This window comes from Bacillus methanolicus (assembly GCF_028888695.1).
GTDB lineage: Bacteria > Bacillota > Bacilli > Bacillales > Cytobacillaceae > Bacillus_Z > Bacillus_Z methanolicus_B.
The window spans coordinates 115343-346028 of record NZ_PNFF01000002.1; the positions used below are offsets into that span (position 1 = coordinate 115343).

General features: G+C 38.6%; 189 protein-coding genes, 13 pseudogenes and 1 riboswitch (2 of these 203 cut by a window edge). Of the genes and pseudogenes, 43 read left to right on the plus strand and 159 right to left on the minus strand.

From position 1 onward, the window contains the following. From C0966_RS12320 to C0966_RS12530, 44 genes and pseudogenes are all read right to left on the minus strand, one after another. Positions 1–401, minus strand: the start of a protein-coding gene (locus C0966_RS12320) for a S41 family peptidase (RefSeq protein ID WP_274855951.1). Its footprint begins 1051 nt before the window's first position; only the first 401 of its 1452 coding nucleotides appear in the window; it begins with the start codon at positions 399–401; the stop codon falls past the left edge of the window. Between the two features lie 644 nt (positions 402–1045). Continuing rightward, positions 1046–1372, minus strand: a complete 327-nt coding sequence (locus C0966_RS12325; RefSeq protein ID WP_274856828.1) for a winged helix-turn-helix transcriptional regulator — start codon at positions 1370–1372, stop codon at positions 1046–1048. A 27-nt stretch (positions 1373–1399) separates the two neighbouring features. Beyond that, positions 1400–1717, minus strand: a pseudogene (locus C0966_RS12330) (winged helix-turn-helix transcriptional regulator); the annotation flags it as partial. 296 nt (positions 1718–2013) lie between these two features. After that, positions 2014–3318, minus strand: a complete 1305-nt coding sequence (locus tag C0966_RS12335) for a murein hydrolase activator EnvC family protein (RefSeq protein ID WP_274855952.1) — start codon at positions 3316–3318, stop codon at positions 2014–2016. A 132-nt stretch (positions 3319–3450) separates the two neighbouring features. Then, on the minus strand, positions 3451–4344 hold the full coding sequence (gene ftsX / locus C0966_RS12340; RefSeq protein ID WP_274855953.1) for a permease-like cell division protein FtsX: 894 nt from the start codon (positions 4342–4344) through the stop codon (positions 3451–3453). Beyond that, positions 4334–5020 carry a cell division ATP-binding protein FtsE gene (gene ftsE, locus C0966_RS12345; RefSeq protein WP_274855954.1) on the minus strand — a complete coding sequence of 229 codons (687 nt, stop codon included), beginning with the start codon at positions 5018–5020 and terminating at the stop codon, positions 4334–4336. Before ftsE ends, ftsX begins: the two co-directional genes overlap by 11 nt. 549 nt (positions 5021–5569) lie before the next feature. Further along, positions 5570–5917 carry a cytochrome c551 gene (gene cccB / locus C0966_RS12350; protein ID WP_274855955.1) on the minus strand — a complete coding sequence of 116 codons (348 nt, stop codon included), beginning with the start codon at positions 5915–5917 and terminating at the stop codon, positions 5570–5572. A gap of 53 nt (positions 5918–5970) precedes the next feature. Continuing rightward, positions 5971–6834: a YitT family protein gene (locus tag C0966_RS12355; RefSeq protein WP_274855956.1), complete on the minus strand. Its 864-nt coding sequence runs from the start codon at positions 6832–6834 to the stop codon at positions 5971–5973. Positions 6835–7453: 619 nt separating this feature from the next. Then, a protein-coding gene (gene prfB / locus C0966_RS12360) for a peptide chain release factor 2 (RefSeq protein ID WP_274855957.1) occupies positions 7454–8555 on the minus strand; the annotation gives its coding sequence in 2 pieces (ribosomal slippage) (positions 7454–8482 and positions 8484–8555; 1101 coding nt in all). 233 nt (positions 8556–8788) lie between these two features. Beyond that, entirely contained in the window at positions 8789–11302 is a 2514-nt protein-coding gene (gene secA, locus C0966_RS12365) for a preprotein translocase subunit SecA (RefSeq protein ID WP_274855958.1), read from the minus strand. A gap of 283 nt (positions 11303–11585) precedes the next feature. Then, positions 11586–13565: an SEC-C metal-binding domain-containing protein gene (locus C0966_RS12370; protein ID WP_274855960.1), complete on the minus strand. Its 1980-nt coding sequence runs from the start codon at positions 13563–13565 to the stop codon at positions 11586–11588. A 204-nt stretch (positions 13566–13769) separates the two neighbouring features. Next, positions 13770–14303, minus strand: coding sequence for a chromate transporter (locus C0966_RS12375; RefSeq protein ID WP_274855963.1), 534 nt, complete (start codon positions 14301–14303; stop codon positions 13770–13772). Beyond that, on the minus strand, positions 14300–14875 hold the full coding sequence (locus tag C0966_RS12380; RefSeq protein ID WP_274855964.1) for a chromate transporter: 576 nt from the start codon (positions 14873–14875) through the stop codon (positions 14300–14302). Before C0966_RS12380 ends, C0966_RS12375 begins: the two co-directional genes overlap by 4 nt. 335 nt (positions 14876–15210) lie before the next feature. After that, positions 15211–15765 (minus strand): ribosome hibernation-promoting factor, HPF/YfiA family, encoded by a 555-nt coding sequence (hpf, locus tag C0966_RS12385; protein ID WP_274855968.1) that lies wholly within the window; start codon positions 15763–15765, stop codon positions 15211–15213. Positions 15766–16023: 258 nt separating this feature from the next. Beyond that, on the minus strand, positions 16024–16365 hold the full coding sequence (locus C0966_RS12390; RefSeq protein WP_274855970.1) for a flagellar protein FliT: 342 nt from the start codon (positions 16363–16365) through the stop codon (positions 16024–16026). Next, the gene (gene fliS, locus C0966_RS12395) at positions 16365–16766 is read right to left on the minus strand and encodes a flagellar export chaperone FliS (RefSeq protein ID WP_274855971.1); all 402 of its coding nucleotides are present in this window, start codon (positions 16764–16766) and stop codon (positions 16365–16367) included. The genes C0966_RS12390 and fliS (C0966_RS12395) overlap by 1 nt, the downstream gene beginning before the upstream one ends. A gap of 72 nt (positions 16767–16838) precedes the next feature. Continuing rightward, positions 16839–18431: a flagellar hook-associated protein 2 gene (locus C0966_RS12400; protein WP_274855972.1), complete on the minus strand. Its 1593-nt coding sequence runs from the start codon at positions 18429–18431 to the stop codon at positions 16839–16841. Between the two features lie 14 nt (positions 18432–18445). Continuing rightward, the gene (flaG, locus tag C0966_RS12405; protein ID WP_274855973.1) at positions 18446–18808 is read right to left on the minus strand and encodes a flagellar protein FlaG; all 363 of its coding nucleotides are present in this window, start codon (positions 18806–18808) and stop codon (positions 18446–18448) included. Between the two features lie 328 nt (positions 18809–19136). Next, entirely contained in the window at positions 19137–19352 is a 216-nt protein-coding gene (locus tag C0966_RS12410; RefSeq protein WP_274855975.1) for a hypothetical protein, read from the minus strand. Between the two features lie 364 nt (positions 19353–19716). Next, the gene (locus C0966_RS12415; RefSeq protein WP_274855976.1) at positions 19717–19995 is read right to left on the minus strand and encodes a hypothetical protein; all 279 of its coding nucleotides are present in this window, start codon (positions 19993–19995) and stop codon (positions 19717–19719) included. A 64-nt stretch (positions 19996–20059) separates the two neighbouring features. Beyond that, a pseudogene (locus tag C0966_RS12420) lies at positions 20060–20173 on the minus strand (flagellin); the annotation flags it as partial. A 358-nt stretch (positions 20174–20531) separates the two neighbouring features. Beyond that, positions 20532–20675 (minus strand): annotated as a pseudogene (locus tag C0966_RS18665) (flagellin); the annotation flags it as partial. Between the two features lie 573 nt (positions 20676–21248). Continuing rightward, positions 21249–21398: pseudogene (locus C0966_RS18670) on the minus strand (flagellin); the annotation flags it as partial. Positions 21399–21673: 275 nt separating this feature from the next. Beyond that, positions 21674–21880: pseudogene (locus tag C0966_RS12430) on the minus strand (flagellin); the annotation flags it as partial. A gap of 201 nt (positions 21881–22081) precedes the next feature. After that, positions 22082–22309: a carbon storage regulator CsrA gene (gene csrA, locus C0966_RS12435; protein WP_274855978.1), complete on the minus strand. Its 228-nt coding sequence runs from the start codon at positions 22307–22309 to the stop codon at positions 22082–22084. A gap of 4 nt (positions 22310–22313) precedes the next feature. Then, positions 22314–22754 (minus strand): flagellar assembly protein FliW, encoded by a 441-nt coding sequence (fliW, locus tag C0966_RS12440; RefSeq protein WP_274855980.1) that lies wholly within the window; start codon positions 22752–22754, stop codon positions 22314–22316. A 38-nt stretch (positions 22755–22792) separates the two neighbouring features. Beyond that, positions 22793–23356, minus strand: coding sequence for a DUF6470 family protein (locus C0966_RS12445; RefSeq protein ID WP_274855983.1), 564 nt, complete (start codon positions 23354–23356; stop codon positions 22793–22795). A gap of 108 nt (positions 23357–23464) precedes the next feature. Then, positions 23465–24349: a flagellar hook-associated protein FlgL gene (flgL, locus tag C0966_RS12450; RefSeq protein WP_274855984.1), complete on the minus strand. Its 885-nt coding sequence runs from the start codon at positions 24347–24349 to the stop codon at positions 23465–23467. A gap of 15 nt (positions 24350–24364) precedes the next feature. Then, on the minus strand, positions 24365–26032 hold the full coding sequence (flgK, locus tag C0966_RS12455) for a flagellar hook-associated protein FlgK (RefSeq protein ID WP_274855985.1): 1668 nt from the start codon (positions 26030–26032) through the stop codon (positions 24365–24367). A gap of 29 nt (positions 26033–26061) precedes the next feature. Continuing rightward, on the minus strand, positions 26062–26538 hold the full coding sequence (locus C0966_RS12460) for a flagellar protein FlgN (RefSeq protein ID WP_274855986.1): 477 nt from the start codon (positions 26536–26538) through the stop codon (positions 26062–26064). 106 nt (positions 26539–26644) lie between these two features. Further along, on the minus strand, positions 26645–27082 hold the full coding sequence (locus C0966_RS12465; protein ID WP_274855988.1) for a YaaR family protein: 438 nt from the start codon (positions 27080–27082) through the stop codon (positions 26645–26647). A gap of 85 nt (positions 27083–27167) precedes the next feature. Continuing rightward, positions 27168–28973: a flagellin gene (locus tag C0966_RS12470; protein WP_274855990.1), complete on the minus strand. Its 1806-nt coding sequence runs from the start codon at positions 28971–28973 to the stop codon at positions 27168–27170. A gap of 4 nt (positions 28974–28977) precedes the next feature. Beyond that, the gene (gene fliS, locus C0966_RS12475) at positions 28978–29430 is read right to left on the minus strand and encodes a flagellar export chaperone FliS (protein ID WP_274855992.1); all 453 of its coding nucleotides are present in this window, start codon (positions 29428–29430) and stop codon (positions 28978–28980) included. 85 nt (positions 29431–29515) lie between these two features. Next, on the minus strand, positions 29516–29812 hold the full coding sequence (locus tag C0966_RS12480; RefSeq protein ID WP_274855995.1) for an EscU/YscU/HrcU family type III secretion system export apparatus switch protein: 297 nt from the start codon (positions 29810–29812) through the stop codon (positions 29516–29518). Continuing rightward, positions 29809–32289 (minus strand): hypothetical protein, encoded by a 2481-nt coding sequence (locus C0966_RS12485; RefSeq protein ID WP_274855996.1) that lies wholly within the window; start codon positions 32287–32289, stop codon positions 29809–29811. The genes C0966_RS12480 and C0966_RS12485 overlap by 4 nt, the downstream gene beginning before the upstream one ends. Positions 32290–32414: 125 nt before the next feature. Beyond that, entirely contained in the window at positions 32415–32681 is a 267-nt protein-coding gene (flgM, locus tag C0966_RS12490; protein WP_274855998.1) for a flagellar biosynthesis anti-sigma factor FlgM, read from the minus strand. A gap of 127 nt (positions 32682–32808) precedes the next feature. After that, positions 32809–32955 carry a hypothetical protein gene (locus tag C0966_RS12495; protein WP_274856000.1) on the minus strand — a complete coding sequence of 49 codons (147 nt, stop codon included), beginning with the start codon at positions 32953–32955 and terminating at the stop codon, positions 32809–32811. 385 nt (positions 32956–33340) lie between these two features. Further along, positions 33341–33775: a TIGR03826 family flagellar region protein gene (locus tag C0966_RS12500; protein ID WP_274856002.1), complete on the minus strand. Its 435-nt coding sequence runs from the start codon at positions 33773–33775 to the stop codon at positions 33341–33343. 81 nt (positions 33776–33856) lie between these two features. Further along, the gene (locus C0966_RS12505) at positions 33857–34576 is read right to left on the minus strand and encodes a ComF family protein (RefSeq protein ID WP_274856004.1); all 720 of its coding nucleotides are present in this window, start codon (positions 34574–34576) and stop codon (positions 33857–33859) included. Further along, positions 34573–36069 carry a DEAD/DEAH box helicase gene (locus C0966_RS12510; protein ID WP_274856008.1) on the minus strand — a complete coding sequence of 499 codons (1497 nt, stop codon included), beginning with the start codon at positions 36067–36069 and terminating at the stop codon, positions 34573–34575. The genes C0966_RS12505 and C0966_RS12510 overlap by 4 nt, the downstream gene beginning before the upstream one ends. Positions 36070–36092: 23 nt before the next feature. Beyond that, positions 36093–36590, minus strand: a complete 498-nt coding sequence (locus C0966_RS12515; RefSeq protein ID WP_274856010.1) for a hypothetical protein — start codon at positions 36588–36590, stop codon at positions 36093–36095. 339 nt (positions 36591–36929) lie between these two features. Beyond that, positions 36930–37769 (minus strand): DegV family protein, encoded by an 840-nt coding sequence (locus tag C0966_RS12520; protein ID WP_274856011.1) that lies wholly within the window; start codon positions 37767–37769, stop codon positions 36930–36932. A 670-nt stretch (positions 37770–38439) separates the two neighbouring features. Continuing rightward, on the minus strand, positions 38440–39123 hold the full coding sequence (locus C0966_RS12525; protein ID WP_274856013.1) for a response regulator: 684 nt from the start codon (positions 39121–39123) through the stop codon (positions 38440–38442). Between the two features lie 38 nt (positions 39124–39161). Next, positions 39162–40301 carry a sensor histidine kinase gene (locus C0966_RS12530; protein ID WP_274856015.1) on the minus strand — a complete coding sequence of 380 codons (1140 nt, stop codon included), beginning with the start codon at positions 40299–40301 and terminating at the stop codon, positions 39162–39164. A gap of 390 nt (positions 40302–40691) precedes the next feature. Between C0966_RS12530 and C0966_RS12535 the strand changes: the two genes are divergently transcribed. From C0966_RS12535 to C0966_RS12555, 5 genes are all read left to right on the plus strand, one after another. After that, positions 40692–41324 carry a YigZ family protein gene (locus tag C0966_RS12535; protein ID WP_274856017.1) on the plus strand — a complete coding sequence of 211 codons (633 nt, stop codon included), beginning with the start codon at positions 40692–40694 and terminating at the stop codon, positions 41322–41324. Between the two features lie 105 nt (positions 41325–41429). Beyond that, on the plus strand, positions 41430–42458 hold the full coding sequence (locus C0966_RS12540) for an LCP family protein (RefSeq protein WP_274856020.1): 1029 nt from the start codon (positions 41430–41432) through the stop codon (positions 42456–42458). Positions 42459–42606: 148 nt separating this feature from the next. Continuing rightward, positions 42607–44595, plus strand: a complete 1989-nt coding sequence (locus C0966_RS12545; protein ID WP_274856023.1) for an N-acetylmuramoyl-L-alanine amidase — start codon at positions 42607–42609, stop codon at positions 44593–44595. A gap of 131 nt (positions 44596–44726) precedes the next feature. Further along, the gene (locus C0966_RS12550) at positions 44727–45419 is read left to right on the plus strand and encodes an SH3 domain-containing protein (RefSeq protein ID WP_274856026.1); all 693 of its coding nucleotides are present in this window, start codon (positions 44727–44729) and stop codon (positions 45417–45419) included. Position 45420: 1 nt separating this feature from the next. After that, complete coding sequence (locus tag C0966_RS12555) at positions 45421–46740, plus strand: SpoIID/LytB domain-containing protein (protein WP_274856029.1); 1320 nt, start codon at positions 45421–45423, stop codon at positions 46738–46740. 473 nt (positions 46741–47213) lie between these two features. On the opposite strand, the gene C0966_RS12560 is transcribed toward C0966_RS12555, so the two are convergent. From C0966_RS12560 to C0966_RS12620, 13 genes are all read right to left on the minus strand, one after another. After that, a complete protein-coding gene (locus tag C0966_RS12560; RefSeq protein WP_274856031.1) occupies positions 47214–48440 on the minus strand; it encodes a glycosyltransferase family 4 protein in 1227 nt (408 codons plus the stop codon). Between the two features lie 13 nt (positions 48441–48453). Further along, positions 48454–49317 (minus strand): UTP--glucose-1-phosphate uridylyltransferase GalU, encoded by an 864-nt coding sequence (gene galU / locus C0966_RS12565; RefSeq protein WP_274856033.1) that lies wholly within the window; start codon positions 49315–49317, stop codon positions 48454–48456. Continuing rightward, positions 49314–50396, minus strand: coding sequence for a glycosyltransferase (locus tag C0966_RS12570; RefSeq protein WP_274856034.1), 1083 nt, complete (start codon positions 50394–50396; stop codon positions 49314–49316). The genes galU (C0966_RS12565) and C0966_RS12570 overlap by 4 nt, the downstream gene beginning before the upstream one ends. Next, on the minus strand, positions 50393–51505 hold the full coding sequence (locus tag C0966_RS12575) for a glycosyltransferase (protein ID WP_274856036.1): 1113 nt from the start codon (positions 51503–51505) through the stop codon (positions 50393–50395). Before C0966_RS12575 ends, C0966_RS12570 begins: the two co-directional genes overlap by 4 nt. A gap of 31 nt (positions 51506–51536) precedes the next feature. Continuing rightward, on the minus strand, positions 51537–52901 hold the full coding sequence (locus tag C0966_RS12580; RefSeq protein ID WP_274856038.1) for an O-antigen polymerase: 1365 nt from the start codon (positions 52899–52901) through the stop codon (positions 51537–51539). 14 nt (positions 52902–52915) lie between these two features. After that, complete coding sequence (gene wecB / locus C0966_RS12585) at positions 52916–53974, minus strand: non-hydrolyzing UDP-N-acetylglucosamine 2-epimerase (RefSeq protein ID WP_274856040.1); 1059 nt, start codon at positions 53972–53974, stop codon at positions 52916–52918. A 24-nt stretch (positions 53975–53998) separates the two neighbouring features. Further along, a complete protein-coding gene (locus C0966_RS12590; protein WP_274856042.1) occupies positions 53999–55429 on the minus strand; it encodes a lipopolysaccharide biosynthesis protein in 1431 nt (476 codons plus the stop codon). A 1-nt stretch (position 55430) separates the two neighbouring features. After that, positions 55431–56162 carry an acyltransferase gene (locus tag C0966_RS12595; protein ID WP_274856044.1) on the minus strand — a complete coding sequence of 244 codons (732 nt, stop codon included), beginning with the start codon at positions 56160–56162 and terminating at the stop codon, positions 55431–55433. 27 nt (positions 56163–56189) lie between these two features. Beyond that, on the minus strand, positions 56190–57503 hold the full coding sequence (locus C0966_RS12600) for a nucleotide sugar dehydrogenase (RefSeq protein ID WP_274856046.1): 1314 nt from the start codon (positions 57501–57503) through the stop codon (positions 56190–56192). Between the two features lie 13 nt (positions 57504–57516). Beyond that, on the minus strand, positions 57517–58530 hold the full coding sequence (locus tag C0966_RS12605; RefSeq protein ID WP_274856048.1) for a Gfo/Idh/MocA family protein: 1014 nt from the start codon (positions 58528–58530) through the stop codon (positions 57517–57519). Continuing rightward, a complete protein-coding gene (locus C0966_RS12610; RefSeq protein ID WP_274856050.1) occupies positions 58523–59272 on the minus strand; it encodes a hypothetical protein in 750 nt (249 codons plus the stop codon). The genes C0966_RS12605 and C0966_RS12610 overlap by 8 nt, the downstream gene beginning before the upstream one ends. 69 nt (positions 59273–59341) lie before the next feature. Further along, positions 59342–60454: a DegT/DnrJ/EryC1/StrS family aminotransferase gene (locus C0966_RS12615; RefSeq protein ID WP_274856052.1), complete on the minus strand. Its 1113-nt coding sequence runs from the start codon at positions 60452–60454 to the stop codon at positions 59342–59344. 276 nt (positions 60455–60730) lie between these two features. Next, positions 60731–61810 carry a glycosyltransferase family 4 protein gene (locus C0966_RS12620; protein ID WP_274856054.1) on the minus strand — a complete coding sequence of 360 codons (1080 nt, stop codon included), beginning with the start codon at positions 61808–61810 and terminating at the stop codon, positions 60731–60733. A gap of 345 nt (positions 61811–62155) precedes the next feature. Here C0966_RS12620 and secA2 point away from each other — a divergent pair, with 345 nt between their 5' ends. Both secA2 and C0966_RS12630 read left to right on the plus strand, forming a co-directional pair. Next, on the plus strand, positions 62156–64528 hold the full coding sequence (gene secA2, locus C0966_RS12625; RefSeq protein ID WP_274856056.1) for an accessory Sec system translocase SecA2: 2373 nt from the start codon (positions 62156–62158) through the stop codon (positions 64526–64528). Positions 64529–64544: 16 nt separating this feature from the next. Next, on the plus strand, positions 64545–65426 hold the full coding sequence (locus C0966_RS12630) for an accessory Sec system S-layer assembly protein (protein WP_274856058.1): 882 nt from the start codon (positions 64545–64547) through the stop codon (positions 65424–65426). A 143-nt stretch (positions 65427–65569) separates the two neighbouring features. On the opposite strand, the gene C0966_RS12635 is transcribed toward C0966_RS12630, so the two are convergent. The 6 genes and pseudogenes from C0966_RS12635 to C0966_RS12655 all read right to left on the minus strand — a co-directional run bounded on the left by C0966_RS12635 (position 65570) and on the right by C0966_RS12655 (position 72146). Next, positions 65570–66271: a C40 family peptidase gene (locus C0966_RS12635; RefSeq protein ID WP_274856059.1), complete on the minus strand. Its 702-nt coding sequence runs from the start codon at positions 66269–66271 to the stop codon at positions 65570–65572. Between the two features lie 268 nt (positions 66272–66539). Beyond that, positions 66540–66947: a hypothetical protein gene (locus C0966_RS12640; RefSeq protein ID WP_274856060.1), complete on the minus strand. Its 408-nt coding sequence runs from the start codon at positions 66945–66947 to the stop codon at positions 66540–66542. 291 nt (positions 66948–67238) lie between these two features. After that, the gene (locus C0966_RS12645; protein ID WP_274856062.1) at positions 67239–69707 is read right to left on the minus strand and encodes a phosphodiester glycosidase family protein; all 2469 of its coding nucleotides are present in this window, start codon (positions 69705–69707) and stop codon (positions 67239–67241) included. Between the two features lie 249 nt (positions 69708–69956). Then, on the minus strand, positions 69957–70553 hold the full coding sequence (locus C0966_RS12650) for an anthrax toxin lethal factor-related metalloendopeptidase (protein ID WP_342456747.1): 597 nt from the start codon (positions 70551–70553) through the stop codon (positions 69957–69959). Further along, positions 70548–70781: pseudogene (locus C0966_RS18585) on the minus strand (anthrax toxin lethal factor-related metalloendopeptidase); the annotation flags it as partial. The gene C0966_RS12650 and the pseudogene C0966_RS18585, both read right to left, overlap by 6 nt. A 120-nt stretch (positions 70782–70901) precedes the next feature. Further along, on the minus strand, positions 70902–72146 hold the full coding sequence (locus C0966_RS12655; protein WP_274856065.1) for a CAP-associated domain-containing protein: 1245 nt from the start codon (positions 72144–72146) through the stop codon (positions 70902–70904). A 161-nt stretch (positions 72147–72307) separates the two neighbouring features. Between C0966_RS12655 and C0966_RS12660 the strand changes: the two genes are divergently transcribed. The 3 genes from C0966_RS12660 to C0966_RS12670 all read left to right on the plus strand — a co-directional run bounded on the left by C0966_RS12660 (position 72308) and on the right by C0966_RS12670 (position 77623). Then, positions 72308–73759, plus strand: a complete 1452-nt coding sequence (locus tag C0966_RS12660; protein WP_274856066.1) for an MBOAT family O-acyltransferase — start codon at positions 72308–72310, stop codon at positions 73757–73759. Between the two features lie 8 nt (positions 73760–73767). After that, entirely contained in the window at positions 73768–75357 is a 1590-nt protein-coding gene (locus C0966_RS12665; RefSeq protein ID WP_274856067.1) for a hypothetical protein, read from the plus strand. Between the two features lie 154 nt (positions 75358–75511). Beyond that, the gene (locus tag C0966_RS12670) at positions 75512–77623 is read left to right on the plus strand and encodes a WD40 repeat domain-containing protein (protein WP_274856068.1); all 2112 of its coding nucleotides are present in this window, start codon (positions 75512–75514) and stop codon (positions 77621–77623) included. 26 nt (positions 77624–77649) lie between these two features. Here the strand turns inward: C0966_RS12670 and C0966_RS12675 are convergent, their stop codons facing one another. From C0966_RS12675 to C0966_RS12690, 4 genes are all read right to left on the minus strand, one after another. Next, complete coding sequence (locus tag C0966_RS12675; protein WP_274856070.1) at positions 77650–81138, minus strand: S8 family peptidase; 3489 nt, start codon at positions 81136–81138, stop codon at positions 77650–77652. A 131-nt stretch (positions 81139–81269) separates the two neighbouring features. Beyond that, the gene (locus tag C0966_RS12680; protein WP_274856071.1) at positions 81270–82481 is read right to left on the minus strand and encodes an efflux RND transporter periplasmic adaptor subunit; all 1212 of its coding nucleotides are present in this window, start codon (positions 82479–82481) and stop codon (positions 81270–81272) included. Between the two features lie 14 nt (positions 82482–82495). Beyond that, on the minus strand, positions 82496–83158 hold the full coding sequence (locus tag C0966_RS12685) for a hypothetical protein (protein WP_274856073.1): 663 nt from the start codon (positions 83156–83158) through the stop codon (positions 82496–82498). 205 nt (positions 83159–83363) lie between these two features. Then, positions 83364–84677, minus strand: a complete 1314-nt coding sequence (locus C0966_RS12690) for a UDP-glucose dehydrogenase family protein (protein ID WP_274856074.1) — start codon at positions 84675–84677, stop codon at positions 83364–83366. 348 nt (positions 84678–85025) lie between these two features. On the opposite strand from C0966_RS12690, the gene C0966_RS12695 reads away from it, so the two are divergent. Together C0966_RS12695 and C0966_RS12700 are read left to right on the plus strand one after the other, a co-directional pair. Beyond that, a complete protein-coding gene (locus C0966_RS12695; RefSeq protein ID WP_274856076.1) occupies positions 85026–85625 on the plus strand; it encodes a DUF5317 domain-containing protein in 600 nt (199 codons plus the stop codon). 166 nt (positions 85626–85791) lie between these two features. Then, complete coding sequence (locus C0966_RS12700) at positions 85792–87621, plus strand: diguanylate cyclase (RefSeq protein ID WP_274856078.1); 1830 nt, start codon at positions 85792–85794, stop codon at positions 87619–87621. 602 nt (positions 87622–88223) lie between these two features. Here C0966_RS12700 and C0966_RS12705 read toward each other — a convergent pair. The 4 genes from C0966_RS12705 to C0966_RS12720 all read right to left on the minus strand — a co-directional run bounded on the left by C0966_RS12705 (position 88224) and on the right by C0966_RS12720 (position 92849). Then, positions 88224–88895, minus strand: a complete 672-nt coding sequence (locus tag C0966_RS12705) for a carboxymuconolactone decarboxylase family protein (protein ID WP_274856079.1) — start codon at positions 88893–88895, stop codon at positions 88224–88226. Positions 88896–89093: 198 nt separating this feature from the next. Next, positions 89094–89582: a sigma-70 family RNA polymerase sigma factor gene (locus C0966_RS12710; protein ID WP_274856080.1), complete on the minus strand. Its 489-nt coding sequence runs from the start codon at positions 89580–89582 to the stop codon at positions 89094–89096. 360 nt (positions 89583–89942) lie between these two features. Beyond that, complete coding sequence (locus C0966_RS12715) at positions 89943–91658, minus strand: methyl-accepting chemotaxis protein (RefSeq protein WP_274856082.1); 1716 nt, start codon at positions 91656–91658, stop codon at positions 89943–89945. A 714-nt stretch (positions 91659–92372) separates the two neighbouring features. Further along, positions 92373–92849, minus strand: a complete 477-nt coding sequence (locus C0966_RS12720; RefSeq protein ID WP_274856083.1) for a competence protein ComK — start codon at positions 92847–92849, stop codon at positions 92373–92375. Between the two features lie 309 nt (positions 92850–93158). Between C0966_RS12720 and C0966_RS12725 the strand changes: the two genes are divergently transcribed. From C0966_RS12725 to C0966_RS12740, 4 genes are read left to right on the plus strand one after another with little or no spacing between them, the layout of a single operon-like run. Further along, on the plus strand, positions 93159–93992 hold the full coding sequence (locus C0966_RS12725) for a hypothetical protein (RefSeq protein ID WP_274856084.1): 834 nt from the start codon (positions 93159–93161) through the stop codon (positions 93990–93992). 28 nt (positions 93993–94020) lie between these two features. After that, positions 94021–94506 carry a zinc ribbon domain-containing protein gene (locus C0966_RS12730; RefSeq protein ID WP_274856086.1) on the plus strand — a complete coding sequence of 162 codons (486 nt, stop codon included), beginning with the start codon at positions 94021–94023 and terminating at the stop codon, positions 94504–94506. A 24-nt stretch (positions 94507–94530) separates the two neighbouring features. Next, positions 94531–96105: a zinc ribbon domain-containing protein gene (locus C0966_RS12735; RefSeq protein WP_274856087.1), complete on the plus strand. Its 1575-nt coding sequence runs from the start codon at positions 94531–94533 to the stop codon at positions 96103–96105. A gap of 15 nt (positions 96106–96120) precedes the next feature. Further along, entirely contained in the window at positions 96121–97539 is a 1419-nt protein-coding gene (locus tag C0966_RS12740; RefSeq protein ID WP_274856089.1) for a zinc ribbon domain-containing protein, read from the plus strand. Positions 97540–98009: 470 nt separating this feature from the next. On the opposite strand, the gene C0966_RS12745 is transcribed toward C0966_RS12740, so the two are convergent. Continuing rightward, complete coding sequence (locus C0966_RS12745; protein ID WP_274856092.1) at positions 98010–98201, minus strand: hypothetical protein; 192 nt, start codon at positions 98199–98201, stop codon at positions 98010–98012. Positions 98202–99702: 1501 nt separating this feature from the next. Here C0966_RS12745 and C0966_RS12750 point away from each other — a divergent pair. Next, positions 99703–101625 (plus strand): bifunctional metallophosphatase/5'-nucleotidase, encoded by a 1923-nt coding sequence (locus C0966_RS12750; RefSeq protein WP_274856094.1) that lies wholly within the window; start codon positions 99703–99705, stop codon positions 101623–101625. 386 nt (positions 101626–102011) lie between these two features. On the opposite strand, the gene C0966_RS12755 is transcribed toward C0966_RS12750, so the two are convergent. Beyond that, entirely contained in the window at positions 102012–103625 is a 1614-nt protein-coding gene (locus tag C0966_RS12755) for an Ig-like domain-containing protein (protein WP_274856096.1), read from the minus strand. A 551-nt stretch (positions 103626–104176) separates the two neighbouring features. Between C0966_RS12755 and C0966_RS12760 the strand changes: the two genes are divergently transcribed. After that, a complete protein-coding gene (locus tag C0966_RS12760) occupies positions 104177–104668 on the plus strand; it encodes a hypothetical protein (protein ID WP_274856097.1) in 492 nt (163 codons plus the stop codon). Between the two features lie 461 nt (positions 104669–105129). On the opposite strand, the gene C0966_RS12765 is transcribed toward C0966_RS12760, so the two are convergent. Beyond that, complete coding sequence (locus C0966_RS12765; RefSeq protein WP_274856098.1) at positions 105130–107415, minus strand: hypothetical protein; 2286 nt, start codon at positions 107413–107415, stop codon at positions 105130–105132. Between the two features lie 230 nt (positions 107416–107645). On the opposite strand from C0966_RS12765, the gene C0966_RS12770 reads away from it, so the two are divergent. Then, positions 107646–108398 carry a hypothetical protein gene (locus C0966_RS12770; protein ID WP_274856099.1) on the plus strand — a complete coding sequence of 251 codons (753 nt, stop codon included), beginning with the start codon at positions 107646–107648 and terminating at the stop codon, positions 108396–108398. A gap of 906 nt (positions 108399–109304) precedes the next feature. Here the strand turns inward: C0966_RS12770 and galE (C0966_RS12775) are convergent. The 21 genes and pseudogenes from galE (C0966_RS12775) to C0966_RS12870 form a co-directional block, all read right to left on the minus strand. Further along, positions 109305–110275 (minus strand): annotated as a pseudogene (gene galE, locus C0966_RS12775) (UDP-glucose 4-epimerase GalE). Between the two features lie 45 nt (positions 110276–110320). Beyond that, a pseudogene (locus C0966_RS12780) lies at positions 110321–111996 on the minus strand (phospho-sugar mutase). A gap of 128 nt (positions 111997–112124) precedes the next feature. Next, positions 112125–113498, minus strand: coding sequence for a sugar phosphate nucleotidyltransferase (locus C0966_RS12785; protein WP_274856100.1), 1374 nt, complete (start codon positions 113496–113498; stop codon positions 112125–112127). A 21-nt stretch (positions 113499–113519) separates the two neighbouring features. Then, the gene (locus C0966_RS12790) at positions 113520–114641 is read right to left on the minus strand and encodes a glycosyltransferase family 4 protein (protein WP_274856101.1); all 1122 of its coding nucleotides are present in this window, start codon (positions 114639–114641) and stop codon (positions 113520–113522) included. Positions 114642–115067: 426 nt separating this feature from the next. Beyond that, positions 115068–116348, minus strand: a complete 1281-nt coding sequence (locus C0966_RS12795) for an IS110 family transposase (RefSeq protein ID WP_274854009.1) — start codon at positions 116346–116348, stop codon at positions 115068–115070. 88 nt (positions 116349–116436) lie between these two features. Then, positions 116437–117534 carry a glycosyltransferase family 4 protein gene (locus C0966_RS12800; RefSeq protein ID WP_274856103.1) on the minus strand — a complete coding sequence of 366 codons (1098 nt, stop codon included), beginning with the start codon at positions 117532–117534 and terminating at the stop codon, positions 116437–116439. 431 nt (positions 117535–117965) lie between these two features. Next, positions 117966–118748: pseudogene (locus tag C0966_RS12805) on the minus strand (transposase); the annotation flags it as partial. Positions 118749–118859: 111 nt separating this feature from the next. Beyond that, complete coding sequence (locus C0966_RS12810; RefSeq protein ID WP_274856104.1) at positions 118860–120146, minus strand: O-antigen polymerase; 1287 nt, start codon at positions 120144–120146, stop codon at positions 118860–118862. Between the two features lie 95 nt (positions 120147–120241). Continuing rightward, positions 120242–121366: a hypothetical protein gene (locus C0966_RS12815; protein ID WP_274856105.1), complete on the minus strand. Its 1125-nt coding sequence runs from the start codon at positions 121364–121366 to the stop codon at positions 120242–120244. Between the two features lie 734 nt (positions 121367–122100). Then, the gene (locus tag C0966_RS12820; RefSeq protein ID WP_274856106.1) at positions 122101–122367 is read right to left on the minus strand and encodes a hypothetical protein; all 267 of its coding nucleotides are present in this window, start codon (positions 122365–122367) and stop codon (positions 122101–122103) included. A gap of 229 nt (positions 122368–122596) precedes the next feature. Beyond that, the gene (locus tag C0966_RS12825) at positions 122597–122995 is read right to left on the minus strand and encodes a UDP-N-acetylglucosamine 2-epimerase (protein ID WP_274856107.1); all 399 of its coding nucleotides are present in this window, start codon (positions 122993–122995) and stop codon (positions 122597–122599) included. Positions 122996–123023: 28 nt separating this feature from the next. Further along, positions 123024–123209: a UDP-N-acetylglucosamine 2-epimerase gene (locus tag C0966_RS18675; RefSeq protein WP_425535947.1), complete on the minus strand. Its 186-nt coding sequence runs from the start codon at positions 123207–123209 to the stop codon at positions 123024–123026. Further along, on the minus strand, positions 123182–123526 hold the full coding sequence (locus C0966_RS18680) for a DegT/DnrJ/EryC1/StrS family aminotransferase (protein WP_274856110.1): 345 nt from the start codon (positions 123524–123526) through the stop codon (positions 123182–123184). Before C0966_RS18680 ends, C0966_RS18675 begins: the two co-directional genes overlap by 28 nt. Beyond that, positions 123516–123656, minus strand: coding sequence for a DegT/DnrJ/EryC1/StrS family aminotransferase (locus tag C0966_RS18685; protein ID WP_425535956.1), 141 nt, complete (start codon positions 123654–123656; stop codon positions 123516–123518). The genes C0966_RS18680 and C0966_RS18685 overlap by 11 nt, the downstream gene beginning before the upstream one ends. A 196-nt stretch (positions 123657–123852) precedes the next feature. Further along, entirely contained in the window at positions 123853–125145 is a 1293-nt protein-coding gene (locus C0966_RS12840; protein ID WP_274856112.1) for an oligosaccharide flippase family protein, read from the minus strand. A 14-nt stretch (positions 125146–125159) separates the two neighbouring features. Further along, entirely contained in the window at positions 125160–125462 is a 303-nt protein-coding gene (locus C0966_RS12845; protein WP_274856114.1) for a UDP binding domain-containing protein, read from the minus strand. A 73-nt stretch (positions 125463–125535) separates the two neighbouring features. Next, the gene (locus C0966_RS12850; protein WP_274856831.1) at positions 125536–126189 is read right to left on the minus strand and encodes a sugar transferase; all 654 of its coding nucleotides are present in this window, start codon (positions 126187–126189) and stop codon (positions 125536–125538) included. Between the two features lie 63 nt (positions 126190–126252). Further along, complete coding sequence (galU, locus tag C0966_RS12855) at positions 126253–127140, minus strand: UTP--glucose-1-phosphate uridylyltransferase GalU (RefSeq protein ID WP_274856115.1); 888 nt, start codon at positions 127138–127140, stop codon at positions 126253–126255. Positions 127141–127502: 362 nt separating this feature from the next. Beyond that, positions 127503–128273, minus strand: a complete 771-nt coding sequence (locus C0966_RS12860; RefSeq protein ID WP_274856117.1) for a tyrosine-protein phosphatase — start codon at positions 128271–128273, stop codon at positions 127503–127505. A 91-nt stretch (positions 128274–128364) separates the two neighbouring features. Beyond that, positions 128365–129066 carry a CpsD/CapB family tyrosine-protein kinase gene (locus tag C0966_RS12865; RefSeq protein WP_274856119.1) on the minus strand — a complete coding sequence of 234 codons (702 nt, stop codon included), beginning with the start codon at positions 129064–129066 and terminating at the stop codon, positions 128365–128367. Then, the gene (locus tag C0966_RS12870) at positions 129056–129796 is read right to left on the minus strand and encodes a YveK family protein (RefSeq protein ID WP_274856120.1); all 741 of its coding nucleotides are present in this window, start codon (positions 129794–129796) and stop codon (positions 129056–129058) included. The genes C0966_RS12865 and C0966_RS12870 overlap by 11 nt, the downstream gene beginning before the upstream one ends. 234 nt (positions 129797–130030) lie before the next feature. Between C0966_RS12870 and C0966_RS12875 the strand changes: the two genes are divergently transcribed. Then, positions 130031–130840, plus strand: coding sequence for an SGNH/GDSL hydrolase family protein (locus C0966_RS12875; protein WP_274856121.1), 810 nt, complete (start codon positions 130031–130033; stop codon positions 130838–130840). 44 nt (positions 130841–130884) lie between these two features. Here C0966_RS12875 and C0966_RS12880 read toward each other — a convergent pair whose 3' ends face one another. The 6 genes from C0966_RS12880 to C0966_RS12905 all read right to left on the minus strand — a co-directional run bounded on the left by C0966_RS12880 (position 130885) and on the right by C0966_RS12905 (position 137082). Beyond that, positions 130885–131820: a LytR family transcriptional regulator gene (locus tag C0966_RS12880; RefSeq protein ID WP_274856122.1), complete on the minus strand. Its 936-nt coding sequence runs from the start codon at positions 131818–131820 to the stop codon at positions 130885–130887. A 377-nt stretch (positions 131821–132197) separates the two neighbouring features. Next, a complete protein-coding gene (galE, locus tag C0966_RS12885; protein WP_274856123.1) occupies positions 132198–133169 on the minus strand; it encodes a UDP-glucose 4-epimerase GalE in 972 nt (323 codons plus the stop codon). A gap of 252 nt (positions 133170–133421) precedes the next feature. After that, positions 133422–134984, minus strand: coding sequence for an AAA family ATPase (locus C0966_RS12890; RefSeq protein ID WP_274856124.1), 1563 nt, complete (start codon positions 134982–134984; stop codon positions 133422–133424). Further along, positions 134981–135532 (minus strand): hypothetical protein, encoded by a 552-nt coding sequence (locus tag C0966_RS12895; RefSeq protein ID WP_274856126.1) that lies wholly within the window; start codon positions 135530–135532, stop codon positions 134981–134983. The genes C0966_RS12890 and C0966_RS12895 overlap by 4 nt, the downstream gene beginning before the upstream one ends. Further along, positions 135529–135723: a hypothetical protein gene (locus C0966_RS12900; protein WP_274856129.1), complete on the minus strand. Its 195-nt coding sequence runs from the start codon at positions 135721–135723 to the stop codon at positions 135529–135531. The genes C0966_RS12895 and C0966_RS12900 overlap by 4 nt, the downstream gene beginning before the upstream one ends. A gap of 15 nt (positions 135724–135738) precedes the next feature. Beyond that, positions 135739–137082, minus strand: a complete 1344-nt coding sequence (locus C0966_RS12905; protein WP_274856130.1) for a hypothetical protein — start codon at positions 137080–137082, stop codon at positions 135739–135741. 271 nt (positions 137083–137353) lie between these two features. Between C0966_RS12905 and C0966_RS12910 the strand changes: the two genes are divergently transcribed. Further along, complete coding sequence (locus tag C0966_RS12910; RefSeq protein WP_274856131.1) at positions 137354–138547, plus strand: ISL3 family transposase; 1194 nt, start codon at positions 137354–137356, stop codon at positions 138545–138547. Between the two features lie 166 nt (positions 138548–138713). Here the strand turns inward: C0966_RS12910 and C0966_RS12915 are convergent, their stop codons facing one another. After that, positions 138714–138932: a hypothetical protein gene (locus C0966_RS12915; protein ID WP_274856133.1), complete on the minus strand. Its 219-nt coding sequence runs from the start codon at positions 138930–138932 to the stop codon at positions 138714–138716. Between the two features lie 7 nt (positions 138933–138939). Continuing rightward, complete coding sequence (locus tag C0966_RS12920; protein WP_274856134.1) at positions 138940–139422, minus strand: hypothetical protein; 483 nt, start codon at positions 139420–139422, stop codon at positions 138940–138942. Positions 139423–139747: 325 nt separating this feature from the next. On the opposite strand from C0966_RS12920, the gene C0966_RS12925 reads away from it, so the two are divergent. Both C0966_RS12925 and C0966_RS12930 read left to right on the plus strand, forming a co-directional pair. Next, on the plus strand, positions 139748–140551 hold the full coding sequence (locus C0966_RS12925) for a hypothetical protein (protein ID WP_274856136.1): 804 nt from the start codon (positions 139748–139750) through the stop codon (positions 140549–140551). Positions 140552–140655: 104 nt separating this feature from the next. Further along, positions 140656–141591 (plus strand): DUF3298 and DUF4163 domain-containing protein, encoded by a 936-nt coding sequence (locus C0966_RS12930; protein WP_274856137.1) that lies wholly within the window; start codon positions 140656–140658, stop codon positions 141589–141591. Positions 141592–141659: 68 nt separating this feature from the next. On the opposite strand, the pseudogene C0966_RS12935 reads toward C0966_RS12930, so the two are convergent. From C0966_RS12935 to C0966_RS12980, 10 genes and pseudogenes are all read right to left on the minus strand, one after another. After that, positions 141660–141923, minus strand: a pseudogene (locus tag C0966_RS12935) (alpha-amylase); the annotation flags it as partial. A gap of 1151 nt (positions 141924–143074) precedes the next feature. Next, positions 143075–143275 (minus strand): hypothetical protein, encoded by a 201-nt coding sequence (locus C0966_RS12940; RefSeq protein ID WP_274856138.1) that lies wholly within the window; start codon positions 143273–143275, stop codon positions 143075–143077. A 13-nt stretch (positions 143276–143288) separates the two neighbouring features. Next, the gene (locus C0966_RS12945; RefSeq protein WP_274856140.1) at positions 143289–143861 is read right to left on the minus strand and encodes a hypothetical protein; all 573 of its coding nucleotides are present in this window, start codon (positions 143859–143861) and stop codon (positions 143289–143291) included. Between the two features lie 325 nt (positions 143862–144186). After that, a complete protein-coding gene (locus C0966_RS12950) occupies positions 144187–145158 on the minus strand; it encodes a CapA family protein (protein ID WP_274856832.1) in 972 nt (323 codons plus the stop codon). A gap of 510 nt (positions 145159–145668) precedes the next feature. After that, positions 145669–146709 (minus strand): serine hydrolase, encoded by a 1041-nt coding sequence (locus tag C0966_RS12955; protein WP_274856142.1) that lies wholly within the window; start codon positions 146707–146709, stop codon positions 145669–145671. Positions 146710–147252: 543 nt separating this feature from the next. Beyond that, positions 147253–147828 (minus strand): DNA-binding protein, encoded by a 576-nt coding sequence (locus C0966_RS12960; RefSeq protein ID WP_274856144.1) that lies wholly within the window; start codon positions 147826–147828, stop codon positions 147253–147255. 576 nt (positions 147829–148404) lie between these two features. Beyond that, positions 148405–148491, minus strand: a riboswitch (cyclic di-GMP riboswitch). Positions 148492–149530: 1039 nt separating this feature from the next. Next, the gene (locus tag C0966_RS12965) at positions 149531–150535 is read right to left on the minus strand and encodes a type II TA system antitoxin MqsA family protein (RefSeq protein WP_274856146.1); all 1005 of its coding nucleotides are present in this window, start codon (positions 150533–150535) and stop codon (positions 149531–149533) included. Positions 150536–150718: 183 nt separating this feature from the next. After that, positions 150719–151069 (minus strand): hypothetical protein, encoded by a 351-nt coding sequence (locus tag C0966_RS12970; protein WP_274856147.1) that lies wholly within the window; start codon positions 151067–151069, stop codon positions 150719–150721. Between the two features lie 246 nt (positions 151070–151315). Continuing rightward, entirely contained in the window at positions 151316–154891 is a 3576-nt protein-coding gene (locus tag C0966_RS12975; RefSeq protein ID WP_274856148.1) for a chitobiase/beta-hexosaminidase C-terminal domain-containing protein, read from the minus strand. Positions 154892–154964: 73 nt separating this feature from the next. Beyond that, the gene (locus tag C0966_RS12980; protein ID WP_274856149.1) at positions 154965–158717 is read right to left on the minus strand and encodes a 5'-nucleotidase C-terminal domain-containing protein; all 3753 of its coding nucleotides are present in this window, start codon (positions 158715–158717) and stop codon (positions 154965–154967) included. Positions 158718–159130: 413 nt separating this feature from the next. Here C0966_RS12980 and C0966_RS12985 point away from each other — a divergent pair, with 413 nt between their 5' ends. Beyond that, on the plus strand, positions 159131–161134 hold the full coding sequence (locus C0966_RS12985; RefSeq protein WP_274856150.1) for a hypothetical protein: 2004 nt from the start codon (positions 159131–159133) through the stop codon (positions 161132–161134). A 373-nt stretch (positions 161135–161507) separates the two neighbouring features. Here the strand turns inward: C0966_RS12985 and C0966_RS12990 are convergent, their stop codons facing one another. Further along, on the minus strand, positions 161508–162347 hold the full coding sequence (locus C0966_RS12990; protein WP_274856833.1) for a reverse transcriptase domain-containing protein: 840 nt from the start codon (positions 162345–162347) through the stop codon (positions 161508–161510). A 64-nt stretch (positions 162348–162411) separates the two neighbouring features. On the opposite strand from C0966_RS12990, the pseudogene istA (C0966_RS12995) reads away from it, so the two are divergent. The 3 genes and pseudogenes from istA (C0966_RS12995) to C0966_RS13005 all read left to right on the plus strand — a co-directional run bounded on the left by istA (C0966_RS12995) (position 162412) and on the right by C0966_RS13005 (position 165883). Further along, a pseudogene (gene istA / locus C0966_RS12995) lies at positions 162412–163694 on the plus strand (IS21 family transposase). Next, on the plus strand, positions 163694–164452 hold the full coding sequence (gene istB, locus C0966_RS13000) for an IS21-like element helper ATPase IstB (RefSeq protein WP_274856151.1): 759 nt from the start codon (positions 163694–163696) through the stop codon (positions 164450–164452). Before istA (C0966_RS12995) ends, istB (C0966_RS13000) begins: the two are co-directional and overlap by 1 nt. Before the next feature lie 462 nt (positions 164453–164914). After that, positions 164915–165883: a hypothetical protein gene (locus tag C0966_RS13005; protein WP_015865136.1), complete on the plus strand. Its 969-nt coding sequence runs from the start codon at positions 164915–164917 to the stop codon at positions 165881–165883. Positions 165884–166434: 551 nt separating this feature from the next. Here C0966_RS13005 and C0966_RS13010 read toward each other — a convergent pair. Continuing rightward, positions 166435–167277, minus strand: a pseudogene (locus C0966_RS13010) (IS256 family transposase); the annotation flags it as partial. Between the two features lie 117 nt (positions 167278–167394). On the opposite strand from C0966_RS13010, the gene C0966_RS13015 reads away from it, so the two are divergent. After that, positions 167395–168594 carry a DUF2726 domain-containing protein gene (locus tag C0966_RS13015; RefSeq protein ID WP_013399921.1) on the plus strand — a complete coding sequence of 400 codons (1200 nt, stop codon included), beginning with the start codon at positions 167395–167397 and terminating at the stop codon, positions 168592–168594. A 251-nt stretch (positions 168595–168845) separates the two neighbouring features. On the opposite strand, the gene C0966_RS13020 is transcribed toward C0966_RS13015, so the two are convergent. The 7 genes from C0966_RS13020 to C0966_RS18690 all read right to left on the minus strand — a co-directional run bounded on the left by C0966_RS13020 (position 168846) and on the right by C0966_RS18690 (position 173106). Continuing rightward, entirely contained in the window at positions 168846–169217 is a 372-nt protein-coding gene (locus C0966_RS13020) for a type II toxin-antitoxin system RelE family toxin (RefSeq protein WP_013399920.1), read from the minus strand. 1 nt (position 169218) lies between these two features. Then, a complete protein-coding gene (locus tag C0966_RS13025; protein WP_015865138.1) occupies positions 169219–169608 on the minus strand; it encodes a hypothetical protein in 390 nt (129 codons plus the stop codon). A gap of 168 nt (positions 169609–169776) precedes the next feature. Further along, positions 169777–170682, minus strand: a complete 906-nt coding sequence (locus tag C0966_RS13030) for a tyrosine-type recombinase/integrase (RefSeq protein ID WP_274856156.1) — start codon at positions 170680–170682, stop codon at positions 169777–169779. Between the two features lie 156 nt (positions 170683–170838). Continuing rightward, positions 170839–171585 (minus strand): hypothetical protein, encoded by a 747-nt coding sequence (locus C0966_RS13035; protein ID WP_274856158.1) that lies wholly within the window; start codon positions 171583–171585, stop codon positions 170839–170841. 76 nt (positions 171586–171661) lie between these two features. Beyond that, on the minus strand, positions 171662–172522 hold the full coding sequence (locus tag C0966_RS13040) for a tyrosine-type recombinase/integrase (RefSeq protein ID WP_274856159.1): 861 nt from the start codon (positions 172520–172522) through the stop codon (positions 171662–171664). Positions 172523–172535: 13 nt separating this feature from the next. Continuing rightward, a complete protein-coding gene (locus C0966_RS13045) occupies positions 172536–172856 on the minus strand; it encodes a hypothetical protein (protein WP_274856160.1) in 321 nt (106 codons plus the stop codon). Positions 172857–172872: 16 nt separating this feature from the next. Continuing rightward, positions 172873–173106: a helix-turn-helix domain-containing protein gene (locus C0966_RS18690; RefSeq protein WP_425535948.1), complete on the minus strand. Its 234-nt coding sequence runs from the start codon at positions 173104–173106 to the stop codon at positions 172873–172875. Positions 173107–173151: 45 nt separating this feature from the next. On the opposite strand from C0966_RS18690, the gene C0966_RS13050 reads away from it, so the two are divergent. Further along, positions 173152–173541, plus strand: a complete 390-nt coding sequence (locus tag C0966_RS13050) for a helix-turn-helix domain-containing protein (protein WP_274856161.1) — start codon at positions 173152–173154, stop codon at positions 173539–173541. A 13-nt stretch (positions 173542–173554) separates the two neighbouring features. Here C0966_RS13050 and C0966_RS13055 read toward each other — a convergent pair whose 3' ends face one another. The 3 genes from C0966_RS13055 to C0966_RS13065 form a co-directional block, all read right to left on the minus strand. Continuing rightward, complete coding sequence (locus tag C0966_RS13055) at positions 173555–174019, minus strand: ATP-binding protein (protein WP_274856162.1); 465 nt, start codon at positions 174017–174019, stop codon at positions 173555–173557. A 285-nt stretch (positions 174020–174304) separates the two neighbouring features. Then, complete coding sequence (locus C0966_RS13060; protein WP_274856164.1) at positions 174305–175345, minus strand: hypothetical protein; 1041 nt, start codon at positions 175343–175345, stop codon at positions 174305–174307. Between the two features lie 313 nt (positions 175346–175658). Next, positions 175659–176144, minus strand: a complete 486-nt coding sequence (locus C0966_RS13065) for a hypothetical protein (protein ID WP_274856166.1) — start codon at positions 176142–176144, stop codon at positions 175659–175661. Positions 176145–176650: 506 nt separating this feature from the next. On the opposite strand from C0966_RS13065, the gene C0966_RS13070 reads away from it, so the two are divergent. Then, positions 176651–177889 (plus strand): replication-relaxation family protein, encoded by a 1239-nt coding sequence (locus tag C0966_RS13070; protein ID WP_274856167.1) that lies wholly within the window; start codon positions 176651–176653, stop codon positions 177887–177889. On the opposite strand, the gene C0966_RS13075 is transcribed toward C0966_RS13070, so the two are convergent. Next, on the minus strand, positions 177884–178027 hold the full coding sequence (locus C0966_RS13075) for a hypothetical protein (RefSeq protein ID WP_274856169.1): 144 nt from the start codon (positions 178025–178027) through the stop codon (positions 177884–177886). The genes C0966_RS13070 and C0966_RS13075 overlap by 6 nt on opposite strands. A gap of 181 nt (positions 178028–178208) precedes the next feature. Between C0966_RS13075 and dnaB the strand changes: the two genes are divergently transcribed. Beyond that, the gene (gene dnaB / locus C0966_RS13080; RefSeq protein ID WP_274856170.1) at positions 178209–179516 is read left to right on the plus strand and encodes a replicative DNA helicase; all 1308 of its coding nucleotides are present in this window, start codon (positions 178209–178211) and stop codon (positions 179514–179516) included. A gap of 236 nt (positions 179517–179752) precedes the next feature. Here the strand turns inward: dnaB and C0966_RS13085 are convergent, their stop codons facing one another. Next, positions 179753–179989, minus strand: coding sequence for a hypothetical protein (locus tag C0966_RS13085; RefSeq protein ID WP_274856171.1), 237 nt, complete (start codon positions 179987–179989; stop codon positions 179753–179755). A 251-nt stretch (positions 179990–180240) separates the two neighbouring features. Here C0966_RS13085 and istA (C0966_RS13090) point away from each other — a divergent pair, with 251 nt between their 5' ends. Further along, complete coding sequence (gene istA / locus C0966_RS13090; protein WP_274856173.1) at positions 180241–181524, plus strand: IS21 family transposase; 1284 nt, start codon at positions 180241–180243, stop codon at positions 181522–181524. Next, positions 181524–182265 (plus strand): annotated as a pseudogene (gene istB / locus C0966_RS13095) (IS21-like element helper ATPase IstB). Before istA (C0966_RS13090) ends, istB (C0966_RS13095) begins: the two are co-directional and overlap by 1 nt. On the opposite strand, the gene C0966_RS13100 reads toward istB (C0966_RS13095), so the two are convergent. The 4 genes from C0966_RS13100 to C0966_RS13115 form a co-directional block, all read right to left on the minus strand. Then, positions 182213–182773 (minus strand): reverse transcriptase domain-containing protein, encoded by a 561-nt coding sequence (locus C0966_RS13100; protein ID WP_274856175.1) that lies wholly within the window; start codon positions 182771–182773, stop codon positions 182213–182215. The pseudogene istB (C0966_RS13095) and the gene C0966_RS13100 overlap by 53 nt on opposite strands. 578 nt (positions 182774–183351) lie before the next feature. Next, complete coding sequence (locus C0966_RS13105; RefSeq protein WP_274856176.1) at positions 183352–186285, minus strand: hypothetical protein; 2934 nt, start codon at positions 186283–186285, stop codon at positions 183352–183354. Between the two features lie 682 nt (positions 186286–186967). After that, positions 186968–189169 (minus strand): cell surface protein, encoded by a 2202-nt coding sequence (locus C0966_RS13110; RefSeq protein WP_274856178.1) that lies wholly within the window; start codon positions 189167–189169, stop codon positions 186968–186970. Between the two features lie 170 nt (positions 189170–189339). Continuing rightward, on the minus strand, positions 189340–190725 hold the full coding sequence (locus C0966_RS13115; RefSeq protein ID WP_274856179.1) for a S41 family peptidase: 1386 nt from the start codon (positions 190723–190725) through the stop codon (positions 189340–189342). Positions 190726–190957: 232 nt separating this feature from the next. Here C0966_RS13115 and C0966_RS13120 point away from each other — a divergent pair, with 232 nt between their 5' ends. Then, the gene (locus C0966_RS13120) at positions 190958–191791 is read left to right on the plus strand and encodes a hypothetical protein (RefSeq protein WP_274856180.1); all 834 of its coding nucleotides are present in this window, start codon (positions 190958–190960) and stop codon (positions 191789–191791) included. A gap of 440 nt (positions 191792–192231) precedes the next feature. On the opposite strand, the gene C0966_RS13125 is transcribed toward C0966_RS13120, so the two are convergent. Beyond that, positions 192232–194229 (minus strand): penicillin-binding transpeptidase domain-containing protein, encoded by a 1998-nt coding sequence (locus C0966_RS13125; protein WP_274856181.1) that lies wholly within the window; start codon positions 194227–194229, stop codon positions 192232–192234. 462 nt (positions 194230–194691) lie between these two features. Here C0966_RS13125 and C0966_RS13130 point away from each other — a divergent pair, with 462 nt between their 5' ends. The 4 genes from C0966_RS13130 to C0966_RS13145 all read left to right on the plus strand — a co-directional run bounded on the left by C0966_RS13130 (position 194692) and on the right by C0966_RS13145 (position 200195). Beyond that, positions 194692–195138 (plus strand): C40 family peptidase, encoded by a 447-nt coding sequence (locus C0966_RS13130; protein ID WP_274856183.1) that lies wholly within the window; start codon positions 194692–194694, stop codon positions 195136–195138. Between the two features lie 341 nt (positions 195139–195479). Next, a complete protein-coding gene (locus C0966_RS13135; protein WP_274856184.1) occupies positions 195480–197102 on the plus strand; it encodes an SWIM zinc finger family protein in 1623 nt (540 codons plus the stop codon). Continuing rightward, positions 197095–199905: a DEAD/DEAH box helicase gene (locus C0966_RS13140; protein WP_274856185.1), complete on the plus strand. Its 2811-nt coding sequence runs from the start codon at positions 197095–197097 to the stop codon at positions 199903–199905. The genes C0966_RS13135 and C0966_RS13140 overlap by 8 nt, the downstream gene beginning before the upstream one ends. Before the next feature lie 131 nt (positions 199906–200036). Further along, positions 200037–200195, plus strand: a complete 159-nt coding sequence (locus C0966_RS13145) for a hypothetical protein (RefSeq protein ID WP_274856187.1) — start codon at positions 200037–200039, stop codon at positions 200193–200195. A 183-nt stretch (positions 200196–200378) separates the two neighbouring features. On the opposite strand, the gene C0966_RS13150 is transcribed toward C0966_RS13145, so the two are convergent. Next, a complete protein-coding gene (locus tag C0966_RS13150) occupies positions 200379–200807 on the minus strand; it encodes a hypothetical protein (protein ID WP_274856188.1) in 429 nt (142 codons plus the stop codon). A 652-nt stretch (positions 200808–201459) separates the two neighbouring features. Here C0966_RS13150 and C0966_RS13155 point away from each other — a divergent pair. Then, positions 201460–202464 carry a nuclease-related domain-containing protein gene (locus C0966_RS13155; protein ID WP_274856834.1) on the plus strand — a complete coding sequence of 335 codons (1005 nt, stop codon included), beginning with the start codon at positions 201460–201462 and terminating at the stop codon, positions 202462–202464. A 507-nt stretch (positions 202465–202971) separates the two neighbouring features. On the opposite strand, the gene C0966_RS13160 is transcribed toward C0966_RS13155, so the two are convergent. Next, positions 202972–204417, minus strand: a complete 1446-nt coding sequence (locus tag C0966_RS13160) for an NADP-dependent glyceraldehyde-3-phosphate dehydrogenase (protein WP_274856189.1) — start codon at positions 204415–204417, stop codon at positions 202972–202974. A gap of 562 nt (positions 204418–204979) precedes the next feature. Between C0966_RS13160 and C0966_RS13165 the strand changes: the two genes are divergently transcribed. After that, positions 204980–205510, plus strand: coding sequence for a type 1 glutamine amidotransferase domain-containing protein (locus tag C0966_RS13165; RefSeq protein ID WP_274856190.1), 531 nt, complete (start codon positions 204980–204982; stop codon positions 205508–205510). 47 nt (positions 205511–205557) lie between these two features. Here the strand turns inward: C0966_RS13165 and C0966_RS13170 are convergent, their stop codons facing one another. The 3 genes from C0966_RS13170 to C0966_RS13180 form a co-directional block, all read right to left on the minus strand. Continuing rightward, positions 205558–206244, minus strand: coding sequence for a TerC family protein (locus tag C0966_RS13170; protein WP_274856191.1), 687 nt, complete (start codon positions 206242–206244; stop codon positions 205558–205560). Between the two features lie 227 nt (positions 206245–206471). Continuing rightward, a complete protein-coding gene (locus C0966_RS13175) occupies positions 206472–206720 on the minus strand; it encodes a hypothetical protein (protein ID WP_274856192.1) in 249 nt (82 codons plus the stop codon). Next, positions 206713–207084: a single-stranded DNA-binding protein gene (locus tag C0966_RS13180; RefSeq protein ID WP_274856193.1), complete on the minus strand. Its 372-nt coding sequence runs from the start codon at positions 207082–207084 to the stop codon at positions 206713–206715. Before C0966_RS13180 ends, C0966_RS13175 begins: the two co-directional genes overlap by 8 nt. 302 nt (positions 207085–207386) lie before the next feature. Between C0966_RS13180 and C0966_RS13185 the strand changes: the two genes are divergently transcribed. Next, positions 207387–207809, plus strand: a complete 423-nt coding sequence (locus C0966_RS13185) for a YwpF-like family protein (protein WP_274856194.1) — start codon at positions 207387–207389, stop codon at positions 207807–207809. Positions 207810–208129: 320 nt separating this feature from the next. Continuing rightward, entirely contained in the window at positions 208130–208567 is a 438-nt protein-coding gene (locus C0966_RS13190) for a hypothetical protein (RefSeq protein WP_274856195.1), read from the plus strand. A gap of 109 nt (positions 208568–208676) precedes the next feature. Here the strand turns inward: C0966_RS13190 and C0966_RS13195 are convergent, their stop codons facing one another. The 8 genes from C0966_RS13195 to C0966_RS13230 form a co-directional block, all read right to left on the minus strand. Further along, a complete protein-coding gene (locus tag C0966_RS13195; protein WP_274856196.1) occupies positions 208677–208985 on the minus strand; it encodes a hypothetical protein in 309 nt (102 codons plus the stop codon). A 237-nt stretch (positions 208986–209222) separates the two neighbouring features. Beyond that, entirely contained in the window at positions 209223–209657 is a 435-nt protein-coding gene (fabZ, locus tag C0966_RS13200) for a 3-hydroxyacyl-ACP dehydratase FabZ (RefSeq protein WP_274856197.1), read from the minus strand. Between the two features lie 130 nt (positions 209658–209787). Then, positions 209788–210069, minus strand: coding sequence for a DNA-directed RNA polymerase subunit beta (locus tag C0966_RS13205; RefSeq protein ID WP_274856198.1), 282 nt, complete (start codon positions 210067–210069; stop codon positions 209788–209790). A 15-nt stretch (positions 210070–210084) separates the two neighbouring features. Further along, on the minus strand, positions 210085–210927 hold the full coding sequence (locus C0966_RS13210; protein ID WP_274856199.1) for a flagellar hook-basal body protein: 843 nt from the start codon (positions 210925–210927) through the stop codon (positions 210085–210087). A gap of 475 nt (positions 210928–211402) precedes the next feature. Next, complete coding sequence (locus tag C0966_RS13215) at positions 211403–212242, minus strand: flagellar hook-basal body protein (protein WP_274856200.1); 840 nt, start codon at positions 212240–212242, stop codon at positions 211403–211405. Between the two features lie 193 nt (positions 212243–212435). After that, complete coding sequence (locus tag C0966_RS13220; protein WP_274856201.1) at positions 212436–213437, minus strand: rod shape-determining protein; 1002 nt, start codon at positions 213435–213437, stop codon at positions 212436–212438. A 539-nt stretch (positions 213438–213976) separates the two neighbouring features. Beyond that, complete coding sequence (spoIIID, locus tag C0966_RS13225; protein WP_003346764.1) at positions 213977–214249, minus strand: sporulation transcriptional regulator SpoIIID; 273 nt, start codon at positions 214247–214249, stop codon at positions 213977–213979. A gap of 594 nt (positions 214250–214843) precedes the next feature. Then, positions 214844–215854, minus strand: coding sequence for a peptidoglycan DD-metalloendopeptidase family protein (locus C0966_RS13230; RefSeq protein WP_274856202.1), 1011 nt, complete (start codon positions 215852–215854; stop codon positions 214844–214846). A 139-nt stretch (positions 215855–215993) separates the two neighbouring features. Here C0966_RS13230 and C0966_RS13235 point away from each other — a divergent pair, with 139 nt between their 5' ends. Beyond that, complete coding sequence (locus tag C0966_RS13235) at positions 215994–216422, plus strand: VanZ family protein (RefSeq protein ID WP_274856203.1); 429 nt, start codon at positions 215994–215996, stop codon at positions 216420–216422. A 169-nt stretch (positions 216423–216591) separates the two neighbouring features. On the opposite strand, the gene spoIID is transcribed toward C0966_RS13235, so the two are convergent. From spoIID to C0966_RS13305, 14 genes are all read right to left on the minus strand, one after another. Next, positions 216592–217617, minus strand: coding sequence for a stage II sporulation protein D (gene spoIID / locus C0966_RS13240; RefSeq protein WP_274856204.1), 1026 nt, complete (start codon positions 217615–217617; stop codon positions 216592–216594). Positions 217618–217926: 309 nt separating this feature from the next. Beyond that, positions 217927–219237 (minus strand): UDP-N-acetylglucosamine 1-carboxyvinyltransferase, encoded by a 1311-nt coding sequence (gene murA, locus C0966_RS13245; RefSeq protein WP_274856205.1) that lies wholly within the window; start codon positions 219235–219237, stop codon positions 217927–217929. 32 nt (positions 219238–219269) lie between these two features. Then, positions 219270–220004, minus strand: coding sequence for a YwmB family TATA-box binding protein (locus C0966_RS13250; protein ID WP_274856206.1), 735 nt, complete (start codon positions 220002–220004; stop codon positions 219270–219272). A 223-nt stretch (positions 220005–220227) separates the two neighbouring features. Further along, positions 220228–220464, minus strand: coding sequence for a DUF1146 family protein (locus C0966_RS13255; RefSeq protein WP_274856208.1), 237 nt, complete (start codon positions 220462–220464; stop codon positions 220228–220230). Positions 220465–220878: 414 nt separating this feature from the next. Continuing rightward, a complete protein-coding gene (gene nuoN, locus C0966_RS13260; protein WP_274856209.1) occupies positions 220879–222387 on the minus strand; it encodes an NADH-quinone oxidoreductase subunit NuoN in 1509 nt (502 codons plus the stop codon). Positions 222388–222393: 6 nt separating this feature from the next. After that, positions 222394–223908: a complex I subunit 4 family protein gene (locus C0966_RS13265; protein ID WP_274856210.1), complete on the minus strand. Its 1515-nt coding sequence runs from the start codon at positions 223906–223908 to the stop codon at positions 222394–222396. Beyond that, complete coding sequence (nuoL, locus tag C0966_RS13270) at positions 223908–225758, minus strand: NADH-quinone oxidoreductase subunit L (protein WP_274856211.1); 1851 nt, start codon at positions 225756–225758, stop codon at positions 223908–223910. Before nuoL ends, C0966_RS13265 begins: the two co-directional genes overlap by 1 nt. Positions 225759–226031: 273 nt before the next feature. Continuing rightward, positions 226032–226346 carry an NADH-quinone oxidoreductase subunit NuoK gene (gene nuoK / locus C0966_RS13275; protein WP_274856212.1) on the minus strand — a complete coding sequence of 105 codons (315 nt, stop codon included), beginning with the start codon at positions 226344–226346 and terminating at the stop codon, positions 226032–226034. After that, the gene (locus C0966_RS13280) at positions 226343–226864 is read right to left on the minus strand and encodes an NADH-quinone oxidoreductase subunit J (RefSeq protein ID WP_274856213.1); all 522 of its coding nucleotides are present in this window, start codon (positions 226862–226864) and stop codon (positions 226343–226345) included. Before C0966_RS13280 ends, nuoK begins: the two co-directional genes overlap by 4 nt. Further along, positions 226861–227280 (minus strand): NADH-quinone oxidoreductase subunit NuoI, encoded by a 420-nt coding sequence (gene nuoI / locus C0966_RS13285; RefSeq protein ID WP_274856214.1) that lies wholly within the window; start codon positions 227278–227280, stop codon positions 226861–226863. The genes C0966_RS13280 and nuoI overlap by 4 nt, the downstream gene beginning before the upstream one ends. 110 nt (positions 227281–227390) lie before the next feature. After that, complete coding sequence (gene nuoH, locus C0966_RS13290; RefSeq protein WP_274856835.1) at positions 227391–228389, minus strand: NADH-quinone oxidoreductase subunit NuoH; 999 nt, start codon at positions 228387–228389, stop codon at positions 227391–227393. Between the two features lie 65 nt (positions 228390–228454). Continuing rightward, entirely contained in the window at positions 228455–229555 is a 1101-nt protein-coding gene (locus C0966_RS13295) for an NADH-quinone oxidoreductase subunit D (protein ID WP_274856215.1), read from the minus strand. 3 nt (positions 229556–229558) lie between these two features. Further along, positions 229559–230548 (minus strand): NADH-quinone oxidoreductase subunit C, encoded by a 990-nt coding sequence (locus C0966_RS13300; protein WP_274856216.1) that lies wholly within the window; start codon positions 230546–230548, stop codon positions 229559–229561. A 3-nt stretch (positions 230549–230551) separates the two neighbouring features. After that, positions 230552–230686 carry the 3' end of a NuoB/complex I 20 kDa subunit family protein gene (locus C0966_RS13305; RefSeq protein ID WP_274856217.1) on the minus strand. Its footprint extends 378 nt past the window's final position, so the window shows 135 of its 513 coding nt (coding positions 379–513); the start codon falls outside the window, past its right edge — the gene reads right to left on this strand; it ends in the stop codon at positions 230552–230554.

Below are 230686 nucleotides of genomic sequence, written 5' to 3' on the forward strand. Positions count from 1 at the left end.
GGAGCGACGATCACAATTTTTCCGTCAATCATGCTGACCTCGGCCCCGATTCCCTCAAACGAGGATTCCAACGTCTCATTAAATTGTCGGGCAGTTTCTTTATCCATATAAACAGAATAAGGGTCTTTTAACGTTAAAAGCATCCCTTGAATAGCCCCTTCAACAAGCTGCTCTTCGTCCACTTTTTCAACATACTTGTTCAATATGAGACTGTAAGCTTGCTCAACTTTTCTTAAGTCGGTTTTACTTAAATTGCCTTCATTAGTGGATAACTGCTCTTCGCTTTGTTCCTGATTTGCCTTTTCCTTCTTTACTTCGGCCCATTTCATTCCTGCGTATGTGCCGCCGGCTCCTGTAATTAACGACCCAGCCATTAATAATGCAATCCATTTGCGATTCAACACCATCCCCCTCTTCAACTGCTGCCCGGATTCTTTTTCGATCAAGCTGCTTTTCGTCCAAAAAATATGACTGTCAAAAACAATATATGTTCAAATGGACGAGTTATGAAAAATATTACTTTTGAAAAAATTTGATTCGGAGCATTACTGGAATGTGAGAAAACCAGTCAGCTGACCGGTTCTATTCTTGTTCATATATTGAAATTGGAATGAAGGCTCATGGTTGTGCTTGGCGGCTCATATTTGGATTGAAGGCTCACGGATGTGATCGACGGCTTATATATTTGATTGAAGGCTCATGAATTTGATCGACGGCTCATATTTTTGAATGAAGGCTCATTTATCTGAATGAAGACTCATATTTTTGAATGAAGGCTCATATATCTGAATGAAGGCTTATATTCTTGAATGACGGCTCATATAATGAAATGACGGCTCATTTATCAAATTAAGGGCCCATAACCGTCCGTTGATTATGGCTCAGAGCAAGTCAACGCCGCATCAAAAAGGTAAAAAAGGCTGCTTTTGCGAAATAATCGCCGCTCCCATTGCAAAAGATCAATTTTTATTATTAAAAAAGGAAGAAGCAAAGCTCCTTCCTTCAATTAATCTATTAATCTGGCAGTTGAACCTATCAAATCGACTTAACGGGCAGCCGCATTCTGTTCAATTTGTTTTATATATTTTTTGCCCCAATCTTCGAGCATTTTTAGAACTGACATTAGACTTTTTCCTTGTTCTGTCAAGGAATATTCAACCTTTGGAGGAACAACAGGATATACTTCTCGATGAACAAGCCCGTCTTCTTCTAGTTCTCTTAGTTGATTGGTTAACATTTTTTGCGTAATGTTAGGGATTAATTTTTTTAGTTCCATGAACCGTTTTGTTCCTTTTAACCCTAGATGGCATAAAATAACTAATTTCCATTTTCCCTCGATCACAGACAATGTTTGTACTTTCTCGTAATACATGCCCTTATTACTTTGATTGGTTTCTTTTAGATAACTTTTACCCCATTCTTCCAGCATTTCAATGATCGGCATTAAGCTTTTTCCCAGTTCAGTAAGAGAATACTCCACTTTTGGAGGAACAACAGGATATACCTCTCGATGAACTAATCCATCTTTCTCCAATTCCCTTAGCTGATTGGTTAACATTCGCTGAGTAATGTCAGGGATTAAATTTTTAAGTTCAGTAAACCGTTTTGTCCCTTTTAACCCTAAATGACATAATATGATCAGTTTCCATTTTCCCTCTAAGACAGACAGTGTTAATTCTTTTTCGCGATAAATATCATTAATTTTTTCCCTGTTCATCAGATTCATCTCCAGATGTATTAGTATACTTTTTGATATTATAACACAAAAAAGTACCTACACGCATTTTTTGAAGTATTAGAACTTTTTTCAATTTAACCAAAATAATTAATAATGTGCTAAAAGAACGAAAGGCTGACCCAAAACAAAGAGCCGGGCACCCTTAGTTACTAAATATTGAAATCAATTTAGTAACTGCATAAGGGAACCTGGCACTTATTGGTCAGCCTCTATATTATTCACGTTATTATTTGGTTTTACTGCCTGTTAATTCCGGGATAAACGGTAAATCAGATTTACATAGAAATGTAATTTAATGGATCTACCGCATTGGATTTGGATGGATTCCATGGACCTTTATGAATTTCAAAGTGCAAATGTTGGCCGAAGGAATATCCGGTATTTCCCATTACGCCAATTTGCTGGCCTTTTGAAACAACTGCGCCTGTACCAACTAGTCTGCTCTGCAAGTGAGCATAGACAGTTGTGTAAATCTGGCCATTAATTGAGTGGGAAATAAAGATACAGTTTCCATAGCTGGAAGAATAGTAGGAACGGATAACAACACCGTCAGCTGCTGCTACGACTGGAACATTGGCACTATTCGCAATGTCAATACCTGCATGGAGTTCTCCATCGCGTGGACCAAATCCAGATGAGAAGCGGCCATTTGCAGGTTTCATGAACATTCCGCTTGATACCGGCGGAGTTGAAAGATTTGAACCGCCGCCACCGCCATTGCTGACGGTGCCGCCGCTGCCGCCGGAGCTTCTTTTTTGAGCTTGTGCTTGTCTTTGTCTTTCAAGTTCGGCAAGACGCTGCTTTTCTAGCTGGATCGCTTTTTGCATAGCTGCTTCTTGAGCTGCAAGTACTTCTTTTTCTTCTTCAAGTGCAAGCTTTTCTGTATGCTTGTGCTCTTCTTGTTTTTTCAATGTAGACATTAATCGATCTTTTTCCGCTTTTTGAGAATTCAACTGATTTTTCATGTTTTCAAGCTCAGCAAGCATTTTTTCAAGCTCTGCTAAATCCTTTTCTACCTTTGCCTGTTTCTCCTCTAAAAGCGCTTTATCTTTCATATGCTCGCGAAGAATTTCCTGGTCAGCTTCCACGAACGTTGCTACTGCCCCTACCCGGTCAATAAAGTCTGAGAAGCTTTGGGCACCCATTAATACATCTATGTAGCTTACCATTCCGCCGGTTTCCTGGAATGAACGAGCTCTCTCTTTGAGCATAGCATCGCGTTTTTTAATCCGTTCTTGCAAAACGGCGATTTCGCCTCTCAACTTTTCAATTTCTGCTTTTGTTTCAGCGATTTGTACATTTTTCTCGTTAATTTTTTCATTTGTATCGCCTATCGCAAGATCCAGCCTCTTAATCTCTGCAATGACTTTTTCCTGTTCATTTTGTAATCTGTTAATCTCTTGATCTGCTTTATTAATCCCCGATTCTACACCTGAACGCTTCCTTTGAAGTTCATTCTTTTTATTCTGTAATTCTTGCAATTTGGAAGATGCGATTGCTGAATTTGCAGCAACCCCAGTAAACAAACTCCCAACTCCTACCGTTGCCGCAACGGTTAGGGTTAATAATGACCTTTTCAAGTTCCGATTTCTCCTTTCCACTTTCAACTATGTACGGGTAAATCGTCTAATTTTTGTAAAAACCGATTTATGTATGTATTTCTCTTTTCTTATAAGGCTTAGCAAGGCCTGCATCAGGCCTTCTAAGCGCGACTAAACTTTTAAAAACTTTCTCATTGACATCATGCTTCCCCAGATTCCGATTAAAGCTCCCATTAAAATGAGCAGGGCGGCAACCTGGTAAACAAAAGGATTAAACTCCAGTATTTTTATAAAATGATTTGCCAGCTTTGGCTTCAAATAATCGTAAGCATAATAATAAGCGGATGAAACTAAAGCAATCGGCAAGATCGAACCGAGCAATCCGATCCATAATCCTTCAAGGAAAAACGGCCAGCGAATAAAAGCGTTGGTCGCTCCTACTAATTTCATAATCTCGATTTCTCTTCTTCTCGCAACGATCGTAATTTTTATCGTATTGGAGATCAAAAACATGGCTGTGAATAACAAACCGATAATTAAAACAAGTCCAACATTCCGGCTTGTTTCGATAAATTTGAATAATTTTTCAACGGAACCTTGCCCGTATTTTACCTTTGCCGCGTACTCCAATTTTTCAATTTTCTTTGCAGCTTTTATCGTGTCTGTCGGATTTTTCGTCTTTACGATAAATACATCGTTTAACGGGTTATCCTGCTCGAACGGTTTAAAGACTTTTCCTTCTTCTCCCAAACTGTTAATCAAGTTATCGAGTTCTTCTTCTTTTGAGGAGAATTCAATACTCTTTACTTCCGGGATCTGTTCTATTTTTTTCCTTAGAACTTGCTGGTCTTGTTGTTTTGCAACAGGATCGATGTGAACGCGGATTTCCACGTCCTCTTCTATGGTTGACGCCACTTTATTGAGATTCATCATAATGACGAAAAATACGCCAACAATTATTAGTGTTACAGTTACGGCGCTTACGGACGCAAATGTCATCCAACCGTTTCTTCCAAGGCTTTTAAAACTTTCTCTGACATGACGGCGAAATGTTCTAGCTTTCATACCCATAATCTCCTTTTTGCTCGTCGCGAACAATTCTGCCGTTTTCAATTGCAATGACTCGATGCTTGATCGTGTTAACGATTTCCTTGTTATGTGTAGCCATGACCACGGTCGTTCCTCTCGCGTTGATTGCTTCAAAGATGCTCATAATTTCCCATGAAGTTTCCGGGTCAAGATTTCCTGTAGGCTCGTCCGCTATGACAACTTTCGGTGAGTTCACAATGGAACGTGCAATCGAAACCCTCTGCTGCTCCCCGCCCGAAAGCTCTGTCGGAAGCATCCGAGCTTTATGCTTTAAGCCTACAAGATCGAGAGTTTCCATAACTTTTTTCTTTATCAAATTTGGCTGCTCTTCAATGACTTCCAGGGCAAAAGCAACATTCTCGTATACTGTCAACGTAGGGAGCAGCTTAAAATCTTGGAACACTACCCCGATATTGCGGCGGAGATGCGGAACTTTTTTGTCTTTTAATCTGCTAATATCCACACCGTTAATTAAAATGACCCCTTTCGAAGGTCTCTCTTCACGATAGATCATTTTGATAAACGTAGACTTCCCGGCACCGCTCGGTCCAACAATATATACAAATTCTCCCTGATCGATTTTTACATCGATGCCACTAACAGCTGTAACACCGTTTGGATATTTTTTATGTACATCCTGCATTTGAATCATTCATATCACCTAAATCAAGAACTTGTCGATTGATTTCATAAGCCATTTAGACTATTATTTCGACATTTTTTGCAAATTTTCCAATGACATTGTTTTTCAATAATCGTCAAATCTTTTATTGCCCTTTTTGCACAAACCCATTATAACATCATAATTTGTCAAATTAACGATAAAAAATATTACAGTTTCATTTCAAATTAGTCGAATTTTACTAGAATATGGTCTTGTTGGCTTTCTTCAGGTTAGGGAGCTTTGAAATTTTTTGTCAAAATTTTGTTTTGGGAAGTTTTTTAACAGGAATGTAAAAGAAAGATGACAATTGTAAAGATGTTTTAAGCTGGTTACTGTTGGAGAATAGCAAGGGATTCAGTAGGAGAGAAATTTTTTCGCTCGAAACGGAAATGAACGTTTGTGGTAAGGGGCATTTTCTTTTTAAAAAAGGCTGTCCCAAAAGTGCCCGGCACCCGTCTGAATTGTAAAAACATTGATCATGTTTTTTCTATATTCAAAGGGTGTCCGGTTTGGGTCAGCCTTTCATTTCCGGACTAATTATTTTTTGCCGGCAAGCCATTCAGCTACAGAAGAAGCTTCATCTCCTTGAAGCAAACCTTTTGGCATGGCGCCTTTCCCTTCAGCGATTACTTTTTCAATATCTTCTTTTGAAAGTTTGGAACCAATTTTGTCAAGCGCAGGACCTACTCCGCCTTCAAGATTTTGTCCGTGGCAGCTTGAACATTTTTGGTTAAATATTTTTTGGGCATCGCCTGCATCCGCAGTTGTTGTTTCACCGCCGCCGCCATTGTTTGTTGATGTGTCTTTCTCCGCATTATCTCCGCCGCCGCAGGCAGCCAAAACGAGAGAAGTACCCATTAATAAGGCAAGTAGCTTCTTTTTCAATTGTATTCCCCCCATTGTTAATAATTGCAAAGCACACCTATATTATACCAGTATTAGACCCGTTTAAAACCCTCACCAAGTACCTCGGAAGCATCCATAACAACGATAAATGCTGTCGGATCAATGTTTTTGACTAGTTGTTTCAATTTTGTGAACTCCGTTTGGTCCACTACACACATTAATACCGGGCGCTCATGGTCGGTGTACCCTCCATATGCTGATAGTTTTGTCACTCCACGGTCAATTTTATTCAATATTCCATTGCGAATTTCTTCCTGTTTGCTTGTAATAATCATTGCCATTTTCGAGCGGCCGAATCCCACTTGAACGAGATCAATCGTTTTGCTCGTAACATAAAGTGCAATCAGTGCATACAGACCGCGTTCTATATCAAATACAACAGCAGCCGTCAAAACGATCAGGCCATCAATAATTGCTACACACGTACCTAATGACAAGCCTGTAAATTTATTAATGATTTGCGCCGCCAGATCGGTTCCGCCCGTAGAGGCTTTTCCGCGAAAAACAATTCCAAGGCCAAGGCCTACACCAATCCCCCCGAATATAGATCCAAGGAGTGGTTCATTTGTCCAAGCATCCCAGTCGTTTGTCAAAAATACAACAAACGGCAAAAATACGGTTCCAACAAGTGTCTTCGTACCGAATTGCCTTCCTAAAAGGATCAGCCCGGCAATAAACAGCGGAATGTTGAAAGCCCACTGGACGTAAGCCGGCTCCCAGCCAAAAAGTGCGTCCAGTATGGTGCTGATACCGCTGACGCCGCCTGATGCAACTCGGTTAGGAAGCAGAAACACATTAAATGCAATCGCAATGATTGCAGACCCAACGAGGACATTTGTGAATTCCCATATTTTTTCCATCTTTGGATTATATGTAAAATCTCTCTTTTTCCTCATATGTTATTACTCCTCTACAATGCTTGAAAAATGCAGCTGCATAATTTTTCCGAAAGTGAGTATAGCATGGTATTTAAATAGTGTAAACGCCAACAAACTACCGTATTAAAGTGATAAAATTTTGTTTTTGTTTAGGTTTTGAAAAAAGTCATATTTTTATGAAATTTTCAAGGGAATTTTGGAATTGGCTTATAAATCATCGGAATTGGATCGTGAACTATCGAATAACCGGATCATGGACTATCGAAGCTTGATCATAAAACCAAAAATCGGAAATTAGATAATAAATCATCGGAATTGGATCATAAATTATTGAAATTGGGTCATAATTCATCGAAAGTAGATCATAAATCATGAAAACTAGATCGTAAACTATCAAAATTTGGATCATAAATCATCGAAACTGGATCATAAATTATCGAAATTGGATCATAAATTATCGAAATTGGATCATAAATTATCGAAATTGGATCATAAAATTAGAAACTGGATCATAAATTATCGGAATTGGATCATAAATCATCAAAAAAGGCTCTATAAAAAGAATTAGACTGACTCATAAAACCAATCCACAATAAAAAAACCTTGCTGCCCAAACACAGCAAGGTAATACAAAATATTATTGCAATCTTGAACGCAAGTAAGCATTAATAAACGGATCAATTTCACCGTCCATAACCGCTTGGACGTTGCCAATTTCCGTATTGGTGCGATGATCTTTAACAAGAGAATAAGGGTGGAACACGTAAGATCGGATTTGGCTTCCCCAGCCGATTTCTTTTTGTTCCCCGCGAATTTCCGCAAGTTCTTTTTCCTGCTCTTCAATTTTCTTCTGATAAAGCTTTGCTTTTAACATGTTCATCGCGCGTTCGCGGTTTTTGATTTGCGAACGCTCAGTCTGGCATGTTACGACCACACCCGTCGGGATGTGTGTAATCCGGACGGCAGAATCAGTCGTGTTAACGTGCTGTCCGCCGGCACCGCTGGAACGGTACGTATCGATCTTCAAATCTTCCTGCCGGATTTCAATTTCAATTTCATCGTTAAATTCCGGCATAACCTCACAGGAAACAAAGGAAGTGTGGCGGCGGCCCGATGCATCAAAAGGAGAAATCCTCACCAGGCGATGTACCCCTTTTTCTGCTTTTAAATATCCGTAAGCATTATGGCCTTTAATCGCCAGCGTAACACTTTTAATTCCGGCTTCATCGCCAGGCAGATAATCGAGCGTTTCCACCTTGAAGCCTTTTTTCTCCGCCCACCGTGTATACATGCGAAGCAGCATTGATCCCCAATCTTGAGACTCGGTACCGCCTGCACCCGGGTGGAGTTCCAAAATCGCATTGTTTTTATCGTATGGTTCATTGAGCAGAAGCTGAAGTTCAAACTGGTTGACGCGTTTTGTAAAGTCCTTGAGTTCACTCTCTAAATCTTCCTGCAATTCGGCGTCATTTTCCTCTTTCACGAGTTCATATGTTAACTCCAGGTTCTCTAACGTTTCATTCAAGTCATTAAATTCATTGACAAGGTCTTTTAAGCTATTCGCTTCATTAATGATTGTCTGGGCTTTTTGCTGATCATCCCAAAAGTCCGGCTGTAGCATGATTTCATCAAGCTCGGCGATTCGAGCTTCTTTATTTTCGAGGTCAAAGAGACCCCCTAAAGTCCGCTAATTTCTTAGCTGTTTTTTCAAGTTCATTTCGAATATCTGCTAATTCCATATCATCACCTCTAAAGTTTATTATCATTTTATCGTTATTTCTCCGAAAAAGACACCATCGGAAGGAAAAAATAGTCGGCTGTGCCGGCCGGCTCTCTTAAAATATTTTGGCGAATTAACGCGTCACTGTAGTGAGGGTCTGGCCCTCGTTGCTTTAACGCGTCACTGTGCTGAGGGCCTGGCCCTCGTTGCTTTAACGCGTTACCTTGGTGAGAAGCAGGACCCCGTCGATTTCTATGCGTTTGCTCCGTGGCAGTTTTTGTATTTTTTTCCGCTGCCGCAGAAGCATGGGTCGTTGCGGCCTATGTTAATTTTTTTGACAATCGGCTTTTTCTTCGGCTTTTCTCCGCCCTCTTTCGGATTCACCGCATGGCCTTTTGCCACTTCCTGACGCTCGAGGTTATTGCGGATTTCAGCCTTCATAATATATTTTGCAACATCTTCTTCAATCGAAGCAATCATATTTTCAAACATCGCATACCCTTCGCTTTGGTATTCACGAAGCGGGTCGATCTGACCGTAGGCACGCAAATGGATACCTTGGCGAAGCTGATCCATCGCGTCAATGTGATCCATCCATTTAGAGTCTACGGCACGAAGCACGATCACTTTTTCAAATTCACGCATTTGCTCAGGACCGAGCATCTCTTCTTTTTCATCGTAACGCTCTTTCACCTTCGCAAAAATGATTTCCGAAATTTCTTCCGGCTCTTTGCCGCGAATGTCGTTGATTGTCAAATCGCCTTCTTGAAGAAGGTTTCCATTGACAAAATCAATGATGCCCTGCAAGTTCCATTGTTCCTCATCCTCATGGCTTGGCGCATAAGCTTCGACATTTCGCTCAATAACAGATTGAATCATGCTTTCAACGATTTCGCGAAGATTTTCCGATTCAAGCACTTCATCACGCTGCTTATAAATAATTTCACGCTGTTGGCGAAGAACATCGTCATATTGGAGCAGCTGTTTACGGGCATCAAAGTTGTTGCCTTCCACACGTTTTTGCGCAGATTCAACCGCTTTTGATACCATTTTGCTTTGAATCGGCTGAGAATCATCCATGCCAAGGCGCTCCATCATCGCTTTCATATTGTCGGAACCGAAACGGCGCATTAATTCATCTTCCATAGAAAGATAAAATTGGGTAACACCCGGATCCCCTTGGCGTCCGGAACGTCCGCGCAGCTGATTATCGATCCGGCGGCTTTCATGGCGCTCTGTGCCAATAACAGCAAGTCCGCCAAGCTCTCTTACTCCTTCGCCAAGCTTAATGTCCGTACCGCGTCCGGCCATGTTCGTAGCAATCGTTACAGCGCCGCGCTGTCCGGCCTGAGCAATAATCTCTGCCTCGCGTTCATGGTTTTTCGCATTTAAGACATTATGAGGGATGCCTTTTTTCTGTAAAAGCTTTGAAATTAATTCAGATGTTTCAATAGCAACGGTACCGACAAGAACAGGCTGTCCTTTTTTATGTCGTTCGGCAATGTCTTCGACTACTGCACGGAATTTCCCTTCCATCGTAGCGTAAATCAAATCCGGACGGTCTTCACGAATAACCGGCTTATTTGTCGGGATCACAACAACATTCATGTTGTAAATATTGCGAAATTCCTCTTCTTCCGTTTTCGCTGTACCGGTCATACCGGCCAGTTTTTCATACATACGGAAATAGTTCTGGAACGTAATCGTTGCCAGTGTCATACTTTCATTTTGAATTTCAAGGCCTTCTTTTGCCTCAATTGCCTGGTGAAGTCCATCGCTGTAGCGGCGGCCTTTCATTAAGCGGCCGGTAAATTGGTCGACGATGACAATTTCACCGTCCTGCACGACGTAGTCTACATCACGGTGCATGCTGACATTGGCTTTTAGAGCCTGGTTAATATGATGGTTCAATGTCACATGAGAAATATCAAACAAGTTGTCGATGCCAAAAGCACGTTCTGCTTTTGTAATCCCTTCTTCTGTCAGCTGAACGCCTTTTGTTTTTTCATCATACGTATAATCGACGTCTTTTTTCAATGTCCGGACAAAAGCATTTGCCTGAATATAAAGCTGGGCTGACTTTTGCGCGGTTCCGGAAATAATGAGCGGTGTGCGGGCCTCGTCAATCAGAATTGAATCGACCTCGTCAATGACCGCAAAGTGAAGCGGACGCTGCACTTTGTCATGCTTGTAAAGCACCATGTTATCTCGCAAGTAGTCAAACCCGAACTCATTATTCGTTCCATACGTAATGTCGGCTTCATATGCCGCCTTTTTTTCCTCTTTCGACATTCCGTTTAAATTTAATCCAACAGTGAGTCCGAGGAATTCATAAAGTTTTCCCATTTCAGTGGCGTCACGGCTTGCGAGGTATTCGTTTACGGTAACAACGTGAACACCTCTGCCGGTAAGGGCATTTAAGTACACCGGCATTGTTGCCGTTAACGTTTTCCCTTCCCCGGTCTTCATTTCAGCGATATTTCCGTCATGTAGGGCGATGCCCCCCATTAATTGGACAGGATATGGGTATAAACCGAGCACGCGTTTTGCTGCTTCGCGCACAACGGCAAATGCCTCGACAAGCAAATCATCTAAAGACTCGCCTTTTTGATAGCGGGCTTTAAATTCTTCCGTTTTTTCGCGAAGCTGGTCATCTGTTAATTTTTCCGTGTCGGAAGCAAGTGCATCAATTTGCTCAGCCAGCTTTGTAAGGCGTTTTAACTCGCGTTTATTTTGATCAAACACCTTATTTAAAATCCCAAGCATAAAAACGCTCCTTTTTATATCAGGTAACAGGCATCTATATCAATTGAATAATGCCGTAAACCCTCTAGTTCAATATAGATGCCCACCAAAGTATCAATACGAGCATCCATGAAAAAAGATTCGCTTTTTTTAGCGTAATCATCGGTTTTTTCCTTATTAATATTACCACTTCCGCTATACAGTGACAACTTATGTAAATATGGAAAGAAGGGGCCGGCTCAAATGTAAAGGGCCAGACCCCTCCAATACGGGAGTCAGACCCTTATGAATCAGCCTCTTTGTTTCACCCTTTTACTCTTTCTCGAGATTGGGTCAGCCATTCAGAAATTCCCGGGATTTTCCGCCAAATATGCAAGTGTTCTTGTACATAAATGATCGCTTCCTCCACTGAACCCAAGCCATATGAAGGCAGTGAATAATCAGGCAATTTCTTTTTCCCTGTAATATAGTCAATCACAAACTTATTTGATTTCTGCGCCCTTTTTAACAGCTTCCCGGCTAATGGAGTAAATCCATTTTCCAGCAATTCAAGCAAGAGATTATTATATAAACCATGAGCAGTTCCTTCCTCATATTGATCAAGAAGCTTTTTCGCTTTCCCGAGCTCGTTGTTATCTGCGTAGGCGATGAATAAAGAGTAACGGACTCCTTGGTTATCATTTGGGTTCAATTCTAAAAGCTCTTCAAAATGATGAATCGCTTCTTGCAGTTGGCCCAATTCATAACTCGCCTGGGCATAATTCATCTTAGCCCGCATATATGGACGCGTTTCAAGCAATCCCCAGAAATGCCCTTTGTTTTCTTTAAAAAATGATTCGCCAAGTTCTTGTTTTCCTAACTCCATACCTTGTTTATACAAGGCAATGGCTTCAACAAAGGAACCGGCTTCCTCCGCCAAAATATTATAGCCGTCAGGATGAGAAGGATTCAGCTTCAATGCTTCCCGAGCGAGTTGGTAACGCCGCGGCCCTTCTATTTCAAACGCATCGAATAAGAGATTCTGGGCTTTTTCCCGATCTGATACATTTCCTTTTTTGCTTTTTTTCGGCTCGAACCTCTTGTTCCGCAAATACTCGTTAATTTCATCAATGCTGTCAAAATCTTTATCAGCAAGATCCTGAAATGCTTCATGCATCACCCGCTCCGTCAACATCGGAGCAGATGGATGTTTATTTATGGTAAATTGCGGAAAAGATTCCGCGTTCGATCCGGCGATACTAACAGACAGCAACTTGTCTATTTCGTCTTCCAAGATATCATACATTTCGTTATACCGAGCAGAAATGCTATTGGCTGATACTCCGTATTCTTTAGCCAGCTCTTTCTGCGTAAGGCTGTATCTTGTCGGTAAAATCATTGACAATAAATATTGCAAAGCTGCAACATATATAGACGGGTTTTGAATCCGCTTGTTCGTTCTCCGGCAAAATTCAGCCCATAAAATGATGCCCGCATCGATAAATGTCCGAAGTTCTCCGATACTTTCCATATCTTCTTCGAACATATAGGCAACTTTCCGGTTGGAATCATGCTTCCAATCGATAGCATCAATCTCAATCTTATTCGCCGCTTCAGGAGCATGGTTCATAAGCTCAAGAAAATAATCCATCAAAAATTCTTTCTCATCCTCATAACCGGAAACAGCAAATTCCGTTTTCACAAACTTTTCATAGACTGCCACGGATTCTTTCGGCAGATTAAAGCAGCTTGGGAAGGAGTAATAATTTTGTCCGTATGGCAGCAAAATCGCAAAGACGTATTCTCCTTTTTCATATCCCTGCATGTTTTCAAAAAGGTTTATTGTAAAACTTTCTTTTCGCAACGTATCTTTGACAACAAGATGATTCTCATCAACGGCTGCGATTTTCCCTGCAACAAGCTCCGGATCCGCCCATGACCGGAGAATTTCTTGCAGCCTTGGACGTTTTATTTTCGGCAGCTGTTGGGAAATAAAATGTTTCATGATCGTCTCGCCGTCATCCAGCAGCTCAAAACAAGTAAACCAAAACGTGTGAATAAACTCATAAAATTCTTCTTCGCTTTCATCTGAAAGAATGAGCATTTCACGCAGAAACTCGAAATCCTCTAATATTTCGCTCTCAAAGTGAAATAAAGCAAAATCTATGATTTGCCTTTGAAGATTTAGGAGTTCATTTTCGAGAATTTGATTAATCGAAACTGTCTCTTTCGCACCGTGGCACTTTTTATATTTTTTCCCGCTCCCGCATGGACACGGATCATTCCGTCCTACTTTTCCGTTCACCGGTATCCTCCCCGCTTTTATAAGAATTATGGTGCCATTCTATCACTCTCATGACCTTTTCTTTTATCTTACCAAACATTCATAGTTTAGACAGCTTTTTAATAAAATAAAACATAAATAAGGGCTGACACAAAACTGAGAGCCGGGCACCCCTTAAAACATGATCAATGTTTCTACAATGTAACTGAGACGGAACCCAGTGGGTCAGCCTCCTAAAAAAACACCTCCATATACGAGCGCCCCCGCAATGACGTAAGCAGGATGGACCTTCCATTTTTCCATTAAGAAAAAACTGACCACACCGATAAATAAGGTTTGCCAAATGCCGACGCTTTCATAAGAAGAAAATAAGAAATCATACGTCATGATCCCGAGGAGTACCGCAATCACCGGGCGAACGAAGATTGTCATTCTTTTTACCTTCGGTGATTCCTTAAATTTCATCAGCAATCCGAGCGATGCAAGCATGAGAATGAGGGATGGTGCTACGGTTGCAAACACGCCAACAGCGGCTCCAAGAACACCGGCCTGCTCATACCCGATATAGCCGGCCATTTTCGTCGCAATCGGACCAGGAAGCGAATTTCCGAGCGCCATCACCTCGCTGAACTCATGAACGGACAGCCAGCCATAACGGTCAACCACTTCATTTTCAATAAGCGGAATGGAAGCAGGTCCGCCGCCATACCCGAGAATTCCCGGCACGAAAAAAGCCCAGAATATTTTCAAATAAATCATGTTGAACTTTTCTCCTTTTTGCCTTGATCACCTGAACGTGAATCTTTCTTTAAAAGCGCACCCAATAATAGCACAAAAATAATAATGGCCGGATGAATGTTGACAAATTCCATTAAGATCAAGCTTGCAACGACAAAAAGGAGTGTCCATCCCCAGCCAAGAGTTGATTCCCTCGACTTTTTCACATAATCCCACGTTAAAGCCGCAAGCATGACAGCTACCACAGGCATCACGGCGGCTGCCATCCCTTTTACCCATGATTCGTCTTTATAAGCATTCAAGACGTTTAATAGAAAAATCATCAGAATAATCGTCGGAAACGTTGAAGCAACTAACGCATTCAGCATGCCGACAACTCCGCCGACCCGATAACCGATATAGCCTGCCAGCTTCGTCGCGATTGGTCCCGGCAGGGCATTCCCGATCGCCACTATCTCTCCGAATTCATCTGAATCCATCCATTTGTATTTATCAACGACTTCTTTATATACGAGCGGGATCGACGAAGGACCGCCGCCGTATCCAAGCATGCCGACTCTGAAAAACGCTATGAAAATGTCCACTTGTTTCATATGATATGTATCACCTTTTTTTACCCTTTCCGAAAAAATTAGTGAAAGCGGTGATGCTACTTATCATTATACAGGATATTATTTCTATTGCCGAACGATTTTGAAGCAAAAAGAAGCTGCATCATTTGCTAAGCAGCTTCTTTTCCTCACGATGATAAGGAGAGTAAAAGAAAGGAAATCGAACATTCATCCATTGCTTCAAATTCTGGCGCTGAAATTTTTATATAAAACAAGGGAGCTGATTTGTTTCATTGATAAGGCCCCTATTTGCCGATTTCGAAATTTTAAATAAACAAGGGAGCTGATCCTCAATCAACATCAGCTCCCCGAAAACCTTACTGTGCTTCAATTAAGCCGTATCGGCCGTCTTTTCGCTTATAAACAATGTTTGTCCGGTTTGTTTCCGCATTTGTGAACACGAAAAAGTTATGGCCCAACAAGTTCATTTGCAAGATCGCTTCTTCGCTGTCCATCGGCTTTAAGTCAAAGCTTTTCTGGCGGACAATTTCAAGCTCGTTTTCTTCTTCCGCTGCCGAAACTTCCGGCTCTTCCACTAAAGTTGTAAATAAAGAATTCACATTTCCTTTTTCACGGAATTTACGGTTCACTTTTGTTTTGTGTTTGCGGATTTGGCGTTCCAATTTATCTGCAATCAAATCAATCGCTGCATACATATCTTCATGTACTTCTTCAGCCCGAAGTACGAGATTAGTCATTGGAATGGTAACTTCCACTTTCGCAGATTTATCACTATAAGTTTTTAAATTTACATGTACGTTGGCTTTGGGAGTTTCCGTAAAATAGCGTAACAATTTGGAAATTTTCTTTTCTACATACTCCCGTAGTGCAGGAGTTACTTCAATGTTTTCACCACGAATTTTGAAATTCATAAGTGAATCCCCCTTTTCTATACAGTTGCGGCTCCAGGCTGAAAAACCAAAAAGGCTTACCCAATTAACCGCTCAGTCTTATGATTAAGACGTTTGTAAGTACATTTCTATATTACCCATTCAAATACCTGCTGAAACATATGAAATTTATTGACGAATAATTGACAAAATAGGTAATCAATCTTCTTACTATAACTTATGAGATAATATAAAACTCCTCTTTGATGTCAGAGGAGGAAAATTTAAGATTGTAGTCACCTATTTTCGTTTATCGTAAAACATACCGTCAATCAATAAAGAATTGTATGGATTCTCATACTTGTTCGTTGATTCTTTCTTGCGGCTTAGTTCCTTTATATCTTTTTGGATCAGTATTTTTTCCTTATATAAAAGATCATTTAATTTCTTATTTAATGTGATTGCGGCGGCACCGATTTCTTTTTCTTCATTAGAAAAAGGAGGAATCATTTCTGACATTAATTGCTGTCGCTTTTCAAGCAGCTCTGTTGTTTTCGCGATTTTTTCATCACGGTCTGCACTGCTTTCCAGTAACTTTATCAGCTGTACCGTAAGGTCGTGAAATTGCTGAACAGCACTCACTATGCTTGACCGCCTTGTGCATATTGCTTTTGGCGATTCACTTGAATCACTTGTTTCCACGTATCGCGGAACTCGGTTACAAGCCCTTCCACTTCATCAAGGATGACATTATCATTTTTTACATTCGCCTCGATTAAGCGGCGATATATGTAGTCATAAAGGGCCATCATATTTTTAGAGATCTCAAAGTCCATGTTTAAGGTGACCATTAGCTCTTGGATGATCTTTTGTGCTTTTAATAAATTTGTATTTTTAACCTCTATATTTTTTTCTTCAATCGCTTTTTTTGCTAAATGAATGAATTTTAAGCAGCCGTTGTAAAGCATTAAAGTCAACTCACCCGGCGATGCGGTGTTGACTGCGTTCTGCTGATAAGATTGGTATGGGTTGTTTAAAGCCATCTTGTGCACTTCCTTTCTGTTTAGCTTTAGCATGAAGCCGGCTTATTTATGAGGCTTGTCAGGAGGTGAAACTTATGAATTACCGCCAAATCTCTGCATTAGAAAAGCCATTTGTTCATTTGAACGCTGGATTGCTTTTTCCATGGCGGTGAACTGGCGCCAATAGCGATCCTCGATTTGAGCAAGCCTTTCCTCAAAACGGCTGATTTGCGAATCGACATTGATCAGCAGCTTTCCGATACTAAACTGATTATTCGTTTTTAAAGTATTCCCAGCTTTTTCAACAATGTTATTCATTGAATTTTTCAACGTATCGCGCAAACGGCGCGCCAATCCTTTTGACTGGTAATCCGCCCCATCATTTGCAAATAATTGATATACAGCATTTGGGTCTTTTTCGATTGCTTCCTTTAACTTTGCTTCATCAATGATCAGCTTTCCTCCATCAAGATAGTTGCTTGATGTCTTAATGCCAATCTCAGACAGTTGGTCATAATTATTATTGATGCTGTCCGTATCAGTACCAACCCGTGTGTATAAATCCATACGCATGGAGCTTAATGCGCGTGACAGGATGGAATCATTTCGAAGCAATCCGCTGCGGGCTTTTTCCTCCCACTTTTCAATTTGTTTTTCAGTCATTGCTTCTTTTTGTTCATCTGTCAAAGGGGGATAATCCCGGTATCGTTCTTCCTTTAGCTTGTTGTTTATTTTCTCAATGACTTCATTATATTTATCAACAAACGTTTTAATGCTGTTAAAAATTGCATCCACATCAGTAGATGTAGAAACCGTAACCGGTGTGTTTGTTGTGCCTTTAATCGTGTATTGGATACCGTTAATCGTAAAAGTATTGGATGTTTGCTTCATTTGATAGCCGTTTATTTTTATGGTTGCATCGGCACCGGGTTTACTTGGGTCCTTTCCTAACAAAAATCCATCATTTGATCCACTTGAATCTGTATCGACATTTTCTGTTGCCGGAACAGTAAATCCGAGATCCTTCAAGAATGTATTAGTAGCTGCGTTAGCCGCAACAATTTCCCCGCCGGCACCAGTTTTATTGGACGTAAAGATTACCCGATTTGCATAATTGCCGCCTCCGATATCAATACTCGCTCTCATTGCGGATACTCCGAGGCCTGAGCTGTTGATTCTAGAAATAACAGTGTCTATGGAATCTCCGGCATAAATTTTAAATGTAACATCCCGATACGCAGAAGTGCCCGGATCTTTCACTTTAAATTTTAGTTCCGTTTCCGCTTTAGCTTTTATCGTTCCATTTACAGTTTCAAATGTTGTTGATGCACCATTTACATCTCCAGTAGCTTTCCAGGCAGCAGCTTCAGCAAGATTCATCACTTCAATTGTGTTAGAAACGTTCGAGGCGGAACTAATGGAAACGGCGGATACTGCATTTTCGTTTGAAGAGGAAACTTTTTTTATGATAAAAGATTTTTGCAAATATACATTATTAAAAATCGTTTGATCAAGGCTTTGAAGCAGCGTATTCATTTCCCGATAATCATCGCGCTGCCATTCCAAATACTGTTTCTTTTGCGTCAGCTTATCGAGAGGCATCCGTTCAGCTTTCATTAAGTCACTGACAAGCTTGTCAATATCCATCCCGCTCGCAAGTCCGCCGATCCGCATATTACTACTCATAGACATTCACTCCGTTAAATTTTTTTGTCAACGACAAGTCCAAGAAATTCGGTCATCGCTGCGTAAATATCGAGCAGCTTTTTTGACGGAATTTCTTTAATCACTTCGTGAGTGCGGTCATCGACAACCGTTACATAGTATTCGTTTAATTTTTCGTGGAGTTCGAATTTTATTGAAGTTTGGGAAGGCTGCAAAAATTCATTCAATCCTTTGACAATCTTTTCAACTTCATCTTTATTTTGATCTAGATTCTTATTCAAACTCTGTTCGTCCTGAACAGTATTAACCAACTTAGTTTGAAGCTGCGTATCCGATTTTTCAAAGGATGAGGTTCTAGCTGAATAGGAAACGCCTTGCGAAGATATCCGTTCGATCATTGCTGATCCTCCTATTCTTCTTACATCTATTTAATATATCGGTTGGAAATATTGAGTCTTAATAGAAATGTAGAATAAACATTTTTGGAAAGTTTCATATATCCACATTAAAACTTTTTTACCCAGCTACAGTTCTTTGATTTTATGCATAATTTACTCATCCAAAAATTTGAAAACTCTTATATTTTAAAGTATCTAAATCTTCAACCCCAACACTCCTCTCAAAATAAAAAAACTTCTCTTCGAAGTGAGAAGCCTAAATTTGATTAACAATATGTACATGTATGTACATCATTACTATATATGCTTTTTTTGTTGTAAAGACAAATTACCTATCAACAGGTTTTTGCCCTGTTCCATTACATACTCCACACTTCTTTTTGGAGCCTAAATATTTCCTAGTTACATATCCAAATGCTTCATAATATGAAAACTGACCACCATCAAACAACTTATCAATCTCTTCATCTACTCTTTGGTACTCAGAAAAATTTGGGTCAAGAATGTATCCATTAAAGCAATTAGGACATTTTTTAGAATTCAAAATATTTACTCCCTTTTGATATATTTTATTCATAGCATATTAGTCACAAGTAATTATGATATTAATAAAAGAGAGACCCCAGTAAAACTAGAGTCCCTTTCCAGTATTCTAAAATTAACGAAGAAGTTGAAGAACTCCTTGTGGTTGTTGGTTGGCTTGCTTTGCCGCTGTACCTTTCGGTGACAGAATAGACTATATCTTCATCCTTAAGATTTCCTTAAGGAGCCGGGCACTTCGAACAGCTTGCGCTGCCCTACGAGATTCATAGTCATAGCAATTGCCTTAGACCGTATTCTCTAGTCGTTGAACCTTCTCCACCCTTTCGGGACAGGAGCTTGGCTGCTGATTATCCATTGTATCATCATCAATTTTCAAGACTTTGTAAATGTAGCAAAGCTTTCTCAAGTGACTCTGAAAATTTCATCCCTCCCAAAAACAAGCTTCCACCTCTATGTTCCAAAATTGCTGTTTCAATTTCAATACGCAAGTCCACTGAAAGTTCGTTAATTTCTTCATCTGTTTTATCTTTTACATCGTCATAAGTAAGGATTTTACTATAGTATACCTCTTCATTTTCTACTCCTGCTTCTAGTTTTAATCTACCATCTTGAATAAATTTATAGCTAATATAACCACTTGACATTATGTTTCCTCCTTAGAATATCAGAAACCTCAGAAATAGTCCTGAGGTTTCTTGTATTACAAAATTATCGAAGCAGTTGAAGTACGCCTTGTGGCGCCTGATTTGCTTGAGCAAGCATAGCTTGTGCTGCTTGAGATAGAATTGAATTCTTAGTTTGTTCCATCATTTCTTTCGCCATCGTGCGAACATTTGCTTTCACAAATGACTAGACTACATCTTCACCCTCAGCTTCACCTGTTAGGGGTCGGGCACTTCGGATTCACAATGTTGGAACTCCATTGTTTCACCTACGGATTTCATCATCATAGCTTTTGCCTTAGATGGTCTATCCTAGTCGTTGAACCTTCTCCACTCTTTCGAGACAGGAGCTTGGCTGCTGATTGCCCAATCTTTCTTCTTTTCAACCCTTCACGTTTACCGTTTCCAGCTCCGTTGTGGGGAAGAAAGCTCTAAGGGGTTTCCAGCAATTCACCCGATAATAATCACTAGCCGTTACCAGCCAGGACGACTGTGCTTGTCACTGCTTATGCAGCTAAAGCATAATCTACGTCACGGATACGAGATTCAGCTGCTGTTAAGTTTTCAGCAGATGTTCCTAAGTTGTTGATTGTGTGCTCTAACCGGTTTTGGAATGCACCTAGTTTAGAACGTTCTGCTGATACAGTTTTTATTGCATGGTCAATAGTAGATATTGCAGCAGTTGCACGGTCTGATGTAGAAATGTCTACATTGTTAATGTGTAATGCCTTTGTGTCCATAGCATTAACATCAACACTTAAGGTTTGGTTTGAATTTGAACCAATTTGGAAAGTCAATGCTTTACTTTGAGCGGCAGTAGTATTTTCTTCCTTACGAGTAACTAGAGTGAATGAATCTCCTACTTTAACACTAGTAGAGTCAATTTCTACATCAATACCTGCGCCTACAGTAATTGAATCAGTAGTGCTTCCACCGCTTGTTAAACTTCCAGTAGATGTACTGCCATCTGACTCTTTTGTAATTGTATATGAATAAGTGTCTGTAGTTGCATCATATTTATCAATCTTTACAACGAATGTGTCGTCTGCTGATACTACACCAGTAGTTGTCGGATCACCATCAGCAACGTTTGCTGTTGAAATAGTTACAGAGAAAGCACCAGTTTTACTAGTGATAGTTGCCTCTTCATCTTTCCAAGCTTTAGAAGCAAGATCTCCATTTAAAAGCTTCTTTGTATTAAACTCTGTATTATTAGCGATTCGGTCTATCTCATCTTTTAATTGTTGAACTTCTTTTTGAAGCTCTGAACGGTCATCAGCAGTGTTAGTATCGCTAGTAGATTGTACGGCTAATTCACGCATACGTTGAAGAATAGCATGAGTTTCGTTTAGAGCACCTTCAGCTGTTTGAATTAATGAAATCAATAATGTTATCGCAGTGGCTTTTTATCCTCTGCTTCTTTATGTTTCCATAAAGTTCAGGTCATATCTTCACCCTTTTTCAGGGTGCTCCGCGCTCGTGGGTGGGTTATTGGTACGGCTCCTCACCACCTGACCGTCACACCTTCCTAACTACTAGTTGCCGATTCATTAGGCTTGGCTCGGTATTGCCCACCAACCACTTATCGCTGGTTTGGGGTTCTACCGAATTCACGGAGTTTTCAACTAAACATTACTGTTTAGTGCGGCATTTCTCATTTACCGTCTTGTGCGTTACGAGAGGCTTGCTCTAAACCACGAATTTGTCCACGCATTTTCTCAGAAATTGCTAGACCTGCCGCATCGTCGCCTGCACGGTTAATGCGAAGACCTGAAGATAATTTTTCCATTGATTTGCTTTGTGCGTTTGATGCACCTGTTAACTGACGATACGTGTTAAGTGCTGCAATGTTGTGATTAATTCTCATTTTCTTTTCCTCCTTGAATTTTTCGTTCACATCCATGTGAACTATTATTGTTTGAGTATCATAGGTCGGCCGCCCCATGTTCCTCATTACACTTTTAATATCGACTCATATTGTTAATATTTAATAGTTTCATTGAAAAATTTTTAAAACCAAGGGAGTTTCAGCCAAAAACAAAAAGAGCTCCATTTCGGAGCTCCCGTGTCAATCGTTATTCGCCTTTGAAAGAATTGAGAACAAGTCTGAAATTCCCTTTGAGGCACTTTCGTTTTCTTTTTGGATTTCCAAATAAATTTCTTTCCGGTGAATTTCAATGTTTTTTGGGGCGGTGATGCCGATTTTGATTTGATCGCCTTTAATGGAAAGAACGGTGATTTCGATGTCATCACCGATCTGAATCGCTTCACCAGTTTTTCTTGTTAGGACCAGCATTGTTTCACCCCTTCACTGCTTTTGCAGGCAGGATCAAGTGTTTTGTTGTATATTGGCCATCGTTTAAGATAATTTGTTTGGCCTGCATGTTTTTAATATTCATAATAAGGGGTGCTTGCAGATTGGCTGTTGTTTTTTCAAAAGGATCTTGAACGGTTAGTATAGAGTAGACGAGTACATCTGTTTCTTTCTCAATCTTTAATTGTTCAATCGTTGTGTCATCGATTTCAAAGCTGTAATCTTTAAAAAACACAAATGGATTGACAATAACAAATCCTAAGTATGGAGATTGGACGGATTGCAAAATGGCATAAATGTCGTTTTCCGGCAGGGGTAAAACCACAAATTTTTTCTCATCAGGGAATCCCGGTATCCCCTTTTCGAATGTCCATATGTCCTGCTCGGAAATTTCCACTTCACCGTGATATTTTGTTTCAATTTTCATAGGTCACGATCCTTTTCTTAAATTCCTTGTATTTGACTTTACACCGTTAAATTGATGAAATCAATGTTTAATTGGGCATGCTGTTTCAGTCTTGTCACCACTTCGCCTTCTTTATAATCGATGATCGGCTTTTGCGGTCTTGTAAGATTGATCACTTTTTTCGGTTCCGCTTGAATGAAAAGCTGGCCCGGCTGGAAGTTTATTTTGACGCTAAATGGCGGAGGCACGAAACCGATATTGTAGTCATAATTAAGGAGTTTGCTGTTTCGGTCTGCTTGATCGGCGATGGCGCTGCCTCCATTTTCGATTCTCATTAATTCATCGCCTTCAGAGGAAATACGTGCAATACCATTCAGTAAATCTTGGTATCCTTTTTGGGCATTTTCTTCAATCCGGCGGAAAATGTGTTTCATGTCCATAGACTCCCATGCCATTGTTTGATCGATCGTCAATTGTCCAGGTGTTCTTTGTATAATCATTTCGGCCTGCGGCTGCTGAAGATCAAGCTGTGCAGGCGGCTGTTCAATAAACTGCTGGGGTGGTGTTCTCGATATTTCAATTTGAGCAAAGCTTGACTGCATCCTAATTTGCGGTAATTGCATGTGTATCACCTCTCTATTAAGTGAAGCTTCCCCCACTTATATTATTTTTCTTCCAATAGAGGACGGGCTAATCCGGGATAAAAAAAGCTATCTTACTAGATAGCTTTTTTACCTTAAAAAGTCCATTAATGTCGGCTGTATAATACGCGCTCCTACAGAAAGGGCAGCACGATGTACGCTTTCTTGTGCCAACAGTTCCGTTACGACCTTTTCAAAATCAATATCTTCATTATCAGAAAGAACCTTTTGTGAAATAATCTCCTGCTGATCGATCCGCGCCTCCATAAGCTCGACACGATTTGCACGGGCTCCTAAGTCGGAACGTGCATTTAATACATTGGTTAAGTTAGTATCAATTTTATCGAGAAAAAGATTTAATGTTTTTCCGTCCGTATTAGGATTCTCTAACGCTATTGTTAATCCTTCTATATCTTTAAATAGATCTTCATTAAACACTTCTTGAGGATTGACATTAACAGAAATATAAACCCCTTTTGCCAATTCAATTTGCACTGGATTGCTGTTGGCAGAAACTTTTATTGGAATTGTATCTGCATCAACAGGCTTGTTTAGTGTATCAGTGCCATTAAATATGTACTTGTCTCCGACTTTTGTATTGGCAATTTCCACCAAGTGCTCTTTTAATTGGGCAATTTCTTTGCTGATGGATTCTCTTTGCGATTCATCATACGTATCGTTGCTAGCTTGAACGACCAGCTCACGAATTCGCTGCAAAGCCTGTCCTGCTTTATCAAGTGCGGCATCCGAGTTTTCGATCCAGTTATACGCCTCGGAAAAATTTCGTTTATATTGCTGCACTTCTTGCAAATTCCGCCGATAATTGATACCCTTCATTGCTACAACAGGATCATCGGATGGACGGGTAATTTTTTTCTGGCTTGAAATTTGATCTTGATATTTTGCTAATCTTTCATAACTTGAGCTTAAATTTCGAAGCATATTATTAGAAAGCATTGATTGGGTAACGCGCATGTTTATTCACCTGTCCTATCTTCCAACTACACCCATGCCGTTAATAATTTTATCAAGCATTTCATCAATCACTGTGATTTGCCGTGCTGCGGCATTGTAGGCGTGCTGAAATTTTATTAAGTTCGTCATTTCCTCATCAAGAGAAACAGAACTGACTGATTTACGTTTTTCATCAACAGATTGGCTTAAGACTAAACTATTATTCGAAAGGCGGTTCGCCTGCAGTGAATCTACACCAAGCCGGCCAATCATTCCTTCGTAGAAAGAGTTGATCGTACCGTTGCTGATCGCACTTAATTTAGTTAAATCTATGTTTGAAAGCCCTTCTAATTTTTGATTTGCATTAGTAAGAATCATGCTCGCTATATTGGCTAAGTTGATCGCATTCTTTCCATCTCCGGCATCAACGCTGACAATATTCCCGTTTGCATCCATTGTGGCCTTCGTTGATGCGGCGATGTCGCTTGGCTTTAAATCTCCGAGCAAAATATCTTTTGCTGCTCCTTTATATTTTTCTTTATCCGTAAAATCAACTGTTGATCCGTTAGCAAGTTTAAAAAACTCTTTTGAACCTTGTTCTCCGTTTAAATTAAATCCTTTTGAATGAATATCATTAAAAATATTCGCAAATGTGTAAGCGAGTCTATCAAGATTATCAAGCATATCCGGGTAAACCCCTTTAATGCTCTTTGTTCCGTCTGGATTTGTCGTCTCATATCCGTAAGATTCAATTAATCCGCGCAATTTCCCCGGAGAAAAAACAACTTTGCTATTTGAATCAACAATACTGATCGAAGTACTTGCTGTTTTCCCTTCAGAATCAAAAACAGTTATTTCTTTAATTGCATTTGGAACATCATATGAAAGTCCATTATTCCCGGTAAATCCAAGCTGCATATAATCAGATCCGGTTACTAAACTAATTTCACCGTCTGCACCGACTAACTTTATATTGTATTGCCCTTCAGCTATGTCCTGCGGCTTTCCGCCGGAAGGGGTTTTAACGACCTTAATATTAAGATGTTTTGATAATTCATCAACTAATTGGTCGCGCTGATCATATAAATCGTTTGGCAAATATCCATGCGGCTCCACTTTGCCGATTTGATTGTTCAAATCACCAATTTGTTTTAGCAATGAATTGATTTCTTTAAGATTAACGCCAATTTCATTACCAAAGTCGTTTTTGATCGAGTCTAAAGAAGCGTGCAAATAATGAAATGTATCGACGACTGCTTGACCGCGCTGAAGAACCACTTGCCGTGTTCCTTCATTTTCCGGGTATGTAGACAAATCCTGCAAGGATTGCCAAAATTCACCCATGACTGCAGATAAACCATTTTCTGATGGTTCATTCATAATGTCTTCCATTTTGCTTAACGCTTCAGCACGGGACTCCCAATATCCAAGCTTATTATGTTCATTTCGATATTGAATGTCTAAAAAAGATTCCCGCATGCGTTGAATGGTTCCGGCTTTTACTCCCGTACCTATTTGACCCGGAATTTGCGGGCGATTCAAGGATGCAGGCGGATATGGCTCTGTTTGCGTAAAGTTGACACGCTGGCGTGAATATCCCGGTGTATTGGCATTGGCAATATTATGGCCTGTCACATATAATGCACTTTGTTGTGTATACATCCCGCGCTTTGCTGTTTCCAATCCATGAAAAGTCGAAATCATCGTCTTGCCTCCATTTCTGAACTTACTATTTACGCTTTTGAATCAAACAAGGACAAATTAGGCAAAGGTGGTTCTTCGTCATTGTCCTTTGAATAATTTTCCAAGTCATTTGGTAAAAAAAGATCTAAATTGAAATAAACATATTGTAAAGACTGCTCCAATAATTCTTGATTTAGTCCATTGACTGATTTTAGTTGGTCCAATTGATTGGTCAGTTTTTTTTGCAGAGAGGCTAATTTATCCTTGTCAGATTCCGGAAACAGCGGTAAACAGTCAGTCAATGTCGTTTCTTCTCGGTCCGGCAGAAGTTTTGAGAGAATTTTTTCCCGTTCTTTATCGATCATCGTGATTGCGTTTATATGTGTTTGTTCATTTTTCATTAGCAAATTTAAGGCTTCAATGTCGCCTTTCTTGATCACTTCTGTTTTTTCTAAAGCAATCTGATATAAGCTTTTGTGAAGCTTTAGCAATTTTTCCAAAATTTCTATTAACGGTTGGGCTGACAATTCATTTCCCACCTTCCTATGAAAAAAATAAATCAGTATTTTTTATACTGATTCATTTATTTTTCCTATGTTTACTATCGGCTGACGACAAAGAATGTTAATAGACTTATGTATAAATATTAATTAATAATCCTTGAATTTCGCCTACAAGATTAAGAATTTCCAGCCCTTTCTTTTCTTTTTCCAAAACGGCGTTTGTTAGGTCGATCAGCTTTTTGTCCACTTCCTTCACAATTTTATAGACCTTTGTGCGGCCGCGCCTGTTAAATCCCCGCTGCTCTTCTAGCTTTAAACCGTTGTTGACGGCATCCTCCATAAACTGTTTCACAAGTTTCTTGTATTTTTTCAAATCTTCAATCGTTCTTGATTCTGAAAGTTTTTTCCCTTGATCTTCGATTTCCTTCATCATTTTTGTCATTTTTTCATATAAAATATTCTCACGCTTTTTTGACATTACTTCAGTAAAGGAGACCGATTCTGTCGCTGCTTCTTCTTTCTTTTGAACACGGCTTATTCCAGTCTTTGAGACTCTTTGCACTTCCATTGTAAGTACACCACCTATTTTTCCTTACTGCTATTATAAAAGAGAAAAGAGGAGAAGCCTATATGACTCACTCCTCTAATTAAGACTATTTCAGCAATTGTAAAATTCCTTGCGGCAGCTGGTTGGATTGAGCAAGCATAGCTTGTCCAGCTTGGTTTAAAATATTGTTTCTTGTAAAGTTTGTCATCTCTTCTGCCATATCGAGGTCCCTGATACGTGATTCAGCAGATGTTAAATTTTCATTCGCTGTTTGTAAGTTGTTCGTTGTATGTTCTAAACGGTTTTGGATCGCACCAAGTTTGCTTCGTTCAGTCGAAACGAGCTTAATTGCATTATCAAAAATATCAATTGCTGCTCTTGCCGCTTCTACCGACATCACATCAACACCGGCTTGTGCATTAAATCCCGGAGCTGTCGGCGTGCCATTAGCATTGCGCCCGATGCCAAGAGATGCTGCATCCATCACGCTTATAGACACAGCCAATGATTCAGAACTGTTCGCTCCAATTTGAAACTCTAATGAAAGATCTTTTCCTTTATTGGCTTCGAAGTCACCGTCGTGTAATTCAATTTCCAAACCAACTGGAGGGGTATCCTCTGTAAAAGTTGTACCCAAAATCAATGTAGTTCCAACAACATCAAATGTATTGGCGAGATTTTTAACTGGTTCATTTGTTGTGTCTAATTGAGCTTTAGTTAAAATGCCTTTAATCTCATCAAGTACTTTAAAAATATCTTTTCCTTTAATATTAATTTGTGCAGAAGTTCCAGATGTATAAGCAGGTGCTGGTGCTGTTGTATCGATAAAATCAATTGTCAGTCCATCAATTACTAATTTATCTCCGGCTTTCGGCATTTCCGAGAATGTGATTGTAAAAGAATTTGCATTCAAGGCGTTTTCTTTCGCAACGAAAGTTGTTACTGATGTTGTTGAATCAGCCGGGTCTACGAATTGAACTCCATCCGTAGCAAGGAAATCTGTATTTACTGCAATATTTTTTGCATCCTTTGGAGACATGTTGTTTTTTGTCGTTAACGTCAATGTGCCATTTTGGATTGTACCGTTGCCAGGGTCCGCATCATCTACTGCATCTACTTTGACCACATTAAATAATGTTCCATCATTATCTTCGATTGCAGATTTTAATTTAGACATTAACGTATTGATATTATCTTTAATATCCGTATCATTTGAAATAGTTTTCCACTCAGCAGTAGTTAAATTTACTGCAATATTATTTCCGGTAACGCCCGATGAACTTCCATCTGTAATATCTATTTCATAAGTTTTTCCATTAATCGTAAATGTCTTACCTTCTAAATCACTAGTTGTTAATGCACCAAAATCTTTTGAAAAATCGATAACAACTGAAGCGGGATCAGTTGGTATTGCTGTAACTAAACCTTTCCATACGCCATTTCCTGTGTAGTTAACCTGGCTTGAGTTAATATCCGCAAAAGCACGTCCTTTTTCAGAGCCGCTAAATAGTTTCTTTTGGTTAAATTGGGTTGTGTCAGCGATTCGATCGATTTCTTGTGTTAGTTGATTGATTTCATCTTGGATCGCTTGACGGTCCTGTTCCTCTAAAGTTCCGTTAGCTGCCTGGACGGATAATTCTCTCATTCTTTGCAAAATACTATGTACTTCACCTAAAGCACCTTCACCTGTTTGGATAAGTGAGATGGCGTCTAATGTATTTCTTTCTGCCATGTTTAAACCTCGGATTTGCGAGCGCATTTTTTCTGAAATTGCAAGTCCGGCCGCATCGTCAGCTGCTCTGTTAATTCGCAAGCCTGATGAGAGTTTTTCTAAACTTTTTGATGTTTGAAACATTGTTTGCGATAAATTGCGGTAGGCGTTCAATGCTTGAATGTTGTGATTAATTCTCATCGTTTTATTTCCCCTCTTCCACCGTGTTTGTTTCTCTTTCCATCACCATAACATGCTGCTCATATGCACTTGTTCGTTTGCGAATTAGCGTTTGTTTATGGCTTGGTTTATTTTTCATCGCTTCATTCCAAGCACTGGCAATTCTCTCAGAAATCGATAATACTTCTTGAATGATCGAAATATCTTTTTTCATGTTTCCTTCTATGACTCGATCGGCCATATAGTTATAGAGGGCATCCAACTGGTCGGCAATAATGCCGGCTTCATAGTTTAATCCCACACCTAAACGGTGCAAAATATCATTTACTTTTTGCAATTTCTTATTCGCATCAATATATCTGTTATTCTTTATATCCTCTATTGAACCGTTCAAATTGTCGATCAAGACCTCATAAAGAAGAGATGTCAGCTCTTGTGAACTCTTTTGATAGATAAATTCTTCTGTTAGAAATTCCATCATTTTTGCCCCCTGATTGTTTCAACCTGACCTTTATAAATTTAAAGAATCTTCAATTTTAATTATCGACCGCATACGCCAAATTTTAATAACTGTTTTCCATTTCTTCGACAAGAAGCAAAATTTCCGCAATAACTGAATATAATTGCGGAGGGATACTCTCGCCTAAATCTATGTCTAATAGATTTTGCAAAAGGTTTGCATCCTCTTGCATATAAATGTTATGTTCTTTTGCCATTTCAATGATCTTCATGGCTAAATGGCCTCTTCCTTGCGCGACAACAGTTGGAATACTACCTTCATTCTCGTCAAAACGGATTACCGCAGCAGAAGGTCCGTTTATTTGTTTACGATTTTTTTGATTAAAATATTGGGATCTCATACTGTAAAATCGTATCCTCTCTCGGTAAACTTAGGCAAAGTCAAGGGTTTTACTTGTTTTTTCGGCTCTTCTTTTCCGCTTTCATTTGAAAGTTTTGTAAATTGAATGGTTCCAATGTTATAGCCGATTTCCTTCAAGCGTTCCTTTGCTTTTAGTGCAAGCGGCTCGATCTTTTCTTTAAAATCCGGTTTGTCATTTTTGATTGTTATAGAAAGCGTTCGGTCCACAGAGGACAGCATAATCCCTACTTCCCCTAGCTTCTTAGTTTCCAATAAGAAATATAATCTGCAATTTTCCCAATCGACTTTCTGCTGGTCGTTCTTAGAATTTACAAATATTTTTACTTGTTCAGTTTTATCTTGTAATAGGAAAGGCAGTGTGAACATCATACTCTGGAGAGTTGATGTATCTGTTTTGCTCAACAGTTGCTGCCCAGTTAACTGGGTCACTAATTGCTCTGCCTTTTGTAAAAGAGGGTGTTCAGCATCCGACTGAATGAGTTTAAGCAATATGCCTTTTATAGAAGAATCCGATCCTTCTTGGCTTTGTCCCTTTAAAACTAATGAATGCGCCTGTTCTGCTTCATAGGTCAAACCCAGATTTTTCAAATGTTCATAAACTTGTCTGGCAGATGGAACATCCTTCACAGCCTGCATGGATGAATGTATCGTATAAACGAGCTGCTTTGGCAAAGATGGTTGTTCAAGTTGAAAGAGATGTTTAGATACGAAATGTTTTACACGTATGTCTGATGGCTTAAACATTAATTTGTCTACCGTATTTTTTACATCATGAACGATTTTCGAAGCCTGGGCGTAATCTCCCCTTTGCAGCAACTTTTTTGCTTCTGCCAATAGTGAGCTAGCTCTTAAAAGTTTTTTCTCTGTTTCCATGTCGGTATAAAGCATAGCATCGCTTTTTAAAATGGCCTTGTCTAGCTGTTTAATCGTTGCTTCCAATAATGGCTTTGCTTGAACGATGGCACGAGTTTTAAGTTGGTCAATTAGAGTTTGAAAGGTTTGCAGATTTTTCGTAATATCCCTTTTAACTTCTTTGAAATCAATTGCCATTTGCGAAAGCTTTTTCGTAATGGACGTAACAATGAAATCTTTTGACTGGATTGGCAGTGAAGAAATGAACTCTTCATTTAGCTTGTATATGTCTGCTAGCGCATGCCCTTGTTGTTGAACGGCTTGGTCAATGTTTTCAGTTTGAATTTGACTTATAGTTGCCATTAGTTCCTGTCTAGAAGCTAATTCACGGCCTGTTTCGGCATATTGAACCGCCTTTGTCAAAGATGCTTTAAGCTTGTATGACTGGTCATGTGGCAGCGACGAGATCAGTTCATTCTTGATCATTGCAAAAATTTTTTGTATGTCCGGTTCCTTTTTTAATGCATTGATAACAAGTTGGAGATTAGATAATTTCGTTGGTTCGTTTTGCACATCTAAAGACTGAAGTTTTTCTAACAAGCTCGTTTTTGCGAAATTTTCCAATTTAAGCGCGTATTCTATACTTGGCTGAAAATTGCTGGACTCCATCACTTCTTTAGACAGCTGATTTCTAAGAAAATTTACGATATCACGAATGCTTTCCCCATGTTGAATCAAATTCTTGACTTTCGATAAAAGATTAAGATCTTTCAATATTTCCGTCGATTGTACAGCTTCCAAAATTTTATGTGAACCAGCGCGATATAATTGTTCCGCTTGGGTGAATAGTTTTTTAATATTTTCTGGAACGGAAGAATCTATTTTTTTTAAAAGTGATATAGCTTCTGCCAATTTTGATTCCTGTAAAGCACGGCGGATTTGGTTTATACTTTCTTGAAGGTCGGTTGATTGGCTGGCCATAAATACTTTTTCGTTCATAAATGAGTTGGAGGCGGAGCTTTGTTTTTTTTCAGGGGCTATTTCGCTGATTAAATCATTTAATTTTTCACTAAAATCAGTCCCATGAAGAGCTTTGTGTACGGCTTTGATTTGCACAGGCGAAAATTCGAGCCTTTTATTTGCCATAGATGCTATCGTTTCCAATTTCTGTTCAATCGACCCAAATCCTTTTTCTATAAAAGAAGCTAGCTGCATGAATGTATTTTTCGTAACAGGGATTCCTTTATCAATCAGAATATCGACGGCCCTTTTCACATCTGCCCTCAGCTGCTGTCTAAGATTTATTCCTTCTGCCAAATGTAAAGGTCCTGTCTTTATTTGCTGTAAAGCCGGGTTAGTTTCGGAAATTACTTTAGCAACAGGGATTGGCTCGTCTGTATCAGTTATTTCAATAACAACTTTTCCATTTAGGGGAAGATGCCCCTGAATTTTTACTCTTACATCTTCGCCTTTTATTTGCAGGATTGCTTCATCATTAGGCAACCGTTCTTTCACAACTGCATGAAATATTTCCCATTCTTTAATTAAAAGAGGCTTGTCATTTTGGACATATGATGCGAACTTCGGTTCGTTTGTTACTTGCATTCCTTCCTCACACTCCGCCGATAGGAAATCCATTTTAGAACACTATCAGGCCGCCTCGCTTTTGTAACACAGCTGACCCTTCATCTTTTTTCTGATATCTTGGCATTTAGCCCTTTGTTCAGTATCTATTTCTTAAAATAAAATTGATAAATTCCCTTTGCGATTTCTTTTGGGTTTGGTTTATAAGTGCCGTTTTCAACTTGCATTTTCAGTTCATTTACTTTTACTTGCCGTTCGTTTTCAAGTTGCAAAACTAGCTGAAGCTCTTTGGCTTCAGTAGATATTTCAACTTTATCCGCTTTCTTGCCGGCTGATCTTTCCACTTGGTTGAGCTTATCCATTTGCCGTTTATAAGGATTGACTCCAGACGGTCCAAAGTTATTGATTTTCATCGTTTTCCCTCACTTTCGTTCCGAACAATATCTTTAACTCTATTATCGGATAAAAGCGGCTGAATTTTTATATGAAAATAAAATTTACATCTTTTATCCTAAAATTCGTAAAGGGATCATACTAAGATTATTGAAGGCTTATAAACGTGATCGAAGGCTCATATATTTTTTTAAAGCCCCAGTAAACAGGATCCTTTCTTCCTTCTTCAGCAATAGCCACAGCAATCTTTTCTTTTGAGACGTCTAAACCAACATATTTTATGGTATCCTTCATAATAACTAGCTCCTTCCGTAATGTAGCTCTGATTTGGTTTGTTTTTCCTGTCAATTAGTGTAACCAAATTAATCTACGCTGTTACGAGTATGGGGCTAGTTTCGTTCATGATAACTCATAAAAGTAATCAACGGCTCATATGTTGAAATAAAGGATCATAAGCCGAAATGAAAGCTCATAAAAAGAAATAACGGCTCATAAGATCGCATAATGGCTCATAAATCCAAACGAAAGCTCATAACTCCGAACAAAGGATCATATATCAAAATAGAGGCTCATATATGAAATCGAAGGCGCATAACCCGAAAATATAGATTCAAACCCTTTCCAGCGTATAACATTTTTCCTTGTTAACTACAAAAAAGCCGTATGCGCCTGCATACAGCTAGAATTCACGGTTGTGATATTTTTTATCTATGACGAAATACGCTCTTTGCTTTTCTCTTTTTTCGATTTCGCGTTTTCGCTCCTCCTCGGCTTCATGCTGCTGAAGCTCTTTGCGGAGTTCTTCTGTACATGTTTCACAAAGCTTGCCTTCTCTGATTATTTTCCCGCACTTGTCGCACGGATATCCCAGATTTGGGAATTGGGTTAATATTAAACGGCCGGTTCGGATAAATTTAAAAATTAACTCCTCTTCGACTCCGGTTGCCTCAACCACCTGCTGAATTGTGGCTGCCCGGTTTTCCCGTTTCCGGATAAACTGATAGACGATTTCAAACGCTTTTTCTTCTTCTTTCCAGCATTTTTGGCATATATCGCGAAATTGAGTTTTAACAAAAATTTCACCGCATTTAGGGCAATTTGCCAGTTCCCCCATCCGGTTTCTCCCCCTGTCGAAAAATGTCTCTCTTTATTATAGCTTGCCGAAATAAGGAAAGAAATGAAAATTTTGAGACATTTATCCGCGCGCCAGAGTAAGCGAAGTGACTGACGCCGCTCCTGCTTCTTTCAAAACTTTTGCAGCATGTCTGATCGTTGAACCGGTCGTATAGATGTCATCGACTAGCACGATCTTTTTGTTTAAAACAGAACAGCCTGAATCCAATTGAAACACCTGAGGAAGATGAATCCTTTCGTTCCTCGATTTTTTCGATTGTTTTTCTGCATGAACACGGGTCAAAACATTTGCCGGAGTAAAACTTGATTCTCTAATTAGTGCTTCCGCCTGATTAAAACCCCGTTCATACAGCCGTTCTTCGCTTAAAGGGATCGGAACAAGGAGATCATGGTCAATTTCTTGAAGTTTGGCATGCAACGGTGCGGCGAATACTTTTGAAAGAGCATAATCACCGCGAAACTTATAACGGGCAATCACTTCTTTTATAAAATCATTGTAATTATAAAGGGAAATATTTTTTTCAAGAAAGCCGCGCCACTCCGAGTCTTCTTCCCAGCGAACACAGTCATAGCAAAGATCGTTTTGCCGGTATTGTGCTTCGAGGAGTTCAAAAGGCCGGCTGCACATTTGGCATGTCTCCCCTTCGATAACAGAAAATTGTCCAAGACATGTTTCACATGTAACAATTCTCGTCTCCCTTTCAAATAACGCCTGCCAGCCTGTAACAGGCACAATTTCCTCATGGCAGATGAAACATAGGTAATTTTGAAAAATCTTCATCCATCTACCAACCCCTTTTTTCTAGCCTCTATGTTCATCTGAATGATCTGATTTTTCGCTTTCACCATCGCTTCTGTTTTTCCGTAATGAAAAAACGTTATGGTGCCGTTTGGGAAATCAGCGCTCCTTCCTACCCTTCCGGCAATTTGAACAAGGGCGCTTTCTGTAAAAATTCGATCCTCCGCCCCTAGTACGGCTACATCGATATTCGGGAACGTCACCCCTCTTTCGAGAATGGTCGTAGTTAATAAAAGAGGAATTTCTTTGTTTCGCATCGCCTGAACTTTTTCCTTTCGCTCAGGGTCTTCAGCATGGACCGATTGAATATCGGGGTGAAGTTTTTGAAGAAGAGGAAGGATTTTTTCCATGAATTCGATTTGCGGAACAAACAAAAGCGATTGTTTTTTGCTTTGGAGACGTTTTTCAATCCATCGGAGTACATGATCAGGAAGACGATTCTTTTTCAAATGCTTTTGCCAGCTGCCGCACCAGACAAATTCCGGGACAGGAAGCGGATGGCGGTGGTAGCGAGCCGGAATCGTCACAAAGTTTCTTTTGCCGAGGCGGCACTCTCTCTGCCATTTTTCGTTCGGGGTAGCGGTTAGATAAATCATAGAGGAATGTGGCTTTCTTGCCTGCTTGACTGCATATTGCAAAGTTTTATCAACTGAGAAAGGAAAGGCGTCGACTTCATCGAGGATGACCGTATCAAAGGCCTTATAAAAGCGAAGAAGCTGATGGGTGGTTGAAATGGTCAACGGGGCGTTGAGATGGCGGTCTTCGCTACCTCCGAAAAGGGTAGCAACGGGGATTTCGGGAAAAACAGCTTTTAAACGCGGAGTGAGTTCGAGGACGACATCGGTTCTCGGAGTTGCGATGCAAACCCGTTTTCCGGCTGAAAGTGCTTCGTTTATACCGGCAAACAGGACTTCAGTTTTTCCGGCGCCGCAGACGGCCCAAACAAGAAGGTCTTGGTTATTTTTCACTGCTGTAACTACTTTTTGCGAGGCTGTTTGCTGGCCTTCAGAGAGTGTTCCGGACCAAACTAACGGCGAATCGTAATGTCTCGTCTTGATATCGGGGCCAGTCCAGCAGATAAGCGGAGTACACGCACTGATCCTGCCCATCATGATACAGCTGCGGCAGTAGGTGCATTCCTCATGGCAGCGCGCACAAGGAAAAGTGGCAAACATGCGTGGATCATTGTTGCCGCACCGATGGCAAATTGTGAGTTTTCCGTTTGTTTCGAGTCCTTTACGGTACATGACATACCCATTTTCATAGTGTTCTTGAATTTCAGCAATTGTGAAAGGAAGGTCGTCTGTTAAAAGTTGTTTTCCGGTTACTATCTTTTGAAGCTCTACGTTAGGAGAGAATGATGGATTGTAAGGTTGCGCCTGGAGATTTTCGCAGCTGGATATCGGCTCAGTGTGGACAGGTGTTTCGAGAAAGTGAGAAGGAATGAGCTTGTTTTCGATAAAAGCAAATCGCAAAAGACCACCTCCTGTACGTGTCATTAATTTTCATTTGGGCTGGGCGTTTTTGTCCGTTTTCCCAGCAATTCAATCGCACCGCGATGCCGGTCAATAACAACTTCTAAATGCTTAAATTGACTGCGGGCTTCAATCCTTGTGTTATCAATTTCTCTCATCATGCTTCCATAATAGAAGGCAATTTCTTTCCGCATTTCAGCTTGTTCAGCTTTTATTTCACCAATTTCTTTCCGTATTTCTGCCTGTTCAGTCTTGATCGCGCCGATTTCTTTACGCATTTCTGCCTGTTCAGTCTTGATCGCGCCGATTTCTTTACGCATTTCTGCTTGTTCAGCTTTTATCTCACAAATCTCTTTGCGCATTTCTTCCTGTTCAGTCTTGATCGCGCCGATTTCTTTACGCATTTCTGCCTGTTCGGCTTTGATTTCACCAATTTCTTTCCGCATTTCATTTTGTTCAAGGGCAATTTCATCGAACCGTTTATTCATTTGCTCCATGAATTGTTTTAATAATGCTTCCATCGTTCTCACCTCACTTTTACCATAGTATAGCATACGATGCGCCTCGAGAAATGCGTCAAAGACTGTAAAATTTCGACAAAAAAAACACCGCCCTAACCTTGTCAGAACGGTGTATATGATGATTTTTCACCCAACCAAACAGTGGCAAGCCGGACATCAAGTTTGAGCATACTTCTATAATTTCATACAAGCCAGCTACTTACAGCTGGGTAAGTTTGTGCATGCGATAATTTTTTTGCCCGAACAAGGAGTGGCAAACTGGGCAACAATTTTGAGCTTGCGATTATTTTTTCACCCAGCCAGGCAGTGGCAATCTTGGCAAAAAGTTTGTGCATACAATTATTTTTTCACCCAGCCAAGCCCCATTGCACCTTCGCCGAGATGCGTTCCGATTACCGGACCGAAATAGCTGATCAAAAACTCTACGTTTGGAAATTGTGCTTCCAGCTCGGCTTTCCACTCTTTCGCTTCTTCTTCGCGGTTGGCATGGATGATGACTGCTTTATAAGCCGCTCCGCTTTTTACATCTTCTGCAAGAAGTTCGACGATCCGTTTCATTGCTCGTTTGCGCGTGCGAATTTTTTCAAACGGAACAATCACCTTATCAACGAAATGCAAAAGCGGTTTTACTTGAAGAAGGCTGCCGATTAATGCCTGGGCGCTTGACAGCCTTCCGCCCCGCTGCAAGTGGGACAAATCGTCTACCATAAAATAAGCGCGGCTGGATTGCTTCATTTCATTCAGTCTCGCTAAAATATCTTGAGGATCTTTCCCGTGCTGCGCCATTTCAGCTGCCTCCAAGGCATAAAAACCTTGAACCATACAGCTGATTTCCGAATCGAATGGGTAAACCTTGATATTGTCAACCATGTTTCCCGCTGTAACAGCTCCCTGGTATGTTCCGCTTATGCCGCTCGATAAGTGAATGCTGATCACTGCATCGTATTCTTTTGCCAGATTTTCAAACAGTTCCACAAACTGTCCAACTGACGGCTGGGAAGTCGTTGGAAGCTCTCTGCGCTTCACTTCTTCATAAAACTGTTCTGCGCTAATCTCAATTTCTTCCTGGTAGGATTCATTCCCGAAAATCACGCTTAAAGGAATCATATGTATGTTGTATTTCTCACGCAAATCCTTCGGGATGTACGCCGTACTATCAGTGACAACTGCTGTTCTCATAATAATAGTACCTTCCTTATTATTTTTTCTATTATTTTCATTGATTTAATTTTAAATGAAATTCTCTTAATTTGCATATAAAAAAGAGATAACGCATCAGTTTTGGAAGTACGTAACAGGTCCAACGGTTTATGAGCAAGTTACTACACTTTATAATCCACTTTCTACAATTTAATATATGAGCCAGTTCAATCGATTTATGATCTACTTTCGACGAGATGTGATCCATTTTTTACAATTTACGATCCGGTTTCCACATTTTATGATCCACTTTTTAAAATTTATGAGCCAGTTCCTACATTTTATGAGCAACTTTCTTCTGCATTTTATGATCCACTTTCGACGTTTTATGATCCACTTTTTAAATTTATGAGCCAGTTTCCACACTTTATGATCCACTTTCTACAATTTATGATCCAGTTCCCACAATTTACAAGCCACTCTCCATATTTAACGCGCCAACTTCGCTGATTTTCACCCTCAAGCAAATAATTCAACAAAATTCGACACAAACACCGCTAACACGAAAAAAGACCGGCTTTCACAATTCGAAAGCCGGCCTTCATGTTTTTTTCATTTAAATAAATAATTCAACAAAATTCGAGGAACCCTGTGTCATCGTGATGTGACAACAATATAAACTGCGCGTTCTTGTACTTCTGTCACCGCACTACCGTACTTCAACCCAGCCGTTTTTAATCGCTACAACAACGGCCTGGGTCCGGTCATTTACATTCATTTTTTGCAGGATGTTGCTGACGTGGTTTTTCACGGTTTTTTCACTGATGAATAACGCTTCCCCGATGCCGCGGTTGCTTTTTCCGTCTGCCAAAAGCTGAAGCACTTCACACTCGCGGCGCGTCAATAAATGAAGCGGGCGGCGAACTTCACCGTTAGACAGGTATGATTCTCCGTTTCCGGTTTCTGTTGCCAGCCTGCGGTACTCTTTCACTAAATTGTGAGTAACTTTCGGATGAATATAAGATCCGCCGTCAGCTACAACCTTTACTGCTTCAACAAGAGCATCGGCATCCATTTCCTTCAGCAGGTAGCCGCTCGCACCTGTTTTCAAAGCATGCGTCACATAGTTTTCATCATCGTGAATCGATAAAATAATGACGCGTGATTCCGGAAATCTCTCAATTAATTGGCGTGTTGCCTCGATCCCATTTGTATGTGGCATATTAATATCCATGATGACAACATCCGGTTTATATTGTTCAACGAGTTGAATGGCTTCTTTTCCATCATCGCCCTCAGCCACAACTTCAAATGTTTTTTCAAAATCTAATATTCGTTTTACCCCTTCTCTAAAAAGCTGGTGGTCATCAATGATCACAATTTTAGTAGTCAATCCATACGCCTCCCTTGTTCTTTCGGTTATCTCTCTTGTTATTTCATTGGTACTTGTATGATGATAACCGTACCGGCACCTATTTTAGAATGAATCGAGATTTCGCCTTCAAGCAGCTCTACCCTCTCTTTCATACCGAGGATGCCAAACGATTCAGGCTTTTTCACATTTGTATCAAAACCTTTTCCATTATCCTTGATCACAACGTTAATTTGTGCCTTGCAAATCTCCAATTTCACTTCGATTTCACTTGCATCAGCGTGCTTCAAGGCATTTTGGACAGATTCCTGCACAAGACGGAAAAGTGCAACCTCGTATTTTGCCGGTAATCTTTTATCTTCACCTAAGTTAGCAAAATGAATCTTTGTTTTATTATGATATTCTTCGATTGTTTGTAAATATTTTCTGAGGGTAGGAACAAGACCAAGGTCGTCAAGTGCCATTGGGCGCAAATCGTAAATGATTCGCCGCACCTCGTACAAGGCAGATCGAACCATCCGCTTTAAATTGCGGATTTCATCAATCGCTTCTTGTGCACTTCTCTCCTTATAAATGCGTTCGATTAAATCAGAACGCATCATCACATTGGCAAGCATTTGCGCCGGTCCGTCATGAATTTCTCTGGACAGCCTTTTTCTTTCTTCCTCTTGGGCCTCGATAATTTTCAAGCCAAAATCCTGCTTTTGTTTCGCATTTTCGAGCACTTCTCCCACTTGCTTTAAATCACTCATTAAATAATTTAAAACAATGGTTATTTGCGAAATCAGATGATCTGCCCGTTCAATCGTCTCCGTAAGCCCGACGAGCCTTCGTTCAATTTCATCCCTGCGCTGCCTCAGCTGTTTTTCCAACTGCCGATTCATCGAAAGGTCCATTTGAAGATTGTGCGCCTTTTCATAAGCATCTCGAACCTCTGCTTCTGTGTAATCTTTAAAGTGCATGCTCACTTCGGAAAGGCGCTTTCTTGCAAGACGGGATTGAATTTCCAGCTTGTCCCCCTCGGCAATTGTTTGAAGAACCGTTTGTTTTACTTCTTTTAGCTCATCAGACAGAGTTTCATAGTCTTTGCGGCATTGCTCGCCGATTCGAAAAATCTCATCTTTGCTGCTCACAACGGTGTCAATCATTTTTTCAAGAATTTGATCGAGCGTTTTTGTATCAAATTTTATCGTTTTCATAAAATATTCCTCCAAGGGCAAAAAAACCCTTTCGGCTTGTACATATTTTAGCGTGAAAAAATGCAACTTACTATCTTTGCAGTGAGAAAACTTTTACAAAACAGCTTAATTTCAGCCAAAAGGCACGGTTTTGTATATTTTCCATAAGCCTTATTTCCTATATAATTATGTTGAATCATGACATTTATTACAGTTCATTATTCCCGGATAAAATACTATTCTAAAATAATATCTTTTTCCTCTCAGATTATTTTATATTATACCATGACAAAAATCGTGCTATATTAAAGTTTCTTTACAATGCAATAAAAAGTAAATGAAAAGAATTTTGTCGATTATAATAAATAAAGGTTGAATTTTTGAAAACTGTCAGAAAGGAGCGATTTAAGGGTGCTGCCCTATTACTATACAGTCAAAGGATACGGCGAACATGAAATAGTTATTGAAAAATCCCGTTTTATCGCACACGTTTCCCGTGCCGAAACAGAAGAAGAAGCACAGGAATTCATTCAATCCATTAAGAAAAAGCATTGGAATGCAACCCACAATTGTTCAGCCTATCTGATCGGCGAGAACGACCAGATTCAAAAAGCAAATGACGACGGAGAACCGAGCGGTACTGCCGGTGTTCCCATTCTCGAAGTATTAAAAAAGAAAAAATTAAAAGATACGGTTGTTGTCATAACGAGATACTTCGGCGGAATAAAATTAGGTGCAGGCGGGCTGATCAGAGCTTACGGCAAAGCAACCTCTGAAGGCATTGAAGCGACGGGTGTTGTTGCCAGAAAACTCATGCGGGTCATGCATACAAAAATCGATTATACTTGGCTCGGAAAAATTGAAAACGAACTCCGCTCCTCTGTCTATACAATCAAAGATATCCATTATGCCGATAAAGTCGAAATTGAAACATTTGTCGAAGAAGGCCAAAAAAATGCTTTTTCCGATTGGATGATCGAATTGACAAACGGCCAGGCAGAGATCCGTCAAGGTGCAATGCTTTATTTGGAAGAACCGATTTAAACCTTGCTAATAATTTAATATTTACGAAAGCTTTAATTTTCGATAAAATTAAGTGTCGTCTTATAGCTAAAAAGAACTAAACCAAATCATAAAGTAGGGATAAAAATGTCTGTTACTAGATCTGTAAGGAGGAAAAAGAAAAAACGGCGCTTCTTGCGCTTGTTTGTATTGCTTTTAGTCTTTAGTTTTATTGGAGGCGGATCTTTTTTTGCATACGATATTTTATACAATGCGAAGAAAGCATCAAATAATATTTTCCAAGAATTAGATCGAAATAAGATTCCAAATCATAGAGATGAAGAAATTAAGATAACGAAGGATCCTTTTACGATTTTGCTAGTAGGAATTGAAGACCAGGAAGGCGGCGAAAGATCGGATGTCCTTATGCTGGCTACAGTCAATCCGAAAACAGAAGAAGTTTACCTTCTTAGTATTCCGAGAGACACAAGAACATATCTCCCTGAAGTTGGATATGAAACAAAAATCAACCATTCATACAGCAATGGCGGAATTGAAGCAACGATTAATGCCGTCACCGAACTGCTTGATGTTCCGATTGACTATTATATTACTACTAACTTTCAGGGATTTGAAGACATTGTAGATACACTTGGCGGAGTAACTGTAGATGTTCCTTTTACTTTTAAAGCTCAGCTGACAGACAGCTTAAAATGGAAAACATTCTATAAAGGTGAAATGAACTTAAACGGGAATGAAGCTTTAGCTTATGTCCGAATGAGAAAAAAAGATCCAAAAGGAGATCTTGGCAGAAACGAACGGCAGCAGCAGGTAATTAAAGCAATTGTTGATAAAGGAACTTCCTTCTCTTCTATTCCAAAAATTGATGACGTTATGGAAGATTTAGGTGACAACGTAAAGACCAACATCCCTCCTTCAAAGTTTGCAAGTTTTATACAGTTGTATTCAAAAATAAAAAATACAAGTATCAAACATTTAGCCCTTGAAGGATATGATGAATATATCGACGGTGTATATTATTATATTCCTTCTGAAGAGTCAATCATTGAAGTCAGTTCCATATTGAACAATTCTCTTGATTTTTCTACGTATACGGCTGAAGACCACTCTTCACAGGATGATCAAGTGACAAGTGAAAATCAAAATAATTGGTAAAATGAATCTATTAGGGCCGGCCCATATTAAAGGGTCCCGGCCCTTTTTCTATGATTTTTTTCATAGTAGAACTTTCTTCCGATTGGAAGATTTGACATTTTTCGATACAATAGGTAAAGAACGAAAATAATGTCGACGGAGGGATAATGTGAAAAAATTTTTTGCTTCTTCGGTTCTGGCGACTGCTGTATTGTTTCCTGTCCTCGTGAACGCAGAAGAGCTGAATTTTCCGGCTAATATGACGGTAGACCAAAAAGTAGAAATTCGAAAAGGGGCGACTGAGAGTTATCCAGTAGTTTCATCGATTTCAACAGGCCAGAATGTGATCGTAATTGACAAATTCACTAATTCATTTGGTGAAACATGGTATCAGGTAGATTTAGGGAATGTGAAAGGCTGGGGGCCGGCAGATCACTTCATAACAGCAAGTAGCAGCGGAATTCAAATAGGCAAAGAAGCAATCATCAATAGCGATAACGCAAACGTAAGAAAAGGAGCGACTGCTTCCTATGAAGTAACTGCGAAACTATCAAAAGGCCAGATCGTTAAAGTGATTGATAGTTTTAAAAACAGCAGCAATGAACTGTGGTACCAAATCGAGACCGGTTCGATCAAAGGCTGGGTGCACAGCGAGTTACTGTCTCCTAAACCTGAAGCAAACCCTGCACCTCCTGCTGCAACAACTGTAAAAACTGTCCAGGTCGATAAAACCGCTGTTAGAAGAGGAGCATCTGATACATATAGAGCAGTAAAATATCTCGTGAAAGGCCAAAAAGTTACGATTATTGATACATTTAAAAATTCTAAAGGAGAAACGTGGTACCGAGTGGATTTAGGAGCAGTCCAAGGCTGGGTGATAGATACTGCTTTTAAACCATTAAGCCTTCCTCCTGCGCCTAACACTTCTGTTGCAACAAAATATGTCGGAACGAAAAACGCTGCACTCTATGCAGGAGCTTCTTTCCAATATAAAGTGAAAGAGAGACTTGCCTATAACAGCAAGGTAACCGTCTTAAGTGAATTTGTTAATTCATTAAATCAAACATGGGTTCAAATTAAAACCTCGACCGGTAAAACAGGTTGGACGCCTAAATATGAATTAATCTCTTCAAAAAATGACTTGCAATATGTATATGCTATGAATAATACAGTAATCCGAAGAGGTGCCGGGACGAACTATTCTGTATCCGCTTATTTAAAAGTGAACGATCAGCTTATCGTATTACAAGAATTAAATGGCTGGTTAAATGTTGAAACTCTCAGCGGAAAGAGAGGATGGATAGACAAATCACTCACCTCAAATGTTTCTATGAAAAGATTGATTTCGCCTACGGTTCAAACTATTGACGGCGATCAGCATTTAGTATGGAAAAAAACAAGTAATTTTCATTTAACATATTCAATACTTTCATCTAACCGCTTAAAACTTTCCGGCGGATTTACGGCAGTTGAAGTACCATCAGCTAAGATAGAAGGAATCAGCTCAATCGATTCGTCCGGGGTCATTACCTTTGAACCGGGATATACGTTTACAATTAGAAATTATCCGGACAAAGTTACGATTAAAATTATTGAGAATGGTTTAGTCGGCAAAAAGATTATCGTTGATGCCGGCCATGGCGGAAAAGATACAGGGGCAATTGGTCCGACCGGTTTAAGAGAAAAAGATGTGAATCTCGCTACAGCGTTGCTTTTAAAAGCTGAGTTGGAGAAAAAAGGAGCTATCGTCACCTTGACCCGGTCAACGGATATTTTTCTCGAACTCCAAGAAAGAACAGCGATTGCGAATAAATCCAATTATGATGCGTTTATCAGTATTCATGCCGACTCTTTTTCTTCTACCTCAAAAGGAACAACTACTTACTATAATACAACGGTAAACTTTAACGGACCAAAAAGCAGGAAAATGGCAGATGCGATCCAGAAAAATATGATTTCCTCAATGGGCACTTACAATCGCGGTGTTAAAGAACAAGAATTCTATGTTAACAGAATGAACCAGCTTCCAAGTATTTTAGTTGAACTTGCTTTCATATCCAATCCTAATGAAGAAAAATTGCTTCGTTCGACTGATTTCAGGAAAAAAGCAGCAATCGGGATCACGAAAGGGCTCGAAGAATATTTTACTAATTTCTAAATTCTTGCATTCTATTTCCTATTCTATCTAAATATGGTAATCTACTAATGAAAAAATGATTTGGGATTATGCACTTCTTTCTTGCCCAAATCATTTTTTTCTAAACAACAATCAGGAGGTTTTTTTAAAAAATGAGCCGTACTAAAAAAATTGTCGTTGCCGGTGCATTAGCATTAGGGATTGGAGCTGGCGCGTATATGTTCACACCTAAAGGGATGAACGCTGCCAGCAATGTAGTTTTAGCGAGTGTTGACTGGGTAACATCTCAAATTAATCCTATGAAAACAAAAATAGCCGATTTGGAATCAAAAGTTGCTTCTCAACAGCAAGAAATAAATAATTTGAAAGCGCAAATATCTAAAATAGGGAATCCGGCTATACCGCCAACGAATGGACAATTGCCATTAACCGTTTATACGATTAAGAGTTCCGTAACCATTCATTCAGGGGCAACAAGAAATTATAAAGTGATCACAACAAAGCCGGCGGGTTCAGCACTAAAGGTAGTTGATTCTTTTAATGCCTCTACCGGGCTATGGTATCGTGTGGAAATTTCTTCTACAGTAAAAGGATGGGTTTTTTCAGGTGATGTTTCAACATCGAAACCATCAGCCACTGTACCAACCCAGGTTATTACAACGGGTGATGTTCAGCTGCGCAGAGGTGCAACTACCAGCTATCCAGCCATTCAACTCATTAAAAAGGGAACAACTTTAAGATATATTAGTACTTTTGTTAATGCCAAGGGTGAAACATGGTATAATGTTGAAACCTCATCAGGTGTTAAAGGCTGGATTTTCGGCGGCCTTGGCGAGGTGAGGTAAATTGAAAAAGATCGTTTATTTATTTAGTATTTTACTAATCATTAGTACTTTTCCATCATTCGCAAAAGCAGCGGAGCCTGTTCTCTATCCGAATGAAGTGAATGTGTCTGTTCACTTGTCAAATAACTTTACGATGACTTTAAATGGTACATATCAGTTGTATAACAAAGATTCCGGCGCGAAAACGATCATCCCTCAAGGTACGGTTTTAACAATAAAGAAAGATAGTACAGGAATTACTGTCAGCTACACCGGATTCAGCCAAAAATCAGCAAAAGGATTTGATTTGCAAGAATTAGCCGGCAGCAGCCTGTCAATTGCAAAAGTAAGCAACGGTTTATCATATCGCGGAAGTTTTTATCTTAAGCCTAATGGGAGCAAGACGGAATTAATTAATATCCTTGATATGGAAGACTACTTAAAAGGTGTTGTTCCAAGTGAAATGCCTCCCTCCTGGCCAAAAGAAGCACTTAAAGCGCAAGCCATTGCTGCCCGAAGCTATGCAGCCAATACTATGATGCTTACAAGCACTGCGGCCAGTCAGGTTTACCGGGGATATACAGCAGAGGATCCACGCACAAATGCAGCCATTAAAGAAACGGAAGGATTATTGGTTAAATATAACGGAAAACCGATTCAGGCATTCTTCCATTCAACAAGCGGCGGAAGAACAGCGAATGTTAGCGACGTTTGGAATTCAGACCAGAAAAACTTTCCATACCTTGTATCAGTGGAGGATCCTTATGAATCATCTCCATACAGCAATTGGAGTGTCACTTATTCCGCTGCAGACATACTTAAATCATTTGGTTTTACAAATAGTTCTACTGTCCTTAATGAGATTACACTTTCAAAAACCGGCGCGAACGGAGAAGTCAGAGGAGTTACAGTTAATACCTCATCCGGTGATAAAACGATAACCGGAAATGAGCTTGTAATCAGAAAACTGTTCCCGATCCAAAGCGCAAGCCATTACAATTCTTTATATTCAAACTGGTTTGACATAAAAGTATCTAAAGCGCAAAGTGATTTATCTGTCCAAACTGCAAACGGAACGGTTCCTTTAACTCAGTTAAAGGGGCAGACTGTCCAGACATCAAATGGCCAAGTTACTTTAACGGATTCCAATGTTTCAATCCAGACCGCTTCAGGTACGGTAACGAATGAAGGAACAGGAATTATTTCTGTCACCTTGAACGGAAAAGGATGGGGGCACCGGGTCGGAATGAGCCAGTATGGAGCGAAAGGATTTGCTGAAAAAGGCTGGAAAGCAGAACAAATTCTCGCCCATTATTTTAAAGGGACAACGGTATCGAAATAAGGAAGACCGGACGATCGCCTTCGCGCCCGGTCCTTTTTTGTTCCTACTATTGGAATGAAGGCTTATAGATATGATGGACGGCTCATAGATCGGTATGAAAGCTCATATTTTGAAACGAAAGCTCATTTTTCGAAACAAGGGCTCATTTCCAAAACGAAAGCTCATTTTTCGGAATGAAGGCTCATATATCAAAATGAAAGCTCATATATCGAAATAAAAGCTCATTTTTCGGAACGAAGGCTCATTTTCCAATCGAAGGCTCATACTTCCGAACGAAAGCTCATTTTCCGAATCGAAAGCTCATTTTTCAAAACGAAGGCTCATATTCCGAAACAAAGGCTCATATTCCGAAACAAAGGCTCATATTCCGAAACAAGGGCTCATATTCCGAAACAAGGGCTTATATATGAAAACAAGTACTTACAATCGAAATGAAATGCTTAAAAAAAGCATCGGGCTTACATCCGATGCTTTTATTTTTCCGCGTCTTGAATATTGGCCAGCAAATCATCCACAATACTTTTCCAGGAATATTGCTCAATGGCAAGCTTTCTTCCATTTTGGCACATCTGTTCATAATCACTTTTCGAAACGTTCATAAGCTCGCTTACTGCTGAAGCAATCCCTTCTGGATTCTCCGGAGGGGCAATTTTACCGCACTGATATTCTTCCAATATAGCGGCACTTTCTCCATCGCCGCAATATAAAACAGGCGTTCCGGTAGAGATGGCAGGAAATATTTTTGAAGGCCTTGCACCTTTAAATAATTCAATATTTCGCAATGAAACAATGCTATAATCAGCAATCGAAAACATTCTCGGCATTTCGGAAACGGGAACAGAACCGTAGAAGGTAACATTATCAAGCTTAAGGTCTTCCTTCAGCTTTAATAGCTTCTCCCTCTCCTGGCCGTCGCCGACAAACAAGAAATGAGCATCAGGCTCTCGTTCTTTTAATAGAGCAGCCGCTTTTAATACAGAATCCAACCCCTGTGCATATCCGAGGGTGCCTGCATACATAAAGACTTTCTTATTCTCAATGCCAATTTCTTTTAATAACTCCTCATCTTTCGGCATCGGATGAAAAGTATCTGTATTTACTCCATTCGGCAAAAGAAATACGTCTTTCTCGTTCTTCCCTTTCCGAATCATGTATTCTTTAATTCCTTCAGTCGCCGTCGCTATTTTCCACGATTTTTTATAGAGGAAATTTTCAAGCCATTCCGCCATTCGAATAAACATTTTATTTTTCAGAATCCCTAACTCCACAGCGGATTCAGGCCAAATATCAGCAACATTGAATACAAACTTTGCCCTTTTTATTTTCGCCCCTAAGTAGCCTGTAATCCCAAGGAATAAAGGAGGAGAATTACAAATAATTACGTCTGTGGGCTTTGATTTAAAAATAGAATAAAACGCACTAAACGTAAATGAAAAATAGGAAGCTAACCGTTTCCAAAAGCTGCCTTTCGGCGACGGATAGATCCATGACCGATGAACCGGTATTCCGTCCCAGTCTTCAAATAAATAAAACATTCCTCTATATTCTTCAGGAATAACTCCTTTTGGATGATGAGGAAAAGCTGTAAGTACTTCCACCTGATGGCCTCTTTTAATGAGTTCCTTGCTTACTTCATAAACCCTTATTTGCGGGGCGCCTGTTTCAGGGGGAAAATGCTGACACAAGTAGATAACTCTCATTTTCCCATCTCCATTATTTTTCAATAATTTTTTTAATATACGCTTCCAGTTTATCCTTTAACTCCGGCCGCTTTAAGGCAAAATCGATTGAAGCTTGAAGGAATCCAAACTTATCTCCTACATCATACCGGTTCCCTTTAATAATGTAAGAATAAATAGACTCTTTTTCAAGCAAGCTGTCGATCGCGTCTGTCAACTGAATCTCGCCTTTTTTGTCGGGCTTTACTTTTTCAAGCATTTCAAAAATAGCCGGAGTTAAAATATATCGCCCTACGATTGCCTGTGTAGACGGAGCTTCTTCCACTGCCGGCTTTTCAACGAGGCTGTTTACTTTGTACAGTTCGCCTTGTTGGTCTGAATAATCGACAATTCCATACTTATTTACTTCTGCAAGAGGAACATCGTTGCATCCAAGAATGCTTGATTGAACGTTATTGAATTGGTCAATCATTTGGCGCAAAGCCGGAACTTTACTGTCAACGATGTCATCGCCGAGCAGAACGGCAAACGGCTCATTTCCGATAAATTTCTTTGCACATAAAACAGCATGTCCGAGGCCAAGCGGTTCTTTTTGGCGAACATAGTGGATATCTACCATATTTGAGATATTTTCGACGATCTCAAGCATGTCATTTTTTCCTGTTTTTTTAAGAAGCATTTCCAACTCAACCGATTTATCAAAATGATCCTCGATTGCACGTTTGTTTCTTCCGGTAACAATAATGATATCCTCTATTCCGGATTGAACCGCCTCTTCGATAATATATTGAATCGTAGGCTTATCAACAATTGGCAGCATTTCTTTCGGCTGGGCTTTTGTTGCAGGCAAAAACCGGGTTCCAAGCCCTGCTGCAGGTATAACTGCTTTTTTAATCATGACTTCATCCCCCTTTGCAATGTTTCCTCATACAAGTTTAACATTCCATTTGCGTTATCAATCCAGTTATAGTGTTCCTTCACATGTTCAATTCCTGCAGAACCCATGTCCTTTCTTTTTTCGGGTTCCTCAATTAATAGGTTAAAAGCTCTGGCAAGTTCCAAAGGGTTTTCTTTCGGAACAACAAACCCTGTTTTTCCATCGAGAACAACCTCAGGAAGCCCTCCAACATTTGATACAACAACAGGAACTCCACAGGCCATGCTTTCTACCGCTGCTACGCCAAAACTCTCGCTGTCCTCCGTTGAAGGAACTGCAAAAATATCCATTTGGTTAATATACTCAGGAACACGGTCATTAGGCACACGGCCGGTAAAGGTGGTCACATGACTGATTCCAAGATCCTTTGATAACTGTTCATACTCTGAACGCTGCGGGCCATCACCGACAATCAGCAAATTTGTGTCAGGATTTGTTTCAAAAACTTTTGCAAAAGCTTTTATTAAATCAGCAATTCCATATTTGTCTGAGAGCGCTTTAACCGTTCCTATTGTGATTCTCTCTTCAGATTTAAGTCCTTCAATCGGGCGGAATTTATTTAAATCTACCCCGAATGGCGTAACAAATATCTTTTTATTTGTATATTTGTTCGTCTCCTTAGCCATGATATGGCTTGTCGAACAGATGACATCAGCCTTTCCAAGAGTATATTCAACAATTTTCCGATTCAGGCTTCCTTGCTGGGGAAATTGAAAAATATCTCTTCCCCATACAGACACATAGTATGGATGATAATTAGCTAAGGCACCGATCAATCCATAGCTTGAGACGTAATGAGCATGAAAGATATCAGGCTTGAATTGTTTGAGCACTTTCTTTAATGAAAAAACACTCGAAAAATAAGAGAATTTCCCGGGTAATAGCTTAGGTAGTACATATGTGTCGACTTCTTGTGCATTTTCTTCCGAATAATGGTCAGAAAATGTCACTACTTTTACGTCAATTCCTTTTTTTTTGTAAAACAAAGCCCATTTATGTGTGTGTATTGACTTGCTTGGAGCTAGTAGTAAGACTTTCATATTTCCTCCTTTAACAAGACACTTGCAACTTTCGCGACTCTGGCTGCCCACGAGTGTTTTTCAATGAACAATTCCTTAATATTCTCTCGATAAATTTCGGCATTTTTTATCATCGTTAAAATGGCTTCTGCCATTGAATTCGGCTCATCCTTACAAATCACTCCGAAACCATCTCTATTGATGATTTCCTCTTGGGCAGCACAATTCGTGGCGACAACAGGCAATTCATTTGACAGGTATTCCACCAGCTTTACCGGAACCGAAAAATCATTGTAAGTACTTTTGATCCGGGGAATAAAAGCAAAGTCCATCTCTTGATATAGCTTATTTAAAGCTTCTCCGCTAATGTGCTTTACAGTTACCTTCAAATGTTTGAGCCTTTCCTTTTTGTTGTCTGGAAGTTTTTCATATTCATCTTGCCGGCACACGACCGTTAAATCACATACCTGTCTTTCTTTGTTGACGATCTCCAGGGCATCAAGAAGTAAAAAGAGACCGTAATCCTCATTGTTTATACCGCCTACATAAATTCCCTTTCCCGTTTGTCCGGAAGATTGGTTCCGAACAATTTCTCGTTTTCTTCCTCCGGGAGGCAAAGCAACCTTTTTTCGATTAATCTCTACAAAATTGCCCATCGCTTCACTTGGAAGAAAAATAACATGGCAATATTTTTCATAAAATTTTTCTTCCAATCGGTAAATCGTCTTCATAATATGCTTTTTAACACCTTTTAAAGGGTAAAGTTCATCAAATTTCCAATATACGTCGCGATAGAAAACACCAACCGGTATATTCCTTTGTTTTAAAAATTTCATGACCTTTAAGTCAACAAAAGGCTTTTTCGGGATATGGTTTGCATCTGTTAACCATAATGGGATTGTTTGATTTTCCATATAACAAAACAATAGATCATCAAGCTTCCCTTGTTTCTTCCATCTCTCGAATTGCTGATCTCTATCTTCCGAAGAACCGGACAGCAATAAAATCTCAATACCTTGTTGATTTCCCCACTCTAAAAAAGCATTGTAGATTTCTTTCGGGCGAAGCTTTGAGCCGCTATTTGCATTTTCAGCTATTTGGAAAGGGTAATAAAGCAAAACTGATCTCATATGATATCTCCTCGTCTATTTCCCCTCTTGATCATTTTTTCAGCCAAAGATTGGCCAGATCAATGCGGATTCGTATAAATAGTAAAATACCGGCAAATAAACAAGTTACAAAAATCCAAATCGGATTAAATAAGAAATCTGTAAAGCCTCCAACTAACGTTCTCGGTATGTTTACCGTAAAATATATAAATAAACTTAAAAATACAGGATTTTTTGGAAGCCTGATAAACGTTATATAAAGAACTTGAACAAGGACTGCTACATAAAGCGTTCCGGCTAATATCCCAATATAGCCAAAGTTTGCGTAGGCTTCGGCAATAAACAATGTATTTAAAACCCCGGCTGTACCTTCCTTAATTTTTTCCGGAAAGACAGTTGCCATTACGAGCCTTGCAGAACGAACATGATCCATACCAAACATTTCAACAATTGTTGCAGGCATGCTTGTTCCATTTAAAAACGGAAGCGATTTCCCAAAAATATCGAGGTGAAGAAAAGTCGGTGCAATTTGCGCAAAAATTAAGCGTCCGATCGGTCCTTTATTATAAGACAAATATGATTCTAAATCGGTTACACCTTGAATAACAATATACATGCTTACTAGTACGATGGCGCCTGCCGTTCCCCAAAGAAACAGCCTTTTCCAAGAAAAATTCATTCTGCCAACATAAAGGCGCAGCAACAGAAACATAATTAAATAGAAGAAAACAGGTGATTTTGCCAGGTCATAAATATTAATAAGGATAGAACCGGCAAAAAGACTGAGGAATAGCAGCTTCCACTTTATTTGATTCGTTTTTACTGAATAAACATATGCAATAAACGACAAAAGCGGAGTTAATGCGATCGCAAAAATATTTCTGACGATATAAATGCCCCTAAAATTCCGCTGAGCTTCAACCCGTAGTTCACCGGGTGATAAGTTGCCGTTCCCTATCAGTATTTCTAAAATAGGGATTTTAGGAGTCTTTAAAAAAGTATAAGCAATAGCTGCAAGAGATATAAATGCAAGGCCTGCAAAAATTAAGAAAAACTCATTTTTTTCCTTAAAAGGAAGTTCGATCCTCTTCTCCAAGTAACTTTTATACTCTTTCTCTGCATCAAAACCGGCCAATTTCGAAACGATGAACATGACCATCGGAAAAACGACCATAACGAAACTAATCACATAAAAGCCAATCCAACGGTATTCTTCATGCTTCAAACGATTGATCATATAATAATCGTCAATACCCATTGCAATGAACAAAGTGCCAATGAAACTGGAGATCAAAAAAGAGTAGTAAAAGATCATTGAAATCATATTCGGTTTTAAAAGGGACAGGCTTCCCGCGGCCTTTTGAAAAAAGAACACGGAAGCCCCTAATACGAGTATCCAAATAATGAGATAGAGCATGATTTGCCCGCCTTTTATCTTTTTTCGATCAGTTCAGCAATTTTGTATGCTGCTTTCCCATCACCAAATACTTCTTTATAAGATGGATTGACATTTTTCCGGACAGCAGAAAGGATTTTATTGACATCTGTGCCGACAAGAATATTGGCATCTTCTTCAAGCGTTTCAACCCATTCGGTTTGTTCACGAACCGTTACGCAAGGCACTTCCATAAAGTAAGCTTCCTTTTGTACGCCGCCCGAATCAGTAATAATTTTTTTCGCATTTGCTTCCAAAGTAAGCATATCAAGATAACCGACTGGATCAATTACTTTTAGATTTGGAATATCATCTAAACGAATTCCATAACTTGAAAGCTTGTTTTTCGTTCTAGGATGAATAGGCCACACCTTAACTTCTTCAATTTGAGAAAATGCCTCTAATATATTCTTCATGTTTTGTACATCATCTGTATTTTCTGCCCGGTGAATGGTGATGAGATGATATTCTTTTTTAGTTAAGCCGTGTGTTTCTAGAATATTCGATTTATCAGCTGCTAATTCACGGTTATATAAAACCGCATCATACATCACATCGCCGATATTAAAAACATTTCGTGTAATATTTTCGTTCCTTAAATTTTCAACTGCCGTATCTGTCGGACAGAACAAATATTCAGACACATGGTCTGTCATAATCCGGTTGATTTCCTCCGGCATTTTCTTATTAAAGCTTCGAAGTCCTGCTTCAATATGAATAACCGGAACGTGCAGCTTTGCTGCCGCGAGGGCGCCGGCCAGCGTAGAATTCGTATCACCGTACACCATCAAGTAATCAGGCTTTTCTTCCAAAATAATTTCTTCAATTCTCGCAAGCATTTCACCAGTCTGTTTGCCGTGATTTCCGGACCCTACACCTAAGTAATAATCCGGTTTAGGAATATTTAATTCTTCAAAAAAAATGTCGGACATATTGCTGTCATAATGCTGGCCTGTATGGATAATAAGCTCTGTATATGATTCTCTCAAAACTCTGGAAACAGGTGCCGCTTTAATAAATTGAGGCCTTGCACCTAAAACCGTCAATATTTTCATAAAAGCCACCTCGCCGTTTAAAATTTATTTCATTGTCTCTTTACTAGCTTTTCTTCGAAAGTCTTTATCAATTCGGCTAATTGCAACAATCGCCAATACGTAGAACCAAGCAAGCAAAACATAAAGAAAGCTTAACTCCTGCTCCTGTACATAATTAATAAAAATGACAGCAGCAATCATATTTACAAATAAAAACGCCATTTTAGCAAATGACACCGGCACATAATATTCTTTTTGGCTCTTTCTAAAGATAAAAACAACTGCAATCATATAGGAAATTAAATAAGCTGCAACTGCTCCCCATATTGAAAATGTCGGAATGAGCACGATATTCAAAATCGTATTAATGACAGCAACGATTCCGAATGTAACAGAAATAACAGTTGTTTTCTTAGTAAAAAATAAGCCGGATGAAATGATTAAATAGTAGAAATTTAAAAATGTGGCTGCAGAGATTAAAGCAACATATTGATATGCTTCATAATACTTTTTGTCCAAAATCCCAATGACGTAAGGCATAATGGTCGCAATTCCCATAATTCCAAAGATGCCGATCAACAACAATCCAAGGTAAATCTTAGCGAAAAGATCAGGACTATTTTCTTTATCCTTTATCGACATAGAGTACGGTCTCCAAGCCATTTGGACACCGCTTGTCAGCAGCGTAATAACGGTAGCAAGTCTCGTTGCAGCCCCATAAATACCAACTTCCTTAAGAGATTGAAACGCCTGTAAGAAAAGAACGCTCGCATTCGCAATGACCCAGAACGCCAAGGAAGCAGGAACGAGAGGTGCTGCGTACTTGATAATTTCTTTTAAAGAAGTGAAATTAATTTTAGGCACCAAATATTCCCGGCTAATTGATAAAAGCAAAAGGAAAATGATTGAACTGCTGGCGATTCTGCCTAATAAAATACCTTCCGGTGATTGGACAAAATACTTTAAGAATACATAGGACAGGATCGCTACAAGCAGCATCTTCCCAACCGTATAAAAAACGACCTTTTTCGTTTTAAAATCAAAACGCAGAACCATTAAAACAACAACGATCACCGTATCAAGAATTAACACGCCAATACTTATGTACAATAAGCGCACATATCCGGGATCTTTAAAAAGAAGCTGTGATATCCACGGACCTGCAATAATGAAAATTAGAGCAAGAATTGCGACAATGAACAGCCTAAAGAACATAACGTCTCGGACATATTCCAGACGTTTTTCTTTATCTTTTGTTTCAAAATAATAAAAGGATAATGCGGAGTCCGTCCCGAATATGATCAAAAACGTAAGCATTGCGGACAATTTATCAATAATGTCCAAAACCCCTAACTGTTCCGGGGGTAAAAAATTTGTATAAATTGGCAGCATGATAAAGGCGATTAATTTTGTACCGACATTCATAAATGCGTAAAGGAGCGAATCCGCTCCTAAACGCTTTATCTGTGCAAACACCTTATAACAGCTCCCGCTCGTCTACCATACGGACAAATTTTGCAGGAACACCTTTAACAAGAGTTTTTGGCTCGGTATCTTTTGTTACAAGCGCGCCTGCCGCAACAAACGTTTCCTCTTCGATCGTAATGCCCGGAAGAATAATGGAAGCTCCACCGACACGGGCACCTCTCTTTACGGTAGCACCTTTGATTTTATCGAATCTTTCTTCCGTTCTGCCCATATAATTATCATTTGTTGTCGTAACGCACGGAGCAATAAACACATGGTCTTCTAAAGTTGTATAAGCTGTAATATAGGAGTTTGATTGAATTTTCGTCCTGTCTCCAATTTTTACGTAATTTTCTACAGTAACGCCTCGTCCGACAATCACGTAATTGCCAATCTCAACATTCTCTCTGACACTTGCAAGATCGGCAATTAATGTGTTAGAGCCGATATTTGCCCCTCTATACACGACGCAATTTGCTCCGATTGTTACATCCTCGCCGATTATTAAAGGTGGAATTGAATCAGAGAGCTTAACCGTACTAGTTTTTGCCGGTTTTGGCGGTTTTCCGAGCACTGCACCATCTGCTACAGTCGTGTTATCACCAATAACGGTTCCTTCATGAACAGTGACACGGTTGCCGATCACGACGTTTTTTCCAATTTGAACGTCTTTTTCGATTACTGAAAAATGCCCGACCTTTACGGAAGAATCGAGTTTCACGGAAGGATCGATATAATTCATAAATAATAATCTCCCTTATAAACGAAATTATAGTTTCACGTATTTATTTGGCTTTTCTACATCTTTTAAGGCATTTCTTGTATCAAAAATCACTTTGCTTTCTTTCGCAATCATTTCATAGTCAAAAACAGAATGATCGGTTGTAACAAGAACAAGGTCTGCCTCATTTAAAAGCTCTTTTGTTAATGGTACAGTTTCTATTACCGTGTTGCATGATCTAAAAGAAGGAACATGCGGATCCACAACTTTATAGTCTGCTCCATGATGATTTAATAACTCGATTATTTTTAAAACAGGAGATTCACGAACATCATCAATATCTTTTTTGTACGCTACGCCTAAAACAACCACTTTTGCCCCGCGAAGAGCTTTGCCGTCTTCATTCAACACTTGCATCGAGCGGGTTATCACGTATTCAGGCATGGCATTATTAATCTCTCCGGCCAGCTCGATTAATCTTGTATGGTAGTTGTATTCACGCGCTTTCCATGTTAAGTAGAACGGATCAATCGGAATACAATGTCCGCCTAAACCAGGTCCCGGATAGAACGCCATGAATCCATACGGTTTTGTTTTGGCTGCTTCAATCACTTCCCAAACATCAATCCCCATTTTATCGCATAAAATGGCCATTTCATTCGCTAATGCAATATTGATATGACGGAAAGTGTTTTCGAAGATTTTTTCCATTTCAGCGACTGCAGGACTGGAGACTTCGAAAACATCGCCTTCCAATACATTTCGATAAAGTGCCGCGGCTACTTTTGTGCAATTTTCAGTAATTCCGCCAACTACTTTAGGAGTATTCTTTGTTTTAAAATGTTTGTTTCCCGGGTCGACGCGTTCCGGAGAGTAAGCGATAAAGACTGTCTCCCCTGCTTTAAGCCCCTTTGCTTCCAGAGCAGGCTTAACAATTTCTTCTGTTGTTCCGGGGTATGTTGTGGACTCAAGGACCACCAGCATACCTTCATGTGCATATTTAGCAATCTCTTTCGCAGAACTTTCCACATAGGAAGTGTCCGGCTGTTGATAAGTATCTAAAGGTGTTGGAACACAGATCGCCACAGCATCCAATTCTTGAATACGGGCATAATCTGATGTTGCTTCAAGCATGCCTTGCTTAACCATTTCTGCAAGATCTTCATCCACAACATCACCGATATAGTTAATTCCCATATTTACTTTTTCGACGCGTGCCGGCTGAATATCAAAACCGATCACCTTATACCCTGCTTTTGCTTTTTCTACAGCTAATGGCAATCCTACATAACCTAATCCGACAACACCGATTACAGCTTCTTTATTTTCTATTTTTTTAATAAGATTTTTGTAAGCACTCATATTTCCTTCTCCTTTACTGAACAACAACTTTTTTGCCTGTTTCGGCAGATTCCAGGATAGCGAGAATTAATTTTACCGGAGCCAATCCGTCTTCGCCTGTCACAATCGGCTGCCGATTTTCTTTAACGGCTGCTACCATATCTTCTATGATACACTGATGTCCGGGCTTGCCAAACGGATCTGCTTTAATTTCAGCTTTAGTTTTCTCTGCTTCCTCTTCAGTAACACCCTCAATATCCCATGTTTCAATGAAATTAGCGTTTCTGCCGCTTATTTTCACGGAAGCTGTTTCTCCAAAGATTGCAATCGATTCCTCAAGATTTTTCGGATAAATCGTAGTAGCCGCTTCAATTACGCCAAGCGCCCCGTTCTTAAATTGAACAACCGCAGCTGCAACATCTTCCGTTTCAATTTTACGCAAGCGGGTCGCTGCCATGGCTTGGACAGATTCAACGGGACCCATTAACCAGATCATTAGGTCAAGATTGTGAATGGCTTGGTTCATCAGCACCCCGCCGTCATACTCTTTTGTGCCTCTCCAGTCTGCTTGATCATAATATGCTTGATTTCGGTTCCAGCGCACTGTAGCATTTGCATGGCTTAATTTTCCAAACGCACCTTTTTCCATTTGTTCTTTCAATTTTTGAATCGCAGGGCGGAAACGATTCGGATGAACAACAGCAAGTTTAACGCCATGCTCTTTTGTCACCTTTATCATTTCTTCCGCATCTTCAAGCTTTAAAGACATTGGTTTTTCCACAATGACATGCCGTTTTTGTTCAGCCACCATTTTTGTAAGCCTTGCATGCAATCCGGAAGGAACACAAATGTTGACAACATGAATGTCCGGATTTTCCTCAAGCATTAAAGCAAGATCTGTATATTTTTTAACCCCCGGCAGATCGATTTCAAGACGTTCAGGGTTTGTATCACAAATTGCATACAGGTTTGCACCTTCTGCATTTTCTATTGCTTCTATATGTTTTTTTGCGATATGACCCATTCCTACGATAGCAAAATTAATCATGGTCATAGTGCCTCCTAGCATCTCCTAAATATTTTAGCAGCATTAACAGTGCAACAGTCACAACAAGGCCTAATATGACCCCTACTGCAATTCCTTCAGGAATATAAGTCTTGCTTTTGTATACTTCTTCAGACAAAATTTTTGGTTTTTCAAAAAAAGCGAGATCACTTCTCATTCTGTGGGCTGTTTTTTCTTCCTCAGCTAATTGTCTTTCTGTTTCGATTATAAGATCAGTCAAATCATGATACTCGGCAGGAGAAAGATTGTTGCTTTCCAGCTCTTGATAATAATCATCAAGGGCCTTTTCCTTTTTTACCACCGACTCTTCAAGCCTCTCCAAATATACTGTTGATGCATCTAGCCGTTTCTGATAATTTTCCAGAAGATCTTCATTATAATTTTTGATTACATTTTTCAATTCTGCTTCAACTTGTGATTTAGAATCACCTTTCATTGTAAACTTTACATGGCCTTTTTCAGAAACGAAAACATCAAGTTCGTTCTTAATACCTTCTTCCATTGCATTTGCCATGATATTTTTAGGATTCGTCAAATATCGGGCATCGATCGATCCTGTAAAAACGATTGCTTGTCCGGTATATTTATAGTCATTTTTAACAAAATAGACAGCACCGGCGACCAATACCGCTGTAATGAGTGGAACAATAACGAAAAACCACTTTTTCTTCCAAAAATACAATAAGTATTCGTAAAGGACATACCTTTTTTTCTCTTCCGTCAAATTCCAACACCCCGCTTATTAAACAGTAAAGAAAACGTCCCCGTAAAAATGGCGACGTTTCTTAAGTTACTATTTTCCATAAAATTCGGCAATTTTCGCCACAACATATTCTTGTTGTTCTGTCTTTAACTCAGGGAACATCGGCAAAGAAATTACTTCCTTCGCTGCTTTTTCAGCATTCGGAAGGTCGCCTTCTTTATAGCCGAGTTCTTTAAAGACCGGCTGCACATGAAGCGGCAGCGGATAATAAATCATCGTTGAAACACCTTGTTCGTTCAGATATTTCTGAAGCTCATCACGGTTTTCTGCACGAATTGTGTACTGATGGAAAACATGATAATTACCTTCTTTTTCCACCGGTGTTGCAACTAAATCACCGAGTTTCTCATTTAACAACTTAGTATAAGTTGCAGCCTTTTCACGGCGAAGCTCGCTCCATCTGTCTAAATGAGGGAATTTCACATTTAGAATGGCGGCTTGAAGCTCATCTAAACGGCTGTTATAGCCTAAAACATGGTGATAGTACTTCGGTTTACTTCCATGCACACGGATGACGCGGGATTTTTCTGCTACTTCATCGTCATTCGTTACAATCATTCCTCCGTCTCCATAAGCACCGAGGTTTTTAGTTGGGAAAAAGCTGTAAGTGGCAGCTGTTCCTAATTCACCGACAGACTTGCCGTTATGTTTTGCACCGATTGCCTGTGCCGCATCTTCGACTACAGCCAGATTGTGTTTCTTGGCAATTTCTGCTATTCTTTCCATATCAGCCATTTGTCCATATAAATGGACCGGAATAATAGCCTTTGTTCTTTCTGTAATTGCTTCCTCAATTTTTTCCGGATCAATATTATATGTCACCGGATCTATATCTACATATACCGGCGTCGCTCCTGCACGGGCAATCGCTCCACCAGTTGCAAAAAACGTGAACGGAGTCGTAATGACTTCATCTCCTGGGCCTACTCCGAGCGCTTGAAGAGCTATATGTATAGCATCGCTGCCATTTCCACAGCCGATCCCATGGGCTGCATTGCTATATTTCGCAATATCTTGCTCCAATTTTTTTACATGATCACCAAGAATAAACCTGGAAGAACTCATTACTTGATCTAAAACTTCGAGTACCTCTGATTTCAATTCCTGATATTGTTCACTAAGGTCTAGCATAGGTACTTTCATGCAAGAATACCTCCAAAAAATAAAATGAAATCTTTAATGTAAAAACCATGTATAGTTTAACACAGTTCATCATATTACAATGTAGAAATTATGACAAAAAAAGTATAAGTTTTTGCTTAAACCGACATTTTTTGGATAAATTTATGTAAAAAATCATTCCTGATGATGATTTTTGCATAAAAAAAACAGATAAGGAAACAATGACCTGTAGTAAAAATATTCTTAAAAAAACCGTTTGTATCTAAAAGCCACAAACGGTTTTTGATTTATTAAATTTTAATAGCGCTGCCTGTCAAAAGAACGTCTCCCGATAAGCTTCTTAAACAAATTTAAAATCGGCTTATATTTAACATGAACGATGCCAATTACTTCGGCAATTAATTCTGTAATAACCAAAAGGCCAAAAATAATGAATACCGTTCCCCAAAGGGTGGATTCAGAAACTAATATCGCACTGATGCTGAACAAAATCCCAAAAGCATAAATCGCTAAGACCGTATTCCTGTGAGAAAGGCCCAACGCCAATAAACGATGGTGCAAGTGCGATTTGTCAGGAGCCGAAATCGGTTTTTTATTTACAATCCGGCGAATAATCGCATACGTCGTATCAAAAACCGGAACACCTAAAATAATGATAGGCACTAAAAAGCTGAAAAGCGTAACACTTTTGTACAGACCCAATAACGATAGGATGGATATAGAATACCCTAAAAACAGTGCTCCTGTATCACCCATGAAGATTTTTGCAGGATGGAAATTATAGAAAAGAAACCCAATGATACTTCCAAGCAAGATCACTGATAAGGTAAAAATAAGCATTTTCCCCGCCAATGCCGCCATGATTGCAATCGTCGCAATTCCAATTGCTGAAATTCCGGCAGAAAGACCATCTAAACCGTCAATCAGGTTGATCGCATTTGTAATCCCTACGATCCAAAGGACGGTAATCGGATAACTCCAAAAACCTAATTCGAAATTTCCGATATATGGTATTGTCAATAAGTCGATCGTTAAGCCGCTTGCAACGATCAATGCTGCCACCAGAAGCTGGCCGGCAAATTTGACTTTGGCTGAAAGTTCGTACTTATCATCCAGCATACCGATCAATACGATAAGGATGGCACCGACACTAATAGCAGTTACTTTTTCATTATATACTCCTCCTGCAAAGTAACCGGCTATTACACCAATAAAGATGGCCAACCCGCCCATTCGGGGCATTAGCTTGCTGTGCACCTTTCTTGCATTAGGCTTATCAACAGCTCCAATTTTTATTGCTAACTTTATGACAAATGGCGTTACTATCAGGACTGTAATTAATGACACAAAAAAAGCTATAACAGCTTGTGTATACATTCATCATCACCTTATAAAGAGGTTAGCTTTATTCTTTGCCAATCATACATATCGTAACACATATCTTTAAGAACGCAATGATTTTTTTGATGGAAGGTATAATAAAATCTGTTTCCTCTCATACTAAATAAGTTAAATTCTCTAACTTTTTCCCCATCACTCCTAAGTTAAAACTTCTTTCTTTTACCTAATATATAAAGACGAGATCAATCACAAAAAGTTACAAATTTCTTCTTTATTTTTTTTAGAAAAAACTCCCACTTCAACATATAAATACCCAGTATGATATAATTCGACTAGGAGATTTTTATATTTAATACAGCAGTATTACGGGAGCGAAACGTTATGTTAACAAAAGTGAAAATGCTATTCAGCGACAGCGCGCGTGAAATAAAACGCCTGTCAAAATTGGTCGAAAAAGTAAATTCTTTAGAACCAAAGTACGAAAAAATGTCAGACGAAGAGTTGCGCAATATGACAACTCTTTTTAAAGAAGAATTAAGTAACGGAAAAACAATTGATGATATTAAGATAGAGGCTTTTGCTGCTGTAAGAGAAGCTTCAAAACGTGTGCTCGGATTACGGCACTATGATGTTCAGCTGATCGGAGGATTTGTTCTTCATGAAGGAAGCATTGCAGAAATGCAAACCGGTGAAGGAAAAACGCTGGTCGCAACACTTCCAAGTTATTTGCATGCTTTAGAAGGAAAAGGCGTCCATATTATCACTGCAAATGAATACTTGGCCAAACGGGACTATGAGATGATGGGAAAAATTCATCATTTCCTCGGATTAAATGTAGGATTAAATATTTCCCAGCTGTCACCGGAAGAGAAAAAGCAGGCCTACGCCGCAGATATTACATACGGTACAGGGAATGAGTTCGGTTTTGATTACCTGCGTGACAATATGGTTTACGATATTCGAGACAAAGTTCAGCGGGGGCATCATTATGCAATCGTTGATGAAATTGACAGCATTCTGATCGATGAAGCAAGAACTCCATTAATCATCGCCAATAAATCAAGCCTTGGCGCTGAGTTGTTCTATATTACAGCAGAGATTATGAAGTCTTTCAAAGCGGATACAGATTATGAACTATATCCGGAAACGAAACAAATCTACTTAAAAGACGAAGGCGCCTATAAAATAGAAAAAGCGTTCGGAATTGATAATCTATATGATGCCGAACACCAAGATCTTCTTCATAATGTTATGCAGTCTTTGCGCGCATTTGCAGTGATGAAAAAAGATGTAGATTATATTGTGAAAGATGGAAAAATTCTTCTCATTGACAAATTTACAGGCCGTATCATGGAAGGACGTACGTTCAGCGACGGGCTTCATCAAGCAATCGAAGCAAAAGAAGGTTTAGAGATCACAGAGGAAAATGATACACTGGCAACCATTACGATTCAAAATTATTTTAGAATGTACAAAACGCTGTCAGGAATGACCGGAAGTGCAACTCCTTCCAAACAGGAATTTTTAGACACATATAACTTACAAGTCGTATCAATTCCTCCGAACCGTCCAGTACAAAGGATCGATTATGATGATCTCGTCTTTGCGGATTATCAATCCAAAGTTAATAGAATAATAGAAGAGGTTAAAAGACTTCATGCAGAAGGCCGTCCGATATTAATTGGAACGACATCAATTGAACAATCCGAAAAATTATCAAAATACCTTTCAAAAAGCGGTATTAAACACTTTGTTTTAAATGCAAAAACAGAAGAAGATGAAGCAAAAATTATCTCTCTTGCAGGACAAAAAGGCCAGGTTATGCTGGCAACTAACATGGCCGGAAGGGGAACAGATATTTTATTAGGTGAAGGAGTCAGAGAGCTCGGCGGGCTGCATATTATCGGCACAGAAAGGCATGAAAGCTTCCGCATTGACATGCAGCTTAGAGGGCGGGCCGGAAGACAAGGAGACCCGGGATCAAGCCAATTTATTATTTCGTTGGAAGATGATCTGTTTACCAATTATGATCCGGAGGAACTTGACCGATTCAAGAAAAAGATGAAAACAGATGAAAATGGTCTTATTCTCTCTCCGGATCCTAATAAATTCGTCAGAAAAGTTCAGGAAACAGTCGAGAATGCCCACTACTCTGCGAGAACTCATTTATTAAAACTCGATAATGTCATTGACAGACAAAGTAAAGTGATTTATTCGATGCGCGACCGGCTGCTGAAAGCAGCTTCAGAGGAAACTTTTCCTGAAGTGACCGGTTATATTAAAAACTATATCACCCGGATTGTAGCGAAATATTGCAACGATAATATCCCTTCAATCGAATGGAACTTAAATGGGTTAAAGGAAGAATTAAGCTTTATTTTCATTCACTTCTCGTTAACTGTGAAAGATTTTGAAGATAAAGATCAAAGCGAAATTACAGAACTTGTTCTAATGGAATACGAACAATTAGAACAGCAAATTCTTTCCCTCCAAAAAGATGAAGAACTTGGCAATCAATTGAAACGGTTTATGCTGCAAGTCATTGATTCCCGCTGGATCGAACATCTTGATATCATGAATCAAATGAAGGACGGAATCCATTTAAGAGGCTACGGGCAAGAAGATCCTTATCGGTTGTTCGAAATGGATGCTCTTGCGGAATTTAACAATTTGCTTTTTTCTATAGAATCCGGAATTAGCCTGCGCTTTATCGAATATATCAAAAATCAATATGAGTTTGAGCCGAAACAATAACAGGGGGAGAAATTAAATGGCTTTTTTTAAAAGAAAAAGAAAAGAAGAGATTTTTGAGAATGAAAAAATTGACAGCAATCTCCATCAAGAGGATGAAACCGAAGACGGACTCGTTAAAACGACATTATCATTTCACCCCGACTGGGAACTAACAAATCAGGAAAAGTATGTATACCGATATAAACATGAACAATTGCCGCTTCTAAAGCCAAATCAAATTTCGATTACAGGTATCCGCTTGATTGAATATAATGATGGCTTTGTCGTGGTCGCTTTTTTAAGAAATACATTGCCGAAAGCTGTACGGTTTGAAGCTGTTAATCTTTTACTTTTAGATGAAAACGGCCAGGCTATTGCGAAAAAACAGTTTGAGCTTGACGGACTGGGCGAACTTCCTTCTATGGCTTGCAGACCTTGGCGGTTTTTGTTCTCGAATGAAGATAAGCTGACAGACACCATTCCTGCTGAAGGCTGGCAAATTGCCTTTGAATTAACACAGCCAAAACCGGAGCATCAGCTTGACCTTGCAGAAAGCTGGGAACAACAGCTTTCTCCTCTTCAGAAGGAGCAACTGGAAAAATTGGTCACATCCCTTCCGGAACTCAAACAAGGGGAAATTAATTTTATGGGGCTTGAAGCCAAATTGACGAACGAACAAAACCTTGCTGTTACCGTTCTTATTCGCAACGGCACCGATAAAAATATACAGCTTGAACAAATTCCCCTCATTGTTGAAGATGCAGCAGGAGATGTTGTTTCCAAGGGCGGATTTACTTTGAATGATTTTGAAGTAAAAGCACATACAAGCAAGCCATGGACCTTCATCTTCCCAAAAGAATTGATTCTGAAAGACAATCCGGATCTATCAAGATGGAAAGTATATCCGCCGGCCAACTAATAGAAAAGCGTTCCTGCACTATGCAAGAACGCTTTTCTTTTTATTAGATATGGATGACGGCGTGTTTCTCCACCATTAATACATTAAAAAACCTCTTGCTATAATGATTTATAACAAGAGGTCTCTTAAAATTTATTTCTATTTTATTCTGAAACAGGAATATACTCAATATGAGCAGGCATATTAGTAATATATAAATTTGAACCAAGGTTATATTGTCCGCCAAATAGATTATCAAATTGATAAACTCGATATTTTTCTCCGGGATTTAAAACTCTCACTAAGATAAGCTCGTTGTCATCACCACGCTGCCAAAGATTTATTTTCTTTTTAACATACACTGTTCCAATTTGTCCGCTTTTCACAGGAGTTGCTGCAAATGCGCTTTTAACTTGCTCATTATTAAGATATCTTTTAGCACCTATGTATCTAGTTTTATAGTAACTCTTATCCAAGCTGGAAATAGTGACTCCTTTATTGGAAGCATGGATAAATTCATTATCTCCTATGTATAATCCCACATGTGACGGACCCGGCTTATATGTAGTAAAAAATACTATATCTCCCGGAACTAAACCGTTTCGATCAACACTTTCTCCCCGTTTATATTGATCGGCGCTTGTTCTTGGCAGCTGTACATCGTATTCTTTAAAAACATATACGAGGAACCCCGAACAATCAAATCCTTTAGGTGTCGTTCCGCCCCATTTATAAGGAACTCCAATAAATTTTTTTGCATAATCGACAATGTTTTCTTTCTCTGCGGCATTTGCGGTAGTTTTAACCATAAACAGAAACGGTATCGAAAGCATGATGGCTGATATGATCCGTACGATTTTTTTCATGGTTATGTATCCTCCTGCGAAAGCTTATGTATATTTTTGTCAAAATAATATGTAATTTGTAAGTCTAGTAAAATTTTATAACAAACTTAGACAAATAACTATTTCAGTAATCTTACATTTGTCGAATAATATTACATTTTGATTACAATTGTAAATTTCCGTAATAGAAAAAAGGACTGATCCAAGAGGCAAGAAATTTCTTACCATTTGGATCAATCCTTTTATTTTTTCAAAAATTTTAATTAGATTCAGAAAAAAGTCCGCTTTATTAGCTAAACTCAGGCCAATTGACTTGAAATTCGTCGCCTTCAATTTTTTCTAATGTTCTATATTTAAACGGAACTAGGTCTTCTTCGTTTTTATTCATAAATTCCTTAGCTATTTCAAAGGGAATTAAATCGAACTGGCTATCATTTTCTGAAATAAAATAAGCGCCGATGATTTGCCCTTTTTTCTTCATATCAAGATGCAAGAAAGCCGGAAAGTAAGTTGCATCCTTTGCTTCTAAAACTGCTTTAGCTGTAACGGTACCGTCTTCTTCTTGCTCAACAGCATCATTACTGATCTTTTCAAGAACTTTTACAGCCCAGCCTTGCTTTTTGTAGCCCCCGATAATTTTAGGAGGGTTTTTCTTTAATTGTTCTATTATATCTCTTAAATTATTAGATTGCACCATCGGTAACCAATACTCCCTCCAATGTTCTGAAAAGTTTTTACACATATTGCAGAACGACGAGATTAGACAAAATAAACATACTTTATCATAATAAACATAAATGTCCCATATGTAAACTATTCCACCGAATAGAGTAGCATAAATTCATGATTTGCGCGAAAAATTGTCATAATAATTGACAATTATATCGTAGTATAAATAAAGACAGCCAACAATGTAAAATAAATGGAAATGCGTTGTCCGCACGAGAAAAAGACAGGGATGCTTCATTTCGAAACATCCCTGGAAATATCAATAAACTGCTTGTATGTGGTCAATGTAGATTTGACCTTTGTTTTTGTTTGAGTCGTCGACTTCCATATAGCGAATAGGCACTTCTAATTTATATGGAGCCTTTAATCCTGCAGGAATTGGTGCTTCTACATACTTCCATCCTGTCCAATCCAAATTTTTTGTGAAATCTAATTGAACTTCTTTATTATCAGCATCCTTTAACTGAGCCCGAAGCCAATGGCCCTTGGCATCTCCATATACCCACATGCCGATTTTCTTAGGAGTTCCTATTATTTCAATAGGTGTTTGTTTATGTGCATATACTCCGGAAGTACCTGTTTGGCCAATAAAGTCATAAACGACCTTTAATGATTGTTTTCCATGCTTCACAAAGTTTTTCTCAGGCATAACCTGCACATTGGAGTAACGGGCTCCGGTTGCCTTCCAACTGCTTAAATCCCCTTCGAAATCTTCAATAACGAAACTTCCCGGATTTCCGACGATTACGTTTAATTGGGCTTTAACAGATCCATATGAAACGGTAATCGTACCGGAACCATCTTTTGTTCCCGCTTTAAAAATACCTTTCTCTACGGTTCCCAATTGATTTGATACTTGGTATGAAAACACGGCCGGATCTGTCACTATTTTTTGCCCTTTATAGTAGCCTTCAGCCGGTATGCTTAATGACCCGCCTTTTTCCACGATAATCGTACTTTGTCTTAATTTGATCGAATCGATCGTATTGATCAAGTTAACAGCGACATTTGCTTTGATTGACCCAACAGATGCTGTAATAATTCCTTTTCCAGCCTTATTGGCAGCTGTGAATGAACCGTCTGCGTTAAATTTCCCAATGTTTGATGTCCATGTTATAGGATCTTTAATACTAACAACATTGTTCGCTTTATCCATTCCTTTGACAGAAATGTTTAAATTCTTATATGTTGCACCTGCAAATAAAGTGATTTCTTTTGGATTCAATATTAATGTGTGCAGCGGACCTGCTTTCCAGTGTCCAACGACCAGAAGTGCATTGGAGACGGGTCTTTCCTTTCCGTCTGAAGGTTTATTGACGACACTCGTTTCCGAATCGCCGGGCTTCCTTACGACCATCGTTGATGAACCTCCGCCATCAAAAGTCATCGCTTCCACCGCACCAAAATCTTTCATGACTTTCGCCAATTCAGAGAGGGTCACACCGACACTATGACTTTGCCGGCCATCAACAACGACAACAAATACCGATCCATCCTGCTTAATTCCAATGGCAGTCCGAGGATGGGCACCGGCTATATTAAAATTTTGAGCCTGTCCGTTTTTAACAAGATGATATCTCCCGCCGATGGCTTGCTCGACTTGATTCCACTCAGGTTTATTATAGGTAAGGGTAATATCGATCCGGTCTCCCGGCTTTAATGTTTTCAAATAGTCGCTTCCGGCAGCATGTCCGGATAATATCCATTCACCTTTTTTCAAGGTGTTGCTGCCCTTGCCTGCAATAACCTCTTTCACAACTGCAGTAACCGTATTATTGCCGTTAAGCTTTCCGGTAATATTAGAAAGAACGACCTCTGTTCCTAAGTCATTTGTCATTGTATTGCCCGCAAAATATGGAGTATACAATACAATATGGCCTGCAAAACGGCGCTTGTTAACAGAGTTAATCAGCTGCTTTCTTTCACCGTTTACAGTCATTTCCAACGCAATGTCGGGATTGCCGATCATCGCTTTCCCTGTTGGGCTGACCCCAAAAATAGTTCTCTCATTAATAGGAGTTGTATTCGTTGTTAAAATTTCCCCATTACGTACCGTTAAATCAGTAGGTGCTCCGTTTTTATCAAAGTAATCGCCATTCACTCCCGCAATGACATAATGTCCATCAGCCTGATTTCGATTAGCCATGCTTTTGACGGTCTCAAAGCCGATTATTTGGTCTTTCGCAAGCGATGTTTCGAAAGTGATTTGCGATGATTTCTGATCTACATCAAGTTTGTAAATTTCTTGCTTTCCCCGATTGCTGTCAACGGATAATTGAGATTGTACAACTCCGGGAGCGATTACTTTCGATTCCTCTTTCTTCACCGAACCAATCGATAATTTTGTTTTGTACAGTTCCGGATTTACCTGCTTTAGTTTATGGATCGATGGAGTTTTATATTGAACATATCCTTTAACGTTCGTTACAAAATAAGGTCCCCCAACTCCATACTGCCCACCGTACTTGGAATCATATTGATAAACCCGGTATTGTTCGCCCGGTTTAAGGACCCGAACAAAAACAAGTTTATGATTTTGATCTCTTTTCCAAAGATTGATAGGTTTTAAGATGTCTAATTTCCCAATTTGTCCTTTCACAAGCTGCATTCCTTCCCAGTACACGACAGGAGCAGAAGCCGCTTTTGCCTTTTTAAAATGATCCCCTGAAAAAGGGCTGATTAAAACAGATAAGACGAACAATAAACTAATAAAGATTTTTCTCTTCATTATTCCTCTCCTTCGTTTTACTACTTTCTCAAACACTATAAAACTATTATACGACAAATTATTTAAGTTTTTTCCTCTATTTCTACAAAATTGGAATAATAGTTCCATTTTACCACATAAAGAAGCCTTGCGATTTTTCGCAAGGCTTCATCGGGGGGGTATCCCGGTTTGATAGGAAGATCCGCTTACCAACCAAATTGTGGAATCTTCAGTGAATTAGACGATGAAAAATCAAAAAAGTTTCGAAATTTATTGTAAGTTTTCAAAAAATGCATAGGTTAAAGGCGCTTTCTTGTTTAACTCGCTTTTTGTCGAATCATTTAAGTAGTACATGGCAAAAGCTTCGGCAAAATATTCTTCTGGATAGTTTATAAAATATTGTTTTTCTCCAAAAAGGCTTACCGATTCGCTTTTCCATATTTTTTTGAAGCTTTCCGTTGCTGATATTCTCATATAAACGATGGAGTCTAAAGAATGAGCTGTTTCATGCAATTCAAGATTCACCGAACCATGGCCTTTTCCACGATCACTGTACCCGATGCGAATGGCAACTGTTTCTGCTCCTCCGATTCCGGGAACTTCCTCCCATGTTTTATTTGTTTTCTCCCATCCACGCGGTATTTGCCCCTTCAGATATGAAAATTCCGGCAAACTAGTAATCGGACCATCGATCAATTTGATTTTTATCCCGTTTGTTTTCATTTTTTCCAACATGCTGACAGGCAGTTTTGAAAGCCTTGATTTAATCAATTTCACATCCGGGTCATTTTGATGGATGTTTGGAACGACCACAATTTGTTCCAATAAACCGTCTTTTTCCGGAAATGGCTTAAACTGCTGCTGCAATTTTTGTTTAGAAGGTGTTTCATATAAAACATGGTCTTTTATGTTTGTAATATAATAAGAGCCGCCAACACGATATTGTTTTTTTGCTGCATCATAACCGTAAACACGGTATTTTTCACCGGGATTTAAGACTTTAACAAAAATGAATGTTTCTCCTTTGCGTTTCCAAAGATTGATCGGCTTTATGACGGTTACCCTTCCAATTTGGCCTTGGACCAGTTCTGCTCCATCCCATAAAATTTTTGCTGAAACAGTGCGGGTGAATAGAGGCAGAGCGATTAAGACCACAATAAGCATTAAGGTATATTTCTTCATTGTCAAAGTGCTTCTGCCTGCCTCCTTTAAAGATTAATAGGGTTTAAAGTAGTTTTGAGTATAGTAAGGAACTTTTGTCCCGGTTTGAAACTGGACGCCCATACCAACATGTGTGTAATTAGAATTCAAAATATTTTTCCTGTGGCCTAATGAATTCATTAATGCTTCGTGAGCAAAAATACTGCTTGGATAACCCATGGCAATGTTTTCGCCAGCCGCCCAATATCGAATTCCTTCTGCTTCCATCCGCTCAAATGGGTCCTGCCCTTTTAAGTTCACGTGGTCAAAAAAGTTATTGGCTGCCATATCCAAACTATGTTTTCTTGCCGATCTTCTTGCTCGTTCATCCCAGCTTAAAGGAGCCAATCCATGTTTTACACGCTCAGCATTTGTCAGATCAAACATTTGCAGTTCGAATGCTTGCTGCAAGGAAGCAGACGGGTTGCCGTAATGGCCCTGTTTTTTATTCTCAAGGTTTGATGTTATGACTTGTACAGCCGCTACATTTCCTTTCATGTGAACATCATAAAAAACAGTGATATACAAACCGTTTTTGCGGAAAGTTTGCTGTTCTTGTGTATTGTCGACCAAATAGTTTATATTTCCTTTTAAAATGCCTGTTATCGGACTGCCCAAAGCTGCTCTAACTTCTTGTTTGGAGGAACCAATATGAATTCCGTTTGTTTGATAGTTTAAATAATTTGAATATACAAATTCCACGCGGTTATTTACATAGCCAATGATATAAAATTGATCATATTGATTGTGATACGTATACCAGTTGATCCCGTACTCACCTAAGGAAATTCTTTTTTCTTTTCCCAGTTTATTTTCAACAGAAGCCTTCGTTTCTCCTATTTGAACGCTTTGTTTTGACTTTTCAATCGCTTGTTTCTTGCAAGCTGATTGAGCAAGCTTCGTTTTTGACGGAGTTTCATATTTGATTCTGCTGTCCCTGTCTACATAATACCCATTGCCGACGCTAAGTTTCCCCGGTTTAAACGCATAAATTCTGTAATTTTCTCCTGCTTTCAGCGTTCGGGAAATCTTTCGGCTCTCCCCTTCCAGTTTATAAAGCGGGGTATTCTTTAAAACTTGCAATCTGCCAATCTGGCCTACTTTTAATTCTGCGCCGTCCCACCAAATGATTGTCGTTGATCCAATGCCTTTGCAAACATTTGAAGCATATCCTGAAGAATTTGGAAATAGAAGCCATAAAAAAGATGTTAATAAAAAAGCGACAAGCAAGACAGCCTGAAAACCTGACTTTCTTATCATACCGTGCTCCTCCATTCATTCCGAACTCCTTTTCTCTATTTTATAAAAATATCAACTGGTAGTATAGTAAAAAATAGGGGTCTGGCCTCTACTTTAGCAGGGCCGGGCCCCATGTTATAATGGGTGGGTTGGAACTAACTTTTTGAACAGGTGGAGTTTGCATGATTTTTAATTCATATGAATTTATTTTTGCTTTTTTGCCGATTACTTGGCTCGTTTACTTTTTATTAAATAAACTAGAGCTTTTTAAGTTCTCAACAATTTGGCTTGTTGTAAGTTCTCTTTTTTTCTACAGCTGGTGGAATGTTGCTTATCTGCCGCTTATATTGATCTTAATGATTTTTAATTTTTACTTGGGCTCCATTTTAAGAAAATCGAATTCCGGCCGCGCCCGGTATTTGTTATTTTTCGGAGTGGCTGTTAACCTTGCTGTACTTTGTTATTTTAAATATTATGACTTTTTCATTTCGAATATGAATCTTGTATTTCATACAAACTTTCCATTATTGCACCTGACTCTGCCTTTGGCGATAAGCTTTTTTACCTTTCAAAAAATAGCTTATTTAGTGGACGCTTACCGAAAAGAAACGGAAGAATACGATTTTTGGAAGTATGCCCTGTTTGTCGCTTTCTTCCCGCAGTTAATTGCCGGGCCAATAGTTCATCATAAAGAGGTCATACCTCAATTCGCAAAAGCTTTTAAGATATTAAATTTTGAAAATATCTCAAAAGGGATCTTTATTTTTACAATTGGTTTATTCAAAAAAGTAGTCATTGCCGATACCTTTGCTGCTTGGGCAACGGCCGGCTTTGACACAGCCGGAGAGCTTACTTTCTTTGAGGCCTGGATTGCGTCTCTTTCTTATACGTTTCAATTATATTTTGATTTTAGCGGTTATACGGATATGGCAATCGGCGCCGCACTGTTATTTAACATACGGCTTCCTATTAACTTTAACTCTCCATACAAAGCCGTTAACATTCTCGATTTTTGGAAAAGGTGGCATATGACCCTTACCAGATTTCTTACTAAATACTTGTATATCCCGCTTGGTGGAAATCGAAAAGGGACGGTCCGTACGTACGTGAATGTTCTGATCGTGTTCTTTTTAAGCGGTTTATGGCACGGTGCCGGCTGGACATTTATCTTTTGGGGAACATTGCATGGAATCGCTTCATTGGCAAATCGATTCTGGCAGCAATTAGGATTAAGAATGAATAAGTATCTTTCCTGGTTTTTAACTTTTCAATTTGTGAATGTGGCGTGGGTATTTTTCAGGGCAAAAACATGGGAGGATGCCATAAAAGTTTTGAAAGGAATGGCCGGTCTGAATGGTTTTACTTTGCCGGAAAAATATGCTGAGAGGCTCGGTTTTATCCATATTACTCCCGTTAAAGAATTGGTTCTGTCTACTATTACAGGGACCTCTATTATTTATATGGTTGTCTATATCATCATTGCTTTTGTTATCGTTCTTGCCTGCCGGAATTCTGTAAAACTAATGGATGATTTAAAACCTAATTGGCAAATGGCATTCTTTGCAAGTGCACTTTTCATATTATCGATTTTTAATATGACAAAGGTTAGTGAGTTTTTATACTTTAATTTTTAGGTGGTACTATGAACTCTTATCGCAAGTGGCCAATAAAATTTTTTGTCTCCTTCTGCCTTTTACTGCTACTATTCGGTTTTCCTATTATTGCTTTTAACTATGTTGTTGACCCATTGTGGATTTTTCAACATGAAAATAAGTGGAATGATGTCCAGCAAGGATTCAATGAGCGGCAGCAAAAAGTGAATAAATTTACGTTTTCAGACAAAAAATACGATGCTCTGCTCCTGGGCAGCAGCCGTTCGACTTATATTAACCAACATGATTTTGAAGGCCTAGATGTTTTTAATTTTGCCGTTAGTTCGATGTATGTCGAAGAATATAAAGGTTATATTGATTATGCTAAAAAAGTGAACGGGAAATCTTTTGATTATATTTTTCTAGGTTTAGACTTTTTTGCCGCAAATAAAAACAGAAAGTTAAGCAGCGAGAAGCCCGAATTCTATATTGATCAAACAAATAGTTATATGTATAGGGCCAGGTCTGCTGCTTCATTTGATACGTTAAAAAAAGCCTGGCCGATTTTTCTTTCATCGAAGGAAAATAAACCGGTATTTATCGACCATCGATATTATGACCGGCAAAATGTTGCATTTCCCTTTCCCGTAACTGATGACCTTAGGCAAAAAAGGATTGAAACAAATATCTATGAGTTTTTCAAAAACGATGAACGATTTGAATATGATCCAAATATTAAAAAAATGCTGGAAGAGATCGTACGGACCAACCCCGGCACAAAATTTATCGTGTTTACGACACCTGTGACGATGCCGCGATTTGTGGTCGAATTGCAAAATGAGGAATATTGGAAAGGATATGAACAGTGGCTTTCTGATTTAACCGATGTTTTTGGCACTATCCATCATTTTATGGATATTAACGAAGTCACTGTAAATTATAAAAATTTTACGGATTCACATCATTTTGTACCGGAGATCGGATCGAAAATTGTGGATCACATATGGAACAAGAGAAAGTATGCTGAATCGCAAGACCCGTTCGCATTTGGCAAGTTAGTAACAGCGGATAACAAAGATGAAATATTTGCTCGCATTAAAAATGACATAACCGTTTACTCCGATGCTGCTTATAATTATTTAGAACCTGTATCAGGTGAAAAACCTTTTTATGCAAAAGAAGGATCAAGAGCTGCATCGTTTGCTTCATCGGATTGGAAAGAACAAGTTGCTCCACTTCGTTTGCTCGGGGCAAAGGGAGATTTTGAGGTTGCTTCAAATGGTGATCATGTTGTGAAAATATCTCCTGCCAGTACAAATCCGGGCAGCATCATTCAATTTGGATACCATTTATCAGAATTGACCGGACACAATATTGGAAAAGATAAAGTAACCTTTATTGTGTCACTGAAAGGAAACGCTGCAAGAAATGGAGATGTACAGTTATTTATACAGGATCGGGTTAATGGCAAGTGGGAAAGAGCCTCCTTTAATACGATTTTAGACAAAAAGCAAGCCCGTTCTTTTAAAATTTCTAAGAAAATCCGTGATGGAGCAGACTCCGTCTTAATCGGAATCCGCTGGCAAAACCAAAAATCATCAGACCAATGGATCGAAATCGAAAATGTGAAAATTTTTTGAAGGGGCTGACTCATAAGCAACTGACTCCCTCCAACAATAACAATATATTGGAGGGGGCTGACCCTTTGCTTTAGAGTCAGACCTCTTCTTTTTACCCTTTCTTTTATGCTAAAATATGGTTAGTTTAGAAAATAATATAACAAGGGGTCGGAATATGTTTAAGAAGGCAACGAGAAAAAAATTTTTCAGGTCAGCTGGGCCAGTTATTTTAAGCTCTTTCTTACTAGTTTCTCCTTTACCGGTGTTGGCAGAAGAAACTGCTGCAACAGAGGATGATTCAATTGAGTTGGATGATAGTCAAATACCTGCAGATCAGCCGGTTAAGCCTGCCAAAAAGCTCAATGTAGATACAAATGCAACGTTTACAAAAATAGGTCCGCAGGTTTTTAATGGAACCGCTCTGGCAGCTGCATTTGGAAAATCGCCTGATAACCAGCCTTATATGTACGTATTGCAGCACGGCACACCATCAGCATTAAGTATTATTAATCTTACTTCCGGTAAGACGGAAAAAATTTTTACTCTGGAAAACTCAACAAGTGCATGGGGTATTGATGTCGATGAAAATCAAAGAGTCTGGATCGGCGGAACTTCTTCCGGACATCTTTATGAGTATGATCCACAATCCCAAACACTGAAAGATTATGGAAACCTATTAGAGCATAGCCGCGATACAGCCATTTTAGATCTTGATGCAGCCGGCGGAAAAATTTACGGCTCCACCGCTTATGAAGGAACTGTTTTTTCATACATACCTGAAACCGGTGAACGTAATGATTTTGGACAAATAAGCAGAGGGAAGCAATTTGCGAAAAGCGTCATCTATGATGAAGAATTAAAAAGTATTTTCATTGGGATCGGCTCTAAGGCTGAAATTATCCGATATAACATCCCGACAAAAATCCGGTATCGATTTTTGCCATGGGAATACCGAAATGAAAAACATATTTCCGATATTCAAATTGTTGATCAATATCTTTTTGCCCGTCTCGAACCAAGCAAAAAGACATTAGTTTTTGACAAAAAATCATTGAAACTTTTAGACGAAATCGAAACTACTTCTCAAACGATTTCTGCAAAATCTCCGGATGGAGGCCGAGTTTTTTACACAAATAATGGAGAACTTTACGCTTACGAATACAAATCTAAAGAAATTGTAAAAATCAATGCTCCATTAAAAAGTATGGATGTGATCAACCTTGATTTTGTGGAATTAAACAAAAAGGAATATCCCGGCTATACACTTGTTGGATTGCTAAGCAACAATGGCGACTATTTCCTCTATAACTTGAAAACCGGAAAATTTTCTTTAGAAAAAATCAATCTTGCCCAGCTTCCTGTCACTCTATATACAATGACAGAAAACCCTGAAAAGGATAAGATTATCATAAATGGATATATGTCAGGAGGATTGGCGGTTTACGACATTGAGACCGGCAAAACTACTGAGGTTAAAGGGATAAGTCAAATTGAATCAATGGTATTCTTTAATAACAAACTATTCCTTGGTACTTATCCAAAAGCAAAACTACTGGAAATAGATTTGTCGCGTACATGGAATAGCAGCAGCTTTAAGGAATTACAACGATACAGTGAGCTTGGCCAAGAACGAACTACTGCATTATGGGGAGTATCCGAAAACAACAAATTGTTTGCAGGGACATATCCGGAAGCAAGCACCGGCGGCGGGCTGCTTTCAGTCTATGATCTTAAAACGAAAAAAGCGATTAACTACGAAAATTATATTCCCGACCAGAGTATCATTTCGTTAACTGATTCAAACGGTTTTGTATACGGTGGAACGACTGTTTTTGCCAATCATAAAAAATCCGCAGAAAATGCGACTTTTTTCCGGTTCCCAATCAATAACCCTGAACAAAAAGAAAAAATTAAACTGCCTTTCAAAGCTACTATGGTTAACGCCTTAATTACTCGGAAAAGCGACAAAGCCATTTGGGGAATGGCCGATGGAAAGCTGTTTAAATATGAGATTGAAAGTGGAAATTTTGATTTTATCGAAATTGTACCCGCGATCTCCGGACGTTTTAAAAACGCGAAACTTCTTTTTGGAAATGACGGAAATATTTACGGAACTGTAGAAGGAATTCTTTTTAAAGCCAATCCGGACACACTGGATGTTACAATCCTGAAAAAAGAAGGCGCTCATGACCTGGCAATCGATAAATACGGAAACCTTTACTTCCGCCACGAAGCAGACATGTGGAAATACCATTACAAAGAAGAAGAGGATGTCTCAAAATCTTAGCTTTTGAGACATCCTCTTCGTTTTGTTTACTGGAATTGAATGGTTAAGTTGTATGGCTTTAAGGTTGTGTTTCCGAATGTATCCCGGACTTTGATGTGGTAAGTGCCTTTCTTCAAATGAACGTACAGGACTTCACCGTCGCCTTCAGGGTAGAAGTCTGATGTTGCAATATGTTTGCCGTTTTTATAGAGAGAAACGATTCCGTCCACTTCAACGCCTGCAGCCAATTCAATCTTACCCTTCATATCCTTGTCAAGTTTCAGTACATACCAGTCTTCATCGCCATATGGAACACCTGCATTAAGATAACCGGAAGCCTTCCATTGCTTGCTGTTAACTTTTTTGAGTTTTAGCGGCTTAGATGGAATATTATTCTTCACGACTGAACCCTTATCTTCGTCATTTTGATTTACCGGCCCCACGGTAAACTTATAAGGCAGTAAACTTAACGGAATTAATCCATCTACATAACCATTAACAATCAAAATGTAATTCTTATTCTTCTCTGCTTTAAATGACCCGAAGGTCGTTCCGTTTGAAATGCCTCTGTCAATGTATTGGATTCGATCATATTCTTTTTCATCCAATTTGCGGTTCTTATTAACATCTTCAAAAACAACGGCTATACCGATGAAAGGACTGATCAACTCTTTTGGATATTTGGATTTCCATTTTTGATCAACTGCTTTTTGCTCGATCGTCACCCCGTAAACGTGGCTGCTCTTTGATTCAAAATAGAAAACATCCTGGTCGTTCGGCATGGAAAAATTTCCTTCAAACGCTGATCCGGGCAGATTTTTAATGTTTTCCAGACTGTCGTTATCCTCATACTTATCTTGAGGGTTTTTCAAAATTAGTTTTGAATTAAATTTGTATGGATCAAACGAAATATTTCCATTTAATTGTTCAACGTTTACTTTAATGTAATACGTTTCATTTTTCTTTAAACCAGTTATTAATTTTTCGGTTAATTTGACGTCAATCCAGCCCCAGTTTACGTTTGAACCAATTGGGTTTAAAAATTTAACGGTTTTGCCGTTCCGGTCTTTTTCTTCTTGAATTTTATAAATTTCCATCATTGGAATAGTTGCTTCATTTTTTGATAAAACAAACTCATAAATTCCCGTTTCTTGCGGAGTGACAGCAAACCAGTCTTCATCTTCAAACATTTGAAGGTAGCCGCTTGCTTCATTACCTATTTCGTAGGGCTTAGAGCCATTTTTAATCATTTCAACATAATCAATCTCTTCCTCAGTCTTACTAGATTCCACAATAGCCTCTCTCTGTTTATCCAGCTGTTTTTCAGCATCCGATTTTTCCTTGTTCATGATCGGGAACATATCTTCATCCGGCGGAAGTAATTTTCCTTCCACTTTTAATTCATATGGAACCAAGGATGATTCAGACACTTGCTCTTCTTCAAGCATATCGAAATTCATAAAAAAGTCATACATTCCAAAGTAGTTTTCCGCTTTGTTTGAGATTTTGACAATATACTCCATTTCCGGCACTGCCATAAAAGTTAAGGTTTCCCCTTCACTCTTGCCTGCTTTATTTGAGTAAAATGCCGGTTCCATCGGATGCTTGCCATAAAGCATTTCTTCTAAAATCGCTTTTTTCTTTTCTTCCGTCAACTCCGGATCATTAGGCGGGTAAAATTGATCAGCCATATAGACGCTAATGCTTGTATCTACACCCGGCAGAGCCGATAAGTCTACTTTCATTACTTGGTTTTCTTTTACGGAAAACTTGTAAAAATCATCGTCGACATCTTTTCCCACTAAAGTAAATCCCTCATTTGACTTATAAGGAAGTTCAATCTTTAACGGATCTGCAACATTTGTTTCATCTTTCGGTTGTTCCGATACTTTTTTTACAGAAAGTTTGTATTTTGAAAGAGCTCTTCCGGAATCGTCAAAGCTTCCATTCGCATCCTTGACTCCGAAAGCGATGGTACCTGTGAATGGAGCTTCAAAAAGTTTCCCTTCCGTTTTTCCTTCTCTTACCTTGTTAATATCCAGTAAAGTTTTTCCATCCGGAGAGTATAGATGCACCATTAGTTTATAGTCATATTGAGGCGATCCTTCTAAAATAAACTGAACTAACTCACCTTTCCGGACTTCTGCTTTATACCATTTTTCCTCAAAAGGCTTCGTAATTGAACCTTTTAGATCGATTTTCTCTGTTAACGAAACAGTTTCTGCTTTATCTAAAATTTCTTTTTCTGTCCATGTTCCTTTTGTCATGGCAGGAAGTTTTTTAATGTCGAATTGAAGAGCGGCGACAGGGTTTACCATTCCGTTTCCGAATTTAATATCAAAACCCTTATCTCCAAGATCTTCTGCAGTATGTTCTAAAATATATTCTACCTGCACCGATGTCAGCTTAGGATATTTTGACAGCAAGAGAGAAGCAGCACCGGCAACCATCGGAGAAGCCATAGAGGTTCCGCTCATTTTTCGATAGCTTGATTTTCTTTCATATTCATAGATTGTGCTGTAAACTTCATCACCGGGTGCAACGATATCAACAGAAGTTCCGTAAGTCGAAAAATCTGAGAGCTGCTTTTCTTTATTGATGGATCCTACACTAATCACGCCTTCATACGCAGCAGGATAATTTAAAGTGTGATCACCTGTGTTGCCGGCAGCCGCAATAACGACAACATTTTTTTCAGCGGCTTTTTTTAATGCTTCTTCAATTAAAGGAGAACGCATTGGCCCTCCAAGGCTCATATTTATGACTTTTGCCCCTTTTTCAACTGCATAGAGTATCCCTTGGGCGATGGCGTAGTCGGTTGCACCCCACGCACGGTCAAACACATCAATTGGGAGTATTTTTGCATGAGGATTTACACCATATCCGCCTATCCCGTTGTTTTTATTGGCTGCAATAATCCCGGCCACATGTGTACCGTGAAAATCCGGTGTACCTTGATTCATTGGATTGACTGCATTGTATCCCGGTAAGAGCCGTCCTTTTAAGTCTGGATGATTACCGTCAATTCCCTGGTCGATCACTGCAACTGTAACGGGATTTTTCCCTGCCAGCTGTTGGGCTTTTTCTAAATGGAGCAAGTCTATTTGGTACTGTTCGCTTATTTTGGGATCTTTTATCGAAAGCGGTTTATAATAAGCACTCGGATTTACTGATAAAACCTGGCTAAAATCTTTATATTTTTTAATGATTTTATGTAGGTTCTTTTTATCCTTTACTTTCACCACTGCATAGTTTAAATCTGAAAATTGTTTAACTAACGTACCGCCGGCGATTTGGTGCTCCGTTTGCGTAAGCGGTTTCTTGAATTTGATAATTAACGTATCATCACTTAACGCAGATTTCTCGGTTTGCTCCAATTTTTTTTGCAATAGCGGCTGATTGACTTGAATTGCTGCCACCCCCGGCTGCTTGCTGATCTTTGATTCAGCAGATACCGCTAATGGCGCTAAGACACTGCTTGCAGCCAACCCCAGCCCAGCTGCCACTAACGCTGCCTGCTTGACCCATTTTTTCATTTAGCTCCCCCTCTTTTTGAATTTTCTTACTACTATATTTATAGAAACATATAAAAGAGTTAATAGCAAGTTTTTCCATTCGACAAAAAAAGAGGGGGCCAGACCCCTACTTTAGGTCTGGCCCCGCCTTTTTACCTGGAAAGAAACCCTTTAAGGACCGGTTTCCATATTTCTTCTTTTTTCAATCTTTTTAGTTCTTTTTTGGTTATTTCGTCTGCTTTTAATGGAGTGATAAAGGATGGACCTTCACCTTTTTGAATCGCTTTTGGATTCGTGACCACTAATTCTCCTTTTTTCAATCCTTCTTTTATTTCCGTTTTGCCGTTTGCTTTCATCCCTGCGGAAACTTTACGTTTCTCAATTTTTCCGCTTTCATTCATAATCCATAAAAACGATTCGTCTTTTTCTTTCACTAAAACATGCGAAGGAACAGTAACAGCTCCATTCACTTCTTTCGTTACAACCGTTAAATCAACATGTGAACCGATCAGCGTTTTTTCGGCATCTTCTGTATCAAACTGAACTGTAAAAGGATAACGGCTCGCTTTTTCCACCGCCGGTTCACCTTCAGGAATTTCCCGGACTTCATGAAGGATTCCCTCGACTCTTTTCTTGAAAGACTCGGAAGACACGTAAACCTTCATCCCGGAAGACACCTTTTTTATTTCCTTTTCACTGAAAGTCCCTTTCACAGAAGGTTCAGACGAAACTACCGTCACTACAGGGTTTTTCAAATCTTCCCTCACTCTTTTGACAATTCCATCCACATCACTGAGCACGGTCATTTTCCCTGACTGTTCATTTAAAGAATTCAGCTGCTCCTCATATTTATTTACTTCTTGCTCCAGTAAATTCTTTTCCAGCTCTTTTTCATATATATCTCTTTCAATACCGGCTAGAATTGATTTTTCAAAGGATTTATCTTCTTCATCAAATGTTAAAGAATCCCGATAATTCTCCAGTTGACCGATATGATCTTCTAAACTTTGAATCTGGTTTTCAACTTTTTCCTTTTCCATTTCTATTTTTTCAGCTTCCGCCTCAATATCCAATGTTCTATATTCAAAAAGCGGGGTCCCTGATGCCACCAATTCTCCCTCTTTTACGAGAAATTTACAAAACACCCCTGTTTGGCTGTCAAAATAGAAATGGTGTTCTTCAAGAGGAGCAACTACACCGGAAGTATGAAATGTTTGTGCAAGATCTTCTTTTTTGGCAGTATTCCACTTTTCAATAAAAGCGGACCGATCGATTTTGCTGTCCTTTTTTAAAATTAAAAACAAGTTCCCCGCTATAAAAACTATCAAGAATGCGATTAAAACTCCCCGCTGCCATTTTCCCAATGAAGTCACCACCTTTAAATAAGTTTCTCAAGCCCAAGAATAGATAACGCTGCTTCTAACGCCCAGCCGATCACGTTAATAAGGACGACAATTGCAAAAAGAAGTTTTGGATTCTTATCAGTAATGGCTTTCAACACTTTAAATTGAATAACGATCCCCAATACAGAAAAAATTGAAATAGCACCGGAGAAGTGTGCCAGCCAGCCATGATCCGTTATGTATTGGGTTATTACTCCAAGAGACAGAGGAGAAGATTCCGCACCGATTCCAAGTGTAATTTGAATAGGAGCAAGTATTACTTTTTCAGCTATTAGAAAAAATAGTACAAATGCCTGCATAACAAGCAATTTACGAAATTCCGGTTCAAATAAAGCCCAAAAAATTAAAGCCGGAAGAAAAAGAACGGCTGCCGCATAAAAAATCCCCCAAATAAATTGCCCAATAATGACAAATAATTTATAAGTTTCAAATTCACTCCTGCTTAATTCTGTTATATATTTTGATAGAATCTCAGAGCCAATTCCGTAATAGCCGCCAATAAAAAAAACAAGGCCGCTTGCGAGAATCAATAGCAGAAGCCTAATCCATAATCCCCTAATCACTTCTGCTTTTTCCAATTGATATAAATAGGTATTTGGTTCGAGGATTCCTCTAAAAAGCCTCATGCGATAAATCATTATCCGCTCCTCCAAACTATATTCAATAGCTTTATTATATATCGAATATTGAAATTAATGCCAGAAAAATGGCGAAAAAAAGGGGTCTTACCCAACACAAAGGGTCAGACCCCATAACACAATATATAGGACATAACGCAGGATAAATGTGCTATATATTGATAAACGAACATGGAGCCAGACCCTTATGAGGTCCCCCCCTTTTTTAGTTCTTTATGCCTGGACGGCCGATGGAGTAATATTCAATAGAGTGTTTTTTTACTTCTTCTAAATCGTAGCAATTTCGTCCATCGAAGACGATCGGTTCTTTCATTAGCTTTGAATATGTATCAAGCGGCAGTTTTTTTATTTGATCCCATTCGGTAACTATAAAAGCAACGTCGGCTTGTTCCAAGGCTGATTCAATCGTTTCAACGTATGTAATTTTATCACCAATGAATTTCTTCGCATTTTCAATCGCAATTGGGTCATAAGCAACAACCATTGCTCCTTCTTTAACAAGCTGTTCAGCCATGACAATGGAAGCTGCCTCGCGCATATCATCGGTATTCGGCTTAAATGCCAACCCGAGCATCGCCGCTTTCTTTCCTCTCAAACTAGGAAAGCGTTTAAGAGCAAGTTCTACTAACCTCGCTTGCTGTTTATTATTTACATTAATAACCGCTTCCAACAAATCAAACTTATGCTCAACATCTCCGGCAATTTGCACGAGTGCCTTCGTGTCTTTCGGAAAGCAAGAACCTCCATAGCCGATGCCGGCTCTTAAGAATTGTGAACCAATACGTGAATCTAAGCCCATACCGTAAGCGATATCTTCAATATTTGCACCCAGTTTTTCACTAATATTCGCAATTTCGTTAATAAAACTAATCTTTGTCGCCAAAAAAGCGTTGGAAGCATATTTAATCATTTCCGCACTTCGAATATCCGTTTTGAAAATTGGAATTCCAAACGGCTTGTTCAGTTCTTCAACAATTTGAGCAGCTCGCTCGTTTTCGGCTCCGATGACAATGCGGTCGCCGTGGAACGTATCATAAATTGCCGTGCCTTCTCGCAAAAATTCCGGATTCGAAACAACATCAAACTGCACATCATGCTGCAAGTGCTCCTGAATCCAACGTTTCACTTTATCATTCGTTCCAACCGGAACAGTGCTCTTCGTCACAACAACCACGCCATCAAGCATAATGTTTTCCGCTATGTCTTTGGCGGCTTGTTCAACAAACTGTAAATTAGCAGAACCATCTGCTTGTTGCGGTGTACCAACCGCAATGTAGATCACCTCCGCATCCGCAAACGCTTCTTGATGACTCGTCGTAAATGCCAGCCTGCCATTTTCAATATTTTTCTTCATTAAATCATCTAAACCCGGCTCATAAATCGGTGAAATTCCTTGCTTCATTGTTTCTACTTTCCGCTCTTCAATATCAACGCACGTAACACGATGACCGATATCAGCTAAACAAACCCCTGTTACTAAACCGACGTAGCCTGTGCCCACTACCGCAATGGTTTTCAATAGGTTCACGATCCTTTCTTAATTAAGAAACGCTTCATTACAAAAGAATCCATCTATCATTATTTTATTAAAACAATGCCATCATTCCCAGTCATAAAATTCAGACTGGATATTTTTCGATTAATCAATCCTCCTGATATCTTCCGCCGAAGCATGGCCAATTCGAAATACTGCCGCTTTATTTCCTATTATTCATATATTTTATGTAAATTTATTGATAAATTTGTTGAAAAATGATTGAAATTGCGATAGTGTTTATTTATCATAATCGTAGAAATATTTGCCTGTTTAGCCAATTTATACTTCTGTTTTTATAAAAAAATTTTTAAAATCAGGCGGTAATTAAAAATGGTATTTGATGGTATCATATTATCGTTTATTGTCGGCTTTTTACGAAAAGGAAATTTAAAGGCTATGTCACAGCTAAAAATAAAGTGGGGATGGGTATTCCCGCTTTTACTGGCAATTCAATTTCTGATCTTTGCTTTTCAAAATGATGTTGAATTGCTCGGACAAGCAAGCAACTATATTTATATCGTTGTCTATATTCTCGGAATGATCTTTTTATTTATAAATCGTCATCACAAAGGCTTTATGATTATTTTGATCGGAGTGTTTCTTAATTTTCTGGTGATGGCTGTAAATGGAGGAAGGATGCCTGTATCTTTAGAGGCTGCAGCTGTTTTGGATCCGGGGTATTTAGAAGCACTTAAAGAAGAATTATACGCGAAACATGCAATTTTAACTGAATCTACTAAGCTTGGATTTCTGGGCGATATTATTCCTTTAACAGATCCTTATCCGCGGACCCAGATTATTAGTATCGGCGATGTGATTATGAATATCGGAATATTCTTTTTCATCCAGCATTTAATGCTCGATCATATTAAGGAAAAAAAGACTGCCGACACCACCTCCACCTTTTTAAAAGGAGGTGAACCAAGATGAAACGAGTTAAGCTAACTGGCATTTTATATAATGCGATCATTATTGGCTCCTTAATTGTTGCGTTAACATCTGGATTTAGACTAGTCTAATAAATTAAAAAGGGGGGAAGTTGTTTTTTCAATAACTTCTCCCTTCTAAATAGTTTCTAAATGTGAGTGAATGTAAAATGCAGGCATTAAAAAGATCATCCAATATTTATTTAATGATTGTTTCTTTTCTAGGGAGTTCCATGTTTTTTATTCTGCATAAATTTCAATTCAACGTATCACCTCAAACGGTGGTCTCTTTTGCTCTAATCGGTTCTGTTGTGCTCCTTAGCCATTATTTAATCCTCATTCCACCTGAAGGTAACTCCCTTTCAATGGATTCTGCCATTTACTTGGCAAGTATCTTTTTATTTGGGTTGGACCTTACATTGGATGTGTTATTTTTTTATGCGATCATTTTTGCCGTATCCCAACGGAAGATTACCTGGTGGAAACATCTCTTTAATTTTTCCATTTACAGCTTAATGATCATATTGTCTTACTATGTTTTTATACTATGCGGCGGAGAAGTCGGATATATTAACACAAAGAATTTATTTCCATATATACTGTCACTAAGCATGTATTTCATCTTAAATACGTCTCTCATTAGTATTTATTTCTTGCTATCCGAAACTGAGAACTCAATCAAAGTCTTAAAGAGATTTATTAAAGATAGAACCTTTTTAATCAGCTATTTTAACATATTTTTACTTTCACTTGTTCTAGGGATATTAATGAATGAAGTCGGATTATTCGGCCTCTTCCTATTTGATGGTATTGCGATGTTGTTATCGATCGCGTTCATCAAACACTTTGAACAGTATCAAGCCATATCAACTAAAGCCAATAAGGATTATCTTACCGGATTACATAATCATGGATACTTCAAAGAGATATTGGAAAAAGAAGTTTCGGCTGCAAGGGAAACCGGACAGCCTTTAAGTATCGCATTACTTGATCTGGATGATTTTAAGAAATACAACGACTTATACGGCCATATTCAAGGGGATCATTTAATTAAGGAGTTTGGCGCTCTTTTAGGAACTGAGGTACAAGCAAAGAATTATATCGCTGCCCGCTACGGAGGCGAAGAGTTTACTATTTTGATGCCGAATACGAATAGTAAAGAGGCTTTAACCTTTTTGGACAGGTTGCGAAAAAAGGCAAATGATACATATGTGGAAGGAGTGGAAGCACTACCTTACGGCTGTTTGTCGTTTTCTGCAGGGATCGTTGAATATCAACAAGGGACCTATAACACATCGGAACTGATTAATAAAGCGGATCAAGCGATGTACTTTTCAAAAGCTCAAGGAAAAAATGTGGTACATATATTTAATGAGCAGTCTGATTATTCGGTTGAAGAGTGTTTGTCGATTGAAAAAGAGCTGGAGGAAGCAGAACAACAATTAAAAATATTCCTTTCAAAAGATATTTATACTTATCGTCATAGTAAACGAGTGTTCCAATATGCAGTTGATTTTTCAAGAAAACTCAAATTAAGTGATCACGAAAGGAAAATCTTTACTTTAGGAGCATTGGTCCACGATATCGGAAAGCTGGAAATTCCTCGGGATATTTTAAATAAAAAAGGTAAGCTCGATCCGCATGAATGGGAAATAACGAAAAAGCATGTCATTTGGGGTAAAGAAATCATTTCAGCAAACAAACAATTTGAGGAGCTGATCCCTTTGGTTGAGCTCCATCATGAACGTTACGACGGGAAAGGATACCCATATGGATTAAAAGGTGATAACATTCCAAAATTAGCCCGGCTTTTGTGCATCATCGACTCATTCGACGCGATGACAACGGAAAGGCCTTACCAAAAAACAAAAACCTTCGAAGAGGCCATCCAGGAATTAAGAGCATGCTCAGGAAAACAATTTGATCCACAATTCGTTGAACCATTTATTGAATTAATCGAGCAGCACTATCTCGTCAAAGAAGAAAAAGTTTTAACATAGTTCGATAAACCAAACAAAAGAGCGTATTCCGCTCTTTTGTTGTGGCTTCCCCCTCAAAAAAGAAAAGCGCAAGTTCCTCCGAAACAAACTCTCAGTTGCTTTCTTTCGCGCTTTACCTCGTTCCCTATTTGCATTTTTACGGACAGTATTATTGGTGATTTTTACAAAATCAGTTAGATTTTTCACGAAATCTAATACAACAGTACAGTAATGCTTTTTTTCAAATATGAAGTGGCAGCTGGTCTTTTTCTTCAGAAAATTCAATTGAGCGAAATTAAGGGCTCATAAGTTAAATCAAAGACTCATATTTTAGATTAAAGACTCATATTAAATTAAAGGCAAATATATTAAATTTAAGGCTCATATATCAAATTGAAGGCTCATAAGCGAAAATAAGGACTCATAAGTTAAATCAAAGACTCATATATTAAAATAAAAGCTCATACCCTTCCCTCGAATATGATTCAGAGCTTGCAGATCCTTCATCTACAAGCTCTTTTTTCGATAATACCGCATCTAAAAGAGAATTAACGGTGCAACCACCTTGTTCCGCTAACTTCTATTAAACTTCATTTCATTTATCATCAAGCAAAGTCTTTCACCTATTCTTGATCATAAGCATTAAGAGCATTGACAGCATGGGCAAGGGCAGAACCTGCCTTTAATGCGGTTGCAACAAAAATGCTTTCCGCCAACTCTTCTTTCGTTGCACCTTGTTTCTTTGCTCCTGTCGTATGAACATCAATGCAATACGGGCATCCTGTTGTATGAGCTACTGCTACCGCAATAAGTTCTTTTTCTTTTGCACTTAATACTCCATCTTTCATTGAATTTTTATCAAAATCAATAAAGGAAGCGAATGCATCCCCCGATAACTTGGAAAACTCTCTAATTCTAGCAAAATATTCTTTTTTGTATAGCTCCTGGTCTTCATGTCCATCATATGAATTTAACGCATTCACGCCATGAGCAAGTGCGGATCCTGCTTTCAAGGCAGTTGCTACCATTATGCTCTCTGCCATTTGTTCTTTCGTAACACCGAGTTTTTTCGCCTTCCCAACATGAACATCGATACAATATGGGCAACCGGTCGTATGTGCAACGGCAATGGCAATCAATTCTTTCAACGGTTGGCTGAGTTTTCCCTCAGCTAGAGCTTTTTGGTCAAATTCTACAAAGGCGCGGAAAGCCTCCGGTGCTAAATCTTTTAATTCCGGCAATCTGGAAAAGTAAGATTTTTGATACAAACTTTCTTTATTAATCGTTTCAGGCATCGTCATTCCTCCCAATTTATTGTGAAAAATATCGTTATATCGACATTATACAGAAAATACTGAAAAACAACCAATTATTTGCAACCATAGTGCCCACGATTGACAACCAACATGTTTTAACCGAAAAACAAATCCGATTTGCTGAAGGTCATATACTCTTCTTTTACAGAAGAGTTCATGTGCGAAGGAAGACCGGTCTTACCGGCAGCTTTTCATACTTCCTCTCAATTTCTCTTTCGCACCTTTCCGCCAGCTTTTGACGGCTGAGACAGACACATTTTCTATCTCCGCGATTTCTTTTATCGTCAATCCGTCCAAGAAAGTATACAATACCCATTTTGTTTGGTTTGGGGTCAATGACTCGCAATACGATAATAATAGATTGACTTCAAAGGGGTCTTCGGTAAATGGGTCTACAATAAACTCCCAAAACTCTTCCTTCGGATAGATGTTTCGTTCTTCATGCTTGTTTGCCCTCGTCAATTCCGTTAAAAACTTTCCTTTTATATACGCAAAAGCATAATTCGTGAAGCTTCCTTTCGCAGGATTAAATCGCTGCCACGCTTCCCATAAGGAGATCAATCCAAGCTGATAAAATTCCTCTTTGTTTTTGTAGATGTTTAAAGTGAAAATGAGTTTGTGAATCATTGGTTCATATTGCCTCGCTAACTGCTCAAAGCTTTCCATTATGAGATCCTTTCAGGAAAGCGCGCTTTCTCTTATATTCCCGGGTAGCTATACCATAACGTCGCCAGTAATTTTTCTCGAACAGAGAAAGATTGGTTTTTGAGCTGAAAAAAGGTGTCATTTGGCCTTTTTTGCAAGGCAAAATGTTAATTTTCGCAATAAAAACGACTCAATTCCCGAAACATCGTACATTTGTTAAAAATTATAATAATTCTTTTTTTTGGAAATGAAAAAGGATCAGACCCGAAGTCAGACCCTTTTTTTGAAACTATGCCATGTGGCAGGTAATTTTCTTAAGCCAAAAGAAGCGCAAAATTGACTCATACATTAATTAAATGTTGGCAGAAAAATCATCTTATGTCACTCAATCTTGAATTGACTGACAAGGGACTCCAGTTCCTCTGCCATTTGGGCAAGGGATTTTGCCGAAGCATGAATTTCCTCCATTGAGGCATGCTGTTCTTCTGTTGACGTTGCAATTTCTTCAAAACAAGCTGCATTTTTTTGGACAAGTAATGCAATTTCAGAGGCGGAAGAAGATACTTCTTCCACACTTGCTGAAATTTGCTGAACGGTTGCCGTTATTTCTTGTATTTGCGGAGTAATATCTCGGGTTTTGTCTAAAATCTGCATAAACTTATTCGATGTTTCAATCGAGACTTTTACACCTTTCTCCGCATTATTCATAATTTCACTCATAATCTGAACAGATTCTTCTGTATCTTCTTGAATACGATTGATTAAATCTGCAATCATTTTCGTTGAAGTTTGCGATTGTTCAGCTAATTTTCTTACTTCGTCAGCTACTACCGCAAACCCTTTTCCGTGTTCTCCCGCTCTGGCCGCTTCGATAGCTGCATTAAGTGCTAAAAGATTGGTTTGGTCAGCAATCCCGTTTATGACATCAAGTATTTTCCCGATTTCTTGGGAACGTTGTGAAAGGGATTGAATAACTTCATTGGATTTACGAATAGATTCATGGATCGAACGCATTTGAGCTAAATTGTTTTCTACAAATTGGCCTCCTTCTTCAGCTTCTTTTTCGCTTTCTTTCGCTAATTCTGAAACAGTAGTTGATTTTTCTGCTATTCGTAAAACTCCTTCAAGAGCTTCCTTCAGCGCATCTGCATTTTGCTCAAGTTTGTTTCTTGAATTTTCGGATGCACTTGCAACTTCTTGAATGGCAGACGCTACATTTTCTGACGCTGCTGTTGTTTGGTCTGCACTTGCAGTCAGCTCTTCGGATGCCGTTGCCACTTGATGTGAGCTTTGATTTACAGTAAGAAGAATTCCTTGCAAACTATGGATCATATTATTAAAAGAAGCTGTCAGTGCACCAATTTCATCTTTTGATTGATATGACCCTTTTACGGTGAGGTCTCCTTTCTCCGCTTTAGAGAGCAAGTTCTTCAGTTCTTCCGTTGGTTTTACAATCATCCTTGTGATCAGAATCCCAACTGTAATTAAAAGAATAAGCGATGCTGCAATGACAATATTAAAAATGATGGTTGCATTTCTAAAATCTTGCTTATTTTGAGAATTTGTTTGTCCGGCAATCTTTGCATTCAGTTTCCCTAATTCGGCAAGAGTATTATTTGCAAGGGTGCGTTGTGGTGCTACTTTTCCTATATAAAGCTTGTAAGCTTCGTCATTTCGATTTAGTGAAGCCAATTGAATGACTTCTTCTCTCGATTTCCGAAGCTGTTTCATGTTTTGCTTATAGTGGTCGAACTTTTTCATTGCTTCAGCATTCATATGTGTATTCTCGTACTTCTTAATCAATGAATCGATTTCTTCTACCTCAGTTTCAATCATTCTTTTCAGTTGCACTTTCCTTGCAGAATCCGTGGTAATCATAAGTTCTAATGTATAAGAATCGAGAGCGCGGTTATTAATTCTGATTTGACTCAACCATTGAATCGGCATCAAGTTTTCTTTATACGTATATTCTGATTTCTGAGCCATTTCTCTTACATAATTTAATCCAACTGCTCCGACTGCTCCTAATGAAACGGCGGCAATGATCAGCAAAATCAACAATTTTTGATAGATTCTTAGATTTCGCAATTTCTTCATATAAAATATTACTCCCTTCATTTTTCTAAATAATTATCTACAATGCGTTATCTAGCTGCATCAAATCCAATTGGAATTTCTTGCATAAAAAATGTGAAAAAATTGTCATATTATGTTGAATTATACCATATTCAAGCGACATCAGGGACCACTTGGAACAATCACATGCCTTGCGAAAGATGTTGGGGTTGTTTACACATATTGTTAAAAAACAACAAAGAAAGCACCATTAGAAAAGATGATGTTTGCTGGTTTGGTACGGAGATTTAACATGAAAGCATTCGATCTGGAGGAAATCAATAACAAATATTGCTTTTGGCTAAAAAAAATCGCGGAAGCCAAACAACCATCTCGTTGAATGCTTCCGCGTTTTTTTATAAAGTATCACTAGATAAAAGAACATCGAGTGAAAAGCTAAAAACTGCATTGAAAAATAGAATATTTATTAATCAAACGTTTGATTAATAAAAAGGAAAAAATACGCGCATTACAAAGATGAGACTGATTTTTATGCAGGCAAGCAAGTTTCAACCAGTTAGCGAAGTTGCGAAATAATCATAAAAAAACTCGAAATGAAGCTCAATATCTTCTTAATCCTGCACAAAAACTATCATTCTAGTTATGTATAACAATTAGCAGGCAATCAACAGAGACAAAAATAACAACAGCCCATGAATCTATCAAAAATTAGAATTGACCCGTTTAAAGATAACATTAAGTAAGGACTTTCTCAGGTGAGGAAAAACGAAACTTTGTATATGCTGTACGGTGAAGTTGTTTTTGAAGAGCATAATAAGAAATATCAAGATGCAGCCGGGATTGATTGGAAAATACAATAATGGAACCTTGACGATGTTTTCCCGGCAAAATTCGTTTTACATGGTTGTGAAAAATCCATTGACAATCAAAAGATCTTGGCGATTCCGTCGGGAACGCATACATATCCAGCTGCGGGTTGACCGGTACGGGAATTTTATTATGAGTTCCGGTCAAGTAAACAACAGCCCGCTTTCTTCCCTCATAGGTTGATCCGCCTTCGAGACAAGCATCCTTTATTAGTTGAATAGGAGTTCTTACAGAATATAGTACATCATCTGTCTCAAGGATTTTACTGGCATACTTTTCATCCTTTATAGGCAAAACAGCCATCGTATTCGGATTTAATTCATAGTGGAACGTTTTTTTCTCCATTATTTATTTTCCTCCTTTGCTTCTAAAATATGACATATATACTATATTATTTCCAGAATAACCAAAATGTATATATTTGTCAATTATATTTTTAATTTTCGTAATTTTTAAATAAAAGAAGATCTTTAATTTCGACAGATGTCCGGTACTATTTTCACAACAATTAAATGGGGATCGAAAGTATGAAAACACTCCCATAAATTTATAAATACAGGCAAATAGTTATGGACTAAATTTCCTTATATGTTTTATTATAGTTGCATATCCAGTTCTTTTGAATTATTAATTTTTACAGAAAGAGGGTCATAGGTGAAAAAAGTTGTCATTTCATTCCTTTGCTTAATTTTAGCAGGCGCAGGTGCTTTTTTTAGTTACGAGTATTTTTTCAATAAAAATAAAGCAACACTTGCTTCTAAGCAACAAACACCTAAAGAAGAAACTTTAAACGAGGACGAAGGAGCTAAATCGGCTAGTCCGCTGACCGAAGAAGAAGCTACCGCCACTTTTAGAAAGCTCTACGACAAGCTAATGAACAGAATTGATGAGCTGGGGCAAGAAAACGAATGGTCTTCATCAAGTAATCCTGCTGACCTGGAAACTTTACAAGAAGGGATTGAGCCATACACCTCAAAGAAATTCAGAGAAGTAATTCTTCCAACGATCATCGAAGACCTTTATTGCGAATGCGATTCCTTTGCGATGCCCAACCCTGATTTAGATATCCGATTGAAGCTGGTTGAAAGCAAACCGGATTATTTTAAAGTCAGGACCGTTGATCTCGCAGACGAACTGTCAGAAGGCGAACAAATCTTCTATACTGTCATAAAGGAAAATGAGAAATGGAAAATACACTCTTATAACCAAATTCAAGCTTACGATAAGCCGTTAAATATCACAAAAGAAGAAGCTGAGAAATACATAAAAAATATTTATCCTTCAGCGAAGTATTTGAAAGAAGTCCAGTTTGAACACACAGAATATTCAGATGAATTTAGTTATGATAATAGTAAATGGTTTTTATTTTATATACAAGAAATTGACGATGTATATGCAGTATCTGTTAACGACGGAAGTATTCTTTCCGACGTTCCCAAAGAATTTATTCCCAACTTTATCGAGTTAGAAGAAGATTCATATTATTAAAAAATAAATCAAACAGGAGTTGAAAATCGTGAGTGATATTCAGACAAAACTTGGCGAAGGATTGAATATGCTCCAGGGCAGCCTTCAGCAAGGAAAGCAAAAACTTCAAATTGCGCAGGAAATCAGCCAATTAAAAAAATCGTTGCAAGAAACCATTGATCAGCGCGCTAACTTAATAATAAAAATTGGCGAACAAGTTTATAAAATGCTGCGTATGTCATCATTGCACGATGATACATTGACTGAAATGGCGCAGCCGTTACTAGATTTAGATAAACAAATCTATCAAATCCGGCAATCATTAGAAGAGCTGAACAAGACGACAGCAAACGGAAATGCTTGTTCGAATTGCAGATCCCCTGTCAGTGAAAATGACAGATTTTGCGGCAGCTGCGGATCTAAAATAGCAGCAATGAATACGGCAGATAATGAAGAACGAATTCAATGTGGAACATGCAGCGCGACTGTCCCTGCCACAGCCCAATTTTGCGGATGCTGCGGCGTAAAGATATAGAAAAACGAGGAGGATAATCAGGATATGTACTGCAGCACTTGCGGAGCAGAAAATTCCGCTTCAAATAATTACTGCATTAATGATGGTACGAAATTAAAACCTTATCAAGGAAAATATTCTTTAGATAAATCTGCTTCTCAATTTTGTTCAAACTGCGGGAATGCCGCAGCTCCAAGTGATAATTATTGCGGTTCATGCGGCACGACTCTTTACAGCTATAAGAAAACGGGCTCAAAAGATGCAATCAGCCCCGTAAAAGCGAATGTTCAAATCACCCGTGCTATTCCGAAGTTTAATATGGAATTTTTTAAGCCGGCCCTTTTCTCTTCAGCAGCTGCTCTATTACTCGTATTTATTATGAGTTTTGTCGTATTTAGTACAAACAAAAATACTTCATTGTCTTTTCTTGAAAAAGAATTAAACATCGATGTAAATGAAGTCATTAAAGATGCCGAGATTATGACTGACTCAATTCCTGAACCGGATTCATTATTCGGATTAACAGACATGGTAATGGCTTCCCATTTCATATCCCCGGTATTTAAGGTAGATATGAATATTGACGAGCCTATATCTGGGGAAATAAAATTATCTTTTGGTGCCATGATCTTATTATTAATTCCTTTGTTATCTCTATTCTCATCAGGAATGATTTATCAAAAAATATCGAGGGAGACTTCCCCTGCGAGCCTTTTTTATGGAGCCATAACTGTTGGTATCATATATGGATTGCTATTAGTGATTATTTCTCTGTTCAGCGGATTCGATTATGATGTAGATTCTGAATTACTATCTATAAAAATACATACTTCTTACTCAATTTTTTCAGCATTTATAAAAGGATTCGGTTTTGCATTTCTTTTTAGTTATATCGGGATGCTGTTCGCCATTAACTTTAAAAAAGCTACAGGCCATTTAAGTCAAGTACATGAATATGGAGAAGCTATTCACCAAGGAATATCTACCTTTTTCCGAAGCATGCTGGCTTTTTCTGTCATTTCAATCATTATTTTTAAAATGATGACGGATAAATTTTTAAACCAGTTAGCATGGTTAATTGGAGATGCCACCGTTCAACAAATAATCGATAAATCTTCTCAATTTGTGCTTGCAATCGGGACACAAATAGGATTGTTTACTTGGAATCTATCAAGCTTCGGTACACTGAAGCTTGTTGGACGATCAGATGACGAGGATTCCATATTCACCTATTCGATGTTCAAAGGAATTGAAACGAAGGGTGATTTTACGGATTTGGATTTATACAAATTCCATGAAATAATAGATAGTTCAAATTTCGGATTGTACACGAAACTCGGAACTCTTTTATTAATTATTCTTTTTATATGGTCAGGCTATAGAATTTCAAAAAAAGCATCAAATTCATTGGTGTCTATCGTTATTTACAGCTTTGTATACTCTCTCCTTTTCAGTTTATTAACTGCTATCACAAAATTCCACATTTCAGGAACCGCTAGTAATGAGTCTTCATTCGAAATGATGCTTGGATTCAGTGGAATAGCAGGGTTTATTAAGAGTTACTTAATGTCCTTTATTTTTGCATATGCAGGTACTTTTATTGCGAAATGGAAAAGTTAACGAAGGAGCGTATGTATGAAATATTGTAAAAATTGCGGCGAGAAATTATCTGCAAACCAGACATTTTGTACGAATTGCGGTACCCAGTTCGACAGCCGCGAGATTGCGGCCAATCGTACAATGCAAAAAAGAGAACGGCAGCAGCTTTCTGCAAAAATGAAAGCAACAATTGTTTCAGTTATCGTGATACTAGCTGTTCTTGCCGGAAGCCATCTTTATTTTTCAGCCCAATCAAAGCCAATAAAAACGGTGGAAAAATTTGAACAAGCTGTAAGGAATAAAGATGCGAAAGCCCTTGCCGATATCATGAATAATGGACAGAATAAGCTCACTGTCTCTGATAAGGAAGCTGCCTCATATATCAATTACCTTACGAAAGAAAATGATTTTAAAGAGATCAGCAAAGAACTTAAGAGGCAGGCATACAGTATAGAAGGATATAAAAAACTCGAGCCGATACAGGATATTTACGGAAATAAACTGATTAAATTAAAAAAGCTTTCAAAAAAACAGTGGTTATTCTATGATCAATATGGAATCGAATTTTTTCCAATTCAATTAAATGTTTCATCAAATCTGGAAAACACAGAAATCTGGCTTAATGGGAAAAAGGTTAAGAAATTAAAAGAAAGCGAACTCTCCGAAAAAATCGGCTATATCTTTCCGGGAGAACAAAAGATAAAAAGTGTTTTCAACGGGGAATACGCCAAATTGACCGCTGAAGACACCTTGGATTTCGCCGATTCCGAAGAAAATGTATTGGACGTTTATATGGAGCTGGACGGCGCAAGCATTGTTGTTTACTCTAACGACGAAAATGCTGTGTTGTTCGTAAATGGAAAAAGCACCGGAAAGAAAATCGCAGATATTGACAGCTTCGGTCCTGTTCCAACTGACGGAACAATTAAGCTTCATGCCGAAAGAACTATCAATGGGAAAACAGAAAAAACCGAGGAATTTGAAGTAACCGATGACTCAAGTATCGACTTCATTTTCGAAGAACCGGAAACAGAAGCTGCTTCTGCCGAAGCCGATATACAAGGATACATGGATGCCATTGGAGAAGAACAAATAGAGTCATTTATGTACGATCACTTTGTTACTCAAGTAAATGCCTTTAATAACCGGGATTTTGATGTAGCGAAAGAAACGCTTGATCCGAATGGCAAATCATATATTGAGAATAGAAAATATATCAAATACTTAGAAGAAAAAGGCATTACCGAAGAGTTTCATGATATGGAATTAATCGATTATGAACCGGTGGATGGCGGCTTTAACGTGACTACCGAGGAGAGCTATACGATTTATTATGGGGATGGAACGTCGAAGTATAAAGAATTCCGATCAAAATTTTACTTAACAGTTTTAGAAGAAGGTTTAAAAGTGCACACACTAATTGAGACGAAAGAATTGTACAGCGATGATCTTTAGAGACCATAGTGAAGCTGACCTTCCAAAGAGAACTCTTGAAATCAAATTGAATTGATTAATATTTGCAAGTTTAGCAGGAAATCATGACCGGGCTAGGCCCGGTCATTTTTTGTTAAAATATCGTATCGGAATGGAGGATCATAATAGTGATCGACGGGTTATTTTCTGAATGAAGGCTCATTTTTCAGATGAAGGCTCATATATCAAAATAAGGGCTCATTTTTTTGAATGAAAGCTCATATCCGCGAACGACGGCTCATTTTTCTGAATGAAGGCTCATATTCGCAAACGACGGCTCATAAATTAGAACGAGGGCTCATAAATGCGAACGACAGCTCATTTTTCAAATTTACTCCCCCTTTTTTAGTTTTATGTCAAACTCTGTATTACTAAATGTTCCCAAACATAATCATTCCAATGACAGATAATCTTCAACTAAAACCTTAGTTTGTTAAAATTAATATATTATTTTATTTCCTGAATTTTTCAGGGTTTTCAATTCTTGTTGAAATTATTTCTCCACAATTCAAGCAGAAGGTATAGATTTTATTTGAACCCATTGATAATTTCTTATCTAATGGTTTTATGGGCATAAAATCGCTTCCTTCTGTAAATTCATTACCATTACATTTTGGACAATTTTTATCATTAGACAATTTCATCACATCCTCCACATTCCTTAAGGCGCTCCATTTAACTGTCGTTGCTAACTTTGATCCATTACTTATTTAATTGTCTTCAAATAAGAATTAATTTCCTTTTCCGTTAATCCTCTTTTCTCTGTACTATACTTGACAAGTTCGGTAATATCCGTCTGAGGAGCTATGAGCACTTTTCCTACATAAACCGATGAAGTTTTCTTATCCCAAGTTACCGGTTTTGAATAATTGGTTAGTGCGTTTGACAATGCTTCTACCGGCACGTACAGATTGTTTTCATATTTAATAGGCTCAACGACATTCCCTTTGGCATCAGTTGGTTTAACTAAATTTCCGTCGACATATAGTTTTGTACCACCCGTTACTACTTTAATGCTTTTTAAAGTTCCAGATGGTGTGGATATGCCTTTCTCTAATAATCAAAATTTAGAAAATATCTCCAAAAAGCCGAATGTTTTTTCATTAGCCTCACCTCCCTCGCTGTCAAGTACCAAAAAGAATAGATATAAAAGCCGTTGTTATAATCTTCCCCTATGCAAAACTTGAATAGTTACTGAAACTCCCATAATTTGTGATAATATGAATTTTTGATCCTGCTATATTAAGAACTACCTTCTTCCGTTGAAATATGTAAGTTATTTTGTTTGACAAACTAACTATTTTCTTCTTTACTAATACGCTTGAAAAAAGCTGCTGATTCTTTGTGAATACTTTCATGGAGGCTAAAATAATTCGATAGGCTTCTTTCAAGGTTAATTTACTGTTTGCACGAAGAACATCTTCCTCGGCAAGCAGAAATATTTTTTTCACATAATAAAGCTGTTCTTCTGCTAAATAATCGATATCTGCTTGCAGACTAAAACATCCAACATATATTTAGTAAACTCTTTTATTGCTAACATAGAATTAGGGAGAAAATGGACGCTTTTTTGTCCCAACTAGGATGCGGATTGACTTTGGAGTAATTTAAGCAAGAGAGTGCATTCTTTTGCTGCTTTTTTGCTATTTTTATAGGTATCTTTCCATTAAATGACTTCCCTTTCCCTTTAAGACCTGATAAACAAAGAAATAAGATATATGCTTTAAGTTTTGTTATCGGGGCTTTAATATTTTTTATTTTCTTTCGTTCGCTTTCTTTCACTATACCAAGATAAACCAGTTTATCTAAATCACTAACCGAAGCAGCGCTTGTTAATTGTCAGTAAAAAGCTAAAAAAAAAGCAACATGACCCACCGATCTTCAAGTTCTTAGCAATTACGTCAGATTGAAAAACCAACATAAGCAAAAAGTTTAAGCGTGACAAAAAAGCGATCGAAATGCTTCATAATGTAGGAATATCAATCTGTATATATAGTAATATTTTACCATACGAGAATAATTGTGTAAATTAATTTTGTGTATGCTCCCGTTTATGCTTGAAAATATATTTTACGAAATTAAAACTTTTCTTTAACAATTGTTTGATAGTATGATAGAGAAAAAATAAATTTTGGGAGGTTTTACATGATTAGGAAAAAAATCAAAAAACACATTGGTTTATTTTTTGCTGCAATGTTGACAGCAGCAAGTTTCGCAGCACCAGTAGCCGGGTTTGCCCAATCTCCTGAACAAAAGGCTGTATACTGGAACGGCTCCGTGTTAAAAACAGGGCAAATTGGCAAAATTAATGTTTTAAAATCTACGAAGTTATGGAAATGGGATAAAAACAAAAAGGCGCAAGTCGTTCGTACGCTAAAAGCGGGTGAACAATACCGTGTTTATGGCTATGATGCGAAAGACGGCGGCTTATACTTCTTAGGATCCGGTCTCTTTGTTAAAAAACAACCTGGTTTCGTAAAATACGAGACTCCTTCAAAAGAAAAGCTTGCCCTTGTCAATGGTCATAAACGTGAGCAAGAAACGCCTAAAGTCGAGCCAAAACCATTTGCTTTTACTATCATGCATACAAACGATACACACGCTCACTTAGATAACGCAGCCCGCCGCATTACAGCGATTGAAAATATTCGTAAAAAAACAAAACATTCCATTTTGCTTGATGCGGGAGATGTCTTTTCTGGAACGTTATTTTTCAACAAATACTTAGGCCAGGCAGATTTACAGTTTATGAATCAGGCGCGCTACGACGCGATGGTGCCCGGCAACCACGAATTTGACAAAGGGCCTAAGCCATTTGCCGATTTCGTGAAAAACGCAAAATTCCCAATCGTTAGCTCCAATATCGTTTACAATAAAGAGCCTGAGTTGAAAAACTTGTTTAAGGGCGGCGTAGGCAAAAATGCTAAAGGCGGCGGCATTTACGAAGCAATTATTTTAAATGTCGGCGGCGAAAAGGTCGGCATCTTCGGTTTAACAACAGAGGAGACAGCGATTCTTGCTAACCCTGGTAAAAACATTGTATTTGAAAACGCCAAAACAAAAGCACAACAAGCAGTTAACTTGCTGAAAAAAGAAGATGTGAACAAAATTATTGCTTTAAGCCACTTAGGTTATAAATACGATGTAGAATTAGGGGAACAAGTAAAAGGCATTGATGTGATCGTCGGCGGTCATAGCCATACAAAACTTGAAGAACCGGCAGCGCTTCACGTCAAAGAAGAGCCGACTATTATTGTCCAAGCCAATGAATATAGTAAATTCTTAGGTCGCGTTGATGTCTACTTTGACGAAAAAGGAGTTCTTGAAGACTGGCGCGGACAATTAATTGACCTTGACGCGGTGGATGGAAACAAAAATTATGTCATCCCTTCCAATCAAAAAGCGCAAGCCTTATATGAGGAATTGAAAAAACCTTTAGATGAAATGAAAGCAGAAATTGTCGGCAAAACAAAAGTCTTTCTGGATGGGGAACGTCAAAATGTCCACACAAAAGAAACCAACTTAGGAAACTTTGTTGCTGACGGCATGCTTGCAAAAGCGCAAGAAAGCACAACAGCAACGATCGCGATTCAAAATGGGGGCGGAATTCGCTCTTCGATTAATGAAGGAAATATTTCAATGGGTGATGTATTAACGGTAATGCCGTTTGCGAATACGCTTGTAACGCTTGAATTAACAGGAGCAGAAATTATTGAAGCGCTCGAAAATGGTGTCAGCAAAGTTGAAGAGCAAGCTGGCCGCTTCCCTCAAGTTGCCGGTATGAAATTTACGTACGATCCGAAAAAACCTGCGGGCAGCCGCATTGTTGACGTTCAAGTAAAAACGGATAAAGGATTTGCTCCAATCGATAAAACAGCAAAATATATCGTTGCAACAAACGCTTATATGGCTGACGGCGGCGACGGCTATACGGTCTTTAAGAAAGCGAAAGAAGAAGGACGCATGACAGAGCTATTCATTCCTGACTATCAAGTATTTATCGACTACTTACAAAAATTTGATGCAGTCGAACCGAAGGTAGAAGGTCGTATTAATATTGTTCAATAATAAAAAGGGGGCTGCCACAAAAGTAGAAATTTTACTTTTGGGAATAAGCCCCTTTTCTTCTATCTTTATATTTTCACCCACCGTCACAGTTGCAGCCTATTTGTTTTCTGCTGAAACGGCTTTTTCAGGACACAGGCTGTTCTAAAACATTTTACTTTATTAACAAGTCTTTCGGCGGTGTCTCATATTAATGTATCCTGGGATATTTAATCAAACGTTTGATTAATAAATCGAATTTCAAAAACCCCATCTTTTACACTTTCTGCAAAATTTATGTTGATATCCTATTGAAACCAAGTTCCCTTATCTTTACTGAATGAGGACCAGTTCCTTCAGTTTTTCAATTAAAGAAACCGAATCAGATCCCCAATTGAATTAAGAATTATTTACTTTTTCACCTTTACAACTTTTCCAGCACTCTTATTTCCGGATCCGTCAACAGCAATCACTTTAATAGATGTTCCTGTTTTTTTAGGAGTTATTTTAATCGTATATTTTCCATACTTATCCGCTTTGGCGCTTCCGATTTTTTGGCTCCCCACATATGCAATGACCGTGGAGTTTGCTTCCGCTTTTCCGGTGATCGTTTTAGATTTGCTGGTAATAGTGTTAACGCTTGGTGCAGCAGGTGGAATTCTATCTGCTACCACCACTGCTCTCTCTTTGCTTGTATAACCAGATTTGTCTTTCACTGTTACATACAGCTTCGTACCGGCTTTTTGCACCGGAATACTAACGTTAAAGGCTCCTTTGCTGTCGCTTTTGCCGGTATATACTTTCGAGTTGATTTTCACGGAAACCGTTCCATTTGGCACCGTTTTTCCTGTCACCGACTTGCTCTTATTGCTTACTAAATTTACAGTTGGCGGTGCAGGCAACAAATCAGGGGATTGGACGCTGAGTGTGTATTTTCCCGTAGAAGTGCTTTTATTAACTTTAATATAATATGTCCCTGCTTTAAGATCCTTCCACTCTGACCATTTTGCCGGATTTGCCGGATTGCCTTCAGAAACATATTTACTGAATACTTCATTTCCCTCTGAATCTTCCAATCCTATATACACTCCAGCTATAAAAGAGTCCAGCTTAACTGTTACCCTGCCTGATTTCGGCAAGACGACCTTGTAATAATCATTGCTGTCATTCCAGCTGATAAATCCGGTTACTGTTTGGCTATTGACCGCAAGTGGCTGTGCTTGCACTGTCCCGTTATTAGGTTCGATTTCATTGTTTTTGGCCGCCTCGTAGTTTACTTTTAAATCGTATTTTCCAGTAGAAGAGCTTTTATTAACTTTAATATAATATGTTCCTGCTTCAAGATCCTTCCAGTCTGACCATTTTGCCGGATTTGCCGGATTGCCTTCAGAAACATATTTACTGAATACTTCATTTCCCTCTGAATCTTCCAATCCTATATACACTCCAGCTATAAAAGAGTCCAGCTTAACTGTTACCCTGCCTGATTTCGGCAAGACGACCTTGTAATAATCATTGCTGTCATTCCAGCTGATAAATCCGGTTACTGTTTGGCTATTTAACGCAAGCGGCTGTGCTTGCACTGTCCCGTTATTAGGTCCGATTTCATTGTTATTGGCCGCCTCGTAGTTTACTCTTAAATCGTATTTTCCAGTAGAAGAGCTTTTATTAACTTTAATATAATATGTTCCTGCTTCAAGATCCTTCCAGTCTGACCATTTTGCCGGATTTACCGGATTGCCTTCAGAAACATATTTCCTGAATACTTCATTTCCATCTGAATCTTCCAGTCCTATATACACCCCAGCTATATAAGAGTCGAGTTTAACTGTAACTCTCCCGGCTTGCTTTAAATTTATCATGTAAATTTGTTCATCATCGGTGTCAGTAATGTATCCAGAAACTGTTGTACCTAACGGCAATTCTATCGGCGAACTGGCGGATGCCGTATTCGTTTTCACAAATGAGATCGTAATAAGAGCAATCCCTAAGAAAAAAGAAAATATCTTTTTACCGCTTCTCATAAAATTTCCCCCTAATAGAACATTATAAGTTTGGTTGATTATGTACGATACTGCAATCAAAAGCTGAATTCCCTTTTGACCTATCACCTTTTTCCTAATGGTTCAATTATTATTATTTTACAATACTTGTAATTCAAAGAAAATCATTGTTTGTTTTATAAATTTCGACATATTTTACGTCTACTTAATAACTGCCATTTGACGCCAAAAAAATACGGCTTGCAGGATATACCGGCCTACAAGACGTTAGAAAAAAGATCAATAAATTTGCATGAATTATTCAACGCAACTAAAAACAAATGTTATCGTAAAATTGAAAATTTTATTCAAATTTATCCAGACAGTAATTTGCCGGGAAAATTACCATTTGTACAGCTTTGAAATCAACAATGTTCTCATCTAGGTTCCTGACTTTAACTAAAATCTCGGATTATTCCTTCCGAATATAAAGCAAACGGCAGATGCCAGGAAAGGAATAGGTGAAAATGGAAATAGATATTAAATCTTTAAAATGATAAAATAATAGAAACGTTTGTTAGGAGGTAAACTAATTGGAAAAGCTGATTTTACAAACTCTTCAGCAAATTAATGAAAAACTTGATGATCAGTCTAAGAAGTTAGACGAGCATAGTGAAGTTTTGAAAGAACATAGTGTAATTTTGAAAGAGCACAGCGCTATTTTGAAAGAACATAGCGCAATTTTGAAAGAGCATAGTGCAATTTTGAAAGAACATGGAGAAACTTTGAAAGAACACGGTACAATTTTGAAAGAACATGGAGAAACTTTGAAAGAGCACGGTGCAATTTTGAAACAACATGGAGAAACTTTGAAAGAACACGGAAGTATTTTAAGGGATTTAAGGTCTGGACAAGTGGCTCTAAAGGCTGAAGCCAATGAATTAGTGCTTCAAAATACTAAAGATTTTGGCGAGATAAGAAATCAGATCAAAGATATCGAATTTAGTGTTGAAATCTTAAAAGAAGAAAGCTGGAAAAACAAAGTGGATATCCGCAGAATTCAAAAAACGATGGGGCTTGAATAGCTTAACACCATGAACATAATTAGAAAAATATCAAAAGGCAAAGTTCAATATTATCCAGATATCATTGCACTCAACCCCTTTACTTTTCCTTTATATATCAATCTCTCCTTTTATCTCCAAGTAAAATTTCAGTTTTTTATTTATCTTTTTCCCCGGTTATTCTTCAACTCTTTCGCTAGCTTTTGTGATAAAAAATATTCCATCCATAAGTGCACACATCTGGTTGCCCGATAACAAGACATATTGCCCTTCAAGGTTTTTACCTCAACACAAAAACGATCGGCATCCGGGTCTTTTCCCATTAAATTGTCGGTTTTTTACGATAAAATCCCCATAAGAAACGTAACGATTCCAAAGACATTTTTCTGTTTTCGCAAAGTTCTTTAATATATGAAAAAAGAGACAGCATGAGCTGCCCCTTTTAAAAACCAGTTTTCTACCTACATCTTTATCAAACTAAATTAGCTACTTTTCTTAAATTCTACTGTAAAGTCGTTTACTTGGAAGGATCTTCCTACTAAATCTCCTAATTTTACATCATCGAGAGCCTTTCCTAATTGATTATTAATCAATTGATTAAGTAAATTAGCAACTTCAGGAGACGCAGACTCAGCAAAAGAGATTAGGATTTGGGAGAAATCAACTTTTGTTTTTTGCTCTATATCCCCTATAGTAGTATCTGATTTGTTCTTATTAATAACTACTTCTATTGTATTATTACCCTTTTTTGTAATCGTTCCAAATTCATTAGTAAAAGTTGTTATTGCTTCTGCACTAGCTCCCAGATTTATTGTAATGGTAATTTCAGAACTTTGACCACCACCTGATCCTACTAAAACACCAGTAATTTTAATAGGATCTGTTAAGAATACAGCACGCAAATTTCCTAAACTGATTCCCGGGGTGCCAGTATCTAAATCGCCGAAAAGATCTTTTGTAGTTATCTTTGTCCCCGGCAGTTCGATTGGAGAACTAATCCAGTTAGAAGATCCTCTAGCTGTTAAAGAAGTCACTTTTACTTTTACGTTAGTACTTGGATTTGTCCCGATTTGAATTTCTGTTAAGACGTCATTGTTACTTTTCCCAGCCAGGTTAAATGTGTTGTTCTCAGCTGGAACGCTAACACCGCCAATTATGGCATTGACACTTGTCAAAGAAGGGATAACTACACTTGGTCCTCCTCCCCCTCCTCCTGGAACTGAAGGAGGTGTAGTTGGCGCCGGTGGTGTCACCACTTCTGGCTTATTTCCTTCAACTTTAATTCCCTCATCTGCCTTTTTAACTGTGCCTTTGTTGTCTACTTCTACTTTACCGGTAACAGATGGGGCTTTTTTGATTTCCTCTACAACTGCTCCTTTTGCGACAGCCACACTTGCTGCTGCATTCAATTTTATTTCTTTAACTTTAGCACCTTCAGATACTGCTATTTTTGCATTTTCTCCTGTTACATTTACGGATGTAGCTGAAAGATCTCCTTTTAATACGACACCTTGAGAATTAGCAGAACCTTTTGCTGCGATTGTAATTTTTTCAAATGATCCGACCGCTTTCGATTCTAGTGCTACACTTCCTTTCGTTCCTGCTTTTTCAGAAACAACAAGGCTTTTTACTTTTACGCCTTCTTGCGCTACAAGGTTAGAACCATTCGCATCATTGACTACCACACTATCGGCTTCTACACCTTTCAAATAAAGGCTGTGATCAGCAACATCCTCCACAATAATGCTTCCTAAAGTTCCGTTTACTTTGTTCACTTTGACATTTTCAAGATAAACAGTACCTGCTCCATCAAGTGAACCTTTTACTACAAGATTTCCGTTAATAGAGACATTTCTCAATTTCACATGTTGATTTTTTCCGGCAACGATATAAACCGTTTTGTCTAATGTCTCGCTACCCGATGCAGGACCGAATGTAGAAGGTGAAGCCGAATTGGTAGATTTAGCAATATATAAAACTCCAACTTTATTAAATTCTTTTTGAGTATTTTCCAGTTTTGACAAGGCGTTTTTAATAATGGCACTTGTTTCTTTTTGGCCTTTTTTAGCTGCTTCACTTACTAGAAAATCAACATTACTAAGATGCGTTGCAGCCAAATCCGTATTTTTTGCTTTCAATGCTTTTTCTGCACGGTCGATCTCAATTTTAATAGAAACAGGATATAATAATTGCTTCATTAGATTCTCAGCTGAATGTTTGTAGTAATGACGGAATTCGTTCCGTGTTGTGGTACCATACACCCGATCCAGCATAAAAGCATTTTTCTTAATTTCTCTTGAAAGCTCATGATACAGCTTTTCTGTTTGGTCATCGACGATATTCTTATCAAATCTGCTCTTTAATTCAGTATATTTCTTCTGGATTTTCAAACCGGAAGATACAGCATCAATATAGGCAGCCGCTCTGTTAACATAAGTTGTTACATTGGCATCAAGACGAGCTTGTAACACTTCTTTCTCTTTTCCCTTCAAGGCGGCAACAGATTTCTTAGCTTCGGCAAGAGCCTTCTTTGTGTCGTTGAACAACTTCATATTTGGATATCCAACGAGATTGTTCGGATACTTTGTTTTTCGATATTCAATCGAAACTTCCCATTTCAGTGCACCAGCAAGCTTTTCAGCTTTTACAACTGCTTTTTCTGCTTCTGAAACAGAGGCAGCATCTGCTGTGTTCGTGACCGCAAATACAGACGTTGCAACCGTCGCAGCTAAAACTGTTTTTCCTACTATGTATTTCTTTTTTTTCATAGATATACACGCCTCTCTTATATTTAATTTCCATTTCCTATGTCAGTTTTATGCCGTTTATACGAATTTGGAATAATAATCCATAAGAAAATAATAATTTAGATATTTCCTTAATTCAATAAAAATAGTTAAATTTACACAATTTTATCCAACTTTTTATGAAAATTGAATGAAAATTATGGTAATATTTTAGTACTTACTAAGGAATTGAAAGGGGAAACCTTAAGAAAATGAGAAGAGTTTGGAAAATTGCTATATCGATTGTCCTGATTATTGTACTTGGAGGTGCTGGAACAGCCTATTATTTTTTCAAAGTAAAAAAATACAATGTTGCTGATAAAAAAGTAGAGGAGATTACTACTTCTGAATACGATATCATCCTGCCAGGAGAAAATGGCAGTTCTGAAATTGAAGAAAAAATTGAAGAAGCTCAAAATAAAACAAATAATAATAAGTCTGAAATTGAAAAAAATATAAAAGCACAAAGCAAAACAAATAATAATGACAAAAGTCACACATCAACTATTGCACCAATTAATGATTCATCTCAGAGTTCTACTAATCACCAAAAAAATAATTCTAAGGAATTAAGTATAGAAGGAAATAAGACAGGAAATCAGCAAAAAGAGGTTACTGTGGCTAGTATTAAACAAAAATATCGTCCATCATTTGAGTACTTACAAATACAGGCAAATAATAAAATCGATTCCCTTGTAGCTCAAGCTTATACAGAATACCAAGAAAAAAAGAAAAATGGAGAATCTATATCTTTTCCCTATTTCTATCAGAAATACAGTTCTGCAAGTAGAGTATTAGAAAAGAATACAGATGCTGCGTTTAATACGATCCTTAATGCTTTACAGAATGAATTAAAAAAGAACGGATTTAGCGCTTCTCATGCGAATAGTTTTAAAGAAGAATACGAAAGTACCAAAAAAGCACGAGAAGCGGACCTAATAAACAAAGCGAAGGAAGCATTTTAAATCAAAAAGAATCCCCTCTAGATTTTAAGTATCTAAAGGGGATTCTTTTTCAATATAGGGAATTAAAATTTATAGCTTTTGATTAAGGTAGAATCCCTTTTGAAAAACTTGATTATTAAACTAAGAAGCTAATCAGGCATGAAAGAATTTTAAAAAAACAATTATGGAGGATCAATTTTCATGCTTTTAGTAAATTACTGCCTTACAAAAAGTGTAGTCTTTTTCTTATTTTCATTCACTTGAAGTTAATTGTATCTTCTTTTCACTTTTTACATAAACACCAAGACAATTTGAACTTTTTACTTTAATCCCATGTATTCTCATTCCGCAGTATTTAATCAAACGTTTGATTAATAAATTGAATTTCAAAAACCCAATCTTTTACACTTTCTACAAAAACTTATTTTTAGATGATATCGAAACACAGATTTTCAAAACTATCTTCCTCAAACTATTATTCACAAACCCTTTAAAGTACCAATAATTATTAATGTAATTAGGGAAATGTAACCGCCAAGTAGAAATGAACACTTTCTTACCTAAAAATGCTGAATAAGATTGAACACTTTTTTCCAGTAGAGACGTGCACTTTATTTGGAGAGGCGGGCATGATAGCCTTTGTCGGCTGAGCCAGATTCATTGATATATCAGGCTTCCTGGCTAATAATCTTGCCCGCAGAGGCTCCAAGTAAAGTGACAAAATGCCAGCACTAACTTCCAGTAAAGTGTTCACTACTAATTAGCAAAATGTGTTCAAAGTTATCAGGCGGTTACAGGAAAGAGCAGTAATGTAGATTTCTCATTAAATATCAAAGCTAAGTCCAATAAGGTAACTATATAAAATAAACGGCTAACTTAGAATAAACATCCTCCCACTGAAAAAGATTCAGCAGGAGGCTTTCCTGTTTATTTCGCGTTTCGGCTATGCCATTTCCAAGCGCTTGCAATTATTTCTTCAAGTGAATAATTCGCTTTCCAGCCAAGTTCTTCGTAAATTTTTTGCGATGAAGCGACAAGACGAGCAGGGTCACCCGGGCGGCGGTCGGTGTATTCGATCACGGCTTTACGGCCTGTAACTCTTTCGCACGTTTCAATCACTTCTTTAACGGAATAGCCTAAGCCGTTACCAAGATTGTAGACCGCGGTTTTCTTTTTACCGTCAAGCAGTGCTTCTATCGCAAGAATATGCGCTCGTGCAAGGTCGGTGACATGGATGTAGTCACGAATGCATGTGCCGTCCGGAGTATCGTAATTGGTCCCGAAGACAGAGATTTTCTCACGTTCTCCTAATAAATGTTGCAACACGATAGGGATTAAATGTGTCTCTGGGTTATGGTCTTCACCAATTTCCCCTGACTCATGCGCTCCAGCCGCGTTGAAATAACGAAGAACAACATAGTTAAGATCATAGCCACTGCAAAATCCTCTAAAATTTGTTCGATCATTAATTTTGAACGTCCATATGGATTAATTGGGTTTGTTGGACAATCTTCCGTAATCAATTCAACATTTGGAATCCCATACGTCGCCGCTGTTGATGAGAAAATAAAGTTTTTCACATTATATTTCAACATTGTTTCCAGTAATGTTATCGTCGCCGCCACATTGTTTTGATAATATTTCATCGGATCAACAACCGATTCACCAACTAAACTGTTTGCCGCAAAATGCATCACTGCTTTAATCGGGTATTTTTCAAAAATCGCTTCTAAATCGGCACGATTACCTAAGTCCCCTTGAAAAAAAACGGCACGTTCATCAACTAAATGACGATAACCGGTGGAAAGTTTATCGAGAACTATAACTTCTTCTTTTTCTACTAATTCCTTTACTAAATGGCTACCGATGTAGCCAGCACCGCCAATGACTAAAATCATACAAATCCTCCTAACCAGGGCCTTTAAGAAAACAAAACAAATGAATTAATTATATTGATAAACAATGTCATTTACTAATTCCATAACCGTATTTTCTAACTGTGCAAGTAATGTTTCGCTCTCTTCCAATGATGTTCCTTTCACGCCAAAGTAAAACTTCGCTTTCGGCTCTGTTCCAGATGGTCGTAAGCAGAACCACGAACTATTTGCGAGATGGTACTTTAGACGTTCGAACGAGGCAAATCAATCGTTGACTCTTCTCCGGTCGCAACCATCGTGCGTTTGCTTGTTAAATAGTCTTCAATCGCGACAACGGCAACGCCAGCGATTTCTTTAGGCGGTTCTTTGCGGAATGTCGCTAAAATGTTCGCTATTTGCTCTGCACCCTCTTTTCCTTTTAGCGTGACCGAACACAATGATTCTTTAAAATAACCATATTTCGCAAAAATCTCTAATAAACCTTCATACAATGTTTTTCCTTTTGACTTATAATATGCCGCGACCTCTGCCGCAAAAATAGCGGATTGGACCGCGTCTTTGTCTCGGACAAAGTCACCGATTAAATAGCCATAGCTTTCTTCATAACCAAATTGGAACGTGTATGCTTTCGTTAGTTCAAATTCGTTAATTTTCTCACCAATAAATTTAAAGCCTGTTAACGTATCAATCGTCGGCAATCCATAATGCTTTGAAATCGCGCGACCAATTTCTGACGTAACTATTGTTTTAACAACGACACCGTTTTCCGGCAATATGCCTTTCGCCTGCTTTTGTGATAATAAATATTCCAGCATCAACGCGCCCATTTGGTTGCCTGTTAAGACAACATATTGTCCTTCAAGGTTCTTCACCGCGACACCAAGACGGTCAGCATCCGGATCTGTCGCCATTAAAATGTCTGCTTCCATTTCTTCTCCATTTTTGATCGCCAATTCAAAAGCCGCATGTTCTTCCGGGTTTGGCGAAGCAACAGTGGAAAAGTACGGGTCAGGTAGCTCTTGTTACTTAACAACGGTGACGTTTTCAAAGCCAAATGCTTTTAAACCAGCGCGTACTAACTTATTGGCAGTGCCATGCAATGGAGAAAAGACAATTCTTAAATCCTTCGCCACTTTCGCAACCATCTCTGGAGCTAATTGAATTGTTTTTAATAGCTGAACATACGCTTCATCGATTCCTTCTCCGATATAAGTAAGCAAACCGTTTGCAAGAAGTTCTTGCTCGTTTGCCACTTCCACCGTCAATTCATTTTCGACTGCATTGACGTATTGAATAATCGTATCTGCCGCAGCTGGCGGGATTTGTCCACCTTCTTCTCCATACACTTTAAACCCGTTATACTCCGGCGGATTATGACTTGCAGTAATCACGACACCGGCAAACGCGCCTAAATGACGAACCGCAAACGACAGCTCTGGAGTTGGACGAAGCTCTTTAAATAAGTAAGCTTTGATCCCATGCTTTCCAACCGTCTTTGCCACTTCTAACGCAAACTCAGACGATTTATGACGGGAATCATAGGCAATCACGACACCGCGCTCTTTCGCTTTTTCGCCTTGCTCGACAATGTAACGCGCTAACCCTTCAGACGCTTTACGAATTGTATAAATGTTCATCCGATTCGTACCAGGACCAATCTCCCCGCGCATACCGCCTGTGCCAAAGTCTAAATTTTTATAAAAACTATCCTCAAGCACCTTTTCATTATTTTTCATATCGATTAATTGTTGTTTTAACTCTGCATCTAACGCTGGATATGAAAGCCATTTTTTATAGGTAGTTTGCTAGTTCATTTTTATCCTCCTCTAAAAAAATAAGACCGCTAAAGCATTGCTTTAGCGGCATGACATTACTTACTTATATGATAGCAATTCTCTTCTACTTCTTCCCATGTCATATAAATACGAATAATATCTTCCTCGATAAGCTCCGTTCCTGTTTGCACTTCAATAAATTCTAAATCCGTAGTTGCTTTAATCCCATGTTCTGCCCCAACAGGAATTTCAAGCACATCACCCGGCTTCACGCAGCGAATCTCGCCATTAAGAGCAAATTCTCCTTCTCCTTTAATTATGGTCCACACTTCACTGCGTTTATAGTGCATCTGATAACTTAAATTTTTCCCTGCTGTAACGCCGATTCGTTTTGTTAATACCTCTCTTCCATCTTCAAACTTTGTATAATCTAATACTCGATACCAACCCCAGCGACGTTCTTCATACATCGGACGTTGATCAAAGTCGTTCACGAGTTCTTTAATTCTTGGGCTTGCTGCTTTATCGGAAACTAAAATTCCGTCCGGACTCACGGCAACAATGGCATTCGATACTCCTAATACGGTAACAGGAATATCCAACTCATTAATTAAATGAGTATTTTCTGAAGCGGCAATAACACCTTTACCAATTTGGTTTGTTGCCATTTCCTCTGTTAACGTATTCCATGTTCCAAGGTCTTTCCAATAACCATCGTAAGGCAATACAACAATATGTTCTGTCTTTTCTACGACCTCATAGTCAAAGCTAATTTTCGGTAACTTATCATACTGCTTTAATAACTCATCATATTGAATTGGAAGTCCTTTTTCTTGCAGTAAGGAGATTATATTATCAAGCTTAAACGCAAACACGCCGCAATTCCAAAGAGCCCCTTGTTCAATTAATTCCGCTGCTTTTTCTTCGGTCGGCTTCTCTGTAAAATGACTTACCCTTAAATAATCGCTATCACTAGATTTGGAAGCTGGAACAATATAACCGTACTTCGCAGATGGGTACGTTGGCTCTACCCCGATTAACGCCAAATCGGCTCCACTCGCTAGTACAGTTTCCTCTAAATCTTTCACTCGATTAAAAAAGCGATCCTCTGCATAAGGATCAACAGGCAACACAGCAATGACTTCGTTTAAACTAATCCCTTGAATGCTATATAGATATACCGATGCTAAAGCAATCGCCGGAAAAGTATCACGGCGCTTCGGTTCAATAATAATCGGTACATCATGTCCTAATTGACTTTGAATCATATCGACTTGGGATTTGCTAGTAGCGATGACAGCAGAATTAGCTAGGCCGACATTTCCCAACTGCCCCCAGACTCGCTGAACCATTGATTGTAACTCGCCATTTTGATTTTCTAACACTTTTAAAAACTGCTTTGAACGAGCATCATTAGATAACGGCCAAAGGCGTTTGCCGGAGCCACCGGATAACAATACAAGTTTCATTGGAGACCTCCTAATTTTTATTTACATATTTTTGAGTTTATTATTCACATAGTCTTGAAACTCTTTCCTAAATCTTTCTGGTGAAAAACGCAACGCATTTTCACGACAATCTTGGTATTTAATATCACCTGAGATATTCTCAAATGACTTAATAGAATGAACTAGCGATTTTACTGTTTGTTCTTCAAAAAATAAACCTGTTGGATTCTCAGATTGTCCGTATCCTCGAACAGTTTCTAATGCCTCCCCTTTCCCAAAGGCAATAACTGGGGTACCACAAGATTGTGCCTCAACAGGTATAATCCCGAAGTCCTCCTCAGCAGCAAATACAAATGCTTTTGCCCGCTGCATATAATCTTTTAAAACTTCAAAAGGCTGATATCCAAGTAACTCTACATTAGAAGCAGCCTTTGCCTTAATTTTATTGAAATCTGGCCCATCACCAATAACAACTAACTTTTTATCCGGCATTTGTGAGAAAGCTTCAACGATTAAGTCAATTTTTTTATATGGAACCATTCGAGATGCTGTAAGATAAAAGTCTTCTTTTTTATCGTGGAAAATAAAAGCGGACACATCTACCGGTGGATAGATGACATCCGCTTCCCTTCGATATACTTTCCAAATTCTCCTAGCGATAAATTTTGAATTCGCTACAAAATAGTCGACACCATTTGCCGTACGATAATCCCAATTTCTTATGTAATGAAGGATTGTCTTCGCGATCCAGCCTTTTATTCCTCGGTCTAATCCCGCTTCTTTTAAATATTGATGCTGCAAATCCCATGCATAGCGGATTGGCGAATGAACATAAGAAATATGCAGTTGGTCAGGGCCTGTAATCACTCCCTTCGCAACTGCATGCGAACTTGAAATGACAATATCATACTTCGATACATCCAATTGCTCAATAGCTAACGGCATAAAAGGAAGATAGCTGCGATATTTTTTCCGAGCAAACGGCAACTTTTGAATAAAAGAGGTAGTAACCTGTTTATTTAAAATAAAATCTCTCTGATCTTCATCTATAAAGTCTACGAGGCTAAACAAATCAGCATCAGGATAAATCTTGAGTAATTGTTCCAATACTTTCTCCGCGCCTGCATAGGTGACTAGCCAGTCGTGAATGATTGCAACTTTCACTTTGCTAGCACCTCCCTCTATATACTTTAAAATTCTCCCGAATACTCACGTTTTCTCTAAATTTCATTAACACCTAATAGTTGATCCACCGAAAATCATGGTTATAAATTGAATTTATTTAAATTTCTTACAGATGGGGGGCCATCCTACCAACCAAACTGGTATTGTTTGGTAATAACAGTTATGACCGTGCGCAAAATCTCCACTCATCTCACGGTCGCTAACCCTCCCATGTATCACCGGATTGGGATCCATACATTCCTTCGTCCTGCGTATCCATGAGGTGGAGGTCGGATAAGCTCCTCAGCTGGGTCATAAGCCCGTATGGTAAAAATAAACTCCGACTCGGCACTATTGGTGTTTGTCTTTAGAAATACTTGAAGTATTCGATAGTAATTTGATTAACAAATTGGTTAATAAATCGGTTTAAGCAACTTGTAATGTAATTTGAGGCAAGCCTTGCAATAATTTTGAACCATCAAATTCACACTGTTTTTGACCAATGACAAATAAGACACGTAATAGCTTACAACACAAAGCGATGAGAGACTGTTGCTTTTTTAAAGGCCTTTCAGATCGTTTTGTATAGTATTGATGTAAAGCTTTAAAAGTTGGATTATGGGCAACGAGTGGCCGAATCGCTAGGTACAGAGCTTTACGCAGCCTGCTTCGTCCCCGTTTCGTTATTCTGGTTTGTCCTTTAAATTTTCCAGAACTATGCTCACGTAATGAAAGGCCTGCCAGATTAACTAATTGCTGAGGGTGACTGTACTTTGTGAGATCACCCACTTCAGCGAAGAATAGAGCGACTGTTGTAACACCTAACCCAGAAATATTCATCATTTGCTTAGCACCTGGGATCGTTTCTACAAGAGCTTCTAGCTCCTGATCCAACTCTTCCAACTGCGTTTGATAAAGCTCATATTGGTCAATCAGATATTCCATTTCACGTTTGGCAAACTGAATCCCGATTTGAATTCCAATGCTCTTTTTGGCCGTTTCCACTAGTTTCGTTGCTCGCTTCATTCCAACTCCTCGTTGTACAAATGGCTTCCACTTTGAGAGAATCTCTTCAGGTGTCATTTCTTTAATTTGAGAAGGAAATGGAAACAGTTTTAGCGTGCAAAGAGCTGCTTTTCCTTCCCAATCCCCGAAAACATCGAAAAACTCCGGAAAATAACGTTGAATCAAATTTTGAATACGTCCTTCTGTGATGGCAAGCTGTTGAGTGAGCTGATCTCTTATTTTGACGCCTTCTCTTAGTTCCGCGTAAATGCCGTCTAAGAGATTTGGTACGGAGTATCGGCCGTCTTTAATCAGCTGTGCAATCACTCTGGCGTCTTTTGTATCGTTTTTTGTTGGAGAGTTGTCATCAAGCTCTTTGCTTTTCTTTACATGCATCGGATTGACTAGCACAAAGTCATAGCCCTTTGCGGTAAGGAAATAAGCGAGATTTAACCAGTAGGGCCCGGTTGGTTCAACCCCAAAAATCACATGGTTCTTATCATTTTCTTTTTGGTGTCGATTCACCCAATCTAAAAGCATTTGGAAACCATGTATGCGATTTTCAAAGATCAAGCGTTTTCCAAATTCAATTCCTCGATCGTCTTGTGCCCGTGCCACGTGTTTGTCTTTGGCAATATCAATGCCGATTATTAATGTTGATGGTGTGATTTGCGAGATTTTTCGATTTTGAGTATAATTCATTATTGAGTCCTCCTTGGTAACTTATTAATTCGGGGTCAATGCATTGACACCCTGTACTATACCAAGAGGGCTCTTTTTGTTTCAAACCTCAAATTTCTTCATTACAGGAATGCTCCTCAATCACTTTGAGCGTTTCCTTCGCACATTTCTTCCACGAAAACATATTAGCTCTTTCTAGCCCTTTTCTCCGTAATTTCTCTTTTAATTTATCATCCGATAATAGTAATTTGATTTTTTCAGCAATATCCTCTGGACTATACGGATCAACATATAATGCTGCATCCCCACAAACTTCAGGCAAAGAAGCAACATTTGAAACAATTACAGGGCAACCACAGGCCATGGCTTCTAAAGGTGGGAGACCAAAGCCTTCGTATAAAGATGGATAAATAAATCCTATTGCTTCTTCATAAAGAGCTTTTAATTCTTCATCAGTAACATAACCTATATACTTCACACTGTTAGGCAACGAATCATTGAAAGAACTAAAGATTTTAGGATTTGTTCCTCCTGCAATAACAATATCTGTTCCAATATTACCTAGAGACTCAATAGCCTTAACTATCCCTTGAAAGTTTTTATTCGGATTTAGACTACTTACTGCTAAAATATATTTTTTAGGACTTATATTATGCTTTCGAAAAACATCTAAATCTGCGTCTGTTCGTTGAATATGTTCCCATCCTTCTGAAATAACTCTTATTTTATTCTGTTTTACCTTACAATAATGAACTAACTCTTTTTTCGAGAATTCAGAAACAGTGACAATCCTACAAGCAATAAGTGATAATATTTTGAATAAAAACTTATACCAATAAATAAATGTTTTTGTGAATCCTTCAGGTTTGGAGTAAACAGCAGCATCGTGAATAGTAACAATTTGTTTGTGTTTTAGTAAAGGACCTGTATTGCACAAATTAACTAGTAATCCTCCTCTAGAATAAAAAGGGAGCTCAAATTGCTCCCATAAATGTCCTTTCATTCTACCAACAGGAATAACTTTAATATTCTTCAAATTTATATCGTTAATTATATTTTGTGGAGCCATAATAACTAATTCAAATCTTAAACAGATATCATTTACTTCAATTAATTTATCCAATGCTTTAACAAATTCTAATGCAAATCTTTGAACACCGGTAATACGTTGAGTAAGAAACCGACCGTTTATAACAATTATTTCCATAATTTTATCCTCATCTCTTATTGTTTAAAAACAAATTTTATTTAAGCTATTTTTGAACACGTCTTCAAAAAAAGTGAAAAAATCTACCTTTTTCGAAATCTTAGACAATGAACGGTACCGTCAAGAATTTTGTGTAATGTAAGATAGATGGTCAAGTCCAAATTATTGTGTAAATTCCCCTCTGATAGAAAACATGGACCTGATGACTTGACGTATGGCAGGTAAACCCGGCAAGCCTCCCTGCCGGTCGCCTTCCCGGACAAACGATCATATTGTCAAGAAACAAGCGTGTCAAGGAGCTTTCTCGGTAGATCCTCGCTTCGCCCTGGTATTCCACGTTCTCCTTGACACGGCGAAGAGGTTATCTATCCTCTTCATCGACGGAGCATCCTGATCCGTCGATCGGGTTTCTTGCTCTTTCGTTTTCCCTATTGGAAATATTTGGGCATATCCGTGTATTTGGTCTCGACATCCATTTTTCATCGATTTCAATCAGCACGGCGTCCACGAGACGATACACCGATTCCCAGTTCGGAAAGATGCGGATCACCCGTTCTCTGCGGCGGATTTCTTCGTTCAGCCGTTCCATCCCATTGGTCGCGTGCAGACGACAATGGTAACGATCCGGATCGTCCAATACGGCATTGCGTCTTCAAATCCTTCTTCTCAAATCCTTCTTCGAGGATGTGCATGGCTTTTGGCGATTTTTCCTTCCAGTACTTGTTCCAACAGCAGCCGGGCCATCAGCACAAACGGATACATGTGCTCATGAAGAAACCGTTGATTCTAGTCTCGGATAATTGGATCAAGTTCCTTGCACAACAAGAAGACCGTGGATTTGGAAAACGATGTCCCACATAACTCCTCGGTGATTTGGGTCACTTTTCGAGTCGAATCCCCATTTACCGCTATTTCCATGAGTGCGAGTACAAGCTCTTGTTCACTTCGTTGGTATCGTTGAAACAGTTCCGTAGAGAACTCCCTATCACTTGTCCACGGAACACGCAAGGTCAACCGTCCCACCCGGGGTGTCAGCTGGCGTGGATATGATCCGTTTGATAGACTTTTCGTTCTTTCGTCCGCTCATAACGGCGTGCCTCCAGCTGTTCTTCCACTTGCACCTCAAAGATTTGATTGAGGACTTGTTTCAGCAGCTTGGCCAATCCCTGATCTCTCGTCAATAATCCGTACAAAAGTTCGCCATTTAGGGTAATATGGTATTAAGCCATGTTTGCGTTCCTCCATATGTTTGGTGGTTTTGATCCACTGTTTATTCTACCAAAGGGGAAGCAACATGGCCCTTTTTCCATTTCCTTTTTACACAATTATACAGACTCAACTCTATGATTAATGCGCTTTGTCAATATTACGTTATGATGATGAACCTTAACTTTCCTAATTAAAAGTGCTCGTATTAGAACAATTAAGATAAAGGGTAATAAAAAAATGGTTTGGCCAAAGTAATTAATTCTAGAAATGCTATATAACGCAGGTGATATTGTAACGAATATTAGAATATCTGTACTAATAATTGCCGATGAAGAACAAGCTTTTATATAATAATACTGACAAAAAAAACCAACCAAAAATCCTACCGCTATTCCTGCCCATCCGAAATCAAACCAAATTAATCCCAAAAAATTTACCGTTCCATGCCCTCTTGGTAAATGATTGAAGGAAAAAATATCCATAAAATTATTTATTCCAATTAATGATAAAACTCCTTTTAGTACAGGTGAAGAAGAAACTAATTGTAAAGAAGAATCATTTGCTAGAGCTATCATTGTGTTATTGACATCATTTGATATATATGCTATTGATATATACTCAATGATAGCTAGTAGAGTATCAGTGGAAAAAAGAGCAACTCCATTTCTCTGCGAGAAAATTATTCCATATCTAAAAAATTCCGCAAATATTACAATTAAAATCAATGTTAATAAAACAATTATTATACTACTTATTTTTATTTTCTTAGGTTTAAATAATGCGTGGCAACAACTTATCACTACTACATAATATATAAAAAACATTCGCCCAGCTAAGAATAAAGCGTGGAACAATGTAACTGCCCCTATAAATAAAATTACAAATATTGAAAAATATCTAATTTTATTTGAAGGTTCCTTGCTGAATAATAATAATGAAGAAATAGCAAGTGGAATAATAAAAATATTGTTTAATGAAGATAACCCTATTATCCTATTATTAATAACCTCTTTTGCATAAACTGATATACCCTCATTCAAAAGAGATTGAATATTTATACTTGAAATCAAATTTAAGGCACTCTTTAAATAAAAAAATTCACCAATTAAGAAAATAAAGAAACAAATTATATTTATAATTATATAAAAATTGGTATTAACTCTTGTTTTTATTTGAAATAAATTTTCTTTTTTTAATAGTATTTTTGCAAAGAAAAATCCAGTCACCATTGAAATCATTAATATTAAGAATCTAAAAATCGATAAAAAATTGTGCTCTTTTGGTTTTACTCCCTCTAAGTAAGAGTTATCAGGCATAAATATATACCAAATGAGGAACTGCATAACAAAAATCGTCGGTATCATGAAAAACGGATTAAAAATATCTATTGTTTTTATTTTCATTTATTATTACTCCTTTAAGAAAACAAAAGACTAATCTGTATCTTTATAGTTAAAATACACCTCTAACTAACAATCTAAAAATACATATTTTCCTTTTATTCTATTCCAATAGCATTACACATATCATGAACTAATTCTTCCCAAGTATTTACTACATTATTTTTTGGTTTGATATTTGTGTTTTTATATAATAGTGCTTTTTGAATAGCTTCAATCATTGTTCTTTTATCACCTGTAAAATAAAAAAAACCGTTTTCTCTTCTTGATTTGAGGAATTCAGGTGCAACATAAGGAATATTACAATATGAATACTGTAGTATCTTCAATGAATCTGTTAATGACTCTGCTCCCTTAAAATATGATCTATTTGCTAATCCTATATCGGCAAATTTGATATATTTCACTGTGTCTGTAAATGCCATTTCACCATAATATATTATATTCTCTCTCCGGATCTTTTTTTCAAGCGGACCAATAATGTGAAAATAAATTTGTGGAAATTCTTTTGATGCTATATCTAAAAACTCATAGTCAAAATGAGAATTTCCAACAAAAACAGCATTTATAGTCTTTGGTTTAAAAGGAGAAACTATTTTCTCATCATCAAAATATCTAGTATCGATACCGTGATATTGCAACTTTACTATTTCCTTTATTTTAAATTTATTATATATATATTCACATGGGACACTTACTAAATCAAATTTCGTATAATTTTCGTTTTCGAATGTTATTATATATGGGTGAACATTTAATAATTTCAAATCATCTGAAACTCTATAAATAAACTTCGCTTTAGAATTTAGATTCTTGAAGGTTTTAAATAAAAGTAAAGCAGGAGTGCTTTCAAAAATAAATAAATCTGTTTGTTTAACAATCTCTTTTAATTCATAATTAATTTTATTACCATAATATGAAAAAAGCTTACTAGTGCATTTATTCAAATAATTATTTCTTAAATTAGCTGGATGCCACATTGTAAAATACACATAGCTATAAAGATTTTCCTTGATTTGTACTAATTTATTTTTCTCTTTCTCAATATTAAATGCAAAACGATAATCACCTTTTAATTTAGACAAATAGCTTATTGAAGCTGTTAAAAAAACTACTTTCCACCCTTTTTTATAAAATTCATTAGCAATCCAGTGAAAACCTGCTTTTCTTTTAGATTCATAATAATGACCTGTTACTAACGTAACTGTTTTTTTGTCTTTCATAAGCTTTCACCTTTTATTATTTTTTAAGGATTCTCCCCTACTTTTCATAAATCACTTGTTCTCTGTTACATGTTCACAAATAGTAGCTTCGCTTTAAGAAGTATTGATAATTTTGCACATGTTAGCTACTTTCCAATGACACAACATTACCTGCATCACACAACTCTCTGTTCGTTGTGTCTATAATCTAGATCATTGGTGTTTTTTAACCGTTTCATCTTGCTTTCGCTCCTTTTTCTACCTATCCCTAGGAGCAGTATAACTGGCGTGGGAATCATTATTATGGGCGATAATGTTTCTTTTGGAATATATTATGACATTCATGGCATTACAGGATTAACATATAATTGTTTCTTTTAGAATTTTTCTTGTTTTTTAATACTTTATTAATTTCTTAGTAGTTGATTTTCTGGAACATCTCTCAATTTATTAGCTAGTACTCCCACAACTAGTTCCTCTTTCTCCACATCTTTCGTGACTACACTCCTGTCTGTCACAGTGCCATCCTCCTTGATTACCTTTCCAGTAAAGAATAGTCACGTTAGCACCTATACGTCCTCCTGTTTTCACAGTCACTCCCTTAAATTTTCCAAAACGCTCCTTACTACGCGCCATAGTTATTATTTGTCGTAACAACACAAGAAGCAATATATGCGTAATCACCCAACTCTGAATAATCCATAATATAACAGTTTGTTTCTAAATTACAGTATTTACCTACCTTACGATCATTTTCAATGGCCACGCCTCGACCAACAATGGTTCTTTTCTCCAATAATTACCCTTTCATGAATCGCGGCTAAATCAGCAATAAACACTTCATCACCAATTTCGGTATTTGCATAAATAATGGCCGAAGTCCCAATTGTTACTCCCGAACCAATGACAGTTGGCGGAAGTTGTTTCGTTTCCGGTAAAATCGTGCTTTTGCACATGTTGGTTGTTTGCCAATTACAACATTGTCTTGAATAATGACATATCGCCTTTTTTTGTCCCTTCATAAATAACCACATTATTTCCATTGATTACATTTTTACCAAAAGAAACGTTTTCCTCATCACGACATTTTGGCCTTTGATCACAATTAGACATGTTGTCACTCCTTAAACTATAGCCGCCTATAAACAAACTACTATAGGCTTGTTTTTGGAAAGAAAATTCACGATGATGTTCACAATTTTTTTCGGATGCCTTTCCATCCCCATACAAAGGAATGGAAAAATCAGTCGGCTAAAATTGTTGAATTACCTCAGCCCAATCTTCTTCAAGCAGGTTGACTAAACGATTGCACCCAACTTCTACTGTTTCTACCCATTCCATTTCAGTTCTCAAAGTGAGGCAAGGAACTTTTGCAAAATAAGCCTCCTTCTGTACCCCTCCGAAATCTGTTACAATCGTTTTTGCATGTTTTTCTAATAAAAGCATCTCTAAATACGAAACAGGCTCAACAATTTTTATATGATCCGCTTTTTGTACAATTTCGGTTAAACCATATTCCTCTAACTTATGTTTTGTACGTGGATGGAGCGGAAGAAACACTATGTCCCCCAATTCAGCGAACGAGTTGAAAATCGCAAGAAGATGCTCTCTTGAATCCGTATTTTCAGCCCGATGAATCGTCGCAAGCAAATATTTTTTCGGCTCTAAACCAAACTTTTCAAGAGAATACTCCTTGCTCAGCTAAAGCGGAATTATATAAAAAGGCGTCATACATCACATCCCCAACATTAAAGTCATTTTCAGTGATGCTTTCTTTTCTTAAGTTTTCCACTGCCATATCCGTTGGAGCAAATAACAAATTCGATATATGGTCGGTTAGCACTCGATTAATTTCTTCTGGCATTTTTTATATGTAGCAGCCGTCCCCATCTCTCCGACCGGTTTCCATTTATACTTCGCTCCAATGGCCTGAGTAGCATCCTCAATAATCGCTAAATGATATTTTTGATCAATCTCCACAATCGGTTCCATTATCCGCCATTTGGACGTATAAATGAACAGGAACGGTTTCCTTTGTTCTCGGAGTAATAGCTGCTTCAGTTTTCGACGGATCGATATAAAAGTTACCGGATCAATATTCACAACAACCGACTTCGCCCCAGTACGAGCGATAGAATCAGCCGTAGGAAGAAAGTAAAAGAGGTAGTAATCACTCGCCAACGCCTACCGCTTGGAGAGCAATATGGATCGCGTCACTACCGTTCCCTACGACAATACTATGTTTGACATTGCTGTATTTTGCAATATCCGATTTTAATTGCTTTACGTTATCTCCTAAATAAAACGAGATGAGGACATGACTTCATCAAGCTTTTTGAAAATTTCTTCTTTCATGGATTGGTATTGTTCTGATAGATCGAGCAGGCGAATTTTCATTTTGTCCTGACTCCCTACCAAATTTATTAGTGATTTACAATACCGAAGTTAACCATCACAGTACAATGATGCCCCGAACGTTAGGACACTTCCTCGATAGTCGGTATATTCTATAAAAAACGTCCATTTTTTGTTTCTAATCTTAATATAAGAATAAAGTAAAGTATGTAATAAAAAAATTCATACAAACTATAAAAAAGCAAAAACTGTATAATATCTACATTCAAACATAAAAAGAGAACCAACACTGTACAAATAAAACGAAATGCCTGTAAATAAAAGAGTCTTCTAACTTCTCCTACAGCTAAAAAGGCAACACTTAACGGTGAGACAACAAATTTGATGACATACGAAAATCCAAGTATCCTTGCAAACTCTCCAGCAATAAACCATTTTTCTCCAAAAACAAATGCAAATAGCTGCGGTCCACAAAATAACAAGAGTATTAAAGTAAAAATAGAAACTAACGATAAATATTTTGCTGTCTTTAAAATAATTGGCCGTAATGGCTTATTTTGATTATATGCTTCTGAAATTTTTTGAAAAAATACCTGTGATACTGAAGTCGATATTACTGATAATGGTGTGCTTATTGTTCGGATCGTTAAGTTATAATAACCCAAGTTTGTACTTGAATAGATTTTACTTACAAATAACGCCGGCAATTGTAGTGACATTGTGTCTAAAAAAGCACTCAATGTATTAAATTTAGGATATTCTTTATAAATTATGGCTTGTTCCCTTATTTTCGATAAGGAGACATTTTTCCTAAATTCGTCAATAATACCTTCAGTCCTTGTAAAATTATAAAAAAGATAAACTACAGAAGCAGTAGCTCCCAATAAATGACCAAAGATTAAACCAAATTCATTCTTATAAATAAGACCTATTGCTATATTAGGAAGTATATTCCCAAATGTCTGTATTATCCTGCTTTTCGATAAGACATTGAATAGCTTTTCTCTATTAAACCAGTAATTGAAAATTTGTATCATGCCCAATAAAAAAGCAGCTAAAGGCATAGAATAAAGCCAATTTGCTATTCTTTCGTTTCCTATTAAGCTAATGATGTTTTTATGAAACAATAGTACAATAATGAACATCAAAATACTAATACTAAACGAAACAAGCAAAGAAAGGCTAAGCACATTTAGAGCATCTTCTCTTTTTTTTGGAGTCACAATAGCAAACTCATATCTTAATGTAACCGCTACAGATATAATACTTATCATAGAAATATATAGAGCATAACTCCCAAAATCACTCGGACTGTAAATCCTCGTTAATATAGGAGAAACTAAAATGGGTAGCAATTGGGCAATAGTTGTGCCTGTCATCAACGTCAATACGTTTCTCAGAAATTCTTGCTTTGTCAACCTTTTAACTTTATATAAAATCTCCACAATTGCCACCCCAATTATAATAGATTACGGTTTTTAATAGTTGTTGTTCTCTTTCTTGACTGTATTTCTTGATCAAAAATCATTTTCGCCCTCTCCACTACCATTTCAAAATCAAAAGCACTGTGATTGGTTGTAATCAACACCAAATCCGCTTCTTCAATCTTTATCTCATGTAATTCTTTTGTTTTGACTAACTTCCCATTCCACCTAAACTCTTTCACGTGTGGATCAACAACCGTCCAGTTTGCCCCTTCCTTCGTTAGGATGGGCAATACCGATAACTCGCGGTAATCATTGATATCTTTTTTTATAGACAACGCCTAACACAAGAATGTTCGAACCTTTTAATACTTTCCCGTGTTTATATAAAATTTGTTAATCTTTTTAAAATCAATATGCTCCTTTTCTTAGAAGAACCATAAACACTGTTTTTACTAAAATAACCATATCTAAAAATAATGATTGATTATATACATAAAACAATTCGACATTTACCCTTTCAGGATAACCAACCTCACTTCTCCCGCTCACTTGCCAATAGCCTGTAACTCCTGGCTTTACTGATAAAAACTTTGAAACTTTCCTCCCATATTCTTTTAGTTCTTCCTCAACCACTGGCCTGGGTCCGACTAAACTCATTTCTCCTTTTAATACATTGATAAGCTGAGGAATTTCATCTAGGCTTGTCCTGCGCAAGAAGCGACCTAAGTTTGTGATTCGGGGATCTTCATGCGGTTCTAGTTTGTAATTATTTCTTAAATATTTTTGATAAAGCTCTTTATCTGCTTTTAGTTTTTCTTCCGCATTCACAATCATAGAACGGAATTTGTAGATATAAAACTTCTCTCCGTGTTTTCCAACACGAACTTGTTTGAAGAAAATTGGTCCTTTCGAGTCACCGAATAAATAGAAGATGCTGATAATCAAAAAAAGCGGACTTGTTAAAATAAGTCCAATGATTGCTCCGACAATGTCCATTGCTCTTTTCGTAATAGCGTATAGTTTAGATATATCTTCTAAACTTTGAAAGGAAGTGTATTCTATTCTTTGATTAGAAACGACCGCTTCTTGCGCGGTATTCGATTTCTCCAAATTCCCACATCTCCTTTACTTCTTTTCTACTCTTTGTTCATTCAATATCCGCTCCATAAATTTGATTAAATCCGCTCTCAATTCCTCATTCTGCAACGCAAACTCAATCGTTGTCTGTATAAACCCTAACTTCTCCCCAACGTCAAAACGTTTTCCTTCAAACTCGTAGGCAAAAACACGTTGAATTTCGTTAAGCTTTTGAATCGCATCGGTGAGTTGAATTTCCCCGTCGGCCCCTGTTTCTTGGTTTTCTAAAAACATAAAGATTTCCGGTGTAAGTATGTATCGACCCATAATCGCTAAGTTAGAAGGCGCGGTACCTGGTGCTGGTTTTTCGACGAATTGACGCACTTGGTAGCGTCGTCGGCCTTGTTGTTCGAACGGATCTATTATGCCATATCTATGCGTTTGGTTGTCAGGAACAACTTGTACACCGATAACAGAACTAAGTGTTTGTTCGTATTGGTCAATCATCTGGCGTAAGCATGGTATCTCCGCTTGTACGATATCATCTCCAAGTAGCACTGCAAACGGCTCGTCTCCGATGAAATTGCGAGCGCACCATACGGCATGTCCAAGCCCTTTTGGCTCTTTTTGACGAATATAATGGATATCCACCTTTGAAGGCTCTTTCACTTTTTCTAATAGGTCAAACTTCCCTTTTTCCATTAAGTTTTGTTCTAACTCAAATGCATGATCAAAATGGTCTTCTATTGCGCGTTTTCCTTTTCCAGTAACAATAATAATATCTTCAATACCGGATTCGATCGCTTCTTCGACTATGTATTGAATCGTCGGTTTATCAACGATTGGCAGCATTTCTTTCGGCATTGCTTTTGTAGCCGGTAAAAATCTTGTTCCGAGACCCGCTGCTGGGATAATCGCCTTTCTTACCTTCTTCATCCAAACATCCCTCATTTAAAAAAATCTTTTAAAAATATATAAAACTAAGTTTCTATTATCCGATATACATTATAGACACCTAGTTTTAGCATCCCTCATCAAAAAATTTTTTTTAAAAATATATAAAACTAGGTGTCTATTATCCGAATAAATAATAGACACCTAGTTTTATATAATAATTAAATTTGAAGTGGGCATCTAACCCGCCCTCACGCCATACCATCGACGACTTGCGTCTAAGGTGAACGGACTATCATCGTCCTCACCCACAGCATGGCCGAGTGCCTCCATGGATATCGGACAGGAAGCCTCGCCGGTCAGGTATTATCCTGACAACAATTGGTATATGATAGGAAATACCCTTATTTAAAAAAACCTAAAAACTTTTTCGATTTCACTCTTGCAGGAATTTCTTTGTAGACAGCTTTCCCTTGCACTAGAAGTTCGGCATTTTCTGTAAATAAGTACACCATATCTACTCCATATTTTTTTTCGATTTCATCCAATGCTTCGTTTATCTTAAATATTCGATTCGTGACATTATGAGCATCTGAAGCAATAAAGTGGGTTAAATTAGCTTCTATTAATTGCATTGAAAATTTTTTAATATTTTTCCCGAAGTGGCCGACTATACTTGAAGCGGTTACCTGAGTTAAGGCTCCTTTTTTCACGAGGTTGTATAATAGGTCCGGTTGTTCGATGATCTCTTGATTTCGTTCCGGATGAACGATAATAGGTGTTAAACCATTCATTTGAATATCGAACAACAATTGTTCTGTATATCGGGGAACATGATTAGAAGGAAGCTCTACAAATAGATGCTTCCCTCTATTACATAAAGTCAAGATTAGATCCTGGTTATAATCTTCCAAAATCTCTCCATATATTCTTGGTTCTTGTCCGGGTAACACATGAAGCGGAATAGATTCTTTTTTTAAGATAAGATTTAGTTCTTCCACTTTTTCTAAAATTCCTAGTTTCGTATTTTCGTAAAATCCGTTGTTATGGTGAGGTGTTGCGATGATTGTACGAATCCCTTCTTTAAAAGCAGTTTTAGCCATTTGAATACTGTCTTCTAAATTTCTTGCCCCATCATCAATTCCAGGCAATATATGACAATGGATATCAATCATGACAATCACCCCACATATTTCCCATTTATTTCCCTTTTAATAGTACCATATTCATAGTGTTTGTAAATAGGGAAATTTTGTCGAATGCAATTTATTTCCCGCCGTAATAGTAGTAATAGTGGTTACCTTTTACTTTTTTATTATTTAGTACGACACCAAGGATTCTGGCATTTGCAGCCTGCAGCATTTCTTTCGCCTTTATTGCTTGTTCAATCTCCGTCTTTCCACTTGAAACGACAAGGATTGTCCCGTCACAACGATTTGCCAGAATTTGCGCGTCTGTTACTGCTAAAACAGGTGGTGTATCAAACAGAACTATATCAAATTCCTCATAAACTCTTTCTAATAACTCAACCATCGCTTTTGATGCTAATAATTCTGCCGGGTTTGGAGGGATTGGGCCGCTCGGTAAAACATATAGTTTTTGTTCATCAGATTCAACAACAGCTTCCATCAAATCCATTTGTCTTGTTAATACATTTGTCAGGCCAAAGGTATTCGTTAAATTAAAGGTATAGTGGACAGTTGGTTTCCGCATATCCGCATCGATTAGGAGAACGGTTTTTCCCTGTTGGGCAAAGACGACAGCTAAATTTGCAATTGTAGTAGATTTTCCCTCTGCAGGTCCGGAAGACGTAACGATTAATGAACGGATTTCCTTATCAATAGAAGAAAACTGGATGTTCGTTCGGATGGTTCTGTATTGTTCCGATATAGGTGACTTAGGATTTAGTTTAGTAATTAACTTACGTCTATGTTCTAAAAGAGCTTTTTTCTTATTTTTAAAAGCCAACTGTCTCACCTCTTACTTTTGCCTTCCGTTCCGATCTTGTACTTGAATCATCTTGCTCATCAATTGTCGCAATGACACCGAGCACTGGAAGTTCCAAAAATTTTTCAATATCCTGCTCTGTTTTAATTGTGTTATCCAAGTATTCTAGTAAAAATGCTAATCCTATACCTGTCATCAAACCGACAACAAGTGCAATTGCAATATTTAATATAGGCTTAGGTTTAACAGGAGCCTGGTTATCTTTAACAGTAGCTTTCGCAAGAATGCTTACGTTATCTACATTCATAATCTTAACGATTTCTCTTTTAAAGATTTCAGCCGTTTTGTTTGCAATTTCAGCAGCCTGATGGGGATCAGGATCTTGTACGGAAATATTAACGACCTGTGAATCCTTTTCACTTTGGACATTTATCTTTTCATTTAGTTCTTCGGCAGTCATGTCCAAATGAAGCTCTTTAACTACTAATTCCAATATAGCCGGACTTTTTATGATCACATTATAAGTATTAATTAACTGCAAGTTTGTTTGTACTTCATTGAAATTGTATAAAGCCTGTTCGTTTTTTGCTTGGTTAACTAGCAGTTGTGTAGAGGCTTGATAAATCGGAGTTAAGAAAAAATAACTGACAACTCCACTAACCATGACTGCCGTTAAAGTGACAATTAAGATTAAACTTAGTCTCTTCCTAAGTGTCATAAATAATTCTCTTAAACTTATTGTCTCTTCCATTGTGTCCTCCCAAACATTTAGATGAAAAAACTATGAATTATTATATCATAATATGTTGTCAATTATTGTTTTTCTTGTCATAATTTTAATGAAATTGTCTTTTTGTGTATTCTATTTTTATTTAACCTTATTTTCCTGTTAATTAGTAGTATTTTTTAATGATTGGAAAAATTTGTCTGACCCATTTAAATTTTCCGTCTACTTAGCATAGTATAATTTTTGGGGGTTCAATTCATGAGAGTTTTTCTTACTACAATACTAGCCATTGCTTGTGCAATCGTATTGATTCTCGGAAACTTGCATTGGGATAAAAAAACGGCCATATCTTCTAAGAATGGCAACAATATAGAAACAACTAAAATTGATTCGAAAAGCCTCAATGATTCCTCTTCTTCAGTGGAAGGTAAAGAAGCTTTAAATGAAGATTTAATCAAACTTGCAAAAAACTGGCCAAAAGAAGGTTTAGAGGTATATAAAAAAGCTTTGAAAGAAGGCAGGCCTTATAAAATTTTAATTGTTGGTTCAGCTTCATTAGCGGCAGATTCCGGAGGGTGGCCAAATCTGGTAAAGAAGAAATTGATGGATGCATACAGCGGAACAATCTCAGTTACTTTTAAAGAGTATAATCTTAACTCCCTGGAGTTCGTACAACAAGATAAAACACAAGAACTTATTGATGAAAAAGCCGATATGATTCTCTTTGAACCATTTATATTAAATGATAATGGAATAGTACGAATAGAAGATACATTGGATAACATTATGAATATCATGAAAGAAGTTAAAACCAACAATCCAGATACAACTTTTGTTTTGCAGCCCCCACACCCGTTATTTAACGCAAAATATTATCCGCTACAAGTTGAAGAATTAAAAAAATTTACAAAGCAAAACAATATTCCTTATTTGGATCACTGGGCGGCTTGGCCGGATCCGGCAACTGAAGAAATCAAGAAATACTTGTTAGAAGATCAAAGTGGTCCAAATCAAGAAGGGCATAAGATTTGGGGAAAGGTTGTTGAAGATTATTTGATCAATCAATAAATACAAATAAAGAGAGAAGCTGTTTGGACAATTCACCAAACAGCTTAATTCAACTCTAAGTGTTTTTTTAATTCATTTTGGACTCTTTGTTTTTCTTCATCGCTGACAATTAAATAATAAACGCCATTTATTTTTGTTCCATTGCCGCTAATCGTCATTTGTTCAATTTGATTGCCTGCAGTTTTATAATTCTTTTGAATTTTAACCATTTCATCAAAGGTTAAGTTCGTTTTTACATTGCTGCCCAGCGCTTTAAAAATTTCATCATAGTTTGTTAAGGTCGACAAACTTGCACCTTCTTTGATAACTTCTTGAATGATTTGGCGCTGCCTTAATTGGCGGCCATAGTCTCCCCTTGGATCATCATATCTCATCCGCGAATACTTTAAAGCCTTTTCACCGTTTAAGGTAAGTTCTCCTTTCGGAAAATGGACTCCTTCATACGTAAAGTCCAGGTCATTATTAACGGTTACTCCGCCGACAGCATCTACGATATCTTTAAAGCCTTCCATATTAATCTGCATATAGTAATCGATTGGAATGTCCAGAAAGTCTTCAACTGTCGATATTGACATTTCGACCCCGCCGAACGCATATGCATGATTAATTTTATCTTCTGTTCCTTTTCCGGCAATCTCCGTTCGGGTATCTCGCGGGATACTTAACATTTTTACTGAGTTTTGATTAGGATTCACTGTTAAAACAATTATTGTATCTGACCGCCCCCGGTCTCTTTCCCGTTCATCGACGCCTAACATGAGAACCGAGAATGGTTGCTTTTTCGCTAATGTAACATGTTCCTGGCGTTTTTCAGATTTTTTCCGGTCAATTGGCTGGTGCATCGCTTCAACTGCATCTGTTAGCGACTTATAGACCGAGTATCCATAGGCTCCTGCTCCCAATATCAAAATTAAAAGAACAACCCCTGTGATACGAAGCCATGTTCTCTTTCTCTTTTTCTTTTTCTTTTCCGCCCTCATTAGTGGTAACCTCCAAAGCTTTGCAAAAAAATAAAACTAACAATCTTAAGAATAACAGATATTGCTCAATCTGAATACACATATTTTTACAATATTCTACGAAATTCGCACTATTCATTTAACAAAATGTATGGATTATCGTTAAGTAAACTAAGACATAAAAATAATAGTATAGGATGAAGGGGGCTTTCCGGGCTCTTTTCAATTCGTTATTAAGGATTTTTATTTCAATCCTCTAGCATTATTTCTTGTTTAGCTACTCTCCTTCCTAAATATTTAATCAAACGTTTGATTAATAAAATGAAATATCTTTTCTCGCATATCTTTAAAAAAATTCAGCCTCCCGCTGAAACTTGTTCAGCAAGAGGCTTTCAGATTTACTTGACGTTTCGACTATGCCATTTCCATGCGCTTGCAATTATCTCTTCAAGTGAATATTCCGCTTTCCAGCCAAGTTCTTCGTAAATTTTTTTCGATGAAGCGACAAGGCGAGCCGGGTCGCCCGGGCGGCGGTCGGTGTATTCGATAACGGCTTTACGGCCTGTAACTCTTTCGCACGTTTCAATCACTTCTTTAACAGAATAGCCTAAACCGTTTCCGAGGTTGTAGACCGCGGTTTTCTTTTTGCCGTCAAGCAGCGCTTCTAACGTGAGAATATGTGCACGAGCAAGGTCGGTGACATGGATGTAGTCACGAATGCATGTCCCGTCCGGAGTATCATAATCTGTACCAAAGACAGAGATTTTCTCGCGCCGGCCTGACAAGTGCTGTAAAACAATCGGAATTAAATGCGTTTCCGGGTTATGGTCTTCGCCAATTTCCGCCGACTCATGCGCTCCGGCTGCGTTGAAATAACGAAGTACGACATAGTTAAGACCATATGCCGCCGCAAAATCTGCTAAAATTTGTTCAACCATTAATTTTGAACGGCCGTATGGATTAATTGGATTTGTTGGGCAATCTTCTGTTATCATTTCAACATTCGGAATCCCATACGTCGCTGCTGTTGATGAGAAGATGAAATTTTTCACGTTAAATTTCAGCATTGTCTCCAGTAGCGTTAACGTGGCCGCAACATTATTTCGATAATATTTGAGCGGATTAATCACCGATTCGCCGACTAAGCTGTTTGCCGCAAAATGCATGACTGCTTTAATCGGGTATTTTTCAAAAATCGAATCAAGATCCGCTCGATTACCTAAGTCTCCTTGAATAAACACCGCACACTCATCGACTAAATATCGATGGCCAGTCGATAAGTTATCAAGCACGATGACTTGCTCTTTTTCAACTAACTCTTTCACTAAATGACTGCCGATGTAACCGGCGCCGCCAACTACTAAAATCATAGAAAATCCTCCTAACAAAGGCCTTTTGAAAACCGCCCCGTTCTCCTTCCCATTCTACGAAATTTATAATATAAATATCCACTACATATATGTATTCCCTTATCGGATTATCCCTTCCAAACTTGAGTAAATCAAAAGCAGGGGTCTGGCCCCTACTTTAATTGGGGCCAGACAAAGAAACAGGAGAAGATGAACCGGCGGCATTGATCGTCTGGCCCCTGCTTTAATTGGGGCCAGACCCCTCTAAAAAACCTATACAAGAACTGTTCGCGGTCCTTTCTTTCTTGGATATTGATCATTGTCAACCGGGGTATCATCAAATGGCTTCCCGGCAGGAACCGCCCGTTCACGTCCCCATGCCCGAATTTGTTCAATTTGCTCAGGACTTGTTTGCGAAAGAGGAACAACATTTTCAAAAAATTTAATAAACGTTTGGTCTGTAATGGAATCATCACCTTTTACCACTGCTTGTTTGACAACATCCCTTACAGCAGCTTCTATATCTGCTCCGGCGAATCCATCAGACAGGCGAACCAGCTTCTCGAGAAGACTTGGGCTCACATCTCGTTTCAAGCCTTTGTTGATATAAATACGGATGATTTCTTCGCGTTCTTTCGGTGTCGGTAAATCGACAAAGAACAACTCATCAAAACGCCCTCTTCGCAGAAGCTCCGGCGGAAGCTTTGACACATCATTCGCTGTTGCAACAACAAATACACGTGCAGGGCTTTCTTGGAGCCAATATAAAAATTGGCCGACCATTCGCGTGGACGTACCGCCGTCGCCGCCGCCAACGGCACCCGCTAATCCTTTTTCGATTTCATCAATCCAAAGCACGCATGGCGCAACATGATCAGCAGTGGCTAAAGCTTCCTTTAATCTCGCTTCACTTTGTCCTAAATATTGGCCGTGAATCGTAGAAAGATCAAGCCGGTACAACGGCAGATTCCATTGGGCAGCAATCGCTTTTGCGGATAAGGATTTTCCACATCCGGGAACACCAACTAATAAAATACCTCTTGGAGGGCGAATCCCGCGTTCGCGCAAGTCTGCAGTTAACAGTTTTTCATTGGCTTCCAGCCAGCGCTTCAAACCTTCTAAACCGCCCACTTGATAATCGTCGCGAACTTGAACTCTCTCAATACCTGAAATATCAGCAAAAATACGATCCTTCGCGTGCATAAGCTCTTTTAAGTCTTCATTTTTAATTGATCCATTTGCTAAAAGTGTAGCAATGACGTTTTCTGCTTCAATTTGGCTGATACCGGCTAAGATGGCAGCAGCCTGTTTTTCTTCCTCTTCACCCCACTCAATCGGGATTTCTCCTCGATATGGTGAAATTTGATCCCGAATGATCATTAACATTTCGTCTTCATTCGGCGGAGCCAACGTAATCGACATTCCGAGGCGCTGCAAAGGACCCCAAACAGGTTTATTGGTTATAACAATAATGCTTCCGCCTGTTTCTGTTGCCATCATTGCGAGATCTTGAAATTGTCTCGCCGTCGGTGTATCGTCCTCAATATCTTGGACCTCTGTGAAAATAAACGTTAAATTTTGTTGTTGACTAATCTTTTGGCTTGCAAAATCAATTCCCCCCATAATGGAGCGGTCGTCATTGACAAGGCGGTTGGAAATAATATCTCTCGTTCCTTGAGAAATCGTATGAAAAAACACCGGAATTGAAAGCTTATGTGCGATCTGTCCTGCAACATCCAAAGCTCTTGAACGTTCGGAAGTTCGAATCGAAATAAAAGGAATTCTTGCTTTTAAATATCTCTCTAACGTACTTAAACAGCTTTTTAAATCATTCATGGCAATATAACCCTTCTTCTAGTAGATTTTGGTCCCTTTATAGTGGTGTTTTCATCCGTTTGGATTGTGCTGATCGAAGAACCAAATACATTCTCGACTTGATCGAATTGTGTGATCGGATTATTTCTTATAAGCATTCGCAACCGCCCTGTTCGATCTATTTTTGAACTGTCCTCCAGTGATTCCTGCGTGCTTTTCGCATATTCATGCAAAATATTATGCATCGACTCTCTTACTTGTTCAGGAAAAGCAGGCAAATGCGCAACACGTTTTAAAACTGCCAACCGCCTGCGCGCCGATAAAATCGCTTTAACAAGAGCCGTTTCATCACCATTCCAATGGTTTAGTTCCTTCTGAAGCTGATCGGCTATTTGACGAAGACGGAAATCGATTGTTTCATAAAGGCGCTGCGTAAGCCGCTCCGCAACACCTATCGTCCATTCGATACTCCCTTGTTCCATGAATCGTATGGTCTCCTCATCCTTCGTTCCCTCTTTTAATTGTTCAAAGCAATCAACCCACTCGGCATAGGTAGTCGGTATGCTCATAGCAATTTCGTACTCCTTCTTTTTACAAGCGCAGCCGGCGGCTTTAAATCCCACTCGGGAAATTGTGTCGCAAGCGCGCTGTTTGTTGTTTCTTTTTCAACTTCTTCAAGGACTTTTAGAAAGGCACTTTCTCTATTCTCTTTTGATTTGTTTCGATTTAATAGACCCGCTTGGTTTTCCGGATGACTCATCGTTTTTACTCCCCCTTAGTTCACAACGGATCGTGCTGTATCATAACTTGAGAATGTATATTGCTCAGGTGTAATGGATTCTAATAGATTTGTAACGAGAGCTGCATTCTTATCCTCTTGTGCATACTCTTTTCTCCAATCAACCAACTCCGCTAAGGATGCACGTAAAATTTGCTTGCACTGCTCTGATAAGTTTGCAAATTCTTGAATGATTTGATCTTTTCTTTTTTGAAGATTCTTTTTCCCCAAATAGAAGTAGACAAAGCAAAAGATTGCAAATACAAATAGAAATGGCGCACTAAAGCCCATGAGCGTAAATAAAATACCGCCTGCTAAAGAAGCCCAATGCTTCAATGTCAGCTTCACTTGGTTTATGGCCTGTTCTTTCCGTTCTTCAAAATGACTTTCAAGTGATTGAATTAATTCTTGTTCATTGGATCCATCTTGTGTGACTCCCGTCCATTGATCAATTTCAAGTTCTACATCAACAGGAACGCCCGCACGGTTTTCAGCTGTTATATCATCATGAGCGCTTTTAATCCATTCTTTTGATAACGCAATGGAAAACTTTTGTGTTGCCAGTGAAGCGTTTGAGACCTCCGGATGCATAGCAAAATTTGTTAAAAGCTGCGTAAAGGAAACCCGTTCCTCCAGTGTTTTCTCATCGTCAAACAGCTTTTGTGCTCGATCACGATCTCCATTTTCTTGAATAATTAATGATAATAGTCTCTCATCTCTGCGAAGAGGAAGCTCTTCATCATCAAATTTCGAAACGAGCGTGTCAAGTAAAGCATCTACTGCATAGGCAATGCTTTTTTCCGGCGTAATCTCTTTTGAAAAAATATCGTTAAAATAGTCGTAAATAATTTTATGAAGCTTCGCTCCTTCAAGACTCTCCTCTAATTTCGGCCATGTCGGGCTGTATTCTTTCAGATACGGATACGATTGATCGTTTAATTTTTGCAATTTCGACTCGAGCGCAACCTTCCATTGATGATGCTGCTCTTCCACAAAGCCAACCTTTTGAGATAACTCCTCTATCCAAGACTCGATTTTCTTTCCGCATTTCATCCGGGCATCAGGACCGAAGATTCCATTTGTAAAGCCATCTATTAAAATAACAATCTCTCTTTCTAAACTATGTGGATCTTGCAAGCCGAAATAGCGTTCAAGCCATTCTCTGCTTGCTTTGTATCTTGCGCCGCGGCGAGTCACCAGCGCAAAGAATAAGGACGTTTTTTCATCATCACGGCGAAGAGCCTCAAGCATTGCTTTTTCAGCCAATTCTTTATTATCGTTCAGCCAAGCGGAAAGCGCGATTAAACACGGAGCCAACCAGTAGCGGGGAGCAGCCAGCATATGCTCTTCCGTTGTGTTCTCAATCGTTTCTTTTTTTACAAGGCTTACGTCAACTGCTTGAAGAATTCCCGTTACGCGACGTCGTATTTCCGCGTAATGAACAAATTTCGTTTCAAGTTCTTGGCGAACCTTTACAATTCTCGTTTCAGCCAGCTGGACATTTTTTTCGATTCATCACCACATTTTGTGATTTAACTAATAAAAATGAAAACACTCACAGATTCCTGGCAATAATGTTAGCGCCTACTTAACATAACAGGAGGTTCTGTAAGTGTTTTCTGTATCACTAGATTTGCCAGAGTTTGAAGTTGTTAAACAAGTATTTCTTGAAGATTGCAATCTGTTACATGTTGAGAAAAATACGATGGAAGAACGTTGTACTTTTTGCGGCTTTTTTACCAGTAATGTCCACGACTGGCGGACAAGAAAAGTTCGTGATCTATCTATATTAGGCAAACCCCTTTTCTTATTTGTCAGAGTGAACAGATACCGTTGTCACAACTGTAATGAGGTATTTTCCCAAACATTTGAATCGATTAGCCCTAAAAAACATCAGACCAATCGATACAGAGAATATCTGTATCAAATGTGCAATGGATCCACTATTCAAGAAGTAAGTCGAAAGGAAAAAGTTCCTTATACGACAGTAGAAAGAATTTTTTATTCCATCGCTAAAGAAAAAGAAATGGAGCATTTAGAACATCTTGATAGTGCTTTAGAAAACAATGAACTAGTCCTTAGCCTTGATGAAGTCGCTGTTCGAAAGGGTCACCGATATGAAACCGTTCTAATGGATGCCCAATCTGGCAGTGTTCTTGGTATGGAACATCAACGTAGTTATGATTCTACTCTAACCTTACTCTCCAAGGAGATCCTGGCTAATAAGTGTGTTCAAACCGTTGTCATGGATATGTGGGATCCCTTTCATAAAGCTGTTAAATCCGTATTTCCAGAGACCTGTATCGTCATTGATAAGTATCATGTAGTGCAAAAAGTTACCCAAGCACTTGATCAAGTAAGGAAGAATATTCCTGGCCTGAAAAAAGAACGGTTTAAGCTCTTGAAAGGTTCTGAAAAGCTAACGGCTAATGAAAAACAACAATTAGACGAAATGCTCGAAGAGCACCTAGAGTTGTCATATGCCTATTTTCTAAAAGAGCTATTTAGAGAAGTTTACCAAGCACCGGACTTTGATACAGCTGATTCACTCTTGGAAGAATGGATCCAACTTGCATGGAGCAGCCCATTTCCGTCATTCCATCAAGTAGCCAAGACCTTAGAAAATTGGAAAGCACAAATTTTGCAATACTTTCTTACACCCTTTACAAATGGCCGGATTGAAGGCACAAACAATAAAATCAAGAATATCAAAAGACGTGCATTTGGTTTTAGGAATTTAGACAGATTTAGACTCCGTGTATTTTTAGAATGTACAGGTAAAACTTATAAAAATCAGGCTGCCTGACCTTGTCCTTCATCAGCTTTCCACAGTGTAGTTGGTAGAAAGGAAGCCGTCAAGGAAAGCACTTGACAGCTTCCTTTCTACCAACTAAGTGGTCACTAAGCTGACGAAGGGGTTACTATAGATTGAGTACCAATCTTGCTAACTTATTTCAGGAATTGTGTGGACATCACAGAATATGGTGAAGAGACTTTTTTTCTAATTGGTCTTTTCGAACAAATTCATGAAATTCCCTGATGAGAGCATCTAAATTTGCTCTTGTATCAATCACTTCACTATGTACTGCATTCACTTGATCGGATACGTATGCTACTCCATTTTCTAATGAACGAAGACTTGCTTCAATTCTGCTTAAATCAGCCTGATGTATAATACGTTCTGATGACATCTTTTCTTCACCCCTGAATTACTGCAACATCACCGTTTTTTGTAACAGCCCTTAGTGTGTCAGTATATACTTCGATAAACGCATAACCAGGATGCAGCGCTATACTTCTCGCGCGATCCATTTGCGGCGGAAGAGCCTCGCCTCTTTTATAATGCTGGACAATATCCAACTTCACATCTAACGTATGAACCTCATATGGATTTCCTAAATAACATTTCGCAATGATCCCGATCGGGTATTGGTAAGGTGTTAATTCAGGAAATTCGCTTTGTATCGCTTGTTTCAACTCTTCAATTTGAGCATGGCTGCAAGTTACCCCGCCTGCATCCAGCTTTGTTACAGCATTTACATAGGCTTCCGAACGTTTTTGCCGTAAACGCTTTTCTAATGCCAAACCTGTTAACTCCACCGTTGTACGGGAAACTTGTGAAGGAGTTACGCTCAAGTTTACCTTTTGATTCACGTTCGTATTAATAATCGGCCGCCGCATTTTTTTCCTCCTCTCATCGCAATTATGGCAATAAAGCATTTAGAGTTTCTTTTGGGCAAACATTTACTTGAAATGTCTACTTCACCTCCCAATAAATTACTATATGGTAATATTTAATCATGTATGGTAGATATGGAAATTTTACTATAATAAGCCAGCGTTTGGAATTAATTTTACAAAAAAATTTACATTTTTCTACAATTAAATAGCTCCTATTATCTTGAAAAATAACATATTGTCGAAAAATTTTTATAGGTATTATAGTCTTATATATGGTAAAATTTTCAGGCGATTATTTTTCACATAAAAAGGGAGGATGATCAAAATGAAGAAAGCAGCTAGATTAATAGCACTCATACTGGCATTGGTAGTTGTATTTGCCCCCATGAATACTACGGTGGATGCTTCAAGTATTGACCGAGTTAAATGGGGAAAGATGTATTTAAAAAAAGGAATGATTGGCAAGCTGATCATTTTACAGGATACAAACATCTATTCTAAAGGGAAAAATGGAAATTTAACCGTTGCAGCAAAAGCAAAAAAAGGCCAGGAAATAGGTGTATATACTTTTAAAAATAATTTATACGGCGTAGGCGGGAACAGATACATAAAGAAATCTTCTGCAGTCAAGTATCAAACTCCATCAAAGCAAATGTTATCAAAACTGAGAGTTGTTACGAAAGGATTAAAGTTAAACCCTAAAAAGACTTATGTGTATTACAATTATGATGACCAAGCTAAAGATACTTGGCGCTATACAGGAACAGATTCTGATAGATGGGACCTTTGGACAGTTTCGAGAGAAAACGGAGAAAAAGATTATGTTGCTTATTATGAAGATAAATCGCGTATGGCTTTTGGAGTTCAGGAATCAGAAATAATATTAGAAATCCCTTTACCTTTAACCCTTAACAAAAAATGGGAATTTTTCGTATACGAAGGTGATCCTGTAGAAAAGTTTACAGTTACATCTTTATCAAAAACTATAAAAACACCTGCAGGAACATTTACAAATGTTATTGAGATTAAAAGTTCTTTTGGTTATGTCTATTATTATGCTGAAGGTATTGGACTTATTCGTGTTATAGATAAAGGGAAAATAATATATGAGTTATACAAATTGTATTAAAAAGTGGTTTTCTGTTGGGATATTAAAATCATTGTTTAATCCATTAGATTGCTAGAATACCAATATGGTGAAATTTTTTTCGTATAAAATTAGGAGGTATTTCAGTGAAAAAATGGATTTTAGGTGCAGCCGTCTGTTTTGCGTTGATGTTCAGCAGTTTCTTTCCTCATGAAACATCCGCAAAAGTAATATGGGACGGCATGGAATTAAAGAAAGGGCAAATCGGCAAAGTAACCATTTTAAAACAAACAGAGCTTTATCAACTGAATGGTACGAAAAAGAAAGTTTTACGAAAATTAAAACCGGGTGAAGTATACCGTATTTATCAATTTCTTCCGGGAAAACTCGGTCTTGGCGGCGGAAAATTTATTGACCGTGACAACCGGATCAAATATCAAACCCCATCAAAAGAAAAAATACAAGCATTGGGGGTAAAAATCACGAAGCATAGATATCAAAATACAATTGATTATCCTCAAGTGTCAGGCTTAATTAGCAAATCTGCTCAAAATAAAATCAATGAAACTATTAAAAAACATGTCCGCGCATCTTACAATGGACTTGTTGAATTAGAAAAGCAGGAGAAAGAACTCCGCGAAGAATATTATGATCCAGAAAACGATTATGAATTTTGGTATAACTTTGAATACAATATGTCATATGAAATCAAATACAATGAAAACAATCTGTTAAGCATTTTAATTTACGATTACATGTATACAGGCGGTGTTCATGGGATGACAGACGTAACATCCTACAACTTTAATGTGTTAACAGGACAGCAATTAAAACTAGGCAACGTCGCAAAATCTCAGACAGCTTTGAATAAGATTAAAAAATACGCGATTACCGATTTAACTAACCGCGCAAACCGCGGGGAAATGGTATTCAAAGAGTTCTTACATGATATGAAGATCAACAACGATCGCCCATTCTATTTCACATCGAATGGTATTGTCATCAAGTTTTTCGAATATGAAGTGGCTCCTTATGCAGCGGGAATGCCTGAAGTCAAAATTCCATATTCTGTATTTAAATAAGCATTAATGAGGGGTCTGGCCCTCACCGCTTTAAAGCGTTAATGTGGTGAGGGCCAGACCCCTTATCACTATTTTAGTTTGTTCAGCAGTTGTTTGGATGGTGTTTCGTATTTTATGTGGGTCGGCATTTTTGTGACGTAGTAGCCTCCACCCAAGCCGTATTGCCCGCCGTAAAGTTTGTCATACGTATAGACGCGGTATTGCTCGCCCGGCTTTAAGATTCTTACAAACTGCAGCTTATTATATCTGTCTCTCTTCCACAAATTAATAGGCTTCTGAACGGTGATTCTTCCGATTTGCCCTCTCTTTAATTCCGAATTTCCCCACATTACAATGATTTTAGGCTTAATTGAAGTTAATTCTATAAAATCAGGATCATGTACCACATTAGGTCGATAAAACTTGATCAAACCGACATTTTTTGCATAGTAACGATACGTACCATCACTATCTTTTACTTCCACGACATTTTTAAATGTCCCTGCTCTTGTTTTTATCGTTTTTGTTACGGAAGTAATTTTGGAAGTAATTTTCTTCCCCTCATAATTCGTATACGACCAAGTTGTTCCTATCTTTACTGGATATACTAGATGCTTGAAAGAGAATTTTTCATAATCAGGGTTTCCGATTATAAGACCTGTTTTATCCTCTTTGTAATACTTTTTGTAATATTGATAATGGTCATACTCGTAGACAACATTCCATATGTGCTTCCCGTCTTTGACATGGCTAAATTCCTGGATACTGGATCCTTCCGAATGAGAATACTGTAATACTTTTGTTGTGTCAGGCATGTAACTGTCATATCCACTCGCAAAAGCTTTCTCTGTGAACGGCATTATTGTGAAAAAACTGACAACGGCTGACAACAAGACGAATTGAAAAAGCTTAGATTTTTTCATCTATCTTCCCTCCTTCATATTTTGATATTCTTGGGATTGGATGATACTCCTGCTTTTCATTTAAAAACAGGAATAAAGGATGGGTCCTTTTGGGAAAGTTATCAGACTTACTTCTCTATTAAAATATGGAGGGAAAGCTTATAAATGGGAGTGAAGGCTTATATATCAGAATGAAGGATCATAAGATGAAGTGGCGGCTCATATATCTAAACGAAGGCTTATATTTTGAAATGAAGGCTCATATATTCAAACGAGGGCTCATTTTTCGAAATGAAGGCTCATTTATTCTAACGACGGCTCATATTTTGAAATGAAAGCTCATTTATTCAAACGAGGGCTCATATATCAAAATAAAGGCTCATTTATTCTAACGACGGCTCATTTTTCGAAATGAAAGCTCATATATTCAAACAAGGGCTCATATAAGAAAAGGAACAAGAGCTGTTTTAACTCTGATTCCTTCCGATTAGATTTAATACTGTCTACTTTTGGGACCTCAATGCACAGACGTACATCCTAATTTTTCTGTTCTATTGCAAATTGTTTTGATAATTTCAAAAAATCATCTGCAACCTTGGTATTCAAGATTGATTATCTCTTTCATAATTTCGGATGGTGATAGGCACGGAATATGAATGTTTACTTCTTTTCATTTGCTCAATTAGTTTTTTTGTTACAAAATCTTGTCTTTTTAACATCCTTTCTGGAGCAACGTACACACCATCTTCTACTGCTTTTTCCAGCTTAACGATTCGTTCTCTACTTAGTTTTTTGATTCTCATGGTTGATCCCTCCTCAATAATAGGTTGAAACCAACTGCTTCGATGCTTCTGTATCCAAAACCATTTGTCGTATTCTTGGGTTCAGGATCTTTGCATTCAATGTTTTTTGGTAATGCTCCACAAGCTTTGACTTTGAGACAAATGTTACGTAGCCATCAAACCCTAGCTCAAAGCTTCTTTTACAAGCGATAGCGAATAGGTGTGGACCTACTCCTAAAAACTCTTTACTTTTTATGTTCCATGGTGCACTTTCAACCAGGTGAATATTTACCCATCCCTGTTTAACCTCGTATGCAATCAATCCTTGTATTCGGTCATCACCTTTAATGGTCAACTTTTTCAGTTCACACGAAGGATGCTTGAGATACATCACCCAATCAAAGTTATTCCAGCCGAATTCCGGACCAATCTGTTTCAAATCTTCTTTTGTTGCTTCATTAACTTCTGTTGGATATATTTCTCCTGATTCACGATGTTCTAAACATGGTGTGATTCTATCAATGATAACATCCATCTCTTTGGTGAGTTGTAGATCGATGCCTTCAGCATGTATTCTATTCTTTATTTCATCAAGTACTATATCCAACTTTTTACTCCTCCGACAAGTCGTGATCTATATTTTAATTATAGCACATTCAAGTCGGCAGATTGATTTTTAATATTATACGCAAACACTTACTTTACGATACATCAAAAAAGAACGAAGCTTTGTGTTTTTCCCCATTTAGTACAAACCTTCGAAAAAAAGAAAGCAGCAGCTCACCTAAGGAGCCGCTTTGCTCTTGCTTCTTTCTTATTATCGCTTATTCGTTTGGATACAATATACTCACTTTATCCATTCAGCTGATCATTTATCGCACTATATCTCAGTTAATATTAAAATATTGCAACTTTATACCTGTCTGTATTTTTTAATCGTTTTTTTCGTATACGCTCCATGTCGGTTTTTTTATTTTTGCAGACAAATCGAGTATTTTCGTTTTCACCCTTTTTGCTTCTCTTCCTGCTAGCGGAGTTGGCTGATAGTTATTTCTTGTTGTGACAGATGAAATGCGGCATGGAATAATATGAATCTCTTTTCGAGGCGTTAGTTGGCCATTTTGAACATAAAAAGTTTGCTGAAAGATGAAAGTATCTTTATCAGCCGGATTTTTATTGCCTCCAAACATAAAATTCCCTAAACTATAGACAATAAATTTGCCTTTATATTCTTCTATCCCTTGGACAACGTGCGGATGGTGTCCAACAACTAAATCCGCTCCGCTATCGATCGCAAAACGCCCTAATGATTTTTGGGTTTTATTAGGAATATAACTTCTTTCATCGCCCCAATGGAAATGAACAAGAACAATTTTTGCTCCTTTTTTCCGCAGTGAGCGAATATCATTGAGAATTTGCTTGCGAACCTGACTATTATCAACCCATCCTTTGTAGCCAACTGCACCGATTTTGACCCCTTTTACTGTTGTCAACAGCTGATGTTTGTCATCAAAATAACCGATGCCTTCCCTTTTTAAGTTTGCAATCGTGTCTTCATATCCTTTTTGCAAATAGTCATACGTATGGTTATTCGCCAAATTGACGGCCTCAATCCCCGACAATGTTAAAATTTTTGCGTACGATGGATGACCGCGAAACCGAAATGTTTTCTCCGCCTTTCGCGTTGAGGTTGTTAAGGTTGTTTCTAAGTTAACAGTCGTAAAATCGTCGTTTTTAAAAATCGGTTCTATATTTTTTGAAAAAAAGCGAATACCGTTTCTTTTTGCTTCATCATCAAAAGAATTTACATATCCGTAATTTTCATCACGTCCAAGCGTTACATCTCCTGCGGCGCTTAATGTAATACTTGTCGTCTGCTGTTCACGCTTTAATTGCTCAATCATCGTTTTGGGAACCGTTTCATATTTGATCGCACTGGATTGCGGCACATAAATCCCGTTGCCTAGGCCGTATAATCTGCCAACCCCTTGCCGGTATCTATCAAAATAGACTCTGAATTCTTGTCCTTTTTTCACTTTACGCACTATGTGTAACTTATTATCTTTAATCTGGTAGAGGTTCGTATCTTGTAAAATAGTAATTTTTCCGATCATTCCTGACTTTAGTTCGATTTTCCCCCAAATTACCTTCGCTTCTGTTTCGTTCACCGCTGAGAATAGGAAAATAAAGCTTAGTGTGAGCGCAATTGTGCAAAGCTTTATCTTACTAAACATCTAATCTCTCCTCTTTAAAAAATTGTATTCTACAAACCATAGATGTGTTGCTTATAAATACTTTCATATCCGCGTGAACTACCACCAGGCCATCTCCCACTTTCACTGGTACTATTCACGTTTAGAAGTGGGAGACTTCTTTCGTAAAAATATTAAAAAATCCTCTTATTACCAACCGACTTATTTCACGTTTAATTGATAACGCGATACATGATTTTGATGAATAATTTTTGTAAGTTCCGCTATTATTTTTTCTTCCTTATTATATGGAATTCCCGTGGTCATGATAGCCAATACGTAAGGTTGAACATCATAAACAATACCGACATCATTGTAAATAAGCTCCATCGGAATATAACCTACTTTATGGGCTACTTCCAATTTAGGGACTCCTGCAGGAATCGTTTTTTGGTAATCCGTATGCTTTAGATAATATACAAGTTCCCTGCCTAACTCAGGAGATTGTTTTTCAAATTGATAAGCAGCTTTTGCATATTTAACTAAATCTTCGGCAGTGGTCATATTTTTCCCATTTGGATATGTCACTTTCCCGCCTAAACCTCTCATATAATGCACGAAATTATTTGCTCCTACCTTTTCTTTCAACATAATAAATGCGATATTATCACTATGGACCATTGACTTCTTTACTAAGTCGCGAATTGTGTATTTTGTGCCTACTTTTGCTTTTTGGATCACTCCGCTGCCGCCATAATAATGGTGCCGTTTATACGTTAGTTTTTCCTCTAAATTAATTTTATTTTCAGCAGCAAGTTTATAAACATATAAAGCCAACGGCAACTTTATGGTGCTGGCTACACGATAAACTTTTGTTCCTCCATAAGCAAATTTATCCCCTGTTATTAAATTTTCATAATAATAAGAAATATTATAACCTGTGTTTTTAATATATTGTTCAGGCGAAATGCTAGTCTTCCGTTGTTCACGTTTTAATTGCTCCATCATTGTTTGGGGAACCGTTTCATATTTGACAGCACTGGATTGTGGCACATAAATCCCCGTACCGAGGCCGTATAATCTGCCAACCCCTTGCCGGTATCTATCAAAATAGACTCTAAATTCTTGTCCTTTCTTCACCTTACGTACTTTGTATAACTTATCATCTTTAATCTGGTAGAGGTTCGTATCTTGTAAAATGGTAATTTTTCCAATCACTCCTGGCTTTAGTTCGATTTTCCCCCATAATACTTTCGCCTCCACTTTATTTGCAGCCCTTGTTTTTCATATATTTGTAAATATATTTTTTATAGATAAGCTGCAAAATTAAAAAGATAGTACTGCCACTCAAACGAGGGCTCATTTTTTGAAATGAAAGCTCATATATCCAAACGACGGCTCATTTTTTGAAATGAAAGCTCATATTTTCAAATGAAGGCTCATTTATTCTAAAGAGGGCTCATATCTCGAAATGAAGGCTCATTTATTCAAACGAAGACTCATAACTTAGCAGAAAGAATTTGCTTCGTTTTTGCATTATAGTAGTTTGTCCACTCATCAAATAATTTTAAAAATTCATCCACGCTATTGTGAAATACAAAAAGCATTAAGACCAGAATTGACTGCTTGTTGAGTTACATAGTGCAGCGGGAACCATTGAACCGGAGGCTAGCAAAAAATTAGAAAAATCCAGCATTTTTCTCATAAAGAAAATGGCAAACGCCAAAGAGCGCATGCCATTTTAGCTTTTTCTATTCTTAAATGATAATAAGATAAAGTATGCAAATAATTACGATTGTTATCTATTCAGTCTTCTTTAATCCCATTAATACGCTTTAATCGATAATATTTTTTCTCTACTGAAAGCGTTGATCTATTTAGGATACTAGCAATTTCTTGAATAGATTTTCCGCTTGCAGCTAATTCTATTAATTGTTTTTCTTCCCGGGTTGTCCAGCTTCTGTAATTTCGCACATTCTTTTTTCGTTTTCGCTCTTCCTTTACCCAGTCCGGCTCCGGAGGCAATGAGTTAGAGGCCAATTTTGAAAAATCGATTCTTTCCTTATTCTCATAGGCCCACTTCCAAAACTCTTCAATATCAATAAATGTAAATTTCTTTTTATATCTTGTCACTCTTTGACTAAAAGGCAATCCGTGCCGTTTTATCCAGCCGACAACCGTATTTCGGTCAATTTGCAATGTTTTCGCCAATTCTCCTGCTGTAATCATCCCTGTACTGACTTTTGTGTTGGATGTTCCTCTTTTTCTTATTAAGGTAATTTCTAGAGACTTAGGCTGTCTTCCCAGTTTTTTTGCGATCGATTTTAAAGATTGTCTACCCAAATTGTCTTCTATGTAACACAGTTCTTTTTTTGAAAGCATAGTAGTTTTGTAAATCTCCTTTCTAGATTTTAAATTTCCTGACAAGCTCTAGCAACTTCATTGCCGTTTCTGATAAGGAACTGTTTAAAGCAAACTTATACGAGATGATGGGAAATCGATGTTGGAGAATTTCATTTATTACTTTTGGTTGCAGAAAGAATAAAAAAGAAAGGATTTTCTTGGTGCATAATAGATATAAATCACACAACTTGATATTCATAATTTTGATCTAGAAGCTTTTGATATGCTAAGGAAAGGTTTTGCAAACATTGGATTCTTAATTTTTCATCACAAATAAAATCATAGAGTAATTCATGCTTCAACTTAAGTATTTAGTCATTATAGAATCTTCCACAAACTGCTCTTTTTTGCATAATCCAGCATTTCTCTTTCAAAAAACTCTACCGAACCAAATAGAACAGTCATCGGGATCTCATCCTTTCCGTTTCTGAGTCTTTTAATACTTTTTTCTACTTTCCTATTCTAGGTGTATATGAAAAAAGTCCGCCAAAAAGATTGGCGGACAAAATGGTTAAAGGAAGAAACCTTTAACTTATTGAAAAAGAATCCGATCTTTTTGGCAACCCGACTATCATAGCACCAAAGTGCCTTAGACTCGTGGCTTTGCGTCCCTATCTTTCGATAAGTTTGCCCTTATCATTGGTTACTTTTATACTAAAACTATATGATTATCATTTCAACATTATTCTACCTTTTTTAACATATATTTGTAACCGCCAAGTAGAAATGAACACTTTCTTACCTAAAAATGCTGAATAAGATTGAACACTTTTTTCCAGTAGAGACGTGCACTTTATTTGGAGAGGCGGGCATGATAGCCTTTGTCGGCTGAGCCAGATTCATTGATATATCAGGCTTCCTGGCTAATAATCTTGCCCGCAGAGGCTCCAAGTAAAGTGACAAAATGCCAGCACTAACTTCCAGTAAAGTGTTCACTACTAATTAGCAAAATGTGTTCAAAGTTATCAGGCGGTTACAATATTTTACTTTTTTACATATTTGGACCTATAAGTGAACAAAAAATTTGTGTTTTTTTGTTTAAATTTGTATTTAATCAAACGTTTGATTAATAAAAAACCGACATTTTTTCTCTTTTCTTCGATCCCTGAAAAAAATTCTTGAAAAAGGAATTAATGAAAATTTTGAATAAGGGATTGAGAATCCTCCCCTAGCTAACATCCATGTCCATTTGTCTTTTTACTTTGTATACAACAAGTGAAAAAGTAGATGGGGCAACAAAAGCAAAACATCGCCCGTTCCTCCAATTCAAAATAATCTCTCGGTGAACGAGAGAAAATACCTGCTGAACGGGAGTAACTCTTTCCGAACGAGAATAAATACCCGCTAAACGGGAGTAAACTTCTTCCGAACAAGAAGAAAATATCTTTTCATTTATAGTCTTTTTTCGGTAATCAATAGCAGTTAGCATTTATTAACCACGGGAACTCACAAGCTGAAGAAAAGCTAAAGCATCCTATTAGCCTAAAAGGGAAACGAACTTGTCCTCCGGAAAAAGTGGGGGTGTTTACGAATATGAATTAATAATCAAATGAAGTTGACAAAATTATGAAAAATGCTTCTTCTTACAAATAAATCTCTGAAAGATGATTAAAAAGAAAAGCTGACCTATAAAAGTCGGTCTTCATTAACCTTTTAAGTCAGCCTCACATCCTCTTTTTTATTAATCTAATTGTAAAGTCTCTGCGTATTGATATGGAATAATATTTTTAAGCTCGGTTTGTTTCCAGCCCTCTTCTTCGTGGGAAAACTTGCTAATCGAAACAGATCCAAAATTTTTAAAATAATCTCTGACAAAGTGTAGTACCTTTATTTCCTGATCATCAAAAAAATCTTCTTGAAAATTTTTTAGAGCTTTTATTGTAATGTAAGTATAATCATCTTTATACTCTTCTTGAATTTCAATATAGCCTGCTTTTTCCAGAGTACTCAATATTAATTCATAATCTTTAGGAACTGGTCCATGTGGATATTTTAAATACGGCAGTCCACTTAAGGACAAGAGATCTCTTTTATAGTTTAGAAAATCTGAATAAAAAAGCAATTTCATTAGCTTTGTTTTTTGTATTCCTCCTTGTGAAAAGAAAAGGATCATTTGAATTAATTTTTCTAAAGAAAACTGAGAATATCCAGATTCAATTGTATTGTCATGTATATGATAGTTTAGTCTTAGGATATCAAATAAACCTTTTTCGATATAATTGGTATCTATCCTCTTTAATTGATTTTCAATTTTTATTTGTTCTTTTTCAGTAAACTTATGCTTATTTAACTTATAAAATTCTTCAATTTCTTCCGGTCGATCCTTTAACAATTTTAAAATAGCCATATGAGAGGAATCCGGAATGAATTTTCCTGATTCATACCGTACAACAGTAGCTTTACTCCAATTTAAGATCTTTGCAAATATCTCCATAGAAAAACCATATTGATTTCTTACATCTTTAATATCTTCAAATGATAACCCTTTCCTTTTCATATACAAATCAGTTAATTGCTGCATTATTTGGTTGTCAAGTAACTCATCAGTGAGCTCCTCTTTACAAGATGGACAAACAGCAACTGTTTCAATAATTTCAAAAGTCTCACCTTTAAATTCATAAGTGGCATTTCTTTCAACAATATTTGCTTCTACATCACCTCTACAATGGTCACACCATTTCATCATTATTTTTTCCTCCATATCTTCACCTTTTATTTACTTAGACATGTCATTATTTGAATATTTTTAATTTAATTTTTTTATTTTTATTTTAGTCAATTTAAAGTAAACTCAATAATATTTTTATAATTATATTAAAAAGAAATCTTTTGCATTTACAATTATAAACAACTGCAAATGCAAAGATCCTTATGACCAATCTTCATGAAAGGACATACAAACACAGCCTCGATGATCTATTTTTAATTTTATGTATGTCTGAATTCCATTAACTTCTTTCTTAAACTCCCATACTTGACTACCGTCATTAGGCCGATCCCTATCTGGATTTGGACCTTTAAAATAGTCACGGGGTTTAAGTTTTAGGATTTCATCCCAAGCCTGTTGAATAGATGTGAGTCCAATACTAAGCAAAGCTTCTGTATAACGGATTCTCTTCCCGTTTGGCAGATTGTACCATCTTGTGATAAAATCTCTTCTTCCTTGACTTATCAAGGACTTGATTTCAATTAAAAATAATCTTGCCTCCGCCTCAGACAACCCCTACATTCCTTTCGCTCTATATTTATTGTTTTCTTCTGACATTAGCATTCTCCTCTCTACAATAAAAGGATTTGTTCCCTTTTTTATATTATACACGTTTTCGGTATCAATTGATACCAAAAACTACACAAAATTATTTTCATTCTTATCATTTTTCTAAGGATGAATATTGTATAAATAAATATTAAGAAATTCGGCGACAATTGGGAGCATACAATACGCTTTGCCCATTCTTTAGCTTGGTCAAACAGTCACTTTGTTTTCCTTAGAAGAAAAAGGAGAAGTAATCACTTCTCCCTTTGAATCCTTGAATATGATGTTAGAGGTGTCGACTCCGTTCGTTACCGTCCATGATTGAACGTTTTCTGCGCCTCTAATTTCTTTTACATTGGCATTGTCGATTAGTACTTCTTTTATTTCAGCACCGCTTAAGTCGATGACAGCATCTTTTGAAATTGGGCTGATGATAATTTTCGTGTTCTTTAAACCTTCACCTTTAACAGTTGCTGAGTTCTTTAACCAGATTCCTTCACGAATTACTGAAGTACTGTCCATATTCACTAGAGAATTGGAAGCTTGAATCGTTAGTTTTTTGGTTGAGAATCCAACAAGGTTATAAATTTTATCATATTTCGGCTGCACAGTTCCTAATTGTGTCTGAATGATTACCGGATCATGGTCGCTTGCTCGTCCGTGCACTTCCATAAAGGATGAGTTGATATGGACAATATCGACGATTGTTGATTGCGCCAAGTTATTGGATACTAAAATGTGATCCAGCACTTGGGAGTTCCCTTGATACGTGTACGAATAGCGCTCTTCTGCAGGAACTTTCTCGATCATATTCGTTAATTCGTTTCCTTTGAGTGTTTTTAAAGGATTTGAGAATTCAAAATCATTAAAGTCCCCTAATACTACAACATTTGCATACGGGTCTTTCGATTTAATATCTTTTACAAAATTGTTAACGATTCTTGCAATTTCAAGGCGTTTTGCCTCACTTGTTAATACCGGAGGCTGTACTTTTCCGAATAAAGGAAGATCCCCGCCTTTTGAGTTGAAATGGTTTGCTACTACAATTACACTTTTTCCGTTAAATTCAAACTGGGCTGCTAGCGGCTTACGGCTGGAATCAAACGCAGGGTTTGTCGGGTCGATGCGGCCCGGGTTTAATGTCAGCTTTCCATTTTCGAAACCGACTGTTTGTGTGGCAGTACCTTTTGGCGCCGCTGTAAGAGATACCCGATCTTTTTTATAAAGGAATCCGACGCGAATATTTCCGCCGGGAGCACCGCCGTCCCTATTATTTTCCGGAGCGATATCGGTATAAGCGTATTCCGGTCCGCCAAGTTCTTTCACTTTGTTGATTAATTTCGCAAAACTTTGATCAGCATTGGTATTCCCGCTGTCTGTTTCCCCGTCATTATCCTGCATTTCTGATAAGCCGATAATATCAGGCTGGTTCAAATTCTTAACGATTGCTTCTGCTAATTTTGTTACCTTTGCGTCATCTGTTTTCGTTGAAAAATTTTCTACATTATAAGAAGCAATTGTCAGTTTCTCCGGGTCCGGAGTAATCGTTGTCGTTTCTCGAGCGGTCGGACCTTCAATCAGCGGCGGTAATTCAGCCTTTTTACTTAATACTTTATAGTTGCTGTAACCATAACTGACAACACCTTTGATTGAGCCATTAAAATGATCCCCCGTTTTTGCCACGAAGTTTTCATCATTAATATCAATCATAATTCTTTCAGGGTTGTAATCTGTTTCTGAAATTTTTAATCCGCCGGCTATTGTGTTCGTCGGAATTGATTCAGGAACAACGATGACCTCCCCATATTTTTGCGGGGCAACGACCTTTGGATTTTCTACTTGTACAAGCATTCCTTCTAAGCTTTCAAAAAAGTCGATTCCGTCTTCTTCCGGATCAAATTTAGTAAAACTGTCATTATCAATAATTTCAGTTGGAAGAGCACGATCTTTTCCAATCACAACCGGTGCAGGAAGCGGTTGTCCGCTTGAAACCTTTGAAATGGAACCTGTTGACGCATTTATTTCGGTGACCGGTAAATCAGTCTGTAATTTTTCTGCATATCCCTCTAATACATATTCTTTCACTTGACCTGTTACCTTCACAACGTCGCCGACATTTACGCCATGAGATTTTTTATAAACTAAAATTCCTTCTGATGTCTTTTCATCATGATCCGGCTGCAAGTCTTGCATATAAAAGTTATTCGCGTCAACTACATACGTAACGATTCCTTCAATATCTGTTACATTTTGGCCATCAAATAATGAAGTATGACCGGCACCTTGAATATCATGGATCCGAACCTCTTCGTCTTGAATGATGTATTGGAAAGTAGCTATATCACTGTTTGTTAATCCATCCTTCACCGCAACCGCTTTAATCGTTGTGTTTTCAGTAATGGGGATTGGTCCATTATAAACGTGGCTGTTTGTCGTTGGTTCGGTGTTGTCTGTTGTGTAATAGATTGTTGCGCCTTCTGTTGCTGTTGATAAGGTTACCGTGTCTCCCTTATTCACTAGTCCTGAACCAGGAGTTGCGGTAATGGCTTGTACTTTACTTGAATCGGTTATAATATCAGCTGCATCACGCGGAATTAACTGATAAGTATTTTTATACGCACCTAAAACGCCAGTAATTGATGTGTAGGTTTTATTAACGGAAAGTAGGTTCGTATCCTCCGGACGAATAACAAATGTATTTCCGTTGCCATCCTTGGCAGTATAATTGCCGTTGGAAAAAGATTCAACGGTTACATTGTTAACAGATACAAGCATCCCTTCTTTGTCTTCCTGGAGTTGGTCTGCCGTTAGTACTTGCGGCTGCGGAACCGGTTCTTGTCCGATTACTTGTACATCATTTGCTTGAACATTGATTTCCAATAACGTATTAAAATCAGCTAAAGTTCCTTTTACACGTACTTTATCTCCGCGTTGAACATTCAGCCCTGAACCGTATAGGACGATTCCGGCCGTTTCATCCTGGATATAAACGGTATTTTTTAATACTGCCGTCACGATTCCTGTCGTAATCACCTGTGTGCCGACCGCTTGCTTTCTTACATCAGCAATTGATTGTTCTTGCAGAATTGTATAAGTAAAAGTTTGAACATCACTATTTTCAAGCCCGTTTGCTGTGGCAATCGCTTTAATCGTTACATCTTTGTCAATGGTAATTGGACCAGAATACAAAGTGCTTGCCTCTGTTGGATTGGTCTCGTCAGTTGTATAATAGATTTTTGCATCAGGTGTTGCAGTTGAAAGTGTTACCGTTGTTCCAGCTGCTACTGCTCCTGATGCAGGGGAAGCGGTAACCGGTTGGACTTTTGTTGGGTTGGTGTCCTCAACAAATGTATAAGATGATGGAGACTTAAGACCAGGTACACTAAAATAAGCTTCCAAGCTTCCGGTAATTTGAATCTTTTTCCCTAAATTTGCTGGATTAGTCTTTAAGTTAAGAGCTGTTCGAATAGAGCCATCTGGCAACTGTACCGGGATTATTTTTGATTTGTCCGTTTCATTCGGATTATCTGCCAGTGCAAGGTTTGTATCGACAGTAAATGGCCCTGTATGTGTGTATGTAATGCTTGGGCCACTAGTCCCTGATTTTACAACTCCAACGATATAACCCTCGACTGTTGCGTTTCCAGAATTATTGGCAATTGCTTCAGCAACTGTAATCACACCAGCTGCTTTGGAGACATCTACGTTAAATGGGGCAAAGAGACTCAAAACCATTGCAAAAATGATTGCAATGTTGAAATGTTTCTTTTGATGACTTTTCTTCATTATATCCTCTCCATGTTCATATTTTCTTCAATCCATGGCCCCGGCAGTCTTGCCCGGGGCCCTGATTTATTTTTTAGTCAAGGAAATATGTTTCGCCTTCTACCTCAACATGGTCTAAAACGATCTCACTGTTTCCTTTTAAATAAAGGTCGCCTTTTACAGTTGCATACTCTAATTTGGCAACTCCCGTTACATCAACAGAGATGCTTCCATTGTGAACTTTAGGAGATTGGGCCGTACCGCTGAAGTCGGCTGCGTTTACAGTTGTTATGGCAGTCGCTACATCAATGATTCGTCCTTCGACTGATGGATTTACCGTTTGATTCGGCTGAGCGGCGATATAGTCTCTGAACATTTCCCAATCAACATTTCCCGGTTTGCTAACTCGTCCTTCTGCGTACGCCTTAGCGAACATTGTGTAGCCATCTCCACCTTTTGCGGTAAAGATATTTGTAGCAACTACGTATGTTTTAGCTGGATCTAGCGGAACATAGTTGCCTCCTTCGTTCACTTCCAATGTTAACACTCTTTCGCCTGCCGGTTTTCTGCTGTCATATGTGAATTTCATACCGGAAACTTGCAAGAACCCGCCAAAAGGTTTTGGAGCGTCTTTTACACTGAATTCAAGTGCCTCTTTGATTTCAGCACCTGTCAGTCTCATTAATCCTAATGAGTTTCCAAAAGGCATGACTTCCAATATTTTTGCTAATGTAATGTTTCCGGCAGGTACAGTAGCACGAATTCCACCCCCGTTTTGGAGAGCAATGACTGTATCCGGATTGATGGTTTTCGCCTTTGCCAGCATGCCGTCAGTGATCAAATTTCCTAAGTTTGTTTCCCCAACACGTGCAGGCGGATTTCCTCCAATTAAATCAACTGCTGCTTGTCCAACAACAGTATTTTGCTTTTCTACAACTGTTGGTTTGTATTTTTCAGCTAAAATTTGAGCAGCTTCAGGATCATCTTGCAACTCATAAGTGTTATTTACTTTTTTATCAATTTCAATTAACTTTCCTGCGTGGCTGATCACTTCCCCGTTCTCATCAAACTCAACATCCAGCGTACCGAGGTACTTGCTGTATTCATTCGCTTGAACAATAATAGTCGGCTCTTCACCTGTTTCGTCAACAACCGGTTCAGCTAGCTTATCGTGAGAATGTCCGCCAACGATTACGTCTATTCCTTCAACTTCCTTTGCTAACGTAAGGTCGTTATCTCCGCCGCCGTCGTTATACCCTATATGGGTTAACGCGATAATTTTATTAACCCCTTGAGCTTCGAACGCTTCAACTGCTTTTTCCGCTTCTTCAATGTAATCTTCAAAGACAACATCTTTACCGGGACTAGAAATATTTTTCGTTTCAGCTGTTGTCAGGCCGAAGATACCGATTTTTTCTCCATTCACTTCTTTTACGATTCCATTATAAATTTTTCCATTTTCCGGATTGGAAGATACGGAGTTATTGAAACGGGCTTTTAGGTTATCATCCTTAGAAAAGTCGACATTGGCGCTGACAAATGGGAATTTCGCTTCCTTAACAAAATTTGCAAGTGTCGCTGTTCCTTTGTCAAACTCATGATTTCCAAATGTCATAGCATCATAGCCTGCAAGATTCATAAACTCTAAATCTGCCAGTCCATTAAATTCACTAAAATACAATGTTCCCGAGAACACGTCTCCCGCATCTAATAAGAGAGAATTAGGGTTAGCTTGTCTTACCTGCTTAATGGCAGTGATGCGTCTTGCAATATTATCTAGATGTGCGTGGGTATCATTAGTGTGCATAACTGTTAATTTAAATGGTTGCTTATCTATTGGATTTTTTAGAGTAACTATTTCTGTCGGATTCGAAACATTTCCTGCATTATCTACTGCATATACCTTATATGTTCCAGATGTTAGTCCAGTTGTACTAATTTTAATATCAGTATTAATAGAAGACACGGTTTCCTTCTTAGCAATTCCGTTAGTAACTAAAGTCTCAAGAGCACTCTTCGTTGAAGGAGCTTCATTACTTGGCACTAAATAAACTGTTCCTAATTCATTAACTTTTACTACAAGATCATTCCCAAGTGTGACTTGGCTTTCGGAAACTAAAGAAACCGTTGGTGCAGTAGTGTCCGGTGGTGTAACTATCGTTCCGCCGGAACTATCCGAACTACCTATTGAACCTGTTTGCCCTCCGTCCTTGTTATTCACCGTTACACCAGTAGAAGTTTGCACTGTTCCGTAATTTATAACTTCAATAGTACCTGTGACGGATGAGTCTTTCTTTATTTCTTTCACTACGGAGTCTTTTGCTACTTCAATTTGTGCATTTGCATTTTTTACAGTGACCGTAGCTTCTTTTAAGTCACCTTTTAATTCTATTTTTTGGCCTGCTTTTTCAGCTGCTAGATTAACGGCTTGTACTTTCGCACCTTGTTCTGCTTCTAATTTCGCCGCTGTTTTTACTTCGATTTCTTTCACTACGGCATCTTTTGCCACTTTAACTTGAGACCCTTCTCCTGTTACCTCAACCTTTGAATTGGAGAAGTCGCCTTTCAATTCAACACCTTTACTTGACTCACTTCCTTTCATACCAACGGAAACGACTTCGTACGCGCCTTTTTCTTTAGAATTGAGGATCACTGTTCCTGTAGATCCTGCCGTTTCTGAAAGAGACAATGTTTTAATCTTTGTACCTGCTTCGGCAACAATATTTGCACCGTTCGCATCGTTTACTTTCAGTTCCTCAGCTGTAACGTTTTTCTGATACAAGCTATGGTCAGCAACGTCATCAACAACAATGGCACCGCCTTCGTTATTCAGCTTGTTCACTTTCACGTTTTCAAGATAAACCGTTCCTGCACCTGTTTCATTACCTTTAATAATAATGTTTCCATTGATCTCTACATTCGCCAATTTTATATATTGATTTTTACCTGCGATGATGATAACGGACTGATCATATTTTTTTACTTCATTTGCCGTTCCGCCAAAAGTAGTTGGCTTATCTGCTTCAGTAGAATTCGCATGGAAGATCACTGAAAGTTTTCCAAACTTTTCCTTAACCGGATTTACATAATTTAATACGCTTTTTAATAGATTACTATTTTCTTTTAATACTCCTAGCTTTACACCATCACTCAATAATTTATCAATACGGTTTTTATGGTAAATCGCTTGGTCAAGCTTATTTTCTTTTAGTGCAGCGTTCAAACGGTCTGTCTCTATTTTTATGGAAACCGGGTATAAAGCCGTATCTTTCACTTGTTGTGCAGATTTCATATATGTTTCAATAAACGCGCTGCGGGTAGAAACACCATATACTTTGTAGAAAACAGGAGAATATCTGCGAATTTCTTTTGTTAAGTCATGATACGCTTTTTCAGTTGAGTCATTTATTATGTTTGATGAAATGAATTCACTTAATATATTAGCTTTTGCTTCGATTTTTTTGCCCGCTGTTACTGTGTCAATATAGGAGACAGCACGATCTACATATAGTTGAACATTTTGCGAAAGTCGAGCCTCATAAACTTCTTTTTCTTTACCTTTAAGTTTTTTTATTTCTTCTCGGGCAGCTTTCAATGCTGCTTTCGTTTCATTAAATAGTTTCATATTTGGATAATCTAATGTATTTGTTGGATAAGCTTTTTTCCGATAATCATATGAAACTTGCCATTTTAACGCTCCCGCGAATTTTTCGGCTTTTATAACAAGTTTCTCCGCGTTACTCGTTGCTGCAGCTTGAGCCGGACTGGAAACGACAACTGCATTAGTGGCAACCGTAGCTATAGTAGCAATAGATATTGCTAATTTTTTCGATTTTTTCTTTCCCATTGCTTTTTCTCCTTTTCTAAAATTTTTATTACCAAAATTAGCATTATTACAGTAATTTATCCCACTTACCAAACTACTGTAATTTGTATATTGATACAAGATTTTAGTTGTAAATTAATTGTTAATTTTATATTAAATATGTATAATCTGAATATTATAGCGGCAAAATTGTTTGTTTTATTTGGTTTCCAAATGAAAAACAGATTTAATAAGGAGATCGTCAGGAAAACTGAGGGGCGACTAACGGATTTAGTAACTTGAAAGTCAATGAAAAAAGACCCCTCAACACGAAAGGTCAGAATAATGAAGTAAAAATTATCCACTTTGTCTAATTTTGTAATATTGAAGAGCTTGTTATGACTAGTAATAATAAGTATTTTGAAAGACTAAGACAAAAGGAGGGCATCAGAGAAATGCTAGCTATTCGCATATGTATTATATTCGTACTTGTGATCTTTAGCAGTCTTACTGCATCGTTTTCATTTTCAGAGGCAGCGGAGCCGGTGAATTATGCACCATACTCGGGCAATGGAAATGTTCAATTAGCGGTTGGCGATTCGCGCTATTCGTCTATCAAAATTGGGCCACAAATCCAAAATGTTATCGCGGTGAATGCATCTGCCGGAACAACAAGCAGAGGAAAAGCGCAGATGTATATTACGATGCAAGGAGAACCGGCAAAGCTTGTTGTCGTAGATCTTGAAACGAACCAAATTGTCGACGAAAAGCCGCTCGGCTCATCTACAAGCGCTTGGGCCATAGCTGTCGACAAAAACGGAATCGTATGGATTGGAGGAACGCCAACAGAGCATTTATACAGCTATAATCCGGATACAAAACAGTTAAAAGATCTCGGAAAAGTAAGCAAGTCCACCTCTACATCCATTCAAGATCTGGAGATTGTCGGCAATGACATATATGGAAGCAGTTCGTCCGGTGGAAATGTTTTTAAATATTCAAAAGGAAAAGGGTTTACTAATTACGGACAAATCATTCCCGGCAAAAAATTAGCGAGAAGCCTCGCCTATTCTTCCGCTTCGCAAACATTATTTGTTGGATTAGGCGCCAAAGCAGAGCTTGCAGCTTGGAATTTAAAAACAAATAAAAAAATTCCCATTCTGCCGGAAAAATATAAAGGGGAAACTTCCGTATACGATTTGGATACAGCAAATAATTTACTGTTTGCAAAACTGGAACCAAGCAAAAAAATCTTATTGTTTGATGCAAAAACATATAAATTTTTAGGGGAATTGCCGGCAAGTTCGCGTGGCGTATCGCCAAAATCACCTGATGAAAGCGCGGTGTACTACACGCACCAATATCAATTGTATCGCTTTGATTTAAATACTAAAAAAAGCGAAGCTATTCCAGGAACGCTGAAAGGAACGGAAGCTGTATCTCTTGATTTTGTTAAACTTAATGATGGCAGCTATGCTTTAGTCGGCCTTCTCGGCAATTCAGGTACATATCTTTTCTATCATCCGAAAACAGGAGAAAAAAAGATTGATAAGCTTCCCCTGCCTCCGCAAGCAGTTACGATTTACAATATTGAATCCGGTCCGAATGGATGGATATACTCGAGCGGCTTCGTTTCCGGTCAACTTGGCATCTTTAACCCTGTTTCTCGACAAACCATGGTCGTGAGAAATATCGGTCAAGCGGAAAGTATGATTCCACTAAATGGAAAGCTGTATCTCGGCGTTTACCCGGGTGCGAAGATTTTTGAATGGAATCCTAACATGCCGACAAAGGCAGTAGCACTGTTCTCGATTGGCTACGGTCAAGACCGGCCGCTCGCTATGCTCGCTGTTAATCATACCCTATTTATTGGTTCACATCCAAAAAATGGGGAAGTCGGCGGGGCTCTTACCATGTACAATGTCCAAACAAAACAAAAAATCACACGCCGCAATCTCATCCCTGAACAGAGCATCACGGCATTAACTTACAATAACGGGTATGTATACGGCGGCACTTCCATTTTTAGCGGCAAAAATCTAGAAGGAAAAGCTGATGCAATTCTCTTCCGTTTGTCAGCCAATAAGCCAACAGGCTCGATTGAAAAAATTAAACTGCCATTAACACATCCGCGCCTGATTCATGCCCTTACAACGGGATCTGACGGAAGAGTATGGGGACTTGCTGATGGTAATTTATTTGCCTACGACCCGAAGAAAAAGACAACCGCTGTTATTAAAATAGTGCCAAAAACAAGCGGCCACATTCGCAACGGTGTTCTCTTAACAGGAAAAGACGGTTGGATTTACGGCGTAGCGGAACAAAAGCTATTTCGTGTCAATCCTAAAACAAACCGTTTAGAATTTTTACGGAATGGTGTAGAGGACATCGCACAGGACAATTTTGGCAACTTATACTACAAAGTAAAAGGATATTTATGGATGTTAAAAAGGGGCTGACCTGCAAGTGTCTGACCTCACGTGCAATCCACCATATATATTGCCCTCACTTAACGTTATATGGTGGTTGTGGGGTCTGACACTTAGCTTTTGGGGACATCCCCTTTAATATTATGTTCAGTTTATTTTGGAAAGTATTTTTTTCCATCGGTAAAACCAAAACACTAGGATAAATACTCTCCGGCAGCTGTCACCAACCGAAATATGTCAAAAAGCTCTGAGGAGAGAAATCTCTGTGGGGTTTTTATCTAAATCTGAATCGACCTCTTCAGAAGGTTACTCATCCCAAACAATAATCGAGTAGGAGGGGGTGGCTAACCCCCGACCTCTCACACCACCGTACGTACGGTTCCGTATACGGCGGTTCGAAAGTTTATGAAATCACAGTTGCGAGGGATTTCAAACCTTGCTCTTGCCAATATCGATTATTTAAGGCAAGATTAATGATAGGGTTGTTGGAAATTCGCCAATTTCCTTTCCGGGTGTTAGCGTTTTTCCATGCTTCCTCCTCAGAAATACCGAGTTTTAACAGGTTTCGGTATTTCGTTTTGACCTTTTTCCACTCTTTCCATCGGCATGCCCTCAGACTACGACGGATGTGTGAATCAGTTTTAATTGCGTATGTCTTGATATCTGCAATTTTAAAGTAATTCCCCCAGCCTTGTACCAATTGGTTTGTCTTCTGGATTCGTTCTTCCATACTGACGCCCCAGTTCCGATTGATTAATTTCTTTAACTTTGTTTCAAACCTTTCCTTTCTTTGCTGTGGCACGAATACCCTTATCTCATTCTGTTTCCGATAGAAACTTACTCCTAAGAATATCCGTGCACTCGGCTTTCCCACTGCGCTTTTCTCCTGATTGACCTTCAGTTTGAGCTTTTTCTCAATAAACTTAGAAATTCCTGTTTTCACCCTTTCTCCCGCTTTCATGCTTTTGACGAAGATATTGCAGTCGTCTGCGTATCTGACAAACCGAAGTCCTCTTCGTTCTAATTCCTTATCTAACTCATTCAACATGATATTGCTCAAAAGCGGACTTAACGGCCCTCCTTGCGGGGTTCCTTCTATGTTCGGCTTTACCAGGCCATTTTCCATAATCCCAGCTTGTAAATATCTTCTAATGAGTTTCAAAGTTGGTTTGTCTGTGATTGTTTTAGCGACTAAGGACATGAGTTTATCATGTTGTAGAAATGATAATTTAAATATGTACACAAATGCTTGAATAATAATGTACAAAATTGACTTTAGATTTCATACTAATCATGAGGTGGTTAGTATGTACATATCGATTAATGTCGAATCTGATTTTGAGATTAAGAGTCTTGAAGACTTACCAAAATTAAAACAACTAATGGAGCATTTGAAGATGAAAATTAATAAAAGTCAATTAGCTAGAGATCTAGGTGTAGATCGTAGAACCATTGATAAATATTTAAATGGATTTATTCCTAAACGTACACGAAAGAAGCATTCCAAAATTGATGAATACTATGAAATCATTGCGGCACTACTTTCGGAAGATGCTAAGCAGAAGTTTTATTATCGACGTGTGCTATGGCAGTATTTAAAGGATAATCATGGACTGGATTGTGCAGCATCGACGTTTCGAGCGTATATTGCAAAAACGCCGAATTGAATGCTTACTTTGAAGAGGATAAACGGATTCCTTCTCCTAAAGGCACAGTACGTTTTGAAACGCCTATAGGAAAACAAGCACAATTGCATTGGAAAGAGAGTATTCCTTTTGAAACAAAGGATGGTCAGAACGTTGAAATCAATGTTGCAATACTGATTCTATCTCATTCACGTTTCAGAACCTTCCTAATGAGTATTTCTAAATCACAAAGTGTCCTGTTTTCCTTCTTAACAGAAACATTCGAAGCTTTTGGAGGGGTGCCGGCTGAAATAATCACGGATAATATGAAAACCGTTATGGATGAGGCAAGAACAGAACATTCTCCAGGAAGAGTGAATGCCAAGTTTGCGCAATTCGCTAAGGATTTTGGTTTTGAGGTGAAGCCATGCATTGCTGGACGTCCACGGACAAAAGGAAAAGTCGAAACCACAATGAAAATATTAGATGAAATTCATGCTTATCAAGGTCAGTTGACCTTGGAAGAATTACATCAATTTGTGCAAGACTTATCTCATCGGGTGAACCATGAGGTCCACAAAGGAACTGGAAAAATTCCTGCGATAGAATTCAAAAAAGAAAGGAATCACCTACTCCAGTTACCAGCCGAGAAAGTAAGAGATTCCTATCGGATCAAACATACACTTGTAAAAGTCAATGCATCCAACATGATTTCCTACAAATCAAACCAATACTCGGTACCAGCACAATACCAAGGAAAGAAAGTAGGATTACAAGTGTATGATAATCAATTATGGATTTATTATAACACGGAACTGATTGCGCAACACCCTATAAGTAACAAGAAATTAAATTATCAGGAAGCACATTATCAAGAAGCCTTGGGCGTTTCCATGCCAAATTATCCGGATATTGATGATCTAGCAAAACGGAATTTAGCAACGATTGGAGAAGTGTATAAATAATGAATCCTACAACAAACTATCAACAACTCATACAAAACTTAGATTATTTAAAGCTCAAGCAAATGTCCTTGCATTTAAATGAAGTCTTAGACTTCAACGTTAACCATCAATTGTCACTGGTAGATACGCTAGTGAAACTGACGAATTACGAAATTGATGTACGTGAACAAAATATGATTCAATCGATGGTGAAGGTTGCGGCTTTTCCGCATTTGAAAGAAATAAAAGATTTTGATTTTAGTTTTCAACCGTCAATAAATCAAAAACAAATTTTAGATTTTTTAACGCTTCGATTTATCGAGGCAAATGAAAACATAGTTTTTCTAGGGCCAAGTGGCGTAGGAAAAACACATTTAGCCACTTCCATTGGGATTGAGGCAGCGAAGAAACGTACAAGCACTTATTTCATTAAGTGCCATGATTTAATTCAAAATCTGAAGAAAGCACGTTTAGAAAATCGGTTAGAGAGCAGATTAAAACACTATACAAAATATAAACTATTAATTATTGATGAGATCGGTTATTTACCGATTGATGCCGAGGACGCAAAGCTTTTCTTCCAACTCATCGATATGCGTTATGAGAAGCGTAGTACGATTCTTACAACGAATGTGAATTTTAAAGCATGGGATGAAATCTTTCAAGAACCCAAGCTGGCCAATGCGATTTTAGACCGCATTTTACATCACGCAACCGTTGTCACTATCATTGGAGATTCTTATCGTTTAAAGGATCATTTGGCGAAAGAAAACGAGTGATTTTGTACATCCTTAAACAAGCAAAAGTGTACATATTTGTGTTGACATTTATATACATTGGAGTTCTGTACAAAATCTTATTGACTTAATTGGTATTTCAAATAATTTAACATCGGAGTCTTAATATTTTAATAGGAAAAAGCAACATCGTTTGCAAACCAGTTTCTTCCTTAGTAAAGCGTAATTTTCGAATTATTCTTTATTTCACTTAACAATTCGTTTTGATATCCGATATTTAATATGGTGAAAAAAGTCGTATTGTCCTACCGCGTCTCGTCCAAACGGAATACCCTGTCGACGATCCGGGCCATCGTTAATGTCCCGCAAAAGCTACTGCCCATCCCGGATGACCTGACATTCGTCGTCGAAAGCAATTCGATTTACCGTTCGCAACACTTTTTTGCCCAGTACGTCCACTCAAGCAACCGCGTCGAACATAAAGGACATTAGGAGGGAATAACCATGAAAATTGATCTCGGGTATATAGGAGCAATAGCTGCTCGAAATAGTGCCAAAATGCCATCCATACATGAAATCAAAAATCCATTAGCCGGAAAGCAAGTGGAAGTCATCAGAAATGGACAAGCCTATAAACTCACCATTTCGGATGAAATCAAACAGGTTCAAGACATGATGGCCATGACGGTAGAAGAGTTTTTTCAAAAAGATATTAATGTACAAAACGCAGACCCTTCCGATATTTTTTCGTATCGGCCACAGGATCAATGGCTAGTGTTTAGTCAATATTTACATGAATCCAAATACTTTGATTCTCTAAACGACGAAGAATTGAAGAAAATAGAATCCATCTTACAACACATAACGGATGGAATGGATAGTTTAGCGAAATATACAGGGATTAACCTTTTTGGAATTAAGAAACAACAGCCGAACTCTTATGAAGCCCATCTTGAATTGGCTTCTTCAACAGCTGCACTTCAACACTTCAGCGATACGTTTTTAAGCGGTGATGTAAAAACCGGATTCGATCAACTGATCCAAGATTATGTTCGTCACAATACGAAAAAAGCAATGAATTATAAATCTGTAGAGGAAATATTTATAGCAGCACGAGCCAAAATCAGACCATTGAATGCTCCGCTGACATACCAACAAAGCCGCGAGCTGTCCATGACGAATAAACTTGGAAAAACTGTTTATACAGATGAAGAAATCGAATCGATCATCCAAAATTATCAAGAAATGTTTAAGAGCATTCAAAATGAAGAAGATTTGTCCGCGGTGCTAGTTAAAGCGAAAGAACAACTGCTTTCGTTTGTCACGAAAGGGATCTCACCAAAGGATATAGATTACCAATTGGCAAGAGATTTTGTTGCAGAGCGTGCCGATGACACAATTAAACGAATCGAGAATTATTGGAAAATGATATGGCAAGGAAAACAATTGTTAAATAATGATGTTCAGAGATAACCAATGCCGGCTATCTCTTTTTTTATAAAAACCTCTTATCATATTAAGATTTTCAAAGTACCATATTTAAGACTTTAACCAAACATGCAATCTTTAAAACGACAACAGGAGTGAGAGTATATGGGATTATCTTCATGTTTTGATAGACGTTATCATAAAAAACTCGAAAAAGTCGCCAAAAAGGTAATGGCGTTAGAAGAAAGTCAAGTCCAAATTATTGTGTAAATTCCCCTTATAGACACTTGAACCTGATGAGTGGACGTATGGTACGCAAGTCTAGAAAGCTCCCTGACGGTCGCCTTCCGGACGTCCACTGTTTATTCTACCGAAAGGGAAGCAACATGGCTCTTTTTCCATTTCTCTTTTTACACAATTATATGGACTCAATTGCCAACGGTACTGTCAAGAATTTTGTGTAATGCAAGATAGGGTATCTCTGAAATGGATTTGGAATAGATAGGGGACTCGTTTCCTCCACACATAAGACTGAATATTAAGTACCCTTTGTAGAAAGGGAGAATCCCTTTATCATATATATTTACATTATTTGGTTAATTGTAACGTTCTTCAAACATTCGTTGGAGGGCTTCCTGCGCTTCGGTAAATCCTCGCAACTTTCACCCTGCCCATTTCTCATTAAAGTTCTGGATGGTCAAATACACGACTTTTTTCGCAGCCTCTAAACTCCTCAAACTGTTCATCGGCTTTAGACGTTTCCAAATCTCCTTGATGGTTCGTTCGATCGCATTCATCGTGTAAATCACACTTCGAATACTGCTTGGATATTTCATAAAGGTGAGGAGGACATCCAACTCATTGGCCCAAGACTGAACTTCTTTTGGATATTTGCCGGACCATTTCGACTGAAACTGTTGAAACATTTGTAACGCCCATTCCTTATTTGGTGCGCGATAAATCAGCTTGAAATCTTCTGCTGCTTCGAATTGATCTTTTTTTCGAACACGATGTAAGGTATTACGTACTTTGTGAACTATACAGCGTTGCACATCAGCTTTCGGATAAAACGCCCGAAAGGCTTCCTCCAGCCCCGGTAGTCCATCAAATACGCCCAGAAGCATTTCCTTGACGCCTCTTTGGTAAAGGTGTTGCAGAAATTCCTGCCATCCATAGGCGCTTTCCTGTCCTCCCACAAAGAAATCAAGAATTTCGCGATATCCTTCTTCATTCACTCCTAACACCACATAAATGACTTCTTTCTCCACGGTATCGCGGCGAAGTTTCACATACAAGCCGTCCAAATATAAGACCGAATAACGCTTGAGCAGAGGGCGATTATGCCATTTCTCGATGTCTTCCTTCACAACATCGGTCATACGGCTGATCGTTGCAGGAGAATAGGCATTGCCTAAAATTCGTTCAATAAACTTGCCAATTAGAGCAATTTTATAAAAATTTTAATGCCTATACGTATAACTTCACTCTACGAGTCAATAATAAAAGTAAATCATCTGATAAAGATGACAAACTTACCGTGGAAGTAGGTGAAGTAGATGAAAAAAGGTAAAAAAACTAATCATCAATTTCTTGAAGAACTTTTTCAGGTTTGGGGGAATGAGTTTGAACCACTTGAGGAATATAAGGGGTATGATCAGCCAATAAAGGTTCGGCATAAACAATGCGGAAGAATTCTTGATAAAACCCCAAAAAACTTGATCACTTTAAAACTTGGATGTAGAATATGTAAAAATAAAGAGAATGGGAAAAAGAGAAGAAAGAACCACGATTGGTTTGTTAATGAGGTAAAGAAACTTGTTGGTAATGAATATCAAGTAAGGAGCGAATATACAAGAAGTAAAGACCCTATAAAAATGTATCATACAGTTTGTAACGAAGAATTTACTACTACTCCTGATGCATTTCTTGGTTCGAGAAATGGTGATGGAAAAAAGGGAAACAGATGTCCAAAATGTTCAGGAAAATGGAAACGTGATACAGAAGCCTTTAAGCAGGAAGTTTATAAAATGTATGGAGATGAATTTGAAGTAATCGGGGAATATAAGGGCCGCCATGAAAATATTAAGATTTTACATAAAGTCTGCAACAATTATTTATATCCACGACCTCGCCACTTTTTAGATGGAAACTCATATTGCCAATATTGCAGTAAAAAGGAAAAAAAAGATACGCAACGTTTTAAAGAACAAGTATATGAATTAGTTGGAGATGAATATATCGTACTTGGTGAATATGTCGATGCCAAAACACCCATTCCGTTATACCACAAAAAATGTAAAACAGTGTACCGTGTAACTCCGGATAATTTCTTACGCGGAAAACGCTGCGGCCTATGTACTGATATCCATAACTCAAAAGGATATAAAGCCATCTATAACTTATTATTTGCAAATCAACTTCCATTCGATACACAATATAGGGATGAAAATTGCAGAAATATTAAGCCACTCCCTTTTGATTTTGTACTGTATAACAATTGGAGGCTGGATAAAATCATCGCCTTCATTGAGTTTGATGGAGAACAGCATGACAAACCATCTAATTTGTTTGGGGGAGAAGAAGGGTTTAAGGAAAGACAAAAAAATGACCAAATTAAAAATGACTTCGCAAAAGAGAAAGGAATCCCCCTCATTCGGATAAAGTATAAGGACTTAAATAATATTGAATCGGTCTTACAAGAAGAATTGAAAAAAATTAATATATACATCGATATCAATAAAACAAACGTTATCTAAAAGAAAATAACTGTTCCTTTAATTATTCGTGGTACTACCTGTAATTCCCACTTTCGATGCATTTACAAATATTTTGGGTTCATGGAAAGAAAGTAAAGAATTCATTTATGACTCACATAGGAATAGAATGATTAATGATTAAAAGCCAGTCTTAATTGACCGGCTTTTAACATTTAACCATGTATAAGATACATTTCCCCAAAATATTTTGATTAACATTTCATAGAAAACTTGAATCTTAAAGTCTGTATCTAATCCATTTCCATGAAGAATTTTTGTAAACGTTCAGCAGCCATTCGATATGCCTTTTTCTTATCACGAGGGCCTATTGCAATTATTTCCATTCTTATCGGCTGTCCTTCAACCGGGCGATAAATAATTCTAATATTTAGTGACTTTGACTTAATCTTTGCAAAACCATGCAAGTCCCCATGTAACGATTCAGCAACTCCATCCGGCTTAAATAGGGGACCTTGCTTTGCCCTTCTTAAAATTTCTAATAAAACGGTTTGTCTATGTCCTTTATTAATCGCTTTAATATCTTGCTTTACATCCTCAACAAACCTCAGTTCAACATTATATTTTTCTAAAATAAGCTCCTGCAAATCTTCAAGTGTTTTCACATCAATCTTCCTCTAATAATTTCATTAATTCGTTTACATTAATATCTGCTTCATCAAAAATATCTGATAAAGTTTGATTTACAGGTTTATTCTTACGTGCATATGCCTCTTCCATAACAATTTGATCAAGTGCTTCTTCTACAACTTCTTTTATTTGAAGCAGTTGCTCAAAATAATCTATATCGACGACTACAGCCAGTGCATCTTTCTTTTTTGCATTTTGAATAACAAATACTTCATCTGAGACTCCATTTGAAAAACGATCAAGTATTTCTGATAATTTTTTTGTTCTAGAAATATCCGTAACACTTAAAACATTAGTTTTCAAAAAATTCAATGTGTTTGTATTGGCAATAGGATATTGTTCTTTTGTCAATGTATGAACACCCACTTTCCATCCTCCTTTCTTTAGTATATGCATTATTATCTATATTATACACATAATTTTACACAAAAAACAACACATTTATTTATGGCCTATATTCCATTTGTTAATACATTAATTCTTCGCATTCCTAACATATTTTTGTTATTACCTAAAGTACAGATTTCAAAAACATTACACCTTCCTTAATGCCTCAATCTGCTCTTCTTGTGATGATTCCAAATATATAGCTGTTGTCTGTATACTCTCATGCCGGGCCAATCTTCTTATGATTTCAATCGGTGTTTCAGCATTGGCTAAGTTCTTACAGAAGCTATGACGGAAACGGTGCGGAGTGATATTCTCCATGTTGGCGAGACGGGCGTATTTTGTCAGCATCTTTTGAATTCCCCGCTCGGATAAAAACGGTGAACGCTCGGATACAAATAATCGTGTGGATTCTTTATGTATGTCCTTTTCTAGGTTTTTTCGATACTTCAGCCATTTACGTAAATTTTTGGCGTGTTTTTGAACCAGTATTACAGTGGCAAACTTATTCCCTTTGCCTTCCCGAATGATCACTTGAACATCTTTATCTTTTGTTATAATGTCGTTTATTTCTAATGAAGAAACCTCATTTACCCGCAGTCCTGAATAAAGCATTAAATCGATAATGGCTAAATTTCGCAGCCGTTTGAATTCATTTGGCTCCAATTGTACATAACTAATGAAGCGGTCTTGTTCTTCTTTTGTCAGCCATTTTGTTTGATTTGTCCCATTAGCATAATCCAGTTTTTCGACTTTGATGCGTGTCATCGGGTTGTCCTTAATGATCCCGCTGGAAAGCAAAAAGGCAAAGAAGACTTTCAATGCAGCGATGTATTTATTAATGGTCGCCGGTTTCCGTTTGCATTGATGTTTTAAATAGCTTATATATTCCTTAATATCGATTGGACGTGTTTCTTCTATTATATATTCTCCATCCCGCTGCTCTTTCCATGTTAAAAAATGAACGACTGTTGTCCGGTACGACGCAATGGTTTTTGGGTCTTTCGCTTCTTCATATAAATAGCGGACAAACGGAGTGACATAGTTCTGCATAACAAGCTCTCCTTTAAAAAAATTATGCGAACAATCTAATCCGTCGTTCTTGATAATTATGCGAACAAAAATAAAACCATTTTAAACTTGTTGTTCCTAGAATAGTATTTCTACGACCAATTATTATGTATAAATCAGGAGGAATCATCCCCCTGATCATTGACTTAGTAAAGAATCTACTTCGTGCCTATAACCATACTTTCGAAAGAAATCAATAAGTGCTGTTTCAATAATTTGACGTTGCGTAATATTTTTTTCATAACTATAATCTTCTAAAAGCTGATGAAGCAGATGACTCATTTGTACGGATTTTGTTTTCGCAATTCCCTTCACAAGATAACGTGGCACCTTATCTACAATAGGGTCCTCCACTTTAATGTTCAGTTTTTCGTATAATGTTTTAATGAGATGGACGATCTCTTGTTTTTCATTTCCATTCAATTGCTCCTTTTTGTTATCGGCTGTCGTGGTTGCCTCCTCATCTGTTGATTCTTCGTCTATGATTACACCGGATTTGCGAACATAATTCCCTTCATTCACATTCCACTCATATCCTTTTTTCGTCATATAGTCCGCCAAGTCTTTATGGCTTTTAAATCCAAATTCGATTGCCACGGTCTTGGGATCTTTACCTTCATTGAATGCATTTATAATTCTTGATACTTTACCGGAGTGAACATTTTCATCTTTCATATGACTAATCCGAGTTTCTTTCGGCACATAATTCTTCTTTTCTCGATCCCATTTAAAATTTCTACGTCTCATATACATATCGAGCGTTCGATAGTCATTGTGTTTAAATTCTTTAGCTAATTCCTCTCTCGTTACACCTGCCGCTAAACTTCTTAAAATATAATTTACCCGTTCATCGTAAATCGGTTTTTGATCTTCTGCCATGCTCATGACAAATTCCTCCCATAGTTTTTATTTTTCTAAGTCGGTATATCTGTCTAAACAGATGCACCTTGATTAACAAGATTTATAGTTTATCCACCGCGCTTTGCAATTCATTTTCATTGAGTTGAAGATACAGTGTTGTAGTTTTTAATGATTTATGGCCGAGCAATTTTGAAATGGCAAATACATCGACACCTTCACGCAGCAAATTGGTCGCAAAAGAGCGGCGGAGTGTATGGCAAGTCACGGTTTTATCCCACCCGAGTTTCTTCGTAGCTTTATGAAGGACAAGATTAATGTATCCCGCTGATAATCGTCCGGTTTTTGTAGTTGCCAGCACATAATCAGAATGGACATCCACACGAATATGAGTTAAATAATCATCAAGATAAGGCTTTAAGGCCTTGGCAATCGGAACATATCGCTGCCGTCTTCCTTTTCCGTTAACGAGAAATCGGTTTCGTTCAAAGTCAATATCACTCATTTTTAACCCTTTTGCTTCAATCACCCGCATACCGGAATACGACATCAAGGCAACCGCAAAGTGAATAATCGGGTGATCTATCGCGTCTAATAATTCCTCAATTTCATCTTTTGTTAAAGCTACCTTTTTTTCCTCCATCACTTTTACTGGATCCACTTCCGCAGCTACATTTCGTTCCACCCATTGTTTTTTTACGGCATAATTAAAGAACGAACGCAGACTAAATAAATAACGATTGCGGCTCCGCGGAGCCAATTCCCGCTCATCAACAAGATAGTACATATACTCTTCCACATCTTCTACCGTAATATCTTCCACATAAACCAAACCGTTGTAGCGGTCCGTGATAAATTGATTAAAGCACCGCAAGTCTTTCATATATCCCTTTACAGTCTCCGGACTCATTTCATGGTAAATCATATATTTTTTAAAATGCTGTTGTCCTTCGGTAAAGAGCATATTATTCCCCCTTTTACATTGCTTTAAATCGAATTTTCATTGCCTCCATGACAAGATGTTTATTCTTATCATCTAAATAATCAATATCGTTTAAATCAAGCTTTCCTCGGCCAGAATATAGATGAAGAGCTAACTGTAAAACGAACTTTTCGCTTCGAGACCAAGGCTTTGATAATTTCTTTAATTTTTCTTCTTCAATAATTCCTTCGTAAATATTAATGTAATCATCTGTTAAATAGTTTTGTAATTTGCTATGATTAGTGAAGAGAAAAAGAACTGCTGCCCAATAAGGGTCGTGATTTTGCAAATACTGAATAGAATTCAACTCATTCATAACTTCACCTTCTTAGTTATTGAATTGTAAAAATGTCTTGAAATTCGACTTCAAGCTGATCCACGATTTTTTTGGCTATAGCGGGACTGGGACTTTTCTTATTGTTGATAATCTGGTTTAAATACGTCTCGCTTGTACCAATCCTTTTGGAAAACTGCCGTTGTGAAAAACCGCGTTCTATCAGCATAATTTTGAACTGTCGCGAATCTTTCAGAAAGATTTTCAATGTCCTGCTACACCTCTTCCTCATAAAATTTTTAAATTGTGTATGCTATAATTTAGTTGGTGAATAAACATGTATAATAAAGAGTTCGGTGACTATTTACGCTCACTCCGCAAAAGGAAAAACCTTTCGATTAAAGAACTGCAGGAGCTTTCAGGAGTGAGCGATGCTTATATCTCACAAATTGAAAACGGAAAAAAACCGATTCCTTCGCCAAAAACCTTGGAAAAATTGTACAAGCATCTCGATGTATCCTTTGAACAATTACTGGAAAAAGCAGGCTACATCCCAACGATCAAACAGCATACTTCTGTCGATTTATATGACATACTGCAAAAACCATCTATTACTTATAAGGGGTTCCCGCTGTCCCCTAAACAGCGGGAACTGCTGAAAGATTTGCTAAATGAATTTATCAGCAACCATAATTCAACTCAATATAAAGATTCAAACAATGATTAGCTTGTGTTAATATTTAAAAAGAGGAGATAAATTCTGCAATACGTTCGTTTTCTTGTTGTGCTAAATAGCTACGAACGTTTTCATCGGGCAGGGGGACTGGTAAAGTCATCTTTTCGATACGACTTTCAATTCTTCCAGCCCGATATTTTTTTGACAGTTGATTGACTTCAATGTTAGAAGTAATAATCGTCGGCCTCTTATAGTTCATCCGATCATCAAGGATCTTTGTAAACATTTCTTCAGACCAATCAGTGGTCTTCTCAACTCTGAAGTCATCAATGACAAGTAGCTGTGCTTCAGTAAATTGCTGGATGATTTCATAAGCGCTGTGATTGCTGTCATCAAAAGTTTTTTTAATTTCATGCAGTAAATCCGTTGATGAGATATAGAGACCGCGGATATCGTATTTTTTGATAAGAGCATTTAAAATACTCACTGCTAAACGAGTTTTGCCGCTCCCCTTCACTTCGCTAAACAAATACAACCCTTTCCCCAAATCCTTAAATTCTCTATAATTGTTAACATATCTAATAGCAACTTTCTTCGCAGTCCTCGCTCTCTCTTGACTCTCTTGCAGCTTTAAATATCTGTTTTAAATGAACTGACGGTCACATCTATAAAGTCAAGCGGTACTTTAGCTAACTTGAGCTTGGTGGTAAACTGACGTTCATAATGACACTCACATTCTCTCATATAACAAGCTCCATTATAATCTTGAATGAGCATCAAGCCCGTTCCGTCACACTGCTCGTAAGGACACTGTTTAGAAATCACATTCAAGATCTGTTTGCCATCTTTCGTTTTCGGATAATCGGTTTCGAAGTTGCTTATACCATAACGTGTCTGTAACTTTTTGAGGATTTCGTTTAAGCGGCTCAGATTGTTTTGCATGGTTCATAACCTCCTGATTTTTCATTGTCAGTAATCCAACTTGATGTGCTCGATCAAATAAGTAATTTTCAACATATTTAAATGACCGGATAGAATCCTTGGGATGACGCGGCGTAAATTGTTCAAAACACTCCGCCATCCACTTCAGAACTTGCTCTATGGGCCAGCCTTGTTCTGCGACGTTGCGTATACACTCTTTATCTGCATTTGAGACATATTTCTTACCGCTAAGCTCTTTGAAATGTTTCAGAATCACATTTACGGATTCTTCAATAACTTCATGATTTAAAGAGCAGGATGCCTCTTCATCTTTTTGATTTGAAGTAATCTCTGTAATAGTTTCTATAGTATTCTCTGGTATAGTATTCTCTGGTATTGCACCTGCATCAAACACTTTCGAACCATCATTATGCATTCTCGAACCTGCATTTTCTTTATTTGAAGAATTATCTTTGTCACTTGGTGGTTTCTTATTGTCTTGACCAGCTGTAAGCCATTCATAGCCTTTGAGCGAGTACCCTAGCCGTTCCAGTTCCTTGACGACTTTAACGAGATTTACACGATATTGATAAGTTCTATCCCATTTTAAACGAGAATTTGTTCGTTTAAATAAATATCCTTTTTCCTCCAAAACCTTCAAATGCCGCCGAACTGTCGTAGGGTGAACGTCTAATAAAATCTCTTTTGCTAGTTCTTCCGCTGTCTTATAAATCCAACCGTATTGTGGTAGTTCTTTATTAGATTCATTTTCGTTGTTGAATCGTTGCTTTTCTTCTTCCCGATACAATTTGGCATCTTTTGTACGGTTTTCCCAATAAACAAACTGATTTAGCGCTAACGCTTGAATATAGTGATCTGTTAACACGGTAAATTCTTCTCTTAAAACTGCAATCTTTAAGTTTTCCGTAGTCATATCCCCACCTCATTAACTGTTTTTAAACAAAATATTAACTTTGGTTAAAATAATAATACCTATTTTTAACTTATGCAAACGAGAGTTTAACAACTTACCATACCTGTCTACCTCCTTCAAACGCAAAAAACCCCAAACTACAGGTACACTGCACGCATGTGCCAAAAGACACAGGCACAGCATACCTGACGTTTGGGGTTTTCCCTTTTTGAGTCCATATTCAGTTTACATTGCATTCATTTCGATTACGTAGATTATTTTAACACTAATTTTCTAAATGTCAACTATATTTTTACTTTTATATAAAATTTTTTTACTTCTTTTTTCCTTCTTCGATCATTTTTTGAACGACAGGCTCATATTTCTCTAGAAACTCAAGTAGCGCAAGTGAATGCATTTTTCCAATTTGAACACCCGCCGTTTTACAAAACTGTTTGAACCGTTCGGCAATCACTTCGTCCGTCTTGAATCCTTTGCTTACCAGCTTACTGCCAATTGGCAATGCCAACAGCGCTACGTATAAATCCGGACTTTCTTTATATTCCCAGTTCCAATCTATTTCTTTTGTTTCATTTGTTCTTTTTCTTTTCATTCGCTTTCCAGACACAATTTCGTCTTTTGGCTCTTCTTCAGGTTTTCCATTGTATTTCCATTCTCCTATGTTATTTTCTGTATAACCCAAAGAAATCAAACGTTTCCTTAATGCTGCTTTCGATAAACCAAAAGACTGGCTCAGTTCATATACCGTAACATCTTTATTCTCATTTAGAAACTTGACGACTTCTCCAGCTGTTTTCATGTTCAATCTCCTTTCTATGAAGTGGATTGTAATTTATTGTAATTCACCATAGTTAACCTATTAGGCATAAACATTATACTTTTGAAATTTTTGTATTCGAATATGTTTGACAAAATTTTTTTCAGTAAACTGGTTCGAATAAAAAAGCTTCAATAGTAAAATTTAGATATAATCGCCGATCATCCTATGAGCAGTAACCCTGCACTAAAAAGGATAGATTTATTTATCCAAAGCGAACAGATAAATAAATCATCTTTAGAACAAAAACGGCCGATCGGACCGTTTTTTTATTTTTTATTAGTAGCATTCACTAAAAAATTCATTGAAGGATTCATTAATGAATTATGCAATGAATGATTCATCAATTGATTCACAGCTAAACTCACCGTGCTTTCGCTTAAAAAACTCTTTAATTTCAAACTTTTAGAACGCTATGATCGGTTTTATGCATTTCTAATAAGAACCGTAACTAAGTAGCTTCAAAATGACTTATGAGGAGGATTGAGATGGCAAAAGTTCTTGGTTATCAAATTTCAGAGACTTCTATGAAACTATTAACGCTTTTATTTTATTATCGAGGCATGACTGCTTTGCAATTAGCCAAGATGTATTTTAAATCTCACAATCCTACAGCGGTACAAAAGTCTTCTGTTCACAACTATTTGCGCAAGCTAAAGGATCAAAAACTAGTCACTTCAAAGAAATTGGATGGAGATAATTATGTGGGCTCATTATATTACTTAACTCAAGCGGGATTAGAAGTAGTAAAATCTCTTTTAAACATTGAAGATGGGCAAACAGGGACGGGCTATATTTTAGCAAATGAGAATAAGGAAGATACACAAGCGGATTTAGAGTATGGTATTTATAAACCGCCTATGGAGCAAATTCATCATCACTTAATACTCATTGACTTTTTTGTTCGTTTGCGCTTAATGTCGAATCAACAAGTGGATCATCGCTTGTCGATGTACGCTTCAAAAGAATACGAGTACAACGGAAAAGAAGCAAAGATACGACCGGACGCAGAAGTAGTTTTACCTTATGATCGGCACTACTGCATTGAAATTGACCGAGCTACAGAAAGTCATTCTCAACTCATACAAAAATTTGAGAACTACCGTCATTACTTTGAATATGCGGAAGAAATAAATGAAAAACTTCCGACCGCCATTGTGTTTGTAACAGATGAAAAACAATACCAATACGGAATGAACCGACGCTGGACAAACGTATTAGCGGCTTATTTAAAAACGATGGGAGATTACGCTCTAAAAGTGAATCTCTTTATGTTACCTTTAAATAAAGTGGAGCATTTTATTCGGTTTGAAACCTATCGACCACAGCTTAACCGAAAAGTTCAAACCCTTCTAGAAAAAACATTAATACAAAAAGGAAATTATAAAGACGTACAAACATTTAAACAGCCAACGGATTATTCCAGCATAGATTATATGATTGCCTTTACCCAAACGAAGTATCATGTTTACTTTGTAAGAGTAGCGTATGAGTACGATGCTTCCATTTTCAGCGGGTTCCATCACTTTATAAATAATCTTGGTGACATTCACCGAAAGCAACAGACACCTTACAAACCATCAGGGGTTAGTCAAGCTATCTTCTATACGGATGAGCGACCGTTTTTACCGGATTACATGCGGAAAAATTATGACTTGCCGCAAGAATTTCTTTCACATTTAGAACTTTTATCTCAACATCTTTCTATGTATAAACACCCTCTATAACCAGAAAACGGACAAAGCATTGGCTGCTTGTCCGTTTTTTATTGCTTGATCGAGTACTCGTCTTCTCTCATTCCGATTCACTTTTGTATATAAAGGTAAACTTTGTTCATCTTGTGCAGCACCATTAAAAATCGTCATTCGTTTTCCAGCAGGCTATTGTTTCCTGAAGTATTCTTCATATCCCCCTAAATAACTCAAAGTAATTCATAATAAATTTTTTGCAACAAAAAGTATAAAAAAATTCTACAAAGTATTCGAATGACGAAAAACACCTGCTAGCATATTTAAAACTAGATAAAAAGAAGGGGACTCAATAAATATGAACCAGAACGACTCAAACGTAATCTATGTAGAAGCAGAACAAGCCGTGTTAGGAGCAATCCTAAAGGAAGGCGATTTAATCCAAGATTGCACATTTCCTGCCGAGTACTTCGGCAAGCGGGAGCATCAATTGATTTATCAAGCAATGCAAGCACTGCAAAAGAAAAATGAAAACATCGACATAATGACGGTTGTCATTGAGTTGCAGGAGACGAATCAAATTGAAGAAGTAGGGGGAGTATCTTATTTACATGGCTTAGCCGACGCCGTGCCTACAACAGCGAATTTCTCATTTTACGTTCACACCTTAACGGAAGGATATAGATTAAGAAAAGCGCAGGCTCTTGCTTTGTCGCTCGCTTTATCTCCAACCGAAGAAAAGATCAACGAAGTATATCAAAAATTAGGGGCTTTACAGGAATTATCCTCATCTTCCATTCGAACCATTCAAGATGGTCTCTTTGATATCTATGAAGATCTTCTTTTCCCACAAGGTGATATCGGAGTTGATACGGGATTAACCGATTTGAATCGTTTAATCGGCGGCTTTCAAAAAGGTGACTTGATTATTATAGCAGCAAGACCGTCCATGGGGAAAACCGCATTTGCTCTCAATATTGCGATGAGCCATTTAAAAAACGGCGGAGTGGTCGACTTATTTTCACTCGAAATGTCAGAAGAGCAACTGTTAAAACGCATGTTATCGGCGGTTGCAAGAGTCAACAGCAAACGCTGGATCGACAAAAACTTTTCGAAAGAGGATTATGAGAAGATTGTACAAGCCATCGGAATCATGGGCAAATGGACCGGGGTATTAAATGACCGACCGGCACAAACGATTGCAGAAATCCGCTCGACTGTACGACAGTCGATGAAACAATATCCCAATCAACCGCATTTAATTGTGATTGATTATTTGCAGCTCATTCAACCGATAGGACATTTTGAACGTCATGATTTGGCCATCGGAGAGATTTCAAAGCAATTAAAAAATATTGCAAAAGAATACCATGTCCCAGTTGTTCTCTTATCGCAGCTCAATCGCGGCGTTGAGTCACGCGCCGATAAACGGCCGATGATGTCCGATATTCGTGACTCAGGAAGCGTCGAGCAAGATGCAGATATGATTATCAGCTTGTACCGTGACGATTACTACAATCAACCATCCAACCCGAACAGTACAAGCATCGTTGAACTGAACGTTTTGAAAAACCGCAATGGCCAAACCGGCAAAGTCGAAGCAGCCTTTCAAAAAGAATATGGCTTATTTTTGAATCTTATGAAGCACAGTGATGTGCAAAAATGATAGAAAATCGTGATATTGTGTCTAGGACAACGTGTCCTAGACATGAATAAAAAATTACCTTGCCCCATGTTCGTGGCAAAAGAAATTGATTATTTAAGATTGGGCGGATAATGAAAAAACAGGAGAGCAAGTTGCACCGTATTCCATATGCTCTCCTTTTTATTTTTGAATCGCCTATTTATTGATGTTCCCACTGCATTAATGATCTTATCACGCAATACCACTTGTTTTCCTTGTTACTCTAATCGAGCAATGCTTATCATTTCACCTTCGTCTGGCCAAACAACGCGATTATTCTCATCATACCTCAACCCATTGACAAAAGGGAAAATGTAAAGCTTTTCACCTTCTAACAGTGTCTCTACATATTGCTCTTTCACAATTTCGCATGCCTCTTCAAGCGAGAAAGCTTTCACGATTTTCTCTTTTACATCCATTTCTTTTTTGGATCGAATGACATAAAATTTCTTCATTCTAGAATCCCCGCTTTCCAATCATTAATATAAAAAAATAAAAAACCATCAGCTTCATGCATTACTTGTATAGCATTCAACCGATGGATTTTTCACTATGTCATCCACGACCCAAAGGCCTCTTTTATATTTTTCTCGTCAACAAATAATAAGTACAAAATAGAAATGATAATTTAAATATGTACACAAATGCTTGAATAATAATGTACAAAATTGACTTTAGATTTCATACTAATCATGAGGTGGTTAGTATGTACATATCGATTAATGTCGAATCTGATTTTGAGATTAAGAGTCTTAAAGACTTACCAAAATTAAAACAACTAATGGAGCATTTGAAGATGAAAATTAATAAAAGTCAATTAGCTAGAGATCTAGGTGTAGATCGTAGAACCATTGATAAATATTTAAATGGATTTATTCCTAAACGTACACGAAAGAAGCATTCCAAAATTGATGAATACTATGAAATCATTGCGGCACTACTTTCGGAAGATGCTAAGCAGAAGTTTTATTATCGACGTGTGCTATGGCAGTATTTAAAGGATAATCATGGACTGGATTGTGCAGCATCGACGTTTCGAGCGTATATTGCAAAAACGCCCGAATTTAATGCTTACTTTGAAGAGGATAAACGGATTCCTTCTCCTAAAGGCACAGTACGTTTTGAAACGCCTATAGGAAAACAAGCACAATTGCATTGGAAAGAGAGTATTCCTTTTGAAACAAAGGATGGTCAGAACGTTGAAATCAATGTTGCAATACTGATTCTATCTCATTCACGTTTCAGAACCTTCCTAATGAGTATTTCTAAATCACAAAGTGTCCTGTTTTCCTTCTTAACAGAAACATTCGAAGCTCTTGGAGGGGTGCCGGCTGAAATAATCACGGATAATATGAAAACCGTTATGGATGAGGCAAGAACAGAACATTCCCCAGGAAGAGTAAATGACAAGTTTGCACAATTCGCTAAGGATTTTGGTTTTGAGGTGAAGCCATGCATTGCTGGACGTCCACGGACAAAAGGAAAAGTCGAAACCACAATGAAAATATTAGATGAAATTCATGCTTATCAAGGTCAGTTGACCTTGGAAGAATTACATCAATTTGTGCAAGACTTATCTCATCGGGTGAACCATGAGGTCCACCAAGGAACTGGAAAAATTCCTGCGATAGAATTCAAAAAAGAAAGGAATCACCTACTCCAGTTACCAGCTGAGAAAGTAAGAGATTCCTATCGGATCAAACATACGCTTGTAAAAGTCAATGCATCCAACATGATTTCCTACAAATCAAACCAATACTCGGTACCAGCACAGTACCAAGGAAAGAAAGTAGGCTTACAAGTGTATGATAATCAATTATGGATTTATTATAACACGGAACTGATTGCGCAACACCCTATAAGTAACAAGAAATTAAATTATCAGGAAGCACATTATCAAGAAGCCTTGGGCGTTTCCATGCCAAATTATCCGGATATTGATGATCTAGCAAAACGGAATTTAGCAGCGATTGGGGAAGTGTATAAATAATGAATCCAACAACAAACTATCAACAACTCATACAAAACTTAGATTATTTGAAGCTCAAGCAAATGTCCTTGCATTTAAATGAAGTCTTAGACTTCAGCGTTAACCATCAATTGTCACTGGTAGATACGCTAGTGAAACTGACGAATTACGAAATTGATGTACGTGAACAAAATATGATTCAATCGATGGTGAAGGTTGCGGCTTTTCCGCATTTGAAAGAAATAAAGGATTTTGATTTTAGTTTTCAACCGTCAATAAATCAAAAACAAATTTTAGATTTTTTAACGCTTCGATTTATCGAAGCAAATGAAAACATAGTTTTTCTAGGGCCAAGTGGCGTAGGAAAAACACATTTAGCCACTTCCATTGGGATTGAGGCAGCGAAGAAACGTACAAGCACTTATTTCATTAAGTGCCATGATTTAATTCAAAATCTGAAGAAAGCACGTTTAGAAAATCGGTTAGAGAGCAGATTAAAACACTATACAAAATATAAACTATTAATTATTGATGAGATCGGTTATTTACCGATTGATGCCGAGGACGCAAAGCTTTTCTTCCAACTCATCGATATGCGTTATGAGAAGCGTAGTACGATTCTTACAACGAATGTGAATTTTAAAGCATGGGATGAAATCTTTCAAGAACCCAAGCTGGCCAATGCGATTTTACGCAACCGTTGTCTCTATCATTGGAGATTCTTATCGTTTAAAGGATCATTTGGCGAAAGAAAACGAGTGATTTTGTACATCCTTAAACAAGCAAAAGTGTACATATTTGTGTTGACATTTATATGTTGAACCCGATCAAAAAATTTTTCTAAGTCTATATCTACCACAATGTTGTATCCATCTTCGATAAATTGTCTTGCCTGCTCAATTGCTTGGTGGGCGCTTCTGTTTGGTCTGAAACCATAGCTATAGGGACTAAACTGTTTCTCAAATATGGGCGTAAGTTTTTGGACTACGGCTTGTTGGAAAATGCGGTCGGTGACGGTCGGAATGCCTAGGTTTCTTTTCCCACCGTTAGGCTTTGGAATTTCAACCCTTCTTACTGGTTTTGGTTTGTATTTCCCTTCTCTTATGAGTTGGACAAGTTTATATCCTTCCTCCTTCAAGTAAAGGTGAGTAGCTTCTATATCTTTCCCATCGACACCGGCTGCTCCTTTGTTTTTCTTAACCCTCTTAAAGGCTTTATTCAGGTTGTCAGGGTCTAATATCCTATCAATTAAGCTTTCTTGTGATTCCATATTGTTCCCATGCTATCGAGGTTGAACAAGGAGAACTCCACGCTATATAGAGATATTCAGTTTTCCGAACCTTCTATCTTTACATAGCCATTATTGAAATGTTGGCTATTTCTTCGTTCCCTTGTAAATAGCTCTAGCACAGTCGCTCCTTTCGTTCCGTCCTTCTTAGTCCACCAGGACTAATACTATGACTTCAGCTGACTTCTCTTGGTTCAGCTACTTATCGCTAAGTAGGTTCTTCTAGGGGTACCAAGAGACCTCCCGGGGTAAGTCCACTCACTTTCTCCTCATATATCTGCCACATTTATTCCCATTCCATCCGGGGATATTTTGGACTTTGTTTTGTTATGCAAACTCGTCCTGAAATGAGAACCTCAAATGTGATTCGTGTACCTCAGACCAAGGATTTTCCTAGGGCTTCCTTCAGATTCCGCGTCACCGCGGACACCCTTGCCTTCGGCTAATGGTTCGCATATCCCAACGCCCATAGCGGACTTTCACCGCCTAGTTAGTGGACATGCCCGGCGCACATAAAAAGGTCCTGTGCCACTTTAGGCACAGGACAGTTTTAAATTTGATTATTCTGTTACTCTAAATTTCACAGAAGCTGTTTTTCCGTCTACTATGTAAGTAACAGCAAATGTGTCGCCTTTGCTAGCTCCTTTTACATCCACTACAGAAGTGCCATTCTTATCAACAGTAATTTGAGTATCATCCTCTTTAGCATCTACTAAGTTAGTAACTGTGAAAACTACGTTCTCAGGATTATAAGTGAACCCGTATTGATCTGTAACTTTAAGTACTCCTTTAAGAGCTGCAGAATCATTATCAGTACTTAGATCAGTAGCTGCAACAGAAGCTACACCTTCTTTAACTTTCTCAGAATCGAATTCAACTTTATCAGCTTTTGGAGCAACATTAGATAAAGTTATTTCTTTTGTTAAAGTTACTGGCTTGTCAGCTGCATCTACTACAATTGTAACTGTAGATTTTAGCTCTGTTTTATCTTTGAAAGCAGCTTCAAGCTCATCTGCTGTCTTAGCTACGTCAAGTTTACCAGTTTCTTTGTTGTAAGTTAGTAATGAACCACTAGTGTGTACAGTGTAATTAGAAGCAGGTAAGAGAACTTTTTCGCCTTTTTCAGTTAAACCATATACTTTCAACTCTCGAGCATAAGTTTCATCAGTGTTTGCATAGATTGTTGCTACATCTGCTACTTCATATGAAGTAAATGCAGTCTTATCAGTAACGTTGAAAGTAACTTTAATTGGGCTAGTAGCAACATCTTTACCGCCTTTTTGTAGTGTTAAAGTAATTTCTTCGCTACCTTTTTTCACACCTTCAACAACAATTTTATCGTTAGTTGACGAAATTTCCCCTGAAACTTTTACAGAGTCGTTATTTTCTGTTTCCGCTGGAACCACTTTATAAGTGCCAAGGTTATCAGCTAGCTTGAAAGTACGTCCATATTGGTCTTTCACTTCAAGGTTCTTAACTGTAACTTCAGCCTTACCGCCAACAGCAACTGTAGTTGTTACATCTTTTAAGCTTTCAATAGTTACAGCTTCTGCTGCTTCTTTAACATCTAAAGTTAACTGCGATACTTTACCAGTGCTTGTAGTGGCAATGATAACTTTGGTTCCTTTAGTAGCAGGTTTATATTCTAAATATGCATTACCGTTTTCATCTGGTTTAAGAACAGGTTTTACATTATCTGTAGCGGAAAGAGTTAAACCAGTAATCTCTTTGAATTTTGTTAATGTATTTCCATATTGGTCAACAGCAGTGAAAGGAATTTTCACAGTATCGCCAGCCGCAACGATTTCTGCTGGAGCAGTCATTGAGAATGAATCAAGTTTAGTAGCAGCTTTCACATTCACTTCAAATTGTGAAACCTTACCAGTAGTTTTTGAAATAGCTGTGATGATTGCTTTACCGCCTAGTGAAGAGTTTTCACCAAATTGTAATTCAAGACCTACTTGGTTTTTATCTTTACCTTGGCCATCTTTTGCTGTTTTAACAGAAACTAAAGATGGATTAGAAGAAGTAAATAATACATCAGAATTAACTTGAGCAGCTTTTACAGCTTTTCCATACTGATCTTTCGCATCAATCAATAAAGCGAAATCAGTAATTGTTGCATCGCTAGTCAATTCTTTTCCATCTTTATGATAAAGTCCTTGGAATTCTACTGTGTCAACGACTGAAGCGTTACTTATTGTAACTACACCAGTAACAACAGTATTTGTAGCTGCATTAATACCAGTTAGAGCTACTTTATCCCCAACTTTGAAAGTTCCTGCTGAAGTTAATGTTAGAGTTCCTTTATCATCGTCTTCAGCTGTAATACCGTTAGAAGCAGTCCATGTAAGACCAGTTGAAAGCGGTGATTTTGTAATATCTTCACCATATTGGTTTAGTACGCGATAGGCAACAGTAGCTTTTTTTCCATCAGCTGTAAGAGGAGCTACCTCTCCAAGCAATTCAATTTTTGCTACCTTTTCGTTTTCTACTTTTACAGAACCGCTTAAAGCTTCTTTAGAAATGCCTGTAACATTAACTGTGTACTCGCCTTCAAAAAGTTTGCTAGCTAATTCTAGTTCAACTGATTTTTTATCAGCAGATAATGTAGTCTTAGCAACATTAATTGTTACAGAACCTTTTTTAACTTCAAATTTAGCTTTTGTATCATCAATAGCTTTATTAAATTGAACTTTAATAGTTTTAGCGTTAATCGCACTTACGCTTTCAACTTTCGGAGTTAAAGCAGCTTCATAAGCAGCTTTTACTTTTGTATTTTCTGCTGTTAACTCTGCTTTGAAAGTTTCAGTAACTTTAGGTAAATATTCGTTGGCAGCTGCTAAAGCTTTTTCAGCTGTAGCTAGATCGCCTTTGTTAACTGCTTCTTCAGCCGCACGCAATTTCATTGCAACTGTTACATCATATATTAAGCTATCGCGAACATCTTGAGCAGCTGTTTTGAATTCTGAACGAAGTAATTCACGAGTAGTTTTACCATAAACTCGGTCTAAGATTACTGTACGTGTTTTTAATTCATAAGAGATTTCATGATAATATTTTTCAGCGGCAGCAAGATCTTTATCTGCAATTGCTTTCTCTAATGCTACTCTCTTACCATCAAGCTTTGTTGCATAGTTGTAAGCGTCGATGTAAGTTACAACGCGTTTTTTAATGTACTCATTGTATGTAGAGTCTAATTCTGCCAAGTAAGCATCTTTCTTAGATCCACCGGCTTTGTTAACCAAAGCTTTCGCGTTGTTGTAAGCAGCTTTTGCAGCGTTGTACTCTTTGTATACCACTTTGATGTCAGCGAATTCGCCTTTAGCTGTTACATCGCTGTAAGTGTGGTATGCTTTTTTCATTTGTGTTACAGCTTTGCTAACTTCGACAGCAACGTTGCTGGCAGCGTCAGTTTGAGCCGGAGCAGAAGCTACGAAAGCAGAAGCAGCAACCGCGGATGCAGCAGCTAATTTGATAGCTTTCTTCTTCATAGGTTTGTATTCTCCCTTCAATATTTAATGTAGTACAATGATTGCATTGGTTGGTAAGCTCTTTAGGCTTGCAGATCATTGCCTATCAAACTTAACGATAATTATACTAAAGTTCTTTGGAAATATCAAACTGTATATCTATTTCCTGCTTAACTTTAGTAATAGCTTGTAAGAGTCTTAGCAACTGGTTTAATTACCAACCGCTCTCACATTTCCTATAATAATACATATTTAGAGGAAATTCTAGGGTTTTATTGTTGTTTTTGAGCTTTTTTCATTAGTAATTGTTTCCTCTAGTGCTAAGTTTATCTTAAAACACGCACTTTATGATTATATTCTATGTACCTAATAAAATTCCACCTTTTTATATTGTGTCTATATTTATCCAAAAATCGTTATAAATAAAGGAATACTATGGCAGTACATATTGTTTGTGGAATAGATAGTCATTATTTTACTTTTATTGATGCTTCAATTTTCCTATTGTATCGACCCTTATAAAATGAGTTTTAACAACGTATTATTTTCTTTTAGTAAGTTCACATCTTCTCTTTAGGATCCGTTTTATCGAAATAACGTAACCTAACGTTTAACAGTCAATTTTGTGCAGTTATACTGCAATAGTAAAACTGTCTGCTGCATAAAAAGTAACGCCCCTGCATGAGGAGCGTTTCGAAAAAGATTATTGAGTAACAAGGTTCCACTTTGTTCCGTCAAATGTAGCTTTTACAGATTCAGCGAGCCGGTTTCCTGCTTTGTCGTATAGAACTTGATCTTTATATTCGACTGTATCATTCGCAGCAATGTTTTCTGTTGCGAATGTCCAAGTGTGGTTGTCAGCATTTACAGTTACGGATTTTAAAGTTCCGGCGCCTGTATATTTAAACAGGGCATTGGCTTGCGTTTGGTCCAGATTCGCAGACTGGATCGCAACTAGTTCGCCTGCCGTATTTTTATAGTAAAGAGCTTCCGATGCTGTGATTACAGGTGAAGCTGCATCTCCTGAAACAGTTAAAGCAGGAGCTGTTTTGTCAATTTCAAATGTGATCGTTTGCTTGTTTCCGGCAAAGTCGGTTGCTGTCACTTCGTAAACACCTTGTTCTGTTAAAGCAGTTCCAAGTTGATAGTTTAAGATCGCAGTGTTGTCTTTTTTAACGGCTACAGAAGCAATATCTGCAGTATCAGATGTCAAAGTAACATTTTGATTTGTTACTGCTTTGTCAGTTGTTCCTTTTAACACAGGAGCTGTTGTATCAATCACAACCGGGAATGATTTAACATTTCCATTGATTTTTACAATGAGAGATGCCGTATCGCCCTCTTTGCCTGTTAACGTGATGTTCTCACCGCTTACGGTGAAGACAGACTCTTTGTTTGAATAAAGCTGAACATCAGCGTTCTTAAGATCCGCTTCCGCTCCGTATTGGTCTTTCGCAGTGAAGTATCCTGCGTCCACAAGAGCATCAAAGCTTGTATTTTTGTTCAAATAAACTTTGTCTTTTCCTTGGGCAAGGTCAAAGCTTTGAACGGCGGAAGCAGATTTCACTTCGATCGGAAGGACATAGTCTTCTTCATTCCATGTAACCGTTAAGTTTGCTTTACCGGCAGAAACCGGTGTAATTTGGCCGCTGGCATTGACAACAAATACTTTTTCATCAGAAGACTTAAATGTCGCGCCTGGGAAATTTGCTAAAGTAAGTGGTTTGTCCACTGCCTCGGCAACTGTTTTGCCATTTAAAGTGACAGCTTCTGTCGGGTCAAATTGAAATTTTTGCCCGATGACTGCATAGGAAGCATCTTCCCCGCTTTCAGTTGTCAGCCTGCCTTTTGAAATTTTTTTATATTGATCTCCGTCGACAATGTTTACTGTTGCTGCCAAAAGTACTTCTTTTGTTTCATCGTCGATCAGTTCGATTCTTACCGTACCGGTTGCAGTTAAACCTGTTTTTTGATAAGCGTCTTTGAGAGTTCCATCTTCGTTAAAGTACCCTTTGTCGTCTCGGACACTAAAACCGAATTCATAGGGATCGATCTCCCACTCGTTTCCATCTCCATCAAGAAATGCGAAGAGCTGAAATCCGTTAATTTCGGTTGATCCGGTGGGAAACTCAACTCCTTCAACAAGAGCGACCTCTTCTATTTCAGGATAATATTTTTCAATCACTTCACTATAGTAGTTAGTGAGAACATCAAGAAGATCTTCATCTTCGACATGATTGAACCACTTTTCAATGTTTGCTGCATATTTTTCAGCTGAATCGAAGTCTTCTTTTTGCAGCGCGGCTTCCAGTCGGCCGATTTCAATATAGATACTTACAGGGTAAAGCGCTGCTTGTTTTGCCTCTTCCGCCGGCAGCTTGTATGTTTCTAAAATTGCCTGGCGAGTTGATTGGCCGTAAACGCGGTATAAGTAAGCCGCTTGTTTCTTAATTTCATAAGAAAGAGCATGGTAAGCTTTTGTTGCTTCGGCCATTTTTCCTTCTGCCAAATAGTTTTCCATTTCTTCTTGAGCTTTGATCAGTTTTTTGCCGGAAGTGATGGCATCGATGTAAGTTGCCGTACGGTCGATCCATAGTTTTACAGTATCAAGGCGTGCGTTTAAACGTTCTTTTTCCTTGCCGGAAAGCTTGTTTACTGCTGCCTTGGCTGCTGTATAATCTTTTTTTGCTTTGTTGTAAAGTGACCATGGCTGAGTAACAGCGTCGGCGTTGTAATCAACCGAAATCGCACGGATTAACGGAACTTTGTTGGATTCCGCTTTTAATACAAGGTTTTCTGCTGTTGATGCCGCTTCTGATTGTGCAGGGTTTACGGCTGCATAAGCTGTAGCTGCTATGGTTGTTGCAGCAGCAATTTTCATTGCTTTTCTGAATTTTTTCTCCACTGTTGTTTCCACCTTTTCTAGGAATATAGTAAATTGCTAAATATTATATCTGTTTCCAGACCTGTTATTATCATAATTTGAAAATATTAGGATTTCATTATGATTTTATTGGTAATTTTGCTGTAGGTTGGAAAAGGGCCCGGCCCCTATTTTCACAGGGGCCGGACCCTTTACATTACTTTGATTTCTACATAAATCCCTTGTTTCATTTGCCGGGTATTTTCTGCTTTCCATTTTGGATGGACGATGAGCAAGTACTTTTCTTTCGATTGAAGGTTCTGTTTCGGTATGATTTTGATTGTTTTCTCATCAATTGATTGTACGTCCACCGGGACTTCTTTTCCGCCGAGCTGGATTAATTGAACATCTCTTGCCGTTGTTCCTGTCCAGTTCATTTTCATGTTCATTTTAATGGTAAATGTTTTCGTGACAGGTACGTTTTGAAGGGCAGGCAGCTTTTTGTAGCTGCGAATTGCTGCAACGAGCTGGTCACGATGGGATGCCAGCAGTTCCTCACCTTCTGCTGTTTTGACATTTGGCGCCACTCCGACCTCATGAACCGGCACCCCTTTTGGGGAGAAAAACTTGGCAGTCGTTAATTTTAAAACACTCTCATCACTTAATGGAAAAAACGACTGCATTGAGCCTTTGCCGAATGAGTTTTGTCCATATAAAATTGCACCTTTTTGTTCTTTTACAGAAGCTGATACCATTTCCGATGCACTGGCACTATAAGCGTTTATTAGAATATGGACCGGCGACGTAAATTTTGCAGACTGCGGAATCACATTAAATACATGGGGCTTGTTTGATTTATCACGCAGTTGAAAAGCTTTCGTAACGTTTGGGAAAAACCCGGCAACTTCCTGGGCCGCCGAAACATAGCCTCCGCCATTATCGCGAATATCAAAGATCCAGCCTTTTGCTCCTTTCAGTTTTTGAATAGCTGCAGAAATATCTTTAGCTGAATCAAGGGCAAAACTGTTTAAACGCACATAACCAATATTTCCGCCGAGCATCTCATATTCTACGTTTTGTATTTGAATAACTTCCCTGACAAGTGTTTGAGTAAAAGATTGGCCTGTATCAGGTCTTACATATGTAAGAGTAACCGAGGTGTTTTCTTTTCCGCTTAGGGAAGAAATGGCTGTTTGAACCGATTCACCTGCTAATGATTGTCCATTTATGTTCGTAATAACATCCCCGGTTTGAATTCCGGCCCGCTCAGCAGGACTTCCCGGAAATACAGCTAAAATCTTCACTCCCCTTGGATCTTCCTCCAGCATGACTCCAATTCCTACAAACTGGTTTTCAATTGCATTGGTAAATTCATTGAACTCCTCCGCCGTCATGTAAACAGAATAAGGATCGAGGTACCTTGTAATCTCTTTTATCGTCGGCTTATTTAACACCCAATCTGGAACATCTTCTACATAGTAATTGCGAATAATATCCCTGGCTTCATCAATCGGTTCAGCTGCTGAGACATAAGTTGTTGTTTGGGTAACAAACAGAAAGACAAGTAATACACTGAGATACTTTTTTAAATGCTGCATTGCCGCTATCCTCCGCCTTTTAAGAAAATGACATTATAGTAAAAAAATAGATTTATATACATTTTAAATAGAATGATAGGAATTTAAAAGAAGCAAATTTGGGAAATTTGAGGAAGGGGAGTAAATCCGTGAAGTAGATGAAAAGTAGCAATAATTTCTTACATTTAATTTCCAATTATAAAAATATATACTATACTAGATACAAAGATTAATAAGGAGGGAAAAATTACATATGAAGAAGTTTGTCGGACTGTTTTTATCATTATTTTTGCTCTTAGGAGCATACACGCCAACTACTTCTGCTGCAGATTTAAACTTCTGCGATCAATTTAAAGGCGTAAAGAAAATTTGGTGGGATGGAATGGAACTGAAGCCCGGCCAAATTGGACGATTAACTGTCTTACAAGATACTCCTCTTTATAAAGTAACCGGGGAGAAAAAAGTATTTGCACGAACATTAAAAAAAGGTGAGTTTTACCGAATTTACGCTTTTAAGCCGGGTATGTTAAGCGTCGGCGGGGGATATTATATCAATCGCGATACAAAAGTAAAATATGAAACACCTAGCCAGACGAAGTTAAGAGCTGTTCAATGTATCCACAATCCATATGGATCCAAAGGCAACCCATCTGTATTAGGAGAAGTATGGAATGTGAAAGTGAACGATTGGCTCGACGGCCAAAAACAGTATCAAATTACAATGGTAGATGCTGTGACTGACGGAAATACAGCTTGGCAAATGATTAAAGAGGCAAACATGTTTAATGCTCCGCCACCGGCAGGCAAGAAATATGTTCTTGCCAAGTTCAGAGTGAAACTAATAAAGTTTGAAGGTAAAACATTTGATGCATTTGACGTTAACCCGGGAAGGTTTGATGCAGTCAGCAAAAATGGCGTAGTGTATGATCTTGCCGTAGTTGTTCCACCGAAACCTCATCTATCTGAAATTTATGAAGGAGGAGAAACCGAAGGCTGGGCAGCATTCCTCGTAAATAGTAATGATGAACCTCGGATTGTATGGCAGCGCGGCCTCGCTGACGAAATCTGGTTCTCTTTGAAAAAATAATTCCTGTTATCCCTCTTGCGTGGACAGCAAGAGGGATTTTTAGTAAAAAGGATCGCTCTGTATTGAAGGAATCTGACCCTGCCTCATTTTTTATGAAAAAAGGGTTGCTCTGTTATTTCCGTTTAATAGTGAATAGGGGCTGACTCAAACAACCATGTCCTGAAAGACACCACGATAGATGAGTCTTCAAGATAAGACACCGTATAAAAACCAAAGGGTCAGACCTTTCCAAAACAATATATAGATAAACATTAATAAAATCATTCTATATATTGACATTGTTGGAGGGTGTCAGACCCTTTATTTTCAAAAAATTCTTCATTATCTTAATGATTTCCTGAAAAAATTTACCAATAAAAACAAATTAGTCGTATTTTAAAATATTCCAGTATCACGACTTTCACCTAAAAAAAGAAGACAGCTTTTGCTGCCTTCAAATTTTATTTTGACAATATCTTCTTCACTTTTGTAACCGCCGCCTTGGATCCGCCTTTATCTTGAACGTTCTCGAGCATCATTGCAATCAAGATTTCCGGTTGGTTTGCATTGTATGCGACAAAACTGCCGTTTTCGGTTCCTTTTTCTCCCTGATGCTTTTTAAACTCTGCAGTTCCGGTTTTACCTGCAATCGGATAACCATCTATTTTTGCGGTATGGGCGGTCCCCTGAGGATCTTCAACTACTTTTAGTAAATCACTGCTAATAAGATTTGCCTCGGCTTCGCTTATAATACTTTCGTGCCAGACTTCACCTTTGGCTTCCTTTTCAAGCAATACCGGCTTGATCATGTTTCCTTTATTGATAAACGGTGTATAGGAAGCAGCAAGGTGAACAATGCTCATTTCCACTTGTCCCTGGCCATATCCGGAGTCTGCAAGCTTAATTTCCGTATCCATTTCGCCAAGCTTGGAACTTTCGATTGGGAAAGTATAAGGGATTTCTTCTTCAAATCCAAACATTTTTAATCCTGTCGTAAACCTTTCTTTGCCAAGCTCAAGTGCCGTTTGGGCAAAATAAATGTTATCAGAGTAAACGAGTGCTTTTTCTAGGTTAACCGGACCTTTCGGATCTTTTACCCTTGTCACTTTGTAATTTCCCCACGAGTTTTCTTTCTGCCACTGTTTCCCCTTAACATTTATAGTTTTTTCAGGCGTAATCGCTCCTTCTTTTAAACCAATTGCAGCAACAAGCGGCTTAATGACCGAACCAGGGGCATATGTCGCCTTGAACCGCGTTAACAGGGGCTGATTTTTGTTATCTTGGAGTTCTTTCCACTGGCTAGATGACATTCCCAAAGCTGCTTTGTTTGGATCAAAGCTCGGACTGCTGACGAGAGCCATTGTTTCACCCGTTTTTGGATTAATGGCGGAGGCAGTACCTGGTTCACCATTCATTTCCTTAAACACTTTAGCCTGTAACTCAGCATCAATTGTTAATGTAATGTTTTCACCATTCTTTACCTCTTTTTCTGCAAGTAGAACTTCTGTTCCATCCGCTTTCTTTATCGTGATTTTTGCGCCGTTTTCTCCTTTTAGCTGTTCTTCGAGAACCTGTTCAAGCCCTCTTTTTCCAATCATGTCATTGCTTGAATAACCTTTGCCTTCTAGTTCTTTAAGTTCATCGGCTGTAATTGGACCTACATAACCAATTAAATGTGCGGCTGACTCTTTATATGGATATACCCTTGCCTCTACATCCTTTTTTAATACGGACGGGATTGAAACCAGTTTTTCAAGCAGCTCGCGTTCTTCCTTGGAAATTTTCTTTATCGGCACAAAATAATTTGGCTGTACCCAGCTTGCATTTAACAATTTATCGATTTTCTCCGGCTCCATTTCAAGAAGAGCAGCCACTTGATTAATAATTTCTTCTCGATGTTCTCCCATTTTTTCCGGAACAATCCCGATTTCATAGGCTGTTCCGTTAACCGCCAACCCGTTTCCATTTCTGTCAAGGATTTCGCCGCGTTTCGCCGGAATCGCCGATACTTGGATCTTGTCTCCTTCTTTTAGTTCTGGAAAGATAAACGTTGTATCCCAGTCAACATACCAATTTTTTTCATCTTCCCGTTCTTCTTTTACAAGCTTCGCAGAATGGTCAAATTTGATAGGACCGGCTAAACTGTTCATCTTCACCGAAAAAGGAAATTCGATTTCATCTTCTTTCGGTTTGCTCCCTTCCTCTGGTTTGTCAAATTTGACTTTTATATCGGTGATTTCCAGGTCTCTATAAATTTTTTCGTATCTGCTCGTGAATTCTTCCTTTGTCACCTTTTCTTTTACTTTGTCTGATAAAAATTCATACATTTTATCAAATCTTTGTTCGTTCCATAGCTTTATATACTCGTCAAAACGATCTTCTGGCTTTGGCTCTTTTTTGCAGCTTGCCAGCACAATAACTATGAATACCGTTAATAATAAATATATGGCTTTCCTCATATTTTTCCCCTCCTCTGTATTAATTTACCATTCTACTATTATTAGAACAATGCGGAAATCTCAAAGATTCTAAATACTTTATTAGTTCAAAATATATATCCAAGCACGCAGCGTCCAATTGGCGCATAGTTTTCTTTATATTCCAACTATATTCTCCCTATAGAAAATAAGAGGCTGACTCATAATCAAAGGTCAGATACAAAAGAAAGTGGAGAAAAACGGCTCGTTTTTCTCCACTTTCTTTATTTTAGGGACTGATCAGACAGACCCATTTTTAACAAAATTATACATTTCTTGTTCTTTTCCGCTAAATTTATCCCAAATTAACATAAAAAGTCGAATTTTGAAATATTCTAGTAACATTTTTTAATAGAACTGTAAACTCACTAAGATTACTTCTATGAGATAATACAGTCAGCAAATAGAGAGAGAAGAGATTACTAGGGAATATTGGGGTGCAACATGAAAAAGTTTGTTATTACATTTTTGGTAACCTTGACTCTGTTTTTTGTCGGAATTTCTGAAACAAATCATACATACGCAGCAACAAACTACAGCGTAAAAGCTTCTGCGATCGCCCAAAAATATGTGGGAGTGCCTTATAAATGGGGCGGAATTTCACCATCAGGATTTGATTGTTCTGGTTTAGTTTATTACTCTTTTAAACAAGCAGGAAAACCTCTTCCAAGAACTGCCGGTGAAATGTATAGAAAAGGTACTGCCGTTTCCAAAAAGAATTTAAGAAATGGCGATCTCGTATTTTTCAACACTAATAAAAAAGGGGCTTCCCACGTAGGAATATACATAGGTTCAAATAAGTTTGTTCATTCAAGTTCAAAAGGTGTCAGAATAGACTCCATGTCTAATCCATATTGGAGCAAAGTCTATCACGGATCAAAGCGAATGTAACCTCCTAACGTTAGGAGGTTATTTTTTTATTTCTTATGTGAGAGATTAGGAGATTTATGTAGAAAAAAGTGGGTTTTCAATCAGGAACAGGTCTTCGCAATATTAACGCGTTAAATCGTTGAGGGCCTGGCCCGCGCTGCGTTAATGCGTTAAAGAGATGAGTGCTGGACCCAAGTTAGGTTTGTTTTTTCATTTTATGAGCCGTTATTTTATAATAAAGTTTTTTTGAAAATTCCCCATAAAAACTTAACTCTATTCCGTCTTTCCTCCCCCCCTCCTCCTTCCCGGTTTTTTCGGGTATAATAAAAGAATGTGGTTCTTGAGTTACGGGAGGTTGACAGATGGCACCGATTCCTGATCATTATAGAGAAATGTTGGAGTTTGCGGCCAGGAATTTTCAAAAGATGCTGCGGCCGGAGGCAGCTGAGGATGCGAGTATTATGCAAAAAGGCATGATTCTTTATCGCCAAGGGATGGTTTATAAAATGAAGCTGGAAGACGAAGCAGTCTTTGCCTCTGTTCAGGATGTGTCGCCCGTTGATGTCCGGCTTGATTTGAACTTTCTTGAAGCGAGCGGCTGCTCCTGTCCGGTGGCAGGATTTTGCCGGCATCAGCTTGCAGTATTTTTTCAGGCCTATTCAAATGTTGGCAGTGTTGCTGACTGGCTTGAAGAATGGCGCCAGCCAATAAAGGAAAAATCTCTTGCTTCGACATGGGGGCTGCAGAAGGCGAAGGACCTGTTAAAAAGAAATGCAAAATTAGTGCTGTCCTATGAAAACTGGATCCGCGCCTTTGAAGAGAGCTTCGACTCGATCATGAACGGAAAGGGAGAGCCGAGGCCATATGTCGTCCTGGAACTTTTCCAAGTCTATATGAAGCGCGTAAAAGCAAGTACCCCGGTTGAGCGGGAATGGAAAACTCTTTACGAACTGATCTCTTCTGTTTTCTCTTTTTTAAAACTTGCGGAAGTGAGCAAAAAATACGGACACAGTGATGAAATGGTGAACCGTTATTACCGGCATCTATTCCATTCTTTGATCGAGGATGCAGAGACGGCGATTTACCGGTTGTCTGTCCATTCCATGCCGTTTGCTTTTGATGAATTTATTGAGAAGCTCAAGGACAGCACCGGAAAGCTTCTGTTTGTTCCTGAGTTCATTGAATACGAAGGGGTTCAATTATATAGAGTTTTATGGACGAATCTTTTTAAGCAAAGCAAGTGGCGTGAAGATGAACGCTCAAGTTTGACCGAGCTTGTGAAACGAAACGGCTCCCTTCCGCCTGCGATCGCCCTTGCCCATCTGAACATGTTGGCCCGTAAAGATGAAGATGCGATTTCCGAATTGCAAAGGTTCGATAGAGATGCTGTTCCATACTTGATCTACTGGCTGGAATTGCTTACGGAGCAGAAAGCATGGAAAAGAATGACACCGTACGTCGAACTTTTTATTCTGCAGCTGAGCCGGTACATGGAAAAGCTTTTCGGATACCATAAACGACGTGATTTTACTAACTTGGCTCTCGATGTCCTGGCTCCGTTTTGTGTGGAAAGCAGCCGCCATGATTTATATGAACGCGCTCTTCTTCAAACCCTTCCTTACAGTTACGGAGATTATGAAGATTTTTTATTCCGGCATGGTCGTCTTGAAAAATGGGGGGAATTGCAATCGTATATTGGTTTTGATGTGCGCGATTTGCCGGCAGACCGAATAAAGACTGTTCAGAAGGAAAAGCCTGAGATCCTTCTTCCCCTCTACCATCAATCGGTTGTCCGGAATATTGAACTGAAAAACCGGGCAAATTACCGGGAAGCGGTCCGGCACTTAAAGAAGCTTCGTACGATATATAAGAAAATAAAACGTCTGGAAGATTTTGAACGGTTTATGGCCGAGCTGATGAAAAAAACAAAACGGCTTCGCGCCTTTCAAGAAGAATGCAAAAGAGGTAAGCTGATCGATGTATAAGACAAGATCTTTACAGATTGCAATTACACCAATAGGTGAACAGTTTTTTATCACCGCCGAAACCGAAAACTATATAGAGACTTCCCAGTGGAAACACCTTCTTTTTCATCGTCATGAAGAAAGTTTTTATGGGACCCTCCTTGATGTCGAAACCGTCGATGGAGTCGAAGGTGTTTTTGTGAATGGCTGGCAGCTTGTGACGCTGCTCGCGAAAGAACAATTCAACCGCCTAATAGAGTGGGACTGGGATGAAACGGCCCAAATATGCCTTGCGGCGGCACCGGCCATTTACGATGCAATTGTTGAAAAAGAATGGCGCCCTGATTTTTCATTGCTCGGTGAAGACGGATTTCAGTGGGCGCTTCCGGATCGGGTCATCAACGAATTTGACCCGTCTTTTTGGGAACAGCCGCTTGTAAACGGTGTATCCGTTCATGATTTTATCCGGGCCTGGTTCCACCATTCCCTTGAAGCATACTTTACGAGAAACTCTGAGCAGAGAGCATTTTTTGACGAAAAGCTGGCATTGTTGAAAAATAAAGACTTGCCTGCAGCAAATTTGTCTGCTTTTTTTGATGAGGAAAAGTGGCTGGAATGGATGAACATCAAGGATGATCCTGCTCCATTCACGATCGGACTGCGGCTTGAGGAGCCGGCTGATGAAGATGGCGAATGGAGCCTTGATCTCTTTTTGCGGGATAAAAAGAAGCCTGACGTCATCGTTGATCCGCATCATGGTTCATCGCTTCCGCGCGGCTGGAAACCGTATTTAGAAAAAGTTGCTGCCGAGGAAAACCGCTGGGGCAAGCTGTTTTCGTGGATGCAAGATGAAAACGGCCTTCTGCGCCGTTTGACAGAGGATCAGGCATGGACGTTTTTAACCGAAGCAAGTGAAGTGCTGCTTGCACTCGGTGTTGAGATCCTGCTCCCTTCCTGGTGGCAGGCGATGAAAAATGCCAATTTGAAAATAAAAGCCCGTGTAAAAGGAACGTCAAGCCACCGTCCATCTTCTGTCGGGCTACAGGCTATGCTCGATTTTGACTGGCGCTTTTCCATGAACGGCGTTGATCTCTCGGAAGAAGAGTTCCGCAAGCTTGTCGATGATAAAAGGCGGCTCGTGTATATTCGCGGCCGCTGGATCAAGCTCGACCCGAACTTTATCCGCCAAATTCAAGATTTAATGAAAAAAGCGGAAAAAGAAGGCCTGCACGTTCGCGACCTGCTTGAACAAGAGCTGATAGCTTCCGAAGAGGATGCGGCAGATGAGCTTGACAATCCGAAAGCATTTGCCCGGATTCAAATCGAACTGAACAAACAATGGAAGCAAATGGTCCGACAGCTTTCCGAAATCAGTGAAATTCCGGAAATGCCAGTTCCTGCCGGTTTACACGGCGAACTCAGGCCATACCAGCGGCTCGGCATGAGCTGGCTCTTGTTTTTGCGGCGCTTCGGTTTTGGAGCCGTGCTTGCCGATGATATGGGACTCGGAAAAACTGTTCAGCTCATTTCCTATTTGCTGTCGGTGAAAGAAAACGAAGATGCCGGGCCTTCCTTAATTGTGTGCCCTACATCGGTTCTTGGAAACTGGCAAAAAGAACTCGATCGGTTTGCCCCGAGCTTGAACGTGTATTTGCATTACGGCCCGGCGCGGCTTAAAGGAGAAGCTTTTAAAGAGGCAGCTCTTAGCTCGGATGTCGTTTTAACGTCATACGGCCTGACCCATCTCGATTTAGAGGAAATCGAATCGCTGACATGGAGCACGATCGCCATCGATGAAGCGCAAAATATAAAAAATGCACAAACGAAGCAGTCGCGGGCTGTAAGGCGTTTGAAAGGACGCCATCATATAGCCTTGACCGGAACGCCGATGGAAAACCGGTTAACCGAGCTTTGGTCAATTTTTGATTTTACCAACCATGGATATCTTGGCAGTGCCGGCCAGTTTCAGAAACGGTTTGTTATTCCGATTGAAAAGGACGACCAGAAGGATAAGATAAAAGAATTGCAAGCGCTGATCCGCCCGTTCCTCTTGCGCCGGACGAAAAAGGATGAAGAAGTGGCGTTGAATCTGCCTGATAAACTTGAGCAAAAGGAATACTGCCCATTAACAGCTGAACAAGCGTCATTATATGAGCAGCTTGTCCGCGACACGTTTGCAGAAATTGAAAAGCTCACGGGGTTTGAGCGAAAAGGTCTTGTCTTGCAAATGCTCAGCAAGTTGAAGCAGCTTTGCAACCACCCTGCTCTTTACTTGAAAGAGGAAAAACCAAGGGACTTGCTCGAACGTTCTTCTAAGCTGGAAAAATTAAATGAACTAGTCGAAGCGGTTCTTGACCAGGGCGAAAGCTGTTTAATTTTTACTCAGTATCTTGAAATGGGCGAAATGATCCGCACTGTATTGAAAAACATACATGGAATCGATGTGCCATTTTTAAACGGAAGCGTGCCGAAAAAACAACGCGATGACATGATTGAACGCTTCCAGAGCGGCAAATTCCCTGTGTTTTTGCTGTCATTAAAAGCAGGCGGCACCGGCTTGAACTTAACGGCCGCCAACCATGTCATCCATTATGACCGCTGGTGGAATCCGGCAGTTGAAAACCAGGCGACCGACAGGGCATACCGGATCGGCCAAAAACGGTTTGTGCACGTACACAAATTGATCAGCACCGGCACATTAGAGGAAAAAATCGATGCCATGATTGAAAAAAAGCAATCATTAAATGACCAAATCATCCAAAGCGAAAACTGGATTACCGAGCTTTCGACTAATGAACTGCGGGATTTGGTTTATTTGGGGTAAGAACTTTGCGGTTGCCGGCCTAGTGTTCGTCCTGGATTGCACTTTGGGTAAAAACTTTGCGGGATCCTTGGCGGCGGCTGCGGTTGCTTGATCATTTAGGTTAAAAATCTGCGGGGGTAAGGCGGTAGTCGTTGATTCAAGATGAACTCGGGGTTCTTGGTCAGTTGGGGCATCCGCTCGACCTTAATCCGGAGCTAATAGATCAGCCTTCTGATACGGAGGCTGATTTTTTTATCCATATTGGCGGTGTCTGTGAGTTAGGCGGTGAAAGTCATGAACCGGAAAGTTGAAAACAGGGTTCAGGCGGTTAGAATGCAAATTTTGACGGTTAAAACTCGAAGTTTGGCGGTTGGTATCCGTATTATAGGCGGTTAGACTTATATTTCATGATCTAATAATCGGCATTTTTCCTGCCAAAACAAATAAATTGGTCTGCTCAAAAGGAAAAAAAATTTACCCGCAACGGGCAAACATTAAACGCAGGTAATTAAAAAAGTGGGATTTGGTTCTTTGCCGGCATTTTCACGGTCACTAGGAGGGAATGTTAAATACAACAGTTTATTACCGTTTTTGATCAAAAAACACGAAAGAAGCTTATAGGCTGTCGCTCTGCTTATTTTACCTGCTTTTTCATTGATGAGGATTTTTTGATTGTGAATATTAAAAGTAAATTGGACGGCTTTAAACTGTTGATTTTCGACGAAGTTTACCGTCACCCTTGTTTGAGTGCGGAGAGGCAAAATACGATACGAAGTACGAAAAGAGTTGCGGCTTAATTGCAGGGCATCGAAAAATCCAGGTGGATGAACAATTTTTGCATTATATTCCGGATGTTCCTCTCCAATAAAAATTAGTTGACACCTTTCCTCCTTTTCACCTGAATGGATCAAATAATTCTTCATTTCATTGGCAATTCTCCTTTCATATATTCCCTTACATAATTCTCCAAATTTCTCACAAATCCTGCTAAAGTCCTATTTTTTTTGATTGTGCAAAAAAACGCACATTTTTATACGTTTTCATGTTGCACACAAACCCCGATAATACTTTTCCTGTTAAGTTAATCTTATTTGAAATTGTTGTGGGTGAGAAAAGATGTCGCTTTCCAAAAGCTTAGGGAGCTAAAAAATAACGGCTCCTATATTGAAATAAAAGCTCATTTAACTGATTAAAAGCTCATATACCAGATTAAGAGCTCATAAGCTGGATTATGGACTCATATATTTGCACGAAGGCTCATAAATTTTTTAAAAGGATCATAGATCCGGATGAAGCTGGATTATAGACTCATATATTTGTACGAAGTCTCGAAGGCTCATATATCTAAATAAAGGCTCATAAACCGAAATCAAAGCTCATATATTTGCACGAAGGCGCAAAAAAATTTTTAAAGACTCATATATTTGATTAAAGGCTCATAAAAATTATTAAAAGCTCATATCCCCCGATAAGAGCTCATAAATCTTTATATCTTATAAAACTAGCAAATTTTTTTTAAAAAAAGAAGGAATTTTGCCATTTTTTGTAGAAAAATGCCCAAAAATAAAAGGAGTGATGGCTTTGATCGCCAAGGAGCGGACTGTTCCGATAAAAATTTTGATGCTTGAGGCTTTATTAAGACGGCTCTCCAATGATCATCCAAGACGGCCGGAGTTTGAAGAGGAGCTTACAAGAAGGTGGGCCGGATATCGGGGAGAACTATCTCTCGACTACTATTTAAACTTCCTTCCAGAGGATCGTTACTTCATTTACCATGATCTTCATTTGGCGAATGGCCCTTTACATTTTCAGATGGATACGTTGATTCTTACTGCCAATTATGCATTAATTTTAGAGGTAAAAAATTTTTTCGGAACAATCAATTTTGAACCAACCTTTAACCAGTTTATCAGGACTGTCAACGATAAGGAGGAAGGATTTCCAAATCCACTTGCCCAGGTTAGGCGGCAGCGATCTCAACTGTTGCATTGGATGAATGATCATAGCCTTCATAATATCCCCATTGAATACTTAGTTGTAATAAGCAATCCTTCAACGATCATTAAACCACTCAATGGAAACTCTGAAATGTCTCGAAGAATTCTTCATTCTCCTAACCTTTTAGAAAAAATAAATGACTTTGAAAAAATCTATTCAACTGGAAAGCTAAGCTCGAAAGACATGCGAAAACTGAATCGACTTTTATTAAAAAGTCATACTCCTCCCGAGACGCAGACTTTTCAAATCCCTAAAAAAGAGTTAATAACCGGTGTCCAATGTCCGAATTGCTCATTATTTTCTATGGAACGTTATAAAAGAAACTGGCATTGTCCACATTGCACACATCAATCAAAAGATGCGCATGTCCAGGCGATTCAAGATTACTTTTTGCTTCTTAGCCCTACTATTACAAATAAAGAATTTCGTGAATTTCTTCATCTCTCATCAAGGCATGCTGCATCAAAAATGCTCTCATCTATGAACTTGCCATTTTCAGGAGAAAATAAAGGGCGAATCTATTTTAGACCTCAGTTTGATTTCAAAAATGAGATTACGAGTTCGGCTAATAAAATGAGGTAAAGGCTCATATATCAAAGTAAAGGCTCGTTTCCTCTGGTGAAGGCTCATAATTCAGATTAACGGCTCATAAATCTAAATAAAAGCTCATATATCAAAATAAGGGCTTATATCCTCTAATGAAGGCTCATAAACCAGAATAAAGGCTCATATATCAAAATTACGACTCATAAACCAAAATGAAAGCTCATAAAATAGAAAACTAGCACATTATTTCAAGTACCGAATTTCAAATTAATTCGGGCTGGAAATAATGTGCTATTATTTTCATCTTATTTCGGTTGGTTGTTCAAACTTTAAAAGATTCCGTCAGCAAAGGGGCAGACTCTTCAATCCAACATATAGACATTGCCAAAGGGAGTCAGCCCCCCTCCTCATGATGAAAGTGATACGCGAAAAAGCAGGAAATAAGAGTAGTTTCAGGTTAAAACAACATGTTGCTTCAGCCTTCAAAGTTCGGGGACTTCTCCCAATGGACTGCACAAATGCTGGGGGTACAAAAATGATGTTTTATTTTTTCATATTGATGACTGTTACTTTATCTCGCATCATGGATATGATACTTTGACGAATTCCTTGAGAACCAAGGCCTGAATTTTTAACAGCTGAAAACGGAAAATGATCCGGACCGCGCTCAGTTCTTCCATTAATTTGGACAGAACCAACGTCAAGTGATGAAGCAATAGAAAATGCTTTTTCGATATTTGTTGTAAATACACTAGCTTGAAGTCCAAATTCAGACTCATTTGCAATTTCAATTGCTTCCTCTACGCTGTCGACAATAATACAAGGCAAGACAGGTCCGAATGGTTCTTCCCAAGCAACTTTCATATCTTTCGTCACATTACTTAAGACAGTTGGATAAATCAAGTTTTTCTCGCGTTTGTTTCCGGTGATAAGACTAGCGCCTTTAGCCAGAGCATCATCAATTAAACCTTGTACAAAGTCCGCTGAACCTTCATCGATTAAAGGTGTAATATCCGCATCGTCTTCCGGTCTGCCAACCGTTAGTTTTTCGACTTTTTCTTTAATTTTTTCAATTAGCGGGGCCGCTGCATCTTTAAGAACGATCACTCTTTTAATGGCCGTACAACGTTGTCCGCTATATGAAAACGCGCCACTTACGATTTCCGTTGCCGCTTGTTCAAGATCTGCATCTTCGAGCACAATGGCAGGATCTTTTCCCCCAAGCTCTAGAACGAGAGGAATCATTGAAGCTTTTCTTGCTATATTTTGTCCTGTTCCTGTTCCTCCGGTAAATGAAATCATATCAATAAATGGGTGGGTAATGATATAATCGCCAATTTCTGAACCTTTTCCTGTAACGGTATTGACCAACCCTTCTGGCAAACCGGCATTTTCTAATGCTTGAATCATTAATAATCCACTTATGGCTCCTTGTGTCGCAGGTTTGAAAACAACTGCATTTCCTGCAATTAAAGCGGGGGCAATTTTTGTAGCAGCAAGGTTAATTGGGTAGTTAAACGGAGAAATGGCTAAAATGACGCCAAGCGGTTTTTTTTCGACGATTGCTGTTTTTATTGAGCTGTCTGCATCTAACGAACCGCCATTAATGAATTCTCCGTGAATACGAACACCTTCTTCTGCCGTGTAGCGAATGATGTCTGCAGTTCGAGTCACTTCCCTTTTGGCTGTTGAGATGTTTTTCCCTACTTCATTCATGATCATCGGAGCAATTACATCAATCATTTTTACTAATTCATCTGCCCAGGCATGCAATATCTTAGCGCGTTCACTTACGGCCAGCTTTGCCCATTTTTTCTGTGCTTGGCGAGCTCCGGCTACCGCTTTATCTATTTCATCTTTTGTCATAGCCGGAACCCGTCCCACGATTTCGCCTGTAGATGGAGAATAAATATTGATAAATTCATTAGAAGAACTATAACTCCATTTTCCATTTAATAAGAACTTATGATCTTTTTCTAATACTTGCATGAAACAATCCCAACTTTCTAAATATTATTTAAATTATGTTAATTAGAACTCTAATGCAGTAAGCGATTCCAATACAAGACTTTTTTTAAAAAAAATTACAACGTAAAGGAAGCATCCGCCCATTTTCCTAAAAATTTCTAATAAATGGAATGTTACTGGCTTTTAAATTGTGTCAGGAATCGCATTTATTGAAATCCATCTCTAGTCGTACACCATGCCGATTTCATCGCATTTACCCGGAAAGTTTACGGTTGAAAAATGCTATTTTTCAGTAGAAAAGGGGCGGAGCTATGCTAACAAAAATAGAAATGCCAACTTATCTTTAGCAAGATGCTTGTTTAACTTTGTAAATATTTAGAGCTTTGCTTCGCTCACACCGCCTTATTTTGTTGGTTCTGTTTTATAATGAAAGCTATTTCCATGTTAGGGGGTGGGAGTTTAAAACTCATGCAAGTTTTTTGTGAACTTTGCCGAAAACTTTGTAATTATCTGAACTTTTTATTTGCAAATGCATGGGGAAAGCTTAAAATTATTTTATATAAATTTAGGAGGTGCTCTGTTAGTGCGATTAAAAGACAAGAAAGTTGTCAGTCTAGTGCATCATGAGTTTGAGGATTTGGAGCTTTGGTATCCAATTCTTCGTTTGCAGGAAGAAGGTGCGGTTGTCCATCTTGCAGGGGAGAAGGCAAAAGAAACGTATATAGGAAAATATGGGGTTCCGGCAGTATCTGATTTTGCATTTGGTGAGATCAATCCTGAAGAATATGATGCGCTTTTAGTGCCGGGCGGCTGGGCACCGGATAAGCTGCGCCGTTTTCCGGAAGTAATTGCGTTAGTGCAGCATATGGAAGAAAATAAGAAGCCGATTGGCCAAATCTGTCATGCCGGTTGGGTGCTGATTTCTGCAAAAATCTTGCAAGGAAAAAAGGTAACAAGCACACCGGGTATCCGCGATGATATGGAGAATGCAGGAGCAATATGGTTTGATGAGCCGGTGGTGGTGGACGGACATCTTGTTTCAAGCCGCCGTCCCCCAGATTTGCCCGAGTATGTAAAAGCTTTTGCCGATGTATTGGCTCATAACAATGAATAAATTTTTCAATAGCATGAGGATTCCCCTATGGAATCCTTTTTTATTTTTTATGCTCTTTGGATCGTCTCCAGTTTATTTCTTTTATAGTACCCGATTCCGACTACCATCAATACGAATGCAATTGGAAGTCCAACATGGATCGTTTGTACTAATTTTGGAGCTAAAGAATGTAGAAATTCAGCTATTTTTGGATCTCCAACAATCATTTCACCGGCAGTATATGCTAAAAGACCGGCACCCGCATAAATAATAATAGGAAATTTTTCCATAGCTCTTAAAATAATTTGACTGCCCCAAATAATGATTGGAATTGAAATCAAGATACCAATTAGGATCGGTACAAAATCATGTGCAACACCCGCTAATGCTAAAACGTTATCCAGTGACATGACAGCATCTGCGATAATAATTGTTCTAACTGCTGATGCTACCGTGCTGCCCCCGGCTTTGTGTTCTTTTTCTTTTCCGGCAAGTAAATTATAAGCAATTCGAATTAGCAAAATTCCTCCAATGGAAGAAATTAACGGAATTTTCAACAACCACACAATAATGGCTGCGACAATTAATCTTAAAACTATCGCACCGAATGTTCCCCAAAAGATTGCTTTTTTTCGATAATTTTCAGGCACATTTCTAGCGGCTAAAGCAATAACGATTGCATTATCTCCGCTAAGTATGAGGTCAACACCAATAACTTTTAAGAGTGTTGCCATTTCCATCCCTAAGAATTCCACTGTTTATCCCCCTGACAGGTTGTTGTTGTAATGTCATTTAAATGTTGACCTTCCTAGTTTTCATCTATCTTAAACATTTTAAACTGTTTTCATTTTGATGAATCTTGAGAATAACACAAAAAACCCGGCATTATGCCGGAGAATGTGAGGATTTGGAGGCAGTCATTGATTCTTTATATGGAAGGAAAATATATTGGAAGGAATATGGAAGAAAGTTATGAGAAGTATTAGATCGTGATGGAGTAATGGTTTTTCATGGATTTTTCAGCTTTTTGATGCTCGTTTTTCGGAGGGTCTTTTACGAGAGTAAAAATGGTTGTGTTATTGTCTCGCAATGTTATGTTTTTCATGCACCATTCGAGCTGTTGAACCCGCTTGTTTAAGTCATCAACTTTTTCGTTCGTTTTGCCGAGCATTTTTATTAAGCTTTCTAAAAGCACTTCCACTCTGGTTTCCCAATCGTTATGATTATTCAACTGCAAAAGCCTCCTTTTCTTGCTGTTTGGAACGATCAACTGGAGGCTTTGGACTCAGAAACCGGACTCCTTCGGCAACCACCTCTGTTACATAAACTCTTTTGCCTTCTTGATTTTCATAGGTTCTCGTCTGAATTCTGCCTGTGATTCCGAGCACTGAACCTTTCCTGCAATACTGGGCAGTGTTCTCGGCAAGTTTTTTCCAGAGGGTGCATTGGACAAAATCAGTGTCAATTTCTCCATGCTGGTTACGATAATTGCGGTTGACCGCTAAAATGATATTGGTTACGTATGTACCCTCAGGGGTAACTCTTAATTCAGGGTCTCTAGTCAACCTCCCGACAAGTGTAACTTGGTTTATCAAAGTTTCTTCTCCTTTCCTTTTGATATTTTTATGATAGTCTTGACTTGCCCTATCGTAAAATTGCGATAAATAATTTATAGGAAGAAAATTGACTCAAGTATTCGGATTTTCACTTGGCAAAAATCTGATTTTCAAATGATAAAACACCTGAAATTAATTTTTTACTACTTTCGACAAATATTTTTCGACACGGTTAGAATTCGTTTTCATTCTAAGCTGTGTTATAATTTCTCATACTAGATGGTGTGTTAAAAAAGGTTTGTGAACTACTTTCCAGCGAACTGGGAAACGGGAGGAAAAAGATGAAAACGTTCAAGCTGATCTCGCTGCAAATTGTCGAAGGTACGGATTTGAAGGATATTGAATTGCAAGACGGGCTGATTATTAATAAAGAAGATGAACATAGCAGGTGGCTGATTGAGGCTTATACAAAAAAAAGTTATCTTGATTATTTTAAAGCTGGCGACGAAAAAATTGTTCAGGTAGTGATTTCAAAAAAGGAAAATGACCCTGCCTCGTTTCTCACAAAAGTGCACTCTGTAAAGGAATTTGAAAACAATATCAGTGTTTTACTTGAAGGCACGCTGAAAAGAACAAGAAACGAATACGCCGAATTGGTGCTCGATGACCTCCTTAAAAAAGGAATGACCGGAGACAACCTGCTAATCGAATTTAAAGAAAAAATGAAAAGCAGACCAAGGCTGGCTGTTATTAAGAAGGCTTGATCAAAAAACTCCTTTTTGGGGGCCGGGCCCCCTTAATGCTTTAAGGAGTTTTCCTATTTTTCCAGCAAGAGTTTCGATTAAATCTGGGCCAGGTTCCTTAATGCTTTAAAGGAGCTCCCGCAAGTCAAATGGGAGTTTTTTGGTTTGGGGCCAGGCCTCCTCATGCTTTAAGGGAGCTCTCGTAAGTCAAATGGGAGTTTTTTGATGGTCGGACCTTCTTATCGCTTTAAAGTGTTAATGTAGTGGGGTTATTTTTTGCATTTTAATATGGAACTTCTTATTTGAAAAATGTAAGATAATGTAGAAGGAGGTGAAATGACATGAAAGAAGACAGATTAGATAGAATTGAAGAAATGCTGACAAGTATTATTGCTATGGTTGGTAAAACTAACAGTATACAGCAAAGCATGGAAAACAGATTGCAAAGTCTGGAAGATAGAATGCAAGGTCTTGAAAACAGAATGCAAAGTCTGGAAGATAGAATGCAAGGTCTTGAAAACAGAATGCAAAGTCTGGAAGACAGAATGCAAGGTCTTGAAAACAGAATGCAAAGTCTGGAAGACAGAATGCAAACTATGGAAGACAAAATGCAAGGCATTATTGCCGAGCAAGCAGAAATGCGCAGGGAAAATGAGATTCGCTTTAATAAAATCGATAAAAAGATTGAGTCACTGTTGGCCGATCAAGATCATATTTGGGAAAAGGCGGTCAGAAATGAAAGGGAAATTGCAAAAATTAAAAGACATGTTGATTTATGATGAGAAACGGCCTTTCCCCGATTGAATAGAGAGAAAAGGCCGCAAATTAGTATCCTCTTTTTGTCATTGTATACTTGACTTGGTTATAGTCTCCCAATTCTTTTTTACCTTATTCGTCTTTGTTATCTTCATCGTTTAAATCTTTAGGATCTTCGAGTAGAGGCTCTTCGCCTGGTGTGTTTTCATCCTCGGCCGGGTCCATTCCGCCGTTATCGTTGTTATCCCCATTTTCATTGTTGTTGTCATCAATAATGCCATTGTCGTCATCGCCAATATTTCCATTATTGTTGTTATCTGCCGGATTTTCAACGTCGACGTCATCCTCCGGAGGCGGATCCTGATCATTGACGTTACATCCTGCGAAAAGGATGGCAGAAAGGATAGATCCTCCGATTAACAGTAAAAGCTTTCTCTTCATAATAAAAGCTCCTTTCCTATGTTAGTTTCAATTGACCTTATGTATCGGGTCTAGATTTATCTTGCCCAAAATCCAGAAAACCTTGCATAGGAAAGGAAAATTTTTTTTGGGGTTCTTCCTTCATCGATTTAACGCATTAATGGGGTGCGGGCCTGACCCCTGTTGCTTTAACGCGTTAATGGGGCGCGGGCCTGGCCCCTGTTGCTTTAACGCGTTAATGGGGCGCGGGCCTGACCCCTACTCTTTTTTCTCACCGAGTGCAAAGCTAATTTCTGTTTCACAAACAACTTCGCCGTCAACGGTTGCAACGCCCTTGCCTTTGCCGATTGCACCGCGCACGCGAACCATTTCCACTTCTAAGCGAAGCTGATCACCGGGCTTTACTTGCTTTCTAAAACGGCAGTTATCGATTCCAGTGAAAAAAGCCAGCCTGCCTCGGTTTTCTTCTTTTTTGAGCATGGCAACTGCTCCTACTTGTGCAAGCGCTTCAACGATCAGCACTCCCGGCATAACCGGATAGTCAGGAAAATGACCGTTAAAAAACTCCTCGTTCACCGAAACATTCTTTATGCCAACCGCTTTTTTCCCTTCTTCGATTTCAAGAATTTTATCAACAAGCAAAAATGGATATCGGTGTGGAATGATTTCTTTAATTTCTGTAATATCGAGCATTTTAGTACCTCCTCTTAATATTAGGTATAATATTATTTTACACAAAACCGCAAACAAAAAGGAAGGGGTTTCTCAGTCTGAACCAATGCTTGCCTCCAAAAGTCCAGATCAATTACCCTTCCTTTACTTTTCATTTTTCTTTATAAATAAGATCATATATATGAGTCCACGTTGATTTTTGAAAAACTTCTGTGACCTTGCCTTTCCCGAGAACCCCGTAACCGACCATTGCTCCGGCAATGGCGCTCACTACGATCAATAAAGCAACAATAATAATCCGAAGCCATATCGGGATTAGCCGGACACGGACCCGCTTTCTTTTTTCTTTTGTTGGTTCTTGCTGCTTTTTTTTTGCTTTCTCTATTTGTTCCCGAGTTCGGACTTCTGCTTGGTTATTGTTGTTTATTGACATTGTTGCATACCCCTTTTAACGAATTCCGTTCACTAACCCCATCATTTGATCTGCTATCGTAATTGATCGAGATTGGAATTGATAAGAGCGCTGAACATTCATCAGTTCGGTCATTTCTTTCGACAAATCCACATTCGATTGTTCCAAAACGCCTTGCTTCATGGAAATTTGCGCCCGGAGCGGCCCGTTTAATTGTGTCAAAATATCCTGTTCCAAAACTCCAAGCTCAGCAAAGTTTCCCGGCAGCCCTAATAGGTTTGCTCCCTTTTGCTCCAAAAACTGCGGTTTTTTCACAAGGGTGACACCAAGATTAACAACTTGTCTTGTTCCATTTGTTTTTTCAACAACGAGCTGTCCGTTTTCTGTAATAGTGTAACCTTTTGCATCACCTGTTATAGAAATCGGGTTATTGTTTTCATCTAAGATGGAATATCCGTCCCCAGTCACAAGCATCATTTCATTTTCGGAAATAGGTGTTAAATGAAAAGAACCGCCGCGCGTTAAATGGATGGACGAACCATCTTCATTTTGAACAAGGACCCGAAAGTATTGGCCTTCTTTTGTAAAAGCGACGTCAAGCTGGCGGCCAGTTGTTTTCAAATTTCCCTGTTTCATTATGATCTGTGATTGGGAAAGCCTCGCACCCGTTCCCTGGCGGATCCCGGCCGGTGTCAGCCGATTCTGCTCCTCGTTTACATTAGTTTGATTTCTGTACTCCTGGAAAAGCAAGTCCGTGAACGTTGCTTCTCTTCTTTTATAACCGGCTGTATCTATGTTTGCCAGGTTGTTGCTGATGATATCCATTTGTTTTTGCAGTTGTAAAAGTGTGTTCGTTGCTGTGATCATTGTCCTATTCATACTAAAATCCCCCTTTACGGGTATCGCATGTTTTATGATTCTTAGCTTGTGTCGAAAATTGAAAAGTTTCTTTTGCCGGTACCACCTGTTTTTTGATTCCCAGCCTGTGTCGGAATTGAAAAAATTTCTTTTACGGGTACGCAGCTGTTTTTTGATTCCCAGCTTGCGTCGAATTTGCAAAAATTTCTTTTACGGGTATCACCTGTTTTTGATCCCTAACTTGTGTCGAAATCGCAAAATTCCATTTACGGGTATCACTGTTTTGATCCCTAACCTGTGTCGAAATCGCAAAAATTCCATTTACGGGTATCACTGTTTTGATCCCTAACCTGTGTCGAAATCGCAAAATTCCATTTACGTTACCCAGCTGTTTTTTGATTTTAGCCCAAGTGAACAATGAAAAAATTTCCTTACAGGATACCACCTGTTTCGATTTTTAGCCCAAATCTATCTTCAAAAGAAAAATTTCAAACGTTTATCCTATGCGGCCAATGTCATTTGCCGCTTTTTCCATGCTGCGGTCGTAAGCTTGAAGGACTTTCTGGTTGGCTTCAAACGCGCGGTAAGCAGTCAGCATATCTGTCATTGTTTTTGCCACATCAACATTTGAACGTTCCAGAAACCCTTGCTGCAGCGTGAACAGTACTCCATCTGAGTTATAAGCATTGGGAAGCTGATTTCCGTCTTCTGTCCGGAAAAGACCGTCGCCTTCTTTTATCAACCGTTGAGGATTTTCTGCAAACCCGATCCCCAGCCTTGCCGTTTCGCCATTTTCTCCTGTTAATACACCATTGCTATTGATGGTGAACTTATCACTGGAAAGCTGAATGCGGCCTCCTTGCTCGTTTAAAACATACAATCCGCTTGCTGTTGTTAAAAAGCCCTTTCCATCGACCGTAAAGTTTCCATTCCGTGTGTAGCGGACATCCCCGTTCGGATGCTGCACCGTGAATAGAACCGTGCCCTTTAAGCCGTTTTCCTCATTTGCCGGAATATTGATATCAACCAGGGCAACATCTGTATGTAATTCCGTTTCGCGAAGATCGCCTTGAATAAACTTAGGAATTGCTTCTTGCATGTAAACACCGGTATTTATCGATCCGATCGGTGTATTATATGGAAGTTTCAAGCCGTTCTCTGTCGGAATTTTTCGCTGGTCGAACCGCTGCAGCAGCATCTCCGGAAACGCTCTTATTGATGATTGGTCCGCCTTGAAACCCGGTGTATTTGCATTGGCCATGTTATTTGCCAGCATTTCCGTTTTTCGCTGCTGTGAAATCATTCCAGACGCAACGGTGTAAAACCCTTTAAACATTGTTCCACCTCATTTTCAAAACCGCACTTTTATACTTATTTTTTATTATAAAAAATTTTTGGCGAAGAAACATATCTTTTTGCAGAAAAAAGTCAAATATTATAGAGCCGAAAAAAAGAGGACAGTTTTTGTATAAAAAAGAAAAAATCTGCCGCTTGGAGAAGTTTTTTTCTCAAACGACAGATATATTCTATTAACCGAATCTTCTTTTTGGAATACGGTCTATGTTATCAAGCATGATTCCTGTACCGATTGCTACACAATCCATTGGATTTTCGGCAATCAATACCGGTACTTTTAATTCTTCTGCCAGAAGCATATCAATTCCGTGCAGCAGTGCGCCTCCCCCGGTTAAAATAACGCCGCGGTCGATAATGTCGGCAGAAAGTTCCGGTGGTGTGCGTTCAAGAACACTTTTGGCTGCCTGAACAATTACGGAAACAGATTCACGCAGTGCCTGCTCAATTTCAGCTGAACGGACGGTAATTGTCCGAGGCAATCCTGTTACCATGTCACGGCCGCGGATATCTAATTCCTCGTTTCGTGAACCGGGAAAAACGGTTCCAATCTTTGTTTTGATATCTTCTGAAGTGCGTTCTCCAATCAGAAGTTTATATTCTTTCTTAATATAATTTAATATTTCTGTGTCAAATTTGTCCCCTGCCATTTTAATAGAAGAAGAAGTTACAATATCGCCCATTGATAAAACGGCAATATCGGTTGTTCCGCCTCCGATATCGACGACCATGTTTCCGCTCGGCTGAAATATGTCCATGCCGGCGCCAATTGCAGCTACCTTCGGCTCTTCTTCCAAGTAAACTTTTTTGCCGCCGCTTTTTTCAGCAGCTTCTCGAATCGCTTTTTGTTCAACGCTTGTAATATTTGTCGGACAGCAAATCAGAATGCGCGGTTTTGATAAAAATCCTTTTACATTGAGTTTGTTAATAAAATGTTTCAGCATCGCTTCCGTTACATCAAAATCAGCAATTACACCATCTTTTAACGGCCGGATCGCGGTGATGTTTCCAGGTGTACGTCCGACCATTCTGCGCGCTTCTTCTCCTACCGCAAGAACTTTATTTGTATTTTTATCAATCGCCACAACGGATGGCTCATTTAATACAATTCCACGGCCTTTTACATGGATCAGCACGTTGGCCGTTCCTAAATCAATTCCTATATCCCTTGCAAACATTCCTATTCCTTTCCTCCTTAAGTCGCAGCGTAAAGGGTACGCTTTTTCGCCAGCTGCGGCTCTCAAGAACACGTCCATAGCTCTCCCTTGGAATTCCATCCCCTGCTAGATGTGGCTGTTATGTATCGTTTCTTAAGGGCCGGCCAACTTTTGTAAAACGAACCAGGTCCTTTCCTAATAGCTTATTTTATCACAATAAGGAAGAAAAACGTAACTTATTGTCAGAAAAACAATGAAAATTTTCCTAAAATAGAGTTGCAGGAGAATATTTATTCTGTTTTTTTTGTCAATTTTGAGAATTTATGAGCCTCTTTTACCATTTTGTGAGCAGCTTTTTAAGATTTATGAGCCGCTTTTTATGGTTTATGAGCGGCTCTTCAAGATTTATGAGCGACTTTTACCATTTATTAGCCACTTTAAGGATTTTATACGCCCTTTCATTTAACTAAAATAAAAAAAACGTGCCATATCGAAGGAAAAATGCTTCCTTCGGTGGGCACGTCTCCATATTCCGGATTTTCGTCTGCGAGTTTTTCGCTTTATTGAACTGGTTCTTCTTCCTTTTCTTCCTTTTTATACTTCAGCTTCGTTGCTTCTCCGCCACGTAAATGGCGGATTGATTTATGGTAATCTAATATTTCTTTTACTTCATTTGCAAGTTCCGGATTAATTTCTGGAAGCCTCTCGGTTAAATCCTTATGGACTGTACTTTTGGATACGCCAAACTCCTTCGCGATAACGCGAACTGTTTTTCTCGTCTCCACGATATACTTCCCAATCTTGATAGTTCTCTCTTTGATGTAATCGTGCACACCACTCGCCCTCCCTAAATTGGATGTGAGAAGTGTGAAATGAGACTCGCTTCGCTAAGTTGAACTACGGCTGTTCCGCACGTACAAACAGATCCTTTCAGGCTCCTTGTGCGGCAGAAAGTATGTACTTTCTGATCTTACATCGATTAAACATATCCCCAACTATTTCCCTGTTGTTTCCAAACGATTCCTCACCTCAAACACTCTCTTTTTTGTAAGGTTTGTAAACAGTTTATTAGCTTGGATACGGGAATATGCACGAAAAACTCAATCGGTACAAGGTATGAAGCAAATTTTTTTAAAAAGGGGTCTGGCCCTCATTCTATTAACGCGTTCAAGCTTTACTGTGGCGAGGGCCTGACCCTCAACCTATTAACGCGTTCAAGCTTTACTGTGGCGAGGGCCAGACCCTCAACCTATTAATGCGTTAAAGCTTTACTGTGGTGAGGGCCTGACCCCGACATGAGTTGTATTATTTCCCGAGAAATTTGTCGTTTCAGATCTACTTGTGTTCGAAGTGTTTTTTTCACTCGTAATCTTTGTCGATACAAAAAAACCCGCGGAGGCGGGTTTTCAAGGTTCCGGGGTATGTGATTATGAGTTTACACTATTTAGAGAGGCATCGGATGATCCTGAATCAGATTCAGGTGATTGATCATTGTTTTGCTCTTTGTCACCGGAATGGCTACCTGATTGCTCATCGCCAGTTTCATCTCCAGTGCTGCCATCTTCCTTTTGTCCGGAATCGTCTTTTTCAGACTCAGAACCGTTACTGTTAGAAGCATCGCCGTTTTCTTCGGCTCCACTTCCCTCAGTAGTGCCTTGGTCATCAGCAGGTTTCTCTTCTTCTACAGTGCCTTGGTCATCAGCAGGATTTTCTGTAACTTCACTGTCTTCAGAAGCTTTTTCTTCCTGCAATGCACTTAACGGTTTGTTGAAATAGTCAATTGGATTCACTGCTACATTATCTTTACGAATTTCAAAGTGCACATGCACTCCCGCTTCTTGGTTAAACAAGCTTTGTCCAGCCTTTGCAATAGCTTGTCCTTGTTCTACTTTAGCGCCAACCTCGACATTTATGTCCTTAACGGATTGATATTGTGTTACAATTCCTTTGTCATGCTCAATTTCAATGACATTTCCCAATAACGCATCTTCTTCAACTTTCGTCACAGTTCCGCTTAATGATGCGACAACATCAAATGTTTCACCGTTTTTCATTGTAATGTCAATACCTGTGTTTGGATGATACTCATTATCGTAGAATACAAGAGCGGCTTCCTGCTCTTCCTTTTTGCCGTCAAAATCATAGAATTGTTTTTGAATGACAGCAGAATCTGGATCCATTACCGGCATAACGAAATTTTCCAATGAACGGTTTACTTCAACAGCTGGCTGATCATTCTGCTTTCTGCCTGCGATATCTGTTGATTGATAATCAAATTGGTCAGAATTCGCATTGTTGCCTGCATTTTGATACCAAAGGACCCCTGTTAGAATGATTGCTGCGCTTGCGATATAAATGGCTGGAAATACCCAACGCTGTCTAAAGAAGCGTTTTAAACTTGAATCTTGAGAAGTTCGTTTCTTTTCTTCCTCTCTCATTTTCATCACCTCAGCAATCATTCTGAACAGATTCGAAAAAATATATACGTTTGGAAAAAATTTTTTTCTACTTATTTTTCGACAAGTATGATATTTATATGCATTTTTTAAAAAAGTTTTTCAAAAAGGGGTTGATGTAATGAAAATTGTGGGTTGGCTGGTTCGGATTCTTCCGTTCGCATACATGGTTATTATTTGGAATCTTTCAAGCATGCCGGATGATGCCGTTATTGAGCTTCCTTCTTCTTCATTTGATAGATTTGTAAAAGAGTCTCTTCATCTTGTTGAGTTTGCGATATTGTATATACTTTTTGTATTTGCATTTTTAACAACGGACCGGTTTACGGTTAAAAGTAATCTCTTTTGTTTGGTTATTGCAGGCATATACGGGATCATAGATGAAATTCACCAATCGTTTGTGCCTTACCGGTCAGCGACGATCATTGACGGGGTTAAAGATATTACGGGAGTCTCTGTTGCTTACTATTTTGTTTATCAGGCGTATTTTAAAAATCGATTTACAAGGTTTGCGAAACTATTGAAGGCGTTTAAAGAGGTATTTTTATAAGTTTTTACGGAATTAATCATTTTTTTGACGGAATTATGGGTGTGTTTCGCGGAATTAGTTAGATTTTTCGCGGAATTATTGAAGATTTTGGCGAGGATCATTCAAATTTTCGCGGAATCACCAAAAAAGAACAAAGCTTCAAAGTTAAAAGCGGCCAACAATCGGCCGCTTATTTTTTTGCTGTTACTTTCGTCAGCAATGCATCTGTCTTTGAGATTTCTACCCCCTGGTAGTAGTACTTCACAATCTCTTTGTAGTCTTTTCCTTCAGACGCCATTCCGTTTGCTCCATACTGGCTCATTCCAACACCATGACCGTTTCCTTTCGTTGTAATGACAATGTTGTCTCCTTTTAAAACCCAAGAAAAATCAGTAGATTTTAACTCCAGTTTGTCGCGGATTTCTCTTCCTGTTAGCACTTTGCCGTTGATCTCTACTTTCCCTACTCGTTTTCCGGCTGTCCTTTCGATGACTTTTCCTACATTTTTTCGGTCAGCCAATTTAACGCCCAGTTTTGCTTCAAACTCACTGACAGACATGATTTTTTGATGGCTGAATTTTGGTGAATTTTTATCCCACGGGCTTGCAACGCTTCTTAAATAAGGATATGAGTTGGACCAGTAATCTTCTGAATTCTCTGTGTAGCCGTTGCTTGTCGAGAAGAATGTTGGAGTAATTGGTTTTCCTTCATAGGTTAAGATTTGGCCGCTTGTTTCCTTAACTGCCTCGGTAATTTTGGCTATTTTCCATTTATAATCCATTCCCCAAAGTTTTTTTTGTTCTTCATTATTCATATATACTTGGTGGAGTTCAGTATCCGTTACATCGGCTTTTCCTTCAGGCATGCCGATTTTTTCTTCGTTTACCAATTGGCTGACAATATAAGTTCTGGCAGCCAATGCTTGAGCTTTTAAAGCTTCTTTTTCAAAATCAGCCGGCATCTCAGCAGCAACTACGCCAATTAAATATTGATCAAGCGAAAGGGTTTCAATTTTCTTTTTTGCGGTGCGATAGACAGCCACTTCCACTGCAGCATCCGCGTTATTTTCGGTTTGAACAGATTCTTGATTCGGTTCTTCTCCCAGCTGTCTGCTTGGTTTATCATCCGAAAAGGGAAGTACAAGCAAAGTTGGAAGCATGAGTGTTACAACAATTATGATTGCTGTTAGTACAATGAAAGGTTTGATTTTTATCATGTCAAAAGCCTCCATATGAAAAGTAGACGTTTGTTGACGGCTTCCTCAGCCACGTCTCAATTCATTCATATGGGCGCGGACAAGCATTTATGACTGTAAATTTAGAATCCCCATGAACACTTTACCCCTTCACCGCACTAGGGGCCAGACCCGCAGTGCTTTAACGCGTTACTGTGTTGAGGGCCTGGCCCGCTGTGCTTTAACGCGTTACTATGTTGAGGGGGGCTTGCACTCAAGAAAAGGAGAGCACGATTTGTCAGATATCTGACATCGATGCTCTCCTTTTTTTGATGGTTATTTAGTTAATGGTTATGCATTCATGTCTGTTACAATTTTTTGTTCGAATACTTCGGCTTCATCAGCTTCATGGACACGTTCAATGTCGGCGCCAAGGGCTGCAAGCTTTTCGTGGAATGCCACATAACCGCGGTCCAGATGCTTTAGTTGCGTTACTCGTGTAACGCCTTCAGCAACAAGGCCGGCCAAAATCAACGCCGCTGCTGCACGAAGGTCTGTAGCCGCCACTTCCGCGCCTTGTAAATTAGCCGGACCGTTAATGATGACAGAACGGCCTTCAATTTTTATATCTGCATTCATTCGTCTGAATTCTTCAACATGCATAAAACGATTTTCAAAAACTGTTTCGGTAATCACACTTGTGCCCTTTGCAGTCAATAGAAGGGACATCATTTGTGATTGCATGTCAGTCGGGAATCCCGGGTGTGGCATTGTTTTAATATCAACGGCTTTAAGTTCGTCAGGGCCGATTACTCGAATGCCGTCAGCTTCTTCTTCAATGATAACACCCATTTCTTCCAGTTTAGCAGTTAACGAAGTTAAATGCTCTGGAACTGCTCCGCGCACAAGAACATTACCACCTGTAATTGCAGCGGCCACCATGAATGTGCCAGCTTCAATTCGGTCAGGAATAATTGTATGTTCTGCTCCAGACAGGACGTCCACACCTTCAATTTTAATCGTGCCTGTGCCGGCACCTTTCACTTTTGCACCCATTTTATTAAGGAAGTTTGCTAAATCGACGATTTCCGGTTCTTTTGCCACGTTTTCAATGATGGTGGTTCCTTTTGCAAGAGTTGCAGCCATCATAATATTTTCCGTAGCACCAACGCTAGGAAAATCAAGGTATATTTTAGCTCCATGCAGGCCTTCTTTTGCTTCTGCTTCAATGAAGCCATTTCCAACTTTGACGGTTGCACCCATTGCTTCAAAGCCTTTCAGGTGCTGGTCGATCGGACGGGAACCGATTGCACAGCCGCCGGGCAATGCTACTCGTGCACGACCGGTGCGTGCTAAAAGCGATCCCATCACAAGTACTGAAGCGCGCATTTTTCGAACGTACTCAAAAGGGGCTTCTATTTTTAACTCTCTTGATGCATTTACAACCACTTCATTATTCTTAAACTCCACTTCGGCGTTTAAATAACGTAACACTTCATTGATGGTATATACATCGGAGAGAGTTGGCACATCTCGAATTACGCTTTTTCCATTACTTGCTAATAATGTTGCGGCTATAACAGGCAAAACGGCGTTTTTAGCCCCTTCTACTTTTACGGAACCGTTTAGCCTTCTTCCGCCGCGGACAATGATCTTTTCCAAAGGTATTCCCCTCCGCGTCCAATTTCTCTATATTAATATTCAATCGTAATGATTGGTGTGCCAATAACAACTGCAGTCTTATCACCCAATCCATCATTACGTACTGCAATCTGTAAATTCATGCGGTCTTGATTCTTTTTAATAGAAGTCGTGAATAATGGCGAATATGCCGATAGAGAAATAAACTTATTTTCTTTTAAAGCTTCGATTTCTTTACCATTAAAAGCATGCAACAAACTGTTTACATTATTAGGCAAAGCCTTTTCAATATTATCATTGAATTCGCCTTTGATACAAGAGAAAATTGTTACATTTCCACGAAAAATGTCAGATAACCGTTCCGGAAATTGATTTTTCATAAAGGATTCCGCATCTGTTCCCCATCTCGGACCCTTTACCTCATAGATCACATATGCTGGTGCTTGAAGATTTTCGGAACTGGATACAATCCGGATAATTTCCCGGAACTTTGAAGATGTGGAAATCGCTTTGAACTCTTTATGCTTTTCATGAGAAGATGTGGACCATTCCCAATCGGAAAACTGCTCCATTAAATCCTCCGCTGTTTCTTCTTGAAAAGACGCATCCATTTTTTCTCTTGCATATAAAGACCATTCATTGATCATAATATTTTCTGCTTGCAAAATTTTCGCCATGTCCGACAGATCCTGTAGTCCATTTGCCACAGTCGTTTTATTCCCAGCTTGCAAAAGGATAAAACCTATAATGCCAAAAAATGATAAAATAAATGTAATTTTCTTGTTCATAGTAATACTCCTCCCCTTAGTTTCATTGTTACCAAGGAAACGAGGAGCATACTTGGGAATTCTCGTCACTTTTTGACAAATGCGAAAATCTTTTTGTGAAAATTTGTTTGTTTTTCAACTAATCGCCAATCATAGTCATAAAAACAACAACAAAGAGAATTTTACTTAAAAAAAGATCATTTGAGAACATGTACGAAGACCTAAATTTTTTTCCTTTTCTGCTTTATTGGAAAATGAGAGGAAGCTGCTGGGACCATAATAAGTAATCTAGAAAAAAGTTGCTGACTGCAGATCCTAACGCAATCGATAAGATTATGTACAACACTCTTGCCTGAAAAACATGATTCGCACGAAGAAGTTTTTCAAATTGCAGTGATTGCAATGCCCACCAGGCAAGAGCGATAAAAACTAAGTGTGAGAGAATACTGACTAAAGCCTGGTGTCCAAATCCTGAAATCATGGCCTTGACCTCCTTATTACTGGCACCATCTACATTTTAGCACTGCCTGCTTTGTCAGCAAAGCAGCATGCTTAACATTTGACGTACGGCTGAGGAAAATTGTTACAGAATTGTGATATAAGGGTCTGATATGGGGGTCTGTCCTGCTCTGCGTTAATGCGTTAATGTGTTGAGGGTCTGGCCCGCACTACGCTAATGCGTTAAAGCATTGAGGGTCTGGCCCGCACCGCGTTAATGCGTTAAAGCATTGAGGGTCTGGCCCGCACTGCGTTAATGCGTTAAAGTGTTCAGGCGGCCGGCCCCCCATAAATTAATAAGGGGAGGGATTCCCTCCCGGTTTGTTTATATATAACCCCTTTGTTCCTATGGCTTTAAGAGGTTCCCCCAAACCTTTTAAAGCCTGACTTAAACGTTTTATTGAAATAGATCTGTAAAATCAAAGTTTGTGTGCAAGAAGTCGAGCGCCAGGTTTGGCATGATACCGAATAAAATCGTTGCAACTGCACAAACCCCGATGACAACGCCAATTCCTGCCTGCATCATTACTTTCTCCCCATGTTCTGCCGGACGGAAAAACATTTGAGTCATAATGCCAAAGTAATAATAGTAAGAAACAATTGTTGTGGCAATCATGACAGACGCCAGAACGTAATGGGCCGGAGTTGTAATCAGTGCCCCCATAAAAATATTCAGCTTACCGATAAAACCGGCAGTTCCCGGAATTCCGGCTAATGAAAGGATGAAGATCGCCATGGCCACAGCTAAGACCGGAGACCGGCGGTACAATCCGGAAAAGTGGCTAATATCTTCTGAATCTGCTTTTTCCGTCAGCAATTGAATAACAGCAAACGCGCCCATATTCATAAACAGATAAGCCAGTAAATAAAACCACAATGTCTCAAAGAGTGTTGAAACTGTCGTTACAGCAACTAAAAGATAACCCGCATGCGCGATACTCGAATAGGCAAATAACCGCTTTACATTCCGCTGCCTTAAGGCGATTACGTTACCGATGATCATAGTGGCGCCGGCAAGAAAAGCCATATAATCCTGAACCTTGATAAGGAGCGGATCAGACATCGGTCCACCATCTGCAGGTATACTTAAGAAAATCACAAGCAGAACCCGTACCAAAAGAACGAACCCTGCTGTTTTTGAGACAACTCCCAAGAACGCCGTAACTGGCGTTGGAGCTCCCTCGTATACATCCGGAGCCCACATATGGAACGGGGCGGAGGCCAGCTTAAACGACAAACCGATAAAAATCATAAAGAATGCTAATCCTAATAAATAAATATGCTGTTCATCCAAGTTTCTTGTTAAATAGGTGCTCATTGCCTTTAAGTTTGTTGTTCCCGTCAACCCGTAAACATAGCTCATCCCAAATAACGTAACAGCCGTTGAAATACCACCATTGATTACGTATTTCATAGCCGATTCATTTGAACGCAAGTGTTTTTTTCTCATTCCGGCTAAAATATAGGAAGAGATCGATAACAGCTCAAGACCTGTAAAAAGGGTAATCAGATCGCCGCTTGACGCCATCATCATCGCGCCCAGCAAAGCTGCTAAAAATAAGTAGTAGAACTCTCCCTTATAATCTATTCCTTCCTTCGGTTCATAGTTTACCGCCAGGAACAGAACTAGACCGGCGCCAATTAACAGCAGTAATTTAAACGCTTTTGAAAAAGAATCAAGACGAAATGTGTCATACAAAATCGAAGCGGCATGATGGTCAATGAGCAGTGCAAGTGAGACGGCCGCACCGATTACACCCGCTATTCCGATCCATCCTATTACTTTCCGGTCCGCTTGTTTCGGCATAAATAAATCGAGAAGGGAGGTAAGTATAATCACACCAAGGATGATGAACTCAGGCCCCATGATTTCCCATTCCAAAGATAAAAATGTTTTAAAATCCATCCTTCATCATCCTCCTATCCCTAGCAGAATAGTCTTTAATGTTGTTTCCAGCGGTGCTGTCAATACGGCCGGATAGACGCCGATTAAGACAATTAACCCCATTAAAGCCAGGACAGGTACAAACTCAACAGCTTGAAGATCCGTCACGCCCGCATAATCCCGCTCTGCTCTTCCAAATGTGATGCCGAGCACAGCCCTTAACAAGTAAACGGCTGTCATAATAATGCCGATCGCACCAACAGCAGCCAATATAGGCCTTGCCTCAAACAGCCCGAGGAATGCCATAAACTCACTAACAAATCCCGACATGCCCGGAAGTCCGAGTGATGCCATTGCTCCTGCCAGTAAAAATCCTGCAGCGAGTGGCATCCCTTTGGCCATTCCGCCAAGATTCGGAATGAAAGAGGTTTGGACCCGCTCATAAAACACTCCAACCAGGAAGAAAAACAATGCGGAAATTAAACCGTGAGAGACGACCTGGAAAATAGCCCCTTGAATTCCTGCTTCATTTAATGCTCCCAACCCTATTAATACGATGCCCATGTGGGATATAGAAGAATAGGCCAGGACCATTTTAAAATCTTTTTGTACTAACGCCAGGAAGGCGCCATAAAGCAAATTCACGACTCCCAGTACAGCAATCAGACCTGCTGACTTTGAAAATTCTTCCGGAAAAATTCCCATCCCGAAGCGAATCAAACCGAAGGCCCCGATTTTCAACAAGATTCCGGAGTGAAGCATCACAATGGGTGGCGGAGCCTCAACGTGAACACGAAGCATCCAGCTGTGAAGCGGAAAAATCGGAAGCTTTACGCCAAATGCAATCAACAATGCAGCCAAAAGGCCAAAGCGGACCGATTCTGAAATAGGCAGAAGCGTCTCTCTTCCATCCGCACTCAGAAGCTCCGTTAACTGCGCGATGTTTGATGTTCCTGTCCGGGAGAATAATACCATGATGACGATCAAGAGGACTGCAGAGCCTAAACCGTTATAAATTAAGAAACTGAATGCCGCCTTTTCTTTTTCAAAATATCCCCATTTTCCGACTAAAAAGAATGTTGAAATTAACGTGATTTCAAAAAAGATAAAGAACAAGATCAAGTTTTCCGCAGCGAAAACACCCAGCATTCCGATCTCGAGCAGCAGAAACAACATATAATAACCTTTCCATTCTTTTTTAATATGAATGGAAGCGATCGCTGCAAGAGTCGATAAAACAGCGGTTAAGACGATCATGACTAAAGAAAAACCATCCAGTCCAAGTTCGTAATCAATCGTAAATAGATTTGGATCACCAAAGTTTCCAAACTTGATCCAGCGGACATGTTCTGCATAATCGGACAAATCCATACCTGCTCTGTATTGGAAATAAATAATCAGCGATAAGATGAACGCCGGCAATGTCGCTAAAAATCCGGCTAACTTAATCACCGATTCCCTGGTCTTTGGTACGAACGCCAAAATCAAAATACCAAGCAAAGGGGAGAAAACTAAGAATGAAAGAGCGTATGAGAAGTTCATTATAAGTACCCCCCTGTCAGCGCAAAGATGACCATCAAGACTGCAAGTCCGAAAATCGCAACCGTACCGTATGTCTGAACTTGACCGTTTTGCTGCTTTGCTCCCGTTTTTCCAAGTCCTTGAACGGCTCCGATCATTCCTTTCATGATTCCTTCAACAAAGAAAGTCTCAAAAATCTGGAGAAAATTGCTTATTCCTTTTGCAATCTTCACAAATAACAATTGATAAAATTCATCAATATAATATTTGTTATAAAGTATGTTGTAGGTCATTGATGAACTGCCTGCAAACCAATCCCTTGATAATGTCTTTTTGCCGTAAATCAGCCAGGCAAGAAAGATTCCCAGCAAGGAAACAACTGTTGCAACAATCATGATCCATGCCGGACCTTCCATATGCCCGTAGTTTCCTTCGGTGAGCCAATCACCTAAAAACGTTCCGAACCAAGGTGTATTCACATAACCTGCAACAACCGCAAGAATGCCGAGAACAATCATCGGCAATGTCATGACACTTGGGGACTCATGAACCTTGCTTATGTCCGATCGCGGTTCGCCGGTGAACACCATAAAGAACAGCCTGAACATATAGAAAGCCGTAAAGAAAGCCGCTATAACTGCCAGCCAGAACAGAACAGTGTTTCCGTGCGCCCAGGCAGCAATCAAAATTTCATCTTTACTGAAAAAACCTGAAAACAGCGGAACGCCGCTGATCGCCAATGCCCCAATCAGGAATAGCGGCCCGGTAAGACGCATCTTTTTCCATAAACCGCCCATTTTTTCAATGTCCTGCGTATGGACAGCGTGAATCACACTTCCGGCAGCCAGAAACAGCAATGCTTTGAAAAATGCATGCGTCATTAAGTGGAAAACTCCTGCAACATAGCCGGCTGATCCAAGGGCCAGCATCATGTAGCCGAGCTGGCTGACCGTTGAATAAGCGAGAACTCTTTTAATATCTGTTTGAACAAGCCCGATGCTCGCTGCGAAAATGGCGGTAAATGCGCCTACAGCCGCAACCGTCATTAATGCCGTTTCACTTGCGGTAAAGAGCGGGAACAGCGCAGCAACGAGATAAACCCCGGCTGCAACCATTGTCGCTGCGTGGATGAGCGCGGAAACCGGAGTCGGACCTTCCATCGCATCCGGAAGCCATGTATGCAAAGGAAACTGACCTGATTTCCCGACCGCTCCTGCAAAAATTAAAATCGCTGTCAACGTAATCATTCCGGCTGAAATCGTTCCTTCGTCAACTGCACGAAATATTTCATCATATTCAAAGCTGCCAACTTGCCAGAATAGGAGAATCATTCCGATCAAGAGGCCTACATCCCCAATGCGAGTCATAATAAACGCTTTTTTTGCTGCTTCCTTTGCTTCTTCTTTGTAAAAATAAAACCCGATTAATAAGAAAGAACCGACACCGACCAGTTCCCAAAATATATAGGTTTGCAGAAGGTTTGGCGATAAAACAAGACCGAGCATTGCAAAGGTGAACAATCCTAAATAAGCATAAAAAACGGAAAGCCGCTCATCGCCATGCATATAACCTTTTGAGTAAGTATGTACGAGAAAGCTGACGAGCGAAACAATAAACAGCATTAACGCATTTAACTGATTCACTTCAAAACCCGCTGTTAATTGGATATCTCCTATTGAAAGCCACACAGCTTCCGTTTTGAATGTTGGCGCGGAAAATCGTTCAAACAGCACCAACACGGAATAGACGAACGAAGCAAGTGAAAGCAGAATTCCAACGAACGCACTTGCTTCTTTCAGCCGTCTGCCAAATAGAAGAAGGATGACGAACGATAAAAGCGGGAAAAGCGGTATGATCCATGCATTTTCCATCTCTATCACAATCCCCTTTTTAGAACGCGCCAAGTCCGGTCTTTGGACCATTTCGTCAAGCGCGTTTGATTTAGGCCCGCTTGATCTCGCGGATCTATCAGACTGCCTTTTTACTAGCTTACATGAGAATAAGCGCCAATATGAACCGGAACCTTTGCCAGTCTGTTCTAACAGCAAGAGCTGGAACAGTTTTTACTTGATATTTCTCCAATAGAAACCGAAACTATTGCCAGTCTGCTCTAACCGACTTCTTTTATTTCGATCTTTATGAGGCTAATCCCTCAATTTGTTCATCTCGTCAATCAGCACTGTTTTGCGGTTTCGGTATAAAGCGAACAGAATGGCTAATCCGACAGCGGCTTCTGCTGCGGCAACGGCCATTGAAAAAAGTGCAAATACTTGGCCGTTAATGGAAGGAGCGACACCGTACTTACTGAATGCAACTAAATTTATGTTGACTGAATTCAGCATCAGTTCAATCGAAATAAGCACGATGACCATATTGCGCTTTGTCAGTGCCCCGTATAACCCGATACTGAATAATATTAACGCGAGGGCCAGGTAGGCTGAAACGGGTACTGAATTCATTTCTTATCTGCCCCCTTTTCATCATCTTTCCTTGCAAGCACGATCGCACCAACAAGAGCAACCAATAATAAAACGGAAATCAATTCAAACGGAATTACATATTTTGAATAAAGCGCGATCCCGATTTGTTCCGTATTATTTTCGTGAAGCGCCGTGTCCGTCTGTGGAATGTCAAGGTTATAGATTCCGATATAAACCGCAAATGCAAAACCAACAACACTTATCAATAACAGCAATTTACGCCATCGGCATGACTTTGCTTCACTTTGATCATCATGGCGCGTTAACATGATTCCGAACAACATAATAATCGTAATCGCTCCGGAATAAATCAGGATCTGTACTGCAGCAATAAATTCAGCTGAGAGAAGCACGTAAATCCCGGCAATGCTAACAAATGTAAAGACAAGCGCCACTACCATATGGACGACTTTCGAAAGGTTAAGCAAAAGCACGCCGCCGATAATTGCAACTAGCGACAAGGACATAAATGCCAGAAACTCACCTGAGAACGTCATGCTTTATTCTCCTTCCGTACGTTCTCGTCATTTTCATCAAGCCACTCAAGATTTTTAAAAAGTTCATCGCGGCTGTATTCCGCAAGCTCAAAGTTGTTCGTCATAACGATCGCTTCTGTCGGGCAAACTTCAGTGCATAAATCACAGAGGATGCAAATTTCAAAATTGATATCATACGTATCAATGATTTTTCCTTTTTTCGTCGGATCCGGATGCTTTTTTCCTGTCAGTTGAATACAATCGGTCGGGCAGATATTTGCGCATTGATTGCAGACGATGCATTTTTCCGGATAAAACTTTTGAATACCTCGAAACCGGTCCGGAAGAGGCAGCGGTTCGTGCGGATACTCATATGTGACTTTTTCCCGCGTTAAATTTTTCAGGGTATATTTTAAGCCTTTTGCTAATCCAAGCATTTTTTCCACCCCTTGTCGGTGACGATGTGAAAGTATTCGCGTTTGCCTGTGCCCTTTACTAATCCAAGCATTTTTTTCCACCCCTTGTCCGTAATGTGGGAGATCGCTTTTTAGAACAATTCTTTTATTAAAGCTGTCAGAAAAATGTTTGCCAATGCGACCGGCAAGAGAACTTTCCAGCCGAACTCCATCAACTGGTCTGCGCGAATGCGCGGAAATGCAACACGGAACCAGATTAAGACGAAGACGATGAAACTAAATTTAATGGCAAACCAGACCGCTCCCGGGATAAAACCAAGAAACGGCAGCGGCAGCCATCCGCCAAGGAACAGAACAGTCGTAAGCGAGGCCATTGCAAATAAATATACATATTCGGCGAGCATAAAAAACGCCCAGCGGAAACCGGAATATTCAACATGGAACCCCGCGACAAGCTCAGATTCAGCTTCCGGTAGGTCAAAAGGCACCCTGTTCAGCTCTGCCACTGATGCAATGAAAAATACAATAAACGCAATTGGCTGCAAAACAATAAACCAGCCATCTTTCTGTGCTTCGACAATTTCATTTAAGTTTAAGCTTCCACTTAAAAGAATGACGCCGAGCACAGACATGACGAGCGGAATTTCATATGAAATCATTTGGGCTGCCGCACGCATTCCTCCGAGAAGCGCATATTTGTTATTAGAGGCCCATCCTCCGACTACTATGCCGATTGTGCTTAATCCGGAAATCGCAATATAATAAAGAAGCCCTACGCCAATATCGGCAAATTGCAATTTATCTGTAAACGGAATCGTTGCCAGCACCATAAATGCCGGGGTAAATGCAAGCACCGGTGCAAGAATAAACAATGGTTTATCGGCTAATTTTGGGATCGTATCTTCTTTTAATAAAAGCTTTAATACGTCCGCAACCGACTGCAAGAGCCCCCATCGGCCGCCCACTTGGTTCGGACCGTGGCGCAGCTGCATAAATCCCATGACTTTTCGTTCTGCTAGTATAGCGTATGTCACGAACCCGAGTACGACTAACATGAGGCCTGCTGCAAGCAAGAAAAAGATTCCAAAATTCTGCAGGCCGGGACTTGAATTTAGCAGATCTTCAACCATTAACAATTTCAACTCCCTGAGCGATACGGATCGGACCGCACTTGAATTTAGCAAATCTTCAACCATTAACCGTCCACCTCCCCGAGAACGATATCAATCGCTCCCAGTATCGCAATTAAGTTGGCGATGTTTTCGCCCACTAATAATTTTGGAAGAATTTGAAGATTATAAAATGACGGTCTTCGAAACTTTAAACGGTAAGGCTCTTTTTTCCCGTCGCTGGCAATGTAGCAGCCGATTTCCCCGCGCGGAGACTCAATCCGGACATAGGCTTCCCCTTTTGGAGGTTTGATGATTTTTGGCACTTTCGCCATAATTGCTCCTTCTGATGGGAATTGTTCTACAGCTTGCTCAAGAATTTTTAGGGATTCTTCAATTTCGGCGAGCCGGACGTGGTATCTTGCCCATGCGTCTCCCCCGGTTTGGACCGGGACATCAAATTGGAAACGATCATAAATTGAGTATGGCTCATCTTTGCGAAGATCCCATTTTACGCCGGTGCAGCGAAGGTTTGCACCGCTCAAAGAATAGTTTAACGCGTCTTCCTTCGTGTATTTTCCAACTCCTTTTACACGGTTCATAAAGATTTCATTTCCTGTTACAAGCTCATGATAGCCTTTCAGCTGTTTTCTCATATAAGGAACAAAATCTTTTACTTTTTCAATCCAGCCCTCAGGCGCATCCCATTTCACTCCTCCAACGCGCATATAGTTGAAAGTTAAACGGGCGCCTGACAACTCGTTCAGAAGGTTGATGATCATTTCTCGTTCACGGAAAGCGTAAAGAAATGGACTGACTGCACCAATATCCAAAAGGTATGTTCCCCACCAAACAAGGTGGCTTGCAATCCTTCCAAGTTCCATGGCAATAACTCGCAAATACTCTGCACGCTCCGGAATTTCAATGCCCATCATCGTTTCCACTGCGTGACAAATGACATAGTTATTTGTCATCGCAGATAAATAGTCCATCCGGTCTGTATAAGGGATGATTTGTGTGTATTGAAGATTTTCAGCCAGTTTTTCCGTACCGCGGTGAAGATAGCCGATGACCGGTTTTGCTTCTGTAATGATTTCCCCGTCGATTTTAATTACAAGACGGAATACACCGTGCGTACTCGGATGCTGAGGCCCGACATTAAGCAGCATTTCTTCTGTCCGAATCATTGGTTACACCTCCACATCATACGGTTCATAATCTTTTCTCAGTGGATGGCCAATCCATCCTTCACCAAGCATGATCCGGTGTAAATTTGGATGCCCTGTAAACTTGATCCCCAATAAATCATATGCTTCACACTCAGGCCAATTCGCACCCGCCCACAACGGCACGAGAGAATCAATGGTCGGCTCATCCCGGTCAATTTTTACTTTTAATGCCATCGATTGACGATTCTTGTATGAGTATAAGTGCACATAAACTTCCATGTGTGTTTCAAAATCTGTGCCGTGCAATTCAGATAAATAGTCAAATCCAAGCTGCTCATTGTATTTCAGAAATTCTGCCACTTTAAAATATGCATCCCGTTTCGCGACAATGGTCGGCACATCTTTTGACAAGGTATTGATGTAGTAGTCTTCAAGCACATCCGTTCCGAGGTGTTCTCCAATTACTTTCACGTATTTATCGAGATAAGGCTGGTTTGGCGACGGTTTCTTTTCGGCCGTTTCTCTTTCTGCACCGGCCTTTGCCTGTGAAACCGCTTTCGCCTTTGCGGCTGCTGCTGCCTTCGCTTTCGCAGCGGCGATCGCTTTTGCTTTTTCATCTGCATCATCAGAATTGCTACTTGAGTCAGCTTGTTCGTTCGCTTTCATTTTAGCTAGTGCCGCAGCTTTTGCCTTTGCGGCAGCTGCGGCCTTTGCTTTCGCAGCAGCAATCGCTTTTGCTTTTTCATCTGCATCATCGGAATTGCCGCTTGAGCCAGCTTGTTCTTTCGCTTTCATTCTAGCGAGCGCTGCAGCTTTCGCCTTTGCCGCTGCTGCGGCTTTTTTCTTTGCCAGATCAAGATCTTCTTCTCCTGTGGCTACAGTTGGTGTTTCCGCTTCCGATTGGGATCCTGACTCCGACTCTTCCATCGCTTTCTTTTTTGCCAGCGCTGCCTCTCTCGCTTTAGCGGCAGCCTCTTTCTTTAACTGCTCAAGATCCTTTTCACCGCTCATCGATTAGATCACCCTCTTCCCGGTCTTCGCCTCGTAACGGATTTTTTCTTTTAATTTATTAATCCCGTAAATTAACGCAGCTGGATTCGGCGGACAACCAGGGATATAAACATCTACCGGCACAATCTGATCAACACC

Coding starts and splice junctions, on each gene's coding strand:
- C0966_RS12755 (WP_274856096.1), bottom strand. CDS start 103,625: ATGAGAAGCGGTAAAAAGATATTTTCTTTTTTCTTAGGGATTGCTCTT.
- C0966_RS12515 (WP_274856010.1), bottom strand. CDS start 36,590: ATGGAAGCATTATTAAAACAATTCATGGAGCAAATGAATAAACGGTTC.
- C0966_RS13125 (WP_274856181.1), bottom strand. CDS start 194,229: ATGAGGAAAGCCATATATTTATTATTAACGGTATTCATAGTTATTGTG.
- C0966_RS12375 (WP_274855963.1), bottom strand. CDS start 14,303: ATGATTTATTTGAAAATATTCTGGGCTTTTTTCGTGCCGGGAATTCTC.
- C0966_RS12950 (WP_274856832.1), bottom strand. CDS start 145,158: ATGATTGAGCAATTAAAGCGTGAACAGCAGACGACAAGTATTACATTA.
- C0966_RS13190 (WP_274856195.1), top strand. CDS start 208,130: ATGAAAGAAGACAGATTAGATAGAATTGAAGAAATGCTGACAAGTATT.
- nuoN (WP_274856209.1), bottom strand. CDS start 222,387: ATGGATTTTAAAACATTTTTATCTTTGGAATGGGAAATCATGGGGCCT.
- C0966_RS12670 (WP_274856068.1), top strand. CDS start 75,512: ATGTTTAAGAAGGCAACGAGAAAAAAATTTTTCAGGTCAGCTGGGCCA.
- C0966_RS12530 (WP_274856015.1), bottom strand. CDS start 40,301: ATGAAAACGATAAAATTTGATACAAAAACGCTCGATCAAATTCTTGAA.
- C0966_RS13035 (WP_274856158.1), bottom strand. CDS start 171,585: ATGAGCATGGCAGAAGATCAAAAACCGATTTACGATGAACGGGTAAAT.
- nuoH (WP_274856835.1), bottom strand. CDS start 228,389: ATGGTTGAAGATCTGCTAAATTCAAGTCCCGGCCTGCAGAATTTTGGA.
- galU (WP_274856115.1), bottom strand. CDS start 127,140: ATGAAGAAGGTAAGAAAGGCGATTATCCCAGCAGCGGGTCTCGGAACA.
- C0966_RS13060 (WP_274856164.1), bottom strand. CDS start 175,345: ATGACTACGGAAAACTTAAAGATTGCAGTTTTAAGAGAAGAATTTACC.
- C0966_RS12660 (WP_274856066.1), top strand. CDS start 72,308: ATGATTTTTAATTCATATGAATTTATTTTTGCTTTTTTGCCGATTACT.
- C0966_RS12905 (WP_274856130.1), bottom strand. CDS start 137,082: ATGCTGGCTGCTCCCCGCTACTGGTTGGCTCCGTGTTTAATCGCGCTT.
- flaG (WP_274855973.1), bottom strand. CDS start 18,808: ATGATCGAACGGATATCTTCGCAAGGCGTTTCCTATTCAGCTAGAACC.
- C0966_RS13155 (WP_274856834.1), top strand. CDS start 201,460: ATGGCTTTGATCGCCAAGGAGCGGACTGTTCCGATAAAAATTTTGATG.
- ftsE (WP_274855954.1), bottom strand. CDS start 5,020: ATGATTCAAATGCAGGATGTACATAAAAAATATCCAAACGGTGTTACA.
- C0966_RS12785 (WP_274856100.1), bottom strand. CDS start 113,498: ATGAAACTTGTATTGTTATCCGGTGGCTCCGGCAAACGCCTTTGGCCG.
- C0966_RS12665 (WP_274856067.1), top strand. CDS start 73,768: ATGAACTCTTATCGCAAGTGGCCAATAAAATTTTTTGTCTCCTTCTGC.
- C0966_RS12795 (WP_274854009.1), bottom strand. CDS start 116,348: ATGAATTATACTCAAAATCGAAAAATCTCGCAAATCACACCATCAACA.
- C0966_RS12860 (WP_274856117.1), bottom strand. CDS start 128,273: ATGATTGATATCCATTGTCATATATTGCCTGGAATTGATGATGGGGCA.
- C0966_RS12595 (WP_274856044.1), bottom strand. CDS start 56,162: ATGAATTATATCGATCCTTCCGTGAAACTCGATTCTTCCGTAAAGGTC.
- C0966_RS12735 (WP_274856087.1), top strand. CDS start 94,531: ATGTACTGCAGCACTTGCGGAGCAGAAAATTCCGCTTCAAATAATTAC.
- C0966_RS12745 (WP_274856092.1), bottom strand. CDS start 98,201: ATGAAATTGTCTAATGATAAAAATTGTCCAAAATGTAATGGTAATGAA.
- nuoK (WP_274856212.1), bottom strand. CDS start 226,346: ATGAATTCAGTACCCGTTTCAGCCTACCTGGCCCTCGCGTTAATATTA.
- C0966_RS13195 (WP_274856196.1), bottom strand. CDS start 208,985: ATGAAGAGAAAGCTTTTACTGTTAATCGGAGGATCTATCCTTTCTGCC.
- nuoI (WP_274856214.1), bottom strand. CDS start 227,280: ATGCTTGGATTAGCAAAAGGCTTAAAATATACCCTGAAAAATTTAACG.
- C0966_RS12550 (WP_274856026.1), top strand. CDS start 44,727: ATGAGCCGTACTAAAAAAATTGTCGTTGCCGGTGCATTAGCATTAGGG.
- C0966_RS12940 (WP_274856138.1), bottom strand. CDS start 143,275: ATGAGAATCAAAAAACTAAGTAGAGAACGAATCGTTAAGCTGGAAAAA.
- fliW (WP_274855980.1), bottom strand. CDS start 22,754: ATGAAAATTGAAACAAAATATCACGGTGAAGTGGAAATTTCCGAGCAG.
- C0966_RS12470 (WP_274855990.1), bottom strand. CDS start 28,973: ATGAGAATTAATCACAACATTCAAGCATTGAACGCCTACCGCAATTTA.
- C0966_RS13140 (WP_274856185.1), top strand. CDS start 197,095: ATGTATAAGACAAGATCTTTACAGATTGCAATTACACCAATAGGTGAA.
- C0966_RS12700 (WP_274856078.1), top strand. CDS start 85,792: ATGCAGGCATTAAAAAGATCATCCAATATTTATTTAATGATTGTTTCT.
- C0966_RS12500 (WP_274856002.1), bottom strand. CDS start 33,775: ATGGGGGAACTGGCAAATTGCCCTAAATGCGGTGAAATTTTTGTTAAA.
- C0966_RS13280 (WP_274856213.1), bottom strand. CDS start 226,864: ATGACGTTCTCAGGTGAGTTTCTGGCATTTATGTCCTTGTCGCTAGTT.
- galE (WP_274856123.1), bottom strand. CDS start 133,169: ATGATTTTAGTAGTTGGCGGCGCCGGTTACATCGGCAGTCATTTAGTG.
- C0966_RS12615 (WP_274856052.1), bottom strand. CDS start 60,454: ATGAAAGTACCTATGCTAGACCTTAGTGAACAATATCAGGAATTGAAA.
- fliS (WP_274855992.1), bottom strand. CDS start 29,430: ATGGAATTTCTAACAGAAGAATTTATCTATCAAAAGAGTTCACAAGAG.
- C0966_RS12800 (WP_274856103.1), bottom strand. CDS start 117,534: ATGGAAATAATTGTTATAAACGGTCGGTTTCTTACTCAACGTATTACC.
- secA2 (WP_274856056.1), top strand. CDS start 62,156: ATGTTAACAAAAGTGAAAATGCTATTCAGCGACAGCGCGCGTGAAATA.
- C0966_RS13295 (WP_274856215.1), bottom strand. CDS start 229,555: ATGATTCGGACAGAAGAAATGCTGCTTAATGTCGGGCCTCAGCATCCG.
- C0966_RS12505 (WP_274856004.1), bottom strand. CDS start 34,576: ATGAAGATTTTTCAAAATTACCTATGTTTCATCTGCCATGAGGAAATT.
- C0966_RS13265 (WP_274856210.1), bottom strand. CDS start 223,908: ATGAACTTCTCATACGCTCTTTCATTCTTAGTTTTCTCCCCTTTGCTT.
- C0966_RS12540 (WP_274856020.1), top strand. CDS start 41,430: ATGTCTGTTACTAGATCTGTAAGGAGGAAAAAGAAAAAACGGCGCTTC.
- C0966_RS12570 (WP_274856034.1), bottom strand. CDS start 50,396: ATGAAAGTCTTACTACTAGCTCCAAGCAAGTCAATACACACACATAAA.
- C0966_RS13105 (WP_274856176.1), bottom strand. CDS start 186,285: ATGAAGAAGAAAGCTATCAAATTAGCTGCTGCATCCGCGGTTGCTGCT.
- C0966_RS13085 (WP_274856171.1), bottom strand. CDS start 179,989: ATGAAGAAATTTTATGTCATTCGATCCAAAAAAGAAATGGATGTAAAA.
- fliS (WP_274855971.1), bottom strand. CDS start 16,766: ATGGCTTTAAACAACCCATACCAATCTTATCAGCAGAACGCAGTCAAC.
- C0966_RS12710 (WP_274856080.1), bottom strand. CDS start 89,582: ATGGAAAGCTTTGAGCAGTTAGCGAGGCAATATGAACCAATGATTCAC.
- C0966_RS13045 (WP_274856160.1), bottom strand. CDS start 172,856: ATGAATGAGTTGAATTCTATTCAGTATTTGCAAAATCACGACCCTTAT.
- C0966_RS18675 (WP_425535947.1), bottom strand. CDS start 123,209: ATGCCAGAAGAAATTAATCGAGTGCTAACCGACCATATATCGAATTTG.
- C0966_RS12485 (WP_274855996.1), bottom strand. CDS start 32,289: ATGCAAGTAACAAACGAACCGAAGTTCGCATCATATGTCCAAAATGAC.
- secA (WP_274855958.1), bottom strand. CDS start 11,302: ATGCTTGGGATTTTAAATAAGGTGTTTGATCAAAATAAACGCGAGTTA.
- C0966_RS12495 (WP_274856000.1), bottom strand. CDS start 32,955: ATGAAGGATACCATAAAATATGTTGGTTTAGACGTCTCAAAAGAAAAG.
- flgL (WP_274855984.1), bottom strand. CDS start 24,349: ATGCGCGTTACCCAATCAATGCTTTCTAATAATATGCTTCGAAATTTA.
- C0966_RS12600 (WP_274856046.1), bottom strand. CDS start 57,503: ATGAGTGCTTACAAAAATCTTATTAAAAAAATAGAAAATAAAGAAGCT.
- C0966_RS12815 (WP_274856105.1), bottom strand. CDS start 121,366: ATGAAAGACAAAAAAACAGTTACGTTAGTAACAGGTCATTATTATGAA.
- C0966_RS13050 (WP_274856161.1), top strand. CDS start 173,152: ATGTATAATAAAGAGTTCGGTGACTATTTACGCTCACTCCGCAAAAGG.
- C0966_RS12415 (WP_274855976.1), bottom strand. CDS start 19,995: ATGTCAAGTGGTTATATTAGCTATAAATTTATTCAAGATGGTAGATTA.
- C0966_RS13230 (WP_274856202.1), bottom strand. CDS start 215,854: ATGAGAGAGGAAGAAAAGAAACGAACTTCTCAAGATTCAAGTTTAAAA.
- C0966_RS12810 (WP_274856104.1), bottom strand. CDS start 120,146: ATGAAAATAAAAACAATAGATATTTTTAATCCGTTTTTCATGATACCG.
- C0966_RS12965 (WP_274856146.1), bottom strand. CDS start 150,535: ATGATGAAATGGTGTGACCATTGTAGAGGTGATGTAGAAGCAAATATT.
- C0966_RS12355 (WP_274855956.1), bottom strand. CDS start 6,834: ATGAGGAAAAAGAGAGATTTTACATATAATCCAAAGATGGAAAAAATA.
- hpf (WP_274855968.1), bottom strand. CDS start 15,765: ATGAATTTCAAAATTCGTGGTGAAAACATTGAAGTAACTCCTGCACTA.
- C0966_RS12480 (WP_274855995.1), bottom strand. CDS start 29,812: ATGAGATCCCAATATTTTAATCAAAAAAATCGTAAACAAATAAACGGA.
- C0966_RS13215 (WP_274856200.1), bottom strand. CDS start 212,242: ATGTTTAAAGGGTTTTACACCGTTGCGTCTGGAATGATTTCACAGCAG.
- C0966_RS12750 (WP_274856094.1), top strand. CDS start 99,703: ATGATTAGGAAAAAAATCAAAAAACACATTGGTTTATTTTTTGCTGCA.
- nuoL (WP_274856211.1), bottom strand. CDS start 225,758: ATGGAAAATGCATGGATCATACCGCTTTTCCCGCTTTTATCGTTCGTC.
- C0966_RS12875 (WP_274856121.1), top strand. CDS start 130,031: ATGAGAGTTTTTCTTACTACAATACTAGCCATTGCTTGTGCAATCGTA.
- C0966_RS12740 (WP_274856089.1), top strand. CDS start 96,121: ATGAAATATTGTAAAAATTGCGGCGAGAAATTATCTGCAAACCAGACA.
- C0966_RS12465 (WP_274855988.1), bottom strand. CDS start 27,082: ATGGAAGTGCAAAGAGTCTCAAAGACTGGAATAAGCCGTGTTCAAAAG.
- C0966_RS12645 (WP_274856062.1), bottom strand. CDS start 69,707: ATGAAGAGAAAAATCTTTATTAGTTTATTGTTCGTCTTATCTGTTTTA.
- C0966_RS12980 (WP_274856149.1), bottom strand. CDS start 158,717: ATGGGAAAGAAAAAATCGAAAAAATTAGCAATATCTATTGCTACTATA.
- C0966_RS13300 (WP_274856216.1), bottom strand. CDS start 230,548: ATGAGCGGTGAAAAGGATCTTGAGCAGTTAAAGAAAGAGGCTGCCGCT.
- C0966_RS12985 (WP_274856150.1), top strand. CDS start 159,131: ATGCTAGCTATTCGCATATGTATTATATTCGTACTTGTGATCTTTAGC.
- C0966_RS13120 (WP_274856180.1), top strand. CDS start 190,958: ATGAAGAAGTTTGTCGGACTGTTTTTATCATTATTTTTGCTCTTAGGA.
- C0966_RS12580 (WP_274856038.1), bottom strand. CDS start 52,901: ATGCTCTATCTCATTATTTGGATACTCGTATTAGGGGCTTCCGTGTTC.
- istB (WP_274856151.1), top strand. CDS start 163,694: ATGAATCCTACAACAAACTATCAACAACTCATACAAAACTTAGATTAT.
- C0966_RS12975 (WP_274856148.1), bottom strand. CDS start 154,891: ATGAAGAAAAGTCATCAAAAGAAACATTTCAACATTGCAATCATTTTT.
- C0966_RS13255 (WP_274856208.1), bottom strand. CDS start 220,464: ATGATTTCAGGATTTGGACACCAGGCTTTAGTCAGTATTCTCTCACAC.
- C0966_RS12880 (WP_274856122.1), bottom strand. CDS start 131,820: ATGAGGGCGGAAAAGAAAAAGAAAAAGAGAAAGAGAACATGGCTTCGT.
- C0966_RS13150 (WP_274856188.1), bottom strand. CDS start 200,807: ATGAAGAATTATTTGATCCATTCAGGTGAAAAGGAGGAAAGGTGTCAA.
- C0966_RS12400 (WP_274855972.1), bottom strand. CDS start 18,431: ATGAGTAGTAATATGCGGATCGGCGGACTTGCGAGCGGGATGGATATT.
- C0966_RS12575 (WP_274856036.1), bottom strand. CDS start 51,505: ATGAGATCAGTTTTGCTTTATTACCCTTTCCAAATAGCTGAAAATGCA.
- C0966_RS13250 (WP_274856206.1), bottom strand. CDS start 220,004: ATGAACAAGAAAATTACATTTATTTTATCATTTTTTGGCATTATAGGT.
- C0966_RS13235 (WP_274856203.1), top strand. CDS start 215,994: ATGAAAATTGTGGGTTGGCTGGTTCGGATTCTTCCGTTCGCATACATG.
- C0966_RS12620 (WP_274856054.1), bottom strand. CDS start 61,810: ATGTATACACAAGCTGTTATAGCTTTTTTTGTGTCATTAATTACAGTC.
- C0966_RS12715 (WP_274856082.1), bottom strand. CDS start 91,658: ATGAAGAAATTGCGAAATCTAAGAATCTATCAAAAATTGTTGATTTTG.
- C0966_RS13075 (WP_274856169.1), bottom strand. CDS start 178,027: ATGACGATTTTTAATGGTGCTGCACAAGATGAACAAAGTTTACCTTTA.
- C0966_RS12870 (WP_274856120.1), bottom strand. CDS start 129,796: ATGGAAGAGACAATAAGTTTAAGAGAATTATTTATGACACTTAGGAAG.
- C0966_RS13015 (WP_013399921.1), top strand. CDS start 167,395: ATGAAAAAAGGTAAAAAAACTAATCATCAATTTCTTGAAGAACTTTTT.
- C0966_RS13040 (WP_274856159.1), bottom strand. CDS start 172,522: ATGCTCTTTACCGAAGGACAACAGCATTTTAAAAAATATATGATTTAC.
- C0966_RS12325 (WP_274856828.1), bottom strand. CDS start 1,372: ATGTATTACGAGAAAGTACAAACATTGTCTGTGATCGAGGGAAAATGG.
- C0966_RS13115 (WP_274856179.1), bottom strand. CDS start 190,725: ATGCAGCATTTAAAAAAGTATCTCAGTGTATTACTTGTCTTTCTGTTT.
- flgK (WP_274855985.1), bottom strand. CDS start 26,032: ATGATTTCGACTTTTCATGGATTGGAAACAGCAAAGCGCGGGATGTAT.
- C0966_RS12720 (WP_274856083.1), bottom strand. CDS start 92,849: ATGGAGAAAAAAACGTTCCACTATGAATTAAATCCGAATACGATGGCT.
- istA (WP_274856173.1), top strand. CDS start 180,241: ATGTACATATCGATTAATGTCGAATCTGATTTTGAGATTAAGAGTCTT.
- flgM (WP_274855998.1), bottom strand. CDS start 32,681: ATGAAAATCAATAACTTTGGACCGTCTGGAGTCAATCCTTATAAACGG.
- C0966_RS12820 (WP_274856106.1), bottom strand. CDS start 122,367: ATGAAGGGACAAAAAAAGGCGATATGTCATTATTCAAGACAATGTTGT.
- galU (WP_274856033.1), bottom strand. CDS start 49,317: ATGATTAAAAAAGCAGTTATACCTGCAGCAGGGCTTGGAACCCGGTTT.
- C0966_RS12685 (WP_274856073.1), bottom strand. CDS start 83,158: ATGATTTATCGCATGAGGCTTTTTAGAGGAATCCTCGAACCAAATACC.
- C0966_RS12960 (WP_274856144.1), bottom strand. CDS start 147,828: ATGCTTTCAAAAAAAGAACTGTGTTACATAGAAGACAATTTGGGTAGA.
- C0966_RS13185 (WP_274856194.1), top strand. CDS start 207,387: ATGAAAACGTTCAAGCTGATCTCGCTGCAAATTGTCGAAGGTACGGAT.
- C0966_RS12380 (WP_274855964.1), bottom strand. CDS start 14,875: ATGAAACAAGTGGACATTTTCATAGCGTTTTTCAGAGTCGGCATGCTT.
- C0966_RS13130 (WP_274856183.1), top strand. CDS start 194,692: ATGAAAAAGTTTGTTATTACATTTTTGGTAACCTTGACTCTGTTTTTT.
- C0966_RS12605 (WP_274856048.1), bottom strand. CDS start 58,530: ATGATTAATTTTGCTATCGTAGGAATGGGTCATATCGCAAAAAAACAT.
- C0966_RS12770 (WP_274856099.1), top strand. CDS start 107,646: ATGAGAAGAGTTTGGAAAATTGCTATATCGATTGTCCTGATTATTGTA.
- C0966_RS13030 (WP_274856156.1), bottom strand. CDS start 170,682: ATGCAGAACTATGTCACTCCGTTTGTCCGCTATTTATATGAAGAAGCG.
- C0966_RS12765 (WP_274856098.1), bottom strand. CDS start 107,415: ATGAAAAAAAAGAAATACATAGTAGGAAAAACAGTTTTAGCTGCGACG.
- dnaB (WP_274856170.1), top strand. CDS start 178,209: ATGAACCAGAACGACTCAAACGTAATCTATGTAGAAGCAGAACAAGCC.
- wecB (WP_274856040.1), bottom strand. CDS start 53,974: ATGAAAATATTGACGGTTTTAGGTGCAAGGCCTCAATTTATTAAAGCG.
- C0966_RS13065 (WP_274856166.1), bottom strand. CDS start 176,144: ATGAAAACAGCTGGAGAAGTCGTCAAGTTTCTAAATGAGAATAAAGAT.
- C0966_RS12520 (WP_274856011.1), bottom strand. CDS start 37,769: ATGAGAACAGCAGTTGTCACTGATAGTACGGCGTACATCCCGAAGGAT.
- C0966_RS12560 (WP_274856031.1), bottom strand. CDS start 48,440: ATGAGAGTTATCTACTTGTGTCAGCATTTTCCCCCTGAAACAGGCGCC.
- C0966_RS12925 (WP_274856136.1), top strand. CDS start 139,748: ATGAAGAAAGCAGCTAGATTAATAGCACTCATACTGGCATTGGTAGTT.
- C0966_RS12675 (WP_274856070.1), bottom strand. CDS start 81,138: ATGAAAAAATGGGTCAAGCAGGCAGCGTTAGTGGCAGCTGGGCTGGGG.
- ftsX (WP_274855953.1), bottom strand. CDS start 4,344: ATGAAAGCTAGAACATTTCGCCGTCATGTCAGAGAAAGTTTTAAAAGC.
- C0966_RS12890 (WP_274856124.1), bottom strand. CDS start 134,984: ATGAATGATTTAAAAAGCTGTTTAAGTACGTTAGAGAGATATTTAAAA.
- C0966_RS12655 (WP_274856065.1), bottom strand. CDS start 72,146: ATGATAAGAAAGTCAGGTTTTCAGGCTGTCTTGCTTGTCGCTTTTTTA.
- C0966_RS13220 (WP_274856201.1), bottom strand. CDS start 213,437: ATGTTTGCAAGGGATATAGGAATTGATTTAGGAACGGCCAACGTGCTG.
- C0966_RS13005 (WP_015865136.1), top strand. CDS start 164,915: ATGAAAATTGATCTCGGGTATATAGGAGCAATAGCTGCTCGAAATAGT.
- C0966_RS12630 (WP_274856058.1), top strand. CDS start 64,545: ATGGCTTTTTTTAAAAGAAAAAGAAAAGAAGAGATTTTTGAGAATGAA.
- C0966_RS18690 (WP_425535948.1), bottom strand. CDS start 173,106: ATGAGGAAGAGGTGTAGCAGGACATTGAAAATCTTTCTGAAAGATTCG.
- C0966_RS12445 (WP_274855983.1), bottom strand. CDS start 23,356: ATGCAATTACCGCAAATTAGGATGCAGTCAAGCTTTGCTCAAATTGAA.
- C0966_RS13210 (WP_274856199.1), bottom strand. CDS start 210,927: ATGAATAGGACAATGATCACAGCAACGAACACACTTTTACAACTGCAA.
- csrA (WP_274855978.1), bottom strand. CDS start 22,309: ATGCTGGTCCTAACAAGAAAAACTGGTGAAGCGATTCAGATCGGTGAT.
- C0966_RS13135 (WP_274856184.1), top strand. CDS start 195,480: ATGGCACCGATTCCTGATCATTATAGAGAAATGTTGGAGTTTGCGGCC.
- C0966_RS12915 (WP_274856133.1), bottom strand. CDS start 138,932: ATGTCATCAGAACGTATTATACATCAGGCTGATTTAAGCAGAATTGAA.
- C0966_RS13070 (WP_274856167.1), top strand. CDS start 176,651: ATGGCAAAAGTTCTTGGTTATCAAATTTCAGAGACTTCTATGAAACTA.
- spoIID (WP_274856204.1), bottom strand. CDS start 217,617: ATGATAAAAATCAAACCTTTCATTGTACTAACAGCAATCATAATTGTT.
- C0966_RS12900 (WP_274856129.1), bottom strand. CDS start 135,723: ATGAGTCATCCGGAAAACCAAGCGGGTCTATTAAATCGAAACAAATCA.
- C0966_RS12635 (WP_274856059.1), bottom strand. CDS start 66,271: ATGAAAAAAATCGTACGGATCATATCAGCCATCATGCTTTCGATACCG.
- C0966_RS13100 (WP_274856175.1), bottom strand. CDS start 182,773: ATGGAATCACAAGAAAGCTTAATTGATAGGATATTAGACCCTGACAAC.
- C0966_RS13160 (WP_274856189.1), bottom strand. CDS start 204,417: ATGCAAGTATTAGAAAAAGATCATAAGTTCTTATTAAATGGAAAATGG.
- C0966_RS12640 (WP_274856060.1), bottom strand. CDS start 66,947: ATGGTGCAATCTAATAATTTAAGAGATATAATAGAACAATTAAAGAAA.
- C0966_RS12920 (WP_274856134.1), bottom strand. CDS start 139,422: ATGCGGCGGCCGATTATTAATACGAACGTGAATCAAAAGGTAAACTTG.
- C0966_RS12705 (WP_274856079.1), bottom strand. CDS start 88,895: ATGCCTGAAACGATTAATAAAGAAAGTTTGTATCAAAAATCTTACTTT.
- C0966_RS12895 (WP_274856126.1), bottom strand. CDS start 135,532: ATGAGCATACCGACTACCTATGCCGAGTGGGTTGATTGCTTTGAACAA.
- C0966_RS13205 (WP_274856198.1), bottom strand. CDS start 210,069: ATGTCAATAAACAACAATAACCAAGCAGAAGTCCGAACTCGGGAACAA.
- C0966_RS12695 (WP_274856076.1), top strand. CDS start 85,026: ATGGTATTTGATGGTATCATATTATCGTTTATTGTCGGCTTTTTACGA.
- fabZ (WP_274856197.1), bottom strand. CDS start 209,657: ATGCTCGATATTACAGAAATTAAAGAAATCATTCCACACCGATATCCA.